A 227,366-nucleotide genomic window follows, 5' to 3' on the forward strand; every position below is an offset into this window, starting at 1 on the left:
ACACGGTGCTGGTCACGACGAACAGCACGCAGTCCGCCAACCCCCACCTCTTCAAGAAGCTGCCGTACGACCCCGGACGGGACTTCAGGCCGCTCACCGCCCTGGGCCGCGGCGGCATGGTGCTGGTGGTGCGCCCCGACTCGCCGTACAGGACGCTGGGCGACGTGCTCGCCAAAGCGAAGCGCGACCCGGGCACGCTGACCTTCGGCAGCGGCAACTCGTCGAGCCGGGTCGCGGTCGAGATGCTGAAGCAGCTGAGCGGCATCGACATGCTCTGGGTCGGCTACAAGAGCAACCCGAACGCGCTGACCGACCTGCTGGGCGGCCAGATCGACCTGATGGCCATCGACACCGTGACGGGGCTGGCCCAGATCCAGGCCGGCAAGCTGCGGCCGCTGGGTGTGTCGACGCCTCAGCGGATGCCGCTGCTGAACGGCGTGCCGACCATCGCCGAAGCCGGGGTCAAGGGCTACGACATCGGCTACTGGTTCGGTGCCTACGTGCCCGCCGCGACGCCGGTGCCGGTGGCGAATGCACTGCGCGAGCTCTTCGTCAAGGCCACGCGCAGCAGCCATGCGGGCGCGTTCTACGCCAACACGGCCACCGAGCCGTGGACCACGACCGCCGACGAGCTGGCGCGCTTCCAGTCGCTCGACACCGAGAAGTGGGGCCGCGTGATCAAGGCCGCCGGGATCGAGGCCGAATAGGGCGCCGGCGCAATGGCCATCCGATACCACGTCGACGGCGCCATCGCGCATGTCGGCATCGACCGCCCGGACAAGCTGAACGCGATGACCCTGGCGATGTACGAAGACCTGGGCCGAGCCTTCCTGCGGGCGCGTGACGACGACGCGGTCCGGGTGGTGCTGCTGAGGGGGGCCGGCGATCGGGCGTTCTGTGCCGGCGCGGACCTGACGGAGTCGATTCCCGCGCTGGCCGAGGGCCGCTTCGACATCTCGCGCTGGGACGATGCGCACCTGAAGCGGGGCGACTACTTCAAGCCGGTAGTGGCGGCCATCCACGGCGTGTGCTTCGGCGGGGGCTTCGAGCTGATGCTCGCGACGGACATCCGCGTCGCCTCGGCGGACGCCGTGTTCTCGCTCCCCGAGGCGGGCATGGGCTTCGTGCCCGCCGCCGGCACCCTCACCCGCCTGGTCCGGCAGCTGCCGTTCGCCATCGCCATGGAACTGATGCTCACGGCGGAACGCTTCACCGCGCAGCGGCTGGCCGGCATCGGCCTGCTCAACGCGGTGGTCCCGCGCGAGGCCCTGATGGAGACTGCGCTCGGCTACGCCAGGCGCATCGCCGGCATGGGGCCGACGGCGGTGCGCGTGATCAAGCAGGCCGCGCTGACGCTGCAGCACCTGCCGCTGACCGACGCGTTCGCTGCGGAAGCCCGGTTGGCACAGCAGGCCTTCGAAAGCTTGGAGGCCCGTGCGGGCCTGGATCAATTCATGCGCCGCCAGCGATCGGCTTGACAACCATCCAACTAGTAGGCAGGCTGCCGGCATGGAGACGAACCTCACGCCGCAGGCCGGCCGCATCCTCGACTGCGCGCAGGCCCTGATCGCCGCCGGCGGCTACAACGGCTTCAGTTACGCCGACATCTCGGCGCAGGTGGGCATCACCAAGGCCAGCATCCATCACCACTTCCCGAAGAAGTCGGACCTCGTGCTGACCCTGGTACGGCGTTATCGGGCGGCGGGCGCCGAAGGCATGGCCGCGTTGGCGGCGAACGGCATGGGGCCGCGGGCCTGCCTGGAGGCCTACATCGGCTGGTGGGCGGCATGCATCCGCGACGGGACGATGCCGATCTGCATCTGCGCGATGCTGGCGGCTGAAACGCCGGCCTTGCCGGCCGACGTCGCGGAAGAAGTGCGCCTGCATTTCACCGGCCTGTCGGCCTGGCTGGAAGGCGTGCTGGCGAAGGGCGCGTCCAGCCGTGCGTTCCGCCTGCACGGCGGTCCGGCGGCGGAAGCGCAGGCCCTCATGGCCACGGTGCACGGCGCCATGATTTCGGCGCGTGCCTACGGTGATCCGGCCATCTTCGACGCGGTGGCGGGCCCGCTCGTCGAGCGGCTGGCCGCGCCGCACCCCCAGAAGCCCGCGCCGGGCAGGAAGACGTAGCGGGCCGCAACGCCGCTGCCACGGGCATCCCACGGTTTGAACAAGGAACTCGACATGTTTGGCATTTCCCCCCTCGGCTGGCTCCACACGCTCGGCAGCCTGCCGGCCATTCCTGCGGCGGCGTACATGTTCGCCCGCCACGGCCGCATCGTGCCGCGCTCGAAGGCAGGCGCGGCCTACTTCGTTTCGATGCTGATCGGTGCCGTCACCGTCGTGTTCGTCGCGCACCAGCCGGTCGGTTACGCCATCGCCAGCGTCACGCTCCTGCTGCTGCTGGTCGGCTACGGCGCCGCGCTGCTCCCGGGGCGGGGCCGCGCGAAGGCGTATGTCGAGACGGTCACGCTGACACTGACCGCCTTCCTGCTGATGCTGCCGACCGTCACCGAAATCCTGCGCCGCGTTCCGGACGGGCACCCGCTGGTGACGGACCTGCAATCCCCGCTCCTGCTCGGCGCGCAGGGCCTCCTGCTCGTCGCCCTGCTGGCAGGGCTGGCGGCACAGGTCATCCACCTGCGCACGCAGGCACGCGCCCACCGCGCCATGCGGTGACGGGACCGACGGGCTCGCTCTCGCCGCCAGGCACCGCCGAAGGTGCTTGACGCACATCAAGCGCACGCCGCTCCCTGCGGCTCCTAGTTCTTCCGGACGATGGCCGTCCCGCCTGCCATCGTCACTCTGCCGCCGCCGGATGCGCCGCGCGGCGGATGGTGCGACGGGGCACGCCGGCGGACAGTGCGGCGCATGGATGCCGCCGCCGCCCCCGTCCCCCGCCAGGCCTGGCGTGTGCTGGCTGTCAGCACGCTGGCCTTCACCGTCTGCTTCATGGTGTGGATGATGTTCGGCGTCATCGGCATCCCGCTGAAGCAGCAGCTCGGCCTCAACGCGACCGAGTTCGGCCTGCTGACCGCGATGCCGGTGCTCACCGGCTCGCTGGTGCGCGTGCCGCTCGGCATCTGGACCGACCGCTACGGCGGCCGCATCGTGATGGCGCTGCTGATGGCCGCCACCGTGCCGGCGATCTGGGCGATGGCCTATGCGACGCAGTACTGGCACTTCCTCGTGATCGGCCTCTTCGTCGGCCTGGCCGGCGGCTCGTTCTCGGTCGGCACGCCCTACGTCGCCCGCTGGTTCCCGAAGGCGCGGCAAGGCACGGCCATGGGCGTGTACGGCGCCGGCAACTCGGGATCGGCCGTCAACAAGTTCATCGCGCCGGCGCTGCTGGTGGCCGGCGGCTGGGCGTTGGTGCCGCAGGTCTACGCGGCCGTGATGGCGGGCACCGTCGTGCTGTTCTGGCTCTTCAGCGCCGACGACCCGGCGCACCGCGTCCCCGGCACCGTGCGCTTCACCGACCAGTTGAAGGCGCTGAAGGACCCGCGCGTGCTGCGCTACTGCCAGTACTACTCCATCGTCTTCGGCGGCTACGTCGCGCTGGCACTGTGGATGGTGCAGTACTACGTCGGCGAGTACGGGCTCGACATCCGCGTCGCCGCGCTGCTGGCCGCCTGCTTCTCGCTGCCCGGGGGCGTGCTGCGTGCGATCGGCGGCGTGCTGTCCGACAGGTACGGCGCCCACAAGGTCACCTGGTGGGTGATGTGGGTCAGCTGGATCTGCCTCTTCCTGCTCAGCTACCCGCAGACCGACTTCCGCATCGCCACCGTCGACGGCGTGAAGACCTTCCACCTCGGCCTCGGCGTCGTCTCGTTCACCGCGCTGATGGCGGTGCTGGGCGTGGCCTTCGCGTTCGGCAAGGCCAGCGTCTTCAAGTACGTCAGCGACGACTACCCGCACAACATCGGCACGATCAGCGGCATCGTCGGCCTGGCCGGCGGGCTGGGCGGCTTCGTGCTGCCCATCCTCTTCGGCGCGCTGGTCGACCTCACGGGCGTGCGCTCCAGCGCCTTCATGCTGCTCTACGGCGTGGTGTGGGTCTCGCTGATCTGGATGTACTGGACCGAGGTGCGCCGCACCGAGGTGATGGGCCCGCGCGCCACCGCGGCCACCCCTGCTGCCTGAACCCCCGAAAGGCACCGCCCATGGACACCCCCCCGCTCGCCGCGCCGCGCCGCGGCCGCACGCTGACGATCTGGACACCGGAGGACAAGGCCTTCTGGGCCCAGGAAGGCGAGGCCATCGCCAAGCTCAACCTGTGGATCTCGGTGCCCGCGCTCTTCCTCGCCTTCGCCGTCTGGCAGGTGTGGAGCGTGGTCGCGGTCAGCCTGCCCGGCCTCGGCTTCGCGTACTCGACCAACCAGCTCTTCTGGCTGGCCGCCGCGCCGGCGCTCAGCGGCGCCACGCTGCGCATCTTCTATTCCTTCATGGTGCCGCTGGTCGGCGGCCGGCGCTGGACGGCGATCTCCACCGCGACGCTGCTGATCCCCGCGATCGGCATCGGCATCGCGGTGCAGGACCCGTCGACGCCCTACCCGACGATGCTGGTGCTGGCGCTGCTGTGCGGCCTGGGCGGCGGCAACTTCAGCTCCAGCATGGCCAACATCAGCTACTTCTTCCCGAAGGACCGCAAGGGCTCGGCGCTGGGTGTCAACGCCGGCCTGGGCAACCTCGGCGTCTCGGTGGTGCAGTTCCTGAGCCCGATCGTCGTCACGGTCGGGGTGCTGGGTGTCTTCGGCGGCGAACCGCAGACGATCGTCAAGGCCGGCCAGAGCACGCAGGTGTGGATGCAGAACGCCGCGTTCATCTGGGTGCCGTGGATCGCGCTGGTCTCGGTCGTCGCGTGGTTCGCGATGAACGACGTCGCCGACGCCAAGGCCTCGGTCGCGGCACAGGCCGCGATCTTCGTGCAGCCGCACAACTGGATCATGTGCCTGCTCTACCTCGGCACCTTCGGCTCCTTCATCGGCTTCGCGGCGGGCTTTCCGCTGCTGATCAAGAGCCAGTTCCCGGCCGTGAACCCGTTGGCCTACGCCTGGCTCGGCCCGCTGGTCGGCGCGGTGGTCCGGCCTTTCGGCGGCTGGCTGTCCGACAAGGTCGGCGGCGGCGTGGTCACGATGTGGAACTTCCTCGTGATGGCGCTGGCGGTGCTGGGCGTCCTGTACTTCCTGCCCAAGGGCGCCGGCGCGCTGGCCCTGCCCTTCGGCCCCGCGGCCGGCAGCTTCACGGGCTTCTTCCTGATGTTCCTGCTGCTGTTCGTCACCACCGGCATCGGCAACGGCTCGACCTTCCGGATGATCCCGGTGATCTTCAACCAGCTCGCGCTGCGCGGTGCCGCGAAGGACGACGCCGCCCAGGCCGCCGCGCTGAAGGAAGGCAACGTGCGCGGCGCCGCCGCGGTCGGCTTCGCCGGCGCCTTCGGTGCCTACGGCGGCTTCTTCATCCCGAAGAGCTACGGCAGCTCGATCGCCGCCACCGGCGGGCCCGAGGCGGCCCTGTGGATCTTCTGCGCCTTCTACCTCGCCTGCGTCGCCATCGCGTGGTGGTGCTACGCGCGCCGCGATGCGGCCATGCCCTGCTGAGAGAACCCCGACATGAGCCATTTCCTCGACCGACTGACGCATTTCCGGCTGCCGAAGGAATCCTTCGCCGACGGCCACGGCCGTACCACCGGCGAAGACCGCACCTGGGAGGACGCCTACCGCAGCCGCTGGTCGCACGACAAGATCGTGCGCTCGACCCACGGCGTCAACTGCACGGGCTCCTGCTCGTGGAAGATCTATGTCAAGGGCGGCATCGTCACCTGGGAGACGCAGCAGACCGACTACCCGCGCACCCGCTGGGACATGCCCAACCACGAGCCGCGCGGCTGTGCGCGCGGCGCGAGCTACAGCTGGTATCTCTACAGCGCCAACCGCGTGAAGTACCCGATGGTGCGCGGCCGGCTGCTCGAGCGCTGGCGCGCGGCGTTGAAGGCCGCGAAATCGCCCGTCGAGGCCTGGGCGTCGATCGTGCAGGACGACGCCGCGCGGCGCGACTACCAGGGCGTGCGCGGCATGGGCGGCTTCGTGCGGTCGAGCTGGGACGAGGTCAACCAGCTCGTCGCCGCGGCCAACGTCTACACGATCAAGCGGCACGGGCCCGACCGCATCGTCGGCTTCTCGCCGATCCCGGCGATGAGCATGGTCAGCTACGCCGCGGGCAGCCGCTACCTGAGCCTGCTCGGCGGCGTGTGCATGAGCTTCTACGACTGGTACTGCGACCTGCCGCCGGCCAGCCCGCAGGTCTGGGGCGAGCAGACCGACGTGCCCGAATCGGCCGACTGGTACAACGCGAACTACATCATCGCCTGGGGCTCCAACGTGCCGCAGACGCGCACCCCGGACGCGCACTTCTTCACCGAGGTCCGCTACAAGGGCGCGAAGACGGTGGCGGTGACGCCCGACTACAGCGAGGTCGCCAAGCTCGCCGACCTGTGGCTGCACCCCCAGCAGGGCACCGACGCCGCGCTCGCGATGGCGATGGGCCATGTCGTGCTGAAGGAGTTCTACTTCGAGCGGCGGTCCGCCTACTTCGACGACTACGCACGCCGCTACACCGACCTGCCGATGCTGGTGAAGCTGAAGGCGCACACGCTGCCGGACGGCAGCGTCGTCCAGGTGCCCGACCGCTACCTGCGCGCGAGCGACTTCAACGGCAGGCTCGGGCAGCAGAACAACCCCGAGTGGAAGACGGTCGCCTTCGACACCAGCGGCCGCGCGGTGCTGCCGCACGGCTCGATCGGCTTCCGCTGGGGCGCCGAAGGCCGCGACGACGCCGGCCGCTGGAACCTGGAGGCCAAGGAGGCCCGCCACGGCGCCGAGGTGACACTCAAGCTCTCGGTGCTGGAAGACGGCGAACAGGCGACCGAGGCCGTCGACGTGGGCTTCCCGTACTTCGGCGGCATCGCGACGCCGAACTTCACCGCCAATCCGCAGCAGCAGGGCGACGTGACCCGCGCCAAGGTGCCGGCGGTGCGCCTGCGCCTGGGCAAGGAGGGCGACTACCACGAGGCCTGGGTCGCCACCGTCTTCGACCTGCAGGCCGCGCATTACGGCATCGACCGCGGCCTGGGGAATTCTGGAACGACCGGCTCTGCCGGTCGGGGCGCCGCCAGCTACGACGACAACGCCCCCTACACACCCGCCTGGGCCGAGCGCATCACGGGCGTGCCGCGGCAGCAGATCGTCACCGTCGCGCGCGAGTTCGCCGACAACGCCGACAAGACCCGCGGCAAGTCGATGGTGATCATCGGCGCGGCGATGAACCACTGGTACCACTGCGACATGAACTACCGCGGCGTCATCAACCTCCTGATGATGTGCGGCTGCATCGGCCAGAGCGGCGGCGGCTGGGCGCACTACGTCGGGCAGGAGAAGCTGCGGCCGCAGACGGGCTGGACGGCGCTGGCCTTCGCGCTCGACTGGGCGCGCCCGCCGCGCCAGCAGAACTCGACCAGCTTCTTCTACGCCCACACCGACCAGTGGCGCTACGAGAAGCTGGGGCTCGGCGAGATCGTCAGCCCGCTGGCCGACCGCGCGCAGTACGGCGGCAGCATGATCGACTACAACGTGCGTGCCGAACGCATGGGCTGGCTGCCGAGCGCGCCGCAGCTCAAGACCAATCCGCTGCTGATCGCCGCGCAGGCCGGCAACGCCGGCCTCGCGCCGCGCGACTACGTCGCCAAGGGCCTGCAGGACGGCTCGCTGCAGATGAGCTGCGAGGACCCGGACGCGCCCGAGAACTGGCCGCGCAACCTCTTCGTCTGGCGCAGCAACCTGCTGGGCTCCAGCGGCAAGGGCCACGAGTACTTCTGCAAGCACCTGCTGGGCACCGAGCACGGCGTGCAGGGCAAGGACCTGGGCAGCGACGACTCGAAGCCGGAGGAAGTCGTCTGGCACGCCGAGGCCCCCCAGGGCAAGCTCGACCTGCTGGTCACGCTCGACTTCCGCATGAGCACGACCTGCCTGTACTCCGACGTCGTGCTGCCCACCGCCAGCTGGTACGAGAAGAACGATCTCAACACCAGCGACATGCATCCGTTCATCCACCCGCTGTCGGCCGCGGTCGATCCGGTCTGGGAATCGCGCTCCGACTGGGAGATCTACAAGGGCTTCGCGAAGGCCTTCAGCGAGGTCTGCGTCGGGCACCTCGGCGTCGAGCGCGACACCGTGCTGACGCCGCTGATGCACGACACGCCGGCCGAGCTGGCCCAGCCGGACGGCGTGGCCGAGTGGAAGAAGGGCGAGTGCGACCTGGTCCCTGGCAAGACCGCGCCGCAGGTCACGGTGGTCGAGCGCGACTACCCGAACCTGTACGGCCGCTTCACCGCGCTCGGCCCGCTGATGGACACGCTCGGCAACGGCGGCAAGGGCATCGGCTGGAAAACCGGCACCGAGGTCGAGCAGCTGGGCCAGTTGAACGGCGTGGTGCAGGAGCCCGGCCCGACGCAGGGTCGGCCGCGCATCGTCAGCGACATCGACGCCTGCGAGGTCATCCTGCAGCTGGCGCCGGAGACCAACGGCCACGTCGCGGTGAAGGCCTGGGAGGCGCTGGAGAAGGCCACCGGCCGCGAGCACAGGCACCTCGCGCTCTACCGCGAGGACGAGAAGATCCGCTACCGCGACATCCAGGCCCAGCCGCGCAAGATCATCAGCTCCCCGACCTGGAGCGGCATCGAGAGCGAGACGGTCAGCTACAACGCCGGCTATACCAACGTGCACGAGCTGATCCCCTGGCGCACGCTCACCGGCCGCCAGCAGTTCTACCAGGACCACCCCTGGATGATCGCGTTCGGCGAGGGCTTCTCCAGCTACCGGCCGCCGGTCGACATGAAGGCCACGGCCGGCATGCAGGGCATCCGGCCCAACGGGCACCCGGAGATCCAGCTCAACTTCATCACCCCGCACCAGAAGTGGGGCATCCACAGCACCTACACCGACAACCTGCTGATGCTGACGCTGAACCGCGGCGGCCCGGTGGCGTGGATCAGCGAGGACGACGCGCGGCGCGCCGGCATCGAGGACAACGACTGGATGGAGATGTTCAACCTGAACGGCGCGGTGGCCGTGCGCGCGGTGGTGAGCCAGCGCGTCAAGCCCGGCATGGTGATGATGTACCACGCGCAGGAAAAGATCATCAACACGCCCGGCAGCGAGATCACCGGCGTGCGCGGCGGCATCCACAACTCGGTGACGCGCATCGTGCTGAAGCCCACGCACATGATCGGCGGCTACGCGCAGTACAGCTACGGCTTCAACTACTACGGGACCATCGGCACCAACCGCGACGAGTTTGTCGTCGTGCGCAAGATGGCGAAGGTGGATTGGCTGGATACGCCCCGCGCAGACCACCTGGCGCAGGCCTTCCAGTCGCAGGGCGAGAACCCCTGAGGCACGCAAGGAACACCACGATGGCCCTGCCCCACGCCGCCGCCGGGGAGATCGTCCCGGCCGCACCGCTCGGCGCCGCGCTGGCCGAAGCGCGCTCGCACACGCTGGTGCAGGCCGACGGCCTGCAGATCTTCAGGCTGGTGCTGCGCGCTGGCCAGTCGCTGGCCATGCACCAGGTGCCCGGGCGCCTGGTGATCCAGTGCCTCGACGGCGCCTTCGAGTTCGAGACCATGGGCCGCCGCCTGCCGATGCAGCCCGGCGACCTGTGCCACATCGCACCGCACGCGCCGCATGCGGTGCACGCGCAGCAGCCGGCCTCCGCGCTGGTCTTCCTGTTCGGCCCCGCGACCCACCACCCCCACCCCACGGAGGACACCCCATGAAGGTCCGCGCACAGATCGGCATGGTCCTGAACCTGGACAAATGCATCGGCTGCCACACCTGCAGCGTGACCTGCAAGAACGTCTGGACGAGCCGCCCCGGCGTGGAATACGCCTGGTTCAACAACGTCGAGACCAAGCCCGGCATCGGCTATCCCAAGGAGTGGGAGAACCAGGACCGCTGGAACGGCGGCTGGACGCGCAAGGCCGATGGCGCCATCGTGCCGCGCCAGGGCGGCAAGTGGCAGCTGCTGATGAAGATCTTCGCCAACCCCAACCTGCCGGAGATCGACGACTACTACGAGCCCTTCACGTTCGACTACGAGCACCTGCACAGCGCCAAGGAGATGAAGGCGGCGCCCACCGCACGCCCGCGCAGCCTGATCACCGGGCAGCGCATGGAGAAGATCGAGTGGGGCCCGAACTGGGAGGAGATCCTCGGCGGCGAGTTCAGCAAGCGCAGCAGGGACGTCAACTTCGACGAGGTGCAGAAGGACATCTACGGCCAGTTCGAGAACACCTTCATGATGTACCTGCCGCGGCTGTGCGAGCACTGCCTGAACCCGGCCTGCGTCGCGAGCTGCCCCAGCGGCAGCATCTACAAGCGCGAGGAAGACGGCATCGTGCTGATCGACCAGGACAAGTGCCGCGGCTGGCGCATGTGCGTCTCGGGCTGCCCCTACAAGAAGATCTACTACAACTGGAAGAGCGGCAAGGCCGAGAAGTGCATCTTCTGCTACCCGCGCATCGAGGCGGGCCAGCCCACCGTGTGCTCGGAGACCTGCGTCGGCCGCATCCGCTACCTCGGCGTGCTGCTCTACGACGCCGACCGCATCGAGCAGGCCGCGAGCGTCGAGAAGGACAGCGAGCTCTACCAGGCTCAGCTCGACATCTTCCTCGACCCGAACGATGCGGCCGTGATCGAGCAGGCCCGGCGCGACGGCATCCCCGAGGCCTGGCTCGCGGCCGCGCGCACGAGCCCGGTCTACAAGATGGCGGTGGACTGGAAGGTCGCCCTGCCGCTGCACCCGGAGTACCGCACGCTGCCGATGGTCTGGTACGTGCCGCCGCTGTCGCCCATCACCGCGGCCGCGAACGCCGGACACGTCGGCGCCAACGGCGAGCTGCCCGACGTGAACCAGCTGCGCATCCCCGTCAAGTACCTGGCGAACCTGCTGACGGCCGGCGACACGCGGCCCGTGGTGCGCGCGCTCGAGCGCCTGCTCGCGATGCGGGCCTACCAGCGCGGCAAGCACGTCGACGGCGTCCCGAACGACGCCGCGATCCGCCAGGTCGGCATGACGGCCGCCGAGGTCGAGACGATGTACCAGGTGATGGCCATCGCGAACTACGAGGACCGCTTCGTGATCCCGACCACGCACCGCGAGTACGCCGAGAACGCGTTCAACGTGCGTGGCGGCTGCGGCTTCAGCTTCGGCAACGGCTGCAGCGAAGGCGTCACCGAGACCAGCCTCTTCGGCAGCGAGAAGAAGCGGACCATCCCGATCAAGGCGAGCCTGTGAGGAGCGGCGCGATGACGACCACGCAAGACATCACCTTCACGCTGCGCGCGCTGGCCCACCTGCTGCGCTACCCCGACGCCGCGATGCGCGCCCGCCTGCCGGACGTGCATGCCGCGCTGCGCGCCGAGGGTGCGGCCGGCGCCGCGCGCCGCGCCGAGCTCGACGCGCTGATGGACCGGCTGCTCGCGGAGGGCCTCGACGCCGAGGCCGCCTACGTCGATCTCTTCGACCGCGGCCGCGGCACCGCGCTGCACCTGTTCGAGCATGTGCACGGCGATTCGCGCGACCGCGGGCCGGCGATGGTCGACCTGGTGCGGACCTACGAGCAGGCCGGCCTGCTGCTCGACCCGGCCGAGCTGCCGGACCACCTGACGGTGCTGCTGGAGTACGCCTCGACGCAGCCGGCACGCGAGGCGCGCGCCTTCGTCGGCGAGTTCGCGCACATCCTGCGCTCGATCGCCGCGGCCCTGCAGCGCCGCGGCAGCGACTACGCCGCGGTGCTGGCGGCCCTGCTCGAGCTGGCCGGCGAACCGGCCGCCGAGGGTGACGCCGGGGCCTGCGCCGACGACGAGCCGCTCGACACGAGCTGGGAGGAGCCCGCCGCGTTCGGCGGCTGCAGCACCCAGGGCCAGGCCGTGCCGGCCGGCCCCGGCCAACCGCAACCCGTCCACCTCGTGCGCCGCACGCCGCCAGCGGCAGCCCGCTGACCTTCGAGGAGCCTGCCATGCCGCTCGCACAGCACATCCACAACTTCCTCTTCAACGTCTACCCCTACGTCTGCCTCGCGGTGTTCCTGATGGGCAGCCTGGCCCGCTTCGACCGCGACCAGTACACCTGGAAGAGCGACTCGTCGCAGATGCTGCGCGCGCGCCAGCTGCGCTGGGGCAGCAACCTGTTCCACATCGGGATCCTGTTCCTGCTGGTCGGCCACACGATCGGCCTGCTGACGCCGCACGCGCTGTACGGCTGGCTGATCAGCGCGCCGCAGAAGCAGCTGCTCGCGATCGTCAGCGGCGGCGTCGCCGGCCTCGTGTGCTTCATCGGGCTGACGATCCTGCTGCACCGGCGCATCACCGACCCGCGCATCCGCCTCACCAGCCACCGCACCGACCTGGCGATCCTCGTGATCCTGTGGGTGCAGCTGGTGCTGGGGCTGGTGACGCTGCCCTTCTCGTGGGGCCACCGCGCCGACGCGAGCGCGATGCTGATCCTCGCCGACTGGGCGCAGGGCATCGTGACCTTCCAGCCGGACGCGGCACCGCTGCAGTCGATCGACTGGCCGTTCAAGGTCCACATGGTGCTGGGCATGACGATCTTCCTGCTGTTCCCGTTCAGCCGGCTGGTGCACGTGTGGAGCGGGCTGGCCTCGATCGCCTACCTGTTCCGGCCCTACCAGCTGGTGCGCGCGCGCCGGCTGAACCTGCCGCCCGCGGCGCAGCAGCCGCGTGCCCACCAGGGAGAAGGTGCATGAGCCATCCCGCCCCCGGCCGCCCGCACGTCAACGGCGTGCCGCTCGTCGACGACGGCGAGCCCGTCGACACCGCCGCGCTGCGCCAGCGCGCCTGCACCGAGCTGCTGCGCCAGGCCGCGATCGAGGCCGGCCTGCTGGCGGCCGACGACCCGCCACCGCGGGCCGGCGCGACCAGCGAGGCGGCCGGCGCCGCGATCGAGCGCCTGCTCGACGAGGCGCTGCAGCTGCCCGAGCCTTCGGACGCCGCGTGCCGCCGCCACCATGCGGCCCATGCCGCGCGTTACGCGGTCGGCGAGCGGGTGCACGCGCGCCACGTGCTCTTTGCCGTGACACCGGGCGTCGACGTCAACGCCCTGCGCCGGCGGGCCGAGGCCTGCCTGCTCGACGTGCGCAACACCACGCCCGAGGAACGCACGGCCGGCGACCACTTCGCCGCAGCGGCGGCCGCCAGTTCCAACTGCCCGAGCGGCGCGCAGGGCGGCGCGCTCGGCTGGCTCGCCGCCGAGGACTGCGCGCCCGAATTCGCCCGCGAGCTGTTCGGCCAGCCCGAGGTCGGCGTGCTGCCGCGCCTGGTGCACAGCCGCTTCGGGCTGCACGTGGTGGAGGTGCTTGAACGCCGGCCGGGCACGGTGCCGGCCTTCGAGCAGGTGCGGGGCGCGGTGGCACAGTCTCTGCGCCAGCAGAGCTTCGCGACCGCACTGTCGCAGTACCTGCGGCTGCTGGCAGGCCGCGCGCGCCTGGCCGGCGTCGACCTCGACGGCAGCGCCACGCCGCTCGTGCAGTAAGTAGCCGCCCGGCCGACGGCACCATGCCCGACGACGACCTGCTGCAGCGCCTGCGCCGTTTCCACGACGACGCCTTCCCGCTGCACGAGGCGCACTTCCGCGCGCTGGTCGACGAAGGCCAGCACCCGGCGACGCTGTTCATCGGCTGCAGCGATTCACGCGTCGTGCCCTACCTGCTGACCGGCGCCGGGCCGGGCGAGCTGTTCCTGGTGCGCAACGTCGCCGCGTTCGTGCCGCCCTACGACGGCATGGTGGACAGCCCCCCGGACGCCGGGCCGGCCCAGCGCTGGGTGGGCTACCACGGCACGTCCGCCGCGATCGAGTTCGCGGTGCTGAACCTGCAGGTCCGGCGCATCATCGTCTGTGGCCACAGCCACTGCGGCGGCATCCGTGCGTTGTATGGCGGCGTGCCGCCCGCCGCGCGCAACCTCGCGGCCTGGCTCGAACTGGGCCGCGAGGCCGCGCTGCCGGTCGCCGAGCCCGGCCCCGAGGCGCTGCGCCGCACCGAGCAGCGCGCCGTCGTGCTGCAGCTCGAACGGTTGATGGACTACCCGATGGTGCGCGAGCGCGTCGAGGCCGGCCTCCTGACCTTGCATGGCTGGCACTACGTGATCGAGGACGGCATGGTCCATGTGTTCGACGTCGCGAGCGGCCGCTTCATCGCCGCCGGCGAGGCCGGGCACGCGGGCACGGGCCCCTACCTGCCGCCCCCGCCTTGATCCAGATCACATCCCGCCGCCCCGGCCCGCCCCACAATCGGCCGGCCTTCCCTCCGGGCGCCGAAGTGAAACCACGCACCTCCTCCGCAGCGCATCGCACGGCCCTCTCCGACGGCTCGGCCCCGCCGCACCGCGCGGCGCGATGAACGCCCCGGAGCGCCCGGCCCGCCGGACGCTGGCGGCGAAGTTCGGCGCCATCGGCTGCACGATGCTGCTGCTGGCGCTGGCCGCGATCGGCCTCACGCTGTGGGTGACCTGGCAGCTCGAGGGCGGCGCGGCGGCCGTCAACGAAGCCGGGCGCATGCGCATGCAGACCTGGCGCATCGCGCAGGCGCTGGCCGCCGACGGCCCGGCCGCGGCAGCGCCGGTGGTCGAACGCTTCGACGCCAGCCTCGCGTTGCTGCGCCGCGGCGACCCGGCGCGCCCGCTCGCGGTGCCGCGTGATGCCGCCTCGCTGCAGGCGCTGGCCGCCGTGGAGCAGCGCTGGCGCCAGCTGCGCGCCGATTGGCAGGCCCCGGCCGGCCGCCTCGGCCCCGAGGCCACCGCGCGCCAGGCTGAGGCCTTCGTCGCGTCGATCGACCGGTTCGTCGGCGCGATCGAACGCCAGCTCGCGCGCTGGACGACGCTGCTCAACAGCGCGCAATTCGCGATGATGGCGCTGGCCGTGGCGGCCGCGGTCGCCCTGCTGTATGCCGCGCAACTGCTCGTCTTCAGCCCGCTGGCACGGCTGCAGGAGGGGCTGGCCCGCGTCGAGTCGGGCGATCTGGCGGCGCGCGTGGCGGTGGCCGGCAACGACGAGTTCGGCGCCGTCGCCGAAGGCTTCAACCGCATGGCCGAGCGGCTGCAGAGCCTGTACGGCAGCCTCGAGCGCCGCGTGCAGGTGAAGACCGAGCACCTCGAGACCGAACGCGCCCGGCTCGCGGCGCTGTACGAGGCGGCCGCCTTCGCTGCGCAGGCCGACACGCTGCAGGCGCTGGCGCACGGCTTCGCCGGCCAGCTGTGCCGCGTCGCCCGCGCCGACGCGGCCGCGGTGCGCTGGTCCGATGAGCACAACCGGCGCTACGTGCTGCTGGCGTCCGACGGCCTGCCGGAGCCGCTGGTCGAGGCGGAGCACTGCCTGCCCACCGGCGGCTGCCTGTGCGGGCAGGCGCCCGGCGACGCACACACCCGCGTGTTCCCCCTGCAGGATCTGCGCACCGGCCCGTCGGCCGCGCACGGCGCCGGGCTCTGCGCGCGTGCCGGCTTCGCGCAGCTCGTCAGCGTGCCGGTGCGCCTGAACGAGCGCCTGCTGGGCGAGATCGACCTGTTCTACCGCCACCCCGTGACGCTGCACCCCGACGACCGCGCACTGCTCGACACGCTGGCCAGCCACCTGGCCGGTGCGATGGAAGGCCTGCGCGCCGATGCGCTGCAGCGCGAGGCCGCCGTGGCCGAGGAGCGCGGCCTGCTCGCCCGCGAGCTGCACGATTCCATCGCCCAGGGCCTGTCGTTCCTGAAGATCCAGGCCGGGCTGCTGCGCGACGAGATCGGCCGGGGCGTGCCGAGCCGCGTCGTGGACCACCGGCTCGCCGAGCTCGACACCGGCGTGCGCGAGAGCCTCTCGGACGTGCGCGAGTTGCTGTTGCACTTCCGCACCCGCACCAACGCCGAGGACATCGTGCCCGCGCTGCGCACCACGCTGACCAAGTTCGAGCACCAGACCGGCCTGCCGGCGCAGCTCACCGTCACCGGCGAGGGCATGGCGCTGCCGCCGGACGTGCAGGTGCAGGTGCTGCACGTCGTGCAGGAAGCGTTGTCGAACGTGCGCAAGCACGCCCGGGCGGGCCGCGTGTGGGTGGAGGTGCAGCAGTCGCCGCGCTGGATCGTCTCGGTCCGCGACGACGGCCGCGGCATCGGCGACGCGGCGCTGACGTCCGACGAGACCCACGTCGGGCTGCGCATCATGCGCGAGCGCGCCGCCCGCATCGACGCGGCACTCGAGATCGAGAACACGCCGGGCGCCGGCACCACTGTCACGCTGACGCTGCCCCCGCTGCAGGCTGCGGCCGGGCTCGAGAACGTTGCCGCCCATGCCTGAACAGGCCGCGCCCCCGACCCGCCTGCTCGTCGTCGACGACCACACGCTGTTCCGGCGCGGGCTGACCGCCCTGCTGGCCGCGCAGCCGCAGATGGAAGTCGTCGGCGAGGCGCCCGACGCGGGCGACGCGATCCGCCTCGCGGCCGCACTGCAGCCCGACCTGGTGCTGCTGGACCACCACCTGCCCGGCGTATCGGGCATCGACGCGCTGCAGGGCCTGCGCGAGGCCGCGCCGCGCGCGCGGGTGCTGATGCTGACCGTCAGCGAGGATGCCGACACGCTGGCCCGCGCGCTGCAGCGCGGAGCGCACGGCTACCTGCTGAAGACCGTGGACACCGAGATGCTGGTCGGCGCGATCGAACGCGCGCTGCGCGGCCAGTCGACCATCAGCCCCGAGATGACGGACAAGCTGGCCAGCGCGTTCCAGTCGCTGCAGGCGCCCGGGCCCGCGGCCGGTCCGCCGGCCCCGCCGCCGGCCGACCCGCTGGCGCAGCTGTCGCCGCGCGAGCGCGAAATCCTCGACGAGATCGCGGGCGGCGCGAGCAACAAGGAGGTCGCGCGCGCGCTGGGCATCGCCGAGACCACGGTCAAGATCCACGTGCAGCACATCCTGCGCAAACTCGACCTGAGCTCGCGCGTGCAGGCCGCCGTGCTGGTGGCGGGGCGGAAGCGGCCGGGGTGAGGCGGCCTTGTCAGCCTTCGCCGGGCACCGTGACCATCCAGCCCACGCCGAACTTGTCGGTCAGCATGCCGAAGCACGGCGACCAGAAGGTCTTGCCCAGCGGCATCACCGGCGTGCCGCCGGCCGACAGCGCCGCGTAGAGGCGGCCGGCGGCGGCCTCGTCGTCGACGGTGATCGACAGCGAGAAGCCCTGGAAGCCCTTGGCCTGCCCGCTCGGGTCGTCGCTGGCCATCAGGACCGTGTCCTTGCCGATGTGCATGCTGGCGTGCATCACCAGGTTCTCGCTGCCGGGCGGCGCGCACTCGGGCGGCGGCGGCTCGGGCGAATCCTTGATGCGCATCAGCATGTCGATGGGGCTGCCGATGGCCTGCGAATAGAAGTTCATCGCCTCTTCGCAACGGCCGTTGAAGAAGAGATAAGGCATCACGATCATTTGCGCGCTCCTCGCGTGGGGTGGACACGCGGCCCGATCGGACCGCGTTCGAAGGCACGACGAACGAGGGACAGCGGATTCGACGGCCCCGGCGGAGATTCTGCGCTTCAGCGCAGGACGAGCTTGACGGCGTCGCGGGGGATGTCGATGCAGGGGAAAAGCTGCTGGCCGCGTGCCGATGCAGGGGCCTGCACGCCAGGCTGCGCAACCCGCACGCCCGTCCGATGCAAAGGCGCACAGCGGCCGTTGGGCTGGGCTTCAAGACGCCCTGAGGCCGCGAGCGTGTACTGTGCGCCGAGGCGCGACACGACGTCCACCTCGATCACGCGAAGTTCGGGCGCTGTGGGCATGGAGCAGGGAGACGAATGCTCTGCGGGCATCAACCAGCGTTCAATGTGACGCGCTACTACCGGTTCGACGACCAAGCATGCCTGCTGCAGGTTGCCCAGAGCGGCAGCACGCATCAGCTCCGGGGCCAGCGACGTGGCCACGATCGCTGCCACGCCCCCCGCGATCACCAACGTCGGCCGGATGCCCGCCCACCGAAGTCCCCGTTCCCCATGCGCAGCGACGATCACGACGGCATGCAGCAGCGCCAGCCCTGCGCTCAGCCCGACGATCAGCAACAGGATCTCGTGATTCGACCAGTCTTGGCCGCGCGATCCGACGATGCTCACGAGCGATGCGATCACGACCACAAGCGCTGCCAGCGGCAGCACTGGCAGCAGAAAGAACAAAGCTTGGCTGTGGAAACGGTCCCAGCGGTCTGCTGACCCGTGCAGGGGTCGGCCCCGGTGCAAGACCGCATACACGACGCGCCCGACAAACACCATGCAGGCCATGGCGGCCAGGCCCGCGTACCTGCTCGCATATAGAACGACCACGCCAAAAAGCCCGCCGAACAGCAGCAGCACAAGAGACTGGCGCATTGCATACCTGCGGACCATGCGCGCAGCGGTGGCCGACGGCCATCGAGGAAACCACAGCTCGCGACACACCCACACATCGGCAAGCACGCCGGCGGCGAGCAGCCATATCACAGCGCCGCAAGCCAGCCCGAGCTTCAAGAACTGCGACAGCCACTCTTCGCCGCCGAACTCCGGCATCACGCCGCGGCCGATGGAGAACGCGCCCGCAGCCAACAGGCCCAGCGTGGCACCGAAGCCGCCCGACGCCACGGTCCATGCCGCGAATCGAGGCATGCCGTCGAGCCAACGCGCTGCGTCGGGGGTCGCGGGTACACGGGCCCCCACGCCTTGCGGCGGTCGCGGCGCGCGGGCCACCGAACCGCCCTTCCAGCGCTTCGACGCCCGCACGTCAGCCCAGCACCTTCCCCGGATTCATCAACCCCAGCGGATCCAGCGCCTGCTTGACCGCCTGCTGCATGCGCCGCTCCACCGGCGACTTGTAGCGCGCCGCCTCGTCGCGGCGCAGCACGCCCAGGCCGTGCTCGGCCGAGATGGAGCCGCCGGCGGCGGCGACGGCGTCGTGCACGAGTTGGTTCAAAGGGCCTTCGAGCGCGACGAACGCAGCCGCGTGCTCGGGGCCCGTGCGGCCTTCGGGCGGCGAGACGTTGTAGTGCAGGTTGCCGTCGCCGAGGTGGCCGAAGACGACCATGCGCAGGCCCGGGAAGGCCGCGGCGATCGCGGCGTCGGTCGCTTCGACGAAGGCCGGGATGCGCGAGATCGGCAGCGCGATGTCGTGCTTGATCGTCTTGCCTTCGGCCCCCTGCGATTCGGAGATGTTCTCGCGGAGCGCCCACAGCTGCTCGAACTGCGCGAGCGAGGTCGACAGCGCCGCGTCGGTCGCCAGCCCCGCCTCCAGCGCCGCTTCGAGCAGGCCTTCCAGCGCCTCGTTGGCATGCGCCTCGTCGTGGGCGTCGCTGATCTCCAGCAGCACGTACCACGGGCTCGCATCGGCCAGCGGCCGGCGGCTGCCCGGCACGTGCTTCATCACCAGCCCGATGCAGGTGTCGCTGATCAGCTCGAAGGCCGTGAGCGACGATGCGAGCCTCGCCTGCGCCAGCTGCAGCAGCTCGACCGCCTGCGCCGGCGACGGCACCGCGACGAAGGCCACCGCGCGCGCCGCCGGCTGCGGAAAGAGCTTGAGCACCGCGGCGGTGATGACGCCCAGCGTGCCTTCGCTGCCGATGAAGAGGTCGCGCAGGTCGTAGCCGGTGTTGTCCTTGCGCAGCCCGCGCAGGCCGCTCCACAGCTCGCCCTCGGCGGTGGCCACTTCCAGCCCCAGGCACAGCTCGCGCGCATTGCCGTAGCGCAGCACCTGCACGCCGCCGGCGTTGGTGGCCAGGTTGCCGCCGATCGTGCAGGTGCCCTGCGCGGCCAGGCTGAGCGGGAAGAGCCGCCCGGCCTCGCGCGCGGCCTCCTGCACCTGCAGCAGCGTGACCCCGGCTTCCACTTCCAACGTGTTGTTCTGCACGTCGACGTGGCGCACCCTGTTGAGCCGCGCGAGCGACAGCACCAGCGCGCGGCCGCTGGCATCGGGCGTCGCGCCGCCCGACAGGCCCGTGTTGCCGCCCTGCGGCACGACCGGCACGCGGTGCGCGTGGCACCAGCGCACCACGGCGGCCACGTCGGCGGCCGTGTCGGGCTGCGCCACGGCGATCGCGGCGCCGGTCCACTTGCCGCGCCAGTCGGTGAGGAAGGGCGCTATGTCGCCGGCGTCGGTCAGCAGCCGGCCGGCAAACGCCGCGCGCAGGGTGTCCAGGGATGCAGTCGTCGTCATGGTCAGGAGTCTCGGTGATTCACCCGGCGGCGCTGCGCGACCGCCTCGGCCAGGCCCTGCAGCACGCCGACGGTGGCGTCCCAGCCGATGCAGGCGTCGGTCACGCTCTGGCCGTAGCGCAGGCCCTCGCGGCCGTGGCGGAGGTCCTGCCGGCCCTCGACGAGGTAGCTCTCCAGCATCACGCCACAGGGTACGGGCGAGCCGGCCGCCACCTGCGCGGCCACGTCGGCGGCCACCAGCGGCTGGCGCGTGTAGTCCTTGCTGCTGTTGCCGTGGCTGCAGTCGATCACCACGCGCTCGGGCAGGCCCGCGTCGCGCAGCGCCTTCGCGGCCCGCGCCACGCTGGCGGCGTCGTAGTTGGGCCCGTCGCTGCCGCCGCGCAGGATGAGGTGGCCGTCGGGGTTGCCGGTGGTCGTCACGGCCACGGCCTGGCCCTCGAGCGACACGGATGGAAAGGTGTGCGGCTGCATCGCGACGTGGATGGCGTCGATGGCCGCGGCCAGCCCGCCGTGCGTGGTGTTCTTGAAGCCCACCGGCGCCGACAGCGCCGAGGCCATCTGCCGGTGCAGCGGGCTCTCCACGGTGCGCGCGCCGATGGCGCCCCAGGCCAGCAGCTCGGCGTAGTACTGCGGCGTCACCAGGTCGAGGATCTCCGACGCGGTGGGCATGCCCATGCGCGCGCAGGCCAGCAGCAGCTTGCGCGCTTCGTGCAGGCCCTGGCCGATGTCGCCGCTGCCGTCGAGCGCGGGGTCGTAGATCAGGCCCTTCCAGCCCATGCGGGTGCGCGGCTTCTCGAAGTACACACGCATCACCACCAGCAGCTCGCCCTTCAGCCGTTCGGCCAGCGGCTGCAGCCGTTCGGCGTAGTCGAGCGCGGAGGCGGGTTCGTGGATCGAGCACGGCCCAGTGATGACCAGCAGCCGGTCGTCGTCGCCGCGCAGGATGGCGCGCACCGCCTCGCGTGAGCGCGCGACGTGCCCGGCCGCAGCCTCGTCGGCCGGCAGGGCGTCGCGCAGCGCGCGGGGTTCGGGCAGCGGTTCGGCGCGGGCGATGTGCAGGTCGGAGATCGCGGTGGGCATGGAGAAGGCAAACCGAAGTGCGAGCCGCATCGTACCGCCGCCCGCCATCACTTCTGGCAGTTCAAGTTATGGCCCCCAACTGCCGTAGTAGGCCCCTGGTGCCCCTCGTTTCGTGTAACAGAGAGGGTGTCCGCACACACATGACGTTGGGGAACGTATGAACTGGACCAATCTGAGGATCGGCACCCGCCTGGGCGTCGGTTTTGCCACCATCCTGTGCCTCACGGCGCTGATGATGATCATCGGCGTGTGGCGCATGCAGGCCACCGCCGACTCGACGCGCACGATGATGGCCGTGCCGGTCACCAAGGAGCGGCTGACCAACGAGTGGTTCCGCCACGTCGCCAACGGCGTGGTGCGGCTGACCGCGGTGGCGCGCAGCGACGACGAGCAGCTGCAGGCGCTCTTCGCCGCGGCCAGCAAGGCGGCCAGCGCACGTTCCGACGAGTTGGTCAAGCAGATCGAGACGCTGCTGACCTCCGACGATGAAAAGCAGCTCTTCGCCAAGGTGATGGAACACCGCAAGCAGTTCCTGGTGTCGCGCGACACGATCCGCAAGGTCAAGAACGGCGGCGACGCGGCCGAGGCCGAGCGCATGTTCAAGGATGTCTTCCTGCCTGCGTCCGAGAAGTACATCGCCGCGATGGAGACCTTCCTGGACTACCAGCGCCAGGCCAGCGACGCCACCGCGCGCCAGCTCGACGACACGACCGACCGCGATGCCGCCAGCCTGGCCGCCCTGGGCGTGCTGTGCGTGCTGGCGGGGGGCGTGATGGCCTGGCTGCTGACGCGCTCGATCACGCGGCCGCTGAGCGAGGCCGCCCGCGCGGCCGAAGCCGTCACCGCCGGCGACCTGTCGCAGCGCATCACGGCCAGCGGCCGCGACGAAGTGGCCTCGCTGCTGCGCAGCCTGGGCGAGATGACCTCGGCCCTGCGCAACATGGTGCAGCAGGTGCGCCAGTCGGCCGATTCGATCCAGGTGGCGTCGAGCGAGGTCTCGACCGGCAACGCCGACCTGTCGAGCCGCACCGAGCAGACCGCGAGCAACCTGCAGCAGACCGCCGCGTCGATGGAGCAGCTCACCGGCACGGTGAAGCAGAGCGCCGATTCGGCGCGCCAGGCCAACCAGCTCGCCGCATCGGCCGCCGACGTGGCGGCGCGCGGCGGCAGCGTGGTGTCGCAGGTCGTCTCGACGATGGCCGACATCCAGGCCAGCTCGCAGAAGATCGCCGACATCATCGGCACGATCGACGGCATCGCGTTCCAGACCAACATCCTCGCGCTGAACGCGGCGGTCGAAGCGGCCCGCGCCGGTGAACAGGGCCGCGGCTTCGCGGTGGTGGCCGGCGAGGTGCGCACGCTGGCCCAGCGCAGCGCCGAAGCGGCCAAGCAGATCAAGGTGCTGATCGGCGCCTCGGTCGACAAGGTCGATACCGGCTCCCGCCTGGTGGCCGACGCCGGCAAGACGATGCAGGAGATCGTCAGCTCGGTCCAGCGCGTATCCGACATCATCGGCGAGGTGACCGCCGCCGCCTCGGAACAGAGCGAAGGCATCGGCCAGGTCAACACGGCCGTGACGCAGCTGGACCACGCCACGCAGCAGAACGCGGCGCTGGTCGAGCAATCCGCCGCCGCGGCGGAAAGCCTGCAGCAGCAGGCCCGCCATCTCATCGACGCGGTGGCGGCCTTCCGCACGGGCGACGCGACACTGCAGGCCACGCACCGCGCGGCCATCGCCGCGTAGGCCCCGGCCGGCGCTCCGGACGACCGGGGACGGCGAGACCCTCCGACGCGGCCGGCCGACCGCGCCCTCAGCGGCGCCGCTCGACGGGCGGTGCGTCGGCCCAGTGCCGCGCCTCGCCCCGGCCGATGCCCAGGTCTCGCAGCTCGTGGGCGTTCATCGCCTGCATCAGCCGGCGATCGGCCGCTCGCCGGCGCGCGGCGCGCCATGCGCCGGTACAACGCCTGCACCACGCGACGACCCGTGTGAACGGGCCGACGGCAGCGCCCGGTGTCGAGGTGGATTCGCTCGGCATCGCATCGGCTGGGGAAACACGCATCGCTCCGCTCCTGTTTGCAGCCCCCATGGTGCGCAGGACGGTACGATCTGGAAAGTTGAATGTTCTGACCAGATCGTTCAGGAATCCTGATGCGTGGCCTCAACCTCGACCAGCTGCAGACGCTGGTCTCCATCGCCGACCTCGGCACCTTCGCGGCCGCCGCCCAGGCCTTGCACCTGGCGCCGCCCACCGTGAGCCTGCACGTCAGCGAGCTGGAAGCGCGGCTGGGCGTGCCGCTGCTCGAACGCGGGCCGCGGCGCACCACGCCCACCACGGCGGGCGAGGCGCTGATCGAACATGCCCGCCGCCTACTGAAGGAAGCCGACGAGGCGGCCGATACCGTGCGCCGCATCGCCCAGGGGCGCGCGGGCAAGGTGCGCCTGGGCACCTCTACCGGCGTGATCGTGCACCTGCTGCCGCAGGTGCTGGCCCTGCTGGCCGAGCGCGCGCCGGAGATCGACGTCGAGCTGGCCATCCTCGGCTCGACCGACACCATGGCGCGCCTGCACGCCGGCTCGCTGGAGATCGGCGTCGTCGCGCTGCCGCAGCCGGCCGCCGACGACGTGCTGGTGACGCCGTGGCGCAGCGATCCGATGATGGCGTTCCTGCCCGCGGGCTGGGATGTGCCCAGGGCCGTGACGCCCGGCTGGCTGGCCGGCAGGCCGCTGATCTTCAACGATGCGACCACGCACATGTACCGCATGACGATGGAATGGTTCGCCGCCGCCGGCCACAGCCCGCGCGCGCGCATCGAGCTGAACTACACCATCGCGATGAAGAGCCTGGTTGCCTCGGGCTATGGCGCCGCCGTCCTGCCGATGGAGGAGGTGGGCGGGCCGCTGTCCTCGCTCGACGCGGGCATGCAGCTGCGGCCGCTGCGGCCTGCGCTGAAGCGCTACCTGGGCATCGCGCATCGGCCGATGGCGCGGCTGGACGCCGCCGCGCGCGAAGTGCTGGACGTGCTCGGCGGCTTCACCCAACATGCGGCGGCCACCCGCCGAAAGCCCGCCCGATGACCCCCGCCGCGCCCGCGTTCCGCACACCCGCCTTCCTGCTCGGCCACGTGCGCAGCACGCTGGCCTTTTACGAGGGCCGCTGCCTCGACCCATCCGGCGGCTTCTTCCACTTCTTCAAGGACGACGGTACGGTCTACAACCGCCGCACGCGCCATCTGGTGAGCAGCACGCGCTTCGTGTTCAACCACGCGATGGCCTACCGCCACTTCGGCGGCGAAGCCCGGCAGGCCGCGGCGCGCCACGGCCTGGCGTTCCTGCACGACGCGCACGCGCAGCCGCAGGGCGGCTTTGCCTGGCAGATCGACTGGGACGGCCGCCGCGCCACGGTGCAGGACGGCACGCAGCACTGCTACGGCCTGGCCTTCGTGCTGCTGGCGCACGCGCATGCGCTGATGGCCGGCATCGGCGAAGCCCGAGCCGGCCTGGAGGCCACCTTCTCCTTGATGGAGAGGCGCTTCTGGGAGCCGGCGCAGGGCCTCTATGCCGACGAGGCCACGCCCGACTGGCGGCTTGCCGCCTACCGCGGCCAGAACGCCAACATGCACGCCTGCGAAGCCCTGCTCGCGGCGCACGAGGCGACGGGCGAGGCGCACTTCCTGGCGCGGGCGTGCACGCTCGCCGAGGCCGTCACCCAGCGGCTCGCGTCACTGGCCGCGCCCCCCGGCGAGCCGGGCAACGGCCTGGTGTGGGAGCACTACCGCTGCGCCGGGCGCGACGGCCCCTGGCAGATCGACTGGGACTACCACCGAGACGACCGCAGCGACATCTTCCGGCCCTGGGGCTTCCAGACCGGGCACCTCACCGAATGGGCCAAGCTGCTGCTGCAGCTCGAGGCGCGGCTGCCTGCCGACAGCCGGCCTGCGTGGCTGGCCGCCACCGCGCGCCGCTTCTTCGACGCCGCCGTTCGCCACGGCTGGGACGATGTGCACGGCGGTCTCGCCTACGGCTTCGCGCCGGACGGCACGGTGTGCGACGGCCACAAGTACTTCTGGGTGCAGGCCGAGAGCCTGGCCGCGGCCGCGCTGCTGGCGCTGCGCACCGGCGACGACGGCTACTGGCAGTGGTACGACCGCCTGTGGGCCTATGCCTGGGCGCACATGATCGACCACCGCCACGGCGCGTGGTACCGCATCCTCGCGCCCGACAACACGAAGCTCACCGACGAGAAGAGCCCCGCCGGCAAGACCGACTACCACACGATGGGGGCATGCTACGACGTGCTGCGGGCGCTGGCCGGCCGTCAGCCCGGCGGGGCGCTGCAACCCGCCTGAGCCTGCGGCGAAGCGGCCGCCCGGGCGGCCATCGCCTCCAGCTTCGACTTCAGGGCCAGCAGTTCAGGCTTGCCGACCGGCGCGCCGCGGGTGGGCACGGCCACATCGAAGTCGAACCACAGCAGGTGGGTGATCGCCGCGGCCCAGCCGGCGAGGCTGCCGCCGGACGCACAATCCGGCTCGGGCGTGCCGGCCGTGTACAGCCCGCCGACCGCGACGGCACGCAGGTCACGGAACCACACGACGCTGTCGACGCCGGTGCGGCCCTTGCCGACGTGCTCGACCTCGGCCTCCAGGCCGCCCACACGCAGCAGGTAGTCGGTGCCGTAGGTGACCAGCGGCCCGGCCGCGCCTTGCGCCTTCGCGTCGGCGGCCAGCTTCGCGGCGGCCTGCTGCTGCACGATCACCGGCACGCCGCCCTCGACGAACTGAGGGACGTTGCCCGCCTCCTGCGGACCCGCCGCGGTCAACGCCACTGCACCGACCTTGGCGCCGGGGGCCTTCGCGATGCGCTGCACCTCGGCCATGAGCGGGCGGTAGGTGCCGGCGCGGTGCGCATCCACGAGGATGATGCCCGTGCCGTCGAGGCGCAGCAGCGCTGCGCCGTCCGCGCCTTGGATGCGGTAGAGGCCGGGCTTGATCGGCTCGGCCGTCAGCGCCTGCGCGCCAGCGGCCGCGGCCGCGACGGCGCCGAAGGCCGACGCGGCCAGCGCGGCCGCCAGCGCGCTGCGGGCGGCGCCACGCAGGCGCTGCCCGAAACGGCGGCCGGGGTCTTGGCGCAGTGCTGCCATACCGCCGGAACGCGTCAGCCTGCCGGCGCCTGTGCGGCACGCCGCACACGCACCGCCGCGGCGATGGGGCCCAGGCCGCCGAGGAACAGCAGCCAGGTCGCAGGCAGCGGCACGGGGCTGACCGCGAACGAGACCAGGCCCGAGGTGACGGCATTGCCCACGCCCGCGGTCGGGAAGCCGACGGTGGCCTCGCTGCTGAGCGTCAGGTCGAGCAGGCTCGTCGCGCCCGCGGCCTGCGTGTACTCGAAGGTCCACGGCCCGGTGACGTAGTCCTGGAACAGCGTGACACCGCCGCTGACCAGCGACACGAACAGCGAGGTGGCCGCGCTGCCCGCGCCGTCGGCGAAAGTCACCGGCGCGAAGTCGATGCTCAGGCTCAGCAGCCCGGTGGTCGCGAACGAGCCCGTGAAGCGCGCGGTGGCCACCGCGCTGGCGATGCCGCTGGCGCCCGACACGTCCGCGGACGTGCTCAGCAAGCCCGGGCCGCCGATGGCTCCGGCCAAGGCGATGTCGGTCGTCAAGCCGATCGAGTCGGCCTCTGCGAGCACCGGCAGCTCCGACGGCGGCCCCGACTGCATGTCGAATCCCGGCACGCCGTCGGTGGTGGCGACGGCCGTGGCCTCGAACAATGCATCGACGAACGAGACCGGTGCGGCCTGGGCGGACAACGCCAGGGCCGCCAGGCACGCCATGAACAAACGCTTCACCATTTTGATCCTCCTTCTGGTTTGGTCATCGGGGGGCGCCCGCGGAGGGCGCCCCAGTACTTCATCGCCTCAGGCGATCACTTCACGACCCGCACGTTCGCCGTGGACGACAGCTGCTTCTGCGCCCCGCCGTTCATGAAGTTGGCAGTGACCGTCACCGGCACCGCGTCGCCCATCGGCAGGTTGTTGTCGATCAGCGCCTTGTCGAAGGTGGCGATCAGCGTCTTGCCGTCGGACGTCATCTTGGCCGTGACTGCAGGGAACAGCGTCGTCGACAGCGGCGTCTTCAGTTGCACGCTGCCGTCGAGCGTGTAGCCCGCGGGGACCTTGAACATCGCCGTGACCAGGCCCTGCACGCTGGTGAAGACACCGTTGGCCGGACGCAGGTTCAGGATGTTCGGGACGAACTGCAGCGCGCCCGGCATGTCTTGGGGTTCGTGGTAGGCCACGATCTTGCCGGTCGGCCGCGGGTCCGTGCAGTCGTTGTAGAAGTACTCCCCCTCCTTGGTGAACTTGTACTGGAACGATTCTCCCGGGGCGAGCTTCGGATTGAAGAGCCCTTCGAAGAACTGCGTCGCGCAGTGCACCTTGGTGTTCGGCGCCACCGGGAACTGCGCGGAGCCCGGGTTCAGGAAGGTCACCGTGGTGCCCACCGGCACGCGCATGTGCGTCGGGCTCATGCCGTTGGTCGCGATGCTGTCGGCCGACGCGGCGGTGTCGGTCGTCTGGTTGGCACGCGCCAGGTACACCGTGTTGTTGACGGTGCTGCCTTCCACGGCAGAGCCGCTGACGGCGCGCCGGACCACGAACGGTGCCGGCGTGGGCGCCTCGCTGCTGCCGGTGGCCGTCTTGTAGCTGCCGCCGAGCTTGAAGGCCCACAGCTTGTCGCCCTGCCCCAGCACCGCGACGTACTGCGTGCTGCCGATCGTGTAGGTGACCGCGCCGCCCTCCACGTCGCCGTTGGTCTGGAAGCGCCACAGCGTCTTGCCGTCCACCGCGTCCAGCGCGTAGAACATGCCGTCGGGCTGGCCCACGAACAGCACGTCGCCCGCGGTGATCAGCGGGCTCTGGCCGTGCGCCGCATCGAGGCCGAGGTGGTTGCGCCAGACGACCTCGTTGGTCGACGCGTTGAGCGCGACCACGCCGCCGGTCTGGTACTCGCCCAGCGCACGCAGGCCGTTGCTGCCCGCCGAGCGGTAGTGCGCGACGTTGGCCACGCCGTAGGGGATGTAGACCAGGTTGGTCCGCGGGCTGTAGCCGTGGTTGGACCAGTCGGCGCCGCCGTTCTGCGTCGTCGTCGACAGCACCGGGTAGTCGAAGTGCGGGTCGTACATGCAACCCTTGCGGTGGTTTGCACCGTAGTCGCTCGGATAGGTCACGTACGGCTTGTCGACATCCAGGTAGTTCGTGTCGTTGTAGACCAGGTTGCCCGAGGCGTCGGGCTGGTAGCCGTTGTAGTTGGGCACCCCGCGCCACGGGTCGCCCGGGATGTTGTCGGTGCCCAGGCGCTCCCAGACCACGCACTCCGGCAGCCACATGCCTTGCGCCGGGAACTTCTGCGTCGCCGGGGTGTGCTGGCGCGAGTCCTGCGGACGGCCCTTCTCGACCACGCCGGTGATCGACTTGCCGTTGGTGCGGTCGAGCACGAAGGTCATCGCCGACTTGCTGCCGTAGTACAGCGCCTTGCGCTGCTGCCCGTTCACGTTCACGTCCGCGAGCACCGGCGGATGGACGTTGTCCATGTCCCAGATGTCGTGGCGGATCGACTGGAAGTGCCACTTGTAGGCACCGGTCTTCAGGTCGAGCGCGACGACCGAGTTGCCGAACAGGTTGTCGCCCGGGCGCTGCTGGCCGTCCTGCGAGGAGCCGCAGCTGCGCACGTTGCCGAAGGTGTAGTACGCCATGCCCAGCTCGGGGTCGATCGAGCCGTGGATCCAGGGCGTGACGCCGCCCGTCACGGCGCAGCTCAGGCCGTTGGCCTGCAGCGGGCCCCAGGTGGCGCCGGCGTCGGTGGTGACGCCGTTGACGTCGGTGACGACGCGGCCCGGCTCGGCACCGCCGTAGAACGACCAGACGATGCTGCCGTCGCTGCTCTTCACCGCGAACGCGGAGCCGCGGTTGCCGTCGTTGGTGCCGATGTAGACCATGCCGTCGTGGTACACGGTCGCGCCCTTGGCGATGCCGCCGAGGGTGGCGTCGCCGGGGCCGCGCGGCTGCGAGACCCAGACCTGCGCACCGGTGTTCTTGTCGAGCGCGACCACGCGGCCGCCAGCGGCGAGCGTGAAGACCTTGCCGTCGCCCACCGACACGCCGCGGCGCGTGCCGTTGGTGCCGAAGCCCGAATCGGCCGTGGTCGGCTGCCACTTCCACTTGACGGCGCCGGTGGCGCCATCAACCGCGGCCACGCCGCCCGCGGGCGTGTCGAGGTAGATCACGCCGTCGACCACGATGGGGGTCGTCTGCTGGCCGCTGCGGGCCGCGCCGGGCCCAGGCGTGGGCGTCGTGACGGCCGCCTCGGACATGCTGGTCATCCAGGCCGCGCCGAGGTTCGAGATGTTCGACCGGTTGATCTGGTTCAGCGCCGAGTAGCTCTGGTTCCCCAGGTTGCCGCCCACCTTCGGCTGGTCCTTGTCGGCCGGGGTGCAGCACGCGTTGAGGTCGGCTGCGGCACCGAACATGATCGTGGGGGTCGTCATCGCCGCGATGGCGATCAGGGACGACAGGATGGGATTGAATTTCATTGAGCCTCCTGGGTCTTGGTCAAACTGAAAGTGGTGCGTTGTTCCACGCGATCCGTTGCCCGTTGCATCACCCACTGCGTCTTTTTTTGTTGTTCTATTGAACAGAACACCATTTCGCAAATGAGTGATGGATTGAATGCGCGACGCCCCGCTTTGTGAGTAGGAATAAACCCGATGGGCCGTGGAAACTCCCGATGCATCCGGCATGCGGGCGTCGGCCGTGCGGGGCGCCGAGCGGCGCGCGCGGGCCCCCCGGCGGGGGCGGCGGCTCAGAGATCGGCCAAGGTCTGCGTGGCGGCCCGCTGGTCTGCGTCCAGCACTTCGATGAGGCGGCTCAGGTCTTCGTCGAGCCGCAGCAGCGTGGCCTCGTCCAGTTCGGCCAGCGCCCGCGGCAACACGCCCGAGAACGGCCCCTTGCTGCGGGACATCACCCGCTGGCCGGCCGGCAAGGCGCGCAGCTGCACCGCCCGCCGGTCGGTCGCGTGGGGCTCGGTCGCGACCAGACCGCGCGCGAGCAGCTGCCGCACGAGGTTGCTGGCGGTCGACTGGTGGATGTCCATCTCGCGGGCCAGCTCGCCGACGCCGATGCCCGGCCGCTGGCCGATCACGCTGAGCGCCCAGGCCTGCGCGCCGCCCAGGCCCACGCTCTTCTCCACCTGCTGGAAGTGCGTGCGGACCGCGTTGAACACGACCCGGAACCGCCGCAGCACACGCACCGCGGGCTCCTGACGATCGACGTCGGGGGGAGTCGCTGGATGTGCCGGGGACCGCTTGCGCATGCGGCGATGTTAGCGATGGTTCCTACGCAGTATCCACCATGTGCATTTGGACAAATGCATTTAGATTTGTCCAAATGGATTTGCGGGGGCATGCCGCCCCCGCCCGCTGCAGGACTGGAGATGCGATGAGACCCATCCGACCCACGCGGCCCAGGGACTTCTGGGCCGGCGTCATGTTCCTGGGCATCGGCGCGTTCTTTGCGATCGGTGCCCTGGAGTACCGCTTCGGCGCCTCGGCGAGGCCGGGGCCCGGCTACTTCCCGTTCGGCCTGGGCGTGCTGCTGGCGCTCTTCGGCCTGGTCGTCATCGCACAGTCGATCCGGGCCCGCGACCGCGGCGAGCGCGTCGGCGCCTTCGCGTGGCGGCCGCTGCTGGTCACGGTGGTGTCGATCCTCGTCTTCGGTGCCGCGCTGCCCCGCCTGGGCATGGCGCTCACGCTGCCGCTGCTCGTCACGACGATCAGCCTGGCGGGCGACGAATTCCGCTGGCGCGACGTGGCCCTGGGCGCCGTGGTCCTGACCGTCGGCTCGTGGGCGATCTTCATCCTCGGGCTCGGGCTGGTGATTCCGGTCTGGCCCCCGGCACTCGTGGGCTGAGAAAGGCGAACCCGATGGACATCCTGAGCAACATCGCGCTGGGCATGGGCGCGGCCCTGTCGCTGCAGAACCTTTTCTATGCGCTGATGGGCTGCCTGCTCGGCACCATGATCGGCGTGCTGCCGGGGCTGGGGCCGCTCGCGACGATCGCGATGCTGCTGCCCTCGATCTACAACCTCGACGCGATGCCCGCGCTCGTGATGCTGGCCGGCATCTACTACGGCTCGCAATACGGCGGATCGACCACCGCGATCCTGATCAACGTGCCGGGCGAGTCGGCCTCCGTGGTCACCGCGATCGAGGGCTATCAGATGGCGCGCCAGGGCCGGGCGGGGCCGGCGCTGGCGGCGGCAGGCATCGGCTCGTTCTTCGCCGGCACGATCGCGACGATGGTGATCGCCGGCTTCGCGCCGGTGCTGACCGAGCTGGCATTCAAGTTCGGGCCCGCGGAATACTTCTCGTTGATGGTGCTCGGGCTGATCGGCGCGGTCGTGCTCGCGTCGGGCTCGCTGATGAAGGCAGTCGCGATGATCCTCGTCGGCCTGCTGATCGGCCAGATCAACACCGACGTCATCTCCGGCACGCCGCGCTACAGCTTCGACATCCCCGAGCTCACCGACGGCATCAACTTCGTCGTCGTCGCCATGGGCCTCTTCGGCTTCGGCGAGATCATCGCCAACCTCGGCCGGCCGGCGCAGGAGCGTCAGGTGTTCACGAAGAACGTCAAGGGACTGATGCCCACGCGCAAGGACTTCCGCGACGCGTTCCCCGCGATGATGCGCGGCACGGCCATCGGCTCCGTCCTGGGCGTGCTGCCGGGCGGCGGCGCGACGCTGTCGTCCTTTGCCGCGTACACGCTGGAGAAGAAGCTGTCGAGCACCCCCGAGCGCTTCGGCCACGGCGTGATCCAGGGGGTCGCGGGCCCCGAGTCGGCCAACAACGCCGGCGCGCAGACCAGCTTCATCCCGATGCTGACCCTGGGCATTCCCTCGAACGCCGTGATGGCGCTGATGGTCGGCGCCATGACCATCAAGGGCATCCAGCCCGGCCCGCAGGTGATGACGAGCAACCCCGAACTCTTCTGGGGCCTGATCGCCTCGATGTGGATCGGCAACCTGATGCTCGTCGTGCTGAACCTGCCGCTCATCGGCATCTGGATCAAGCTGCTGACGGTGCCCTACCGCTTCCTCTTTCCGGCCATCGCGGTGTTCTGCTGCATCGGCACCTACACGTTGAACAACAACAACTTCGACGTCTACATGGTGGCGATCTTCGCGGCCGTGGGCTACCTGTTCTACAAGCTGGAATGCGAACCGGCGCCGCTGCTGCTGGGCTTCGTGCTCGGGCCGATGATGGAGGAGAACCTGCGGCGCGCCCTGCTGCTGTCGCGCGGCGACTGGTCCACCTTCCTCACGCGGCCGCTGTCGGCGGGCCTGCTGGTCGCCGCGGCGCTGCTGGTGCTGGTGGTGATGCTGCCGATGGTGCGCAGCCAGCGCGAGCTCGCGTTCCAGGAAGAAGGCTGATCCCCCGGCGCAGCCGGGGGCGAGCGGCCGGCGCCAAGGGAAAACCCGGCGGCGTGATCCCGATGATCACGAATCCTGATTGGCAGGGCGGATCGTGGTGGCTATCGTGCGCGGCACAACACCGACCAGGAGACACCATGCGCCTTGCCTCCCTCGCCGTCGCCGCGGCTGCGCTGTTCGCCACCGCCGCCTCGGCCGGCACCGTGACCGTGGTCACCTCGTTTCCCAAGGAGCTGACGCAGGCCTACAAGTCGGCCTTCGAGAAGGCCCACCCGGGCATCAAGCTGGAGATCCTGAACAAGAACACGGTGCAGGGCATCGCCTATGCGCGCGAGTTGCCGGCCGGCCAGCGGCCCGAGGTGTTCTGGGCCTCGGCGCCCGATGCCTTCGAGGTGCTCGCCGGGCTGAAGCTGCTCGACAACGTGGCCGACCTGGCGAACAAGTCGGCGCCGGCCAAGGTCGGCAACTACCCGATCAACAACCCGCAGGGCCTGTACCTGGGGCAGGCCCTGGCCGGCTACGGCCTGATGTGGAACACCCGCTACCTGGCCGCCAACAAGCTGCCCGCGCCGAAGCAGTGGGCCGACCTGACGAAGCCGGTGTACCACGGGCATGTGGCGATCAGCTCCCCGTCGCGCTCGGGCACCACGCACCTGACGGTGGAGACGCTGCTGCAGGGCGAAGGCTGGGACAAGGGCTGGTCGCAGCTGCTGCAGACCGCCGGCAACTGCGCGGCGGTGACCGAGCGCAGCTTCGGCGTGCCCGACGGTGTCAACAACGGGCAGTTCGGCATCGGCCTGGTGATCGACTTCTTCGGGCTGGCGGGCAAGTACTCCGGCTTCCCGGTGGAGTTTGCCTACCCCGACGTGACGGCGGTGGTGCCGGCCAACATCGGCCTGCTCTCGGGCAGCAAGAACCCCGAGGAGGCGAAGAAGTTCATCGCCTTCACCGTGTCGACCGAAGGACAGCAGCTGCTGCTCGACCCGAAGATCTCGCGGCTGCCGATCCTGCCACCCGAGGTCTTGAAGGTGCCCGCGGGCTATCCGAACCCGTTCGAGATCGCCAAGCGCGCGAAGGTGCACTTCGATTCCGATCTCTCGGAGTCCCGCTACAACGTGGTGTCGGCGCTGTTCGACCAGACGATCACCTTCCGGCTGAAGGAGTTGCAGGCCGCGACCAAGGCGATCCACGACGCCGAGGCGGCCATCGGCCGCAAGCCGAACGCACAGGCCGCGGCGCTGGTGAAGCAGGCGCGCGACCTGGCCTTCTCCCCGGTGGTGGGCCAGGGCATGGCGGGCGACAAGGCCTTCCTCGCCCTCTTCACCGCCAACAAGAAGGACGCCGCCGTCAGCAAGCAGGTGACCGGCCTGGAGGATCGCTGGAACACCCATGCCCGGGAGAACTACGGCCGGGCGAAGACGCTGGCGGAGCAGGCGCTGGCCATGGTGCGCTGAGCACCGCATGCCTTCCCTGACCCTCGCGGCGCCCACGCCCCGCCGCAGGCTCCGGCCGGGTGCGTGGATCGCCGGGCTGCTGGTGCTCGCGTTCCTGGCGCTCTTCCTGGTGCTGCCGGTGGCCAAGGTGTTCGTCACCGCCTTCGTCGAGGGCGACGGCAGCTTCACCCTCGGGCACTTCAGCGCGTTCTTCTCGCAGGGACTGATGCGCGAGGCCTTCGGCAACAGCCTCTACGTGGCGGTGCTGTCGGCCCTGTTCGCGGCGCTGATCGCGGTGCCGCTCGCATACGTCACGGTGCGCTTCCAGTTCCGCGGCGCGATGCTGATCCAGACGCTGGGCGTGCTGCCGCTGATCATGCCGCCTTTCGTCGGCGCGGTGGCGCTGCAGCTCATCTTCGGCCGCTCCGGCAGCATCAACCTGCTGCTGCAGGACGCATTCGGCTTCACGCTGCCGATCATGGAGGGCCTCAACGGCGTGATCTTCGTCGAGGCCATCCACTACTTCCCGTTCATCCTGATGAACCTCACCGTGGCGCTGCGCAACATCGACGGCGCGATGGAAGAAGCCGCGATGAACCTCGGCTGCCGCGGCTGGCGGCTCTTCTGGCGCGTCATCTTCCCGCTCGGGCTGCCGGGCTTCGTGGCGGGCGCCTCGCTGGTCTTCGTGAAGGTGTTCGACGACCTCGGCACGCCGCTCGTGATGGGGCAGACCAACCTGCTCGCCCCGCAGGCCTACCTGCGCATCACGCAGGTGGGGCTGGAGGACCCGCTCGGCTACGTGATCAGCGTGATCATGATCGCCTTCTCGATCGCCGCGATGGCGCTGTCGGCGCGCGCCCTGAAGGGCCGCGACTTCTCGACCCTGCAGAAGGGCGGCGCCGGCCTCCAGCGCCGCAGGCTCTCGGCCGGCGCCTCGGCGGCGGCGTACGCGTGGATCGGCCTGGTGCTGCTCCTCACCCTGTCGCCGCACCTCGGCGTACTGCTGCTGAGCTTCGCGCGGGTGTGGAGCTTCTCGCCGCTGCCCGACGCCTACACGCTCGACCACTACGCCACCGTGTTCCAGGATTCGAGCGGCATGATCGGCAACACGCTGCTGTACTGCAGCCTCGCCGCCGGGCTCGACGTGGTGCTCGGCGTGACCATTGCCTACCTGATCCTGCGCACGCGCCTGCCCGCGCGCGAGTGGCTGGACTGGATCGCCACCGCGTCGCTCGCCGTGCCGGGCATCGTGCTGGCCATCGGCTACCTGCGGCTCTTCAAGGGGGTGACCGTGCCGGGCACCGACGTGCTCGTCACCAGCACGTGGGTGATGATCATGCTCGCCTACGCGGTGCGCCGGCTGCCTTATGCGCTGCGCTCGTGCATCGCCGCGCTGCAGCAGGTGCACCAGTCGCTGGAGGAGGCCGCCGAGAGCCTGGGCGCGACCAAGCTGCGCACGATCCGCCGGGTGGTGGTGCCGCTGATGGCCGGCGGCATCCTGGCGGGCTTCGTCACCAGCTTCATCACCGCGGCCGTCGAGCTGTCGGCCACGATCCTCCTGGTGTCGGCCGATTCGCAGGCGCCGATGAGCTACGGGATCTACCTCTACATGCAGAGCGTGGCGGGCCGCGGCCCGGGCGCTGCGCTGGGCGTGCTCGCCATCGTGGTGGTCGCGCTCGGCACGTGGCTGTCGCACAGGGTGGCCGAGCGCACCGGCAGCCGCTTCGCACCGCAACCCCAGCCCCTCGACCCATCCCGCCCATGACGACCATGATGAAGAAAGTCAGCGTGCATTGCCGCAACGTGCGGCTGTCGTACGGCCGCACCGAGGTGCTGAAGGACGTCAACCTCGACATCGAGCCCGGCGAGTTCTTCGCGCTGCTGGGGCCGTCGGGCTCGGGCAAGAGCACGCTGCTGCGGCTGATCGCCGGCTTCAACCCGCACCAGCACGGCCAGCTGCTGGTCGACGGCAAGGACGTCACCGGCCTGCCGCCGTGGGAACGCAACATCGGCATGGTGTTCCAGAACTACGCGCTGTGGCCGCACATGACCGTGTGGGACAACGTCGCCTTCGGGCTGGTGGAGCGCCGGGTCGAGAAGGCGGCGCTGCGCCAGCGGGTGGGCGCGGCGCTCGAGACGGTGGGCCTCTCGGCCTACGGCCAGCGCCGGCCGAACCAGCTCTCCGGCGGGCAGCAGCAGCGGGTGGCGCTGGCGCGCACCATCGTCATCGAACCGCAGGTGCTGCTGCTCGACGAGCCCCTGTCCAACCTCGACAAGACGCTGCGAGTGCAGATGCGCCAGGAACTGCTGGCACTGCAGCGCAGGCTGGGGATCACGACGATCTTCGTCACGCACGACCAGGAGGAGGCGATGACGACGGCCGATCGCATGGCCGTGCTCGACAAGGGCGTGGTGCAGCAGGTGGGCACGCCCGCCGCGCTGTACGACCACCCGGTCAATACCTTCGTCGCCGGCTTCGTCGGCACGATGAACCTGCTGCCCGGGCGCGTGCGCGACCGCCGCGGCGACGCGCTGACGCTCGACGTCGACGGCGTTGGCGACCTGCACATTCCCGGCGCCGCCGGCGTGGCCGACGCTCCCGCGGCCGATGCGCTCACGGTCAGCTTCCGTCCGCACTCGCTGCGGGTCGACGCGGCCGACGCGGTGCGCGACGCACGCTATGTGTGGATGCCCGGGATCGTCGAGGCGAGCGAGTTCCTCGGCGAGTTCACGCGCTACCGCGTGCGCGTCGGGGCGCACAGCCTGGCCGCCGACCAGCCGCACCATGCCGGCCTGTCGAAGTTCCCGGTCGGCGGCGCCGTCAGCCTGGGGCTCGAGCCCTCCCAGGTGCGGCTCTTCGCGCAGACCGGCTGACGCCGCCGGTGGAGCGGTACCAGGTCCGCGCCTTCGTGGCCGTCGCGCGCCTGGGCCAGCCGGCGCCCTTGCTCGGGCATCATGGGCGACCACGTCTCCCTTCCGCACATGAACGACAACGACAGCAGCGACGGCGCCTCCGTCGCGCTCTACTGGGATTTCGAGAACCTGCACGCCAGCCTGGTGGAGGCCGCCTTCGGCGAAGGCACCTACGGCAAGCCCGACGGGCGCTTCAAGGTGCAGGAGCCGCTGGTCAGCGTGCAGGCGGTGCTGGAGCTCGCCGCCTCGTTCGGGCCGGTGGCGATCAACCGCGCCTACTGCAACTGGCAGTACTTCGGCCGCTACCGCGACGCGCTGCTGCAGGGCGCGGTGGAGCTGATCCAGCTCTTCCCGCCGGGGGCGTCCGCCAAGAACGGAGCCGACATCAAGCTCTGCCTCGATGCAGCGGAAGACATCAGCCGCTTCGCGCACATCGGCACGGTGCTGATCGTCGGCGGCGACAGCGACTACATGCCGGTCGCGCAGAAGATCAAGGCCGCGGGCCGCCGGCTGGTGGGGATCGGCACGCGGCGATCGACCAACCGGCACTGGGCCAAGAGCTGCCACGAGTTCCGCTACTACGACAGCCTGGTCGCGGAAGAAGCCGCCGCGCCCACCGACGCGGCGCCCGCCGCCGACCAGCCGCCGCCCACGGCCGAGCAGGTGGCCGCCGCCACGGTGGAGCGCGCGGTGAAGCTGCTGGCCGAAACCAAGGGCGATCCCTGGGTCAACAAGGCGCCGATCTTCAACATGGTCAAGCGTCTGGATCCGACCTTCGATCCCAAGGAGTTCGGCCACGCCACCTTCTCGGCGATGCTGAAGACGCTTGAAGGCAGCATGTTCGAGACACGCCGGGGGGAGTTCGATGTCCAGCTGCGGCTCAAGGCCCGGGCGGACCCGGGAACTCCCGGCATGTGACGCGGGTCTGAAGGGCGTCCCCCACTGCCCGCGGCCGCCGCCGCCGATGCCATGCAAGCCACCGAACAACGCGCCCTGCTGACGATCGCCCTGCTCGCCGCCTTCGCGGACGGCAACAAGGCCGACGCGGAGCGCGAGGAGATCAAGCGCATCGCCGATTCACTCGCCGGCGACAGCGGCGCGCCCGCGCTGGCCCACCTGTACCAGGACGTGCTGCTCAAGCGCGTCAACCTCGCGCAGGCCGCGGCGGCGCTCCCCGATGGCGGGCAGCGCCAGCTCGCCTACGAGATGGCCGTTTGCGTGTGCGACGCCGACGGCACGCAATCGGCCTCGGAGCAGGCCTTCCTGGCACAGCTGAAGGAAGCGCTGAAGCTGGGCAACGCGCAGACGGCCGAGGTCGAGCGCGAGGCCGATGCGCTGGCTGCCGTGCCTGTGGCGTCCGGGGCGGCCGCCACGGCAGCGGCGGCCGCCGCGACGCAGGCCAAGGTGCCCGAGGCGGAGCTGGACGGCTCCATCCTCAACCACGCCATCCTCAACGGCGCGCTGGAACTGCTGCCGCAGTCGTGGGCCTCGATGGCCATCATCCCGCTGCAGATGAAGCTGGTCTACCGCATCGGCAAGTCCTACGGCTACGAGCTCGACAAGGGCCACATCAAGGAGTTCATCGCGGCGGCGGGCGTGGGCATGACCTCGCAGTACCTGGAGCAGTTCGGCCGCAAGCTGCTGGGCGGGCTGCTCGGCAAGGTCGGCGGCGGGCTCGGCCGCACGCTGGGCGGGGCGGCCACCGGCATCGCCTTCTCGTTCGCCAGCACCTACGCACTCGGCCACCTGGCCAAGCGCTACTACGCGGGCGGCCGGCAGATGAGCACCGCGGTGCTGCACGACACCTTCCAGTCCCTGCTCGGCCCGGCCAAGGATCTGCAGACGCGCTACCTGCCGCAGATCGAGCAGAAGGCACGCACGCTGGACGCGGGGCAGATCCTGTCGATGGTGAAGGCGGCTTAGGCGCCGCCCTGCCTGCCTCGGGCTCGGCGAATGGGTATGCTCGGCGGATGAACCGCCGTACCTCCCTCGCCTGGCTGGCCGCGCACGCGGCCGCCCCCTTCGCCGCTGCGCTCGGCGCCGCCTCGCCCGCCGCCGCCCAGACCGGCGCCCGCCCGATCCGCCTGGTCGTGCCCTACGCTCCCGGCGGCCCGCTCGACCTGATCGCCCGCGCGCTGGCACAGGCCGTCAACGACTCGCTGGGCACCGTCATCGTCGAGAACCGCGCCGGCGCCGGCGGCAACCTGGGTGCCGACCTGGTGGCCAAGGCGGCGCCCGACGGCCAGACCATCGTGATGGGCGCCGTCGCAACGCACGCGATCAACCCGTGGCTCTTCCGGCGCATTCCCTACGACCCGATCCGCGACTTCACGCCGATCACCCTCGTCGCCCAGGTGCCCAACGTGCTGGTGATGAACGCCGAGACCGCGGCGCGCCTGAAGATCAACAACCTGCGCGACCTGGTCGACTACGCCAAGCGCAACCCCGGCAAGCTGAACTACGGCTCGGGCGGCAACGGCAGCGCGGGCCACCTGGCCGGCGAGATGTTCAAGTCGCAGGCGGGGCTGTTCCTCGTGCACATCCCCTACGGCGGCGGCAACCCCGCGCAGCTCGCGCTGCTGTCGGGGCAGGTCGACCTCAACTTCGACAACCTCGCCACCGCGTCGGCCAACATCAAGTCCGGCAAGCTGAAGGCGATCGCGGTCACCACCGCCCGGCGCGCCAGCGCGATGCCGGAGGTGCCGACGATCGCCGAGCAAGGCGGCGCGGTGGGCCTCGGGAAGTTCGACATCAACACCTGGTTCGGCCTGCTCGGCCCGGCCGGCATGCCGGAAGCGACCGTGCAGCGGCTGAACCGCGCCTTCGTCGACGCGCTCGGCTCCGCCGACGTGAAGGCCCGGCTGGCCACGCTGATGGCCGAAGCCTCGCCGACGACGCCGGCGCAGTTCGGCGGCTTCGTGAAGTCCGAACTCGCGAAGTACGAGCGCGTGGTCAAGCAGTCGGGCGCGACGGTCGACTGACCGGGCGCCCGGCGCTGCGCCTACTCGCCCAGGTAGGCGGCGCGCACCTTCGGGTCGTTGAGCAGCACCTTCGCGTCGCCGCCCATCGTGATCTCGCCGGAGTCCATCACGTAGCCGCGGTCGGCCAGCGCCAGCGCGCGGCTGGCGTTCTGCTCGACCAGCAGCATCGTCACGCCCTGCTTGTGGATGGTCTCGACGACCTCGAAGATCTTGTCGACCATGATCGGCGACAGGCCCATCGACGGCTCGTCCAGCAGCAGCACCTTGGGCCGGGCCATCAGCGCGCGGCCCATCGCCAGCATCTGCTGCTCGCCGCCCGACATGGTGCCGGCGAGCTGGTTGCGGCGTTCCTTCAGGCGCGGGAAGATGCCGAAGACCTTGTCGATGTCGGCGTCGATCTCGCGGTCGCTGCGCACGAAGGCGCCCATCTGCAGGTTCTCGGTGATGGTCATGCGGGTGAAGGTGCCGCGGCCCTCGGGCACCATCACCAGCCCCTGCTTCACCAGGTCCCAGGCGCCCTGGCCCCTGATCGGCTTGCCCAGGTAGAGGATGTCGCCGGCGCCCACGGGCTGGATGCCGGTGACGGCCTTCAGCGTGGTGGTCTTGCCGGCGCCGTTGGCGCCGATGAGGCTCACCAGCTCGCCCTCGTTCACCTCGAAATCGATGCCCTTGACGGCCTGGATGCCGCCATAGGCTACCTTCAGCCCCTTGACCTGGAGCAGCGTGTTCTTGCTCATCGTGTTGCTCCGCTTCAGTGGGTGGCGTGTCCGGCGCCGAGGTAGGCTTCGATCACCTTCTCGTTGCGCTGCACCTCGGCCGGCGTGCCCTCGGCGATCTGCTTGCCGTAGTCGAGCACGGTCAGCCGGTCGCACAGGCCCATCACGAGCTTCACGTCGTGTTCGATCAGCAGGATGGTGCGGCCATCCTCGCGGATGCGGTTGATCAGCTCGCGCAGCGTGACCTTCTCGGTCGCGTTCATGCCCGCCGCGGGCTCGTCGAGCGCGATCAGCTTGGGGTCGGTGGCGAGCGCGCGGGCGATCTCCAGGCGGCGCTGGTCGCCGTAGCTCAGCGTGCGCGCCTTGTAGTCGGCGTATTTGGCGACGCCGACGTACTCCAGCAGCTCGCGGGCACGCTCGGCGATGGCGCGTTCCTCCTCCTTGAAGCCGCGGGTGCGGAAGACCGCGCCGCCGAGGCCCGACTTGGTACGCACATGCCGGCCCACCATGACGTTTTCGAGGGCGGTCATCTCGGCGAACAGCCGGATGTTCTGGAACGTCCGCGCGATGCCGGCCTTGGCCACCTCGTGGACCGCGGTGGGCTGGTAGGGCGCGCCGCCCAGCTTGAAGGTGCCCGAGTCGGGCGTGTACAGCCCGGTCAGCACGTTGAAGAAGGTGGTCTTGCCGGCGCCGTTGGGGCCGATGAGGCCGTAGACCTGGCCGGGCTGGATGGTGATGCCCACGTCCGACAGCGCCTGAAGGCCGCCGAACCGCTTGGACACACCGCTGACTTCGAGAACGGGGGTGCTCATGTTGCTGCGTGTCCTGGGTTCACTTGACGGGGCTCGGGGCGGCCTTGCCGTGTTCCGGCGAGGGCCACAAGCCGCGGGGACGCACGAGCATGATGGTGATCATCGCGGACGCGATCAGCAGCTGGCGCAGGATGGCGGCGTCGAGCCGGCCGCCCGTCATCTCCTGCAGCGGGCCGGCCACGTAGCGCAGCACCTCCGGCAGCGCCGCGAGCATCACCGCGCCGAGGATCACCCCCGGCAGGTGCCCCAGGCCGCCCAGCACCACCATCGCCACGATCATCACGCTCTCCATGAGGCTGAACGACTCGGGCGACACGAAGCCCTGGAAGGCCGCGAACATCGCGCCGGAGACGCCGCCGAACGTGGCGCCCATCGCAAACGCCAGCAGCTTCATGTTGCGGGTGTTGATGCCCATCGCCTTGGCGGCGATCTCGTCCTCGCGGATGGCCATCCAGGCGCGCCCGATGCGGGAGGTCTCGAGGCGGTGGCAGATCACCACGCTGACGACGACCAGCGCGAGGAACAGGTAGTAGTAGAGCGTGACGGACGGGATGCGGAAGTCGCCGATGTCGACCGCCTTGCCGAAGTCGAAGCCGAAGATCCGCATCGAGTCGATGCGGTCCAGGCCGCGCGGCCCGTTGGTGATGTTGACCGGGTGCTCCAGGTTGTTCATGAACACCCGGATGATTTCGCCGAAGCCCAGCGTGACGATGGCGAGGTAGTCGCCGCGCAGCTTGAGCACCGGGGTGCCGAGCAGGATGCCGGCGATGGCCGCCAGCAGTGCGGCCAGCGGCACCACGAGCCAGATGGGCGTGTGCAGCCCGTTCGGGAACATCGCCTTGAAGCCCTCGAAGGTTTCCGAGAGGTGGGGCGACGCGAGCAGCGCAAACATGTACGCCCCGACCGCGTAGAACGCGACGAAGCCGAGGTCGAGCAGGCCGGCGTAGCCGACGACGATGTTCAGGCCCAGCGCCAGCAGCACGTACAGCAGCGCGATGGCCATGATGCGGACCCAGCCCGCACCGAACTGCTGCGCGATCAGCGGCAGGGCGATCAGCGCGAGGGCCGCCAGGAGGAAGACGACGAACTTGTTCTTCATGGCAGCGTCCTCACGCGCGGTCGGCCACGCGTTCGCCGAGCAGGCCCGAGGGCCGCAGCGTCAGCACGAGGATCAGCGCGATGAACGCGAAGATGTCCGCGTAGTGGCTGCCGAGCACGCCGCCGGTCAGCTCGCCGAGGTAGCCGGCGCCGATGGCCTCGATCAGGCCCAGCAGCACGCCCCCGACCATCGCCCCGGTGAGGTTGCCGATGCCGCCCATCACCGCCGCGGTGAAGGCCTTGAGGCCGGGCAGGAAGCCCATCGAGTGCTGCACCGTGCCGTAGTTGGCCGCCCACATCACGCCGGCGACGGCGGCGAGCGAGGCCCCGATGATGAAGGTGGCGGAGATGACCATGTCGGGCCGCACGCCCATCAGCGAGGCGACGCGGGGGTTCTCGGCGGTGGCGCGCATCGCGCGGCCGAGCTTGGTCTTGTTGACCAGCCACAGCAGGCCGCCGAGGATGACGACGGTGCTGACCAGGATGATGATCTGCGTGACGCTGATCACCGGGCCGCCCAGGTCGATCGGGTCGGTGGGCAGCAGCAGCGGATAGGGCTTGGGGTTGGGCTTCCAGAGGATCATCGCGAGGGTCTGCAGCAGCAGGCTCATGCCCATCGCGGTGATCAGCGGCGCCAGCCGCGGCGCGTTGCGCAGCGGCCGGTAGGCGACCTTCTCGATCGTGAAGTTCAGCGCCGCGCAGACGACGATGGCGCAGGGCAGCGAGATCAGCAGCAGGGCCCAGCCGGGCAATCCGGAATCGGACAGCGCGGTGACGACCGTCCAGCTGGTGAGCGCCCCCACCATCAGCACTTCCCCGTGCGCGAAATTGATCAGGTTGATGATGCCGTAGACCATCGTGTAGCCCAGTGCCACGAGCGCGTACATGCTGCCCAGCACCAGACCATTGATGATCTGTTGAAAAAAGGTGTCCATCGGGAAGTAGCCTCCGGTTGATCCCGCACTGCACCCCGCCTCATGGGCGGGCCGCAGCTCTTCTTCTGGGGGTAGCAAGAAACCGGCCGTGCATGCCGTACCACCCCGTTGTGCCGCACATCCGTCATGCCCGGCGGCGCGGATTGTAGGAGTGGCCATCGGGGCGGCAGGCCGGTACTAACCCGTTCGGCATGGACCGATGCCGGGGCCGCGCAGCCAGGCTCAGCGCGGCTTGCGGGCCTGTTCGTTGAGGTCGCGCAGCTCCTGCAGCCGCTCGCCGATGCGCAGTTCCAGGCCCCGGCGCACCGGCCGGTAAAAGCGCGGCTCGGCCATGCCCTCGGGCAGGTACGACTCGCCGGCGGCGAAGCCTTCCGGCTCGTCGTGCGCGTAGCGGTAGTCGCGGCCGTAGTCCAGGTCCTTCATCAGCCGCGTCGGGGCGTTGCGCAGGTGCAGCGGGACGGGGCGGGTGCCGTCCTGCTTGACGAAGGCGCGCACCGCATTCCACGCGCCATACACGGCGTTGGACTTGGGTGCCATCGCGAGGTAGACCACGGCCTGGGCGATCGTCAGTTCGCCTTCGGGCGAGCCCAGGCGCTCGTAGGTCTCGGCGGCATCGAGCGACAGCCGCAGCGCGCGGGGATCCGCCAGCCCGATGTCTTCGCTGGCCATGCGCACGACGCGCCGGATGATGTAGCGGGGATCGACGCCGCCGTCCAGCATGCGAGCCAGCCAGTACAGCGCCGCGTCCGGGTCGGAGCCGCGCACCGACTTGTGCAGCGCGGAGATCGTGTCGTAGAACTGCTCGCCGCCCTTGTCGTAACGGCGCAGCTGCTCGCCCAGCGAGCGTTCGAGGGCCGCCTCGTCCAGCGCGGGCACCGTGCCGGCCAGGCTGACGAGGTTGTCGTAGGCGTTCAGCAGCCGGCGGGCGTCGCCGTCCGCATACCCCACGAGCCGGTCGCGCGCGGCATCGGACAGCGGCGGCGCCGCCAGCAGCGCCTGCGCGCGCGCGATCAGCGCGGCCATGTCCTCGGCATCGAGCGCCTTCAACACATGCACCGTCGCCCGCGACAGCAGCGCGGAGTTGACCTCGAAGCTCGGGTTCTCGGTGGTCGCACCGATGAAGGTGAACAGGCCCGCTTCCACGTGCGGCAGGAAGGCGTCCTGCTGCGCCTTGTTGAAGCGGTGCACCTCGTCGACGAAGACCACGCTCGCCCGGCCAGCGCCGCGTGCCGCCTGCGCCCGGTCCACCGCCTCGCGGATGTCCTTCACGCCGCCGAGCACCGCGGACAGCACGATGAACTGCGCATCGAACGCACCGGCCATCAGCCGCGCCAGCGTGGTCTTGCCGACGCCGGGCGGACCCCAGAGGATCATCGAATGCAGGCGGCCCGTCTCGAAGGCGGTGCGCAGCGGCTTGCCGGGGCCGAGCAGGTGGCGCTGGCCGATCACGTCGTCGAGCGTGCGCGGACGCAGCCGCTCCGCGAGCGGCGCGCCGGCGAGCTCGGCGCCGGAAGGCTGCAGCGGCGCGGGCGGCGCAGCCCGCCCGGGCAGCGGCAGGTCATCGAACAGCGACTCGGTCATGCGCAGGATTGTGGCGGCCTTTCCCCGCCCTTTTTGCGGCTTCGTCCGCCGCCCCCGGGGAGACACTGCGCCGCGTCGAACATCCGAGGAGAAGACCCATGAGCGTCACCACCGCCGCCGAATCGTCCGCCGTCAGTGCCGCAGCCGATGCACCGCGCGAGGTGCTGTCGTTCAAGCTGGGCGCCGAGGAGTACGGCATCGACATCCTGAAGGTGCAGGAGATCCGCGGCTACGAGCCGCCCACGCGCATCGCCCATGCGCCGGCCTTCTTCAAGGGCGTGGTGAACCTGCGCGGGGTGATCGTGCCGATCATCGACCTGCGCGCCCGCTTCGGGCTGGACAACGTCGAGATCGACGCCTTCACCGTCGTCATCATCCTCAACATCGCCGGGCGCACCGTGGGCATCGTCGTCGATGCCGTGAGCGACGTGCTCGAGATGCCGCCGGAGCGCATCCAGCCCGCACCCGAGTTCAACGCGTTGATCGACGCCAGCTACATCCATGGCCTGGGCAGCGTGACGATGGGCGATACCGAGCGCATGCTGATCCTGATGGACATCGAGCGGCTGATGAGCAGCGCCGACATGGGCCTGTTCGACGAGCCGTTCGAGAACTGAGGCGCACCCCGCGCGCCGGCGGGGCGCGCGCTCAAGGCTGCTTCAGCACCTCCGCGCCCTTGGGAGGCACGAACCTGAAGGCCTGTTCGCCCAGCGCGACATTGGTCTGCATGTCGCGGAACTCGAGCACCGACCGCTGGCCGAAGCCGTCGACGATCTCCACCGCCGCCAGCACCTTGCCGCGGAAGCCCACGCGCAGCGACTGGAACGCACCGTCCTTCTGCTTCGGCGTGGCCAACGCCCAGTCGAGCCCCTGCGCGCTGGGCTGGGCCGACAGCTCGAAGTCCTGGTCGAGCGACTTGCCTGCCAGCAAGGCGGCCGGCGTCGCGCCGAGCGCGCCGCTCATGCCGCGCACGCTGACCTGGTTGAGATCGGCGTCGTACAGCCACACCTGCTGCCCGTCGCCCACCACCAGCTGCTCGAACGGCTTGGCGTAGGCGAAGCGGAAACGATCGGGCCGCGCGAACTCGAACTGGCCGGTGGAGACCTTCTTCTTGGCGCCGTCGGGCGAGGTGACGGTCTGGGTGAAGTCGGCACGGCCTGTCTTCACGTCGCGCACGAACTCGCGCAGCGTGTCCACGGCATCCGCATGCGCGGGCATGGCCACCGCGGCCATCGCCACGACGAGGCAGGCCGATGCGCCGAGCCAGGGTCTGAGGGCATTCATTCGTCTCTCCGGGGCACCAGCAGGTCGCGGTTGCCATTGGTCGCCATGCTGGATACGAGGCCCGATTTCTCCATTTGTTCCAGCAGCCGCGCGGCGCGGTTGTAGCCGATGCGCAGGTGGCGCTGCACCAGCGAGATCGATGCACGCTTGTGCTGCAGCACGATGGCCACGGCCTGGTCGTACATCGGGTCGGCCTCGCCGTTGGCCTCGCCGGGCGCGGGCGGCTCGCCGTCCTCGCCCTCCAGGGTGCCGCCTTCGAGCAGGCCCTCGATGTAGTTGGGCTCGCCCTGGCTCTTCAGGTATTCGACGACGCGGTGCACTTCGTCATCGCTGACGAAGGCGCCGTGCACGCGCACCGGCAAGCCCGTGCCCGAAGGCATGTAGAGCATGTCGCCCATGCCCAGCAGCGCCTCGGCGCCCATCTGGTCGAGGATGGTGCGGCTGTCGATCTTGCTGCTGACCTGGAACGACAGGCGCGTCGGGATGTTGGCCTTGATGAGGCCGGTGATCACGTCGACCGAGGGCCGCTGCGTGGCCAGGATCAGGTGGATGCCGGCCGCGCGCGCCTTCTGCGCCAGGCGGGCGATCAGCTCCTCGATCTTCTTGCCGACCACCATCATCAGGTCGGCCAGCTCGTCGATCACGACGACGATGAACGGCAGGCGTTCGAGCGGCTCGGGCTCTTCCGGCGTGAGGCTGAACGGGTTGCCGATCTTCTCGCCGGCCGCCGTCGCCTCGTCGATCTTCTTGTTGTAGCCGGCCAGGTTGCGCACGCCCAGCTTGCTCATCAGCTTGTAGCGGCGCTCCATTTCGGCCACGCACCAGTTGAGCGCGTTGCCGGCCTGCTTCATGTCGGTGACCACCGGGCACAGCAGGTGCGGAATGCCTTCGTAGACGCTCATCTCGAGCATCTTCGGATCGATCAGGATCAGGCGGACGTCGCGGGCCTCGGCCTTGTAGAGCAGGCTGAGGATCATCGCGTTGATGCCAACCGACTTGCCCGAGCCGGTGGTGCCGGCCACCAGGCAATGCGGCATCTTGGCCAGGTCGGCGACGATGGGTGCGCCAATGATGTCCTTGCCCAGGCCCATCGTGAGCTGCGAGGCCGCGTCGGCATACACCTGCGAGCCGAGGATCTCGGCCAGGCGGATGGTCTGGCGCTTGGCGTTGGGCAGTTCCAGCGCCATGTAGTTCTTGCCGGGGATCGTCTCGACGACGCGGATGCTGACCAGGCTCAGCGAGCGCGCCAGGTCCTTCGCAAGGTTGACGACCTGCGAACCCTTCACGCCGGTGGCGGGCTCGATCTCGTAGCGGGTGATCACCGGGCCGGGCGAGGCCGCGACCACCCGCACCTCGACGCCGAAGTCCTTCAGCTTCTTCTCGATGAGGCGGCTGGTCATCTCCAGCGTCTCGGGCGTCACCGTCTCCATGCGGCCGGGCGCGGCGTCGAGCAGGTCGACCTGCGGCAGCTTGGTGTCGCTCAGCTCGCGGAACAGCGGCTTCTGGCGCTCCTTGGCCACGCGGGTGGACTTGGGCACCTCGACCATCGTCGGCTCGATCACGATGGGCGCATGGTCCTCGACGACCTGCCGCTCGACCTCCACCGTCTCATCGCGCTCGCGCTGCGCCTGTTCGCCGATGCGCTGGTCTTCGGCGCGCTCTCGGCGCTCCTGGCGGCGCGAGCGCAGCCCGTCGATCAGTTCGCCCAGCCGGTCGGCGACGCGCAGCCACGAAAAATGCAGCGCCATCGACATGCCGGCCACCAGCACGGCGATCCACAGCACGCCGGAACCGGCAAAGCCCAGCCACTTCATCGACACCGGCCCCAGCAGGAAGCCGAGGACGCCGCCTGCGGGCCCGGGCAGCAGGTCTTCGAAGCGGTAGAGGCGCGTCCACTCCAGCGCGGTGCTCGCCGCCATCAGCAGCACGAGGCCCAGCCAGAAGCGGGCCACGCCGGGCGGCGGATCGACCTCACCGCGCAGCCCGCGCGACAGCGCGGACAACCAGGCGCGCGCCGCCACCAGCGGCAGCCACCACACCGAATGGCCGAAGAGGTACAGCGCGCAATCGGAGCCCCAGGCCCCCAGCAGCCCGGCCTTGTTCGCGAGCGGGCCGCCGCTGCCGGAGGTCGAGAAGCCCGGATCGGCCGGGCTGTGCGTGAGCAGGGCCAACAGGCCGAGCAGCCAGAGTACGCCGCCGACGGCGAGCATCAATTGCAGGCGCAGGCGCAGGCTGGCCTCGCGGCGGGCAGGTGCTGCGGCGGCCGCGGCAGCGTGGGTATTCGAGGCGGCGGCGGCCCGTGCGGCGCCGCGTGTGGTTGTCGCCGCACCGGGTTCGGTGCGCAGGGACCCTAGCGGAAACGTCATGGCCGGGATTGTGGCGCATCGCGCCCCCGGCGCCGGCTCACTCCGGCTGCGCCTGCATCTTGTCCTTGATGATGACGGAGCCGTTCTCCTGCGTCTCGATGACGCCGCGCTCCTCCAGGTCCTTCATCACCCGGCTGACCATCTCGCGGGAGGCGCCGACGACCTTGGCCATGTCCTGGCGAGACACCTTGTTGCGAATCAGTTGCACGCCGTTCACGTCTTCGGCCATTTCGAGCAGCGTGCGCGCAACACGTCCGTAGACGTCGAGCAGCGCGAGAGATTCGATCTGCCGGTCGGCGCTGCGCAGACGCTGGACCAGGCCGCGCATGATGGCGTAGGCGAGGCTGGAGTTCTCCGGCAGGCAGCGCGCGAACTCGGCCCGGCCGAGGATCAGCATGTCGGTCTGGATCTCGGCGCGCACGGTGGCCGAGTGCGGCTCGTTGTCGATCAGGCTCATCTCGCCGACGTAGTCGCCCGACTCCAGCACCGCGAGGATGACCTCACGTCCGCGCGTGTCGGCGGTCAGCACGCGTGCCCGGCCATTCAGCAGGATGAAGAGCGCATTGCTCTTGCGGCCCTGCTCGACCACCAGCTCGCCCCGGCGAAACCGACGCTTGACAACACTGTCGGCGATGGCTTGCGCCTGGTCGTTGGTCAGCAGCGAAAACAACGGCACACGGCGGATCAAGTCAAGGTTCGAAAGCATTGACATCTTTGGCTCCTGCATCAGATCTGCCTGTTTATCGGCCGCTGACGCTATTGGTTAAGGGGGCTGCCTACAATTTCACTATTGTGCCCATTGACAGCCTTGCCGCCAGGGGAGGCCGGCGCCATGACAAACTGGTCGCGGGCGCAAGGCGCGCCCCGCATTCCGTAAGAAAGCTTCCATGACCGCAGCCACCCCTTCCCACGCCCAGGTTCTGATCCTCGGCTCCGGCCCCGCCGGCTACACCGCAGCCATCTATGCAGCCCGCGCCAACCTGAAGCCGATGCTGGTCACCGGCCTGGCCCAGGGCGGGCAGCTGATGACTACGACCGATGTCGACAACTGGCCCGCCGATGTCGCCGGCGTGATGGGGCCCGACCTGATGCAGCGCTTCCAGCAGCACGCCGAGCGGTTCAACACGCAGATCGTGTTCGACCACATCAACGAAGTCGATCTGTCCAAGCGGCCGTTCACGCTGAAGGGCGATGCCGGCACCTACACCTGCGATGCGCTCGTCATCGCCACGGGCGCCAGCGCCAAATACCTGGGCCTGCCGAGCGAGCAGGCCTTCATGGGCCGCGGCGTCAGCGGCTGCGCCACCTGCGACGGATTTTTCTATCGCGGCGAAGAAGTATGCGTGGTCGGCGGCGGCAACACCGCCGTGGAGGAGGCGCTGTATTTGTCCAACATTGCCACCAAGGTGCACCTGATCCACCGCCGCGACAAGTTCCGTGCGGAGGCGATCCTGATCGACAAGCTGATGGACAAGGTGGCGGCCGGCAAGATGCAACTCCACCTCTTCCAGCAGCTCGACGAGGTGCTCGGCGACGCCTCCGGCGTGACGGGTGTGCGCCTGAAGAACGTGCAGGACGGCTCGTCGACCGACTTGACCGTCAAGGGCTGCTTCATCGCCATCGGCCACCACCCGAACACCGACATCTTCAAGGGTCAGCTCGAGATGAAGGACGGCTACATCGTGACCCGTTCCGGCCTCGAAGGCCTCGCGACCATGACCAGCGTGCCCGGCGTGTTTGCGGCGGGCGACGTGCAGGACCATGTCTACCGCCAAGCCATCACCAGCGCGGGTACGGGCTGCATGGCTGCTCTTGACGCACAACGGTTCTTGGAGCAAGCGGCTTAAGCTGCTATACTCGCGGTCTTTGCCGGAAACCGGCTGAACCGAACTCTAACGGAGAAGCGTCGTCATGGCACGCGTCTGTCAAGTCACGGGCAAGGGCCCGATGGTGGGAAACAACGTCTCCCACGCCAACAACAAGACCAAGCGTCGCTGGCTGCCTAACCTGCAGTACCGCCGCTTCTGGCTTGAAACCGAGAACCGCTGGGTGCGCCTGCGCATCAGCAATGCAGCCCTGCGGCTGATCGACAAGGTCGGCATCGACCAAGTCGTGGCCGACCTGCGCGCCAAGGGCGCGCTGTAATCCCCTACGCACGCTAGGAGCAACGCATGGCCACCAAAGGCGGACGCGAGAAGATCAAGCTGGAGTCGACTGCCGGCACCGGTCATTTCTACACGACGAACAAGAACAAGAAGACCACGCCTGAAAAGCTGGAATTCCTGAAGTTCGATCCGAAGGCGCGCAAGCACGTGCTGTACAAGGAAACGAAGCTGAAGTGATTCGCTTCGCACCGTGAAAGGGCCGCTCTCAGCGGCCCTTTTTCATGGCCGACTCTCCCGTCGGCAAACTGCGCGGGACGGGCGGCACGCGCGCGGCGTGTACGTACTGTACGTGCGCCTCTCCACCTGCGCAGGAAGCACCTCCGAGCCCTCGAGACCGGCCGGAGAGCGCGCAAGGACACTGCACACCGCAGGAGAGCGTGGCGGCACCCGCACCGGCAGGTCGCAACCCTTGCGCGTACGCCCATCGACGTCGTCCGGCACCGCACAAAAAAAAGGAGCCTGCCGGCTCCCCTTTTCTGTCGCGACGCGCACAGCGCGTCGCGCATCGTACCGGCCGAGTGTCAGGCCCGCACCGCCCGCAGCTTCATCGAAAAGTCGTGCAGCGCGGTGATCCCGCTGTCCTCGGCGCGCTTGCACCAAGCCTGCAACTCCACCACCAGCTGCTCTGCGGACACATTGGTTCGCGTCCAGATCTGGCGCAGCTCTTCGCGCATCGCGACGAGCTTCGTCAGTGCAGGGCTTTGCGCCATCGCACCGACCACATGGGCCTTGACGCCGTGCGGGATCTTGTCGTCGTCGCGATGCAGCCAGCGCTCCGCAAGGCGCATCTGGGTCCACCGCGCCGAGTTCTTGGCCCCCTGCGCCTTCAAGTGCTGCAACTCGAGCGCACAGGCGCGCCGAAGCTCCGCGGCATAGGACGCCATGACCTCGTAGCGATGGGCGATCACCGCCTCCAGCGTCTTGTCGTCGGCCACCGGCTTGACTTGGCCGAGCTTCAGCTGCGGCGCCGTCTTGCGCACCTTCGCCCACCCAATCATCTCCATCGCCCGGATGTAGCCCCAGCCGATGTCGAACTCGTACTTCTTGATCGAGAACTTGGCCGAGGTGGGATACGTGTGGTGGTTGTTGTGCAGCTCCTCGCCGCCAATGATCACACCCCAGGGAGACACATTGGTGGACGCGTCAGCCGCTTCGAAGTTTCGATAGCCCCAGTAGTGACCGATGCCGTTGATGATGCCGGCCGCGTTGATCGGGATCCACAGCATCTGCACCGCCCACACCGTCAGGCCGATCGCCCCGAACAGGAACAGGTTGATCAGCAGCATGAGGCCGACGCCCTGCCACGAGTAGCGCGTATACAGATTGCGCTCGATCCAGTCGTCCGGCGTGCCGCGACCGTACTTCTCCATCGTCTCGCCGTTCTTGGACTCGGCGCGGTACAGCTCCGCCCCCTCGAGCAGCACCTTCTTGATGCCGCGGGTCTGCGGGCTGTGCGGATCTTCCTCGGTCTCGCACTTGGCGTGGTGCTTACGATGGATCGCGACCCATTGCTTGGTGACCATGCCGGTGCCCAGCCACAGCCACAGGCGGAAGAAGTGCTGCGGGATGGGGTGCAGGTCGAGCGAGCGGTGTGCCTGGCTGCGATGTAGGAAGATAGTGACAGCAGCGATCGTGATGTGCGTCGTTACCAGCGTATAAAGCAACACTTGCCACCAGGTAGCCTGCAGTGCGCCGTGTGCCAGCCAGTCGACGACTGCGCTCCACACTGTCATCAAACCATTCATTGAGAGCCTTTCGGAGAACCCACGGATTGTAGGTGCTGCGCGCGCTGCACAGACCGTGAAACTACGCAGCTCGCACCGGTCATTCTCCGAGAAGGCTGCATCGCGATCACGTCAGTTCGCTGCGCGTTTGCTGCAAATCAACACGTGACCCTGCTGAGACCCCGATTTCTCAGCGTCGTTCCCATACGGCCGCAAAAAAACCGTCGGTCGCGTGGCGGTGCGGCCACAGGCGCAGGAAGGGGCCGGCGACCAAATCGCCGGCAGCGGCCACCTTGGCGCCTGCCAGGAGGGGTTCGACCGGCAGCAGCGACCATTCCGCATGCCCGTCGCTGAAACCCGCCGCTATTTCCTCGTTTTCTGCCGCCAACAGGCTGCAAGTCGCATAAACGAGCCGTCCACCCGGCTTGACCATGCGGGCGGCGCTCTCGAGGATGGCCGCCTGCTGGGTCTTGAGCGACTGCACTGTCTGCGGCGACTGGCGCCATTTCAGGTCCGGATTGCGGCGCAGCGTTCCCAGGCCGGAGCAGGGTGCGTCCACCAGCACGCGGTCGATCTTTCCCGCGAGCCGCTTGATGCGTTCGTCGCGCTCGTGTGCGATCTGCGCCGGATACACGTTCGACAAGCCGCTGCGGGCCAGGCGCGGCTTCAGCGCATCGAGGCGGTGACCGGAGACGTCGAAGGCGTACAAGCGGCCGGTGTTGCGCATCGCCGCGCCCAGCGCCAGCGTCTTGCCGCCAGCCCCCGCGCAGAAGTCGACCACCATCTCGCCCCGCTTGGCGTCGGTGATCAGTGCCAGCAGCTGGCTGCCCTCATCCTGCACCTCGACGTCGCCCCGCGTGAACACGTCGAGCTTGTTGATCGCCGGCTTGCCCGGCACCCGCAGGCCCCAGGGCGAGTAAGGCGTCGGCGACGATTCGATGCCCGCGGCCGCCAACGCGGCCTGCACCTCGGCGCGCTTGCCCTTGTACGTGTTGACGCGCAGGTCCAGGGGCGCCGGCTGGTTCAGGCTGTCCGCGAGCAACGCGAACTCCTGCGCGCCCAACGCCTGCTCCAGCGGCTGCGCCAGCCAGTCCGGCAGGTTGTGCCGCAGCTTGGGGGCGAGGCTGGCGCGATCGATGGCTTGCACCTCGCCCAGCCACGCCTGCTCCTGCGGGCTGAGCGCCCCCCGCAGGAACCCCTCGTTACCTTGCCACCCCAGCAGCGCGAGCCGCCGCTCGACCGGCCCGCTGCCGCTTTGCGCCAGATGCTGGAACAGCATGCGTTGGCGCACGACGGCATAGGCCGTCTCAGCCAGCGTGTGGCGCTCGCGCGGGCCGAGCGTGCGGTGCTTGCGGAAGAAGGCGGACACCACGCCGTCGGCGGGAGAATCGAACTTGAGTACGGCGCGCAGCAGTTCGGCGGCCAGGTCCACGAGGGCATTAGGATGCATGTCCCGATTATCCCCGCCCCCTTTTCCACCCCGGCTTCCGGCCGCTCCTCGACGTGCTGCGCCATCTCCGTGCCCACCCCCGGCTGCTGATCGGCATCGCCCTGGGTTCGGCCGCCGGGTGGCTGTTGCCCTCCACCTGGAACGGCTCCACCCGCACGCTCGCCGGCTGGAACGCGGGCACCTGGTTCTACCTGGCCAGCACGTGGCTGATGATGCTGCGGTCCACGCACGACCGCTTGCGCAACCTCGCCGTCGCGCACGCCGAGGGCGCGCCGGCCGTGATGTCGGCGGCGGTCTGCGCCGTGGTGTTCACGCTGGCGGCCATCGTGCTGGAACTGTCGCGCACCAGGCAGGGCGCCGACCCGGCCTGGCCGCACGTCGCGCTGACGCTGGTGACGCTGCTGGGCTCGTGGCTGCTGCTGGCCACGCTCTTCGCGCTCTCGTACGCCAGCCTGTACTACCGCCATCGGCACAGGCCGGGCCACGGGCTGCACTTTCCCGGTACCAGCGAGCGCGATCCGCCGACCTACGGCGACTTCCTGTATTTCTCCTTCACGCTGGCGGCCACCTCGCAGACCTCCGATGTCGCCGTGCTCGACAGGAACATCCGCCGCTGGGTGCTGGCGCAGGCCGTGCTGAGCTTCCTGTTCAACACCGTGCTGCTGGCCCTGGCGATCAACACGGCCGCGGGGCTCTTCTAAGCTGCCGAGCGGCCCTCGACCACCGCGCGAACCGCCTGCGGATACAGCCGGTGTTCCTCCTGCAGCACCCGCGCAGCCAGCGTGCCCTCGTCGTCGCCCGGCAGGATCGGCACCGCCACCTGCGCGACGATGGGCCCGTGGTCCAGTTCGGGCGTCACGAAGTGCACGGTGGCGCCGGCCTCCACGCAACCCGCCTCGATCGCGCGCCGGTGGGTGTGCAGCCCCGGGAACGCCGGCAGCAACGAAGGGTGGATGTTCAGCATCCGCCCCTCGTAGCGGCGCACGAACGCCTCGCCCAGGATGCGCATGAAACCCGCGAGCACGACGAGATCGGGGGCGAAGCCGTCGATCGCCTCGGCGAGCGCGGCATCGAACGCCTCGCGCGAATCGAATGACTTGTGGTCCACCGTGGCCGTGGCGATGCCACGCGCCTGCGCGAAAGCCAGCCCCGCGGCGTCCGGCCGGTTGCTGAGCACCGCCGCCACCGTCGCCGGCCACCCCTCGCGCGCGCAGGCGTCGACGATCGCCTGCATGTTGGAGCCGCGGCCGGAAATCAGGATGACGATGCGTTTCATGAGGCGCGGCAGTGTACCGACGAGGGGTACCCCCCCGCCCCTAGAATGCCCCTCCCCTGCCGCCTGGGCACCCCCAACACCATGACCGAACGCGTCCTCACCGGCATCACCACCACCGGCACGCCCCACCTGGGCAACTACGTCGGCGCCATCCGCCCCGCCATCGAGGCGAGCCGCCAGCCCGGCGTGGAGAGCTTCTTCTTCCTCGCCGACTACCACGCGCTGATCAAGTGCGACGAGCCGGCGCGCATCGAGCGTTCACGGCTGGAGATCGCAGCGACCTGGATCGCCGGCGGGCTCGACACCGACCGCGCCACGTTCTACCGCCAGAGCGACATCCCCGAGACGACCGAGCTCACCTGGCTGCTGACCTGCGTCTGTGCCAAGGGCCTGATGAACCGCGCCCACGCCTACAAGGCGGCGACCGACGCCAACACGGCGGCCGGCGAGGATCCGGACGCCGGCATCACGATGGGCCTCTTCAGCTACCCGGTGCTGATGGCCGCGGACATCCTGCTGTTCAACGCGCACCGCGTGCCGGTGGGCCGCGACCAGGTGCAGCACATCGAGATGGCGCGCGACATGGCACAGCGCTTCAACCACCTGTTCGGCCAGGGGCGTGAACTCTTCGTGCTGCCGCGCGCCGAGATCGACGAGGAACTGGCCACGCTGCCCGGGCTCGATGGCCGCAAGATGTCGAAGAGCTACGACAACACCGTCCCGCTGTTCGAGGGTGGCTCGAAGGGGCTGAAGGAAGCGGTCGCGCGCATCGTCACCGATTCACGCCTGCCCGGCGAGCCGAAGGAGCCCGAAGGCGCAGCGCTGGTGACGATCCACGACGCCTTCGCGTCCGCGGCGCAGCGCAGCGCCTTCCACGCCGACCTGCGCGCCGGCCTCGGCTGGGGCGAAGCCAAGCAGCGGCTGGTGGCGCTGATCGAAGACCACATCGCACCGCTGCGGGCGCGCTACGCCGACCTGATGGCCCACCCCGAACGCATCGAGGAGGTGCTGCAGCACGGCGCGGCCAAGGCACGCAAGGTGGCCACGCCCTTCCTCGCCGAACTGCGGCACGCGGTGGGGCTGCGCCCGATGGTGGCGGTGCCGCAGGCCGCGCCGGTGCACACCGCGGCCGACAAGCCGGCGCTGGCCCTCTTCAAGCAGTACCGGGAGGCCGACGGCCGCTTCTTCTTCAAGCTGGTGGCCGCCGACGGCACGGTGCTGCTGCAGAGCCTGGGCCTGCCGGAAGGCCGCGAGGCGGGTGCGTGGGTCAAGCGGCTGAAGACCGAAGCCGCCGCGCTGGCCGAAGCGCCGATCGACTGGACCGCCAGCGGCGCCCGCAGTGCCGCCGAGGCCGCGCTCGTGCAGATCGCCCAGGCGCAGGACTGACGCGCCGCCCCGAGACACGACCATGGCGGGCATCCACATCCTCGACATCGAAGCAGCCATCAACTGGTGGCGCGAGCGGTCGCCCTCGCCCGACGGCATCACCGCCTGCCCCGAAGTGCGCGCGCTGGCCGAGGTGTACGCGCTGATGGTGTACTACCGCGAGGACCAGTGCGACGAGGCGTCGATGCCGCCCGAGGCGCGCGAGGCCTGGCTGGGCTGGTACGCGCACACACCCGACGCACCGTGCATCGCCATCTGCTCCACCGCCCAGGGCGACCCGGTGTGCAAGGGCTGCGGCCGCACGGAAGGCGAAGTGCAGCACTGGCCGCAGATGTCGCCGGCCGAGAAGCGCATCGTCTGGCGGCGCATCACGCGCGAAGGCACGGCCTGGCGCTTCAACCGGTATGCCGAGCGCGCCCGCCGGTCCAGCGGCGCCGACCACCCGCCGCCCGACGCCCTTGGCGGCTGAAGGCCCGCGCGAGGGTCGGCCGCCGGCTGACGCGCCGCGCAGCCTGCGGGAGGATGCACGCCGCATCGCCCGGCTGGCATGGCCGCTGCTGGTCGGCCAACTGGCGGTGCTGGCCTTCGGCACCATCGACACGATGCTCGTCGCCCGCTACGCGGCGGCCGACCTGGCGGCGCTCGCGGTGGGCGGTGCGGCCTACATCACCGTGTTCATCGGGCTGATGGGCGTGGTGCTCGCGCTCGGCCCGATCGTCGGGCAGCTCTACGGCGCGCGCAGGCTGGAGGAGGCCGGCGCCCAGCTGCACCAGGCCGTGTGGCTGGCGCTCGGGCTGTCGGTGGTGGGCAGCACGCTGCTGGCCTTTCCGCAGCCCTTCCTGCTGTTGGCGCGCGCGACGCCCGACGTCGCCGACAAGGTGCGGGGCTACACCGGCGCCCTGGCGCTCTCTCTGCCCGCGGCGCTGCTGTTCACCGCCTACCGCGGCTTCAACACGGCGGTGTCGCGGCCCAAGGCCGTCACCGCCCTGCAGCTCGGCGGGCTCGCGTTGAAGCTGCCGCTGTCGTTCCTCTTCGTCTACGGTGCCGGCCCGGTCGCGCCGATGGGTGTGGCCGGCTGTGGCCTGGCGACCTGCATCGCGATGTGGGCGCAGTTCGCCGCCGCCGTCGTGCTGCTGCGGCGCGACCCCTTCTACGCGCCGTTCCGCCTGTGGGGGCATGGCCTGCGGCCGCCCAGCCGCCCGGCGCTGGCGGCACAGCTGCGGCTGGGCATCCCGATGGGACTGTCGATCGGCATCGAGGTCACCGGCTTCACCTTCATGGCGTTCTTCATCTCGCGGCTGTCGCCCACCGCGGTGGCCGGCCACCAGATCGCCGCCAACCTGGTGGCGATGATGTACATGCTGCCGCTGTCGCTGGCCAACGCGACGAGCACGCTGGTGGCCCAGTCGATCGGGGCCGGCGCGATGGACCAGGCGCGGCGGCTGGGCTGGCGCGGGCTGGGCCTGGGCGCGGGCCTGGCCGCCGCGGTGGGGCTGCTGGTGCTGGTGTCTCGCGAGTGGGTGGTGCGCGCCTATACCGCCGATCCGGTCATCGTCGCCGCGGCGCTGCCGCTGCTGGCGTGGGTGGCGGTCTTCCACATGGGCGACGCGATGCAGTGCCTCGCGTCGTTCGTGCTGCGCGCCTACCGCATCGCGACCGTGCCGCTGCTGATCTACGCCAGCGCGATCTGGGGCATCGGGCTGGGCGGCGGCTACGCCCTGGTGTTCGGCTGGGCGGACGGGGCACCCGCCGCGGTCCAGGGGGCGCCCGGATTCTGGGCAGCCTCCACGGCCGGGCTCGTCGCCGCCGCGCTCGGCCTGGTGGGCCTGCTCGCCTGGGTGCAGCGGCAGCGCGCTTAGGCGCCTGCCGGCAGGTCGATCACGAAGCAGCTGCCGCCGCCCTCGCGCGCCTCGCAGCGCACGCCGCCGCCATGGCGCTCTGCGATCTGGCGCACCAGGCTCAGGCCCAGCCCGACGCCGCCGGCCCGCTCGGCGTGGCCGGGCAGCCGGAAGAACGGCTCGAAGATCCGCTCGCGCATGTTCTCGGGCACGCCCGGGCCGCGGTCGCAGACCCGCAGTTCCACGCCGCGGGCCGTCCGCCGCATGATGAGCTCGACCTCGTCGCCACCGTAGCGGCGTGCGTTCTCGAGCAGGTTGCGTATCGCACGGCGCAGCAGGCGCTCGTCGCCGCGCACCGTCAGGGCCCCATCGGGGGCCTGCACCTCGGCCTGCAGGCGCGCCGCCTCCTCGGCCCCGAGCCCCACCAGCTCGACGGGCTCGTGCTCCATCCCGGCCTGCGCATCGAGCCGGCTGGCCATCAGCACCTCCTCGACGAGCGCGTCCAGCTCGGCGATGTTGGTGTGGATCTCACGCCGCAGCTGCTCGCGGCGCACCGGCTCGCAGGCGGCATCGTTGTCCAGCAGGGAGACCGCCATCTTCAACCGGGCCAGCGGCGAGCGCAGTTCGTGGCTGGCATTGGCCAGCAGCGACTGGTTCGACTTGACCAGCCCTTCGATGCGCTCCGCCGCACGGTTGAAGCTGGCGGCGACGGCCGCGACCTCGTCGCGCCCGCCTTCGTCGACCCGGTGGTGCAGCGCGCCGCTGCCAAAGCGCTCGACGCCCTGCTTGAGCGCCTCCAGGCGCCGCGTGAGGCGGCGCACCACGGGAAACGCACCGATCGCGATCGCCGCGAACAGCACCGCCAGCACCGCCACCATGCCGACGCCGCGGCCCCAGCCCGGTGGCGCGAACGGGAACCAGGACGGCGGCAGCAGGAAGTCGTCGTCCACCCCGCGAAACCGCAGCGCGTCGAGCTGCACCCGGCCAGGGTGCAGGCCTTCGGGGCGAGGGCCTTCGACGCGCAGGCCCTCGCTGCTGCGCGGCAGGCGCAGCAGCACGGGGCGCATCACCCACAGGGTGCGGCCGTCGGCGAAGCGGATCGGGAAGATGCGCGGCGGCGGCGCATCGGGATTGCCGGCCCGCCGCTCGAAGGTGACCGTGGCGACGATCCGCCGCCCGCGGGCATCGTCCAGCGCCAGCGGCATGCGCAGGCGCTGCGACCACTCCAGCACCGCTTCGGCCTGCTCCTCGGGCGCCGCTTCCGCGCCGGGCAGCGAGCGCTGGATCAGGTCGGCCCAGGCGGCCACACGCTCCGCCGCCAGTGCATCGACGCGGCCGCGCTCACGCTCCATGTGGCGCTGCACCAGCCAGCCGGAGCCGATGGCGAACAGCGCCAGCACGGCCACCACCGTGAGCCAGACCCGCAGGTAGAGCGATTTCAACCGGGCCTCCCGCCGCGCCAGCGGGCCGCCGGCGGGCGGCACGCCGGCATCATCAGGATTCGCCGTCCTGCTTGCGCGCGAAGAGGTAGCCCACGCCGCGCACGGTCAGCACGCGCTTGGGGTTCTTCGGATCGTCCTCGATCAGCGCGCGGATGCGCGAGATGTGCACGTCGATCGAACGATCGAAGGCTTCGAGCGGATGGCCCTTCAGCGCATCCATGATCTGGTCGCGCGAGAGCACGCGCCCGGGGCTCTGCGCCAGCACGACGAGCAGGTCGAACTGGTGGCTGGTCAGGTCGCAGGGCTGGCCGCCGAGGTAGGCCTGGCGCGCCCCGAGGTCGATCTCCAACCGGCCGAAGCGCAGCACCTCGTCGGCGGCCGGCTCGGGCGAGGCGCGGCGCAGCAGCGCCTTCACCCGCGCCAGCAGCTCACGCGGCTCGAACGGCTTGGGCAGGTAGTCGTCGGCGCCGATCTCCAGGCCGACGATGCGGTCCATCGGCTCGCCGCGCGCCGTGAGCATCAGCAGCGGCAGGCGCCGCGTCCGCGCCTCGCCGCGCAGCTCGCGGGTGAGGTCGAGGCCGTCGCCGTCGGGCAGCATCAGGTCGAGCACCAGCGCGTCGTAGTGGCCCAGGCGCAGGCGCTCGCGGCCGGCGGCGAGCGATCCAGCCACGTCGATCTCGAAGCCCGCCTGGCGCAGGTAGTCGCCAACCATGCTGGTCAGGCGTGCGTCGTCGTCGATCAGGAGCAGGCGTTGCGCAGTCATGGCCGGATGGTAGGCGTGTCCCGCGGGCCGCGCGGCGGCCGGGGGCGTTTCGGTGGCGGACAGCATGGCAGGCATGGTCGTTGCACTCAACCCCGATGCTCCCGCTCGCCCCGCGGGCCCCGTTCGCCGGGGCGGTGGCGGTGGCCGCCGTCGCGGCGCTCGGCCGCGCGCTCGGCCAGCTGCTGCCGCTGTTCGGGCGTCAGCACGTTGCCCACGTCGAGCATCGCCTGCAGCATGCGGCGCGACCGCTGGTCCTGCTGGGCCAGCATCTGCTGGCGCAGCGACTCGGCCGCCGCGGCGTCGATCGTCGGCGCGGTGAACAGGGCCACGCTCTGCTGGCGCAGCCCGCGGGCCGCCTCGCGCTGCGACTTCAGGTCGGCGCCCGCGGCGTCGGCGATCTTGCGGATCTGCTCACGCTGCTCAGGCGTGGCCTTGACCCCGTCAAGCATGCGGTCCAGGCCGCGGCCCGACATCATCCAGCCGCCCATGAGGCCGCCGCCCATGGAATGCGGGCCGGGCGGAGGGGGCGGCGCCTCGGCCCGCGAGGCGAACGGCGCGGCAAGGGCGGCGCCGGCCAGCAACAGGCCGGCTGCCACGCGGCGGGCCGACGGCGAGAGCGAGAGGGCGGTGGTCATCATGGAGCGACTCCCCTGGAAATCATCGAGGTCGCCAGCATTGCGCCATGCGGTAAAGCCGTCTCCGCTCCGGGGGTGAAGAAGTGTGAACCGCGCACCGTGCCCGTGAACGCGGCTACTCGGCACGCTCCACGCGCAGCAGGGTGCGCCGCAGCATGAACTCGGGATTGGCACTGCGAAGCTCCAGGCGCAGCAGCACGCCGCTCTTGCGGTCCACCACCATCACGCCGTCCAGGCGCGACGAATAGCTGCGGAACGGCACGTCGCCGTACAGCTCGATCACCGCCGCGTCGAACGGCCGGCCGAAACCCGTCTGCACGCCAACGGCGATCACCTGCCCGCGCAGCCGGCCCTGCAGCCCCGCGGTGTGATGCACCTCGCCCGACAGCACGTCGCCGAGGGCGAGCTCGGGGCGCAGCAGGCGAGTCCAGTAGACGAGGCTGTCGGGCGACTGCATCGGCACCACGTTGCCAGAGGCGTCCTGCTGCCACTGCACCGCCAGCGGCCGGCCCGCGATGTCGGCGCCGAAATCGAGCTGCCCCCGCCGTACCGACTGCAGCCGCAGCCCCAGCTCCCGCGCGGCGCTGCGCCCCTGGCGCTCCTCGTACACCAGCCGCTCGCCCACCTGCAACGGCAGCGCGGCGAGCTGCTCCGCGGTCAGCGTGTCGGGCAACGGCGGGCAGGCGCGGGCCGTGAGGACCTGCTGCAGCGTGTCGTAGCGGCCGCGCAGGCCGGCCAGCTCCGCGGCGTCCGGGCCGTTGGGCCGCATCGCCAACAGCGCGGGCCAGAACACCGTGGCTCCCACGCCGAGTGCGATCACGTTGTTGCCCACGCGCTCGTCCATCGTGTAGGCCACGTCGGCGGCCTTGCGCTGCACCCGGTCCGCCTCGGCATGCAGTGTGTCGCAGGACCAGGTGGCGAAATCGGCGGGATCGGAGGGCACCGGTGCCACGTCGGCGGAACGGGTGGCGCAGCCGGACAGGAGCGCGGCCAGGCAGGCGCCGGCGGCAGCGAGGCGGAACAGGGACATCGGCCGATTGTGCCCCGCGTCCCGCGGGCCTTGCCGCCGGGCGAGAATGCCGCGCAAATGCAAGCCGTACCGCCCGCTCCTCGCAGCACGACGCTCGCGTTGCTCGACGGCGAACGCCGCGTGCTCGCGCAGATCGCTGCCGGCGTTCCGCTGCAGGACGTCCTCGACGCGCTGCTGCGGTCGCTGGAAGCCTGCCTGCCGGGCTCGGCCCGGGCGTGCGCGCTGCTGCTGGAGCGCGACGAGCGGCTCCACGTGGGCGCCGCCCCGCTGCTGCCGCATGCCTTCCTCGCCACGCTCGAAGGCCTGCCGGCGGACGGCAGCCATGCGCTCGGCGCCGCACTGGCCAGCGCCGCGCCGGCCGTGGTGAGCGACATCGCCGACGACCCGCTCTGGGCTGGGCTGCGCCCGCAGGCGCTGGGCGCAGGGCTGCAGCGCTGGTGGGGCGCCCCGGTGCGGGCCGCGGGCGGGGCCCGGCTCGGCCTGCTGAACTGCTTCTTCACCGAGCGGCACGAGGGCACGCTGGCCGAGTTCGACACGCTGGCCCTCGCCGCGCAGACGATGGCGCTCGCGATCGAGCGTCAGGGCGCCGACCGGCGCCTGCGCGAGGCCGAGGCCCGCCACCGACAGATCCTCGACAGCGCGACCGACTACGCGATCATCGCGCTTGACCCCGAAGGCCGCGTTACGCGCTGGAACGAGGGCGCGCACCGCATGCTCGGGTGGCGCGAGGAGGAGATGCTCGGCCAGACCCTGCACCGGTGCTTCACGCCGCCAGACCTCGTCTGCGGCCGGATCGAACGCGAGATGGCCGCTGCCCGCGCAGGCCACCCGTCGCCCGACGAAGGCTGGCGCGTGCGCAGCGACGGCAGCCGCATCTGGGCCTCCGGCGAGATGACCCAGCTGCGCGGCGACGGGGGCGAGGCGCTGGGCTTCGTGAAGGTGCTGCGCGACCGCACGCGCCAGCGGCGGGCGGACCTCCGCCAGTCCTTCCTCTTCGAACTGAGCGAAAGCCTGCACGGCATCGACGGTGCACCGCAGATCACCGACGCCATCGCGGCGCGGCTGGGCGCGCTGCTGGAGGTCAGCCGGGTCGGCTTCGGACACGTCGACGGCCAGTCCCGCGTGCACATCGAGCACGACTGGACCGATGGCAGCGTCGACAGCGCGCCCGGCATCTACCAGCTCGACGACTACGGCAGCGGCCTCGCGCAGGTGCTGCACGAAGGCGTGCCGCTGGTCGTGGACGACGTGACCGCCGACCCGCGCACCGCCTCCGGCGCCTCCCGCTACGCCCGTCTGCAGATCGGCGCGCTGCTGCTGGTGCCACTGGCGCCGGTGACCACGCAGGCCGAGGGCGGGGGCCTCGTGTTCGTCTGCAGTGCGGAACCCCGGCGCTGGGTGGAAGACGACATCGTGCTGCTGCGCGAGGTGGGCGAGCGGCTGCGCCTGGCTTCGGAACGGGCCCGCGCCCGCGAGGCCCTGCGCCTGAGCGAGGAGCGGCTGCACATCGCGCAGCGCGCCGGCAGCATCGGCAGCTTCGAGCTGTTCCCCGACGAGCGCGAGGTGGCGGTCTCCTCGTCGTTCTGCGCGCTGTGGGGGCTGCCCGAGCAGCCGCGGGTGCACGTCAGCCAGCTGGTCGAGTTGGTGGACCCGGAGGACCACTACCTGCTGGCCGTCGACCCCCAGCCGTCGGGCCAGCGGCTGGGTTATGTGGAATACCGCATCCGCCGCGCCGACGACGGCAGTCAGCGCTGGCTGGCCCGCCGCGGCGAAGCCCTGGACGACACCGGCAGCGGCCGCCGCCGCTACCTCGGCGTGTGCTACGACATCACCGCCCGCAAGCAGGCCGAGGCACGGCAGGCCCTGCTGCTGGGCTTGGCCGACCGCCTGCGGCCCTCCGGCGAGCCGCTGTCGCTGCTGACCGACGCACTGCAGATGCTGCGCGACTTCTTGGGCGTGCACCGCGCAGGGCTCAGCCGCGTGCGGGGCGAGCTGGTCACGGTCGAGGCTGAGCAGACCGACGGCCGGCCGGCCGAGCACCGCAGCTGGCCGCTGGCCGAGTTCGGTGAAACGGCGCTGGGGCACTGGCAGGAGGGCCGGACCACCGTCTGCAGCGACATCGCGGAAGACGGCGCCCAACCGGTGCTGGAACGCTTCGGCGTGCACAGCCTCGTGGCCGTCCCGCTGCGCGGCGACGGCACGCTGCGTGCGCTGCTCTATGCCGCCCAGCACGAGCCGCGCATCTGGACGCCGGCGGAGGTGGCGCTGATCGAGGACGTCGCCGCCCGCATCTGGGACGCCGTGGAGCGCGCCCGCGCCGAACAGGCGCTGCGCGACGAGAGCCGCGCGCTGGAGACGCTCAACCGCACCGCCGCGCTGCTGGCGGGGAATTTCGATCTCGACACGCTGGTGCAGCAAGTCGTCGATGCCGGCACGGCACTGACCGGCGCACGCTTCGGCGCCTTCTTCTATGCCACGCGCAGCGACGACGGCGAGCGCTTGATGCTCTACGCGCTCTCGGGCGCGGACCGCGCCGATTTCGAGCGCTTCGGCATGCCGCGCGCCACCGCGGTCTTCGCACCCACCTTCCGCGGCGAGGGCATCCTGCGCTCGCCCGACATCACGCAGGATCCGCGCTACGGCCACAACCCGCCGCTCGCCGGCATGCCCGAAGGCCACCTGCCAGTGCGCAGCTACATGGCCGTGCCGGTCGTGGCCCGCTCGGGCGACGTGCTGGGCTGCCTGCTGTTCGGCCATCCCGAGCCCGGCATCTTCGCCGAGCGTGCGGAACGCCTGTGCGCCGGCCTGGCGGCGCAGGCGGCCATCGCGATCGACAACGCACGCCTCTTCCAGGCCACGCAGCGCGACAACGAGACGCTGGAAGCGCGCGTCGAGGAGCGCACCCGGGAACGCGATCAGGTCTGGGCGCTGACCGAAGACCTGCTGGCCATCGCCGATCCGCAGGGCCACCTGCAGCGGGTGTCGGCGTCGTGGACACGCCAGCTGGGCCATCCGCACGCTCGCCTGCTGCTGCAGCCGCTCGCCGCCCTGATCCATCCCGACGACGCGCAGGCCCTGCACGAGGCGCTGGCGCGCATGCGTGCCGACGGCCAGCCGGTGCGCATCGACAACCGCATCGGCACCGCGGCCGGCGACTGGCGAGTGATCGCGTGGACGCTGTCGCAGGAGCCCGGCACCGGACGCTTCGTCGCCGCGGGCCGCGACGTGACGGCCGAGCGCGAGCGGCAATCGCAGCTGCAGGAGGCCCAGGAAGCGCTGCGCCAGTCGCAGAAGATGGAGGTCGTGGGGCAGCTCACCGGCGGCATCGCGCACGACTTCAACAACCTGCTGCAGGGCATCACCGGCTCGCTCGACCTCATCAAGCGGCGCGTGCAGCAGGGCCGCACCGGCGAGCTCGACCGCTTCGTCGCCGGCGCGATGGCCTCGGCGCAGCGGGCGGCGGCGCTCACGCACCGGCTGCTGGCGTTCGCCCGCCGGCAGCCGCTCGACCCGCGTCCGGTGGAGGCCAACCCCCTCGTCGCATCGATGGAGGACCTGCTGCGGCGCACGCTGGGCGAAAGCGTCACGCTCGAGCTGGCGCTGTCGCAGGGGCTGTGGCTCACGCTGTGCGACCCCAACCAGCTCGAGAGCGCCATCCTCAACCTGTGCATCAACGCCCGCGACGCGATGCCGGGCGGCGGCCGGCTCACCGTGGAAACCGTCAACACCTCGCTCGACGCCAGCTACGCGGCCCGCATCCGCGACATCGAGCCCGGCCAGTACGTGTGCATCAGCGTCACCGACAGCGGCACCGGCATGCCGCCGGATGTCGCCGCCCGGGCGTTCGAGCCGTTCTTCACCACCAAGCCGATCGGCCAGGGCACCGGCCTCGGCCTGTCGATGATCTACGGCTTCGCGCGGCAATCCGAGGGGCACGTCAAGCTCTACAGCGAAGTGGGCCGCGGCACGACCGTCAAGCTGTACCTGCCGCGCTGGCACGGCGATGCGGTCCCTGCCGACGAGCCCGCGCCGTCGGCGGACGACCCGCGCAGCGTCTCGGGCCGCGTCGTGCTGGTGGTTGAGGACGAGGCGGTGGTGCGCGCGCTGGTGGTCGACGTGCTGCAGGAGCTGGGCTACAGCGTGCTGGAAGCCGCCGACGGCAACGCGGGGCTGGCGGTGCTGCTGGGCACGCAGCCGATCGACCTGCTGATCACCGACGTCGGCCTGCCCGGACTCAACGGGCGGCAGATGGCCGACGCGGCCCGCGAGCACCGGCCTGGCCTGAAGGTGCTGTTCATGACGGGCTATGCGGAAACGGCCGCGGTGGCCAACGGCTTCCTCGAACCCGGCATGCACATGATCACCAAGCCGTTCTCGATGGAGGCCATGGCGGCCCGGCTGCGCGAGACGTTCGGCCTGGCGACGCAGCCGCGCTAGCGCTGCGGCGTGAGCGCAGCGTCGATGCGGGCCAACTTGTCCGGGTTGCGCACGGTGTAGATGGCGCGGATGCGCTCGCCGTCCGTGACCACGGCCTGCGCCGACTCGAGCCGCCCGCCGATGCTGCGCAGCAGGCCCGGCTCGCCGTTGACCAGCACGACCCGGTAGGCCACGTCCGCGCCCAGACGCCGCCATATCGCCCAGTAGAGGTTGGCGACACGGTCGGGGCCGCGCAGCGCCGTCAGCACCGACAGCACCTTGCCGCCGCCGTCGCCCACGGCCTCGACGTCGTCCGCGAGCAGCGCCTTCAGCGCCTGGCGGTCGCCGTGCCGGGCGGCCTGCACGAAGCGCTCGAGCAGGGCCCGGTGCGTGTCGTGCGGCACCTCGAAGCGCGGGCCGGCCCGGCGCACGCGCTCGCGCGCGCGGTGCACCATCTGCCGGCAGGCCGCCTCGCTGCGGCCGAGCATCGCGGCGATCTCGTCGTAGTCGCGGTCGAACACCTGGCGCAGCAGGAAGGCCGCGCGCTCCTCCGGCGCCAGCCGCTCCAGCACCCACAGGAAGGCCATGGACAGGTCGCTCGCCAGCTCGGCCACCGCCTCGGGCGTGCGCTCGTCCACCGCCACCAGCGGCTCGGGCAGCCACCAGCCGACGTAGGCATCGCGCTCGGCGCGGGCCGCGCGCAGGCGATCGATCGACAGCCGGGTGACGACGGTGACGAGCCACGCCTCGGCCGAGGCGAGCGCGCCGGTGTCGGCATGGTGCCAGCGCAGCCAGGCGTCCTGCAGCACGTCCTCCGCATCGGCGCGGGTGCCGAGCATGCGGTAGGCGATGCCGAACAGGCGCGGCCGCAGCGCGGCGAAGGGATCGTCACGGGGGCTCGTAGCGTCCATGCCCGTCATGATGCCTGCGGCGCGCCGTGGCGGCGCACATCGCTCGGCGAGGCGCCGGTCCACTGGCGGAAGGCGCGCGCGAAGCTCTTCTCGCTGCTGAAGCCCACCGCCAGCGCGATCTGCTTGACCGGCCGCCGCGTGCGTGCCAGCAGCTCCATGGCCTGCACGCGCCGCGCCTCGTCCTTCAGCGCCTGCAGCGACGCCCCCTCACCCTGCAGCTGCCGGTGCAGCGTGCGCACCGAGACGTTGAGCGCCGCCGCCACCGCCTCGGCGTTGATCATCGCCGCCGGATCGCGTGCCAGCAGCTCCCGCACCCGCTGCACCAGCAGCCGGTCGCGCCGGTACAGCCGCACCGTGAGTGGCAGCGCCCGCTGCAGCATCAGCCGCGCGGCGCGCTCGTCGCGCTTGACCGGCAGCGCCAGGTACTGCGCGTCGAAGCTGTACGACGCGGCTTCGGCGTCGAACCGCACCGGGCAGTCGAACATCCAACGGTAGGCCTCGGCGTGCGGCGGCGCGGGGTACGGGAACGACGCGGCGTGCAGCGAGATGCGCGAATCGACCAGCCAGCTCGCATAACCGTGGATGTTGCGCAGCGTGGTCACCAGGCACAGCTCCCGCGTGCCCGGCCAGGGCGCGCGGTCTTCCCGCAGCGTCACGGTGGCCAGCGGCCGCGCGGCGTCGAGGGTGATCGCCAGGTCGTCGCAGACCAGCCGGTGGTGGCGGAACCAGCGCTTCAGCGCGACGCCGAGCTGGGGTGCCGTGAGCGACGCCCGGGCCAGCATGCCGTAGCTGCCCCAGGGCAGCCGGCGCTGCCACCAGCCGAGCGCCTCGTCATCGAGTTCGCGCATCGCGTACTCGCTGACGACCTCCATCTGCTCGGCGCTGATGCGGGTTTCGCTGCGCCGCAACATCGCTGGCGTGATTTGCGCCTTGCGCAAGGCCTCGGAAGGATCGCGCCCATAGCGTTCGTAAGCGCACAGCAGCGCCTGGACAAACGCGATGGGGGTGACGGCGCGGGATTTCACTAGGTCGGGCCTGGCGTGATTTGCAACCATTGTGGCCGATGCTCGGCCGCCCCTTCACCTATCCTCGTGGCCAACAGCTTTCCGGAGACACGCCCATGCCCACCCAGACCGGCCTCGACTTCGCCCTCGGCGAAACCATCGACATGCTGCGCGACACCGTGCAGGCGTTCAGCGCCGACGAGATCGCCCCGCGCGCGGCGCAGGTCGACCACGACAACCTCTTCCCCGCCGACCTGTGGAAGAAGCTCGGCGACCTCGGCCTGCACGGCATGACCGTCGGCGAGGAATACGGCGGCACCGGGCTCGGCTACCTGGCCCACATGATCGCGATGGAGGAGGTGTCGCGTGCCTCGGCGTCGGTGGGCCTCAGCTACGGCGCGCACTCCAACCTGTGCGTGAACCAGATCCACCGCAACGGCAGCGCGGCGCAGAAGCAGAAGTACCTGCCCAAGCTGGTCAGCGGCGAGCACGTGGGCGCACTGGCGATGAGCGAACCCAACGCCGGCTCCGACGTGGTGAGCATGAAGCTGCGCGCCGACAAAAAGGGCGACCGCTACGTGCTCAACGGCAGCAAGATGTGGATCACCAACGGCGGCGACGCCGACACGCTGGTGGTCTACGCCAAGACCGAGCCCGACGCCGGCCCCAAGGGCATGACGGCCTTCATCCTCGAGAAGGGCTTCAAGGGCCTGAGCTACGGCAACAAGCTCGACAAGCTGGGCATGCGCGGCTCCAACACCTGGCCGCTGTTCTTCGACAACTGCGAGGTGCCGGAAGAAAACGTGCTGGGCAGCGAAGGCGGCGGCGTCAAGGTGCTGATGAGCGGCCTCGACTACGAGCGCGCGGTGCTCTCCGGCGGGCCACTGGGCATCATGGCCGCGTGCATGGATGCGGTGGTGCCCTACGTGCACGAGCGCAAGCAGTTCGGCCAGAGCATCGGCGAGTTCCAGCTGATGCAGGGCAAGCTGGCCGACATGTACACCACCTGGCAGGCCTGCCGCGCCTACGCCTACGCGGTGGGCCGCGCCTGCGACAGCCAGGACCACGCCCGCACGCTGCGCAAGGACGCGGCCGGCCTCATCCTCTACACCGCCGAAAAGGCCACGTGGATGGCCGGCGAGGCGATCCAGGCGCTGGGCGGCGTGGGCTACACGAAGGAATTCCCAGTCGAGCGCCTGTGGCGCGACGCCAAGCTCTACGAGATCGGCGCGGGCACCAGCGAGATCCGCCGCATGCTGATCGGCCGCGAGCTCTTCAGCGAGACGATGTAAGCCATGCAAGCCCTGCAATCCCAGCTCGACACCCGCTCGGAAGACTTCCGCGCCAATGCGCAGCGCATGCGCGAAGTGGTCGAGGACCTGCGCGCCCAGGTGGCGCGCACCGCGCTCGGCGGCGACGAGAACGCACGCAGCAAGCACCTCGCGCGCGGCAAGCTGCTGCCGCGCGACCGCGTACAGCAGTTGCTCGACCCCGGCACGCCGTTCCTGGAGATCGGCCAGCTCGCCGCGCACGGCATGTACGACGGCGCGGCCCCCGCGGCCGGCGTGATCGCCGGCATCGGCCGCGTCGAGGGCCAGGAATGCATGATCGTCGCCAACGATGCCACCGTGAAGGGCGGCACCTACTACCCGATGACGGTCAAGAAGCACCTGCGTGCGCAGGAGATCGCCGAGCAGAACCACCTGCCCTGCATCTACCTTGTCGATTCGGGCGGCGCCAACCTGCCCAACCAGGACGAGGTGTTCCCCGATCGCGACCACTTCGGCCGCATCTTCTACAACCAGGCCAACATGTCCGCGAAGGGCATCCCGCAGGTGGCCATCGTGATGGGCTCGTGCACGGCCGGCGGCGCCTACGTGCCGGCGATGAGCGACGAGGCCATCATCGTGAAGAACCAGGGCACCATCTTCCTGGGCGGCCCGCCGCTGGTGAAGGCCGCCACCGGCGAGGTGGTGAGTGCCGAGGACCTGGGCGGCGGCGACGTGCACACGCGCGTCTCAGGCGTGGCCGACCACCTGGCCGAGAACGACAGCCACGCACTGTTCCTGGCGCGCCGCATCGCCGCGAGCTTCAACCGCCGCAAGCCGCAGACCGTCACGCTGCAGGCGCCGGAAGAGCCGCTGTACGACCCGGCCGAGCTGTACGGCGTGATCCCCGCCGACACCCGCAAGCCCTACGACGTGCGCGAAGTCATCGCGCGGCTGGTCGACGGCTCGCGCTTCGACGAATTCAAGGCCCGCTACGGCAGCACGCTGGTCACCGGCTTCGCGCACCTGTACGGCATGCCGGTGGGCATCGTCGCCAACAACGGCATCCTGTTCAGCGAATCGGCGCAGAAGGGCGCGCACTTCATCGAGCTGTGCGCGCAGCGCGGCGTGCCGCTGCTGTTCCTGCAGAACATCACCGGCTTCATGGTCGGCCGCAAGTACGAGAACGCCGGCATCGCGCGCGACGGCGCCAAGATGGTGACGGCCGTGGCCACCGCGCAGGTGCCCAAGCTCACCATGGTGATCGGCGGCAGCTTCGGCGCCGGCAACTACGGCATGTGCGGCCGGGCGTACTCGCCGCGCTTCCTGTGGATGTGGCCCAACGCACGCATCAGCGTGATGGGGGGCGAGCAGGCCGCGAGCGTGCTGGCCACCGTGAAGCGCGACGGCATCGAGGCCAAGGGCGGCGCCTGGTCGGCCGAGGAGGAAGAGCGCTTCAAGGCGCCGATCCGCCAACAGTACGAGGACCAGGGCCACCCCTACTACGCCACCGCGCGGCTGTGGGACGACGGCGTGATCGACCCGGCCCAGGCCCGGCGCACGCTGGGCCTGTCGCTCGCGGCGTCGCTCAACGCCCCCATCGCGCCGACGAAGTTCGGCGTGTTCCGGATGTGAGGCCCGGCATGCCCACTTGCATCGACATCGAACGCCGCGGCCCGGTGGCCTGGCTGTGGATGAGCCGCGCCGAAGTGCACAACGCCTTCGACGAGACGCTGATCGCCGAGCTGACCGAGGCCCTGCAGTCGCTGGACGCCGACGACGCGGTGCGCGTGATCGTGCTGGCCGGCCGCGGCAAGAGCTTCTCGGCCGGTGCCGACCTCAACTGGATGAAGCGCCAGGGCGCGGCCTCCACCGAGGACAACCTGGCCGACGCACGCAAGCTGGCCGAGCTGTTCCGCGTGCTGTCGGCATGCGCCACGCCCACCATCGCCCGCGTGCAGGGCGCGGCGATGGGCGGCGGCATGGGGCTCGCTTCGGCGTGCGACATCTGCGTGGCTTCGAGCTCGGCGAGCTTCGCCACCTCGGAGGTGAAGCTGGGCATCCTGCCCGCGGCGATCAGCCCGTACGTGGTGCGTGCGATCGGCGAGCGCCAGGCCTACCGCTACTTCCAGACGGCCGAGCGCATCGGCGCGGCGCGTGCCCGCGAGATCGGCCTGGTGCACGAGGTGGCCGAGCCCGAGCAGCTCGACGCCGCGGTGCAGGCCATCGTCGACGCGCTGCTGGCCGGCGGCCCGAAGGCGCAGGCCGCCTCCACCGCGCTGATCCGCGCGGTGGCCAACCGGCCGGTGACCGCCGAGCTGATCGAAGACACCGCGCGCCGCATCGCCGAGCTGCGCGCCACGCCGGAAGCGAAGGAGGGCCTCTCGGCCTTCCTCGAAAAACGCGCCCCCAGCTGGAAAGGCTGAGCCCCCATGTTCACCAAGATCCTGATTGCCAACCGCGGCGAGATCGCCTGCCGCGTCATCAAGACCGCGCGCCGCATGGGCATCGCGACCGTCGCGGTGTACTCCGAGGCCGACGCCAACGCGCGCCACGTGCGCCTGGCCGACGAGGCGGTGCTGATCGGCCCGGCCGCCGCGCGCGAGAGTTACCTCGTCGCCGACCGCATCCTGCAGGCCGCGAAGGACACCGGCGCGCAAGCCGTGCACCCCGGCTACGGCTTCCTGTCGGAGAACGAGGACTTCGCCGAAGCCTGCGCCGCCGCGGGCATCGCCTTCATCGGCCCGCCGGCCTCGGCCATCCGCGCGATGGGCTTGAAGTCGGCCGCCAAGGCGCTGATGGAGAAGGCCAACGTGCCGCTCACGCCCGGCTACCACGGCGACAACAACGACCCCGCCTTCCTGGCCGGCCAGGCCGAGCGCATCGGCTACCCGGTGCTCATCAAGGCCAGCGCGGGCGGCGGCGGCAAGGGCATGCGGCGCGTCGACAAGGCGGAAGAGTTCCCGGCCGCCCTCGCCTCGTGCCAGCGCGAGGCCACCAACGCCTTCGGCGATGCGCACGTGCTGGTCGAGAAGTACGTGCTGAAGCCGCGCCACATCGAGATCCAGGTGTTCGGCGACACGCACGGCAACTGCGTCTACCTGTTCGAGCGCGACTGCTCGGTGCAGCGCCGCCACCAGAAGGTGCTGGAGGAAGCGCCCGCGCCCGGCATGACGCCCGAACGCCGCGCCGCGATGGGCAACGCCGCCGTGGAAGCCGCCAAGGCGGTGGGCTACGTGGGCGCCGGCACGGTGGAGTTCATCGCCAACCAGGACGGCTCCTTCTACTTCATGGAGATGAACACGCGCCTGCAGGTGGAGCACCCGGTCACCGAGATGATCACGGGGCTCGACCTCGTCGAGTGGCAGCTGCGCGTGGCCGCCGGCCAGCCGCTGCCGCTGACGCAGGAGCAGCTCTCGATCGACGGCCACGCGATCGAGGCGCGCATCTACGCCGAAGACCCGGACAAGGGCTTCCTGCCATCCACCGGCCGGCTGGTCCACCTGGCGCCGCCGGCCGAGACCGAGCACGTGCGGGTGGACACCGGCGTGGAACAGGGTGACGAGATCACGCCGCACTACGACCCGATGATCGCCAAGCTGATCGTCTGGGACGCCGACCGCGACCTGGCGCTGGCGCGGCTGCGCAAGGCGCTGGCGCAGTACCGCGTGGTGGGCGTGGCGAACAACGTCGAGTTCCTCGCGCGGCTGGCCGCGTGCCCGGCCTTCACGCGGGCCGACCTCGACACCGGCCTGATCGAGCGCGAGCAGGGCTTCCTGTTCCCGCAGGCGGGCAGCCCGCCCGACGAAGCCTGGCTGCTGGCCGTGCTGGCCGAGCTGCTGCACGAGCAGGCGGCGCAGGCGCGGCGCGGCGCCATCGCGTCGCCCTGGGATGCGCTGGACGGCTGGCGGCTCAACGGCCAGGCGCCGCGCGAGATCCGCCTGCGCCGCGGCGACGAGCAGCGCAGCGTGGCCGTGCTGCCCGCCGCGGGCGGCTGGCAGCTCACGCTCGACGGCGGCCACGGCGTGTTCGCGCGCGGCGAGCCGGGCGCCAACGGCAAGCTGCACGCGCAGCTCGGCGAGCGGCGGCTGCACGCCGCGGTGGTGATCACCGGCGAGCGCCGGCACGTGTTCCTCGACGGCCACGCGCACGCGCTGGCACGCGTCGACACGCTGCACCGCGGCGGCCATGGCGACGACACCCACGGCGGCCTGCGCGCGCCGATGCCGGGCAAGGTCATCGCGCTGCTGGCGGCCGTGGGCGCCACGGTCGAGAAGGGCGCGCCGCTGCTGGTGATGGAGGCGATGAAAATGGAGCACACGCTCAACGCACCCGCGGCCGGCGTGGTCAAGGCCTTCCGCTGCGCGCCGGGCGAGCAGGTGGCGGATGGGGTGGAATTGGTCGACTTCGAGCCGAACTGACCCACCCCCTACGGCCTTCGGCCGCCCCCTCGAGGGGGCGACACCGGTGGACCGGCCGAGCCGGTTCCACGGTGTCCGCTGGATCAACACCTCAAGGAGCAGACATGACTGCGGTACGCATCATCGAAGTCGGCCCGCGCGACGGGCTGCAGAACGAGAAGCAGGTCGTCACCACGGCCACCAAGCTCGGGCTCATCGAGCGGCTGGCGGCAGCCGGCGTGCGGCACATCGAGGCGACGTCTTTCGTGTCGCCGAAGTGGGTGCCGCAGATGGCCGACCACGCCGAGATCATGGCCGGGCTGCCGAAGCTGCCCGGCGTGCACTACCCGGTGCTCGCGCCCAACATGAAGGGCTACGAAGGTGCGGTGGCCGCGGGCGCCAAGGAGGTGGCGGTGTTCGCCGCCGCGTCCGAGTCGTTCTCGCAGAAGAACATCAACTGCTCGATCGCCGAATCAATCGCGCGCTTCGAGCCGATCTTCGCGGCCGCCCGGGGCGACGGCGTGCAGGTGCGGGGCTACATCTCCTGCGTGATCGGCTGCCCGTACGAAGGCCCGGTCGCCCCCGCGGCCGTGGCCGACGTGGCGCAGCGGCTGCTCGAGCTCGGCAGCTACGAAATCTCGCTGGGCGACACCATCGGCACCGGCACGCCGGCCACCGTGCTGCGCATGCTGGAAGCCGTGGCCGCCAAGGTGCCCACCGGGCAGCTGGCCGGCCACTACCACGACACCTACGGCATGGGCGTGGCCAACGTGCACGCGTCGTACCAGTTCGGGCTGCGCGTGTTCGACAGCTCCATCGCCGGCCTGGGCGGCTGCCCCTATGCCAAGGGCGCGACCGGCAACGTCGCGACCGAAGACGTGCTCTACCTGCTGCAGGGCCTGGGCGCCGAAACGGGCATCGACCTCGACAAACTGGTGGACGCCGGGGCGTGGATCAGCGAGGCACTGGGCCGGCCCACGCAATCGCGCGTAGCGCGGGCGCTGCTCGCCAAGCGCGCCGCCTGACCGCCCCGCGGGGCCGCGCCGTGCCCATCAGGGCATCGGCAGGCAGGCGCGCACCTCCGCCACCAGCAACTCCGGCGCGATCGGCCGGGTGAGGTAGCGGTGGGCCCCGAGCGCCAGCGCGCGCCGTTCGGAGGCCGCATCCCGGTGCGTGGAGGTGATGAAGATGAACGGCACGTCGCGCAGCGCCGGCACCGCCTTGACCTGCGCGATGAACGCGAAGCCGTCGCCCTGCGGCATGCCGACGTCGGAAATGATCAGGTCCGGGCGGTTGTAGCGCGCCATCGCCAGCGCTTCGTCGGGCCGAGAGGCCGTCAGCACGCGGAACCCCAGCGGCACCAGGCAGCTGCGCTTGAAAAGCAGGTTGGACGCCACGTCGTCGACGACCAGCAGCAGCGGCGCGACGCTCCGCCCCGCCGCCGGCCGCAGGTAGCCTTCGATCCACGTCGGGAAGGCCTTGGGATCGATGGGCTTGGAGGCATACCCGTCGAAGCCCACTGCCAGCAGGCGCTCGCGGTCGCCGCGCATGGCGCTGGCCGTCACCGCCAGCAGCGGCACTTCCGCGGTACGGGCATCGGCGCGCAGCGCCTGGGCCACGTCGATGCCGCTCATGCCGGGCAGCTCGATGTCGCAGATCACCAGGTCGGGCACCTGCTCGCAGGCGATGGCCACACCCTGCTCGCCGTCCGCCGCCGAGAGCACCTCGTGCTTGAAGGCCTTCAGCAGGTAGGTCATCAGCGCGAGGTTGACCGCGTGGTCCTCGATCACCAGGATGCGCGCCATCATTCCTCTCCCATCACCAGCGAGAAGCGGCTGCCTTCACCGGGCCGGCTCTTCACCTCGATGCGGCCGCCCATCAGCGTGGCCAGCGTCGCGCAGACGTGCAGCCCCATGCCGGTGCCGTCCGGCCGGCGCCGCGGGTCGCCGACCTGGGTGAACGCCGCGAACAGCCGCGCCTGGTCTTCCTCGCTGATGCCCACGCCGTCGTCCTCCACGTCAACCCGCCACCGCCCGGTCTCCCCGCCGTGCAGGCCGATGCGCACGATGCCCTGGTCGGTGAACTTGATCGCGTTGTTGGCGAAGTTGATGACGATCTGCCGCAGCGCACGCCGGTCCGTCGTGCGCAGCATCGGCCAGGCCGGCCGCTGCAGCGCCAGCTCCAGCTTCTTGGCCCGCGCCAGCGGCGCCAGCTGCGCCTGCACATCGGCCACCAGCACGCCGAGGTCGATCAGCTCGGGCGAGAGCTGGTACATGCCGGCCTGGATCTTGGCCAGGTCGAGCAGGTCGTTGATCAGCGACAGGAGATGCTCCGCGCTCGACTTGACGATGCCGAGCTGGTTCTCCTGCTCCGGGTTCAGCTCGCCCGGCAGGCGCATCAGCAGGATGCCGGTGAAGCCGAGGATGGCGTTCAGCGGCGTGCGCAGCTCGTGGCTCATCGTGGCGAGGAAGCGGTCCTTCGCCTGGTTGGCCACGCGCAGCTCGGCGTTCATCTTCTGCAGCGCCAGCTCGGCCTGCTTGCGCTCGGTGATGTCGCGGATCGCGCTCATCACGAGGTCGCCCTCCTCGCTCTTCAGCGGGCTGAGGCTGATCTCGACCGGGAACTCCTGGCCGTCGCGGCGCAGGCCGTACAGCTCCAGCCCCGCACCCATGCTGCGCACCTGCGGTGCCCGGTGGAAGCGCATGCGGTGGCCGAAATGCGCGCTGCGGTACCGCTCGGGCAGCAGCATCTCGACCGACACGCCGATCATGTCGCCCCGGCTCCAGCCGAAGATGCGCTCGGCCTGGCTGTTGAACAGCACGATGCGCCCGCCCTGGTTGACGATGATGATCGCGTCCGGCACCGACTCCAGCAGGTCGCGGTAGCGCTCCTCGACCTGCTGCGCGTCGCGCGCGACCTTGAACGCGGTGACGTCCTTGCCGCTGAGCACGTAGCAATCCAGTTCGCCGGGCACCTGGCGCACGGCATGCAGCGTGATGTCGATGTAGAGCAGGCGGCCGTCGCGATGGTTGCGCAGCGCCGCGCGCAGCAGCACGTCGCGCCCCAGCGCGTCGCGTCGCGCGGCCAGTTCCTCGTCGATGCGATCGGCGGGGACGATCAGCTCCACCAGCAGGCGGCCGACGGCCTCGGCCTCCGCATAGCCGAAGGTTGCCTCGGCCATGCGGTTCCAAAGCAGGACCTGGCCTTCCGGCGACAGAACGATGAGCGCGTCGGGCGACTCGTTGCGCCACAAGCGCTCGAAGGTCTGACCCGCTGGCAGCTCTGGATGCATGTCTAAACCTCCCGGACAGTGCACTTGCCGACATGGGCGCCAGCACAGTGTGCCTTGGTGGCCGCGGCAGGGCCAGCGGGGGCTTTTTGAGGATGCAGGCACGCTTGCTGCAGAGCCCGGCGGTACAGATGGAGATTCTTCCGGCCAGGTCCCGACATGCAAGCTTCAACGGAACAGGTGCGACGCCTCGTGGAACTCAACGATTCGCTGAAATCGGCGCGCGACAAGGCCCGCTCGGCCAGGCGGTCAATCAAACGGAAGTTCGCCGAGGGGGCCACCGGAGGCGGCGAAAAACCGTCCGACCGCGAGCTGGCGGAGGCGGATGCGCTCGATGCGGCGGCGTTGCAGGCGGAGACGGCCTTGCGGGCCGCGCTGCACGAATGGACGGGCGGCGCCCGCCGGGCTTGCGCCTAGCCGATGACCGCGCGGGCGCCCAGCGCCAGGGCAACCGCCGCGCCGGCCAGCGCGAGGATCACCCAGTTGGGCACGCGGCCCTGCGGAGCGGGCGGGAGATGGCGGCGAGGATCGTTCATGGTGGTTCCACAACCCGCGGTTCGGCGGGCAACTCCTGTTCTTGCGCAAAGCGAGGTTCGTGCCATGCGTAGCGGACGAACGCAAGCGTAGCGCCGCACGTTGACGGGCAAAGCCCGCAACAACCAGGTGATTACCGGCTGTTCGGTGGGTTCGCCGCCCGACCCGATACCATCGCGCGATGCCCGTACCCCTCGACGAACGCCCCCACTGGCAGCGTGTGCTGTGGCTCGCCGCGGGCGGACTGAGCCTGGTCCTCGGGCTGGTCGGGCTGCTGCTGCCGCTGCTGCCGACGGTGCCGTTCGTCCTGCTGGCAGCCTTCTGCTTCTCCCGCGGGAGCGAGCGCTGCGAACGCTGGATCGTGGAGCACCGGCACTTCGGGCCGATGGTGCGCGACTGGCGCGCGAACCGCGCGGTGCCGCTGCGGGCCAAGTGGCTTGCCACGGTGATGATGTCGATCAGCAGCGTGGGGGCGTGGTTCCTGCTGCCGCCGCCCTGGGCCTGGATCCCGGCCGGCTGCTGCACGCTCGTGGCCGCGTGGCTGTGGTCGCTGCCGACCGCCTCAGTGCGCCCCGCCGCCGAGCGGTAGAGGCGGATCGCCCAGTTCCGGGAACAGCGGCAGCTCGGCCGCCCCGGCCGCCGGCGGCGTGGAGGCCGGTGGCCGCCTGGCCGGACGGGGCGGCTCGGCGGCCCTGGCCGCCTCGGCCTTCGGGCGCGACAGCGCACCCACCCGCACTCCCAGCAGCCGCAGGCGCCGGCTGAGGTCGACACGCTTCAGGCACTGGCCGGCCGCCTGGCGGATGAGCAGCGGATCCGCCGTCGGCTCGGGCAGCGTCAGGTCGCGCGTCACGGTCTTGAAATCCTCGAAGCGCAGCTTGATGCCGATCGTGCGCCCCACGAAGCGCTTGCGCTGCAGGTCCTCGGCGACGCGGGCGGCCAGGTCGGTGAAGATGGCGGTGAGCGCCGCTCGGTCGCGCACCGCGTGCAGGTCACGATCGAACGTGGTCTCGCGGCTCATCGACACCGGCTCGCTGTAGGTCACCACCGGCCGGTCGTCGATGCCATGCGACGCGCTGTGCAGCCAGGCGCCGTAGCTGCGGCCGAAGCGCTCGACGAGCCAGTCCTGCTCGCACGCGGCCAGCTCGCCGATGGTGTCGATGCCCAGCCCCTTGAGCTTGGCGCCGGCCTTGGGCCCGATGCCGTTGATGCGGCGCACCGGCAGCGGCCAGATGCGCGTGGGCAGCTCGTCGGCGGTCAGCACCGTCAGGCCGTCGGGCTTGTCGAGTTCGGAGGCGATCTTCGACAGCAGCTTGTTCGGCGTGACGCCCACCGAGCAGCTCAGCCCGGTCGCGCGCTTGACGTTGTTGCGGATCTCCTGGGCCACCGCGCGCACGCCGCCCCGCGGGTCGTGGCCCACGGCCTCCTGGGCGCCGGGCACGTCGGTGAGGTCGATGTAGATCTCGTCGATGCCCCGGTCCTCGATGACCGGCGCCACCTCGGCCACAGCGGCCTTGAACAGGCGCGAGTAGTGGCGGTAGGCCTCGAAGTCGGTCGGCAGCAGGATCGCGTCGGGCGCGCGCTGCGCGGCCTTCATCAGCCCCATGCCCGAATGCACGCCGTAGTCGCGCGCGGCGTAGGTGGCGGTGGTGACGACACCCCGCCCGGCGTAGTGGCGCAGCGTCGCGAAACGGCGGGTGCCGTCCTCGAGCAGCTCGGGCTGGTGGCGGCGTCCGCCGCCGATCACGACCGCCTGGCCGGCGAGTTCCGGGTAGCGCAGCAACTCGACGGAGGCGTAGAACGCATCCATGTCGAGGTGGGCGATCCAGCGTCGGCGCGGCGGCATGCCTGCATTGTGAGGTGGCGGCGCGTCACCTCGGCGGCGCCACGTCGCGACCCGTCAGGCGCCGGCCCAGCCAGTCCAGCCCCGGCCCGATCGGCACCCGACCCCAGACCTGCTCGGGCACCTGCGGCTCCCAGCGCCCGCCCTCGCCCCGGCGTGCCACCGCGAAGTCGAAGCTGTAGTACGGCTCCTGCCCCATCCGCAGGTCGGTGATCCAGGCGCGGCCGTCCGCCTCCCGCAGGCGGTAGAAGCCGTGGCTGAACCACGCGATGCGCTCGACGCTGAGCAAATCCTGCAGCTCCGCGCGCAGCGCCTCGCCGCGCGGATGGCGCTCGAAGCGGATCGGCCGGCCGCGGTCGGCCAGGGCGTAGAAGCCCTCGTGGTACGCATCGTCCGCCGGCGTGATCGCGACCACGCGCCACACGAGCGTGCTCAGCGGCGCCGGCGTCACCAGCAGCCGCTCGACACGCAGGCCGGCCTGCGCGAGCGAGGCCTCCGCCAGGTCCCTGACGTGCTGCTGCACTGCCACGCCCCACGCCAGGTAGGCGGTGCTCACGGCCAGGCCGGCGGCGTTCCAGCCCAAGCCCGGCCCGCCCGCGCGCACCGAACGGCTGCGTGCCAGCGTGAGCGCCGTGCCCAGCAGCAGCGGCAGGGTGTAGGCAGGATCGATGATGAACACGCTGCCGACGCCGAAGGGGTGGTTGGTGAACGGCAGCGCAAGCTGCGTGCCGTACACCGTCATCAGGTCCAGCAGCGGGTGGGTGACGAGCGTGAGCCACACCGCCAGCCACCACCGCCTGAACTGCCCCGCCTCGCGCAGCAGCCGCGACACGCCGAAGGCCAGCACCGGCGCAGCCAGCGTCAGCCAGAAGAGCGCGTGGCTTTCGGTGCGGTGCAGCGTCATGTTGCGCACCGGGTCGCCATGGTCGAGCAGCGCGTCCAGGTCGGGGAGCGTGCCGGCCACGGCGCCGACGAGCGCAGCCTTCCACACCGCCGTGCGGCGGCCCATGCAGGCCACCGAGACGGCGGCGCCGAGCGTGATCTGGGAGAGTGAATCCATGCGGCAGGAGAGTGGAGGGAGCCGGCCTGCGAAGGCGGGCACGGGGCGCGCGAGCATATCGGGCCGGCGCCGGCATTGCTCGACACGGCCCATGGGCTTTCGATCTCATGTTGCAATGCAGCATCCTTTCTCCCGCCAGCGCCCGGTCCCGCACGCATGTCTTCCGCCCCGCCCTTGCGGCAGCCCCTGCCCCCGACGCCCGCCGTCGACAGCCGCCGCGCCGCGATGGCACTCCTCGCCCTGGCCATCGGCGGCTTCGCGATCGGCACCACCGAGTTCGCGTCGATGAGCCTGCTGCCCTTCTTCGCGCCGGCGCTGGGCATCGACGAGCCGACCGCCGGCCACGTCATCAGCGCCTACGCGCTGGGCGTGGTGGTCGGCGCGCCGGTCATCGCGGTGCTGGCCGCCAGGGTGGCTCGGCGCACGCTGCTGATCGGGCTGATGCTGCTGTTCGGGCTGGCCAACGGGCTGAGCGCGCTGGCGCCCACCTATGGCTGGATGCTGGTCTTCCGCTTCCTCAGCGGCCTGCCGCACGGCGCCTACTTCGGCGTGGGCGCGCTGGTGGCCGCCTCGCTGGTGCCGCCCGAGCGGCGCGCCCGCGCGGTGAGCTGCATGATGCTCGGGCTCACCGTGGCCACCATCATCGGCGTGCCGCTGGCCAACGGCCTGGGCCAGTGGGCCGGCTGGCGCTGGGGCTTTGCGGTGGTGGCGGTGCTGGCGCTGCTGTGCGCCGTGATGGTCTCGGCTTACACGCCGCGCGACACCGTGCAGCCCGGCGCCAGCGCGCTGCGCGAGCTCGGTGCGCTGGGCAACCGGCAGGTGTGGCTCACGCTGGGCATCGGCGCCGTCGGTTTCGGCGGCATGTTCGCGGTCTACACCTACCTCGCGTCGACGCTGATCGAGGTGACGGGCGTGGCGCCCACCACGTTGCCGCTGGTGCTGGGCGTGTTCGGCCTGGGCATGACGGCCGGCACCATCGGCTGCGCCTGGGCCGCCGACCGCGCGCTGATGCCCGCCGCCGGCGGCATGCTGCTGTGGAGCGCGGTGTCGCTGGCGCTCTACCCGTTCGCGGCCCACAGCCTGTGGACGCTGCTGCCGGTGGTCTTCCTGATCGGCTGCGGCGGCGGCCTGGGCACCGCGCTGCAGACCCGCCTGATGGACGTGGCCGGCGAGGCGCAGACCCTGGCCGCCGCGCTGAACCATTCCGCGTTCAACTTCGCCAACGCGATGGGTCCATGGCTGGGCGGCCTGGCCATCGCCGGCGGTTACGGCTGGACGTCCACCGGCTGGGTCGGCTGCGCGCTGGCGCTGGGCGGGCTGGCGATCTGGGCGCTGTCGGTCGCCGACGAGCGCGGGCGGCGCCAGCCGGCCATGGCCTGACGGGCAGCGGCCGGCAAAGCACCCATCGCCGCGCGGCCCGGGCGGCTGCCCGACAATCGCACGATGTTCCAGCCCTCCCAGCACGACGTCCGCCGCTTCTTCTGCGAAGTGCTGCGCAAGCAGCGCGAACGCCTCCCGCTGGTGCCGATGGAGGCGGTGGCGGCGCCGTGGGTGGAGGCGCACCCCGAGTACCACGGCGACCTGTCGGATGTGGACGCGGCGCTGGCCGCCAGCTACACGGTGGAGGAAGGCCGCACCAACCCCTTCCTGCACCTGAGCATGCACCTGTCGATCAGCGAGCAGGTGGCCATCGACCAGCCCACCGGCATCAAGCAGGCCTTCGAGTTGTTGGCCGCCAGGCTCAACTCGGCGCACGAGGCGCAGCACCAGATGATGGAGTGCCTGGGCGAGATGGTGTGGGCCTCGCAGCGCAGCGGGCTGCCGCCCGACGGGCAGGCCTACCTGGAATGCGTGCGGCGGCGGGCGACGCGGTAGGCCGCGGTCCACGTATGAAAGCGGGCTTGAATGTGCGACCCGCACACTGAAGCGCTCTTTAAAACAGCGCCTCCACCGCCCGCGCCACGCCGCCGTAGCCTGTGCACCGGCACAGGTTGCCGCACATCAGCGCCGCCGCCTCCTGCGCATCGGGCCGCGGCGTGCGGCCGTGCAGCCAGGTGAGCGTCATCACCATGCCGGCGTTGCAGTAGCCGCACTGCACCGCGCCGTGGCAGGCCAGGGCCTCGCGCACGGGGGCGCTGCGCTCGTCGGCGGCCACCGATTCGATGGTGCGCACCTGCCGGCCGTCGAGCTGCCAGGCCATCACCAGGCAGGCGTTCACCGGCTCGCCGTCGAGCCACACCATGCACGCGCCGCAGCGGCCGACTTCGCAGCCCGGCTTGGCGCCGGTGAGGCCGAAGTCTTCACGCAGCAGTGTGAGCAGCCGCCGGTCAGGTGGACAGGCCACGCGCACGGGCTCGCCGTTGAGTTCGAAACGCAGGTCGAACGAGGCATCGGTCGCGTCCATCAGGCGCTCGCTTCCAGAAAGTCGAGGAGGTCGTCGGGCGCCACGGGCAGCCGCGCCACGGGCATGCCGGTGGCGGCCGCGATGGCGTTGGCCACGGCGGGGGTGGCGATGTTGACGCTGATCTCGCCCGCGCCGCGCGGGCCCACCGGATCGCCGGGCGGCAGGTCTTCGATCGTGATCAGCTCCATCGCCGGCGCGTCGGCCATCGTGGGCACGAGGTAGCCGTCGAGGTTGCGCGCCAGGTAGCGGCCCTCGTGCATCGGCAGCGCCTCGATGGTGGCCATGCCCTGCCCGATCAGCGCGCCGCCTTCCATCTGGCCCAGGAAGCCGAGCGGCGACACCACCGGCCCCAGCGCTGCGGCCAGCACCATGCGATCGACGCGCACCACGCCCGTCCAGGCGTCCACGCGCACCTGCACCAGTGCCGCACAGGCGCCGAACACATAGTGCGCGGCGTCGATGGCGCTGGGCGTTTCCTCGGGCGCGAGATCGATCTGCACCTGCGGGCGCATGTCGCCGAGGCGGCGCGCCAGGTCCGCATAGGAAAGCCGCAGCGACGGTGTCGCCCGCGCATCCCACAGCCCGCCGGGGCCCAGTCGCAAGGCGCCGGCGGGCAGGCCGAGGCAGCCTTCCGCCGCCGCGCACACCTGCCGGCCCCAGGCCGCGCCATGCAGCGCCAGCGCGCGCCACACCAGCGTGGTGGCGCGCGACGCCGCGACCGCACCCGCATCGGGCAGCGCCGAATCGCCGATCACCGCGCGCACGTCGGCCGCGGCGCAGCCCAGCCAGCGCACGACCATCGCGCCGATGCTGCCGACGAGGTTCTGACCCAGCTCGGTGAAGCTGGCGCGCAGCTCGATGGCGCCGTCGGGCGCCAGGCCCAGCGCCAGCTTCGCGCCGTTGGGGGCGCCTCGGCCGAAGCCGTCGCTGCGATGCACCAGGGCCAGCCCCACGCCATGCAGCCAGCGGCCTTCCCGCCAGCGCCGCGGGCCCTGCCACAACGGGTGCCGCGCCACGGCCGCCAGCGCCTGCGCCGCGCCGTCGAACGGCACCACCACCTGGCCCAGCGGCCCGGGGCCGTCGGGCGCTTCGAGGTTGCGACGCCGGAACTCGGCAGCATCGAGGCCTACCGCCTCGGCCAGCCGCTCGATCTGCCGCTCCAGCGCGAACTGCACCTGCACCGCGCCGAAGCCGCGGAACGCGCCCGCGATGCCGTTGTTGGTGTAGGCCAGCCGCCCTTCGATCGCGACCGCGTCGTAGCGGTACGGGCCGACGGCGTGCTCCTGCGCCGCGTCGAGCACCTCGGGCCCGTGCGTGGCGTAGGCGCCGGTGTCGGCCAGGAGGTGCACCTCGTGCCAGCGCAGCCGGCCTTCGGCATCGCAGCCGGTGCGCATGCGGATGCGCATCGGGTGGCGCTTGACGCCCAGGTCCACCGATTGCGGCCGGCGCAGGTGCAGCCGCACGGCGCGGCCGGCCTTCCAGGCCAGCAGCGCGGCAATGGGCTGGATGGTCAGCTCGTCCTTGCCGCCGTAGGAGCCCCCCACCGGCGTGCCGATCACGCGCACGCGCTCGGGCGGCAGCGCCAGCATCGCGGCGATGACCTGCCGGTCGCGCTCGGGGTTGTGGCAGCCGAAGTGCACCACCCAGCCGCCCGTGCCGTCGGGCTCGACGACGCCGCCTTCGGTCTCCAGGTAGGCATGCATCTGGCGCGGCGATTCGTACTCGGCCTCGACCATGTGCACGCAGGCGGCCTGCGCCGCGGCCGCGTCGCCGCGATGGTGGGCAGTGCGGTGCAGCAGGTTGCCGGCCGGGTGTTCGTCGTGCACCGCCGCCGCGCCTTCGGCGAGCGCCGCCTCGGCGTCGTCGACCCGCGGCAACGGCGCGTACTCGACCCGGATGGCCGCCAGCGCCTGCTGCGCCAGCTCGGGCGTTTCGGCCGCGACGGCGGCCACCGGGTCGCCGATGCAGCGCACCTTGCCCTTGCAGAGCACGGGCCGGTCGATCACGCGCAGGCCGTAGCGCGCCTCGCCGGGGATGTCGGCGTGGGTGACGACGGCGTGCACACCCGCCATCGCCGCCGCGGCGCGGGTGTCGATGGCCACGATGCGCGCATGCGGATGCGGGCTGCCGAGGATGGCGCCGTGCAATTGGCCGGCGCGGATGCGGTCGCTGGGGTAGCCGGGGTTGCCGGCGAGCTTGGCGGCGGCGTCGGGGCGCAGGGCGGCCGGCGCGGCGGGGGTGGTCGTGTTCACAGGTGGAGATGCCCCGTGAGCAGCCGCGCGGCCAGGCGCGCGATCGCCGTGTCTTCGGGCAGATCGTGCGCACAGGCTTCGCGCAGCGTGACCTCGCCGGGCCCCGACAGGCAACGTTCCGCAGCCTGCAGCCGCCGGCCGCGCAGGCCCGCACCGCTGGCGCCGATGCGCAGGTCCTGCAGCAGCCCGGCACCGCCCGGCGGGCCGGGATCGGCACACACCGCCAGCGCCAGCCGCGACGGCGAGAACGCGGCGCGGCGCCCCACCTTCTCGTAGAACGCGATGCGCGGCAGCCGGCCGCCGTCGACGTGCAGCGCAACGACCAGCGGCAATTCGGGCCGCGCCATCAGCCCGTCGAGCGGCACCTGCTGGCCATCGGCCAGCTCGGCCTGCGCGCCCATCGCCAGCAGCGCGGCCAGCGTGTCGCCGAAGCGCCAGCCGACGTTGCCGCCCAGCGTGGCGAGGTGCCGCACCGACAGCGCCGCCAGGCCGTCGCAGGCCTGCGCCAGCAGCGGTGCGAACTGGCGCACCCGCGCATCGGTGCGCACGGCCTCCAGCCGCACCGCGGCGCCGATGCGCAGCACGCCACGGCGGATGTCGATGCCCCGCGCCTGCGGCAGGTGGTTGACGTCGATCAGCGTCAGGCCTGGCGGCGCGCCTTCCGCCCACGCCAGCTGCAGCGCGGTGCCGCCGCCAACAAACGCCGCGCCCGGGCCCAGCGCCTCCTTGCTGCGCTGCGCGGCGGGCGCATCGGCGCAGCGCTCGGCGAGTTTCATGCGAGGCCGGCCGTTCGTTCAGCGCTGGGCCCAGAAGGCCTGCTGCATCGCCACGGTCTCGGCGGCGATCTCGGGCACCGGACCGATCAGCTCCACCGGCTTCTGGCAGTGGTCGAACACGTAGCGCGACGCCACGCTCATCGTCGGGTTCTCGGCATGGCTGCCGGTGGCTTCGAGCAGCTGCGCCTCCGTCATGCCGAACACCACGCGGCCGATGTTGGCCCAGTAGGCGGTGCCGGCGCACATGCAGCAGGGCTCCACCGCGGTGTAGAGCGTGCAGCCCCACAGGAACTCGGGCGTGAAGTTGGTGGCGGCCACGCGGGCCAGCGTCGATTCGGCGTGGTTGACCGTGTCGATATTGCACTGCTCCAGCAGCACGGTCTCTTGGTCGGGGCCGACCAGCACGGCGCCGAACGGATGGTGGCCGAGCGAGACGGCGCGCTGCGCCACCGCGTTGGAGCGGCGCAGGTGCCGCAGGATCTGTTCGTTCGTCGGCGTCAGGCCCTGGGGTGGCAGCGTGGTCGGGTGGCTCATCGGGAAGTCTCCTGTTCAGTCGGAAGCCGTCGGCAGGCTCCACGGGAAGAACCATCTTTGCACCCCCGCGATCGCCGCGAACAGCAGCAGGCTGCAGGCCACCAGGATCACCAGCGACGCAAACGCCAGCGGCACCTTGAACGACGAGGTAGCGAAGAGGATCAGGTAGCCCAGCCCCTTCTCCGCCGCGACGAACTCGGCCACCACCGCCCCCACCACGGCCAGCGTGATGGCCACCTTGAGCGACGAGAAGATGTACGGCACCGCATACGGCAGCCTGATCTGCGAGTAGGCGCGTGAGCGCGGCGCGCGCAGCGTGCGCGACAGCTCGATCAGCTCGGCCGGCACCGAGGCCAGGCCGGTGGCGGTGGAGATCACCACCGGGAAGAACGCGATCAGCGTCGTGATGACCACGCGTGGCAGCGTGCCCGCGCCGAGCGACACCACGATGATGGGCGCGATGGCCACGATGGGGGTGGACTGCACCACCACCAGCCACGGCATCAGCGTGCGCGCGAGCAACGGCGAGCTCGTGAGCCCGATGGCCAGCGGCACCGCGATGGCGATGGCCACGGCATAGCCGACAAGCGCCACCTCCAGCGTGGCGAACAGATGCTCGCCCCAGCGCACGGCGCCCAGCTCGGTCGCCGCGACGACGATGGCGCTCGGCGCAGGCAACACGTAGACCGGGATGGCCAGCAGCCGGCACGCCAGCTCCCACGCCACCAGCACGCCGATGGCCGCCAGCAGCGAGGCATGACGATCGAAGAAACCTGGCATCGTGTTCACTCCGGCTTTCTGGTGAAGACCTTCACGCGGATCTCGTTGGCGAGCTGCGTGAACACCGGATCGCCCAGCGTGGCCAGGTGGCGCGGCCGCGCGAGCGGCACGTCGATGATCTCGGCGATGCGGCCGGGGCGCGCGCTCATCACCACGATGCGGTCGGACAGCAGCAACGCCTCGGGGATCGAGTGCGTGACGAACACCACCGTCTTCGGCCGCTCGCCCCAGATGCGCAGCAGCTCGAAGCTCATCTCGTCGCGCGTGAGCGCATCGAGCGCCGAGAACGGTTCGTCCATCAGCAGGATGTCGGGGTCGTGCAGCAGCGCCCGCGCGATGGCCACGCGCTGCTGCATGCCGCCCGACAGCTCGTGCGGCCGCTTGCCGGCGAAGTCAGCCAGGCCCACGGTCTTCAGCAGCGCGTGGGCCCGCGCGGTGTCGCGCGCGTCGACGCGGCCGTGCTTGTGCTTCATCGGGAACGTGATGTTGTCGAGCACGTTCAGCCAGGGCAGCAGCGTCGGCTTCTGGAACGCGAAGCCGATCTCGTCGCGCGGCTCGGTCACCGGCATGCCGAAGATCGACACCGTGCCGGCCGTGGGACGCAGCAGCCCGGCCACCAGGCGCAGCAGCGTCGACTTGCCGCAGCCCGAGGGGCCGATGACCGAGACGAACTCGTGCCGGCGCAGGCTCAGGTTCACGTCCTGCAGCGCGGTGACGGCGCTGCCGTCGCTGGAGCGGAAGGTCTGGCCGACGCCCTCGAAGCGGACCACGCCATCGCCGGCAGCCGGCGATGGCCAGGCGGCCACCGCAGCGGCCGGGAGCGGGAGGACGGGCTGCGGAAGGCTCACGGCAAGGACATCACTTGTTGAGGAAGCTGCGGTCGACGAGCTTCTCCGGGTCGACCTTGGCGGGCGCGTAGTCCATCGACTTGGCGACCCACGTCCATGTGGCGGCGAGCAGCTTGGGGTCGTAGGCGCCGAGGCCGTCGCGCTTCGAGATCTCGTTCTGCAGCAGCGGCAGGGAGGCGCGGAACTCCGCCGCGATCACCGCGACGTCGGCCTCGGGCACCGAGGCCTTCAGGTCGGCCGCGGCCCTCTCGGGGTGGGCGATGGCGAACTGCAGCGACTTGTTCAGCGCGCGCAGGTAGCGGCGCAGCACGTCGGGCCGCTCCCGGATGATCTTGTCGCCCGCCATCGCCGACCAGCCGTAGCCGTCGAGCCCGTACTGCGACCATGGCAGCACCGACAGCTCCTTGCCCGCCTGCTTGAGCACGGTCTGGAAGCCGGGGCCCACCGTCACCCAGTTGATGGTCGCGTCGACGCGGCCCTGCGCCAGCATCGGCGCGAGCGTGCTGGGGTCGACCTTCAGCAGCTTGACCTTCGCCGGATCGATGCCGTTGCTCTCGAGGATCACCGGCCACAGCGCGTTGGACGAAGAGAAGGTCGAGGTGGCCACGGTCTTGCCCGCCACGTCCTTCAGGCTGGCCAGGCTGCCGCCCTTGACGGTGAACAGCGCGTCGGGCTGCTTGGAATACAGCGACATCACCGCCTTCACCGGCACGCCGCTCTCGGCGGCCGCCATCATCAGCGACGAGATGCCGCCGAAGCCCACGTCGGCCGCGCCGGAGCCGACCTTGGTGATCGCGTCGGCCGAGCCGCGGCCCGGCACGATCGTCACGTCCAGCCCCTCGGCGGCGAAGAAGCCCTGGCCCAGGCCGGCATAGACGAAGCTCTTGTCGCCGCCCGGCAGCCAGTCGAGCTGGACGACGAGCTTGTCGGCGGCATGGGCGGCGAACGCTGCACCGGCCAGCAGCAGCGCGGCGGCGAGTGAACGCGGGCGGGGACGCGGGAGGGACTTCATGGCATTTCCTGGGAAGGGGATGAGGACGGGGAACGGGAAGGCACAAGCATTTCCAGGGCCGGGCACAGCAGCGCAGTGAGCAGCGCGGGCTGCGCGAGCTGCGGCACGTGGCCGACGTCGAGCACGAGCCGCTGCGCACCGGGACTGAGCCGCTGCATGCGCCGTTGCAGTGCGGGCAGCACCGACCGGTCGTCGCTGCACTCCACGTACAAGCGCGGCACGCGGCCGAAGCGCTCGGCGCTGAGGTGGTTGCGCATGTCGCGCCCGGTCTCGGGCTGGGGGCGCAGCAGGCCGACGGCATCCCGCGCCGCGGCGGCGTCGCAGTCGTGCACGAAGCAGCGCAGCGCGCCGTCGGGGCGCACGCGGCTGTGGCTGCGCGAGGCGTTCCATTCCAGGTAGGGGGTGATGCCGGCGAAGTCCTCGCCGGGCGCCTCCGCCGCGGCGTCGCGCACCAGCTCGCCGTACGAGAGCCCGGAGGGCAGCATCATCCCGGCGAGGTAGACCACGGCCAGCACCCGGTCGGGCAACGCCTCGGCCACCTGCGACGCGGTGATGCCGCCGCCGCTGTGGCCGAGCACGACGACCGGTTCGCCGATGCCGTCGATCACGTCGACCACCTGCTGCGTGTAGCGCGCCAGGTCGGCCGGCGCGTCCGCGGTGGCACCCCAGCCGTTGCCGGGCAGGTCGACCGCATGCGGCACCCAGCCGCGCGCCGCGAGCAGCGGCGTCCATGCCGCGAAGGCCCACGCGCCCTGCCATGCGCCATGGATGAGCACGATATGGCGAGGCCGCGTCGGAGAGCCCGAGGAAGCACCCGGCCGCCGGGCCGCCCCAAGGCCGGCTGCTCCCCCCTGGGGGGGCGACGCCGCCAGGCGTCTTGGGGGCAGACATTCATCCATAGGTACGGCGGTAGCAGTCCTTCAGGTGCTCTTCGACCGTCACCGGCGGAAAGCGCGGCGCCTCGCCCGGCGCCAGGCACGTGGGCAGGCAGGCCACCTCGTGCAGCGGGTTGCCGGTGAAGAAGAACGGCACCGAATGCCGCTCGCGGCCGGACACGTTGATGACCCGGTGCAGCGTGGAGTGGTAGCGGCCGTTGGTCCAGCGCGCGAACAGGTCGCCGATGTTGACCACGTAGGTGCCGGGGATCGGCGGCGCGTCGATCCAGGCGCGATCGGCCGCGTCCCACACCTGCAGGCCGCCGGTCTCGTCCTGCAGCAGCAGGGTGACGCCGCCGAAATCGGTGTGCTCGCCGCAGCCCTTCTCGCCGGGCGCGGGGTTCGGCGGTTGCGGCGGGTAGTGCAGCAGGCGCAGCGTGGCGGCCGCTTCCTGCAGATAGCCTTCGAAATAGCCCTCGGGCAGGTCGAGTGATTCGGCCAGGCTGCGCACAATCACCGCGCCCAGTGCGTGGGCGGCTTCGAAGTACGCCTCCATCGTCTCGCGGAAGCCGGGCAGGCCGGCCGGCCACTGGTTGGGGCCGGTGTTGAAGCGCCCCGCCCGCACGCGCGGGTCGTCGGCCGCGACCTCCTCGCCGATGTAGAAGCTCTCTTTCAGGTCGGGCGGCGCGCCGGCCTCCAGGCGCTGGGCCCGCAGCGGCTCGTAGCCGCGGTTGCAGGGCGAGCGCACCTTGTCGAGGGTGAGCTTGGCCGGCATCGGCTGGTCGAAGAAGGCCTCCGACGCGGCGAACACCTGCGCGATCAGCACCGGGCTCACGCCGTGGTTGCGGATGTAGAAGAAGCCGCGCTGCTCGCACGCCGCGCGCAGCTGGCGGGCCACGCCGGCGCGGGCTTCGGCGCTGCCGCCGCGCAGGGCGCCGATGTCGATCAGCGGGATGCCTGGGCGTTCGGATGAAGGGCTGGAGGACATGGCTGCATCGTCATCGAGGCTGCGATGCGATGCAGTCTAGGAACGCCGCGGTGTCCGCGATAGCGCAGATTTTTGCGCAGGGTGATGCCGAAACGGCAGCAGGAGGCCGAGCTCCGGCGACACCCTGGCAGGCTCACTCGACCATCGACTTCTCGACGTCCGGGTTCAGCAGGTCGCGGTCGTGGGTCGACGGCAGTTCCATCAGGCGGCGGCGTCCGCGGCTCCACAGCCGCATGTCCTCGTCGGTGTGGAAGACCTGCCGCTGCGGCAGCTTCGGCCACGAGTCGATGCGCAGCCACATGCGCAGGAGATGGCGGCGCTTGGGCAGCTCCTTGTGGTCCTCGTAGTCGGTACGGCCGTGGACCATGATGCGGTTGTTCAGGAACTGGATGTCGCCGTCCTTGAAGCCCATGTCGAGGGTGTGCTCCGGCGACGCGGCGGCCTTGCGCACGACGTACAGCGCCTCCGACTCCTCGGGCGTGAAGGGGCGCTGCCCGCTCTTCTCGGCCAGCCGCGCGTAGCCGGTGGGGAGGTAGCAGGTCACTTCGCCGTCCTCGCCGTAGAAGAAGGGCACCTTGTGCTCGCTGTAGGTGCGCGTCGCGCGCCGCCCGTCCTCGTCGGTGCGCTTGAGGTACAGGCCCTCGGTGAGCACCTTCAGCAGGTCGGGGCGGTGCTCGAGCATCCAGTTGTGCACCGCCAGCGCGCTGGAGATGCGGCTCTCGCCGCCCGAGATCGCGGTGCGCAGGCACATCAGGCCGATGATGTCGCAGGAGTCGGTGTGCATCAGCTGGCCGCCGCCCTTGCGGTAGCCGCGCGACTTGGGCTCGAGGTCGCTCACGTCGACGACATGGCCCATCAGGTCGCCCAGGTAGCTCTGCGTCATCGGCCGGCCGACGTAGCTGCTCAGGCCGAAGTAGACGCGCGCCATGTCGTCGTCGGAATAGCGCTCGCGCGGCAGGCCGCGCAGCATCAGGAAGCCGCAGCCGTTGCGCAGGCGGTCGGGCAGCGAGCGCATCAGCGCCGCGACGCGGTCGAGCGGGAAGGTCTGCGGCGTGATCTCGGGAAAGTCGAGTTCGCCGAGCGAGAGCAGGTGCGCGAGCGCGGCGTCGATCTCCCGGACCTCCTCGGCGCTGAGCACGTGCAGGCCTTCTCGCGTCCAGTCGATCTCCGGGCCCTTCCAGGCGCCGGGGCCGACGATGGTTCGTCCGATCTGGTTCATGGGATGTTGGCTCATGGTGTGGTCTTCGTCTCCAGGGGATGGGCGGGCGCCGGCGGGCGCCGCGCCTCGACGATGGCGCCTGCAGTCAGCAGGCGGTCGTACTCCGCGGCGCCCAGCAACGGCAGCAGCAGCTCGCGGTTGTGCTCCCCGATGGCGGGCGCCGGCCGGCGAAAGCCGCCGGGCGTCGTGCTCATGCGGGGCGTCACGTTGTGCATCGGCACGAAGCCGAGTTCCTCGTCCTCGACGTCGACGAGGCTGCGCCGCTCGATCACGTAGGGATCGTCGAGCAGCTGCGAGGCGTCGCACATCGGGCCGATGGTCACCTGCGCCTGCTCGAAGAACGCCAGGTTCTCGGCCAGCGTGCGGCCGCGGATGAAGCCGCCGACGATGCCGTCGATCTCCTCCACATGCTGCAGCCGCCCGCGGGCGGTGCTGGTGCGCGGATCCTGCGTGATGTCGGGCCGCCCGATGGCGTGGAAGAGCCGCGCCGCCATCGTCTCGGTGGACGTGGACAGGCACACCCACTGGCCGTCCGCGGTGAGGTACGCATTGCGCGGCGCCGTGGTGCTCGAGCGGCTGCCGGTGCGCTGCTTGACCTCCCCGGTGAAGCGGAAGTTGGCCGACTGCGGTCCCAGGATCGACAGCATGGGCTCGAACAGAGACAGGTCGACGACCTGCCCGCGCCCGCCGTTGGCGCGCACCTCCCACAGCGCCATCATCGTGGCGCTGGCGCCGTAGAGCCCGGCCGTCATGTCGCCGAGGAACATCGGCGGCAGGACCGGCTCGCGGTCGGCGAAGCCGTTCATCGAGGCGAACCCGGAATAGCCTTCGACCAGCGTGCCGAAACCGGGCCGCTCCCGGTAGGGGCCGGTCTGGCCCCAACCCGACAACCGCGTGATGACGAGCTTCGGGTTGATCGCCAGCAGCACATCGGGCGCGAGGCCCATGGCTTCCAGCACGCCGGGGCGGAAGCTCTCGATCAACGCATCGGCCTGCGCCGCCATCGCCTTGACGACCTCCACCGCGCCGGGCTGCCGCAGATCGAGCGCCACGCTGTGCTTGTTGCGGGCATAGGTCTTCCACCAAGTGTCGTAGCCGTCGGCGCGGAAATTCCGCAGCGTGTCGCCCGCGGGCGGCTCGATCTTCACCACCTGGGCGCCGAAGTCGGCGAGCTGCAGGGTGAGCATGTTGCCCGCCACCAAGCGGGACATGTCGACCACGCGCAGCCCCGCCAGCGGGCCTGCCAGACCGGGGTCGAAACGTTGGGTATGCAGTCGGGCCATCGACGGTGCCTGCCTTGGATCGGAGGGAGGTTTCTTTTAAATAGACATCATGTCTATTTTTGGAGTCTAACCGTCTGAAGGCCGATGTCAACCGGGGGGCCATGGCTTACGATGCACGCCGCCGCGGGCACCGCCCCGGCTTCCACCATTGCCCGACCCTGTTCCCGCCATGCCTGCAGAACCCCTGTCCGAGAAGGAAAGCGCCGAGCCCGGCGTCGCCGCCGTCAACCGTGCATTGACGATCCTCCAGGCGTTCGAGGACAGCATCGACGGCATGACGCTGACGGACCTGATGAAGGCCACGGGCCTGTACCACAGCACGATCCTGCGGCTGTGCGAATCGCTGGAGCACTACCGCTACCTGAAGCGGCTGCCGGACGGGCGCTACATGCTGGGCGCCACGCCGTTCTACCTGGGCATGATCTACCAGGCGCAGTTCCGCCTGCAGGACTACGTGCTGCCGGTGCTGCGCGAACTGACCCGGTCGACGCACGAGACCTCCGCGCTGTACGTGCGGGAGGGCGACCAGCGGGTGTGCCTCCACCGCGTGGAGCTGCCGCGCCGGGTGCGCATGAACGTGCCGGAAGGCGATCGCGTCGAACTGCAGCGCGGCGCCGCGGGCAAGGTGCTGCTGGCCTTCTCGGATGAACCGGGCAAGGTCTACGACGAGATCCGCGCGGCGCGCCATGCCGTCTCGCTCGCCGAGCGCGACTCCGAAAGCGCCGCCATCGCCTGCCCGGTCTTCGCGGGGCAAGGGCGGCTCGCCGGGGCGATCTCGCTGGGGATCCCGCTCTACCGCTTCGACAAGGCGAAGTACGCGGAATGCCTGCCGCTGGTGGCCGCTGCCAGCCGCCAGCTCACGTCGGACCTGGGAGGCGATGCCGCGTTTTATGCCGAGCCGCTGGCCACGGTGTTCAAGAACCTGAAGCCGCCCCGCCACGCCTGAGCGCCGCGTCGCGCGCCAGCAGGCGCACCGCACGGTCCACCACCGGCTTGTCGACCATGCGGCCGTCGAGGCGGAACGCACCCTGCCCCGCCGCGGCATGGCGCGCGTGCTCGTCGACGACGCGCCGCGCCCACGCCAGTTCGGCCGGCGGCACGCCGTATTCCTCGTTGACGATCGCCACCTGCCGGGGATGCACGCAGGTCGCCGCCTCGAACCCGAACCCGCGCGAGCGCCGCACCATGGCGCGGAAGCCCTCCGGATCCTCCAGGTCGACGACGCTGCCGATGTACCCCAGCGGCAGCACGCCGGCGGCCCGGGCCGCCAGCACCATGCGCTGCTTCGGCCCGAGCATCGTGTCGTCCGACGCGGCCATGCCGGCATCGAGCGCGAAGTCCTCGCTGCCCAGCGCAAGCGCGATGACACGCGGCGAGGCGCTGGCGATCTCACGCATCTCCATGAAGGCGGCAACCGTCTCGATCAGCAGCACCAGGCCGACCTGCCCGTGCGGCAGCGCCTCGCGCGCCTCGCATTCGGACACCAATTCGTCGAGCAGGCGCACATGCGACGGCCCGTCCACCTTCGTGACCGTGAGCGCCTTGACCGGTGCGCAGACCGCGGCCTGCACGTCCGCAACCGCCAGCGAGAGCGGCCGGTTGATGCGCACCAGCACATCGGCGCCGCCCTGCGCGACGGCCGCCACGGCCTGGCGCAGCCCTTCGCGCGCGGCCGGCTTTTCGGCCGGCGGCACGCTGTCCTCCAGGTCGAGCTGGATGGCATCGGCCCCCCGGCTTGGAGCCGAGGCGATGAAGCGCGGCGCGTTCGCCGGGACGTAGAGGATCGATCGCCAGGCCGGCAGGCGCCGCTGGCCCGGAGCGAAGTCGGCCATGGCGGTCATTCCGCGGTGATGTTGCGTTCCTTCGCCAACTTGCGCCACTTGCTCACCTCGCTGGCGACGAAGGCCGCGAACTGGTCGGCCGTCATCGTGCCGGCCTCGGTGCTCTCGCGGGCGTACAGCTCGCGCAGTTCCTCGGTCTGGCCTGCGGCCCGGATCTCCGCGTTGAGCCGGTCGACCAGTGCCTTGGGGGTGCGCGCGGGCGCGAACACGCCCCACCAGGCCTCGACCGCATAGCCCGGCAAGGCTTCGGACACGGCCGGCAAGTCGGGCGCGAACTTCGAACGCTCCAGCGACGTGACGGCGATGGGCCGTATCGAGCCTGCCTTCAGCGGCCCGTTCACCGAAGCCGTCGTCGTCACCATCATCTCAACATTGCCGCCGATCATGTCCGACACCGCATTGGAGATGCCCTTGTAGGGCACGTGCTGCACCTGCGTGCCGCCCATGGCGTTGAGCAGCTCCCCACCCATCTGCCCGATCGAGCCGATGCCGGCCGATGCGTAGTTGAACTTGCCCTGCTGCGCGCGTGCCGCGGCCAGCAGTTCGGCCGTGGACTTGTAGGGCGTCTGGTTGCCGACGACGAGCAGCATCGGCCCCCGCGACACCAGCGCCACCGGCGCGAAGGACTTCAGCGGGTCGTACGGCAGCTTGGGCTGCACCGCCGCGTTGGTGCTGAAGCTGACGGAGGTCAGCAGCAGCGTGCCGCCGTCGGGCTCCGCCCTTGCCACCATGTCGCTGCCAATGGCACCGCCGGCGCCCGGCTTGTTGTCGACGACCACCGTGACGTTGAACTTGCCGGCGATGCGCTGCCCGAGCGCGCGGGCGAACAGGTCGTTGCTGCCGCCGGCGCTGAACGGGACCACGATGCGCACGGTCTTGGGTAGCGTCGGCTCGGCCGGCGTCGCCCCGTGAACCGCGCTGGCCGCCGCCAGCGCCACTGCGGCCATCGCCGCCGCCCTGATCTTCCCGTGCCACTGTTCCATCGCGTGTCTCCTTCGGGGTTGCCGCGTGTGCCTTACAAAATAGACATGATGTCTGTTCTAGATCAAAGTATAGGCACGCAAGCTGTGGCATGCCCATCAAGGGATGACCCTGATAGGCGTGCGAAGGCAAACGTGTTGACGCAGTCAGGCGACTGCTGGGACGGGGCCGCGTCGGCGGCGCAGCAGCGGACGGCGCCGCCGGCTGGCGGCTAGCGAGGCTCTTCGGCCTCGCGGCGCTCGATCTCTTCGGCCACGATGCGGATGAACGCATCGAGCACCGGCGGCAGCGTGCGGCCGGCGCGCACGTACACGCCCAGCTCGGTGACGAGCCGCACGGGTGCCTTCAGCGGCACATAGGCCATCTCGCCGGCAGCGATCTCGCGCTCCAGGCCGAGCCGGGTCTGGAACGCGACGCCGACGCCGCGGCCGGCCACGCGTTTGGCCAGTTCGACCGACGCGCTCTCGAGCAGCACCGTCTGCGCGCGCTTGTGGTTGGCCAGCAGCGGGCGCATCACGGCGTGGATGGACAGCTCGGGCGCCGCGAGGATCAGCGGGTAGCGCGCGCATTCGGCGAAGGTGACCTGCGGCAGCTTCGCGAGCGGGTGGTCGGCCCGCACCACGGCCCCGAGGCCGAAGCGGCCGACGGCGCATTGCCGCAGCGCCTCGGTGCGCTCGAGCGAAAAGCCGATGGCGATGTCGGCATCGCCATCGGTGACGGCCGCGGCCGTCTGCGCCGAACCCGCCGACCGCACCTGGATGCGGATGGTGGGATAGCGCGTCATCATGCTTTCGAGGCAGGCCGGCAGCAGGTCGGCGTTCAGCCCCTCCACCGAGATGACGCTCAGTGCGCCGCGGCGGATGCCGCGCAGCATGTCGAGTTCGCCGGCCATGCGCTGCTCGTCCTGCAGCACGGTGATGACGTGGCGCGAGAACACCTCGCCCGCCGAGGTGAGCTTGAGTCCGGTGGGCATGCGCTCGAAGAGCGGCGAGCCGACCTCCGCCTCCAGCTGCAGCAGCTGCCGGTTCACCGCCGACGAAGCCACGTGCAGCCGCCGCGCGGCCTCGCGGATCGAGCCGCAGCGGCGGATCATGTCGAAGTAGGTGAGCGAGCGGGCGTGGATGTGCATGGTTCATGCATCCTGCAACGAACGCGCCACGCGGCCAGCAGTCGGCCGCTCCGCAGCGGCCGCGCAACCCGCCCGGCGGGTGGTGCCGCGTACCCGCGGCGCCGGGTGCCCCACTTACCGCTCGATGCGCGCGTAGGCCGAGTGGTTGTGGATCGACTCGAAATTCTCGACCTCGGCCACGTAGCGGCCGATGCGCGGGTCGGCGTTGAGCCGCAGCGCGACGTCGCGCACCAGGTCCTCGACGAACTTGGGGTTCTCGTAGGCGCGCTCGGTGATCCACTTCTCGTCGGGCCGCTTGAGCAGGGGCCAGATCTCGCTGGAGGCGCTTTCCTCGGCGAAGCGCACCAGTTCGTGCCACTCGATTGGCTGCAGCAGCTCGGCCCGCACCGTGACCAGCGAGCGCTGGTTGTGCGCACCGTAGTCGGAGATCTCCTTCGAGCAAGGGCACAGGCTCTTCACCGGCACGCCGACCTCGGCCCAGATCGACGTCTGGCCGTTGCGCGTCTCGGCGATCCAGCGCGCCTGGTAATCGAGCAGGCTCTGCACGCCCGACACCGGCGCCCGCTTGCGCAGGAAGAACGAGAACCGCGCCTCGATGCGGCCCTCGTCGGCGTGCAGCCTGTCGAGCATCCCGGCCATCTGGGTGCGCAGCGTCGCGGCGTCCAGCGGGGTGTCGAGCGCATCCAGCCAAGCGACGAAGCGCGACATGTGGGTGCCCTTCTGCTCCGCGGGCAGGCGCACGTCGAGATCCCACTGCGCGGTGACGGCCTGGGCGGCACCGGCCACCCGGATCTGCAGCGGGTAGCGCACATCCTTGACGCCGACGCGCTGGATCACCAGGTGGCGACCGTCGTGCTCGCTCTGGGTGTCGGGGATGTGCAGGGCGTCGGAGAGTGAAGTCATGGTGCAGGCGATGGGCAGGTCGGCAGGATCGCAGCAAATCCGCAGCTGCGTCCGTATAGGCTCTTTCGGCAGCGTGGTCTGTCGCCGCCGCGACGCGGCGGCCCCAGCCCCCCTTCAGGCGCTCAGACCGCGGATGCCGCGACGACCAGCGAGGGCTTGGTCACGGCAAAGCGCTGCCGCACCGACTGCTCGATGCCCGCCGCGTCGAGGCCCAGCATCGACATCAGCTTCACCGGATCGCCGTGCTCGATGAACTCGTCCGGCAGGCCCAGCGCCAGCACCGGCGTGGCGATGCCCGCGGCCTGCAGCGTCTCCATCACGGCCGAACCGGCGCCGCCCATCGTGCAACCGTCCTCGACGGTGACGATCGCCTCGTGGCTGCGCGCGAGTTCGAGCACCAGCGCTTCGTCGAGCGGCTTGGCGAAGCGCATGTTGACGACCGTGGCGTCGAGCTTGTCGCCCGCGGCCAGCGCCGGGTAGAGCAGTGTGCCGAAGGCAAGGATCGCGATGCGCTGGCCGCGGCGCCGCACCTCGCCCTTGCCCCATTCGAACGCCGGCAGGCCCGGGTCGGTGGCGACGCCGGCGCCCGCGCCGCGCGGGTAGCGCACGGCCACCGGGTGGTCGCGGCGGTAGGCGGTCGACAGCGCCATGCGGCACTCGTTCTCGTCGGCCGGCGTGAGCACGGCCATGTTCGGGATGCAGCGCAGGAACGCGATGTCGTAGTTGCCCGCGTGCGTGGCACCGTCGGCACCCACCAGGCCGGCGCGGTCGAGCGCAAACACCACCGGCAGGTTCTGGATCGCGACGTCGTGGATCAGCTGGTCGTAGGCACGCTGCAGGAAGGTGGAGTAGATCGCCACCACCGGCTTCAACCCTTCGCAGGCCAGGCCGGCCGCGAAGGTCACGGCGTGCTGCTCGGCGATGCCCACGTCGTGGCAGCGCTGCGGGAAGCGGCGCTGGAACTCGACCATGCCCGAGCCCTCGAGCATCGCCGGGGTGATCGCGACGAGCCTCGGGTCGGTGGCCGCCATGTCGCACAGCCACTGGCCGAAGATGTGCATGAACGCCGGCTTGGCCGGCGCGCTGGGCTTGGCGATGCCCTTGGCGGGGTCGAACTTGCCGGGGCCGTGGTACAGGATCGGATCGGCCTCGGCCAGCTTGTAGCCGTATCCCTTCTTCGTCACGACGTGCAGGAACTGCGGGCCCTTCTTGCCGCGCAGGTTCTCCAGCGTGGGGATCAGCGCGTCGAGGTCGTGACCGTCGATCGGGCCCACGTAGGTGAAGCCGAACTCCTCGAAGATCGTGCCGGGCACGACCATGCCCTTGGCGTGCTCCTCGAAGCGGCGTGCCAGCTCCAGCAGCGGCGGCGCGTTCTTCAGCACGCTCTTGGCGCCTTCGCGCGCCGCGGCGTAGAACTTGCCGCTCATCAGCCGCGCGAGGTACTTGTTGAGCGCGCCCACCGGCGGGCTGATCGACATGTCGTTGTCATTCAGCACCACGAGCATGTCGGCCAGCAGCCCGCCGTGCGACACGCCGGCATTGTTGAGCGCCTCGAAGGCCATGCCGGCCGTCATCGCGCCGTCGCCGATGACGGCCACGGCCTTGCGGTCCTCGCCCTTCAGCTTGGCCGCCAGGGCCATGCCGAGCGCGGCGGAGATCGAGGTGGACGAATGCGCGGTGCCGAAGCTGTCGTACTCGCTCTCGTCGCGCCGAGGGAAGCCGCTGATGCCGCCGTACTGTCGCAGCGTGCCCATGCGCTCGCGGCGGCCGGTGAGGATCTTGTGCGGATAGGTCTGGTGGCCGACGTCCCACACCAGCCGGTCGTGCGGCGTGTTGAAGACGTAGTGCAGCGCGATCGTCAGCTCGACGGTGCCGAGGTTGCTCGACAGGTGGCCGCCGGTCTTGCTGACGTTCTGGAGCACGCAGTCGCGCAATTCACGGGCCAGCGTGTGCAGGCTGGCGCGGGGCAGCCGGCGCAGGTCGGCCGGGCTGTCGATGGAGGAGAGCAGCGTGTGGGTCATCGCGAAGAGGGGGCGGCCTGCGGCCGGTCAGCTGTGGCGCTCGACGACCTTGTCGGCCAGCAGCGACAGGCGCAGTGCATCGGCCAGGCCGGCACGGCCGAGCGCCGCGTGCGCCTGGTCACGGAGTTCGTCGGCGTGGCGCCGTGCGGCCTCCAGGCCGAGGATCGAAACGTAGGTCGGCTTGTTGTGGTGCAGGTCCTTGCCGGCGGTCTTGCCCAGCGTCTCGGATTCCTGCGTGACGTCGAGGATGTCGTCGACGACCTGGAACGCCAGCCCGATGGCCGCGCCGTAGTCCGACAGCGCGGACCAGGCGGCCGGCGTCGTCTGGCCGCAGGCGGCGCCCATCAACACGCTGGCCTGCAGCAGGGCGCCGGTCTTGCGGCGGTGCATGTCGCGCAACTCCACCTCGCCGAGCGGCTTGCCGATGCTGGCGAGGTCGATCGCCTGGCCGCCGGCCATGCCCGCATGCCCGGCCGCACGGGCCAGCAGCGAGCACAGGCGCGCCTGCAGCGCGGGTTCCACGCCGGCATCGGGCGTCAGCACCTCGAAGGCCAGCGCCTGCATGGCGTCGCCGGCCAGCATGGCCTGGGCCTCGCCGTACTGCACGTGCACCGTGGGCTTGCCGCGGCGCAGCACGTCGTTGTCCATGCAGGGCATGTCGTCGTGCACCAGCGAATAGGCGTGGATCAGCTCCACCGCACAGGCTGCGCGCATCGCCGCCTCGCGCGAGCCGCCCACCGCCTCGCAGGCCGCCAGCACGAGCAGCGGCCGCAGCCGCTTGCCGCCGTCGAGCACGCCGTAGCGCATCGCCACGCCCACGCCCGCCGGTGCATCGGCCGGCACCCAGGCATCGAGCGCCGACTCGACGGCGTCCTGCTCCGAGCGTGTCCACACCTCGAAATCATCGATCTTCATAACATCCCTCGCGCCGCGCATGACGACCGTCGTCTCAGGCAGCCCACGGCTTGAGCTGCCCGTCCTCCAGGACCTTGACCTGCTCCTCCACCGCCTGGAGCCGGGAACGGCAGAGGCTCAGCAGATCGGCGCCGCGCTTGTAGCTTTCGAGCAGCCTGTCGAGCGGCAACTGGCCGCTTTCCATGGTCTGCACCAGTTGTTCAAGCTCGGCCAGCGCATCTTCGTAGCGGAGCGCGGGCGCCTCGCAGGCGGCCGTTTCGGGCTTCGCGGGAGTTCGGCTGGCCATCTCGTGTTGTGAAAAGTCAGGGCCGCGATTGTAGACAGGCTGAAGGACCGGACCACCGGGCTCCTCCCGTTGTTGCTACCAGTTGCCCCCTTCGCCCCAGAGAACCACCCCCTGGGTACAATCCTGCGCTCGCTTTTCGGGGATGCCCCGGAAATCCTTCAAACCCGCCACGATTGGCGGGGGGTTGACATTGGTTTTTGGAGATCCTGGGGATCATGTCCGACCTGAGCATCAAGCTTGCCGCGCTCGAACGCAACCGCACCCAGCTGTCGGTTGACACCTACTTCAACGAGGACCTGCTCCGCAGAGAGCAGGAAATCATCTTCCAGCATGGTCCCCGCTACCTCGGGCACGCGCTCGCCGTGCCCGGGGTCGGGGACTACTACGCGCTGCCCCAGGAAGGCGAAGGCCGCGCGCTGGTGCACACCAAGAACGGCATCGAACTGGTGTCGAACGTCTGCCGCCACCGGCAGGCGGTCATGCTGCGTGGCCGCGGCCACGTGAACAGCCACATCGTCTGCCCGCTCCACCGCTGGACCTACGACCTGCATGGCCAGCTGGTGGGGGCACCCCACTTCCCGCAGGATCCCTGCCTGCATCTCAACAATTACCGCGTCCGCGAATGGAACGGCATGTTGTTCGAGGACAACGGCCGGGACGTCCAGGCCGACCTGGCCCAACTCGGCCCCCGCGCCGCGCTGGACTTCGACGGCTACGTGCTCGACCGCATCCACGTGCACGAGTGCGACTACAACTGGAAGACCTTCATCGAGGTCTACCTGGAGGACTACCACGTCGGCCCGTTCCACCCGGGGCTGGGCAGCTTCGTCACCTGCGACGACCTGCGCTGGGAGTTCGGCCGGCACCACTCGGTGCAGACGGTGGGGGTGCACAAGTCGCTGGAGCGGCCCGGCTCGGCGGTGTACCGACGCTGGCACGACGCGGTGCGCGAGTTCAGCGCCGGGCAGACGCCCGCCCAGGGCGCGATCTGGCTCACCTACTACCCGAACATCATGGTCGAGTGGTACCCGCATGTGCTCGTGGTATCGACGCTCTACCCCAAGGGTCCGCAGAAGACCACCAACGTCGTGGAGTTCTACTACCCGGAGGAGATCGTCGCTTTCGAGCGCGAGTTCGTCGAGGCGCAGCAGGCGGCCTACATGGAGACCTGCGTCGAGGACGACGAGATCGCACTGCGCATGGACGCCGGCCGCAAGGCGCTCTTCGAGCGGGGCGACGACGAGTTCGGCCCGTACCAGAGCCCGATGGAAGACGGTATGAAGCACTTCCACGAGTGGTACAGGGCGAGCATGAAGATGGCGAGGTGACATGGGGCACCCGGCGCCACGCGTACGTGGCGCCACCCGCCGAGCGGGTCCCGCGGCCGCTTCGGAGCGGCCGGGCGCTGGCCGCGGGGATGGGGCACCCGGCGCCACGCGTACGTGGCGCCACCCGCCGAGCGGGTCCCGCGGCCGCTTCGGAGCGGCCGCCCACAATAGGGGAATGTCTGCTCCCCTCCTGATGGTCTGCTCGGCCTTCCTGTTCGCGACGATGGGCGTGTGCGTCAAGCTCGCGTCGGCCTACTACGCTGCCGGTGAGATCGTCTTCTACCGCGGCCTCATCGGCGCGCTGTTCATCGCCGGCATCACGCGTGTGCGCGGCGGCACGCTGCGCACGCCGGTGCCGGCGATGCACTTCTGGCGCAGCGTCGTCGGCGTGCTCTCGCTGGGCCTGTGGTTCTACGCCCTCGGCCACCTGCCGCTGGCCACCGCGATGACGCTGAACTACATGTCGTCGGTCTGGATGGCGATGTTCCTGATCGGCGGCGCCGTGCTCATGGGCGGGCGCGACAGCATCGACGGCCGGCTCGTCTCGACCATCCTGCTCGGCTTCCTCGGCGTGGCCCTGGTGCTGCGGCCCACGATGGAAAGCAACCAGCTGTGGTACGGCGTGGCCGGGCTGCTGTCGGGCATGCTCGCCGCGATGGCCTACCTCCAGGTCACCGCGCTGGGCCGCATCGGCGAGCCGGAGTACCGCGTCGTCTTCTACTTCTCGCTCGGCGGCATGGGCGCGGGCGCGCTGTCCATGCTCGCCACCGGCGCGCAGGGCCACACCTGGGGCAGCGGGGCGCTGCTCGTGGCCACGGGCGTGCTCGCCACCACGGCGCAGATGATGATGACCCGGGCCTATGCCATCGGCCATGCACTGTCGAACGCCAGCCTGCAGTACCTGGGCATCGCCTTCGCGTTCGGCTACGGCGTGCTGCTGTTCGACGACGCCGTCACCTGGATGGCCTTGGCCGGCATGCTGCTCATCGTCGGCGCCGGGCTCGGCGCCACCCTCCTGCGGGCGCGCCAGGCGCCCGCCGTCACCACCAGCTCGGTCGAACCATGACGACGACACCCTCCCCGCTCATCTCCCCCGACGCGCTGCGCGCGCTGCAGGCGGCCGGCACGCCGCTGGTGCTGCTGGACTGCGGCTTCGACCTGGCGGACCCCGACGCCGGCGAACGCGCATTCGCCTCGGCGCACCTGCCCGGCGCGCAGTACGTCCACCTCGACCGCGACCTTTCCGGCCCCAAGGATGCCGGCCCCGCGAACGGCGGCCGGCATCCGCTGCCTGCGCGCGACGCGTTTGCCGTGCGGGCAGGCCGCTGGGGTATCGCGCCCGGCGTGCAGGTGGTGGCCTACGATGCCCAGGGCGGGCCGTACGCCGCGCGCGCCTGGTGGCTGCTGCGCTGGCTGGGGCATGCGGACGTCCGCGTGCTCGACGGCGGCCCGGCCGCCTGGCAGGCCGCCGGCGGCACCTTGACCGACGCCCCGGCGGCCGCGGCACCCCAGCCTGCCTACCCGGCCGCCGCCGCGCCGGCCATGCCCACCGTCGACGCACCGCAGCTGCTGCGCAGCCTGGGGCGCGTGCAGTTGGTCGATGCGCGCGCCGGCGAGCGCTTCCGCGGCGAGGTGGAGCCGCTGGACGCCGCGGCCGGCCACATCCCCGGCGCGCGCAACCGCTTCTTCAAGCACAACCTGCAGGCCGACGGCCGCTTCAAGTCGGCGCAGGCGCTCCGGGACGAATGGACGGCGCTGACGGCCGGGCACGATGCCTCGTCGGTGGTACAGCAGTGCGGCTCCGGCGTGACGGCCTGCCACAACCTGCTGGCGATGGCCCACGCGGGGCTGGGCGACAGCGCGCTGTACCCCGGCTCCTGGAGCGAGTGGTCCGCGGACCCGGCCAGGCCGATCGCGATCGGTTGATGATCCAGGTCAACCCGGCCGGCCCGGATTGGCGGAACAGTCGGGCTGGGGCACGATCCAAGTTCCTACCAGTCCATTGACCAAGGAGTACGGCATGTTCAAGCACATCCTGATCCCCACCGACGGTTCCGAGATCACGGGCAAGGCGGTCGAGACGGCGATCAACCTCGCGCGTGCCGTCGGTGCCAAGCTGTCGACCATCAGCGTCAAGGAGCCCTTCCCCTACAGCGCGATCTCCGAGATGCAGCCGGTGCCGCCGCAGGAGTTCTTCGACGCCCAGGAGCGCATCGCCGCCGGCCGCGTGAAGACGGTGATCGACGTGGCGAACGCCGCCGGGCTGCAGTGCACCGGCAGCACGGTCGAGGCATTGCACCCTTGGGAGGCGATCCTGGAGCACGCCGCCCACGAAGGGGTCGACCTGGTCGTCATGGCCTCGCACGGCCGGCGGGGCATGGCGGCGCTGCTGCTGGGCAGCGAAACCCAGCGCGTGCTGATCCACAGCAAGATCCCGGTGCTGGTCGTCAAGTAGGACGACTCCGGTGCATCGGTGCCGCGCAGCCGCGGCGCCGGTGCACGTTCTAGTGCGAGTGGTGCATCCCGTTCATCGCGAGCAGCACGATGGACACACCCGCGACCAGCCAGGCCACCTGCGCGGCCGTGTCGCGCAGCGGGAGCCGCCGCTGCATCTGCGGCAGCAGGTCGGCCACGGCCACGTAGATGAAGCTGCTGGCGGCCACCACCAGCAGGTACGGGAACAGCGCCTTCCACGGCCCCACGACGAAGTACCCGACCACGCCGCCCACCACGGCCGCGCCGCCCGACAGCGCGTTGTAGGCCAGCGCGCGGCGCCGCGACAGGCCGGCGTTGAGCAGCACGATGTAGTCGCCGACCTCCTGCGGGATCTCGTGCGCGATGATGGCCAGCGCCGTCACCACGCCCAGCTGCACGTCGGTCAGGAAGGCGGCCGCGATGATGATGCCGTCGCAGAAGTTGTGGATGCTGTCGCCCAGCAGCACGCTCCACCCACCGCGGCCGGCCTGCTCCGCGTCGAAGTGATGGTGGTGATGGTGGCCGTCGCCCTCGTGGTGGTGGGTGTGGCGGTAGAGCTCCACCTTCTCCAGCAGGAAGAAGAACAGCAGCCCGGCCAGCAGCGTCGCGAACAGCGCATGCGCCTCGGCATCGCTCTCGAAGGCCTCGGGCAGCATGTTCAGCAGCGCCGTGGCCAGCAGCACGCCGGCGGACAGGCTCACCAGGCTCTTCACGACCCGGCCCAGCAGGTGCACCGTCAGGCTGGCCGCGATGGCCACCGACAGCAAGCCGCCGGCCAGCGTGGCCAGGACGATGTACAGCAAAGTCATCGGGACGATGCGGCGGGCGCGTCAAAAAAGGGACCGCATTCTAGATAGAGCCTGAGGGGCGGACGCCACGGTCGCCGCGCCGACTGCCAGCACAATCCTGGCATGGATTCGCAAAGCACTCTGACGTCGGGGCCGTTGGCAGCCATCGACATGGGCTCCAACAGCTTTCGCCTCGAGATCGGCCAGATGCAGCATGGCCGCTACCGGCGCATCGATTACCTGAAGGAGACCGTGCGGCTGGGCGCCGGCCTGGATGACCAGGGCCTGCTGACCGAGGACGCCGCGCAGCGCGGCCTGGCCTGCCTGCAGCGCTTCGCGCGGCGGCTGGAAGGCTTCGAGCCGGCGCAGGTGCGCGCGGTGGCCACGCAGACGCTGCGCGAGGCGCAGAACCGCGACGCCTTCCTCGAGCGCGCGCAGGCCACGCTGGGACTGCCGATCGAGGTGATCTCGGGGCGCGAGGAGGCCCGGCTGATCTATGCCGGCGTCGCGCACCTGCAACCCAGCGACGCGCCCCGGCTGGTGATCGACATCGGCGGGCGCTCCACCGAGATGATCCTCGGCCGCGGACGCGTGCCGGCCACGGCGGAGTCGTTCCGGGTCGGCAGCGTCAGCCTGTCGATGCGCCACTTCCCGGACGGCCGCCTGACCGAGGCGGGCTTCCGCGCCGCGCAGATCGCCGCCGGCGCCGAGTTCGAGGAAGCGCTCGACGCCTTCGCGCCGCGCCGCTGGCAGGAGTCGCTCGGGTCGTCCGGCACGGCAGGCGCCGTGTCGCAGCTGCTCGCGGCCAGCCGCGTCACCGACGGCAGCATCACCCCCAAAGGCCTGCGCTGGTGCATCCAGCGCTGTATCGAAGCCGGCCACATCGACAAGCTCGACCTGCCCGGCCTGAAGGAAGACCGCCGGGCGGTCATCGCCGGCGGCCTGGCCATCCTCTACACCCTGGCCACGCATTTCCGCATCGAATCGCTGCAGCCTGCCCGCGGCGCACTGCGCCAGGGCGTGATCATCGACCTCTACGACCGGGTACACGCGCCGCGCGACGGGCAGGGCGGCGATGTGCGCGAAGGTTCGGTGCGCGAGCTGCAGCAGCGATTCATGGTCGATGTCGCGCAGGCCGAACGGGTGCGCGGCGTCGCGCTGGCGCTGTACCGGCAGCTGTCGCCCAAGGCCGATGCCGACGCGGTGCGCGAACTGGGCTGGGCCTGCGACCTGCACGAGCTGGGCATGATGGTCTCGCACCACGACCACCACCGCCACAGCGCCTACCTGCTCGGGCACGTCGACGCGCCGGGCTTCTCGCAGAACCAGCAGCGGCGCATCGCCGACCTGGCACTCGGCCAGCGCGGCGGCCTGCGCAAGATCGAGGCGGCGCTCGCCAACGAAGGCTTCGCCTGGCAGGTGCTCGCACTGCGGCTCGCCGCGATCGAATGCCACGCACGAGGCGCGTTCCCGGGGCATGCCATCGACCTGGCACGCCAGGCACGCAGCGTCTCCATCCGGTTCCCGGCCGACTGGGCACGGACCAACCCGCGCACGGTCTACCTGCTGCAGGAGGAAGCGCAGGCCTGGCAGCGGCAGGACGCGCTGGAAGTGCGCGTCGAAGGCTGAGCGGCGCCCCTTCCCCCGCGCGGACGCCGCCTGCCGTCAGAGGTGCTCGGGCCCGCGCACGCAGGCCAGCACCACCTCGGTGCTGTCGTTGCGCTCGCGCAGCCGCAGCCACCATACGCCGGCCTTGCGCACGCTCCACGGCTGCACGGTGCCGCCGGTGAGCAGGTAGGACGCCGCCAGGCCCAGCGTCGGCTGGTGCCCCACCACCAGCACCGGATGGCGCGACTCCGGCCAGCGCGCCTCCGCCAGCAGCGAATCGACCGTGCCGTCGGGCGAGAGCCCCGGGGCCGTCTTGAACTTGCGTTCCAGCGCCTGCGCCGTCTGCTGCGCGCGCTTGGCGGGGCTGACGAGGATGCGGGTGCTCTCGGGCAGCACCTGGTTCAGCCAGCTCGCCATGCGCGCGGCCTGGCGCTCGCCCTTGGGCGTGAGGCCGCGGGCCAGGTCGTCGCCGAGCTCGCGCAATTCGAGGGCATCGGCGTGGCGCCAGAGGATCAGGTCCATGGTCGTCCTTCAGCGGGCCGCGGCCCGCGCATCAGCCGCCGAAGCGGCGCATCAGCGCCTGCTGCGCGCTCACGGGCGCGCCGCCGGCCATCACGGGGTCGTAGTGGCCGTCGGTACGCAGCAGCCAGGCTTCGCACGTGTCGTGCAGGTAGGGCACGAGGCATTCGTCGATCACGCGCTGGCGCAGGGCCGCGTCGCGCACCGGCCACGCGACCTCGATGCGCCGGAACATGTTGCGGCTCATCCAGTCGGCGCTGCTGAGGTAGAGGGCCTCGTGCGCATCGTCCTCGCCCCAGCGGAAATAGATCACCCGCGTGTGCTCGAGGAAGCGCCCGACGATCGACCTCACGCGGATCCTGTCGGTGAAGCCCGGCACGCCGGGGCGCAGCATGCAGGCGCCGCGCACCACGAGGTCGATGGACGCGCCCGCCTGCGCCGCGGCGACCAGCCCGTCGATCAGCCCGGGGTCGGTGAGCGCATTGCACTTGACCACCACCCGCGCCGGCCGGCCCGCGCGGGCGGCATCGGCCACCTGCGACAGGTGGCGCAGCATGCGGCCGTGCAGCACGAAAGGCGCGGTGAGCAGGTGCCGCGGCGGCTTCATCGCGGTCAGGCTCGCGAGCTGGTGGAACACCGCGTCGGCATCGGCGGCCAGCGGCTCGTCGGCGGTCAGGTAGCCGATGTCGGTGTACAGACGCGCGGTGCGCGGGTTGTAGTTGCCGGTCGACAGGTGCGCGTAGCGGCGCAGGCGCGCGCCTTCGCGCCGCGTGACGAGCAGCAGCTTGCCGTGCGTCTTGAGCCCCACGATGCCGTACACCACCTGCGCACCGACGGCCTCGAGCCGCTCCGCCCAGTTGATGTTGGCCTCCTCGTCGAAGCGCGCCTTCAGCTCGACGACGACCATCACCTCCTTGCCGCGGCGGGCCGCCTCGATCAGCAGGTCCATCAGCACGCTCTGCGTGCCGGTGCGGTAGATCGTCTGCTTGATGGCCAGCACGTCGGGGTCGTGCACCGCCTCGCGCAGGAACTGCACCACCGGCTCGAAGCTCTCGAACGGGTGGTGCAGCAGCACGTCGCCCCGACGCAGCCGCTCGAAGATCGACTGGCCGCGCGGCAGGCGCAGCAGCGGCCACGCCGGCTCGTAGACCGGGAAGCGCAGGCGGTCGGCCACCGTCTGGTCGATCAGCTGGTTCAGCCGCACCAGGTTCACCGGCCCGTTGACGCGGTACAGCGCCGCGGCCGGCAGCGCGAACTGCTGCAGCAGGAAGGCAGACAGCTCCTCCGGGCAGCTCCTCACCACCTCCAGGCGCACAGCCTGGCCGAAGTGGCGCGTGGTGAGCCCGGAGCGCAGCGCCTGGCGCAGGTTGGTGACGTCGTCCTCGTCGACCTCCAGGTCGGAGTCGCGGGTCACGCGGAACTGCGAAAACGTCTCGACCTCGCGGCCGGGGAACAGGTCCGCCAGATGGGCACGGATCACGCTCGACAGCAGCACGAAGCCCTGCTGCCCCGGCGTGCAGACGGCATCGGGCAGGCGGATCACCCGGGGCAGCACCCGCGGGACCTTGACGATGGCGATGCTGCTCTCGCGGCCGAAGGCATCGCGGCCGCCCAGCCGCACGATGAAGTTCAGGCTCTTGTTGGCCACCAGGGGGAACGGGTGCGCCGGATCCAGCCCCACCGGCACCAGCAGCGGCATCACCTGGCGTTCGAAGAAGCGGGCGACCCACTGGCGCTGCGCATCGTTGCGCTCGGCATGGTTGAGCACGACGATGCCCTCGGCCGCCAGGGCCGGCATCACCTGCTCGTTGAAGAGCACGTACTGCTCGTCGATCAGCGCATGGGCGTCCGCCGACAGCGCCTGCAGGTCGACGTCGGACGCGGAGCCGATCGCCGCCGCCGCCTCGAGGTAGTCGGCGTAACGCACCTCGAAGAACTCGTCGAGGTTCGACGAGACGATGGTGATGTAGCGCAGCCGCTCCAGCAGCGGCACGTCGGGGCGGCGGGCCTGCGCCAGCACCCGGCGGTTGAACGCCAGGATGGCCTGCTCGCGGTTGAGCGGCAGCAGCGTCAGGCCCGGACCGGTCGCAGGCGGCAAGTCAGCAGAGGCATCCGGCATGCAGCCAGTTTATGAAGCTTGTACGACAGATTCATGACATGGCCGGCCGGTGCGCAGCCAGGCGGCCCAGTCGAGGATCTCCAGCCGGCCGTCGGCATGCTCGACCAGCGCGGTCAGGCTCTCCACCCAGTCGCCGTCGTTGGCGTACAGGATGCCGTCGATGTCGCGCATCTCCGCATGGTGGATGTGCCCGCACACCACGCCCTGCATGCCGCGCCGGCGTGCCTCGCGCGCCACGGCGTTCTCGAAGTCGCCGACGTAGCTCACCGCACGCTTCACCTTGAGCTTCAGGTACTTCGACAGGCTCCAGTACGGCAGCCCCAGGCGCGCGCGCAGCGAATTGACGTGGCGGTTCAGCTTCAGCGTGAATTCGTAGAGCGAATCCCCCACGTAGGCCAGCCACTTGGCGCACTGGATCACGCCGTCGAACAGGTCGCCGTGGATCACCCACAGCCGCCGGCCGTCGGCGGTGCGGTGCACCCATTCCTCGGCCACGTCGATGCCACCGAAGTTGTGCTCCACATAGCGGCGCGCGAATTCGTCGTGGTTGCCGGGCACGTAGATGACGCGTGTGCCCTTGCGCGCCTTGCGCAGCAGCTTCTGGATCACGTCGTTGTGGCTCTGCGGCCAATACCACGTGCGGCGCAGCTGCCAGCCGTCGATGATGTCGCCGACCAGGAACAGCGTGTCGCACTCCACCGTGCGCAGGAAGTCCAGCAGCGCCTGGGCCTGGCAGCCGGGCGTGCCCAGGTGCAGATCGGAGATCCACACCGTGCGGAAGCGCAGTCCGCCGGGCGCGGCCTCGGCATGGTCAGGTTCGGCATGCGCGGTCAGCGCGCCGGCGGCAAGGGCATCGAACGCGATTCGCATGGCGCCGGATCATTCCGGTGCCGGATGACGGCGGCGCGGCGGGGGCGTGACGGTGGAGTGACAGGGGGGGCAGGCCCGCCCGCCGGTCGTTCAGTGCGCCTGGTCCCAGTTGGCGCCCACGCCCACCTCGGCCAGCAGCGGCACCTTCAGTTCGGCCACCCCCGCCATCAGGCGCGGCACCTCGGCGCGCGCCCAGTCCACCTCCGCCTGCGGCACCTCGAACACCAGTTCGTCGTGCACCTGCATCACGATGCGCGTGGCCTTGGCGGCGCGGTCGATCTCGGCCTGCACCGCGATCATCGCCAGCTTGATCAGATCGGCCGCCGTGCCCTGCATCGGCGCATTGATCGCCTGGCGCTCGGCCGCGGCGCGGCGCGGGCCGCTGCCACCGGTGATCTCGGGCAGCACGATGCGCCGGCCGAACAGCGTTTCCACGTAGCCCTGCTCCGCCGCCTTGGCGCGTGTCTCGTCCATGTAGCGCTTGACGCCCGCGAAGCGGTCGAAGTAGCGGTCGATGTAGTTCTTGGCGGCCTTCTGGTCGATGCCCAGGTTGCTGGCCAGCCCGAAGGCGCCCATGCCGTAGATCAGCCCGAAGTTGATGACCTTGGCGTAGCGCCGCTGCTCGCTGCTCACCTGGTCGAGCGGCACGCCGAACACCTCGGAGGCCGTCGCCCGGTGCACGTCCCGCCCCTCCGCGAAGGCGCCCAGCAGGCCCGGGTCCTCGCTGATGTGGGCCATGATGCGCAGCTCGATCTGCGAATAGTCGGCGCTGGCGATCACGTGGCCCGGCGGCGCGATGAAGGCCTCGCGCACGCGCCGGCCTTCCGGCGTGCGGATCGGGATGTTCTGCAGGTTCGGCTCGTTGCTCGACAGCCGCCCGGTGACGGCCACCGCCTGCGCGTAGTTGGTGTGCACGCGGCCGGTGACGGGGTTGACCATCAGCGGCAGCTTGTCGGTGTACGTGCCCTTCAGCTTCGACAGGCTGCGGTGCTCCAGCAGCTTGGCGGGCAGCGGGTAGTCGGCCGCGAGCTTCTCCAGCACCTCTTCGTCGGTCGACGGCGCGCCGGTGGCCGTCTTCTTCTGCACCGGAATGCCGAGCTTGTTGAAGAGGATCTCGCCGATCTGCTTGGGGCTGCCCATGTTGAAGGGCTGGCCGGCGATGGCGTAGGCCTCCTGCTCCAGCGCGATCATGCGTTCGGCCAGCTCCTGGCTCTGCCTGGCCAGCACCGCGGCGTCCACCAGCACGCCGTGGCGCTCGATGCGCTGCAGCACCTCGCTGGTGGGCATCTCGATCTGCTCGTACACGTAGCGCAGGCTGGGCTTCACGGCAGGGGTGGCTTCGAGTTGCGGCCATAGCACGCGGTGCACGTCGAGCACCATCTCGCTGTCCTCGCCCGAGTACTTCGTGGCCGTGTCCACGTCGACCTGGGCGAACGGGATCTGCTTGGCGCCCTTGCCACAGATGTCCTCGTAGCTCAGCCCCTTGCGGCCGAGGTGGCGGTCGGCCAGGCTTTCCAGGCTGTGCTGGCGGTGCGCCTCCAGCACGTAGCTCTGCAGCAGGGTGTCGTGCCGCCAGCCGCGCACGTGGATGCCGTGGTTGGCCAGCACATGGGTGTCGTACTTGACGTTCTGGCCCATCTTGCCGGCGGCCTCGTCCTCCAGCCAGGGCTTGAGCCGTGCCAGCACCTCGTCCTGCGGCAGTTGGTCGGGCGCGTCGGCGTAGTTGTGCGCCAGGGGCACGTAGGCCGCCTCGCGCGGCTGCAGCGCGAAGCTGATGCCGACGATGCGCGCGCGCATCGGGTCGAGCGAATCGGTCTCGGTGTCGAGGGCGGCCAGCGGCGCGTGGCGCAGGCGGCCCAGCCAGTCGTCCAGCCGCTCCCAGGTGGTGATGGTCTCGTAGCGGCCCTCGACGGCCGGGGCAGCCTCGCACGCCGTGGCGGCGGGCTGCGACGCATCGCCCGCACCGTCGGCGAAGGGCTCGTCGGGCGTCGGCGCGGGCAGCACGGCGGCCAGGCGCTGCTCGAGCTCGCGGCGGAAGGTCTTGAAGCCGTAGCGGCCGTAGAAGTCCAGCAGCGCGTGCGGGTCGGGCTCGGCGAAGCGCAGCGCATCGATGGCGCTCTCGGCCGGCCAGCCGGCCACGTGCCCGGCGAGGTCGCAGTCGGTGCTGATCGTCACCAACCGGCGGCCCAGCGGCAGCCAGTCGAGCGCCTTGCGCAGGTTCTCGCCGGCCACGCCCTTGATGCCGCCCGCGGCGGCCATCACGCCGTCGAGCGAGCCGTGCTCGGCCAGCCACTTCGCGGCCGTCTTGGGCCCGACCTTCTCGACGCCGGGCACGTTGTCCACGGTGTCGCCGATCAGCGAGAGGTAGTCGACGATGCGCTCGGGCGGCACGCCGAACTTGGCCTGCACGCCGGCCGAGTCGAGCGACTCGTTGCTCATCGTGTTGATGAGCGTCACCCGCTCGTCGACGAGCTGGGCCATGTCCTTGTCGCCGGTCGAGATCACCACCTTGCCGCCGCGCGCCGCCACCGTCCGCGCGAGCGTGCCGATCACGTCGTCGGCCTCGATGCCGGGGATCGACAGCACCGGCCAGCCCAGCAGCTTGACCACCTCGTGGATCGGCGGGATCTGCTGCGCGAGCGGCTCGGGCATCGCGGCGCGGTTGGCCTTGTACTCGGCGTACAGGTCGTCGCGGAAGGTCTTGCCCGGCGCGTCGAACACGCAGGCGGCGTGCGCCGACGGGAACTGCGCGCGCAGCTTCGTCAGCATCGCCACCATGCCGTGCAGCGCGCCGGTGGGGAAGTTGTCGGGTCCGCGCAGGTCGGGCAGCGCGTGGTAGGCGCGGTAGAGGTAGCTGGAGCCGTCGACCAGCAGCAGCGCGGTTTCGGCGGGCTGGAGGGTCTCGGCCATGGCGCCGGGGGCGGAAGTCGTCTCGGTCATGCGGCGATTGTGCGACGGCCTTCGGCCGCAGCCGCCGTCGCTAGAATCGGGCCCCATGACCACCACCCGTTTCCTCCTGCCGCTGGCGGCCCTGTCGGCCTGCGCGGCGCTGCACGGCCCCGCTGCCGCCGAGCCCATCGAGCCCAAGGTGCAGCAGACCGTGATCGAGGACGACGGCGTGCGCATCGAGGAGCTGCGCGTGCGCGGCCAGACGCAGCGCCTGGTGGTGCGCCCCAAGGGGGGCGGCAAGGCGGGCGAATACGAGATCATCCCGGCCGACGGCGCGCGCAACATGTCGCAGGCCGCCGGGGCCAGCCGCGGTGCGGCGGGCCAGCGGGTGTGGAACGTCCTGACGTTCTGACGTGGCCGTCTTCACCGAGGTCTCGCTCGACGAGGCCCGCGCCTTCATCGCCCCCCTCGACGTCGGCACGCTGACGGGCCTGCGCGGCATCGGCGCGGGCATCGAGAACACCAACTACTTCGTCACCACCGACCGCGGCGAGTACGTGCTGACGATCTTCGAGCGCCTGACGTTCGAGCAGTTGCCGTTCTACCTGCACCTGATGCAGCACCTCGCACGCCGCGGCATCCCGGTGCCCGACCCGCACGCCGACGCGGCCGGCGAGATCCTGCACACGCTCAAGGGCAAGCCCGCGGCGCTGGTCGACAAGCTCGAGGGCGGCCACCAGCTCGCCCCCGACCACCATCACTGCGAACAGGTCGGCGGCATGCTGGCGCGCATGCACCTCGCCGGGCAGGACTACCCGCGCCACCAGCCGAACCTGCGCGGCCTGGCGTGGTGGGCCGAGACCGTGCCGCTGGTGCTGCCCTACCTGACGGCAGCGCAGCACACGCTGATCTCCGAGGAACTCGCGTTCCAGCAGGAGCTGGCCGATTCGCCCGCCTTCCAGGGCCTGCCCGCCGGCCCGATCCATGCCGACCTGTTCCGCGACAACGTGATGTTCGCGGGCCTGCCCGGCCACGAGCGGCTCACCGGTTTCTTCGACTTCTACTTCGCGGGTGTCGACAGTTTCCTGTTCGACATCGCCGTGTGCCTGAACGACTGGTGCATCGACCTCGACACCGGCGCGCTGATCGAGGACCGCGCGGCGGCCTTCGTCGCCGCCTACGAGCGCTCGCGCCCGCTCGAGGGCAACGAGGTGCGGCTGCTGCCCGCGCTGATGCGCGCGGCCGCGCTGCGCTTCTGGACCTCACGGCTCTGGGACTTCCACCTGCCGCGCGATGCCGCGCTGCTCCAGCCGCACGACCCCGCGCATTTCGAGCGTGTGCTGCAGGCCCGCATCGACAACCCCTGGCACCCGCCGCGCTGACCGCAGCGCGCCCTGCATTTCATGAGCTTCCATCTCCACGAGGTCGCGCCGCGCCAGGGCTTTGCCTGGACACGCAACGGCTTCCGCGCGTTCTTCCGGCGGCCCATGGCGCTGTCGAGCCTGTTCATCGCCTTCATGCTCGCGGCGCTGCTCGCGATGGCCGTGCCGGCCGGCGGCCTGCTGCTGGTGCTGGCGCTGCCGCTGCTGTCGCTGGGCTACATGATCGCGACCCGCTCCGCGCTGGCCGGCGGGCCGGTGCATCCCGGCCAGCTGATCGAGCCGCTGCGCGGCGCCACCGCCTCGCCCGAGAACGCAGGGCGCCGCAAGGCGCTGTTGATCCTGTGCGCGCTCTACGCACTGGCCACGCTGTGCATCATCTGGCTCAGCGACAGCATCGACGGCGGCCGCTTCGAGCGGCTGCAGGTGCTGATGGCGAGCGGCCAGGCCTCCGAAAGCGCGCAGGCCGAGATCGAGCAGTTGCTGGCCGACCCGTCGCTGCGCAACGGGCTGCTGGTGCGCTTCGGGCTCGCGGCGGTGCTGGCCATCCCCTTCTGGCATGCGCCGGCGCTGGTGTGGTGGGGCGGCCAGGGCGTGCCGCAGGCGCTGTTCTCCAGCACGCTGGCGGTATGGCGCACCAAGGGCGCCTTCCTGATGTACACGGCCGCCTGGGCGCTGGTGATCGGCGCCTTCGGCTTCGTGGCCGCCACGGTCTTCACGCTGCTGGATGCGCGGCAACTCGTCGGCGTGGCCGCGATGCCGGCCGCGCTGATGTTCACCGTGGCCTTCTACGTCTCGCTGTACTTCAGCTTCGTGGACACCTTCGGGGAATTCTGAGTCCCCCGCGCCGGGCGGCTGCGCCCGGCCGCCGGTGGCATTTCTGTCATCGTGACAGGCGTGCCACCGCGCGTTCATGCCTTCGTCATCGACGCCCATCAGCATCGCGGCTGCAAGCCAGCCTCGCGCCAGCCTGATGCGGTGCGCGGCTTCCTTTCCCTCCCACAAGGAACCTGCCTCGATGAGCGCTATTGACCGCGAAGACGTCCCCACCAACACCAGTGCCAACACGCACTTCAACGAGATCGTCGAGCGCGCCCGTTCGCGCCGCGGCTTCCTGAAGACCGGCCTGGGCCTGGGTGCCGTGGGCTTCTTCGGCGCAGGCCTGGCCGCCTGCGGCAGCGATGACAACGACGACGACGACGGCGGCAGCCCCGCGCCGGTGATGCTCGGCTTCGCCCAGGTGGCGGCGAACACGCTGGACACGATCACCGTGCCCGCCGGCTACAAGCATGCGGTCTTCTGCCGCTGGGGCGACCCGCTGTTCCCCGAATCGCCGGCCTGGAAGCCGGACGCCACGAACACCGCCGCCGACCAGGCGCTGCAGTTCGGCGACAACCACGACGGCATGCACTTCTTTCCGCTGGGCAACAGCAGCACGGAAGGCCTGCTCGTGATGAACCACGAGTACATCAACCCCGAGTTCTTCTTCACGCCCGGCGTGCAGTCCGGCGCGACCCCCTGGTCGCTCGAACAGGTGCGCAAGGGCCAGCACGCGCACGGCGTCTCGGTCGCTCACGTGAAGCTGACGAACGGCAACTGGCAGGTGGTGATCCCCTCGCCGTACAACCGCCGCATCCACGTGAACACGGCGATGGCCATTACCGGCCCGGCCAGGGGCCACGCGCTGATGCAGACCAGCGCCGACCCGACCGGCACGGTCTCGCTGGGCACCGTCAACAACTGCGGCAACGGCTTCACGATCTGGGGCACCTACCTCACCTGCGAGGAAAACTTCAACGGCTACTTCGGCACCACCAGCGGCGCCGACACGCGCAACGCCAACATGCGCCGCTACGGCGTGACGGCGGGCGTGTCCAGCTACCGCTGGGAGGAGTTCGACAACCGCTTCGACTACGCCAAGGAGCCGAACGAATCGAACCGCATGGGCTGGATCGTCGAGATCGACCCGTTCGACGCCTCCTCCACGCCGAAGAAGCGCACGGCGCTGGGCCGCATCAAGCACGAGAACGCAGCGCAGACCCTGGCCGCGGACAACCGGGTCGTGGTCTACATGGGCGACGACCAGGCGGACGACTACGTCTACAAGTTCGTCTCGACGGGCAAGTACGACGCCAACACCCCGATGCTCAACCGCAACCTGCTGGAGTCGGGCACGCTGTACGTGGCCAAGTTCGGCGCGGGCGCGACCGCCGGCGACATGATGGGCACGGGCGAGTGGATCGCGCTGGTGCCGTCCACCGCCACCACCGACGGCAGCACGCTCGGCGCCAAGTTCACCGACATCGGCGGCATCCTGGTCAACACCCGCCTGGCCGCCGACGCGGTGGGCGCGACCAAGATGGACCGGCCGGAATGGGTCACGGTGCACCCCGGCACCGGCGAGGCCTACCTCACGCTGACCAACAACAGCGGCCGCAGCGCGACCGACGAGGCCAACCCGCGCGCCGCGAACATCTACGGCCAGATCATCCGCTGGCGCGAGGCCGGCAAGGACGCCGCGGCGCTGACCTTCGAGTGGGACCTGTTCGTGCTGGCCGGCAACCCGGCGCACGCCAACGTCGGCACGGTGCCGCTGCAGGCGGGCTCGTCCAACATCAACAAGGACAACCTCTTCAACAGCCCCGACGGCCTGGCCTTCGACGCCGACGGCCGCCTGTGGATCCAGACCGACGGCAACTTCTCCAACACCGGCAACTACGCCGGCATGGGCAACAACCAGATGCTGGTGGCCGATCCGACGACCAAGGAGATCCGCCGATTCCTGGTTGGCCCGTCGGGCTGCGAGATCACCGGCATCACCTGGACGCCCGACCAGAAGTACGTGTTCGTCAACGTGCAGCACCCGGGCGAGTACGGCAGCCACCCGCGCAAGCCGGCCGTCGATCCGGCGGTCGATCCGCTCGCGTTCTCCAAGTGGCCCGACGCCGCCGGCGGCCGCCCGCGCCCGGCCACCGTGGTGATCTGGAAGGAAGACGGCGGCAAGGTGGGCACCTGAGCGGCCTGCGCTGAAAGACGAAGCCCCCGGCGCCGCGAGGCGCCGGGGGCTTTTTGTCAGAGCTCCGGCGCCGTCGGCGGCGCCACGCGCGGCTTGGCCAGCGTCTCCCAGGCGTAGCCGATGCGGATCAGCGTGCCCTCGGCGAACGGACGGCCCAGCATCTCGAAGGCCACCGGCTCGGCCACCGTGGCGGCGGCGGTCGCCTTCGCGAAGCCGGCCGGGAAGGCCATCGCCGGGAAGCCGCTGAACGGGCTGAGCCGGTTGTTGCTGCCCGAATTGACGCTGGTCCCGTTGAAGCCCTGCAGCACCGGGTAGACGAGCACGTCGTAGGCCGTGCCCTTGCGCGTGCCGGAGGCGAAGTCGACGTTGTCCAGCGCGGCCGTGACCCGCGGGATCACGAACTCGTCGCGCGGCTTCAGGTTGCGCTGCCAGGTCCGGTAGGCCGCGCTCGACGTGTCCGACAGCGCATTGCCGTTGGCCAGGTAGCTGTTGAACGAGCGCAGCACGCTGGCTTCGGACGGGAAGTTCGCCAGCGCCAGCGCGACGTCGGCGGTGGAACGCCAGTGGTTGTCGGCCGTCGAGGCCCACGACGACAGGTAAGCGGTGAGGTCGGCCGAGAACTCGTAGGACGACAGGCTCACGAAGTTGCCGGGGTTGCCCGCGATCGGTGCGGAGGCCGCACCAATGACGATGTTCTTGTCGGTGATCTCCACGTCCTCGACGACCGCCCCGGCCTCCTTCATCTTCGTCAGCGCCGCTTCCAGCGTGTCAAGGAAGGCCTGGTTCGCCGCGGTGGGGGTGGGGAACATCGAACGCACCACCCCGATGCGCGCGCCCTTCAGGCCGTCGGCCTTGAGCTCGCTGGTGAAGCTGCGGGGCAACTGCGTCATCTGGGCGTACGAGGCGGCGTTGGCCACCAGCGGCGCGTCGTAGGCCTTGGCCGAGCGCTGGCCGCTGAACGGGCTGGCGTCGTAGCCGACCATGCCGTCGAGCAGCAGGGCGCAGTCGGGCACGTTGCGGCACATCGGGCCGGCGGTGTCCTGCGAATGCGCCAGCGGCACGATGCCGTCCTGGCTGACGAGGCGCAGCGTCGGCCGGATGCCGATCAGCCCCTCCACCGCCGACGGCACGCGCACGGAACCGCCGGTGTCGGTGCCGATGCCCACCATCGCGAGGTTGGCCGCCACCGCGGTGCCGGTGCCGGACGACGAGCCGCCCGGGCTGTTCGCGGTGATGTAGGCATTCGCGACGCGCCCGCCCAGCGCCGAGGCGCCACCGAAGCCGAACGCGAACTCGTCGAGGTTGGCCTTGGCGATGATGATCGCGCCCTGCGCGCGGATGTTCCTGACGATGAAGGCATCGTCGGGCGGCTGGTTGGCGGCCAGCGCGAGGGAGCCCGCGGTGGTCGGCATGTCGCCGGTGTCCACGTTGTCCTTGACGATCACCGGCACGCAATGCAGCGCGCCGTTGGTGCGGCCTTGCTCGAAGAAGCGCTTGTCCAGCGCGTCGGCCTCGGCCAGCGCGTTCGGGTTGGCGAGGATCACGCTGCGCAGCTCGGGGCTGGACGGAAAGGCGTCGCTCTTGGCCTTGTCATAGGCGGCGATCCGGCTCAGGTAGCCCTGCACCACGTCGCGGCAGGACACCTGGCCCTGGCGCATCGCGGCGTGGAACTGGGCGACGCTGGTCTCGACCAGCGGGAACGGCCGGCGGTTGGGATCGAGGGTGACACGGTCGTCGTCGTCGCCGCCGCAGGCGGCGAGCACGGCGAGCATCAACGCGCTGGCGCTCCAGGCCAGCCCACGGCGGCCGGCAGAGGTGTTGTTCTTCGAGGGGGCGATCATCCTGGTACGGCTCCTGCGCCAGTGCCGGCGCCTCACCGCGAGGAAGACCGTCACACTGGCAAGCCCAGGGCGATTGCAAGGCACGTGCCAGCGCCTGCCGCCAGGATGGGGCGTGCGCTCAACCCATGTTCACCAGCGCCGCGGTGGCCCGGCGGACGATGGGCAGCGCGAGCAGCAGCGTCGGAAAGGCGACCAGCCACGACAGGCCCCACGAGCCGAGCCAGACCCGCACGAGGTCCGGCCCCCAGCCCACGCCGCGGAACGTGCTGATGAACGAGACGATGAAGGTCATCATCACCGACAGCAGCAGCGGCATCACGATGCCGGCGTACCGGGCCGGCAGCTTGGGGATGCCGAAGACGATGGTGCCGGGAGGGCGGGGGGAGCGGTCCATGGGCCGGGTCATTCCACAGGGGTCAGCTTGGCGACCGACAGCGCCAGCCACTTCATGCCGTGGCGGCCGAAATTGACCTGGGCGCGTGCGTCGTCGCCCTGGCCCTCCAGCGTGAGCACCACCCCTTCGCCGAACTTGGTGTGGAACACCGCCTGGCCGGTGCGCAAGCCGTGGCTCGGAGCCTTGGGCACCAGCGCCGGCGCGGCGGGCCGGGGCTCGATGCGGCCCGCGCCGACCATCGAGCCCATGCCCGCGCCGCGCTGCCAGGCCTGCTGGTACTCCCGTGCATAGCCGGAGCCGAAGCCCTGCTGGCGGGGCGTGAGCCACTTCAGCGCATGCTCGGGCAGCTCGTCGAAGAAGCGGCTCTTGACGTTGTAGCGCGTCTGGCCGTGCAGCATGCGCGTCTGGCTGAAGCTGAGGTAGAGGCGCTGGCGCGCCCGTGTGATCGCGACGTACATCAGCCGGCGCTCCTCTTCCAGCCCGTCGCTGTCGGAGAGCGCGTTCTCGTGCGGGAACAGGCCCTCCTCAAGGCCGGTGATGAACACCGCGTCGAACTCCAGGCCCTTGGCCGAATGCACGGTCATCAGCTGCACCGCGTCCTGGCCGGCCTGGGCCTGGTTGTCGCCGGCCTCCAGGGAGGCGTGGGTGAGGAACGCGGCCAAGGGCGACATGATCTCGCCGGTTTCGGCGTCGGGTACCCGGTCGGCCGCCGGGGCCGGCGCGTCGTTGGCGAGCGTGCCGGGGCCGTGCTCGTCGACCGGCAGCGCCACCGCGTCCTTGCCGAAGCCCTCCTGGGTGACGAAGGCCTCGGCCGCGTTGACCAGTTCCTCCAGGTTCTCGATGCGGTCCTGGCCTTCCTTCTCGGTACGGTAGAAGTCCAGCAGGCCCGAGGCCTGCAGCATCTGCTCGATGATCTCGCGCAGCGTCAGGCCGTGGGTGCGCTCGCGCATCGCATCCACCAGCGCGACGAACGCCGCCAGGTTGGCGCCGCCCTTGCCCGCGACCGCGCCCACGCTCTGGTGGAGGCTGCGGCCGCTGCTGCGCGCCGCGTCCTGCAGCTGCTCGATGGTGCGCGCCCCGATGCCGCGCGCGGGGAAGTTCACCACCCGCAGGAAGCTCGTGTCGTCGTTCGGGTTCTCGATCAGGCGCAGGTAGGCGAGCGCGTGCTTGACCTCGGCCCGCTCGAAGAAGCGCAGCCCGCCGTAGACGCGGTAGGGGATGCCGGCGTTGAAGAGCGCGCTCTCGATCACCCGGGACTGCGCATTGCTGCGATAGAGCAGCGCGATCTCCTTGCGGTCAATGCCGCCGCGGTGCAGCTGCTGGATTTCCTCGAGCACCCACTGCGCCTCGCCGAAGTCGCTGGTGCTCTCGACCACGCGCACCGGCTCGCCCGGGCCGGCCTCGGTGCGCAGGTTCTTGCCCAGCCGCCGGCTGTTGTGGCCGATCAGCTCGTTCGCGGCATCCAGGATGTTGCCGAACGAGCGGTAGTTCTGCTCGAGCTTGATGACGTGCTCGACGTGGTACTCGCGCTCGAAGTCGGCCATGTTGCCGACCTGCGCGCCGCGGAAGGCATAGATGCTCTGGTCGTCGTCGCCGACCGCGAAGACGCTCTGGCCCCGCCCCGGCGGGGCGAACATCTTCATCCAGGCGTACTGCAGGCGGTTGGTGTCCTGGAATTCGTCGACCATCACGTGCGTGAACCGGCGCTGGTAGTGTTCGCGCAGCGGGTCGTTGTCGCGCATCAGCTCGTAGGTGCGCAGCATCAGCTCGGCGAAGTCGACCACGCCTTCGCGGGCGCACTGCTCCTCGTAGGCCTCGTAGATCTCGACCAGCTTCGCGGTCTGCGCATCGCGCAGCTCCACGTCGCGCGGGCGCAGGCCCTCCTCCTTGCTGCCGGCGATGAACCACGTCACCTGCTTCGGGACGAAACGCTCCTCGTCGAGGTTCTTCGCCTTGATGATGCGCTTGACCGCCGAGAGCTGGTCGCCGCTGTCGAGGATCTGGAACGACTGCGGCAGGCCGGCGAGCTTCCAGTGGGCCCGCAGGAAGCGGTTGCACAGGCCGTGGAAGGTGCCGATCCACATGCCGCGCACGCTGACCGGCAGCATCGCCGACAGGCGCGTCAGCATCTCCTTGGCCGCCTTGTTGGTGAAGGTCACGGCCATCACGCCGCCGGGCGACATGTGGCCCTGCTGCAGCAGCCAGGCGATGCGCGTGGTCAGCACCCGCGTCTTGCCGGAACCCGCGCCGGCCAGGATCAGGGCCGGCACGGCCGGCAGCGTGACCGCGGCATGTTGTTCGGGATTCAGGTTGCGCAGCAGCGGGTCATCATGCATGGCCCGATTCTAGGAGTCGGGCATGGCATGCTGGCCCCATGGCCTGGCCTCCGCTGTTCGCCCCACGCCGCCCGCCGCGGCCCGCCCTCAACCTCGCGCTCCAGGGCGGCGGCGCGCACGGGGCGTTCACCTGGGGCGTGCTCGATGCGCTGCTGGAGGCGGACCGCTTCGAGATCGCGGCCCTCTCGGGCACCAGCGCCGGCGCGATGAACGCCGTGCTGCTCGCGCACGGGCTGATGGCCGGCGGCCCCGCGGGCGCGCGGGCCGCGCTGGAGGCGTTCTGGTCGGGCATCGGCTCCCATCTGCCCTTCGAGTGGCTGACCGTCGGGCAGGACGATGCGCTGGCGCTCAACCCGCTGGCGCGCCTGCTGATGCGCTGGGCGCAGACGCTCTCCCCGCACGAGCTGAACCCGCTCGGCCACGACCCGCTGCGCGACCGGCTGCGGCACATCGACTTCGAGGCGCTGCGCCACCCCGGCCGGCCGCGGCTGGCGATCGCCGCGACGCACGCCAACAGCGGCCGGCTGCAGGTGTTCGACAACGAATCGTTGACGCTGGACGCGCTGCTCGCCTCGGCGTGCCTGCCGGCGCTGCACCACACGGTGACGATAGCCGGGGAGCCCTACTGGGACGGCGGCTACAGCGCGAACCCGGCCGTGTTCCCGCTGCTGCGCGACAGCCGCTGCGCGGAAGACACGCTGCTGGTGCTGCTCGCGCCGCGCTGCCATGCCCACACGCCGCGCAAGGCGGCCGAGATCCGCGAGCGCGCCGTCGACATCGCCTTCCAGGCGCCCTTCCTGCGCGAACTGGGCCTGCTGCACGAGCTGCAGTCGGCGATGCGCAGCGGCTGGTGGCCGCGGTCCGGGCTCGAGCGGCGGCTGGCGCAGGCACGCTGGCACCTCGTCGACGGCGCGCCGGTGCTGGCGGCCCTGCACCGCGAGACGCGGCTGATCGCCCACCTGCCCTTCCTGCACCGGCTGCGCGACGCAGGCCGGGCGGCGGCCGGCGCGTGGCTGGCCGGGCCGGCGGCGGCGGTGGGGCGACGCAGCGGCGTGGCCCTGCCCGACGTGCTGGGCGCCCCGGCGGATCAGCCGTCGTCGCCGGGCGTCGGCGGCCCGGCCGGCCTTTCGTAGCGGCCGAGCTGGAAGAAGATCCACGCCGCCATCATCGACAGCAGGCCGACGCAGACGTAGGTGCCGTGGAAGCCGTGCAGCAGCGCCTCGCCCCGCCCGGCGCCGGGATTGAAGGCCAGCAGCAGGCTGGCGGCCGCGGCCACGCCCAGGCTCATCGACAGCTGCTGCACCACCGACAGCAGGCTGTTGCCGCTGCTGGCCGTGGCGTCGCCCAGGTCGCTCAGCGTGAGCGTGTTCATCGCGGTGAACTGCAGCGAGTTGACGACGCCGAACACCGCCAGGTGCCCCAGGATCACGGCGTGCGGCGTGCCCGGCCCGATGAGGCCGAAGCCCGCGATCATCGCGCCCAGCAGCAGCGTGTTGACCACCAGCACGTTGCGGTAGCCGAAGCCGCTGATCAGCCGTTCGGCGAAGCGCTTGGCCACCATCGCGCCGATGACGGTGGGCACCATGCTCATGCCGGCCTTGGCGGGCGCGTAGCCGAGCCCCACCTGCAGGAAGAGCGGCGTCAGGAACGGCATCGCGCCGCTGCCCAGCCGCGAGAAGAGGTTGCCGGCGATGCCCACCGAGAAGGTCGGGATGCGGAAGAGCTGGGGGCCGAACAGCGGCTGCGGCGTGCGCACCGCGTGCAGCCAGTAGGCGCACATCGCCGCCAGCCCCGCGGCCAGCATCAGCATCGAGGTGGCGGTGCTCATCGCGCGCTCCCCCAGGCCCTGCAGCGCGAGCGACACCATCACCAGGCCCAGCGAGAACAGCACGAAGCCGCGGCCGTCGAACGTCAGCGCCCCGGGCGCGCGCAGGTCGGGCATGTAGCGGGTGGCAGCCAGCACGCCGGCCACGCCCACGGGGATGTTGATGAGGAAGATCCAATGCCAGCTCGCCACCTCCACCAGCCAGCCGCCCAGCGGCGGGCCGACGAGCGGGCCGATCAGCCCCGGCACCGAGACGAAGGCCAGCGTCTTCAGCAGCTCGGCCCGCGGGAAGCTGCGCAGGATGGCGAGCCGCCCCACGGGCAGCATCAGCGCGCCGCCCGCGCCCTGCACCACCCGCGACGCCACCAGCAGCGGCAGCGACGGCGACAGCGCGCACAGCAGCGAGCCGAGCGAGAACAGCACGATCGCCGTCATGAACACGCGCCGCGTGCCGAAGCGGTCGGCCAGCCAGCCCGACACCGGGATCAGCAGCGCGCTGGTCAGCATGTACGACACCACCACCGACTGCATGCGCAGTGGGCTCTCGCCCAGGCTGCGCGCCATGCTGGGCAGCGCGGTGTTGAGGATGGTGGCGTCCAGCGTCTGCATGAAGAACGCGATGGCGGCCAGCCAGGGCAGGAGGCGGCGGGTGGTGGGGTCGAGCACGGGGCGATAGTCCTGGGCCCGGCAGGGCCATCCAGCGGGCGCCGAGTCTAGGGCGGCGCGTAGAATCAATCACCGGGCCCAAATTTTGGTGCCCGGTTTTTTGTGGGCACTCCACGTGCTCCGCCGGGCTCCAAGTCAAGCGCTCGCTTTGACCTCTCTTCCTGGAGCCTCGTATGCAACAACCCCCACGCTCTCTTCGTTCGCTGCCCCCCGCGGGGGTGCGTCAGTGCCTTCGGGCGGCCGGGCGGCACTGACATGGAAATCTTCGACTACGACAACGTCCTGCTGCTGCCGCGCAAGTGCCGCGTCGACAGCCGCAGCGAATGCGACACCTCGGTGGAGTTCGGCGGCCGCCGCTTCCACCTGCCGGTGGTGCCGGCCAACATGAAAACGGTGGTGGACGAGCCGATCAGCCAGTGGCTGGCGGCCAACGGCTACTTCTACGTGATGCACCGCTTCGACGTCGACAACGTCGCCTACGCGAAGCGCATGCGCGACAAGGGCCTGTTCGTCTCGATCAGCTCGGGCGTCAAGCCGGCCGACTTCGAGGTGATCGACCGCCTGGCCGCCGAGGGCGTGGGCGCCGACTACGTCACCATCGACATCGCGCACGGCCACGCCGAGAGCGTGCGCCGCACGATCGAGCACATCAAGCGGAAGCTGCCGAAGACCTTCGTGATCGCCGGCAACGTGGGCACGCCCGAGGCGGTGATCGACCTGGAGAACTGGGGCGCCGACGCGACCAAGGTGGGCATCGGCCCCGGCAAGGTGTGCATCACGCGGCTGAAGACGGGCTTCGGCACCGGCGGCTGGCAGCTCTCGGCGCTGAAGTGGTGTGCGCGGGTCGCCACCAAGCCGATCATTGCCGACGGCGGCATCCGCGACCACGGCGACATCGCCAAGAGCGTGCGCTTCGGCGCCTGCATGGTGATGATCGGCTCGCTGTTCGCGGGGCACGAGGAATCGCCCGGCCAGACGGTCGAGGTCGACGGCCGGCTCTACAAGGAGTACTACGGTTCGGCGTCGGACTTCAACAAGGGCGAGTACAAGCACGTCGAAGGCAAGCGCATCCTCGAGCCGGTGAAGGGCAGGCTGGCCGACACGCTGCGCGAGATGCGGGAAGACCTGCAGAGCTCGATCAGCTACGCCGGCGGCACCGGGCTGGCCGACGTGCGGCGGGTCAACTACGTGATCCTCGGCGGCGACAACGCGGGCGAGCACCTGCTGATGTAGCCCGCCCCTGCCGCGTATCGCGATTTTTGGGGATGTGAGCGCCGCGCCAACCAGCGCATCCTGCCGGACTCGCCCGCACTGGCGCGGGTGTCCGGCAGGAGAACGCCATGAGCAACCCCGTCATCGACAAGCTGATCGACCTCGCGCACCACGAGGTGGGCGTCCGCGAGGGCGTCGTCAACAACACCGGCGCGCGCATCGAGGAGTACCAGGGCGCCACCTGGCTGCAGCCCGGCGCCTGGCCCTGGTGCGCCGCCTTCACCTGCTGGCTGATGCGCGAGGTGCTGGAGGACGAGGCCGCCCGCCAGAGCCTGGCCGGCTTCATGAAGCGCGACTCGATCAGCTTCGCGCAGGCCGAGAAGCTCCGCTGCCGCGATGCGAGCGCCTTCGGCTGGGAGAAGTGGGCCCGCGCCGCCGGCGTGCAGGTGCTCGACGAGCGGCAGCTCGCCCGGCGCGGCGATTTCATCGTGTTCGACTTCTCGCACATCGGCGTCGTGGTGGACGACCAGCGCAGCCCCGGTGACCTGGTGCAGACCATCGAGGGCAACACGAACGGCAAGGGCGAACGCGACAGCACCAGCGGCGACGGCGTCTGGCGCAAGGCCCGCGCCCCGTCGCTGACGCGTTCGTACATCCGCATCTTCCATTGACGGCGAGGTGCGCCGCCTACAATCGGCGATCCCCTTGCAACGTCATGCACCGGCCCCTCGCGGAGCCGGCGCGCCGCTCCCTTGCCATGACCGAACTCGCCAAATCCTTCGAACCCGCAGCGATCGAGGCCCACTGGGGGCCGTTGTGGGAGGCGAGCGGTGTCTACGAGCCCACGCTGGACCCGGCCAAGCCCTCGTTCAGCATCCAGCTGCCCCCACCCAACGTGACGGGCACGCTGCACATGGGCCACGCGTTCAACCAGACCATCATGGACTCGTTGACGCGCTACCACCGCATGCGCGGCTTCAACACGCTGTGGGTGCCGGGCACCGACCACGCGGGCATCGCCACGCAGATCGTCGTGGAGCGCCAGCTGCAGGACCAGGGCCTGAGCCGCTACGACCTGGGCCGCAAGAACTTCGTCGCCCGCGTGTGGGAATGGAAGCAGCAGTCGGGCTCCACCATCACGCAGCAGATGCGCCGCATGGGCGACAGCGTGAGTTGGCAGCACGAGTACTTCACGATGGACGACAAGCTGTCGAAGGTCGTCACCGACACCTTCGTGCGGCTGTACGAAGAGGGGCTCATCTACCGCGGCAAGCGGCTGGTGAGCTGGGATCCGGTCCTGAAGTCCGCGGTGTCCGACCTCGAGGTGGAGAGCGAGGAGGAAGACGGCTCGCTCTGGCACATCCGCTACCCGGTGGAAGGCAGCGGCGAATCGCTGGTGGTGGCCACCACGCGGCCCGAGACCATGCTGGGCGACACCGCGGTGATGGTGCACCCGGAGGACGAGCGCTACGCGCACCTCGTCGGCCGGCAGGTCCGCCTGCCGGTCACCGGCCGGCTGGTGCCGGTGATCGCCGACGACTATGTCGACAAGGCCTTCGGCACCGGCGTGGTGAAGGTGACGCCGGCGCACGACACGAACGACTACCAGGTCGGCCTGCGGCACCAGCTGCCGATGATCACGATCTTCACGCTCGACGCGAAGGTGGTGGCCGAGCTGCCCGAGATCCCCGAGACCTACCGCGGGCTCGACCGCTTCGCCGCGCGCAAGCAGATCGTCGCGCAGCTCGAGGCCGAGGGCCTGCTGGTCGAGGTCAAGAAGCACAAGCTGATGGTGCCGCGCTGCACCCGCACCGGCCAGATCATCGAGCCGATGCTGACCGACCAGTGGTTCGTGGCGATGACGAAGCCCGGCGCCAACGGCAAGTCGATCGCCGGTGAAGCGATCGAGGTCGTCGAGTCGGGCGAAGTGAAGTTCGTGCCCGAGAACTGGGTCAACACGTACAACCAGTGGATGAAAAACATCCAGGACTGGTGCATCTCGCGCCAGCTCTGGTGGGGCCACCAGATCCCGGCCTGGTACGGCGAGAACGGCGAGCTGTTCGTCGCCCGCAGCGAGGACGATGCCCGCGCCCAGGCCACGGCCGCGGGCTACGCCGGCGCCCTCAAGCGTGACGAAGACGTGCTCGACACCTGGTACTCGTCGGCGCTGGTGCCCTTCAGCACGCTGGGCTGGCCCGAGCAGACGCTGGAGCAGGACCTGTTCCTGCCCAGCAGCGTGCTGGTGACGGGCTACGACATCATTTTCTTCTGGGTCGCCCGGATGATCATGATGACGAAGCACTTCACCGGCAAGGTGCCGTTCAGGCACGTCTACATCCACGGCCTGGTGCTCGACGCGCAAGGCAAGAAGATGAGCAAGAGCGAGGGCAACGTGCTCGATCCGGTCGACCTGATCGACGGCATCGAGCTGGACCCGCTGCTCGACAAGCGCGTGGTGGGCCTGCGCAAGCCCGAGACGGCCCCGAAGGTGCGCAAGGCCACCGAGAAGGAGTTCCCGGCGGGCATTCCGGCCTACGGCGCCGACGCACTGCGCTTCACCTTCGCGGCCATGGCCACGCTGGGCCGCAGCGTCAACTTCGACAGCAAGCGCTGCGAGGGCTACCGCAACTTCTGCAACAAGCTCTGGAACGCCACGCGCTTCGTGCTGATGAACTGCGAAGGCCAGGACTGCGGCCTGAAGGAACACACCAAGGCCGAATGCGCGCCCGGCGGCGCCTTCGAGGGCTACATGGCCTTCAGCCAGGCCGACCGCTGGATCGCCGGCGAGCTGCAGCGCGTGGAAGCGGCCGTGGCGCAGGGCTTCGCGGAGTACCGGCTCGACAACGTCGCCAACGCGATCTACAGCTTCGTGTGGGACGAGTACTGCGACTGGTACCTGGAGATCGCCAAGGTGCAGATCCAGACCGGCACCGAGGCGCAGCAGCGCGCCACGCGGCGCACCCTGATCCGCACGCTGGAAGCGGTGCTGCGGCTGCTGCACCCGATCACGCCGTTCATCACCGCCGAGCTGTGGAACACGGTGGCGCCCGTGGCCGGCCGTGCAGGCCCGAGCATCGTCACGGCGCCCTACCCCGAGGCGCAGCCCGAGAAGATCGACCCGGCCGCCGACGCCTGGGCGGGCCGGCTGAAGGCCCTGGTCGGCGCCTGCCGCAACCTGCGCGCGGAGATGAGCCTCTCCCCCGCGGAACGCGTGCCGCTGCTGACGCTGGGCGACGCGGAATTCGTGGGGCAGGTCGCACCGGTGCTCAAGGCGCTGGCGAAGCTGTCGGACGTGCAGGTGCTCGCCGACGAGGCTGCGTTCGACCACGCGACGGCCACCGCGCCGGTCTCGATGCTGGGCGGCATCCGCCTGGCGCTCCACGTCGAAGTGGACGTGGCGGCCGAGAAGGCGCGGCTGGCCAAGGAGATCACGCGGCTGGAGGGCGAGATCGCCAAGGCGCACGCCAAGCTGGGCAACGAGAGCTTCGTGGCCCGGGCACCGGCCGCGGTGGTCGACCAGGAGAAGGCGCGGCTGTCCGAGTTCACGCAGACCGTGGCGCGCCTGCAGGCGCAGGCCGCGCGGCTGGATACCGCGGCCGCCTGATCCGCAGGCGGGCCAGCCCCGCCAAACGGACTGTCACAGACGGGCGGCAGACTCGGCCGATGGCACGTTTGCTGCGTGCCACAATCCCCGAGATTGTCCCAACTTCCCCCTCCGTCTATGTCGGTCACGAAAGCCATCTTCCCCGTCGCCGGGCTGGGCACGCGGTTCCTTCCCGCGACCAAGGCTCAACCCAAGGAAATGCTGCCGGTGGTGGACAAGCCGCTGATCCAGTACGCCGTCGAAGAGGCGTACGCGGCGGGTGTGCGGGAGATGATCTTCGTGACGGGCCGCCACAAGCGGCCGATCGAGGACCACTTCGACATGACCTTCGAGCTCGAAGTCGCGCTCGAGCAGGCGGGCAAGAAGGAACTGCTCGACGTCGTGCACAGCGTGAAGCCCAAGGACATGGAGTGCATCTACGTGCGCCAGCCCCAGGCGCTGGGGCTGGGCCATGCCGTGCTGTGCGCGCAGCGCCTGGTGGGCAATGCGCCCTTCGCGGTGCTGCTGGCCGACGACCTGATGGTGGGCAAGCCGCCGGTGCTGGCCCAGATGGCCGAGCAGTTCAAGGAATGGCGCGCGTCCATCCTGGCCGTGCAGGAAGTGCCGCCCGAGCACACCCGCCGCTACGGGATCGTCGACGGCTCGCGCGTGAACGACCGGATGATGGACGTCACGCGCATCGTCGAGAAGCCGTCGCCGGAAGAGGCGCCGTCCAACCTGGGCGTCGCGGGCCGGTACATCCTGACCCCGGGCGTGTTCCATGAGATCGCCAACCAGCCGCGCGGCGTCGGCGGCGAGATCCAGTTGACGGACGGCATCGCCGGCCTGCTGCGCCGCGAGAAGGTGTTCGCCTACCGCTACGAAGGCCAGCGCTACGACTGCGGCAGCAAGGAAGGCTTCCTCGAAGCCAACGTCGCGCTCGCGCTCGCGCACCCGACGCTGGGCCCGGGCTTCCGCGACTACCTGCGCGGCATCGAGCTCTGAGAACCCGCGCCGCCTCGGCGGCCGCGGTCAGCGGCGCTTGAGGCAGTGCACGAACTCGCCGCCGTCGCTCGACTGCTCGACGAGTTCGTTGCCGGTCTGCCGCGCGAAGGCCTGGAAGTCGCGCGTCGAACCGGGGTCGGTCGCCACCACCTTCAGGATCTGGCCCGACGCCATGTCGGCCAGCGCCTTCTTGGCCTTGAGGATGGGCAGCGGGCACTTGAGGCCGCGGGTGTCGATCTCCTTGTCGATCTGCATCGCCTGCCCCTTCACGCCGGAAACACGCCGGTCGACAGATAGCGGTCGCCGCGATCGCACACCACGAAGACGATGGTCGCGTTCTCGACGGTGCGCGCGATCTGCAGCGCCACCCAGCACGCGCCCGCGGCCGAGATGCCGCCGAACAGCCCTTCCTCGCGCGCCAGGCGGCGTGCCATGTGCTCCGCGTCGGCCTGCGACACGTAGACCAGCTCGTCGACCGTCGTCGGGTCGTAGATCTTGGGCAGGTAGGCCTCCGGCCACTTGCGGATGCCGGGAATGCGCGAGCCCTCGCTCGGCTGCGCACCGACGATGCGCACGGCGGGGTTCTGTTCCTTCAGGTAGCGCGACACGCCGGTGATGGTGCCGGTGGTGCCCATCGCACTGACGAAGTGCGTGATGCGCCCGCCCGTCTCCTGCCACAGCTCGGGCCCGGTGGTCTCGTAGTGCACCGCGGGGTTGTCGGGGTTGGCGAACTGGTCGAGCACGCGGCCCTTGCCGTCCTTCTGCATCTGCTCGGCCAGGTCGCGCGCGTACTCCATGCCGCCCGAGCGCGGCGTCAGCACGAGCTCGGCGCCGAAGGCCTTCATGGTCTGCGCGCGCTCGACCGACAGGTCCTCCGGCATGATCAGCAGCATCCGGTAGCCGCGGATCGCCGCGGCCATCGCCAGCGCGATGCCGGTGTTGCCCGAGGTCGCCTCGATCAGCGTGTCGCCCGGCTTGATGTCGCCGCGCTCCTCGGCGCGCCGGATCATGTTGATGGCCGGGCGGTCCTTGACGGAACCTGCCGGGTTGTTGCCCTCGAGCTTGCCGAGGATCACGTTGCCGCGCTGGGCGATCTCGTCACCGGGCAGGCGCTGCAGGCGCACCAGCGGCGTGGCGCCGATGACGTCTTCAAGGGTCTTGTAGGCTGGCATGTTTCGATTGTGGCAGCACCACCCGCAGGCCGCCCGGCTGCGGGGGCATCGGCTTGCCCCATGACATAATCCGCCCCCACGCAAGACGCCGCCAAGGCGTCCACCGCCCGCGTGACGAAATCGGTAGACGTAGCGGATTCAAAATCCGCCGCCGCAAGGCGTGCCAGTTCGAGTCTGGCCGCGGGCACCAAGCGAGCACGCCGCCGGGGCGATGGCCCGGCACACCCCTGACGAGCGCTCGCGCCGCACCCCGAGAGACCCTCCGCATGCCGTCACTGCCGCCGGTCACCAAAGCCCTGATCCTCCTTTGCGTAGGCATGTTCTGCCTCGGCCTGATCATCCCCCTGGGGTCGCTCGCGCTCTGGCCGATCAGCACGGGCAGGTTCCAGCCCTGGCAGGTCGTCAGCTACGCCTTCCTCCACGGCGGTGCCTTCCACCTGCTGTTCAACATGCTGGGCATCTGGATGTTCGGGTCCGAGCTCGAGCGGCTGTGGGGCCCGCGCCGCTACATTCAGTTCCTCGTGGCGAGCGCGCTGGCGGCCGCCGCAGTGCAGCTCGGCTGGACGGCGCTGATCGACTCCATCAATCCCACGGTCGGCGCCTCCGGCGCGCTGTACGGGCTGCTGCTGGCCTTCGGCATGCTGTTCCCGAACCGCACGATCCAGTTGCTGATCCCGCCGGTGCCGATGAAGGCCAAGGTCTACGTCGCGGTGTTCGGCGGCCTGGAGCTGCTGATGGGCCTGGGCGGGCCCAGCGGCGTCGCGCACTTTGCGCACCTGGGCGGCATGCTCGGCGGATTCCTGATGATCCGCTACTGGCGCGGCCAGGCCCCCTTCCCCCGCCGCCGGCGCTGACCCAAAAACCCCGCGCCGCTCATGGCGCGGCGCTTGCCGCATGCTTTTTGCCTTCACCCGCGGGTGGGATGGCAACGCATGGAGGTGCGCCATGGGCCGGGAACGCAGGGCATTGTTGGCGGCCTGCCTGACGGCAGGCGTGATGCTGGTCGCCGTGCTGGGGGCCGTGGTCAACGTGGCGGTCGCGGCGACGCCGCCCGCGCTCACCGAGCAGGCCCAGGCCGATGCGCTGCGCCGCGCGCACGCCGCGGTCGTCGGCGTGCAGTCGCTGGCGGTGGCGGAAGCGCACTCCAACAGTGCGCTCGGCCGCGTGCGGCAGGGCTCGGGCGTGGTGATCGGACACGACGGCCTGGTGCTGACCATCGGCTACCTGATCCTCGAGGCCGACCAGGTCCAGCTCGTGGTCGACGACGAGCGCCATGTGCCGGCGCGTGTGGTGGCCTATGACGTCGCGACCGGCTTCGGCCTGCTGCAGGCGCTGACGCCCCTGCGCGTCGAGCCTGCGCCGATGGGTTCGGCGCAGGCCCTGGCGGCCGACGAGCCGCTACTGATGGCCAGCGGCGGCGAGACGGCCGTCATGGCGCTCACGCAGCTCGTCTCCCGGCGCAGCTTCGCGGGCTACTGGGAGTACCTGATCGACGGCGCCCTCTTCACCGCGCCCGCCCAGCCCTGGCACAGCGGCGCCGGGCTCTTCAATGCGCGCGGCGAGCTGGTCGGCATCGGCTCGCTGGTCGTGGCGCACGCCCTCGGCGACAGCGAGGCGCCGCTGCCAGGCAACATGTTCGTGCCGATCGACCTGCTGCCGCCCATCCTGGCCGAGTTGCAGCGCAACGGCCTGTCGGCCGCCAGCAGGCGGGCCTGGCTGGGCGTGAACTGCGTGGAGAACGCGGGCCAGGTGCGTGTGGTGCGCGTCAGCGCCGAAAGCCCGGCGGCGCTGGCCGGCCTGCAGCCCGGCGACCGGATCGAGCGCATCGACGGCACCGTGGTCGGCTCCCTCGCCGCGCTGTGGCAGGCGCTCTGGCGCGGCGGCCAGCCGGAGCGCGAGGTGACGCTCGACATCGTGCGGGGCGACGCGCCGCAGACCGTGAAGCTCCAGACGGTCGACCGCATGAAGACCCTGCGCCGGGCGCAGGGCATCTGAAGCGCGGCGGCGGCGCGGGCGTCAGGCCGCCGGGGTGCGCACGCCCTCGAAGCGCAGACACTGCTGGCGCACCACTTCGGGCAGGTACTGCTCGCGCTGCTGCGTCGCGCGCAGCCAGCCGGCATCGCTGGGCTGGTCGCGCGTGAGCTGGTCGCGCAGCAGCAGCAGGCCCTTCTCGGCCCGCAGCTCGATCGCGTGCATCTCCACGTCCTGCAGCGTCTTCGCGATCAGCGTGCGCAGCGGCGTGTGCTCGGCGGTCTGCGGGTCCACCACCTCGCCGTCGAGCCCGAAGCGGCAGGCCTGGAAGCGGTTGTAGCTGTAGGCGAGGTAGTCGTCCTCCTGCGGCTGGAACGGCTTCTCGGTGAGCAGCCAGCGGGCCACGCACTGCAGGTAGACGGCGATGGCGGCGGCCTTCTCGACGGTCAGCGGCGTGTCCATCACGCGCACCTCGATCGTGCCGAACTCGGGCTTGGGCCGGATGTCCCAGTAGAAGTCCTTCATCGACTCGACGACGCCGGTGCGCTCCATCTTGCCGAAGAACACCTTGAATTCGTCCCAGGTCAGCAGGAAAGGCGCGCGGCCCGACAGCGGGAATGCCGAGACCGTGTTGAGCCGCGACGACTCGTAGCCCGTGTCGCTGCCCTGGATGTAGGGCGAGGAGGCCGACAGCGCGATCACGTGCGGCATGAAGCGGCTGAGCGCGTGCAGCAGCCACAGGCCCTCGTCCGGCGACGGGCAGCCGATGTGCACGTGCTGGCCGAACACGGTGAACTGTTTGGAGAGGTAGCCGTACAGCTGCGAGACCTGGTGGTAGCGCGGCGTGTCGACGATGCGGCGCTGGCTCCAGTCCTGGAAGGCATGCGTGCCGCCGCCGCACAGGCGCACGTTGAGCTGGCCCGCGGCGTCGACGAGCGCGTCGCGCACCTCGGTGAGCTGCGTGATCACGTCGTGGTGCCGCTCGCAGATGCCGGTCGAGGTCTCGATCATGCTGCTCGTGATCTCGGGCTTCACGTCGGCCGCCAGCTTGCGGCGCTCCATCACCCGCAGCAGGTCGGTAGCGCCGGGCGTCAGGTCGTAGTCGTGGCGGTTGACGATCTGCAGCTCCAGCTCCACGCCGAGCGTGAACGCCCGGGACGAGGCGAACGTCTCAAGGCTCATGTCCGCCCCTCGCCCGTCGAATACGCCGGTCGATCCCCCGAGGGGATGCGGGCCGGCTTGGAGGCGGCCCGGCGCGCGGCCCGCCGATGGGTTGACACTGGACGTCTCATGCCTTCTCCCTCTTGTCGATTTCACCGACCGCACGCAGGCTGAACATGACGACCAGCGGCGACGGCAGCTCGATGAAGGCCAGCATCGCCAGCACCACCGGCAGCAGCGCCGGGCCCACCGCGGGATGCGCGTGCGCGAACTCCAGCGCCAGCACCCACGCCGTCGCGGACAACGGCAGCAGCGACGCACCCAGCGCGCCCGCCTGCTTCCACGCCAGGCCGCTCGGGCGGGCCAGCGCGAACACCGCGGCGGCCTTGGCCACCCAGCGCACCACCACCAGCGCGGCGGCCACCGCGCCCGCCGTCACCAGCACCTCGGGCGACCAGGCCGAGCCCACGGCGACGAACAGCACCAACACGAGCACCCCGCCCACGGTGCCGAAGTGCCTCGGCCACACCCAGGGCCGGTCGGTGCGGTTGCGCAGCCACATGCCCGCCAGCAGCGGCACCAGCAACGTCGAGAGCTGCAGCGTCTTGGCCAGCACCAGCGCCACCAGCACGCAGCCCAGCAGCAGCACCACCGAGTTCTCGTTGCGCAGGTCCAGGCGGCGGGCGATCAGCGACAGCAGCGAGCCCAGCGCCGCCCCCAGCAGGAAGGAGCCGAAGAAGGAGAAGGTGACGGTCGGCAGCGCATTGAACCAGGTGCCGGGGTCGCTGAGCAGCAGGCCCGCGCTCAGCAGCTTGAGCGCGAGCACGGCATACAGCGTGTTGAGCGCCGACAGCGTCATCAGGCGCTCGGTCACCTGCCCGGCTGCATGGCATTCGCCCACCACCCGCTGAACGACCGCGGGCGACACGCACATCGAGATGATCGCCAGCGGCCCCGCCACCGTCGGCGGCACGCCGAGCGCACGCGCGGCGATCAGCACCGCCACGCCGGCCAGGCCGGCCTCGAGCAGGCTGGTCGCCAGCAGCCAGGGATTGCGGCCCAGCCAGCGCAGGTTCAGCCGGGCACCGGCCTCGAACAGCAGCAGCGCCAGCGCCACGTCGACCGCGAGCCGCAGGGCGCCTTCGTCGCCGGTGACGCCCAGGCCGGCCACCGCCAGCACCGCGCCCACCGCCGCGTAGCCCGTCAGCCGCGGCCAGCGCAGCCGCCGCCACGCCAGTTCGCCCAGCAGCGCGGCGGCCACCATCAGCAGGCTCGCCCCCAGCAGGGTGTCGGGGCGAAGGGCCCACGGCGCGGTGATCAGGATCGACCACAGCGAATCGGTCATGCACTCTCCTCTTGTCGTGTTGCAGGCAGCGCGGCCCTTGCCGGCCTGCCGACCTGTCCAGCGGCGGGCCGTCCGAGCGGCCGCACGCCCTCGCGCCGCGGGACGCCGCCAGCACCGCCCGTCCTGCGGTGGCCGTCAGCACTTGTAAGAACTTGGTGCCTTTGTCAGCACCCGCGTTCCGTGCGGGGTATCAGGGATTCCGTCAATCGCCCAGCACGCCGCTGCGCATGCGCAGCATGCGGTCACAACGGCCCGCCAGTGTTTCATCGTGTGACACGAGCACAAACGCCGTGCCGCGCTCCCGCGCCATCGTGATCATCTCGGCGAAGACCGCCTGCGCCGTCTCGCGGTCGAGGTTGCCCGTCGGCTCGTCGGCCAGCACGCACGCCGGGCCGGTGACGAGCGCCCGCGCGATGGCCACGCGCTGCCGCTCGCCGCCCGAGAGTTCGGAAGGCCGGTGGTTCACGCGCGACGCGAGGCCCACGCGCGCCAGCATCGCACTGGCCTGCGCATGCGCCTCGGCCGCCGGCTGCCGGCGGATGCGCAGCGGCATTGCCACGTTGTCCAGTGCGCTGAACTCGGGCAGCAGGTGGTGGAACTGGTAGACGAAGCCGAGGTGCCGGTTGCGCCACTGGCCCTGTTCGGCAGCGCCCATCGCCGAAAAATCGCGGCCCGCCAGTTCGACCCGGCCGGCCGTCGGCGCATCGAGGCCGCCCAGCAGGTGCAGCAGCGTGCTCTTGCCCGAGCCCGAGGCGCCGACGATCGCCAGCGTCTCGCCGGCCTTCACCTCCAGCTCGATGCCCTTGAGCACGTCGACGTCGATCTCGCCTTCGTGGAAGCGCTTGCGCAGGTTGGCACAACGCAAGATGACGGCAGGTGCCGCCGGAGGAAACGCCGGGCCGCCCCAAGTTCCCTCGCTCCCCTCGGGGGACGGTGCCGGCCTCGCCGGCACCCTGGGGTCGACATTACTCATAGCGCAGCGCCTCCGCCGGATTGATGCGGCTCGCGCGCCAGCTCGGGTAGATCGTCGCGACGAAGGCCAGCACCAGCGAGATGACGGCCACCGGCACGATGTCCGCCGACTGCGGATCGCTCGGCATGCGGCTGATCACGTACACGCTCGCAGGCAGGAAGCTGGTGTTCAGCAGGCGCTCGATCGCCGGCACGAGGGTGTCGATGTTGAGCGCCACCAGCAGCCCGAGCCCCACGCCGGCCACGGTGCCGACGATGCCCGAGGCCGCGCCCTGCACCATGAAGATGCCCATGACGGAGCGCGGGCTCGCGCCGAGCGTGCGCAGGATGGCGATGTCGGCGCGCTTGTCGGTCACCGTCATCACGAGCGTGGAGACGAGGTTGAACGCCGCCACCGCGACGATCAGCGTGAGGATGATGAACATCATGCGCTTCTCGAGCTGCACCGCGTCGTACCAGTTGCGGTTGGTGCGCGTCCAGTCGCGCACCACCACCTGCGGGCCGAGCGAGGCACCGAGCTGCGCGGCCACGCTGCGCGCCTCGTTGAGGTCCTTCAGCTTGAGCTGCAGGCCGGTGGGCCCCCCGGTGCGGAACAGCACCGAGGCGTCGTCGAGGTGGATCATCACCAGCGAACTGTCGTACTCGTAGTGCCCCGACTCGAAGAGGCCCGCGACGGTGAACTGCTTGAGCCGCGGCACCACGCCGGCCGGCGTCACCTGGCCGTTGGGCGCCACCAGCGTCACCTGGTCGCCGGCACGCACGCCGAGCTGGCGGGCCAGTTCGGCGCCGAGCACGATCTTCCAGGCGCCGGGCTGCAGCAGGCCGAAGGTGCTGCCCTGCAGGCTCGCGGCCAGCGGGGTCACCTCGGCCTCGTCGGCCGGCGAGATGCCCCGCACCAGCACGCCGCGCATGTCGTCGCCGCGCGCCACCAGCGCCTGCTGCGCGACGAAGGGCGCGGCGCCGACGACCTGCGGCGCGAGCTGCCGCACCTGCGCGGCCGTGGCCTGCCAATCGGGCATCGGCGCGCCCTGCGCGTCGAACAGGTCGACGTGCGGGATCACGCTCAGCATGCGGTCGCGGACTTCCTTCTGGAAGCCGTTCATCACCGACAGCACGATGATCAGCGCCGCCACGCCGAGCGCGATGCCGAGCATCGACACGCCGGAGATGAACGAGATGAAGCCGTTGCGCCGCCCGGCACGCCCGGCGCGGGTGTAGCGCCAGCCGATCTGCCATTCGTAGGGCCAGGAGCTTGTGGGACTTGTCATGCGGGGCGCATGGTAGCCCAGGGGTGCGGGGCGCCCGGCCCGGCGCGCCTGCGCTAATTCGGCGACCAGACGGCCAGCTCGTAGCCGTCGGGGTCCTCGAAGTGGAAGCGCCTGCCGCCGGGGAACGAGAACACCGGCCGCACAATCCGCGCCCCCGCGGCCTCCAGCCGCTGCTGGGTGGCGGCCAGGTCGTCGGCGTACAGGATCACGAGCGGCCCCCCGGGCCGCACCGCCTCGCCGGTGGTGAAGCCGCCGGTCAGGCGGCCGTCGGTGAACTCGCAGTAGGCCGGCCCGTAGTCGGTGAAGGTCCAGCCGAAGGCCTCGCCGTAGAACCTGCGCGAACGGGCGATGTCCGCCACGTTGAACTCGATGTTGTCGATGCGGCGGTCGGTGCCGGTGGTGCCCATGGCGGTCCTTTCCTGGTCGGGCCGGAGAGTGTCGCGCACGATAATCCGGCCATGCATCTGCTGATCCCCCATGCGGCGCCGCTGTCCGACGCCGGGCGCCATGCGCTGGCCACGCTGCAGCTGCCCCGCCTCGAAGCCCTGCTGGCCCGCTGGACCGAAGCGGCGCGCGACGACGGCGACGAAACCCTGCTGTCCCCGCCGCACGAACGCGTGCTGGCGCGCGCCCTGGGCTGGCAGGCCGAGGACGGCCTGCTGCCCTGGGCCGCGCGCGAGATGGGCACGCCGCAGGCCGGCGGCCCCGCGGCCTGGGCCTGGGCGACGCCCACGCACTGGGCCGTGGGCACGGACCAGGTCACGCTGCTGCCGTCCGAGGCGCTGGCGCTGGCGGACTCCGAGGCCCGCACGGTGTTCGAGGCCGTGCAGCCACTGTTCGAAGGCGAAGGCGCGCGCCTGGTCTGGCAGGGCCCCGACCGGTGGGCCGTCGCCCACCCCTCGCTCGCGTCGCTGCCCACCGCGTCGCTCGACCGCGTGATCCACCGCAGCGTCGACGCCTGGCTGCCGCGCACCGCCGGCCAGGGTGCGGCGCGCCTGTGGCGCCGGTTGCAGAACGAGGTGCAGATGCTGCTGCACACCCATGCCCTCAACGAGGCCCGCGAGGCGCGGGGCGCACTGCCGGTCAACTCCTTCTGGCTCAGCGGCAGCGGTGCCTGGCAGCCCGCGCACGAGCAGCAGGCGCCGCAGGTCGACGCCCGCCTGCGCGCGCCGGCCCTCTCGGAGGACTGGCATGCCTGGGTGCAGGCCTGGCAGGCGCTCGATGCCGGCCCCATCGCCGCGCTGCTCGACACGCCGGGGACGCGCCTCACGCTCTGCGGCGAACGCAGCGCCCTCACGCTCGCCCACGCCCGGCCCAGCCTCTGGCAACGGCTGCGGCCCGGCCGCCGCCCCGCGGCCGCATCGCTGGAAACGCTATGACCTCCTCCGCCCTGCTGCTCGAAGCGCGCGACGTGCCCCCGCGCGTGGCCTACGCGCTGGAACAGGCCGGCGTGCACCCGCTGCTGGCCCGGCTCTTCGCCGCCCGCGGGGTGCGCTCGCCCGACGACCTCGACGACGGCCTCGGCCGCCTGCTGCCACCGGCCACGCTGCGCGGCGCGGCCGACGCCGCCCGGCTGCTGGCCGACATCCTCGCGCGCCGGGGCCGCGTCTGCATCGTGGCCGACTACGACTGCGACGGCGCCACCGCCTGCGCCGTGGCCATGCGCGGGCTCGCGATGCTGGGCGCCGCACCGGGCACGCTGCACTACGTGGTGCCCGACCGCGCGCTGCACGGCTACGGCCTCACGCCGGCCATCGTCGACCTGGCGATGGCGCACCGGCCCGACCTGCTGGTGACGGTGGACAACGGCATCGCCAGCTTCGAAGGCGTTGCCCACGCGCGGGCCCGCGGCCTCGCGGTGCTGGTGACCGACCACCACCTGCCCGCCCTGGCCGGCAGCGAGGTGGTGCTGCCGGACGCCGACGTGATCGTCAACCCGAACCAGCCGGCCTGCGGCTTCGAGAGCAAGTCGCTCGCAGGCGTCGGCGTGATGTTCTACGTGCTGCTCGCGCTGCGGGCCGAACTGCGCGAGCGCGGCGTCTTCGCCGCGGCCGCGCAGCCCAAGCTCGACGCGCTGCTCGACCTCGTCGCCCTCGGCACCGTGGCCGACGTGGTCAAGCTCGACGCCAACAACCGGCGCCTCGTCGCTCAAGGCCTCAAGCGCATCCGCGCCGGCCGCATGCAGCCGGGCGTGGCGGCGCTCTTCAGCGCCGCGGGCCGGCATGCCGCACGGGCCTGCGCCTTCGACTTCGGCTTTGCGCTCGGGCCGCGGGTCAACGCGGCCGGCCGCCTCGCCGACATGACGCTCGGCATCGAGTGCCTGCTGACCGACGACGCCGGCCGGGCCGCGGAACTGGCGGCGCAGCTCGACGCCATCAACCGCGAGCGCCGCACGCTCGAATCCGGGATGCGCGAGCAGGCCGAAGCGCTGCTCGACCGCCTGATGCCCAGCGGCGATCCGCCGCCCGCGCTGGCGCTGTTCGACACCGCGTTCCACGAAGGCGTGGTGGGCATCGTCGCCGGCCGGCTGAAGGACCGGCTGCACCGGCCCACCTTCGTCTTCGCCCGCGGGCAGGACGGCCTGCTGAAGGGCTCCGGCCGCTCGATCCCCGGCTTTCACCTGCGCGACGCGCTCGACCTGGTGAGCAAGCGCCATCCGGGCGCGCTGAAGAAGTTCGGCGGCCATGCGATGGCCGCCGGCTGCACGCTCGACGAAGCCCACCTCCCGGCCTTCGCCGACGCCCTGCAGCAGGTGGCGCGCGAATGGCTCGATGCCGACACGCTGCAGCGCCGCGTGCGCACCGACGGCGCGCTGCCGATCGAGTACTTCAACGCCGAGACGGTCCAGGTGCTCGACGGCCAGGTGTGGGGCCAGGCCTTCGAGGCGCCCACCTTCTGCGACGAGTTCGACGTGGTCGCGCAGCGGCTGGTCGGCGAGAAGCACCTGAAGCTGCGGCTGAAGCTCGGCGGCCAGCTGCGCGACGCCATCTGGTTCGGCCGCGTCGAGCCGCTGCCGCCGCGCGCACGCCTGGCCTACCGGCTCAGCCTGGACGAATACCAGGGCCAGCAGCGGGTGCAGATGATGGTCGAAGCCTCGGTCTGAGAGCGCCCGCCCGGCCTGCCGGAACCGACGCCGCCGCGGCGGGTCCACCGGCCTCCCGCAGTTTCCTTTTGAGGCCGAGATGCCCATGCCCCCGATCGACCGCAGAACGTTCCACCGACTCGCGGCCCGTGCCGCGGCCCTTCCGGTGCTGGCCACGCTCGCGCCGCAGGCTGCGCAGGCCGCCGAGCCCCGCCCGTCCACCGTGGCGCGCGGGCTGCAAAACCCGTGGAGCCTGGCCTTCCTGCCCGATGGCCGGATGCTGGTGACGGAAAAACGCGGGCAGCTGCGCATCGTCGAACCCGACGGCACCGTGCGCGCCCCGCTGGCCGGCGTGCCCCGGGTGGATGCGGGCGGCCAGGGCGGCCTGCTCGACGTGGTGCCGGACCCGCGCTTCGCCGACAACCAGCGCGTGTACTGGAGCTTCAGCGAGCCCGGCGACGACCGGGGCAGCAACGGCACCGCCGTGGCCCGCGGGCGGCTCGACGGCAACACGCTGTCTGACGTGCGCGTGATCTTCCGCCAGCAGCCCAAGGCCGGCGGCGGCAGCCACTTCGGCTCGCGCCTGGTGTTCGACCGCGACGGCAAGCTCTTCGTGACGCTGGGCGACCGCTTCTCGCGCAAGGACGACGCGCAGGTGCTGGCCAACCACATCGGCAAGATCGTGCGCATCGACACCGACGGCCGCGCGCCGGCCGACAACCCCTTCGCCGGCCAGAACGGTGCGCTGCCCGAGATCTGGAGCTACGGCCACCGCAACGTGCAGGGCGCCGCGCTGCATCCTGCCACCGGCGAGCTGTGGATCACCGAGCACGGGCCGCAGGGCGGCGACGAGCTGAACATCGTCGGCAGGGGCCGCAACCATGGCTGGCCCGTCATCACCACCGGGCGCAACTACGGCACCGGCACGCGCATCGGCGAGGGCGAGGTGCGCGACGACGTGGTGGCACCGCTGAAGCACTGGGTGCCGGTGTCGATCGCCCCCTCGGGCCTGGCCTTCCTCACCAGCACGCGCTACCCCGGCTGGCAGGGCAGCCTGTTCCTGGGCGCGCTGCGCGGGCAGGCGCTGCTGCGGCTCGAACTGGACGGCAACCAGGTCGTGCGCGAGGAGCGGCTGCTGACGCGCCTGGGCGAGCGCATCCGCGATGTGCGCCAAGGCCCCGACGGCCTGCTCTACGTGCTGACCGACAACGCCGACGGACGAATCCTGCGGCTGGAGCCCTGAGCGCGCCGGCGAGCCGCCGCGCCGGCCATGGCACATACGTTGCAGACGCCGTCGGCCAGAGCGGGCACGATCCCGCCCCTGTGCCACCCGACACGGAGACGAGCGATGCATGGCGACCCCACTTCCCGCGCGGCGGGCAGGCGAAATCGACACACACTGTCCTGTAAGCGGTGCTGCCGCGGGCCGGGCAGGCGGCGCGGCGCGGCCCGCGCGTGAGGCTCAAGACACGGCTGGCGCTGGTCGTCGTGCTGTTCATGTCCGCCTTCGTCGTGTGCCACAGCCTGCTGCAGCTGCTGGGGGTGGCCGAGCGTGCCGACGCCGAGAACGACGGCGCGCTGCCCTGGGTGCTGACGCTGCTGCCCGACCGCAGCCCGCCGGTCGCACGGGACGAAGCCGAGGCGCTGGAGCGCCTGGTGCACCTGGTGCGCGGCATCGACGGCATCCGCCATGTGCGCATCGAGCTGCACGCCGCGGACGGCCGGCTGCTGGCGCAGGCCCCCTCGCGCGCCCGTGCCGTGCCCGGTTGGCTGTACCGCTGGCTGGCCAAGCCGCAGCCGCCGGTGCGCAAGGAGGTGCAGGGCCCGGGCGGGCGCGCCGTTGCGTACTTCCTCGTCACCCCCTCGACCGGCGACGAGCTGGCGGAGATCTGGGAGGACTTCATCCGCAACACCCTGCTGGTGATGGGCCTGTCGCTGGCGGCGATGGCGCTGATCGTCGGCTCCACCTTCCGGGCGCTGAAGCCGCTCGACCGCATCCGCGACGCGCTGCAGGCCCTGGGCGACGGCCGCCGGGGCGCCCGGCTGCCCGCCTTCCATAACCCGGAGGTCGACGGCATCGCGCAGTCGTTCAACCGCATGGCCGCCGCGCTGGAGGCGGCGCAGGCCCAGCGCCAGACCCTGCTGCGCCGGCTGGTCGACAGCGACGAGAACACCCGCCGCACCGTCGCCCACGACCTGCACGACGAGCTGAGCCCCTACCTCGTCGCGCTGCAGCCGCTGGCACGCACCCTGGACATGCAGTGCGCGACCCGGCCCGACCTGGCCGACATCGGCGGCACCGCCCGGACGCTCATCGCCCACCAGTCGCGCATCCTCGCCACGCTGCGCAACATCCTGACCGGCCTGCACCCGCCCGACCTCGAGACGCTGGGCCTGCGCGAGGCGCTCGCCCGCATGGCCGCGCAGGCACCCGCGGCCGGCGAGGGGCCGCCCGCGCTGGTCCGGCTGCATGCCGACGGCGACTGGCAGGGCTTCGGACCCACGCTCGACGTCAGCATCTACCGCATGGTGCAGGAGTGCCTGACCAACGCACGCCGCCACGGCCGGCCGGGCCGCATCGACATCACCTTCGACACCGACGCACGCCTGGACGACGGCCGGCCGGCGCTGCGCATCACGGTCGCGAACGACGGCGTGCGGCCGGGCACCGGCACCGCGCCGGCGGGCCTGGGCTCGCTGGGCATGCGCGACCGCTGCATCGCCCTGGGCGGCAGCTTCCAGGGCGGGCCCGCCGGAGCGTCCGGCGGCAGCTGGCGTGTGGAGATCTGCCTGCCGCTCGACGCCGACCACCCCCCCTCCAAGCCATGACCCTCGAAACCATCCGCACGATGCTCGTCGACGACCACGCCGTGGTGCGCTCGGGCTACCGCACCTACCTGCAGCAGGTGCCGGGCTTCGAGGTGGTCGCCGAGGCCGAGACGGCCGACGACGCCTATCTCCAGTACAAGCGGTTGCGGCCGGACATCGTGATCATGGACATCATGCTGCCCGGCGCCAGCGGCATCGATGCGAGCCGGCGCATCCTGGCGCACGACCCCGGCGCCCGCATCCTCGTGTTCTCGATGTACTCGAGCCCCGCGTTCCTGCAGCAGGCCCTCGACGTCGGCGTGATGGGCGTGGTCGGCAAGGAATGCAGCCCCGACACGCTGCGCGATGCGGCCGTCGCCGTGGCCCACGGTGAGAGGTATATGGACGGCAGTATGGCGCAGTCGCTCGTATTCTCGAAGTACGACCCACGGCAAAAGGTGATGGATACCCTCTCTCCCCGAGAATTCGAGATATTGCATCTGATGGTATCCGGGGCCACGGGAGAAGAGATTGCGGACGCCTTGAGCCTCAGTGCCAAAACGATTGCCAACCGGGCGAGCGCCATCCGCCAGAAGCTGGGCGTGGCCTCGGATATCCAGTTGCTGAAGCTGGCGGCCTCGGCCGGCGTCGTGCCTTGGCTCGGGCCGGACGTGCCCGGCGCTTCCCTCTGAACAGGAGCCTTGCGGCAGCCGTCCGACGCCTCGCTCCCGCACGGCGGCTCTCCGCCGGCCACCCCTCCACAGCCGTGGCAAGGGGTTTTCCTGCTTCCCTCCTAAAACATTAACCCCCTTCACGCCGGCAATTTACTTGCACATGGCGGGATGTTTTCCGTGCGCGGCCCTTGAACGCGGGCCGCACCAGGGTTTACAGCTACAAAACCAGGGAAATTTTCCCTTCGATCGTCGTGATGGCATCCCTGATCAGCCGGGAACGGATCACTATCTGATCCCATACCGGACTCCTAGAATTCTTTTGCCGTTCTGAATTTGACGGGTATTTATTGAATACCCCGGAACCGTTACGGCGGTCAGAATCAAATAGGAGACCGAATTGAGCAACTCGCCAATCCAGATGCAGCCGCGGCGCCGGGCGCCGCGCCTGGGCGCCCTCGCAACGGCAGCCCGCCTCGCCACCGCCGGCGTGCTGCTCGCCAGCGCGTCGTCCGCGGCACTCGCCAACGCAGAGCTCGTCCGCTTGGGGCAGGACCACAAGCAGTGGGCCCAGCAAGGCAAGGACTACGACCACAGCCACTACAGCGGGCTGAACCAGATCAACCGCAGCAACGTCAAGAACCTCAAGGCCGCGTGGACCTTCTCCACCGGCGTGCTGCACGGCCACGAGGGCGGGCCGCTGGTGGTCAACGGGATCATGTACGTGCACACGCCGTTCCCGAACATCACCTACGCGATCGACCTGAACGACCCGAACAAGATCCTCTGGGAGCACAAGCCCAAGCAGGACGCCTCGGTGCGCGCGGTGGCCTGCTGCGACGTGGTGAACCGCGGCCTCGCCTACGGCGACGGCAAGATCTTCAAGACCCAGCTCGACGGCACCGTGGTGGCGCTCGACGCGAAGACGGGCAAGGAGATCTGGAAGATGGAGAACTCCGACCCGTCGGTGGGCTCCACGCTGACCCAGGCGCCGCTGGTGGTGGAAGACCTGGTGATCGTCGGCTCGTCGGGCGCCGAGCTGGGCGTGCGCGGCTACGTCACCGCCTACAAGATGAAGGACGGCGAGCAGGCCTGGCGCGCCTACGCCACCGGCCCCGACAGCGACCTGCTGCTGGCCGACGACTTCAACGCCCCGAACCCGCACTACGGCCAGAAGGGCCTGGGCACCAGCACCTGGGAAGGCGACGCCTGGAAGATCGGCGGCGGCACCAACTGGGGCTGGTACGCCTACGACCCGTCGCTCAAGCAGCTCTACTACGGCTCGGGCAACCCCGCGCCTTGGAACGAGACCATGCGCCCCGGCGACAACAAGTGGACGATGGCCATCTGGAGCCGCGACGTCACCACCGGCAAGGCCAAGTTCGCCTTCCAGAAGACACCGCACGACGAGTGGGACTACGCCGGCGTGAACTGGATCGGCCTGTCTGAACAGGTGGTCGACGGCAAGAAGCAGAAGCTGCTGACGCACCCCGACCGCAACGGGATCATCTACACGCTCAACCGCGAGAACGGCAACCTCGTGCGCGCCGACAAGATGGACCCGTCGGTCAACGTGTTCAAGGGCTACGACATGAAGAAGGGCGTGCCCATCCGCGACCCGGAATACAGCACGCGCATGGACCACCTGGCCAAGGGCATCTGCCCGTCGGCGATGGGGTACCACAACCAGGGCCACGACTCGATCGACAAGAAGCGCGAGCTGGTGATGCTCGGCACCAACATGATCTGCATGGACTGGGAGCCCTTCATGCTGCCGTACCGCGCGGGCCAGTTCTTCGTGGGCGCCACGCTGAACATGTACGCCACGCCCGGCAACAACGGCAACATGGGCCAGGTGAAGGCCTACGACGTGAAGACGTCGAAGTTCAAGTGGACCAAGGACGAGAAGTTCGCGGTGTGGGGCGGCACCACCACCACCGCCGGTGACCTGGTGTTCCACGGCACGCTGGACGGCTTCATCAAGGCCCGCGACGCCGACACCGGCGAGGTGCTGTGGCAGTTCAAGCTGCCCTCGGGCGTGATCGGCCACCCCGTCACCTACGAGCACAAGGGCAAGCAGTACGTCGCCATCTACTACGGCGTGGGCGGCTGGCCCGGCGTGGGCCTGGTGTTCGACCTGACCGACCCGACGGCGGGCCTCGGGGCGGTGGGCGCCTTCAAGGAGCTCCAGCAGTACACCAAGATGGGCGGCGGCATGATGGTCTTCAGCCTCTGATCGGCCCACCCCCTGCGGCCTGACGGCCGCCCCCTCGAAGGGGGCCACACCAACGGACCGGCGGAGCCGGATCCGTGGTGTGTGCTGGAACGCTGTCTAGACAAGCCATGCATTGCATTGGGCGGCCCGCGAGGCGCCCGGAGGTTCCTTCATGAACAAGCTCAAGCTTGCGGGCGCGCTCGCTGCCGTGCTGCTGGCGGGGGCGCAGGCCCAGGCCGCGCAGCCGCTGCGGGTGTGCGCCGCCGACAACGACCTGCCCTACACGCACAGCAGCGGCCAGGGTTTCGAGGACCGGCTCGCCGGCCTGCTGGCCGAATCGATGGGCACCACCGTCGAGCGCGTGGGCTTCGGCGATCCGCGCTACCTGGTGCGCGACGGCATCGACAAGGGCGCCTGCGACGTGGTGCTGGGCGTCGACACCAGCGACCCGCGGCTGCAGACCACCAGCGCGTACTACCGCTCCAGCTACGTCTTCATCACGCGTGCGAAGGACAGGCTCGACGTGCGCGACTGGTCCAGCCCCGTGCTGAAGACGGCCAGGCTCGGCGTCATCCCCGCCACGCCGGCCGAGGCGATGCTGCGGCAGATCGGGCGCCACGCCGATTCGTTCCGCTACCTGATGTCCCTGGGCGGCAACAAGTCGATGCGCAACCGGTTCGTGCGCTACGACGTCGAGAAGCTGGTCAACGACGTCGCCAGCGGCGAGATCGACGTGGCCGTGGCCTGGGCGCCCGCCGTGGCCCGCTACGTCAAGGCGAGCAAGGAGCCGCTGGCCACCGTGCCGGTGCCCGACGCGCGCCGCGCCGACGGCGAGCCGGTGGTGTTCAGCTACGACACGTCGATCGGCGTGAAGAAGGGCAACACCGCGCTGCACGCCCGCATCGAGACCGCGCTGCAGGCGCTGCGGCCCCGCTTCGAGCAGGTGCTCGCGCAGGAAGGCATCACCGCCCTCACGCCGCAGGCCTCGCGCGTCGCCGCCAGCCACGCATCGCATGGAGTTCCGCAGCCATGATCCGACGCATCGTCCGCGCCCTGCCCGTCGTCATCGGCCTGGCGCTGTACAGCGCCCACGGGGCCGCGCAGGCCCCGCGCTTCTACAACCTGATCGAAGGCACGCCGCTCGATTTCAACGGGCTGAAGGAAACCGAGACCGAGCAGGTCAAGGCCTTCAAGGGCAACGGCAAGAACCCCTATGCCGGCAACGATGCCGCCATCAAGAAGGGTGAGAACCTCTACGCCACCGCGTGCTCGGGCTGCCACGGCCACCACGCCGAAGGCAAGCTCGGCCCGGGCCTGAACGACGACTACTGGACCTACAAGCAGGCCGCCACCGATGCCGGGCTCTTCTCGGCCATCTACGGCGGGCTGTCCGGCTCCATGGGCCCGCAGCGCAACCGCATGACGCAGGACGAGATCCTGCTCGTGATGGCCTGGCTGCGTTCCATCAACAAGGGCGGCTCGCCCACCGCTTCCGCCGCGCAGCCCGCCAAGGCGCGCTGACGCACGACGCTTCACCCACGACGAGGAGACACCCATGAAGAACATTGCTCGATCCCTGGCACTGGCGGCCGCGGCGCTGGCCTTCGGCGGCGCGCAGGCCTACGACGGCACCAAGTGCAGGGCGGCCGGCGATTGCTGGGAGCCCAAGCCCGGCTTCCCCGCCAAGGTGGCCGGCAGCAAGTACGACCCCAAGCACGACCCGGCCGAGATCGGCAAGAACGAGCAGGCCGTCAAGGCGATGGAAGCGCGCAACGCCAAGCGGCTCGCGAATGCACGCAAGACGGGCACGTTCAAGTACGAGGTCGAGTAGCCGCCACCGCTCATCGATGTCCGGCCCGCTGCATGCGTCGCGCCGGTTGCGTGGCGCCCGCCTTCCTCCGGGCGGGCGGCGCCACCCTTCTTCTTCAGCTTTCCCCGCCAGGTGCCGATGACCGCCGAACGATCGCTCGCCGATGCACGTGAACAAGCGCTCGCGCTGGAGGCCGCGCTCAACCGGGTGATGGTCGGCCTGCACGCGCCGGTGCGGCTGGCCGTGGTGGCGCTGTATGCACGCGGCCACGTGCTGCTCGAGGGCGATGTGGGCGTGGGCAAGACCACGCTGCTGAAGGCGCTGGCGCGCGGCATCGGCGGCGGCTACCAGCGCATCGAGGGCACGATCGACCTGATGCCGAGCGACCTCGTCTACTACACGCAGCTCGGCGACGACGGCCGGCCGCGCGTGCTGCCCGGGCCCCTGCTCGCGCAGGGCGAGTCGCTCTCGGTGTTCTTCTTCAACGAGGTCAACCGCGCCCGCCCGCAGGTGCATGCGCTGCTGCTGCGGCTGATGGCCGAACGCACGATCGGCGCCTTCAACCGCGACTACCGGTTCCCCCACCTCACCGTGTTCGCCGACCGCAACCGCGTCGAGCGCGAGGAGACCTTCGAGCTGCCCGCCGCCTCGCGCGACCGCTTCCTGATGGAGATCGCGATCGAGCCGCCGACCGACCGTGCGCAGCTCGAGGCGCTGATGTTCGACGCCCGCTACCACGACACCGACGCGCTGGTGCAGCCGGTGCCGGCCGGCCTCGTCGACCCGGCGCAGCTCGATGGGGTGGCCGCGGCCCTGCAGCGCGACATCGCGGCCAGCCCGGCGCTGCGCCGCTACGGCACCGACCTGTGGCTGGCCACGCGCGACCCGGCCGCCTACGGCGCGGCGCTGCCGGAGATCGACAGCAGCGAACTGGTGCTGGCCGGGGCCAGCCCCCGCGGCATGGCGATGCTGGTGCGCGCGGCGCGTGTGCACGCCTGGCTCGAAGGCCGCAGCGCCATCGTGCCGGAGGACCTGCGCGCGGTGTTCGTCGCCACCGTGGCCCACCGCATCGCGCTGCAGCCGGTGTACGAGGCGCAGCGTGCAGCCATCGCCCGGCCGCTGGCCGAAGAACTGCTCCGGCGCGTCGCCGCGCCGTGACCACCGGACGCCGCATGCCCCTGCCCGGTACCCCTGAAGAACTGGCCTACCGCATCCGCTGGGCGGCCGCGGGCGTGCACCCCGGCAGCCACCGCTCCCGCGTGGGCGGCGCCGGCGACGACTTCCGCGGTGTGGTGCCGCTGGCCGAAGGCCGCGACGCGCGGCGGCTCGACCTGCGCGCCAGCGCCACCGACCCGTTCGGCCGCCCGTGGGTGCGCGAGTTCCGCCAGCGCAGCCGGGTGCCGGTGGTGCTGGCGGCCGACCTGTCCCGGTCGATGGGCTTCGACGGGCGCACGCAGCGCCTGCAGCTCGTGGCCCGCTTCGCGCGGGCGCTGTCGCAGGGCGCCTTCCGCCGGGGTGATCCGTTCGGGTTCGTCGGCTGCGACGAGACGGTGCGGCGCGAATGGGTGCTGCCGCCGGCCGTGTCGCGGCACGCCGGCGAGCAGGTCGCGCGGCAGCTCGGCAGCCTGGGCACGCGCGAGGGCCGCACGGGGCGCGGCGCCGCCGGCCTGCTCGAACTGGCGCGCTGGCTGCCTCGCCAGCGCGCGCTGCTCTTCCTGCTGTCCGACCTGTACCTCGACGCCGCGCTGTTCGAGCGCAGCCTGGCGCGGCTGGCGCTGCACGACGTCGTCGTGGTGCTGCTGGCCGACAGCGCGGAACGCCAGCCGCCCCGCCGCTGGGGCCTGGCGCGCCTGGCCGACCTGGAGACCGGGCAGGAACGCCTGGTGTTCATGCGCCCGGGCCTGGCCGCGCGCATGGCGGCGGCGCAGGCGGACCGCATCGATGCGGCGCAGCGCAGCGCACGCCGCCACGGCGCGGCACTGCTGGTGGCCGAAGACACGCTCGACCTCTCGGCGCTGGCGCGCCACTTCCTCGCGCGGGGGGGCACGTGAGGCGCTGGGTGCCGCTGGCCGCGGCGCTGGCCCTGCCGCCCGGCGCCTTCGGGCAGGCCGAGGAGGCGCTGCCGCGCATCGTGCGGGTGGAGCCGCCGCGCGATGCCGCGCACCACATCGGCGACGTCGTCGAGTACCGCGCGCTGCTGCGCTGGCCGGCCGGCTGGGAGATCGACCGGGACGGGCTGCCGGTGGCGGCCCGCGACGGCCACGCGCTCGAACTCCGGGGCCACCGCGTCGAACCCGCCGCGGCGCCGGGCTGCACGGACTGCCGCTGGCTGGCGCTGCGCTGGCAGGTGTTCAAGGCCGTGCGCATCACCGAGGACGTGCCGCTGCCGGCAACCGCGGTGCGGCTGCGCCACGGCACGCGGATCGAGACGCTGACGCTGCCGGCGGCGCGCATCGCCCTGTCGCCGCTGGTGCCCTGGGAGCGCCGCGCCGACTGGCTCGACAGCGCACGGCCCGGCTGGCAGGCCAGCCCCTACGACACGGCCGCTCACTGGCGGCAGGCGGCGCTGCTGCTGGGCGCGGCGGCCGTGGCGCTGGGCGGCTGGGCTTGGACCAGCGGCCGCTGGCTGCCCCGGCCCGCCCGCCGCCCCTTTGCGCAGGCCTGGCGGGCGGTGCGTGCACGGCACCGCGGCCGCAGCACCGCGCCGGTCGATGCCGACGACCTGCGCGACTGGCACCGCGCCTTCGACGCCACCGCCGGCCGCGTGGTGATGGCGGCCGACCTGCCCGGCTTCTTCGCCGAGCACCCTGCGCTGGCGCCGCTGGCCGAGGAAAGCCGCGCGATGTTCGCCGCCTCCCAGCGCCGCTTCTTCCTCGAGGCGGGCGAGGCCGCCGGCGCAGGCGCCTCGCTCGTGCAGGCCGGGGACCTCGTCGGCCTGCTCGGCCGCCTGGCCGCTGCGGAGTTTGGCCGCCCCGCCGCCAGGGCGCCCGCGGAGGCCGCGGCGTGATCGCCTTCGACCAGCCGGCGTGGCTGCTGGGCCTGGCGCTCGCCGTGCTGCCGTGGCTGTGGCACGGCCAGCCGCGCGTGGCCTGGGCGAGCGTGGCATCGCTGCCGCACGACCCGCTGTCGCGCGCGATCGGCCTGGGGCTGCGCGCGGCGGGCAGCCTCGCGGTGGCGGCCGCATCGGCCAGCCTGGCCGGGGCCTACCTGCAGGGCCAGCCGGTCGAACGCACCGGCACGGGCGCCCACATCGTCGTGCTGCTCGACCGCAGCGCCAGCATGGCGGAGGGCTTCGCCGGCGGCAGCGCGGAGCGCGAGGGCGGCGAATCCAAGGGCCATGCCGCGGCCCGGCTGCTGGACGAGTTCGTGCGGCTGCGCGGGCGCGACCTGTTCGGGCTGATCTTCTTCTCCACCGCGCCGATGCACGTGCTGAGCCTGACCGAGGACCACGGCGCGGTGCGTGCCGCGATCGGCGCCTCCCGCTCGATGGGCGTGGGGCTCACCAACATCTCTGCCGGGCTGGCGATGGCGCTGGCGCAGTTCGAGGACCGCCCGCGCACCGGCTCGCGCGTGGTGCTGCTGGTGTCCGACGGCGCGGCGGGCATCGACCCGCGCTCGCAGACGCGCATCCGCCAGCGCTTCCAGCAGGATGGCGTGCAGCTCTACTGGATCTACCTGCGCTCGCCCGGCGGCAACAGCCCGACGCGCCTGCCGAGCGCGGAGGCGGGGGCCGACGTGGCGCCGGAGTACCACCTCAACGCCTTCTTCCAGGACCTGGGCGCGCCCTACCGGCTCTACGAGGCGGACGATCCGCAGTCGCTGGCCGCCGCGATCGCCGACGTGTCGGCGCTGCAGAACCTGCCGCTGCGCTACCTCGAGCCGCAGCCGCGGCGGGCGCTGGCGCCGTGGTTCGACGCCGCCGCGCTGTGCGGTGCCCTGGTGTGGGTGCTGGCGCGCTGCGGCGAGGTGCCCCGGTGGTGACGCCGCCGCGCGCACGCTGGCAGCCGGGGCGCTGGCTCCCGCGGCTGTGCCTGCTGCTGGCGCTGGGCGCCGCGGGCTGGGCCGTGGAACGGGCCGTCGCGGGCTGGCAGGCCGCCGCGGCCAACCGGCTGATCGCCGACGGCGCCACGGCGGCCGGCGCGCCGCCCAGCGTGCTGCTCGCGCATGCGGCGGCGCTGGAACGCGCGGGCCGCTTCGACGAGGCGCTCAGCGCCTACGCGGAGGCGGAGGCCCTGGGCAGCCCGGACATCCGCCACGCGGTGCACGTCAACGTCGCGAACCTGTACCTGCGCCGCGGCATCGAGGCCGCGCGCGGCGAGGGCCATGCGCAGCGCGCGATGGTGCTGCTACAGCTGGCCAAGGCGGGCTACCGCAGCGCGCTGCGCGAGCAGCCCGGCGACTGGAACGCACGCTACAACTACGAACTGGCGTTGCGCGTGCTGCCGGATTTCGAGGTGCGCCACTGGCGCCGCTCCGGCAACGAGGTGGAGGTCGAGGACGCGCTGAAGAAGGACAAGTCCGCCTGGACCGAGATGGTCGGCACGCCGCGGGGGATGCATTGATGGCCCCCCCCCGTAGCGCCTTCGGCGCTCCCCCCCAGGGGGGCGCCACCGGTGGACCGGCAAAGCCGGATCCACGGTGGCCGCTGGATGAGCGCCCTGGGAATGCCCAGGCAGCAGGTGGCGCGCTGCTGACCGCGCTGCGGCGGCCGCGGGGGGCGCTCGCGGCGCTGGCGGCGCTGTGCTTCGGGCTGGCGCTGCTGCGGCCGGGCTTCACGCTGCAGAACCGCGTCGGCAGCACGCTGCTGGTCGTCGACATCACGCAGAGCATGAACGTGGCCGATGCGGCCTGGCAGGGCGAGCCGGTGACGCGGCTGGCGTACACGCGGGAGCTGCTGCGCCGCACCGTGCGCGAGCTGCCCTGCGGCCACGCCGCCGGCGTGGGCGTGTTCACCGAGCGCAGGACGATGGTGCTGCTGGCGCCGGTGGAGGTCTGTGCGCACTACGCGGCGCTGGACGACGTGCTCGGCCGGCTCGACTGGCGCATGGCCTGGGCCGCCGACAGCCACCTGTACTACGGCACCTACTCGGCGCTCGACGAGATCGCACGCCACTGGCCGGGGATCGGGCTGGCGCTGTTCACCGACGGCCACCAGGCACCGGGCGTGGTGCCCGGCCGCGAGCCCCGCTACGAACGCAGCGACAAGACCCCGCCGGGCGTGCTGTTCGCGGTGGGCGGCGACCTGCCGCAGCCGGTGCCGCGCCTCGATGCCGACGGCCGGATCACCGGCTACTGGACCGCCGAGGAGGCCGCGGCGTTTGCGCCCACCGGCGGCCACCGGACGCTCTCCGTGCTGGAGATGGAGACCATGAAGGCCGGCGGCGACGTGCGCAACGCCCCCGCGCAGCGCCAGCCGGGCGCCGAGCCGGCGCACCTTTCGCGCCGGCACGACGACGTGCTGCAGGCCGTTGCCGAGCGCACCGGGCTGCAGGCGGTGCGCGCCACCGACACCGCCGCCGTCGTGCGCACGCTGCGCGCGCTGCCCGGCAGCGGCCAGGCCCCGCAGCGCCACGAACTGCACGACGTGTTCGTCGCCACCGGCGCGCTCTTGCTGCTGGCCAGCCTGCTGCCGCTGCGGCGCCTCGACGCCCGGCCGCCCCGCCGACCGGGCGCCACCGCATTCCGCCACCACGACACCAACCCCGGGAGTGCCCTCCGATGACCCTTCGCCCGACCGCCTTCTCCCGCCGCCGCGCCGCGCTGGCCTGCGCCCTGCTGCTGTCGCCGCTGTGCGCCGCCTGGGCCCACGGGCCGACACCGCAGCGGATCGACGAACAGATCGAGGTGGCCGCGCCGCCGGCCAAGGTGTGGGCGCTGGTCGGCGACTTCGCCCACTTCGCCCGCTGGAACCCGGCGCTGGCCGCCAGCGAGGCCGACAAGGGCAACACGCCCGGTTCCCGGCGCACGCTGCGCTTCGCCCAGGGCGGCCAGGCGGCCGAGGAACTGGACGACTACTCGGCCGCGGAAATGAGCCTGTCGTACCGCTCCGGGCGCGAGGTCGATCCGGCGGTGCTGCCGGCCAGTTCGTACTCGGCCCGCCTGCGCGTGCTGCCGGCCGGCAGCGGCAGCCGCATCGAGTTCCGTGCCCGCGCCTACCGTGCCGACACCAGGAACGACCCCGCCAAGGGCCAGGACGACGCCGCTGCGGTGAAGGCGCTGCAGGAGTACATCAAGCCGGCGCTGGCCCGGGCGAAGGAAGCGCTGGAAAAGGGATGAATGCCGGTTGCTGCACTGCCCGCAGGGTCGGCGGCCGCCTGAGACAATCGGCGCATGAGTGTCCTCAACGCCGACCTGCATTGCCATTCGAACGTGTCCGACGGCACGCTGACGCCCGAGGCCCTGGCCGCGCGCGCGCAGGCCAACGGCGTCGAGCTGTGGGCGCTGACGGACCATGACGAGATCGGCGGCCAGCACCGCGCGCGCGACGCGGCGCTGGCGCTGGGCCTGCCCTACCTGAGCGGCACCGAGATCTCGGTGACCTTCGCCGGCATCACCGTGCACATCGTCGGCCTCGGCTTCGACATCGACGACCTCGCGATGCGCGAAGGCCTGCGGCGCACGCGCGGCGGCCGCGAGGAGCGGGCCCGCGAGATGGCCGACAGCCTGGCGCTGGTGGGCATCCGCGGGGCGTTCGAGGGGGCGCTGAAGTACGTCGGCAACCCGGAGCTGATCTCACGCACCCATTTCGCGCGCCACCTGGTGGCCACGGGCGTGTGCGCCGACACCTCGGAGGTGTTCCGCCGCTTCCTCACCGAAGGCAAGCCGGGCTACGTGCCGCACCGCTGGGCCAAGCTGGGCGACGCGGTGCGCTGGATCGTCGACGCCGGCGGCATGGCGGTCATCGCGCACCCCGGCCGCTACAACTTCACCTCGACCGAGGAATACGCGCTGTTCACGGAGTTCATCGCGCACGGTGGGCGCGGCGTCGAGGTCGTCACCGGCAGCCACACCACGGCCGACTTCGTGAAGTACGCGGAGATGGCGCTCGAGTTCGACCTGTACGCCTCCCGCGGCAGCGACTTCCATTCGCCATCGGAAAGCCACACCGACCTCGGCGCGCTGCCCTTCCTGTCCGGCCAGCTCAAGCCCGTCTGGGAAGGCCTGGCGCATCGGGTGCACCGCCCGGAGGCTTCCGCCGGCGTGTGACGCGGGGCGGCCGGCCCTGGCGCACCTCGGCCCACACGGGGGCATGGTCGCTGGCGTTGGCCCGGCCGCGCTCCTCTCGGTCGACGCCGGCATCGTCGATCGTGAACCCGCGCCCCACCAGGATGTGGTCGATGCGCAGGCCGGCGTTGCGCTCCCAGCGCTTGCGGCGGTAGTCCCAGAAGGTGAAGGGGCGCTCGGACGGATGCACCGACCTCAGCGCATCGGTCCAACCCTGCGCGAGGATCTTCGCGAACGCCTCGCGGGGCCCGGGCTGCAGCAGGGCATCGTCGCGCCAGGTGTCGGGCTTGTAGATGTCCTCGTCCGTCGGGACGACGTTCCAGTCGCCCAGCAGGATGACCGGCTGGCCGGACGCCCAGAGCGCCTGTGCGCGCAGGCGCAGCCGCTCGAACCAGCGCAGCTTGTAGTCGAACTTCGGGCCGGGCTGCGGATTGCCGTTGGGCAGGTAGAGGGACGCGAACAGCACGCCGTGGATGGCCGCTTCGACATAGCGCGCCTCCTTGTCCTCGGCATCGCCCGGCAGGGCTGTCGCCACGGGCAGCGGCTCCCGCCCGCGGGCCAGGAGGGCGACGCCGTTCCAGGTCGGCTGCCCGACCACGAGCGCGCCGTAGCCGGCCGCCTCCAATGCGTCGCGCGGAAACGCCGCCGACGGCGCCTTGAGCTCCTGGAGGGCGACGACGTCGGGTTGCGTGCGCCCGAGCCAATCGACGAGCAGGTCGAGCCGCCTGACGACGTTGTTGATGTTCCAGGTGGCGACACGCACGGGATCAGCGGTGCGGCGGCATCCTGCCAATCTCGTTCTTGTCGTCGGGCATGGTGTTCTCCGAGGGTGTGCCGGGGATGAGGCAAACCGGATGCCCGTGGCGCATGGCCCGCAACGCGGCGCGCCGCGCGCCCGCAGGAGCCCTGGTCAGCCCCCCAGCCGCTTCAAGTGCCGCTCCACCTGCGCCCTCACCTGCACCGGCGCCGTCCCCCCCAGCACGTTGCGCGCGTCGAGCGAGCCGCGCAGCGTCAGCACCTGCTGGACGTCGTCGCCCACCTTGGGGTTCAGCGCCTTCAGTTCGTCGAGCGGCAGCTCGGCCAGGTCGATGCCGCGCTGCAGGCAGGTCTTCACCGCATGGGCGACGACCTCGTGTGCGTCGCGGAAGGGCACGCCGCGCTTGGCCAGGTAGTCGGCCAGGTCGGTGGCGGTGGCGTAGCCGCGCAGCGCGGCGCGTTCCATCGCCTCGGGCTTGACGACGATGCCTTCGACCATCTCGGCCATGATGCGCAGCGTGTCGCGCACGGTGTCCACCGTGTCGAACAGCGGCTCCTTGTCTTCCTGGTTGTCCTTGTTGTAGGTGAGCGGCTGGCCCTTCATCAGGGTCAAGAGGCCCATCAGGTGGCCGTAGACGCGGCCGGTCTTGCCGCGCGCCAGCTCGGCCACGTCGGGGTTGCGCTTCTGAGGCATGATCGACGAGCCGGTGCAGTAGCGGTCGGCCAGGTCGATGAACGCGAAGTTCTGGCTCATCCACAGCACGATCTCTTCCGCCAGGCGCGACACGTGCATCATCGTGATGCTGGCGAACGCGCCGAACTCGATCGCGAAGTCGCGGTCGCTCACCGCGTCCAGGCTGTTCTGGCACACGCCGTCGAAGCCCAGCGTCTTCGCGACGCGCTCGCGGTCCAGCGGGTAGCTGGTGCCGGCCAGCGCGGCGGCGCCCAGCGGCAGGCGGTTGACGCGCTTCCTCACATCGGCCAGGCGCTCGGCGTCACGGGCGAACATCTCCACGTAGGCCAGCATGTGGTGCGCGAAGCTCACCGGCTGCGCGACCTGCATGTGCGTGAAGCCCGGCAGGATGGTCTCGGTGTTCTTCGCGGCCACGTTGACCAGCGCGCGCTGCATGCCGGCCAGCAGCGGCAGCAGTTGGTCGATCTCGCCGCGCAGCCACAGGCGCACGTCGGTGGCGACCTGGTCGTTGCGCGAGCGGCCGGTGTGCAGGCGCTTGCCGGCGTCGCCGACAAGTTGCGTCAGCCGCGCCTCGATGTTGAGGTGCACGTCTTCCAGGTCGAGCTTCCACTCGAAGCTGCCGGCCTCGATCTCCGCGCGGATCTGTGCCATGCCGCGCTGGATGTCGGCCAGGTCGCTCGCGCCGATGACGCCCTGCGCCGACAGCATCTCCGCGTGCGCCAGGCTGCCCGCGATGTCGGCCTCCCAGAGGCGCTTGTCGAAATCGACGCTGGCGGTGTAGCGCTTGACGAGCTCGCTCATCGGCTCCGAGAAGAGCGCCGACCAGGCTTGGGACTTTTTATCGAGTTGGTTGGTGGACATGACGGCGGGCTTTGACGGGAGCAGCACGGACAATCGCGCGGAATCCGAGAGTTTATCGAGCACCCCGCCTGCCTCCGCCCTCCGACATGACCCCTTCCGCAGAGCCCCTGCCGCCCAGCAAGGCCCCCACCGCGGCGGCCGACGACGGCTACCGGCTGTGCCAGCCGGCGCTGGCGCTGCGGGCGCTGGTGCTGGTGCAGGCGGCGAGCCTCGTGGTGCTGCTGTTCATGGCCGGTTCGTGGACACAGGCGCTGGCCGCGCTGGGGCCGATGATCTTCGCGGGCGTGGGGGGCACGCTGCTGTGGCTGGCGCTGGCCTGCGGACTGCGCCGGGCGCTGGCGCGGCAGCCGTCGCCGCGCCGCATTGCCGCGCTGGCCGCGCTGGGCGCGGTGGCGGCGCCGGCCGCCTGCGCGCCGCTGCTGGCGTGGGACATGGCGGTCGCGTCCCCACCCCGGCTGCTCGCACTGCCGCTGGTGGGAGCCGGCCTGGCGCTGCCGGTCGCGCTGTGGATCGAGGCCCGCGCACGGTCGCTGCGCCCGGCCGACGCCGATGCGCGGCTGGCCGAGCTGCAGTCGCGCATCCGGCCGCACTTCCTGTTCAACGCGCTGAACACCGCGCTGGCGCTGGTGCAGGTGGATCCGCCGCGTGCCGAGCGGGTGCTGGAAGATCTGGCCGAGCTGTTCCGCACCGCGATGGCGGAGCACGGCGCCGCCGTCAGCCTCGACGAGGAGGCCGCACTGGCGCGGCGCTACCTCGACATCGAGCAGGTGCGCTTCGGCGAGCGCCTGCGCGTGCTGTGGGAGCTGGACCCGGCTGCCGGCCGCGCGCGCGTGCCGCCGCTGCTGCTGCAGCCCCTGGTCGAGAACGCCGTGCGCCACGGCATCGAGCCCTCGCCGGACGGCGGCATCGTGCGCGTGCGCACGCAGGCGCGGCGCGGCGAGGTCGCCATCGAGATCGACAACACGCTCACCGATGCGGCGCCCTCCGTCCCCGGCCAGGGCATCGCGCTGGCCAACGTGCAGGACCGCCTGCGCCTGATGCACGACATCGGCGCGCACTTCGACGCCCGCCGCCTCGAGGGCTGGTGGCGCGTGCGCATCGTGATCCCCGACGACCGGACCCCGCCATGACGACCCTGACCGTGCTCATCGTCGACGACGAACCCCTGGCCCGCCTGCGCCTGAAGGCCCTGGTGCAGGCCTGCGGCGAGCCGCGCTGCGAGGTGATGGCCGAGGCCGGCAACGCCGCGCAGGCGCTGGCCTGGCTGATCGAGCACCCTTGCGACCTGGTGCTGCTCGATGTGCAGATGCCGGGCCAGTCCGGCATGCGCTTCGCCGCCGAGCTGAAGCGGCTGCCCCGGCTGCCAGCGGTGGTGTTCGTCACCGCCCACGCGGACCACGCGCTGGAGGCCTTCGAACTGGATGCGGCCGACTACCTCACCAAGCCCGTGCGGCGCGAACGCCTGCAGGCCGCGCTGCAGCGGGTGGCCCTGCGCCTGGGCCGCTACGAGACCCTGCCGGCCGAGGTGCCCGCGTTGGTCGTCAGCGAACGCGGGCGCGTGCTGCGGGTGCCGCTGGCCGATGTGCTCTACCTCAAGGCGGAGCTGAAGTACGTGACGCTGCGCACCGCGGAGCGCAGCTACCTGCTCGACGACTCGCTGACCGAACTGGAGCCCCGTCTCGGCGACCGGTTCCTGCGCATCCACCGCAACGCATTGGTGGCGCGCTCGGCCGTGCGTGCGCTCGTGCGCGGCAGCCAGCCGGGCGAGGCGGACGAAGCCGGCGAAGGCTGGGCGGTGCAGGTGGCGCCGGTCGACGAGTGGCTGTCGGTCTCGCGCCGGCAGCTGGCCGCGGTGCGCGAGGCGATCGAGGCGGGGAAATGGTGAGCACCCGGCGCCACGGGTACGTGCCGCCACCCGCCGAGCGGGTCAGGCCTTGGTGGCGGCCGGGGCGAGCGACGCCAGCGCGTACTGCAGCGCGAGCGAGTAGCCCAGGGTGCCGAGGCCGACGATGACGCCCACGGCGACGTCGGACAGGTAGGAGTGGTGCCGGAACGCCTCGCGCTTGTGCACGTTGCTGATGTGCACCTCGACGAAGGGGATCGCCACGCCCGCCAGCGCATCGCGGATCGCCACGCTCGTGTGCGTGAAGGCCCCCGGGTTGATGACGATGAAGCCCGTGCCGTCGGTGCGCGCCGCGTGGATCGCGTCGACGATCGCGCCTTCGTGGTTGCTCTGGAACGCATGCAGCTGCGCACCCGCCGCCTCGGCTTGCGCGCGGGCCATCGCTTCGACGTCGGCCAGCGTCGTCGCGCCGTAGATGTGCGGCTCGCGGGTGCCGAGCAGGTTGAGGTTGGGGCCGTTGAGCAGCAGGATCTTCATGGGGACTTTCTTCTTCAGCCGGCCAGCGCGCCCCGCGCCGGCCGCAGCTGCATCCGGTTGGGCAGCGGGGTGGAACGGCGCAGGATGTCCTCGCCCAGCCACACCGCCGCGCGCCGGGCGCGCTCGGCCACCACGGGCAGCGGCAGCTGCTGGTAGTCGTCGTTGAACACCTCGAAACTGTAGTCGCCCCGGTAGCCCATGCGGTCGAGCATGCGCACCAGCGCGACGAGCCGCTCGTTGTGCACGCCCTCGCCGGGGAACACGCGGAAGGTGCGTGCCGTCGCCATGCGCTCCTCGGGCGTGCGCACCTCGTTCCACATGAAGTCGGAGAGCTGCACCAGGAAGATCTTGCGCGGATCGACCTGCGCCAGGCCGTCAAGCGGCGTCTGCGTCGCGAGGATGTGGTACGAGTCGACGCCGATGCCCAGGTTGGGCAGGTCGGCCCGCTGCACCACGTCCCACGCCTGGGTGAATTCGTTGATGTGCCGCCCCCAGGACAGCCCCTCGAAGGCGACGTTGATGCGGTGCGGCAGCGCGAGCAGCGCCAGCTTGCGCAGGTCGCGCGCGATGACGTCGGGATCGGCGCTCGCATGCTGGGAGGTCGACGAACACGCCAGCAGCACGCGGCAGCCGAGCGCCGCGCACATCGACAGCATGCTCTTGGCGATGTCGACCTTGTAGTCGTGCAGGTGGCCCGACAGGCCCTCGAAGTCGCGCAGCACCTGGAAGCCGGTGACACGCAGCCCGCTGGCGCGCACCGCCCGCACCGCGGCGTCCACGCCGTCCGGGTGGCCGACCAGGTCGCGCGCCATCAGCATGATCTGCGAGAAGCCCGCCGCCTTCACCGCCGCCAGCTTGGCTTCCAGGCCGCCGGCCAGCGTGATGGTGTCCATGCCGAAATCATCGATGTGCATTGCTGGCTCCCTGTGCGTCACTCGGCGTGCACCAGCTCGAACATCGTGGTGTCGAGCCAGGTCTGCGTCAGCGCCCCGCGCTGGCCGGTGTGGACGCCCGGCGTCTCGACGAAGCCGACGCCGCGCTCGCGCAGCGCCGCCACGGCGGCCAGCACGTCCTGCGTGCCGAAGGCCACCCGCTGCAGGCATTCGTCGCCATCCGGCGCGCCGGCCTCGGGCTCGATGAGCTGCAGGTAGAACCCGCCGCAGGGGCTCGCCAGCACGCGGCCGCTGGGCAGGATGCCGAAGCGCTCGTCGTCGGCCAGCAGCCGGAAGCCGAAGAGCGCGCTGTAGAACGCGCACCAATCGTCGAGCCGGTCGCGTCCGATGTACTGCACGATGCCGAACCAGCGCAGGCCGGCGGGCGATGCCGGCCGGCGGTCCACGCCAGGGATCGGCACGAAGTCGACGTCGTAGATCGAGAACTCCTTGTGGCGGTCGACGAAGTAGATGCGGCTGGTGCCCGCCCCGTGGATGGCCGGGATGTGCAGCTCCATCGGCGCCACCTGCACGGGCACCTCCCAGGCGCCGCGTTCGAGCACGCGGCGGTAGGCCGCCGCCGCATCGCGCACGCGCAGGGCGATCGCGCTGATCGCCGGGGCCTCGGCCGGCGCCACGGCGCCGCCGTGGGCATTGACGACGACGTTCATGTCGCCCTGCCGGTACAGCGTGACCTCGCGCGAACGGTGCCGCGCCACGGGGTGGAAACCCATCAGCTCGAGCACGTGGCCCAGGGCCTGGGGGCGCGCGGTGGCGTACTCGATGAACTCGATGCCCTCGAGCCCGAGCGGGTTGGTGGCGTCGGCAGCGACTTCGCGTTCGTTCATGGCGATGGCCTCGTCTTCAGGGTTCGGTGCGTTGCGCCAGCAGGCGGCGGAAATGCAGGTCCACGCGCTGTGCGTCGGGCTCCAGGCTCGTGAACAGGCGGAAGGCGCCCAGCGCCTGCCCGACGGCCATGCCGCCGCCGTCGACGGTGGCGCAGCCGCGGGCACGCGCGGCCTTCAGCAGCGCGGTGTCGAGCGGGAAGTAAACGACGTCGGCAACCCACAGCGCAGGGTGCAGCAGGTGCTCGGGCAAGGGCATGCCGGGTAGCTTGTCCATGCCGGTGGGCGTGGCATGGATGAGGCCGCTGGCCCCCGCCAGCGCCGTGGCGACATCCTCGACAGCCGAGGCGCGGCCGGCCCCGTGGGCCGCCTGCAGCGCCTGGACGAGCGCCGACGCACGTTCGGGCTCGCGGTCGTTGACGACCAGGTGCTGCACCCCCATGCGCAGCGCGGCATGCGCGATGGCGGCGCCCGCCCCGCCGGCACCCAGCAGCACCACGCGCGACAGGTCCGCCTGCGGCAGCCGGCGCCGGAAGGCCTCCACCCAGCCCGAGCCGTCGGTGTTGTGGCCGATGAGCCGGCCGTCGCGCCGCACCACCGTGTTGACGGCGCCCATCGTGCGCGCTTCGTCGGACAGCTCGTCGAGCAGCGGGATCACCGCCTGCTTGCACGGGTAGGTGATGTTCAGGCCGTCGAAGCCGATGATGCGCACCGCCTCGATCAGCGTGGGCAGCGCCTCGGCGCCCACGCCGGCACGGTCGAGGTCGATCAGCTGGTAGTGCAGGCGCAGGCCATGCGCCGCAGCCTCCTCCTCGTGCATCGCCGGGGTCAGCGACCGCTGGATGCCGGCGCCGATCAGGCCGACCAGCACCTTGCGCGGCTGTGCTGCTGCAGGGGTATTCATCGCCGGCCTACTTGCGCACCTTGGCGATCTCGGCGTACAGCGCCTTGACCGTGGCCTCGCCGACGTTGGCGGTGTGCTTGTCGATCACGGGCTTGACCTTGTCGCGGATGCGCTGCAGCTCGGCCGGCGCAATGTCGTTGGCCTGCATGCCGGCCTTCTTCAGCTCGGCCAGCGCCGCGTCGGCCTGCGAGCGCGACACCTCGCGCTGGAAGGTCGTGGCCTCGGCCGCCGCCTCGGTGAAGATCTTCTTCTCGTCGGCCGACAGGCCGTCCCACAGCTTCTTGCTGACGATCAGCGCCTGCGGGTTGTAGATGTGGCGGGTGGCCGAGACGTACTTCTGCACCTCGTTGAACTTGGAGCTGAGGATCACCGTGTTCGGGTTCTCCTGACCGTCGACGGCCTTCTGCTCCAGTGCGGGGTACAGCTCGGGGAACGGCATCGGCGTGGCGTTGGCGCCCAGGGTGTTGAAGAGGTCGATGTAGATCGGGCTCTGGATCACGCGCAGCTTCAGGCCGGAGAAGTCTTCGAGCTTGGTGATGGGCCGCTTGCTGTTGGTCACGTTGCGGAAGCCCAGGTCCCAGAAGCCGAGGCCGACGAGGTTCTTCTCGTTCAGCTTGGCCAGCAGGCCCTTGCCGAATTCACCGTCGGTGACGGCGTCGGCTTCCTGCGCGTTGCTGAACAGGAACGGGAAGTCGAACACCGCGAACTCCTTGACCTGCGCGGTCAGGATGCCGGCGTTGAGCACCGTCATCTCCACCGTGCCGCCCTGCAGGGCCGACACGGTCTGCAGGTCGCCGCCCAGCGTGCCGCCGGGGAAGAGCTTGACGGTGATCTTCTTGCCCGACTTGGCGGCCACCAGGTCGGCGAACTTCTGCGCGCCCTGGGCCTGCGGGTGGCCCGTCTGGTTCTGGAATGCGAACTTGACGGTCCGTTCCTTGATGTCCTGCGCCATGGCGGCCGACAGCGGCAGCAGCGCGGCAAGACCGATGCACAGGGTACGACGGGCGAACTTGTTCATGGTTGTCTCCAAAGGGTTTGTGGGAGGAGCGGGACGGGAAAACGCCGCCGGGATCAACCGGTCAGCCAGCGCGCGGGCACGGTCACCAGCGCAGGGAAAAGGACCATCAGCAGCAGCATCAGGAACTCGGCCGCCATGAAGGGCCAGACGCCGCGCATCACGTCGTCCATCTTGATGCGCGCGACACCGGCCACCACGTTGAGCACCGTGCCCACCGGCGGCGTGACGAGGCCGATCGAGTTGTTGATGATGAAGAGCACGCCGAAGTACACCGGATCGATGCCCGCGGCCTTCACCACCGGCATCAGCACCGGCGTGAGGATCAGGATGGTGGGCGTCATGTCCATCGCGGTGCCCACCGCGATCACCAGCACCATGATCAGGAACATCAGCAGCATCGGGCGGTCGATGAAGGGCTGCAGCAGCTCCACCATCTTGCCGGGCAGGTCGGCCACCGTGATGAGCCAGGCCGAGACCAGCGCCGCCGCGACGAGGAACATCACGACGCCAGTCGTGCGGGCCGCGGTGACGAACACCGCATACAGCTGCGACGGCTTCAGCTCGCGGTAGATCACCACCGCGACGAAGAGCGAGTACACCGCTGCCACCACCGCCGCCTCGGTCGGCGTGAACACACCGAAGCGCAGCCCGACCAGGATGATGAACGGCAGCATCAGCGCCCAGCCCGCCTTGCGCAGTGCCAGCCACACCTCGCCCTTGGTGCTGCGCGGCGGCGGGGTGAGCTGCTCCTTGCGCACCACCCACCACCAGGTCAGCCACAGCGACGCGGCGATCAGGATGCCGGGGAAGATGCCGGCCAAGAACAGCTTGCTGATCGAGACGTTGGCGGCGACGCCGAAGATCACGAAGCCGATCGACGGCGGGATGATGGGGCCGATCACGCCGGCCGCGGCGATGAGCCCGCCGGAACGCGCCTTGTCGTGGCCGGCGGCGACCATCATCGGTATCAGCAGCGCCGAGAGGGCCGCCGCGTCGGCCACGGCCGAGCCCGACAGCGCCGACAGCACGCAGGCCGCGACGATGGCCACGTAGCCCAGGCCGCCCCGCACATGGCCCACCACGGCCAGCGCCAGGTCGACGATGCGCTTGGACAGGCCGCCGGTGTTCATCACCTCCCCGGCCAGCATGAAAAAGGGCACGGCCAGCAGCGGGAAGCTGTCGGCGCCGTTGATCACGTTCTGCGCCAGGATCTGGGCGTCGAACAGGTCGAGGTGCCACATCAGCGCGACGCCGCACAGCAGCAGCGAAAACGCGATGGGAATGCCCAGCGCCATGGCGCCGAGCAGCGAGCCGAGGAAGATGAAGATGGTCATCGCGAGGGCTCCTCAGCGCGCCTTGCCGGCGGCACGGTCTTCCTCGGCCAGGCGGGCCTGCAGCGCCTCGAACTCGGCCTGCTCCTCCGACTCCTTCACCATCACCAGCTCGTCGTCGCGCAGCCTGCCGGTGACCGCACGCCACAGGTCGCGCAGCAGGAAAACCGCCGCCGACGCGGCGAACACCGCGCCCGAGGCGTAGAAGAGGCCCATCGACAGCCCGGTGGTCGGCGCCTGCACATCGGCGTTGATGCGCGTCTGCGTCAGGCTGCCGCTGAAGAGCAGCCAGCACACCCACAACATCAGCAGCTGCCCGAGCACCAGGCACGCGCGGCGGCCGCGCGGCGGCAGGCGCGCCACCAGCATGTCGACACCCAGGTGCCCGTGCTCCTTGACGGCGATCACGGCCGCCAGGAAGGTCATCCACACGAAGAGCCAGCGCGAGAGTTCCTCGGAGACCGTGATGCCCGAGTTGAAGGCGTAGCGCAGCACCACGTTGCCGAACACCAGCACGACCATCACGGCCATGGCCAGGGCGATGGCCGCCTCCAGCAGCTTGCAGTAGCGGTTGATCCAGGTCTCCATCCACGTCTCCGTCGCGGTGCAGCACCGGCCGCGCCATGGACGTAATGTACGAACTAGTTAGTTTTCAAAAACCCGGAGTTTCCCCAGGTCCGGTCGGCCGCCCCGGGGGTCGAGCGTGGGGCGTCAGGCGCGCACGAAGCGCACAACCATCTCGACGATGCTGTCGCGCCGCGCAGCAGCGGCGACGGGGTCGTCGAAATCCTGTTTGAAGATGAGGCCGAACGTGTGCCGGTTGGCGACGTTGAAGAAGCACGGCGCGGCGATCGCCATGTGCAGCGCGACGGGATCGACGCCGGGACGGAAGATGCCCTCCTCCACGCCGCGCTCGTAGATCTCACGCACGGCCTCGATGGCCGGCACGTTCAGGCGCTGGATCGTCTTGCTCTGCGCCAGGAATTCGCCGCGGTGGATGTTCTCGTTCATCACCAGGCGGATGAAGTCGGGGTTGGCCGCCTGGTAGTCGAAGGTGAAGGCCACGAGCCTGCGCAGCGCGTCTTCCGGGCCGAGGTCGGCCAGGTGCAGCGTCGCCTCGATGCTGCGGATGCGGCTGTAGGCGGCTTCCAGCACGGCCAGGTACAAGCCTTCCTTGCTGCCGAAGTAGTAATAGATCATGCGCTTGCTGGTGCGCATGGCGTCGGCGATGACGTCGATGCGCGCGCCCGCCAGCCCCTTCTCGGAAAACTCGTGCGTCGCGACCTCGATGATGTCGGCCATCGTCCGGTCGGGATCGTTCGTGCGAGGGGCCGCCGCCGTCGCGGCCGCCTTCTTCCGGGGCGCGGCCCTGGGCCGGCGCACGGCATGTACCGTTTCGTTCATTCCGCAAGCGTAGCAGGCGCCACGCGCGGGCGCGGCTGTCAGGCCGGCAGGTGGGCGGGCGGCAGGCCGTCGCGCTCACGTGCCAGCATGCGTTCGTACAGCGCTTCCAGGTCACGCGCAAAACGCGCGCCGTCGAACAGGGCGAAGCCGTCGCGGCCTTCGTCCAGGTGGCGGCGCAAGGCCTGCAGGCGCCCGCGGTCCCGGGCTAGCGCGATGGCGGCCGCCTCGTACGCGTCGATGTCCGTGCAGGCCAGTTCGCCCAGGCCCACGTCGTGCAGCAGGCTGCCGGCCACGCGCGAGGCGAAGCTCTCGCCCATCATCGTGACGATCGGCACGCCCATCCACAGCGCGTCGCTGGCGGTGGTATGCGCGCTGCAGGGCCAGTTGTCGAGCATGAAGTCGACCACCGGCAACCGGGCGAGGTGCTCGTCCACGCCCACGCGCGGCGCAAAGCGGATGCGCCCCGGCTCGAGGCCGCGTGCCGCAGCCTCCCGCTCGATGTTTCTCATCGCCTGCAGGTTGTCCGCCAGCATCCACAGCAGGCTGCCGGGCACGGCCTTCAGGATCCGCACCCAGGCGTCGAAGGTCTCGGGCGAGAGCTTGAAGCTCTGGTTGAAGTTGCCGAAGATGACGGCGTCTTCGGGCAGCCCCCACTGCATGCGGCGGTGCGGCTCGGGCCGCAGCCGCCGGCTGTCGTTGGGCTGGTAGCAGTTCGGCATCTGCGCGATGTGCTCGCTGAAGTGCGCCGCGTGTGCCAGCGGCGTGACGTGCCGGTCGCCGATGATGTAGTCGATGTAGCTCGCGCCGCAGGTGCCCGGGAAGCCGAGGAAGGCCACCTGGATCGGGGCGGGCCGGTAGGCGAAGACGCCGAGGCGGTTCTCGAAGGTCTGGCCCTTCAGGTCGACCAGGATGTCGATGCCGTCGGCGTGGATGCCCCGGGCCATCTCGCCCAACGACATGGTCGTCATGTCGACGAAGCGGTCGCAGGCGGCGCGCACACGCTGTTGCGCGGCGCTGCCGTCGTCCTTGCCATGCGAATACAGCACCACCTCGAAGCGCGAGCGGTCGCGGCGTTCCAGCGCCTCAACCATCAGCAGCGACGTCGCATGGCTGTGAAAATCGGCCGACACGTACCCCACGCGCACGCGCCGCTCACCCGCGGCCGGCACGGTGTTGCGCGGCAGGACCTCGGCGCCGAACGCACAGCGCTGCGCCACCTGGCGCGCCGCCTTCAGGAACAGCGGCTGCGGCACGTCCAGCGCCGTCAACGCCCAGACGGCGCCCTCGCCGCGGGCGCTGGCCGGATCGGGATCCATGTCCTGCAGCGCCTGGATCAGTTGCGCGCGGTCTTCGTCGAAACGGCCCCAGGCGCAAGCGTACTGCCGCAAGTGCTGGACCATCACGCGCGCGGCAAAGCGGCCCGGTTCGAGCGTCACCGCGGTGAGGAAGCTTTCGGCGGCCTCCTCGAACAGCTTCATCTCCTTGAGCGAGAGCCCGAGCTTCATGTGCACCGCGGGGTCCCGCACGCACAGCACCATGGCCTCCAGGTAGACGGGCACCGCATCGGCATGGCGGCCCGCCTCGGCCAGCGCCGTGGCATGGTTGCTGACGAACTGGTAATGCTCGCGCGCCTCGCCCTCCCGGTGCTGCTCGAAGAGTTCCAGCGCGGCGGTGAACTGGTTCTGCCGCATCAGCACGGTGGTGAGCACGTGCACCGCCTTCAGGTTGTGCGGGTCCAGCGCCACCGCGCGGCGCGCGGCCTCCGCCGCCCCCTCGACTTGGTTCAGGTGGTTGCGCGCCGAAGCCAGCGCGACCCACTGCTCCACGCCGAAGTGCGGATGGCCGGTCATGCGGGAGAGCAGCGCTTCGGCCTCCTGCCAGCCACCGGTGCGGCTGGGCGCGGCCGCCGGCAGCGCGCCGCTTGCGGACACGGGAAACCGCAGGGCGGCAGGGGGCAGCAGGGGGCGAGCGAGCATGGCGGAACCGTCCTTGGGAATCAGTCCGGGCAATCTATCCGCGCAGCCTCCGACCCATTACCACAAACAGCCAGCGGCTTACCGCTCATTTACATCTGCATGGGGGGCTCAACCCTCAAGTCCCGACAAACCGGGTCCGATAAGGCCTCCATCAGCGCTGATCACAAGGTGCTGAAGTCCCGGGGCCCTCCCGGGAGCAGGCCCACCCAAGGAAGCACGGGCCTGGACCGGGAGGGATGGCCGGGCACCGCCTGGCCGTCGGCCGGTAGGACGCAGACCCGCCGCACACATCGGATATGCGGGTCATGCCGAACACCAGCAGGCAGCCGGCACGGCTGATGGAGGCTCACCTCCGCCAGACGAGGCAAATCCGGCACAAGCCGGGATCTCATCATCATTTGGAGTGTGTTCCATGGCCATGACCATCAATACCAATGTCGCTTCGCTGACCGCTCAGCGCAACCTCAGCGCTTCGCAGAACACCCTGTCGACCTCGATGCAGCGCCTGTCCTCCGGCCTGCGCGTCAACAGCGCGAAGGACGACGCAGCCGGCCTCGCCATCGCCGAACGCATGGGCGCCCAGACCCGCGGCCTGAACGTCGCGGCCCGCAACGCCAACGACGGCATCTCGCTGGCGCAGACCGCCGAAGGCGCGCTGGGCAAGGTCGGCGACATGCTGCAGCGGATGCGCGAACTGGCCGTGCAGTCGGCCAACGCCACGAACAGCGACACCGACCGCGAAGCGCTGCAGGCCGAAGTGGTGCAGCTGCGCGATGAAATCGACCGCGTTGCCAAGAACACCGCATTCAACGGCAAGAAGCTGCTCGACGGCTCGTTCGCCGCCGGCAACTTCCAGGTCGGCTCCAACTCGGGCGAAGTGATCACCATCGCCGCGCTGACCGACTCGTCCGCCGAAGGCCTGTCGAAGGTCACGTACGGCTCCGGCAGCCTGACGGGCATCTCGGCCGGCGCCATCACGACGCTGACGGAAGTCACCGGCAACACGATGGCCGTGCAGGTCAGCGGCGTGTCCTACTCCCTGGGCGACCTGGGCGTGGCCCGCACGGCGGAGGAACGCCTCGGCCAGACCGTCGAGGCCATCAACCGCCTGACCGCCGACACCGGCGTCACCGCCTTCCTGAAGAAGCAGGACGCCGGCACCTACGAGATCCAGTTCCGCTCGGCGAACACCGTCAACGGCCAGGGCACCACCGCCGTCGGCGTCTCGTTGGCGGGCTTCGACTACGCCAGCACCGGCGTCACGGCCGGCGCGCTGGTCACGGCCGGCACGGGCACCTCGGCCGCCGGCATCGACGAGCTGAAGATCGACACCGCCGAGGACGCCTGGCTCGCGATGAAGCAGATCGACGACGCGCTGGTGCAGATCAACAGCACCCGTGCCTCGCTGGGCGCCGTGCAGAGCCGCTTCGAAAACGCCGTGTCGAACATCCAGACGCAGGCCGAGAACACCTCGGCCGCCCGCGGCCGGATCGTCGATGCCGACTTCGCCTCGGAAACCGCCAGCCTGTCGAAGGCGCAGATCCTGCAACAGGCCGGCACCGCGATGGTCGCCCAGGCCAACCAGCTGCCGCAGCAGGTGCTGCAGCTCCTGGGCTAAGCCCCCCCCGCAAGCGGCGCCCGCCCGGCGCCGACTGGCGACAACGCCCCCACCAGCGCCCCGCCGGCCTCGCCGCGCGGGGCGCTGGCGCTTTGAAACTGAACCCCGTTTGTCTTGCTCTTCGGGCCTTTGTCACGCCTTCAGCGGCCGAACAATGGATCCGTCCCATGGTGATCGCGGCAGCAGGCCGGTTTCCAACCCTGGGCCTACCCTAGGAGAGCGTGATGCCGCAGACCATCAATACCAACATCGCGTCGCTGAATGCGCAGCGCAACCTGAATGCGTCGCAGAGCAGCCTGCAGACCTCGATGCAGCGTCTGTCGTCGGGCCTGCGGGTCAACAGCGCCAAGGACGATGCCGCCGGCCTGGCCATTGCCGAGCGGATGAACACCCAGGTGCGCGGCCTCAACGTCGCGGCCCGCAACGCCAACGACGGCATCTCCCTCGCGCAGACCGCCGAAGGCGCGCTCGGCAAGATCGGCGACATGCTGCAGCGCATGCGCGAACTCGCCGTCCAATCGTCCAACGCCACCAACAGCGAGCAGGACCGCAACGCGCTGCAGGCCGAGGTGTCGCAGCTGCGCGATGAAATCGACCGCGTCGCCAAGCAGACCGGCTTCAACGGCACCAAGCTGCTGGACGGCAGCTTCTCGGCCGCGACATTCCAGGTGGGCTCCAACTCCGGCGAGGTCATCACCGTCGCCGCGCTGACCAACGCCTCTGCCGACGGGCTGTCGAAAGTGGTCTACGGCGAAACCAGCCAGATCGGCATTTCGGCAGGCGGCATCAGCTCCCTCGGCCTGATGACCGGCGGCTCGCTCGCCGTCTCGGTCAGCGGCGTCTCGTTTTCGCTCGGGGACCTGGCACTCGCCCGCACCGGCGAGGAGCGGCTGGGCCAGGTGGTCGAGGCGATCAACCGCCTGACCGCCGACACCGGCGTCACCGCCTTCCTGAAACAAAGCTCCGACGGCATCTTCGACGTGCAGTTCCGCTCCGACAAGCTCGACGCCAGCGGCAGCGCGGTGGCCATCAACCTCGTCGGCTTCGGCGCGGCGACCACCGGCATCTCGGCCGCCTCGATCGCCGCCGGCAACGCCACCTCGCTGGCGGGCATCGACACCTTGACCATCGACACGCCGGAAGACGCCTGGCTCGCGATGAAGCAGATCGACGATGCGCTGGTGCAGATCAACGGGGCGCGCGCCACGCTGGGCGCGGTGCAGAGCCGGTTCGAGAGCGCGGTGTCGAACATCCAGACGCAATCGGAGAACACCGCCGCGGCGCGCGGCCGGATCATGGACGCCGACTTCGCCGCCGAGACCGCCAACCTCTCGCGCGCGCAGATCCTGCAACAGGCCGGCACTGCGATGGTGGCGCAGGCCAACCAGTTGCCGCAGCAGGTGCTGCAGCTGCTGCAGTCCTGACGCCGGCGCACGTCCGCGGCCTCAAGTCCGGGGCCCGGCGACCGATTAGCAGTTGGCCGGCCGACCCGCCGGCCGCTCGCCGTTGTACGAACGTCAACAGAAGCAAAGGAAGGACGCCATGGCCATCACCTCGATCGGGATCGGCAGCGGTCTCAAAGTGGAGGAGCTCATCACGGGGCTGATGGATCTCCAGAGAAAGCCGCTGGAACTGATCGAAGACCGCGCCGAGGGCATCAACGCGAGGATCTCCGCGTTCGGCTCCATCACCTCGGCGATGGAGGACTTCCGCTCCGCGTCCGTCAAGCTCGCCGGCCTGGGCACCTGGAACACGATGAACGGCAGCACCACCAACGACAAGGCGGTGGGCGTCACCACGAGCACCGGCGCCAGCGCCGGCAACTATGCGGTGACGGTGCAGCACCTGGCGACGTCGCAATCGATATCGACCAAGGCCTACGCCTCGGCCACCTCGTACGTCGGCTCCGGCAAGCTGAACATCGACATCGGCAGCTGGGACGACGGCAACACCGCGTTCACCGCGAAGTCCGGCAACAAGACGCTGAGCGTGGAGGTTTCGGCAACCGATACGCTGACCACGCTGCGCGACAAGATCAATGCGCTGGGCAGCGGCGTCAACGCATCCATCCTCAACGACGCCAGCGGCGCCAGGCTGGTGATCAACTCGCGCGAGACCGGCGCCACCAACGGCTTCCGCATCACCGCGGAAGACAGCGACGGCGGCAACGCCGACAACGCCGGCCTGTCGGCCTTCGCGTTCGACCCGCCTTCGGCCACCACCACGACGCTGCAGCAGTCGGGCACCGACGCCCAGGCGAAGATCAACGGCCTGGCCGTCACATCGGCCAGCAACACGCTGACCAACGTCGTCGAGGGCGTCACGCTGACGCTGGCCGCCGAGACCACGGCACCCGTGTCCATCAGCGTCAAGCCCGACACCGAAGGCATGCGCAAGACGCTGGACGAGTTCGTCACCGCCTACAACGACCTCAGCAAGCTGCTGTCGTCGCAGACCAAGTACGACAGCGAGACCAAGACCGCGGGCGCGTTGCAGGGCGACAGCACGGCGCTGTCGCTGCAGCGCCAGCTGCGCGGCATCCTGGGCGCCGCCTCCCCGGCCTCCTCCGCCTTCCCGACCCTGTCGGCGGTGGGCATCGAGATCCAGCGCGACGGCACCCTGACCGTCGACGACACCAAGTTCAACAAAGCCGTCGAAGGCAACCTCGCCGAGGTGCGCAAGCTCTTCACCGCCACGGACCTGAAGGACAACAGCCGCAGCGGCATCGGCACCCAGTTGCGCAAGTTCTCCGACTCGGTGCTCAGCGTGCAGGGCATGCTGTCGACCCGCACGGAGAGCCTGAACGACGGCCTCGACCGCAACCTCGACGAGCAGGACCGCTTCAACGCCAAGCTCGAGAACGCCGAGAAACTGCTGCGTGCGCAGTACACCGCGCTCGACACGCGGATGGCGTCGCTCAACTCGCTGAGCGCCTACATCACGCAGCAGATCACGTCCTGGAACCAGAGCAAGTAAGCCGGCGGCAACCCCCCGAAGTGGCGGACATTTCCACCCTGCACCACGGTTCAAGTCACCCAGCGCGAGGGCCGATAACAGGACATCGCAGCAGCCACCGTCCACGCCACCATGTACGCCCCGCACGCCGCCTCGCCCTTCGGCCACGCGCACCCCTTTGCGAACATGTATCGCAGCGTGGGCGTGCGGACGAGCGTCGACGCCGCCGATCCGCACCGCCTCGTGGCCATGCTGTTCGACGGGTTCATGGATGCCGTGGCACAGGCCCGCGGAGCGCTCCAGTCCGGTGACGTCGAACGCAAGGGCCGCGCCATCTCGCGTGCCGCGCGCATCGTCGACGAAGGCCTGAAGGCTTCGCTCAACCTCGAGGCCGGCGGCACGCTCGCCAACGACCTCAGCGATCTCTACAGCTACGTCACGCTGCGGCTGACGCAAGCCAACCTCCGCAACGACGAACAGGCGCTGGAGGAATGCCGCCGCCTGATCGAGCCGCTGCGCGAGGCCTGGGCATCGATCGCGCCCCAGGCCGAAGCAGCCCAGACGCAAGCACGATGATCACCACTTTCCGAGACCGCGCAGGACAGACCATGAATGACAACCTGCTCAACTACTACGAAGCCATCGAGCGCGCCAGCGCCGACATGCTCGAGGCTGCCCGGGCAGGCAACTGGGACCAGGTCCTGAAGCTCGAAGGCGCCTGCGTGCTGCTGATCTCGCAGCTCAAGCACGCCGCGCGCACCGAGAAGCTCGCCCCCGAATCGATGCAGTTGAAGACGCGCATCATGCAGCGCATCCTGGTCAACGATGCGGAGATCCGCATCCTCGCCGAGCCCTGGATCGAAGACCTGGACAACCTGATGTCCGGCCAGTCCCAGACCCTGCACTGACCGGCCGCCGCACGCCGCCATGTCACCCTCCACGCAGCCGGCTCCGCTGGACGCCCTCTCGGGCAACGACCGGGACGCCTTCCGCGTCGATGCGCCCGAGCAGGTGGCGGCGCTGCTGCGCGAGCTGCTGGACGAAGGAGCGACGGTGCACCTCAGTGCGCCGGACGGCAGCGCCTACACGACCACCGTCTGGACGGTGGACGCGCCGCTGCGCAAGATCAGCTTCTCCGCCGAAGGCGACGACCCGCAGCTGCAAGCCCTGGTCGATGCGGGCGAGGCCACGGTCGTCGGCTACCTCGACAACGTCAAGCTGCAGTTCGACCTGCAGCAGCTGCTGCTCGTGCACGGCCACCGGGCGTGTGCACTGCAGGCCGCGATGCCGGCCGAGCTGTACCGCTTCCAGCGCCGCAACAGCTACCGGGTCCGCCCCGTCGCCCGCAACACACCTGGTGCATACCTGCGGCACCCGTCGCTACCCGAGATGCAGTTCGCGCTGCGGGTGCTCGACGTGAGCCTGTCCGGCTGCGCGATCTTCCTGCCCGACGACGTGCCGCCGCTGCCGCCCGGCGTGCAGCTGCACGGGGTGCGCATCGAGCTCGACGCGCACACACGGTTCGACACCACATTGCAGGTGCACCACGTGACCTCGCTGAATCCGCAGAGCGGCGGCATGCGGCTGGGCTGCTCGCTCACCGGGCTCGACGGGCAGGCACAACGTGCCCTGCAGCGCTACATCGACCAGACTCAGAAGCGCCGCCGCCTGCTGGCGCTGGACTGACGACGGATGGCAGCCCCTGCCGCCGTGCCGCGCACCATCGGCCGTGCGAAGCGCCGCAGCCGCGGGCTCACCTTCATCGAGGCGGTGGTGGTGATGGGCATCGTCGCGGCCTTCGCCGCCGTCGCCATGCCCGCGTACAACGACCTGTCCGCCCGGCAGAAGCTCGCGGGCGCCTCGCAGCAGGTGGCCGACGACCTGCAGGAGGCGCGCAGCGAGGCCGTCCAGCGCAACCGCAGGGTGTACGTCAGCTTCCGCAGCGGCGCGCAGTGGTGTTATGCCATCAGCCTGCAGCCGGCATGCGATTGCGCGCAGCCTGCCGCCGCGTGCGCCCTGCGCCGCGGCGACGGCCAGGCCTTCGACGGCGTGGGCCTGCCTGCTGCGCGGGACACCGCCTTCGACCCCCGCCTGGGCCTGGCGAGCACGCCCGCCGGGGTCACGCTGGCGCTCGGGGAACGTACCGCCGAGGTGCAGCTGGCCGCCTCCGGCCGTGCCCGCGCCTGCGCCCGCGGGGCCGATCTGCCCGGCCTGCCGCGCTGCAGCTGAGGCGCCCTGCCGCACCACGGCCCGGGCCGCGTGCTACAAACCCGGCTTCCCAAGCCGTACTCGCCCTCCCGGGCCGCCCCACCATGTCGCCGCTGCAGATCTTTTATGTCGAGGACAACGACGACTTGCGCGAAACCATCGGACTGCTGCTCGAAGCAGACGATCGTGTCGTCACGTCGTTCGCCACCGCCGAAGAGGCCCTCGAAGCCTTCGAGCGCGCACCCTGCGACGTCGTGGTCACCGACGTGAGCCTGCCCACGATGTCGGGGGTGGATCTTGCCCGCGCCGTGCTGGCCCACCAGCCCGGCACCTGGGTGGTGCTGTCCTCCGGCTATGCGATCACGCGCGGCATCGAGACGCTGGGGCCGACCGTGCGGTCGCTGCCCAAGCCGTTCGAGATCGAGGAGATGGACACGCTGCTGGCCGAGATCGCCGGCGCCATCGCCCAGCGCCGCGCCTGACGCCCCGGGTCACCGGTTGACGGTGACCCACTGCCACTCGAGCCAGTTGTCGGCGCGGTGCACGACCTCCACGTTGCTGCGCGCGGCCCAAGGGATGAACTGGCGGTGCAGCGGGATGTGGTGCACCTGCTCGTTGTGCCGCAGGAACACCTGCTTGATCAGCGCCTTGCGCCTGGCCGGGTCGGCTTCCTGGCTGGACGCCGCCGCCAGCGCATCAAGCTCGTCGTCCTTGAAGTTGCCCCGGTTGTATTCGCCGACCCCCTTCTGCCCGCGGTTGCGGTAGATCGGCGTGAACGTGGTCTCGGCATCGGTGATCGAGCCGCCCCAGCCGAAGAGGTACATCGACGTATCGAGCTTCTCCACCTTGTTGAAGAAGAGCGACTTCGTCTGCGCGTTGACCCGCACCTTCACGCCGATGCGGGCCCACTGCGCGGCCAGCGTCACCGCGATGCGCTCGTCGTTGACGTAGCGGTCGTTCGGCGTGTCCAGCGTGACCTCGAAGCCGTTCGGGTAGCCCGCCTCGGCGAGCAGCTTCTTCGCCAGCTCGACGTCGTACGGCAGGCGCTTCTCGATGTCCGGGTCGCCGAAGCTCGCCAACGGCGAGGGCACCAGCGCGCCGGTCGGCGCGGCCTGGCCGTTCATCAGCTTGGTCTTGATGGTCTCGATGTCGACGGCGTGGTACAGCGCCTTGCGCACCCGCAAGTCCTTCAGGGGATTCTTGCCCTTGACGTTGCTGTACAGCAGCTCGTCGCGGCCCTGGTCCATGCCGATGTAGATGACGCGGTTCTCGGGGCCGTCGATCACCTTGACGCCGCTGGTGCGGCGCAGGCGCTCCACGTCGGGCGGCGACGGGTCGAGCACGAAGTCCAGCTCGCCCGAGATCAGCGCCGCGGTGCGCGTGGCGCCGCTGCCGATCGGCGTGTAGACCACCTCCTGCACGTTGCCGTCGATCTTGCCCCAGTAGCCGGGGTTGCGCTTGTAGACAGTCTTCACGCCGGGCGCGCGGCTCACGACCATGTACGGGCCCGTGCCGTTGGCATGGCGCGCGGCGAAGGATTCCTCCTTGTTCGCGAAGTCCTGCGTCTTCGTCGCCTTGTTCTCCTCCGCCCAGCCCTTGCTCATGATGTAGATCGTGTTGAGCTTCTGCAGGAAGATGGGCTCGACCTGCGGGAGCGTGAACTCCACCGTCAGGTCGTCGATCTTCCTCGCGGTGCCCAGGGCATTGGCATACACCGCGATCTGCGAGGTGGGCTGCTTGGCGCGCTCGAGCGAGAACACCACGTCGTCGGCCGTGAACGGCCGGCCGTCGTGGAACTTGACGTTCGGCCGCAGCTTGAAGGTCCATTTCAGCGGGCCGTCCTGCTTCCATTCGGTGGCGAGCAGCGGCACGATCTCCAGCTTGCGATCGCGGCCGACCAGGAACTCGTACACCTGCCCGTTGATCGCGTTCGTCAGCGATTCGTTCTGCGCGTACGGGTCGAGCGTCAACGGGTCGCCCGCGCTGGCCCAGCGCAGCGTCTGCGCGTGCGCCGGGCCCAGCAGCGCCAGGGCCAGCCCCGCGGCGGCCAGCAGCGCCGGTGCGCGCCGGAAGGAAGTGAATCGCGTCATGGCAGCTCCTGTCGAGTGGTTTGCGGCAGTCTATGTCCGGCCTTATGCGCTGGCCGAGCTTGCTTAGAGCTTCGGCTGCGGCGAGCTGCGCAGCCGCCCGTAGAGGCGGCTCAGCGCATACAGCCCATGCGCATGCCCGGGCTGCACCTGGTCCCAGCCGAAGCGCCAGGACCACGAGCCTTCGCCCACGCCGGGCACGTTCATGCGCGCATCGCCGGGCAGGCCGAGCACGTCCTGCATCGGGTGCACCACCGTGTCCGCCACCGAGGCGGCCGCCGCACGCATCAGCGCCTGCACGACACCGTCGTCGTCGGTGCCGAGGTAGGCGCGCACGTGCGTGCGCTCGCCGTCGCCGGCAGCCGACCACCAGCCGCGCGTGGTGTTGTTGTCGTGCGTGCCGGTGTAGACCACGCTGTCCGGCGTGTGGTTGTGCGGCAGGTAGGCGTTGTCGGTCTCGCCACCGAAGGCGAACTGCAGGATGCGCATGCCAGGGAAGCGGAAGCGCCGCCGCAGCTCCACCACGTCGGGCGTGATGATGCCCAGGTCTTCCGCGATGATCGGCAGCGGCCCGAGCGCCGCGGCCACCGCGTCGAACAGCGCCGCGCCGGGCCCGGGCAGCCAGCGGCCGTGGATGGCGGTGGGCTCGTCGGCCGGGATCTCCCAGTAGCCCGCGAAGCCGCGGAAATGGTCGATGCGCACGATGTCCGTCAGCTCGAAGATGCGGCGGATGCGCTCGACCCACCATGCATAGCCTTCGGCCGCGTGCGCGCTCCAGCGGTAGAGCGGATTGCCCCAGCGCTGTCCCGTCTCGCTGAAGAAGTCGGGCGGCACGCCCGCCACGACCGTCGGCCCGCCGTCGGGCCCCAGCTCGAACAGCTCCTGGCGCGCCCAGACCTCGGCACTCTGGTGGGCGATGAAGATCGGCGCGTCGCCGATGATCTGCACGCCGCGCGCGTTGGCGTGGGCGCGCAGCGCCTTCCATTGGCGGAAGAAGCTCCACTGGCAGAAGACGTGGAACGCGATGCGCTCGGCGTGCAGCACGCGGGCCTGCGCCAGCGCCTGCGCATCGCGCTGCGCCAGCGGGGCCGGCCATCCGCACCAGTCGATGAACCCGTGGTGCTCCCATAGCGCCATGAACAGCGCGTAGTCGGGCAGCCAGCTCGCATGCTCAGCGCAGAACGCCTCGTGCGCGGCGCCGTGCACACCCGGCGCGGCAGCGAAGCGGCGGGCCGCCCGGGCCAGCCGGGCCATGCGGTAGGGCACGACGAGGCCGAAATCGACCCGCATCGCATCGAAGCCCGGCTCCGGCACCAGGTCCGCCTCGTCCAGCCAGCCATGGCGCTGCAGTTCACCGAGGTCGATCAGCAGCGGGTTGCCGGCGAAGGCCGAACTGCTCATGTAGGGCGAGTTGCCGGGACCGATGCCGCCGAGCGGCAGGATCTGCCACAGCGACTGCCCGGCCCCCTCCAGCCAGTCGACGAAGTGGTACGCGGCGGGCCCGAGGTCGCCGCTGCCGTGCGGGCCGGGCAGCGAGGTCGGGTGCAGCAGGATGCCGGACAGGCGGGGGAAGCGCATCGTGGTCAGGGCTCCGCGGAAAGGGGGCAGCCGTCCAGCAGCATGAGGCTGCGGGCCGGCACGGTGTGGGACGAGGTCAGCGCGGGCGCCCCGTCCGCCGGCGGCGTGGGCACCGACGTGTCGAGCAGGCATCGCCACCGGCCCGCCGGCAGCGCGAAGACGCGGTCGGCGGCGCCGGCGTTGCACAGCAGGATCAGCGGCCCTTCGGCCGCCCCGGGCGCGCCGATGTAGGCGGCCACCGCGCGGTCCGCCTCGTCGTGCCACTGCGCGGCATCGAGCGGCTCGCCATCCGCGCCGAACCACACCAGATCGGGCACGCCCTCGTCGTCGGTGAAGCCGCTGTACCAGCGCGGCGACAGCGGATGGTGCTCGCGCCGCAGGCGGATCACCCGTGCCGTGAACGCCAGCAGCGCGGCATCCGCCTCGGACCAGTCGATCCAGGTGATCGGGTTGTCCTGGCAGTAGGGGTTGTTGTTGCCTGCCTGCGTGTGGCCGAGTTCGTCGCCCGCCGCGATCATCGGCGTGCCCTGCGACAACAGCACCGTCGCCAGCAGCGCCCGCGCCAACCGCGCGCGGTTCTCGCACACGGCGGGGTCGGAGGTCGGGCCCTCGGCGCCGCCGTTCCAGCCCAGGTTGTGGTGGTGGCCGTCGCGGTTGTCCTCGCCGTTGGCGTGGTTGCGGCGCTGCTCGTAGGTAAGCAGGTCGCGCAGCGTGAAGCCGTCGTGCGAGACGACGTAGTTGACGCTTTCGCCCGGCGCGCGGCCGCGGTGGTGGAACAGGTCGGCCGATCCCGCCAGCCGGCGCGCGAAGTCGCCGCGGTGCACCGGGTGGCCGAGCCAGAAGGACCGCATCGTGTCGCGGAACCTGTCGTTCCACTCAAGCCAGCCGGCCGGGAACTGCCCCAACTGGTAGCCGCCGGGGCCGATGTCCCAGGGCTCGGCGATGAGTTTCACGCCCTGCAGCAGCGGATCCTGCCGCAGTGCCATGAAGAACGCGCCGTCACGATCGAAGCCGTGGTGGCCGCGGCCGAGCACCGGGGCCAGGTCGAATCGGAAGCCGTCGACGTGCATCTCGCCGACCCAGTAGCGCAGGCTGTCGAGCAGCAGCTGCAGCATGCGCGGCTGGCGGATGTCGAGCGTGTTGCCGCAGCCGGTGTCGTTCTCGTAGAGCGCTCGGCTCTCCTGGCGCAGGCGGTACCACGCGGCGTTGTCGAGCCCGCGGAAGCTGATGTGGGGGCCGTGTTCGTCGGTCTCGGCGCTGTGGTTGAACACCACGTCGAGGATCACCTCGAGCCCCGCCTCGTGCAGCCGACGCACCATGCGGCGGAACTCGTCGCGCGGGCAGGCGCCGGCGCTCGCATACGAAGGCTCGGGGCACAGGAAGCCGATGGTGTTGTAGCCCCAGTAGTTCGACAGGCCCATCAGCGCCAGCCGCTCCTCGTCGAGGTGCTCGTGCACCGGCAGCAGGCTCACCGCGGTGACGCCCAGTCGCTGCAGGTGGGCGATGGCCGCGTCGCTGGCCAGCCCGGCATAGGTGCCGCGCTGCGCCTCGGGCACGCCGGGGTGCAGCTTCGTGAAGCCCTTGACGTGCAGCTCGTAGAGCACGGTGCGGTCCAGCGGCGTGCATGGCGGGCGGTCGCCGCCCCAGTCGAAGCCGTCGTCCGTGGCCACCACGCGCGCCTTCAGCGCGTGGGAGGCGTTGTCCTGCGCATCGGTGCCGAAATGCTCCGGCCGCCAGGCGAAGCGGCCGACGATCTCGCGCGCCCACGGGTCGAGCAGCAGCTTGCGTGCATTGAAGCGGTGGCCCTCCGCCGGCGCCCAGGGCCCGTGCGCCCGCAGCCCATACACGAGGCCTGGCCGCGCCCCGGGCAGGTAGCCATGCCACACGTCGCCGCTGCGGCCGGGCAGGCGCAGCCGCGCGGTCTCCTGCCGGCCTTCGGCATCGAAGACGCAGAGCTCGATCGCCTCGGCGTGCATGGCGGGTACCGCGAAGTTGACGCCCTGCCCGTCCCAGTGGGACCCCATCGGCCACGGGCGGCCGGCTTCGACGGTGAAGGGCATCAGCTCGCCAACTCCAAGAAGACGGTGGCCAGCGGGGGCAGCGTCAGCAGCAACGACTGCGCGTGGCCATGCCAGGCTACGGCCTGCGACGCCGCCGCGCCGAACGGCGTGCCGACGTTGCTGCCGCCGTAGGCGGCCGCGTCGGTGTTCAGCACCTCGCGGTAGTGGCCTGGCTCCGGCACGCCGATTCGCCAGCCTTCGCGCACCACGGGCGTGAGGTTGCACACCACCACGATGAAGCGCCCATCGGCGCCGCGCCGCGCGAAGGCCAGCACCGAGTGGTGCGCGTCGTCGTGGCTGAGCCATTCGAAGCCGTCGGGGGTGAAGTCGCGCTGGTGCAGCGCCGGCGTGCGGCGATACAGCGCGTTCAGGTCGCGCACCAGCGACTGCACGCCGCGGTGCATCGGGTCGTCGAGCAGGTGCCAGTCGAGGCTGGCGTCGTGGTTCCATTCGCGCTCCTGCGCGAACTCGCAGCCCATGAACAGCAGCTTCTTGCCCGGGTGGCCGAACATGAAGCCGTAGTACGCGCGCAGGTTGGCAAAGCGCTGCCAGCGGTCGCCCGGCATGCGCGCGAGGATCGAGCCCTTGCCGTGCACCACCTCGTCGTGGGAGAGCGGCAGCACGAAGTTCTCGTTGAACGCGTAGACGAGGCTGAAGGTGATCTCGCCATGGTGGTGCTGGCGGTAGAGCGGGTCGCGGCCGAAGTAGTGCAACGTGTCGTGCATCCAGCCCATGTTCCACTTGTAGTGGAAGCCCAGCCCGTTGGCGTACACCGGACGGGAGACGGCCGGGAACGCGGTCGACTCCTCGGCGATCGTGACGGCCTGGCCGCGCTCCACGCCCACCACTTCGTTCAGCCGCTTCAGGAAGCCGATCGCCTCCAGGTTCTCGCGGCCGCCGAATTCGTTGGGCACCCACTCGCCGTCCTTGCGGCTGTAGTCGCGGTAGAGCATCGAGGCCACGGCATCGACGCGCAGGCCGTCGACGTCGTGCCGCTCCAGCCAGTACAGCGCGTTGCCGACCAGGAAGTTGCGCACCTCGGCGCGGCCGAAGTTGTAGATCAGGGTGTTCCAGTCCTGGTGGAAACCTTCACGCGGATCGGCGTGCTCGTAGAGGTGCGTGCCGTCGAAGCGAGCCAGCCCATGCTCGTCGGACGGAAAGTGCGCAGGCACCCAGTCGATCACCACGCCCAGGCCCGCGTCATGGGCCCGCTGCACGAAGCGGTCAAAGCCGCCCGGCCCCTCGCCCGGCGCGTCAAAGCGCGAGGTGGGTGCATACAGGCCGATCGGCTGGTAGCCCCAGGAGCCGTCGAACGGGTGCTCGCTGACCGGCAGCAGCTCCAGGTGGGTGAAGCCCATGTCCTGCGCATAGGGCACCAGCTCGTCGGCCAGTTCGTCCCAGGTCAGCCAGCGGTTGCCCTCGTGCGGCCTGCGTTTCCACGAACCGAGGTGCACCTCGTACAGGCTCACCGGCGCGTCGAGCGCGTTGGCCGCCTGGCGCTGGGCCGAAGGCGGCCGCAGCGCCGGCATCGGCGCAACGACGCTGGCGGTCGACGGCCGCAGCTCGCTCGCGCGGGCGTAGGGGTCGGCCTTCTGCGGCAGGCGGTGGCCCTGCGCGTCGAGCAGTTCGAACTTGTAGCGGGCGCCGGCCCGCACGCCGGGCAGGAACAGCTCCCACACGCCGCATTCGCTGCGCAGGCGCATCGGATGCGCCGCACCGTTCCAGTGGTTGAAGTCGCCGACGACGCTGACCCGTTGTGCATTGGGCGCCCACACGGCAAACGCCGTGCCTTCGACGCCCATCAGCTCGCGCGGCTGCGCGCCCAGCACCTCGAAGGGCCGCAGGTGCGTGCCCTCGGCGAGCAGCCACACATCGGTTTCACCGAGCAGCGGCGGGAAGCGGTACGGGTCGTCGACGACCGACTCGCCGCCGTCCTGCCATCTCACCTGCCAGCGGTAGTCGGCCGGCGCCGAGGCGAACGGCGCCTCGAAGAAGCCGTCCGGGTGGCGGGGTGCCAGCACGCCGACGGGCTGGCCGGTGGCGGCGTCGAGCACGGCCACGGCCTGAGCGCCGGGCAGCCAGGCCCGCAGCCACACGCGGGATGCCGCGCCGCTGCCGTCGTCATGCCGCCCGAGGACGGCGAAAGGGTCTGCGTGGCGGCCGCTGCGAAGCCGCTCGATCTCGTGGTCCGGCAGCATCAGCGGTGGTCTTCAGGGACGGGGTTCGACATGCCAGATCTCCTTCGCGTATTGGCCGATCGTGCGGTCCGCGGAGAACGGCCCCATGCCGGCCACGTTGGCGATCGCACTGCGGGCCCAGGCGTCGCGGTCGCGGAAGCGCGCGTCGACCCTCGCCTGGGCCTGGATGTACGCATCGTAGTCCGCCAGCAGGAAATAGTGGTCGCCCCCCCACAGCAGCGCGTCGATCAGGCCGCGGTAGCGGTCGCGCTCGTCGGGCGAGAACACGCCGGAGCCGATCGCATCGAGCACCGCCTTCAGCCGGGGATCGGCCTCGTACAGGCGCATCGGCTGGTAGCCGGCGCGGCGCTGCGCCTCCACCTCGGGCGTGCGCAGCCCGAAGATGAAGATGTTGTCGTCGCCCACGGCCTGGCCGATCTCGATGTTGGCGCCGTCCAGCGTGCCGATCGTCAGCGCGCCGTTGAGCGCCAGCTTCATGTTGCCGGTGCCGGAGGCCTCCGTGCCGGCGGTGGAGATCTGCTCCGAGAGGTCGGCGCCCGGCATGATCACCTCGGCCACGGAGACGCCGTAGTTCGGCACGAACACGACCTTCAGCCGGTCGCCGACGCGGCGGTCGTTGTTGATGACCGCGCCCACGTCGTGGATCAGCCGGATGATCTGCTTGGCCATGAAGTACGAGGACGCCGCCTTGCCGGCGAAGATCACCGTGCGGGGCTGCCACTCGGCGTTGGGCTGGTCGAGGATCGCGTGGTAGCGGGTCACGACGTGCAGCACGTTGAGCAACTGCCGCTTGTACTCGTGGATGCGCTTGACCTGCACGTCGAACAGGCTGGTGGGATCGACCTTCAGGCCGGTGCTGCGGGCGATCATCGCCGCCAGGCGCGACTTGTTGGCCTGCTTCGCCTCGGCGAAGGCGATGCGGAAGCTGCTGCTGTCGCCCTCGGTCTTCAGCCGCCCCAACTCGTCGAGGTCGAGCCGCCAGGCGGTGCCCAGCGTCTGGTCGAGCAGCGTCGCGAGCTTGGGGTTGGCCTGCGCGAGCCAGCGGCGCGGCGTCACGCCGTTGGTCATGTTGGTGAAGCGCTCGGGCCACAGGTGGGCGAAGTCCGAGAAGATGGTCTCCACCAGCAGGTCGGAGTGCAGCTTCGAGACGCCGTTGATCTTGTGGCTGCCCACGATCGACAGGTTGGCCATGCGCACGCGCTTCTCGCCGCCCTCCGACACCAGCGAGAGGCGGCGAAGGAAGTCCATGTCGTTGGGCCGCTTGGTGGCCGCGAACTCGAGGAAGTCGTGGTTGATGCGGAAGATGATGTCCAGGTGACGCGGCAGCACGTGGTGCATCAGGTCGACGGACCAGGTCTCGAGCGCCTCGGGCATCAGCGTGTGGTTGGTGTAGGAGAAGGTCTGCTGCGTGACCTTCCAGGCATCGCCCCACACGAAGCCGTGTTCGTCGACCAGCAGCCGCATCAGCTCGGCCACGCCGATCGCCGGGTGCGTGTCGTTCAGGTGGATCGCGACCTTCTCGTGGAGGTTGGCGAGCGACGGGTGCTCCGCGAGGTGGCGCGCCAGGATGTCCTGGATCGACGCGGAGGTGAAGAAGTATTCCTGCCGCAGCCGCAGCTCGCGGCCCGCGGGCGTGCTGTCGTTCGGGTAGAGCACCCAGGAGATGTTCTCGAACTCGTTCTTCACCTCCGCCGCACGGGCGTAGTCGCCCGAGTTGAAGGCGTGCAGGTCGATGTGCGCCGGCGCCACCGCCTTCCACAGCCTCAGCGTGCTGACCTTGTCGGTGCCATGCCCGGGGATCACCATGTCGTAGGCCTTGGCATTGACCTCGGCCGCCGGGCGCCACTGCGCCTTGCCGCCCGGCAGCGCCGGCTGCTCGACCCAGCCGCCGAAGCGCACCGGGTAGCCGATGCCCGCCCGCGGGAATTCCCAGGGCGTGCCGTTCTCCAGCCACGAATCCGGGTGCTCGACCTGCCGCCCGCCCTGGATCGATTGCGCGAACATGCCGTACTCGTAGCGGATGCCGTAGCCGAAGGACGGCAGGCCGAGCGTGGCCATCGAGTCGAGGAAACACGCGGCCAGCCGTCCGAGGCCGCCGTTGCCGAGGGCGGCGTCGGGCTCGCCAGCGGCCAGGTCCTCCAGGGTCTTGGCATGCTTCTCGGCGGCGGCGGCCGCGTCGCCCTGCAGCCCCAGCGACGCCAGCGCGTTGCCGAAGGTGCGGCCGATCAGGAATTCCATCGACAGGTAGTAGACGCGCCGCGCCTTCGATTCACGGTCGATGGCCTGGGTGCGCACCCAGCGCTGCGACAGCTGCTCGCGCACGGCCTGCGAGACGGCTTGCAGCACTTCGGGGGCGGCGGCATGGGCGGGTTCGACACCGACGGTGTCGAGCAGGTGCCGTTCGGTGGCAGCGACCAGGTCGGTCGCGGAAGTAGGGTTCGTCATGGTCCTGAGCTCCTTCGGGAAACGCCGGCCGGGGCATTTCAGTGGCCGCGATTTTGGTCACACCAGCAATATTCCGGCCGGGTTTCATGCTGCAATGCCTTGCCGGCGCAGCGTGGATGCAACGCGCAGCCTCGCCGCCCGGCGCAGGTGCAAGGGCCGCCATACCGGGCTATCCTGCCACCGTGCCCCGGCGCGACGCCGTCGCCCGCGGGCCCCCCTGCCGACCCCGGAAGTACATCGCAGTTACCAACGATCCCACGCCAACACACAACGGGAGACACCCATGGCCTCGCACGATGTGGCACGCAACTTCGACCTCCCAAAACGCGCCGTCGCCCTGGTCCTGGCCGGCGGCCGCGGCAGCCGGCTCAAGAACCTGACGGACCGCCGCGCCAAACCGGGCGTGTATTTCGGCGGCAAGTTCCGGATCATCGACTTCGCGCTGTCGAACTGCATCAACTCCGGCATCCGCCGCATCGGCGTGATCACCCAGTACAAGAGCCACAGCCTGCTGCGCCACCTGCAGCGCGGCTGGGCCTTCCTGAAGCCGGAGATCAACGAGTTCGTCGACCTGCTGCCCGCGCAGCAGCGGGTGGACGAGGAATCCTGGTACCGCGGCACGGCCGACGCGGTCTACCAGAACCAGGACATCATCGCGAGCTACCGCGCCGACTACATCGTGGTGCTGGCCGGCGACCACGTCTACAAGATGAACTACGCGCTGATGCTGGCCGACCACGTCGAGCAGGGCCACGACTGCACCGTCGCCTGCATCGAGGTGCCGCGCATGGAGGCCACCGCCTTCGGCGTGATGCACGTCGACGAGAAGCGGCGCATCCTCGATTTCGTCGAGAAGCCGGCCGATCCGCCGCCGATGCCGGGCAAGCCCGACCGGGCGCTGGCCAGCATGGGCATCTACATCTTCAATGCGCGCTACCTCTACCAGGAGCTGGAGCGCGACATGAACGACCCGAACTCGCAGCACGACTTCGGCAAGGACATCATCCCCAAGGCCGTCGCGTCCGGCAAGGCGATCGCGCACCCCTTCGACCTGAGCTGCGTCGGCGCGCTGCGCGGCGAGGAGGCCTACTGGCGCGACGTCGGCACGATCGATGCCTACTGGGACGCCAACATCGACCTCACCGCGACCGTGCCCAAGCTCGACCTCTACGACACCACGTGGCCGATCTGGACCTACCAGCCGCAGCTGCCGCCGGCGAAGTTCGTCCACGACATGGGCGACCGGCGCGGCACGGCGATCGAATCGCTGGTGTCCGGCGGCTGCATCGTCTCCGGCGAGGTGCGGCGCACGGTGCTGTATTCCGGCGTGCGCGTGCATTCCCACGCCAAGGTGCAGCTCTCGGTGCTGCTGCCCGACGTGCAGGTGGGCCGCGGCGCCCGGCTGACCAAGGTCATCATCGACCGCGGCTGCAAGATCCCCGACGGCATGGTGATCGGCGAGAACCCCGAGGAGGACGCGCAGCGCTTCGTGCGCAGCGAGGAGGGCGTGGTGCTGGTCACGCGCGAGATGCTGGCGGCGCTGCAATGACGGTGGCGGAACGGCCCGGTGCCTCGCTGAAGGTCCTGCACGTCGCGGCCGAGGTGTTCCCGCTGGTCAAGACCGGCGGGCTGGCCGACGTGGTGGCGGCGCTGCCGCCCGCGCTGCTGCGCGCCGGCGCCGACGTGCGGCTGCTCGTGCCGGGCCTGCCGCCGATGCTCGACGCGGTGCTGCACGGCAAGCGCGTGCTCGAACTCGGTGCGCTGTTCGGTGCCGGGCGCGTGACTTTGGTGCTCGGCCAGATGCCGGGCACGCGCGTGCCGGTCTACCTGATCGATGCGCCCTACCTCTACCGGCGCGGCGGCAGCCCCTACCAGGACAGCCGCGGCCACGAGTGGCAGGACAACCTGCAGCGCTTCGCCCTGCTGGGCTGGATCGGCGCCCACCTGGCCGCTGGCGAACTCGACGCCGGCTGGACGCCCGACGTCATGCACGCCCACGACTGGCACGCCGCGATGGCCTGCGCCTACGTCGCAGCGCACCCGCCCACCACCGCGGCAGCCGTCTACACGGTGCACAACCTGGCCTACCAGGGGCTGTTCCCGCCGGCCGACTTCCCGGCACTGGGGCTCTCGTCGCGCTTCATGTCGCCGTCGGGCCTGGAGTTCCACGGCCAGCTCTCGTTCATGAAGGCGGGGCTGAAGTTCGCCGATCGCGTCACCACCGTCAGCCCGACGTACGCCCGCGAGATCGCCACGGCGGAGCACGGCTTCGGCCTCGACGGCGTGATCCGCGGCCGCGGCCGCGACGTGCACGGCATCATCAACGGCATCGACGAAGCCGTGTGGAACCCGGCGACGGACCCCGGCATCCCGACCCGTTTCGACGTCCCCACCCTGCAGGCCGGCAAGGCCGCCTGCAAGCGCGCGCTGCAGCAGGAACTGGGGCTCGACGTCAAGGCCGCGGGCCCGCTGTGCGGCGTGGTCAGCCGGCTCACCTCGCAGAAGGGGCTCGACCTGGTGCTGGCGGCGCTGCCCGGGCTGCTGCAGCGCGGCGGCCAGCTGGTGCTGCAGGGCACCGGCGACCCGGCGCTGGAGGCCGCCTTCCGCATGGCCCAGCAGGCCCATGCCGGGCAGGTCGCCGTGCGCATCGGCTACGACGAGGCGCTGGCGCACCGCGTGATGGCCGGCGCCGACCTCGTGCTCGTGCCCTCGCGGTTCGAGCCCTGCGGCCTGACGCAGATGTACGCGCAGCGCTACGGCGCCTTGCCGGTGGTGCGCCGTGTCGGCGGCCTGGCCGACACGGTGGCCGATGCCACGCCCGAGGCGCTCGACACCGACCGCGCGACCGGCTTCGCCTTCGACGCCGCCACCGGCGGCGCGCTGGAAGAGGCCGTGCACCGTGCCTGCGACGTGTTCGTCGAACCGGTGATCTGGCAGCAGATGCGCCAGCGCGCAATGGCCCAGGACTTCTCCTGGGAGGGCCCGGCCCGGCAGTACCTGGCGCTCTACCAAGAGGCCGTGGCGGCGCGGGCCAGTGCGCCGCGCGGCATGCCGGAAGGCTGAGCCGCCCGCACCCTCAAAGCAAAAAGGCCGCTGTCTCCAGCGGCCTTCTTGGCGTCCGGCGCGTGCGCCGGTATCAGCGCGATGCCTGGCGGAAGCGCGATTCGGGACGCGTCTGCAGGTCGCCGGGCAGCGAGGCGATGTACTGCGCCATCGCCTTCAACTCGACGTTGCTGAACTGCTTGACCTGGCCGGCCATGATGGCGTTGCCGCGGCCGATGATCGGGCTGCCCGTGACCTTGTAGGCCTTCAGCGCGACGTAGAGGTAGTCGGCGTACTGGCCGGCGATCTTCGGATAGGTGCCGTCGATCGGCTTGGAGAAGTTGGCGCCGTGGCAGGAGACGCACGCCCCCTTGGTCAGCAGCGCCGCGACTTCGGGGCGGGGCTGAACCGCGGGTGCTTCGGGCACCGGGGCGGCCTCGACGACGTTGGCTTCGTAGAAGGCGGAGATGTCGGCGATGTCCTGGTCGGTCAGCGTGCCGGCCAGGCCGCGCATGGTGGGATGCTTGCGGTCGCCGGACTTGTAGCCGTTGAGCGCGGCGGCGATGTACTTGGCGTTCTGGCCCGAGATCTTCGGCACCATGTGCAGTTCGGGGAACGAGGCCTTGTACTCCGGGATGCCGTGGCAGCCGATGCACATCGCCACCTTCTTCTCGCCGGCCGCTGCATCGGGCTTGATGTCCTGGGCGTGGGCGGCCGGAACGGCGCCGGCAAAGGCCAGCACAAGCATCGAGGTGAGGACGTTGTTCATCGGTTTGGCGAAGGCTATGGCTACGGGCTTGAGTTCAACCGGCGATTATAGGGTGACCCTTATACTGGGCTGAACCCTTATCGGCTCGACCTCCAGGGCCGCCGCACCCATGAAATTCCAAGGCTCCGAACAGTACGTCGCCACCCCGGACCTGATGCTGGCCGTCAACGCCGCCATCACGCTGCAGCGGCCGCTGCTGGTCAAGGGCGAGCCCGGCACCGGCAAGACGATGCTGGCCGAGGAAGTGGCGGCCGCGCTGAACATGCCGCTGCTGCAGTGGCACGTGAAGAGCACCACCAAGGCGCAGCAGGGCCTGTACGAGTACGACGCGGTGAGCCGGCTGCGCGACAGCCAGCTCTCGGACGCCGACAGCGCCGCGAAGGTGCGCGACATCCGCAACTACATCGTGCAGGGCACGCTGTGGCAGGCCTTCACCGCCGACCAGCCCGTGGTGCTGCTGATCGACGAGATCGACAAGGCCGACATCGAGTTCCCGAACGACCTGCTGCGCGAGATCGACCGCATGGAGTTCTACGTCTACGAGACGCGCGAGCTCATCAAGGCGAAGCACCGGCCGCTGGTGTTCATCACCTCGAACAACGAGAAGGAGCTGCCCGACGCCTTCCTGCGCCGATGCTTCTTCCACTACATCAAGTTCCCCGATGCCGAGACAATGCAGCGCATCGTCGACGTGCACTTCCCGCAGCTCAAGAAGGAGCTGCTGGCCGCCGCGCTGAAGAACTTCTACGACGTGCGCGGCCTGCCGGGCCTGAAGAAGAAGCCCAGCACCAGCGAGTTGATCGACTGGCTGAAGCTGCTGGTGGCCGAGGACATTCCGCCGGAAGCGCTGCAAAGCAAGGACGACAAGGTCGCGGTTCCGCCGCTGCTGGGCGCCCTGCTGAAGAACGAGCAGGACGTGACGCTGTTCGAGAAGCTCGTGTTCATGCAGCGCCATAACCGGTAGATGGGGCACCCGGTGCCATGCGTACATGGCACCACCCGCCGGGCGGGTTGCGCGGCCGCTTCGGAGCGGCCGGGCGCTGGCCGCGCTTGATGGGGCACCCGGTGCCATGCGTACATGGCACCACCCGCCGGGCGGGTTGCGCGGCCGCTTCGGAGCGGCCGGGCGCTGGCCGCGCGTGATGGGGCACCCGGTGCCATGCGTACATGGCACCGCCCGCCAGGCGCCCGGCTACCGGCCCAGTCGCACCGAGAGATTGAAGCGCGGTTCGATGCGCTCGCCGTCGAAGGAGCGGTGGGCCGACAGGTCGAGCGTCGCGCGCCGGGGCGCCAGCCACCAGCGCAGGCCGATGACCTGCGCTGCGCCGGCCTCCTCCGCGGCAACCTGTACATACAAGAGATGCTCGCCCGCCACGCGCCACAGCGTGGACCACTTGGCGCGGGAGCGCAACGCGGCGGCGCTGCGGTCGCGGCCGAACTGAAGCTCCATCGCCCAGTCGTCATTGAGCCGCAGCAGGCTGCCGGCCGCGACCAGCGCACGGGCGGTCTGCCAGCCGAGGCGGGCGTCGCCGGTGGCCATCCAGCCCAGGCGCGCGCTGGTCATCAGCCGGTCCATGCGGGCGCTCATCCATTGGTCGACCGAGAGGTCGAAGCGCCGTGCCTGTGCCGCTGCGGGCCGCGAGGGCCGCGGCGCCGCCATGTTGAGCGCAAACCGCTCGCCGGGGCAGTCGCGGTCGGCGTGGTCGAACTGGCGCTCGCGCTGCTCGCCATTGGCGTCGGCAAAGGGATCGAGCGCACAGTTGCGCGGCGCGGCAAAGGCACCCGGCCCGAGCAGCGGCCGGCGTACCACCGGCTTGGCCAGCTGGATGCGCAAGCCCGACGCCGCCGCAGCGGGCGCCGGCACGGCCCATGGCGCGGCGTGCGCGGTGGCGGCAACACCGCCGGCGCCCCACAGCGCGCAGGCCAGCAGGCATGGCAGGACGGCAGCGTGCAGGAGGGGGCGCAGCGGTAGGTTCATGACGGGCGGCTGGTGGCGTCGGGAAGATTCCGGAGGATCCCTGCGGAAGAAGCGGGCCCAGCGATGGTGCGATCATCAGGCCGTGTGCCCCTCTGAACAGCAAGAAAAACACCAGTTCCCTGGCCTTGCTCGAACCTTCATGATCTGGCCTCTCCCCACCACCCTCACCGGCCGCTCGGCCACCCTGGTTCCCCTGGCACCCGACCATGCCACGCCGCTGGCCGACGCGGTGCGCGAAGGCGAGCTGTGGAAGCTCTGGTACACCTCGGTGCCTTCGCCGGAGCGCATGGCCGGCGAGATCGCGCGCCGCCTGGGCCTGCAGGAAGCCGGCTCGATGCTGCCGTTCACCGTGCTCGACGCCGCCGGCGTGCCCTCGGGCATGACGACCTACATGAACATCGATGCGGCCAACCGCCGCGTCGAGATCGGCAGCACCTGGCTCGGCGCCCGCGTGCAGCGCGGCCCGGTGAACACCGAGTGCAAGCGCATGCTGCTGGGCCACGCCTTCGAGGCGCTGGACTGCATCGCCGTCGAGTTCCGCACCCACCGCCTCAACACGCAGAGCCGCCGCGCGATCGAACGACTGGGCGCGCAACTCGACGGCATCCTGCGCTGCCACTCGCGCATGCCGGACGGCACCCTGCGCGACACCGCCGTCTACAGCATCACCGCGGCCGAATGGCCGACGGTGCGCACACACCTGGATTGGCAGCTCGCCAAGCCGCGCTGAGGAGCCGCACGCCATGGCCACCGGCAAGCCCTTCGACGTCGATGCCCTCTGGAAGATCGAGCGCATCGGGCCGCCCAGCCTGTCCCCCGATGGCTCGCAGGCGGTGGTGCCCGTCACACGTTATGCGATGCAGGCCAACACATCGCGCACCGCGCTGTGGCTGCTGTCGACGCTGGGCGGCCGCCCCCGCGCACTGACGCATGGCGGCGAGAAGGACGGCCAGCCGCAATGGAGCCCGCGCGGCGACCGCATCGCCTTCATCGGCCGGCGCGACCAGGAGGGCGAGCGCGACGGCACGCCCCAGCTCTACGTCATCCCCGCCGACGGCGGCGAGGCGCGGCGCGTCGCGACCGTGGCGACGGGCGTCGAGGCCTTCCGCTGGCTGCCCGACGGCCGGCGCATCGCCTTCATCTCGTGGGTGTGGCCTGCGCTGCGCGGGCCGAAGGCCCAGGCCCGAGCGCACAAGCAGCACCACGAGCGCAAGGAAACCGGCTACGCGACCAGCGAGACGCTCTACCGCTACTGGGACGACCAACTGCCGATGGGCCGGGTGCCGCACCTGCACCTGGTCGACGTCGACACCGGCCGGCTGCGCGACCTGTTCGAAGGCACGCCCTACGAACTGCGCCGCGCCGCGCCGGACGCCACCACCTTCGACATCGCCCCCGATGGCGAGCGCATCGTCTTCGCCTACGACCCGGCGCCGGACAAGCGCGTCGACGGCCGCTGCGCACTGGCCGAGCTGGTGCTGGCCACCGGCCGCATCGACCTGATCGCGCGCGACGCGGACTGGGGCTTCGCCGCCCCGCGTTACAGCCCCGATGGCGAGCGCATCGCGTTCGTCGCCAGCCACCAGGAGCGCAAGCACACCATGCCGGCGCAGCTGGCGGTCTGGGAGCGCAGCAGGCCCGGGGCACGAACCGGCCGCTGGGCGGTCGAGAGCGCCGAATGGGACCACGAGGTGCAGGCCCCGCTGCACTGGGAAGACGACGGCCAGGCCGTGCTGTTCGCCGCCGAGCAGCGCGGCCGCCGGCACCTCTGGCGCTTCGACCTGCCGGACCGCCGCGCCGAGGTGGTCTGCGAAGGCGGCTGGGTGCACGGCTTCGACAAGGCGGCAGGCACCACCGTCACGCTCGCCGACGCGGCCACGCACCCCGCCCGTGTGCACGCCTGCCTGCCGGGCCAGGCACCGCGGCGCATCGAGCGCTTCAACGACAGCCTGCTCAACGCGCACGCCATCGGCCGCAGCGAGGAAACCTGGTGCACCGGCGCGCAGGGCGACAAGGTGCAGGTGTGGCTGATGTACCCGCCGGGCTTCGACCCCGCCAGGAAGTACCCGCTGCTGCACGTCATCCACGGCGGGCCGCACACCGCGGCCGGCGACGTGTGGCACTACCGCTGGAGTGCCGCGGTCTTCGCGGCCCAGGGCTACGTGGTCGCGTCGGTCAACTACCACGGCTCGTCGGGTTTCGGCTATGCCTTCCTCGACAGCATCACGCACCGCTGGGGCGCGCTCGAGATGCAGGACATCGAGGCCGCGACCGAGCAGCTGCTGCGCGAGCCCTGGGCCGATCCGCGCCGCGTCTTCGCCGCCGGCGGCAGCTATGGCGGCTTCCTCGTCGCCTGGATGAACGGCCATGCCCCGCCGGGCCGCTACGCCGCCTACGTCTGCCACGCCGGCTGCTTTGACTGGACGGCGATGTTCGCCAACGACGCCTGGAGCTGGCACGTCCAGGAACTGGGCGGCGCCTACTGGGAACAGGCGGCGCAGGTCGCTGCGCAGAGCGCGCACACCTTCGCCGCCAGCATGGCGACGCCCACGCTGGTGATCCACGGCGCGCGCGACTACCGGGTGCCCGATGCCCAGGGCCTGGCCTACTACAACACGCTCAAGGCCCGCGGCGTCGAGGCGCGGCTGCTGTGGTTCCCCGACGAGAACCACTGGGTGGTGAAGCCCCGCAACAGCCAGCTCTGGTACGGCGAGTTCTTCGACTGGCTGCGCCGCTTCGACCCGGGCCAGCGCCCCGCCCGCAAGCGCCGGGCGTAGGCGCGCCCATTGCCTACACTGGGCGCCACGCCCCCTGCCGGACACCGCCATGCTGATCAATTTCTTCTTCACGCTGCGTGCGGCCAAGCTGCCGGTGTCGGTGAAGGAATACCTGACGCTGCTCGAAGCGCTGAAGGCCGACGTGATCGGCCCCTCGGTCGACGACTTCTATTACCTCGCCCGGACCACGCTGGTGAAGGACGAGGCCCACTTCGACAAGTTCGACCGGGCCTTCGGCGCCTACTTCAAGGGCGTGGAACTTCTGACCGACTTCTCGAAAGACGTGCCGCTCGAATGGCTGCGCAAGACGCTGGAGCTGGAGCTTTCGCCCGAGCAGAAGGCCGCCATCGAGAAGATGGGCTGGGACGAGCTGATGGAGACGCTGAAGAAGCGCTTCGAGGAGCAGAAGGAACGCCACCAGGGCGGCAACAAGTGGATTGGCACTGGCGGCACCAGCCCCTACGGCGCGTACGGCTACAACCCGCAAGGCATCCGCATCGGGCAGGACAAGGGCCGCAACCGCAGCGCGGTGAAGGTGTGGGACCAGCGCACCTTCAAGGACTACGACGACACGCTGGAGCTGGGCACGCGCAACATCAAGGTGGCGCTGCGCCGGCTGCGGCGCTTCGCGCGCGAGGGTGCCGCGGAGGAACTGGACCTCGACGACACCATCCACTCCACCGCCGCCAACGCCGGGCTGCTCGACATCAAGATGATCCCCGAGCGCCACAACAAAGTGAAGGTGCTGCTGCTGATGGATGTGGGCGGCACGATGGACGAGCACATCCACCGCGTGGAGGAACTCTTCAGCGCCGCCAAGACCGAGTTCAAGCACCTCGAGTTCTATTACTTCCACAACTGCGTCTACGACTTCATGTGGAAGAACAACCGCCGCCGCTACAGCGAGAAGTTCCCGACCTGGGACGTGATCCGCAAGTACAACAAGGACTACAAGCTGATCTTCGTCGGCGACGCGACGATGAGCCCTTACGAAATCTTGCAGCCCGGCGGCAGCGTCGAATACAACAATGAGGAGCCGGGCGCCGAATGGCTGCAGCGGCTCACCCATGCATTCCCCAAATTCGCATGGATCAACCCCGAACCGCAAGGCGTGTGGCAATACCGGCAGAGCATCGCCGTGATCCAGCAACTGATGAACCAACGCATGTTTCCGCTGACGCTGGCGGGCCTCGAAGGAGCGATGCGGTTGCTCAGCAAATGAGGTTCCACGCCGCCGGTGCCTGGCTGCTGGCTGCCTGCACGCTGCTGCCGGGTTGCGCGCTGCTCAAGCCCCCGCCCGAGGAAGCGCCGGCCACCGCCGAGGCCCCGGTCGCGCCGCCGGCGGTGCAGCTCGAGGTGGAGGCCCCCGGCACGCTCGACACGCTGCTCGAGACCTACCTCGACCTCGGCCGCCTGCGCGCACTGGCCCCGGACGAGCCGATCACCGCGGCCGAGCTGCGCCGGCTGGAGGCCGCGACGCCGGCGCAGGCGCGTGAGCTGCTCGAGACCGAGGGCTACTTCGACGCCGAGGTCGAGGTCAGGCGCGTCTCCGACGACCCGCCGCGCGTGCGGGTGAGCGTCAAGCCGGGCAAGCGCACCATCGTGCACGACGTGGTGTGGAGCGTGAAGGGCCCGCTTCAGGCGGCGATCGAGGCCGGCGATGCCAACGCGATGGCCGCGCGCAGCGCGCTGCAGGGCAACTGGCAGCTGCCGCCCGGCGCGCCGTTCCGCAACAGCGCCTGGAGCAGCGCGAAGAGCGCCTCGCTCGCGCAGCTGCGCGCATCGGGCTATGCCGCCGCGGGCTGGGAATCCACCCGCGCGGAGATCGATGCGGTCGACCAGGAGGCGGTGCTGTGGGTCACCGCCCAGTCGGGCCCGCTCTTCCGCACGGGCGAGCTGCGCATCCGCGGCCTGCAGCGGCATGACGAGCAGACCGTGCGCAACCTCGCCGACTTCCGGCCGGGCACGCCCGCCACCGAGAAGCTGCTGCTCGACTTCCAGGAGCGGCTGCAGCGCGCCGGCCTGTACGACCGCGCCGTGGTGACGATCAACACCGACCCGGCCGTCGCCGACGCCACGCCCGTGACGGTGCGGCTGGGCGAGCTGCCACTGCAGACGGCCATCGTCGGCCTGGGCTACAGCGCCAACACCGGCCCGCGGGCCACGCTCGAACACATCCACCGGCGCATCTTCGGCGAGCGCGCCACGCTGCGCAACAAGTTCGAGCTGGCGCAACTGCGCCAGGCCTGGGACGGCGAACTCACCTCGCATCCGCTGCCGGGGCTGAAGCGCAACCTGCTGGGGGGCGCCCTCGAACGGGTCGAATCCAGCAGCGACGTGGTGCAGTCGGTGCGCACCCGCCTGGGCCGTGCCTACGACGGCGAGCGCATCGACCGGCTGCTGTTCGTCGAGCTCGAGCGCTCCACCACCCGCAACGACCTGGGCCGGCAGACCTCGCGCGCCATCTCGCTCAACGCCCACGGCACCTGGCGCAACGTCGACAACATCCTGCTGCCGACCGACGGCGTGGGCCTGACGCTGCAGGGCGCGGCGGGCCAGGCCCACAGCGAGGACTTCGACGGCTCCACCCGCAACGGGCCCTACGTGCGCGCCTACGGCAAGCTGCAGTGGTGGAAGCCCGTGGGCGAGCGCTGGTACGCGCACACGCGGCTCGAACTGGGCCAGGTCTTCGTGCGCAACGACCTCACGGTCCCCGACAGCCAGCGCTTCCGCGCGGGGGGCGACGGCTCGGTGCGCGGCTACGGCTACCGCGACCTCGGGCCCGAGTCCGACGGCGTCGTCAACAGCGGGAACATGCTGTTCACCGCCAGCGCCGAGATCGCTCGGCCCATCCCCGCGGTGCCGGGCCTGTGGTGGGCCACCTTCGTCGACCTGGGCAACGCGGCCGACCGCTGGAGCGACCTCAAGCCCGCCGTCGGCATCGGCGGCGGCGTGCGCTACCGCAGCCCGCTGGGGCCGGTGAGCGTGGACCTCGCCTATGGCGAAAGAACCCAGTCGGTGCGGCTGCACCTGAACGTCGGCGTGCAGTTCTAGGCGCCCGAACCTCCCGATGGCGACCGACTCCCCCGCTCCCCCACCCGCCCCCGCGCAGGCACGCCCGAAGCGGCTGCGCACCCTGCGCGGCACCGCCCTGCGCTGGACGCTGGCCAGCGCGATCGGCCTGTTGGCCCTCGTCGCTGTGCTGGTCGCGCTGGCCTCCTATGCGCTGCGCACCGAGGCCGGCAATGCGTGGCTGCTGGCGCGCGTGCCCGGCCTCACGGTCAGCGCGCCGCGCGGCGTCTTCAGCGGCGGCCCGTATGCGGCCACGCGCGTCGAATACGCCGCCGCGGACGGCCTGCGGGTCGTGGTGGACGGCCTGGGCTGGCAGGACCTGCGCTGGCGCTTCCGCCCGCGCGAAGGCTCGCTGCTGGGCATCACCCTCGTCGCGCCCCGGGCGGAGCGCATCGAGGTGCGGACCGCGCCCGCCACGGCGCCATCGTCGCCATCGGGCGCGCCCCGCAGCCTGAGGCTGCCCGTCGAGGTCGAAGTGCAGGACCTGTCGGTCGCGACGCTGGTCATCGACGACCAGCCCGCGCTCACCGGCCTGGCCGCCAGCCTGCACCTGGGCGAAGACAACGGCCGCGTGCACCGGCTGAGCGGCGCGCGCGTCACCCGCGACGGCCTGCAGCTGAGCGCCGATGCCCGCATCGACACCCAGGCGCCATTGGCGCTGCAGGCGCAGGCGGCGCTGCGTGCGCTGCCCGACGCCGCGCTGCCCTGGGAGGCCGACGTGCAGGCGCAGGGGCCGCTCGAACGCCTCGAGCTGCAGGCTGCCTTGCGCAGCGTGGCCGCCGCCGCGCCCGCGCCCGCGCCCGCACCCGCATCCGCACCCGCACCCGCACCCGCGGGCAGCATCGACGTGCAGGCGACGGTGACCGCCTTCGCGGCCTGGCCGCTCGCCGCGCTGTCGGCCGACGTGAAGGCGTTCGACCTGGCACCGCTGGGCGCCGGGCTGCCGGCCACGCGGCTCGATGGCCGGGTGACCGTCGACAGCGTCGGCGCCGACCAGCCGGCGCAGATCGACATCGCGCTCAGCAATTCGCTGCCCGGCCGGTGGGACGACGCCCGCCTGCCGATGCAGGCGTTGAACCTCACGCTGCGCGGCACGCCGTCGGACCGCCGCCAGCTCGACTTCACGCGGCTCGACGTGCGCCTGCCGGGTGCCGGCCGCATCGAGGGCAGCGGCCGGTGGCAGGCCGATACGCTCGCGCTCGACCTGCGCCTGGCGGGCGTGCAGCCGATGCAGCTCGACGGCCGCGCCGCGGCCATGACGGTCGGCGGCCCCCTGTCGCTGACGCTGCAGGGGCTGCCCTCGCCCGACGGCAGCCGGCCCGCCGCCGAAGCCCCGCTGCGCGCGACGCTGCGCGGCGACCTCGACGGCCGGCTGGCCCAGCGCACCGCGCCGCGCACGCGCATCACGCTGCAGGCCGAGGCCGAGCGCCAGCCGGACGGCCAGCTGCTGGCCGAGGTGCAACAGCTGCGCGCAACGGCAGGCGGCGCCCGCGCGCAGCTCACGGCACGGTGGCAGGCCGCCGCCGACGGCGCCTGGACGCTGCGCTCGGCCGGCGAGTTCGCCGCCTTCGATCCCACGCCCTGGCTGCCCGGCCCCGAGGGTTCCGCCTGGCGCCGCGGGCCGCACCGCTTCGACGGCAGCTGGAAGGCCGACCTGTCGGCACCGGCCACGGTGGCCGGGCCCGCGGGCGCCGCCTCGACGCCCGCCGCCCCGTGGGCCGCCTGGCGCGGCACCGCCGTGGCCGACCTGCGCGACAGCCAGCTGGCCGGCGTCCCGCTGACCGGCCACGTCGAGTGGAAGGGCGACGGGGGCCACCGCCTGGCCGGCTGGCTGGACGCCGCCGGCAACCGCATCGAGGTGGACGGCCTGACCGGCGGCCGGCCCGCGGCCGACCGCTGGCAGGCCACGCTCGCCGCGCCGGCCCTCGCGGCGCTGGCGCCGCTCGGCGCACTGCACCCGGCGCTGCAGGCCTGGGTGCCTCGCAGCGGCACGGCGGCAGGCCAGGCCAGCGTGCAGGGCCGCTGGCCGGCGCTGCGCACCGAAGGCACTCTGCAGGTGCAGGCCCTGCAGACCGGCAACCTGCGGATGCAGCGGGTGGCTGCGAACTGGCAGGGCTCGGCCGATGCCGATGCGCCGCTCGCGCTCGACCTGGCCGCAGACGGGCTGGCGCACGGCGAACAACGCATCGACAGCCTGCGCGCGCGTGTCGATGGCAGCCTGCGCCGCCACGGCTTCACGCTCGATGCGAGCAGCCCGGTGCGCCCGCCCGCCTGGACCGACCTGGCCGAAGCCCGGCGCGCCGCCGCGGCGGCCCCCGCGGCCGGCGGCACCGTGCTGAAGCTGCGCGGCGAGGGCCAATGGGAACCGGGCACCCGCTGGTGGCGGGGCCGCATCGCGGAGCTGCTGGCCAATGACCGGGCGCAGCCCCAGCCGGCCTGGCTGTCCGCGCGCGACCTGCAGGCCGGCCTGCGCTTCGACGCGGACGGCGGCGTGGCGGAGGCGGCTGCGCAGCCCGGCCGCATCGACCTGCTCGGCGCCGCGCTGCGCTGGCAGACCGCACGCTGGCAGGCGGCCGGCCCGAACGCCGAGCCGATGCGCGTGGACGTCGACGCCGAGCTGGAGCCGCTGCGCATCGCGCCCTGGCTGGCCCGCTTCCGGCCCGAGATGCGCTGGGGCGGCGATCTCGCGCTGCAGGGCCGCCTGCAGCTGCACACCGCCGGCGCGATGAGCGCCGACGTCGTGATCGAGCGCAGCGGCGGCGACCTGACCCTCACCGACGAGGCCGGCACCGAGGCGCTGGGCCTGAGCGATCTGCGCTTGTCCGTCGCCGCGCAGGACGGCACCTGGTACTTCACGCAGGCGGTGGCCGGCACGAACCTGGGCGTGCTGACCGGTGCGCAGACGCTGCGCACCCCGCCGCAGGCGCTCTGGCCCGCGCCGCAGACGCCGCTGCAGGGCGTGCTGGAGTGGCGCGTCGAGAACCTCGCGGTGTGGGCGCCGTGGGTGCCGCCGGCCTGGCGCCTGGCCGGCCAGCTGCGCACCAGCGCGTACTTCAACGGGACCTTCGGAGAACCCGGCATCAACGGCGAGCTGGTGGGTTCCGGCCTGGCCGTGCGCAACCTGCTGCAGGGCATCGACGCGCGCAACGGGGAGTTGTCGATCCAGCTCCGCGGCACCGAGGCCACCATCCAGCGCTTCAGCATCCAGGGCGGCGACGGCCGGGCCACCCTCACCGGCGGCGCGACGCTGGGCGCCAAGCCCAGCGCCCGCCTGCGGCTCGAGGCGCAGCGCTTCATGGCCCTGGGCCGGCTCGACCGCCGCATCGTGACCAGCGGCCAGGCCGACCTCGCCTTCGAGGGCGACCGGCTGAAGCTGGACGGGCGATTCATGGTCGACGAAGGCCTCATCGACTTCTCGCGCGGGGATGCGCCTTCGCTCGACGCCGACGTGGTCGTCGTGCGCCGGCGCGGCGATCCGCCCATCACGCCCGACCAGGCCGCGGCCGCGGCCCGTGCAGCCGAGGCCGCCGACGCCCCGGCGCTGAATGCCGACGTGCGCATCGAGGTATCGCTCGGCGAGCAGCTCAAGCTGCGCGGCCGCGGCATCGATACCAAGCTGCGCGGCCGCGTCGCCGTGACGACGCCGGGCGGCAAGCTGGCCGTCAACGGCGCGGTGCGCACCGAATCGGGCACCTATGCGGCGTATGGCCAGAAGCTCGAGATCGAGCGCGGCATCGTGCGCTTCGACGGCCCGGTCGAGAACCCTCGGCTGGAGATCGTCGCGATCCGTCCGAACCTCGACGTGCAGGTGGGGGTGCAGATCGGCGGCACGGCGGTGAACCCGCGGGTGCGGCTGTTCAGCGACCCGGACATGGCCGACATGGACAAGCTGTCATGGCTGCTGCTGGGCCGCGCGCCGGACGGGCTGGCGCGCAACGACACCGCGCTGCTGCAGCGCGCCGCGATGGCGCTGCTGGCCGGCGACGGCCCCTCGCGCACCGGCGACCTCATGAAGAGCATCGGCCTGGACGACATCTCGGTGCGGCAGGACGAGAACGGCACCACGCGCGACACCGTCGTCTCCCTCGGCAAGCAGATCTCGCAGCGCGTGTACCTCGGCTACGAGCACGGGGTGAACACCGCCGCCGGCAACTGGCAGCTCATCTACCGTGCGGCCCAGCGCTTCACGCTGCGGGCCCAGGCCGGCGCCGATCCGGCGGTGGACATCATCTGGACCTGGCGCTGGAATTGACGGGGCGTGCCAGCCACTAGAATCCGCAGCCCTGGCCGCCGTAGTTCAATGGATAGAACGGGGACCTCCTAAGTCTCAGATGCAGGTTCGATTCCTGCCGGGGGCGCCAGGCCCTTCAGCCCGACCGGGCCTTGTCGATGGCGCTCGCCGACAGGTCGGCGACCTGCTGCAGCTTCTGCGGGTCGGCGGCATGCGCCAGTTCATCCAGCGTCATGGCCAGCAGGTTGAGCTGCGTGCTGATGAGGTACAGGGCTTCAGCCGCCGCGGCGGACAAGGCCGCGGCATCGCGGTCGGCTCGGTTCGGATCGTCTGGGTCCATCATCAAGGCTGCAGCTGCGCACGGTCTGGGACCGGTGATCCTACGGGCTGCCGCGGCATCCTGCCAGGCGGCTGCGCGCACCTCGCAGCATCCGGTGTCAGGCGTGCGTCGGCCACCGCTGCCTGTGAAGATTCACCCGCGGCCGCAATACCGCACGAGACCGCCCCGCCTTGCGCTACAACCCCGCAGGCAGCGCGCCCGCGCCGGGTGCGCGACGTTACAGGGGACCGACCCGTGGGGAATCGATGAAGAGCCGGCCGCTCCTCTCCGCCATCGCCGTGCTGGCGCTGGCCGCCTGCGGCGGTGGCGGCGGCAGCACAGGCGAGGAAGCGGCGTCCGACGCGACCTACGACCTCGACGCCGCGATGACGGCCATGTACCTGCATGGCGTCACCGCCCAGACCAGCCGGCAGGTCAACGGCAGCACGTTGACGCTGGTGCAGGTGTTCGCGCCGGGGTCCGACGTCACGGTCGATGGCATGCCCCGCAAGACGGTCCACCGCACGGTCACGATGCAGGTGGATGGCACCCCGGTGTCCAGCACCACGCAGACGATGGAGTTCACGGCCGCGCCGCTGCGCGTGCGGGCCATGCGCAGGCCCGACGCCGCCCCCGTCACGCCCACATGGACGTCCGACCTGCCGACCGCCACCCAGCCCGGCAGCTCGGGCGACCTGATGCGCTTTCCCGGTACCGAGGTGCGATGGTCGCTCACGGCCGACGGCGCTGGCGCCGCCTTCGCGTGCCTGGAGTACTCCGAGCCGGTCGCCAGCGACTGCTACCGCATCACGCCGGGCGGGGCCGTGGTGGGCTGGAAGTTCCTGCTCCAGGTCGAAGGGCAGACCTATACGCTGCGGTGATCCGCCAAGGAGCCTCCCTCGTGACCCCTCATGCACCCCTCGGCCACGCGCTCCGCGACCTGGCCTTCCTGCTCTCGGCGGTGGCGATCGGCATCGCGATCGCGTCGGCGGCGAGCCTGGTGGCCGGCGAGCCGTCCCGCACAACCGTCGCCTCGCAGACCACGACCGTCGGCAGCTGCCGGGCCGGGCCGGGCGCCGTGGCCCATTGACCGGACGCGTGCACGAGACGGATGCCATGAGCCCCGCCACCGACATCGCCGCGCTGAAGCTGCTGCTGCAGTGCGTGATCGATGCCAGCCCCCACCGCCGGCAGATCCTCACCGAAATCGATCGCGTGATCGCCAGCATGCAGGTCAGCGCCGAAACCCGCTCGCAGCCCGGGACCGCGGAGCCGCTGCGCATCGCGGTCGAGGCGTTTCGCTACGGGCTGGACCGGCCCAAGCCGCCGTAGAGTCCGCCGCCTCGCATCAGATCGAAGCATCCGCATCACACTTCGCAGCATCTCGCCGGCCAGGTCGGCGCGGTGTGAAGTCGCGCACGCAAACGATGCCGCCCGCGGTGGGTCGTGGCCCTGCAGTCTGCGCAGGCTTGGCCGAAGCCCCGGGGGAGCCCGCGCCCGTCGCGCGGTAAGCCCCGCTGTGCCAGACCCCCTTCTTCTGCTCGCCCGTTGCTGCCGCCGCTTCGGCTCCGTCAAGCTCCGCCTCTCGCTGGTCGGCGTCCTGCTCAGCGCTGCAAGCGTGGCGCTCACCGTCGGGCTGGTGCTCAGGGAAGTGGGCGCACGGACGGAGGAAGTCGCGCTCGACCTGTCGCTCGCGCAGACGCGCAAGCTGGCCCGGCTGATGGGCTCGCGCGTGGTCGGCCTGCAACTGACGATGCGGGCCGGCGCGGACGACCTGCCGGTCGAACGCATCGGCGACCCCGCGGGCCTGCGCGACTGGCTGGCCGGCCAGTCGGCGCTGGCCAGCACGATGGACTCGCTCTTCGTCGCCGACGTCCGCGGCAGCGTCCTGGCCTGGCGCGACAACCACGGCATCCGCACGCCGCAGACCCAGATCGGCGACCGCGACTATTTCAAGCTGACGCTCCGCCAGGGACGGCCGGTGGTCTCGGAGCCGATGTCCGGCCGGCTCTCCGAAGAGCCCGTCATCCTGATGACCATGCCGGTCCGCGACGGCAGCGGGGAGATCGTCGCGGTGCTCGGCGGCTCGCTGCGGCTGTGGACCAACGGGCTGATGCCCGAGGTAACGGCGGGCGATCCGGAAGACGCCGGCATGATGGTGATCACCGACGCCCGGGGGCGCATCCTGTCGCATGCCGATCGCCGCTGGCTGATGCGCGATGCGCAGGAGACGCCCGAACTGGCGGAGGCCGCAGGCCGCTGGGTCGCACTGGGACGGCCGGTGGAGCCGAGCGGCTTCAGCCTCCATGCCGGCGACCGCATCGTCTCGATGGCCGGCGTGCCGGACGCGGAGTGGATGGTGTTCCACAGCAGCGCCGCGGACCGCGTGCTGGGCGGGCTGCGGGCCGGGCAGCAGCGCGCGCTGGTGATCGGCACCGGCGTCGCCCTCGTCGGCGGCCTGGTGCTGCTGCTCGCCACGCAGTGGCTGCTGGCGCCGTTGCACCGGCTGGAGCAGCGCGCACGCCGCATGAGCGACGGCGATCTGCCCGACGACGAGGGCTGGCCGCGTGCGATGGGCGAGATCGGCCAGCTCTCGCGCGTGCTGCGCAGCACGCTGCACGAACGCTCCATGGCCGCGGCGGCCAACCGGGAGCTGCTGGCCAAGCTGTCGGCGCTGATGGCCAATGCGCCGCTGGGCATCGCCTTCCTGCGGGCACGACGTTTAGAGCTGGTCAGCGGCGCGTTCGACCGGCTGCTGGGCTATGGCACCGGCCAGCTGCAGGGCCGCCCAGCCGCGGTGCTCTACCCCGCGGCCGCCGAGGCCGAGGCCGTCGGGCAGCGCATCGCGGCGTCCTTCGCCGCCGGGCTGGTCTTCGACGAGGAGGTGCTGATGGTCCGCCACGACGGCAGCCAGTTCTGGGGCCGGCTGCTCGGGGCGCCGGTGCGCTGGGGCGATGCCGAGTCCGGCACGGTATGGACGCTCGAGGACGTGAGCCACGCGCGCAGCCAGCGCGAAGCGCTGTCCTGGGAATCGACGCACGACACGCTGACCGAGCTGGTGAACCGGCGCGAGTTCGAGCGCCGGCTGACCGAGCGCGTGGAGTGGCCGCACGCCGAACCCTCCTGCGCGCTCTTCATCGACCTGGACGCATTCAAGACCGTCAACGACACCGCCGGCCACGCCGCGGGCGACCGGGTGCTGGTTGACGTGGCGCAGCGGCTGCAGGCGCAGGTGCGCGGCACCGACACCCTGGCGCGGCTTGGCGGCGACGAGTTCGCGGTGCTGCTGGCGGGCTGCGGCCGCCACGACGCGATGCGGATCGCCGAGAACATGCGGGCCGCGGTCGAACAGTACCGGCTGCGCTGGGGCGACGGATGGCTCAGCGTGGGGGCGAGCATCGGCGTCGTGCAGCTCGGCAGCGAACTGCCCGACCTGCCGAGCGTGATGGCCGCCGCCGACGCCGCCTGCTACGAGGCCAAGCGCAGCGGACGCAACCGCGTGCGCCTGCATGACCACGGCCACCGGGCTACGAGCTTCGACGACGCGCCGCTCTGAGCCCGCCGGCTGCAAAAAAAAGCAGCCCGAATCGCCGCTTTCTGATTCAAATGAAATGTCATTTGATAGAAATACTGGCGTGCCATGCAGTACGTCGATCCACCCCAAGCCTCCGGCGGCCGCTTCGGCCGCTTTGCGCGAGGCCGCCAGCGCTTCGTGTGCTGCGCAGCCGCCGTGCTGGCCGTGCTGGCGGCCGCCGGGGCCGGGCTCGGCGGCCTGATGCTGGCAGGTGGCAGGCACCACGCGGCGGACCTGGGCCTGCTCGCCTGGGCCGCGGTGCACGTCGCGGCCACCGCGCTGGCGCTGGCCTGGTGGACGCGGCAGTCCCGGCGCTGGATCGAGGCGGGGCTGGCTGCGGAAGCCTCGGCCGAGGCGCTGTCGCTCAGCGACGCGCTGACGCAGGTCGCCAATCCCCGCGGCCTCGAACTGCACCTGAACCGCATGCTGCTCACCGCCCGCCGCGCAGGGCGGCCCCTGGCGCTCCTGGCGCTCGACATCGACGGCCTGGCGGCCGTGAACGAAGAACATGGCCACGCGGCGGGCGACGAACTGCTGCAGCTGTGCGCACGCCGCCTGTATGCGCATGTGCGCGACATCGACATCGTCGCCCGGGTGGGCGGCGACGAATTTGTCATCGTGCTGGAGGCGCCGGAATCGCTGCCGGCGGCCGTGGCCGTCGGCCAGCGCATGCTCGCCACCCTCGCGCAGCCGGTGCGGCTGCTCCAGGCCCACCAGGGCGGTGCACCGCGCGTGGAGGTCAGCGCCTCGCTCGGGCTGGCGGTGTACCCCGAACATGCACAGGCCGCCGAACCGCTGCTGGCCCAGGCCGAACAGGCGCTGCGCCAGGCCAAGCGCCAGGGCGGCAACCGCCTCTGTGTGGCCTGCGTCGCGCCGCGGCCCGCGGATTCGCCGCTCAGTGCCGCCGCAACGCGTGCGACAGCATGACGACCGGCACCAGCCCCACGAGCACGATCGCCAGCGAGGGCAGCGCCGCCTCGGCCAGGCGCTCGTCCCGCGCGAAGTTGTAGGCCACCACGGCCAGCGTGTCGCTGTTGAAGGGCCGCAGCACCAGCGTGGCGGGCAGCTCCTTCATCACATCGACGAACACCAGCAGGCCCGCGGCCAGCACCGAGCGGCGCAGCAGGGGCAGGTGCAGTTCGGCAAACAGGCGCCCTCGCCCGGCGCCCAGCATGCGGGCGCTGTCGTCGATCGATGCCGGCACACGCGCATAGCCCGCTTCCACCGACTGCAGCGCCACCGCGGAGAAGCGCACCATGTACGCGTAGATCAGGCCCAGCACCGTGCCGGTGAACAGCGCCCCCACGCCGGCCGACGGCCAGCGCGCCTGCACCCAGCCCACCGGCAGCAGGATGCCGACGGCCACGACGGCCCCCGGCATCGCGTAGCCCAGCGACACGATGCGCGCGCCCAAGGCCAGGCTGTCGCCACGCCCCCGTGCGGCCCGTGCCGAGCGCAGCCGCAGCACGAAGCCGAACACCAGCGCCAGCACGGCCGCGCCCACCGCCGCGATCAACGCCAGCCGGAAGCTCGTGAAGCTCCATTGCGCGAAGCGTGCGAGCGGGAGGCCGAATTCGGAGGCGGTGGCCTCCCGCCACAACAGCACGACCAGCACCACCACCGGCAGCACGAAGCCGAGGAACACCGGTGTGGCACACAGCATGACGGCCGCCGCGGCGGCCCGCCCGCGCAAGGCCACGGGCCGCGCATCGGCGCCGTGCACCGCGCCCGTGCGAGAGGCGGCGAAGCGCAGGCGCTGCTGCGCCCGGCGCTCGAACCACAGCAAGAGCGCCACCAGCAGCAGCAGGATGGAGGCGAGCTGCGCCGCGGCCACCCGGTCGAACATCACCAGCCAGGCCTTGTAGATGCCGGTGGAGAAGGTGCTGAGGCCGAAGTAGGAGCCGACGCCGAAGTCCGCCAGCACCTCCATCACCGCGAGCGCCACCCCCGCCGCGATCGCCGGACGCGACAGCGGCACGGCGATCTCCAGCACCCGGCGGCGCAGGCCCGCGCCGAGCAGCCGCGCCGCCTCCATCAGCTGCACGCCGCGCTCGCCCAGCGCGGTGCGCACCAGCAGGTAGACGTAGGGATACAGGCACAGCACGAAGAGCACCGCCGCCCCCCACAGGCTGCGCACGTCGGGCCAGAGCGCGCCCTGGGCGCCCGTCAGCTCGCGCAGCAGCGTCTGCAGCGGCCCGCTGTACTGCAGGAAGTCGGTGTACGCATAGGCCAGCACGTAGGCCGGCATCGCCAGCGGCAACAGCAGCGCCCACTCGAAGATGCGCCGCCCCGGAAACTCGAACAGGCACACCGCCGCCGCCGTCGCCGCGCCCAGCAGGGCCACCCCGGCGCCCACGCTGGCCGCCAGCAGCACCGACTGGCCCGCGTAGCCGGGCAACACGGTCTGCGACTGGTGTTTCAGGATGTCGAGCGCCGCCGGGTCGAAGGTGAACCACGACCCCAGCACCCCCAGCACCGGCAGCGCGAGCACGGCGCACACCAGCGCCAGCAGCTTGCGGATCACCGTCGACTCCCTGCGTTACCCCCGTTCCGCGTTTGATTGCGAACGCTTGTCATTCTCATGGGTACGTATCATAGGTGGATGTTTCTGCAACTCGACCAGATCAGCGTGCGCTACCCGGGCGCTGCCGCGTTGAAGCCGGCGGTGCAATCCGTGTCGCTGGGGCTGCAGCCGGGCCAGATCGGCGTGCTGATCGGCCCCTCCGGCTGCGGCAAGACCTCGGCGCTGCGTTCCGTGGCGGGCCTGGAGCCTCTGGCGGCCGGCCGCATCGTGATGGACGGACAGGTGCTGTCGAGCGGCGACGGCGTGCTGGTGGCGCCCGAGCAGCGCCGCATCGGCATGGTCTTCCAGGACTACGCCCTGTTCCCGCACCTCTCGATCGCCCGCAACGTCGCCTTCGGCATCCGGCACCTGCCGCGCGACGAGCGGGCCGCGCGCGTGCAGGAGATGCTGGAACTCGTCGGCCTCGCGCACGTGGCGGAACGCGCGCCGCACCAGCTCTCCGGCGGGCAACAGCAGCGCATCGCGCTGGCGCGTGCATTGGCCCCCAACCCGCGGCTGCTGCTGCTCGACGAGCCCTTCTCCAGCCTCGACGTGGACCTGCGCTCCCGGCTGGCGCAGGACCTGCGCTCCATCCTGCAGCGCACGCACACGACGGCGCTGTTCGTCACGCACGACCAGATGGAGGCATTTGCACTCGGCGACGTGATCGGCGTGATGCAGGCCGGCCAGCTCGAGCAGTGGGACGACGCCTACACCCTCTACCACCGCCCCGCCACCCGCTTCGTCGCCGACTTCATCGGCCACGGCGTGTTCGTCCCCGGGACGATCATCGCCGCACCGGGCGGGCCGGTCGTGCGCACGCCGGTCGGCGACCTGGCCGAAACCGCCGGCTGCCCGCTGCCCGGCGCGTATGCACGCGGCGAATGCGACGTGCTGCTGCGCGCCGACGACATCGTGCACGACGACGCCGCACGCACCCGCGCCTGCATCGAGCGCAAGGCGTTCCGGGGCTCGGAGTTCCTCTACACCCTGCGCCTGCCCACCGGCGAGCAGTTGCTCGCGCATGTGCCCAGCCACCACGACCACGCGGTGGGCGAATGGATCGGCATCCGCGCCGAGGTGGACCACGTCGTCACATTCGAACGCACAACCACAGCGAACTCCGGGGCCGTAGCGGTATCGAATGACCGGAATGAGAGGGCAACTTTGCCCTAGTTCACGCAATCCCCCCGAAGGGCCAGCCGTATACTGGATTCGGGGTCAATCCATCTCGATGCGGGGTGCTGTTCATGGGGTCCAAACTCAAAGTTGCCGGTCTGGTGGCCGTCGGAGCCGTCGCTGGTGCGTTGACCACGATGCAATTGCAGGCGTTCGCCCGCAACACGCCGCTGCCGCTGGAAGAGCTTCAACAACTGGCCGCGGTGTTCGGCATGGTCAAGAGCGACTATGTCGAGCCGGTCGATGAGAAGAAGCTGATCGGCAATGCCATTTCCGGCATGGTGTCGGGGCTCGACCCGCACAGCCAGTATTTCGACAAGAAGACCTTCAAGGAATTCCGCGAAGGCACCACCGGCAAGTTCGTCGGCGTCGGCATCGAGATCGGCATGGAAGACGGCCTGGTCAAGGTCGTCTCGCCGATCGAAGGATCGCCGGCGTTCCGCGCCGGGCTGAAGGCCGGCGACCTGGTCACCCGCATCGACGACACCGCCGTCAAGGGCCTGACGATGGACCAGGCCGTCAAGCGCATGCGCGGCGAGCCCAACACCAAGGTCACGCTGACGGTCTTCCGCAAGCTCGAGAGCCGTACCTTCCCGGTGACGATCACCCGCGAGGAGATCCGGGTGCAGAGCGTGCGCGCCAAGCTCGTCGAGCCCGGCTATGCCTGGCTGCGCGTCAGCCAGTTCCAGGACCGCACGGTGGAAGACTTCGCGCGCAAGCTCGAAGAGCTCTACAAGCAGGACGCGAACCTCAAGGGCCTCGTGCTCGACCTGCGCAACGACCCGGGCGGCCTGCTCGAAGGTGCGGTGGCGATCTCGTCGGCCTTCCTGCCCAACGACGCGGTGGTGGTCAGCACCAACGGCCAGCTGCCCGAATCGAAGGCCACCTTCAAGGCGTCGCCCGAGTTCTACCTGCGCCGCGGCGGCACCGATCCGCTGCGCCGCCTGCCCGACGCCGTCAAGCGCGTGCCGATGGTGGTGCTGGTCAACGAGGGCTCCGCATCGGCCAGCGAGATCGTCGCCGGCGCGCTGCAGGACCACAAGCGCGCGACCGTGATGGGCGCCCAGACCTTCGGCAAGGGCTCGGTGCAGACGGTGCGCCCGCTGACGGCCGACACCGCACTGAAGATCACCACCGCCCGCTACTACACGCCCAACGGCAAGTCGATCCAGGCTCGCGGCATCGTGCCCGACGTGTGGCTCGACGAGACGGCCGAAGGCAACGTCTTCGCCGCGCTGCGCATGCGCGAGGCCGATCTCGACAAGCACCTGCAGGGCGCCGACGAGAAAAAGGACGACGCGCGCGAGAAGGCCCGCGAGGAAGCCCGCAAGAAGCTCGAGGAGCAGCTCGCCAAGAGCAAGGAAGCGCCGAAGCCGCTGCCCGAGTTCGGCAGCACCGAAGACTTTCCGCTCGAGCAGGCGCTGAACCAGCTCAAGGGCAAGACGGTCATCGTCAGCAAGAGCGTGGTCGAGCGCAAGGCCGAGGCCGAGACGACCAACAACTGAGGGCCCTCGGCGCGCCTCCTGCAACAGCCCGCCCCTTGGCGGGCTGTTTTGCTCCCGGCCCGCCCTGCTTGCTTCGAACCAGGCTGACCGCATGAACGACGACCAGCTGCTGCGCTACTCGCGGCACATCCTGCTCGACGACCTCGGCGTCGAGGGCCAGCAGCGGCTGCTGGACGCCCACGCGCTGGTGATCGGCGCCGGCGGCCTGGGCTCGCCCGTGCTGCTGTACCTGGCCACGGCAGGCGTGGGCCGCATCACCGTGGTGGATGACGACACGGTGGACCTCACCAACCTGCAGCGGCAGATCGTGCACGACATGGCCCGCATCGGGCGCGCCAAGGCCGAATCGGCGGCCGAGACGGTGGCGCGCATCAACCCGGAGGTGCAACTGCGCCCGGTGGTGCAGCGGGCCGGCGCGCGGGAGCTGGGCGCCCTCGTGGCCAAGGCCGACGTCGTGCTCGACTGCTGCGACAACTTCGCCACCCGCCAGGCCGTCAACGCCGCCTGCGTGCAGCACCGCCGGCCGCTGGTGTCGGGCGCGGCGATCGGCTTCGACGGGCAGGTGTCGGTCTACGACCCGCGCGGCCCCGACTCGCCCTGCTACGCCTGCGTGTTCCCGCCCGACGCGCCGCCCGAGGAGGTGCGCTGCGCGACGATGGGCGTGTTCGCGCCGCTGGTGGGCATCATCGGCAGCGTGCAGGCCGCCGAGGCCTTGAAACTGCTGGCCGGCGTCGGTACGCCGCTTGCCGGGCGACTGCAGATGCTCGATGCGCGCCGCATGGAATGGAGCGAGATCCGCATCGCCCGCCAGCCCGGCTGCGCCGTGTGCAGCACGCCGCACTGAGCGCAGCCGACGCCTGGCCGACATGGGGCGGCGTTAAGCTCCACCTTCAACACTGACCCTCACACTGCATGGACATCAAGCGCCAGGACCTGACGGCCCGCAACTTCCCGAGCGCCGAAGAAGACGCCCAGATCGCCGAACCGCCGCACCGCTACACCGGCCCCGAGAGCGCGTACCGCCTGGCCTTCACCGACACCGACTTCCTGCTGCGCGAAGAGCTGCGCCCGGTGCGCATGCAGCTCGAGCTGCTCAAGCCCGAGCTGATCCAGCAGGAACAGGGCATCGAATCGACCATCGTCATCTTCGGCAGCGCCCGCATCCTGCCCTCTGATGAAGCGCAGCGACGGCTCGAGGCCGTGCAGGCCGCCGGCGCCGACGCCGCCGCGCTCAAGCGTGCCGAAATGGCCGTCACGATGAGCCGCTACTACGACGAGGCGCGCCGCTTCTCGGAGATGGTGACGCGGCGGGCCCGCACCATGGCCACGCCCGTGTACGTCTCCACCGGCGGCGGCCCCGGCATCATGGAAGCGGGCAACCGCGGTGCCTTCGAGATCGGCGGCCGCAGCCTGGGGCTCAACATCGTGCTGCCGCACGAACAGGCGCCCAACCCGTACATCACGCCGGAGCTGTGCTTCCAGTTCCACTACTTCGGCCTGCGCAAGATGCACTTCCTGATGCGCAGCGTGGCCATCGTCGCCTTCCCCGGCGGCTTCGGCACCCTCGACGAGATGTTCGAGGCGCTGACGCTGATCCAGACCAAGAAGAGCCGGCGCCGGCCGGTGCTGCTGTTCGGACGCGATTTCTGGACCCGCCTGATCAACTTCGACCTGCTGATCGAGACCGGCATGATCTCGCCGGAAGACATCGACCTCTTCCGCTTCGTCGAGACTGCCGAGGAGGCCTGGGAGCACCTGGCCGCCGAGTACGGCTTCGACCTGCCGCATGACGGCAAGGGCGAACACGTCGACGACTTCTGACGCCACCGCATCACCGAGGGCCCCGCCATGACCCAGCTCGTCAGCCTCATCGGTGCGCCCACGGACATCGGCGCGGGCGCCAAGGGCTCGCGCATGGGGCCCGAGGCGCTGCGCGTGGCCGACTTCGCCGCCACCCTCGAAAGCCACGGCCTGCAGGTGGAGGACCGCGGCAACCTCGCCGGCCCCGCCAACCCCTGGCAGCCGCCCGACGGCGGCTACCGGCACCTGCAGCAAGTGGTCGAGTGGAACCGGCTCGTGCACGAGGCCGTGCTGGCCGAGCTGAGGCTGGGCCGGTTGCCCATCCTGATGGGCGGCGACCATTGCCTGGGCCTCGGCTCCATCAGCGCGGTGGCACGGCATTGCCGGGAGGCGGGCAAGAAGCTGCGCGTGCTGTGGCTCGATGCGCACGCCGACTTCAACACCAACGAGCTCACGCCCAGCGGCAACATCCACGGCATGCCGGTGGCCTGCCTGTGCGGCTACGGACCGAAGGAGCTGATCGAGATCGGCGGCCAGGTGCCGGCCGTCAACCCGAAGTGGATCCGCCAGATCGGCATCCGCAGCGTCGACCCGGGCGAGAAGCGCTTCGTGCACCAGGTGGGGCTCGAGGTCTTCGACATGCGCTACATCGACGAGATGGGCATGCGCCACACGATGGAGCTGGCGCTGGCGACGATGGACGACAACACCCACCTGCACGTGAGCTTCGACGTCGACTTCCTCGACGCCGACATCGCCCCCGGCGTGGGCACCACCGTGCCCGGCGGCCCGACCTATCGCGAAGCGCAGCTCTGCATGGAGATGATCGCCGACACCGGCCGCCTCGCGTCGCTCGACGTGATGGAGATCAACCCCGCGCTCGACGTGCGCAACCGCACCGCCATCCTCGCGGTGGACATGATCGAGAGCCTGTTCGGCAAGAGCACGTTGATGCGGCGGTGAGCCGCTGCGCGTGCTGAAGCGCGCGCGGTCAAAAGTAACCATCAACAGGCACGACACCGGCCGTTACATTGCCCCGGGCAGGAGGCAGTGAGCTGGTGGCGCAGACCGACCGCATCGCACGGTTGACGACATACCTGAAGGCAGGCCGCTGCCTGACGCGCCGCGCGTTGCTCGACGAGCTCGACACATCGCCCGCCACGCTGAAGCGCGACATCGCGTACCTGCGCGACCGCATGAACATGCCGGTGGTGTTCGACCGCGAACGCGGCGGCTATTGCCTGGACCCCACCGCGCAACTGGTCGGCACGCAGTACGAACTGCCCGGGCTGTGGTTCAAGGCCGAGGAGATCCACGCGCTGCTGACCATGCAGCACCTGCTGGCGCACCTGGACACCGGCGGCCTGCTGGGCCCGCACATCGCGCCGCTGGCCGACCGGCTCGACCGCATCCTGGGTGCCGGCGCCGGCACCCGCACAGAAGTCGCGAAGCGCATCCGCGTGCAGACCGTGGGTGCCCGCAAGGTGCACCTGCCCCACTTCCAGGCCGTGGGCGTCGCGCTGCTGCGGCGCCAGCGCCTGGTGATCGGCTACCACGGCCGTGGGCGGGACGAAGTGCGCGAGCGCGAGGTGTCGCCGCAGCGGCTGATCCACTACCGCGACAACTGGTACCTCGATGCCTGGTGCCACTGGCGCCAGGCGCTGCGCAGCTTCAGCGTGGATGCGCTGCGGGGCGCGCGGGTGCTCGACAAGGCGGCGATCGACGTGGATGAGGCCGAACTCGATGCCGTGCTGGGCGCCGGCTACGGCATCTTTGCGGGGCGCGAGGTGCAGTGGGCCGAGCTGCGCTTCAGCGCCGAGCGGGCCCGATGGGTTGCCGCCGAGACCTGGCATCCGCACCAGGAAGGCCGTTTCGAAGCCGATGGCCGCTACGTGCTGCGCCTGCCGTATGCCGACCCGCGGGAGCTGGTGATGGACATCCTGCGGCACGTGCCGGAGGTGGAGGTGCTGGCGCCGCGGGCGCTGAGGGACGAGGTGATCGAGAAGTTGCGCGGGGGGCTGGGCGGGATCACGCCATGAGCCCGGCCGTCGACAAGATCGGATCCTCTGAAGTGCACGTGCAACCGTCGATGAAACCAACAGCGCTCGCCCATATCCGCCTAGACGCAGCGACTGGCCAGCCGGTCGAGCACTGGCTCACCGATCACCTGCACGCCGTATCCGAACTGGCCGCGGGCTTTGCTGCTGCCTTCGGACCGGACTGGGCCCGCATCGCCGGCCTGTGGCATGACCTGGGCAAATTCCGCATTGGCTTTCGCCGGTACATCCGAGGCGTCAACGGCCTGGACGCACACCTTGAGAGCAAGTGGCCCGCAGGCAGCGAAAAGACCCATTCGGCTGCGGGTGCGCTGCACGCGCTGAACCTGTTCGAGCAGCGCTACGGCGCACCGGGCCGGGTGCTGGCACGCAGCCTCGCATATGTGATCGCAGGCCACCATGCCGGGCTGGGCAACTCAGCAGGTCTGGACGATCGCTTGCTCGGCAGCCGTGCCGTGGACAGCCAGGTTGAGTACAAGGAGGCGTTGGCCGAATGCAGCGTCGAAGCCCCCAAACTCCTGGCCTTGCCCGACGACTTCGACCCCCGTGCTCCTTCGGCAGCGATCCCCGGCGCACGCAGCGGCCATCCGCTGGCCATGTCGATGTGGATACGCATGCAGTTCTCAGCGCTGTGCGACGCCGACTTCCTCGACACCGAACGCTTCATGGATGACAGCCGCGGCGAGCGCCGTGACGGCTTCGAGCCGCTCGACAACTACCGCCGACGGCTCGATGCACATCTCGCGGCCATGGCGGCGACGGTGGCGACCGCAGGCCGAGCGGACGACACCGTCATGAAGGCTCGCACCGATGTGCTGCGCCAATGTCGTGACAAAGCAAGCCTGCCATCCGGCGTCTTCACATTGACTGTACCGACCGGCGGCGGCAAGACCTTGTCATCGCTCGCGTTCGCCTTGGCGCACGCCACCCGCCATGGCAAGGCACGCGTCATCTATGCCATCCCCTACACCAGCATCATCGAACAGACCGCCGACGTCTTTGCAGGCATCTTCGGCCGCGACGCCGTTGTCGAGCACCACAGCCAGGCCGACGTCGATCCGGCCAAAGAGACCCCGCGCAGCCGGCTGGCTTGCGAAAACTGGGATGCACCGCTGATCGTCACCACCAATGTGCAATTGTTCGAATCGCTGTTTGCAGCACGCACCTCGCGCTGCCGCAAGCTGCACCGGCTCGTCAATAGCGTCATCGTGCTCGACGAAGCACAACTGCTGCCGCCGGCCTTCCTTCAGCCCATCCTCGATGCGCTGCACCTGCTGGTCAGCCATTACGGCGTGACCCTGCTGCTGTGCACCGCTACACAGCCCGCACTGACCGACCTGCAGCGCTTCGATCCGCGTGAATCGCTGCGCGGCCTGCCGAAGCCCACGCGCGTCATCGATGACGAAGCCAACCTGTTCCGAGCCTTGGCGCGGGTGGACATCGAGTGGCCTGCCGATCTGAACACGCCGTTGCCCACCGCCGTTTTGGTGGAGCGACTCGCGGCTGAGGAGTGCGTGCTGGTGGTGGTCAACACCCGCGCGGACGCTGCCGAGATCAGCGCTGCGTTGGACGTCGCTACGGGCGATACGGCACTGCACCTGTCAGCCGCCATGTGTGGCCAGCACCGCGCAGATGTCATCCGCCAGATCCGCGAACGCCTGGCTGCCCGCCGTGCCGGAACCGACAGCCGGCCGTTGCGTGTCGTCAGCACACAGCTGATAGAGGCTGGCGTCGACGTTGATCTCCCTGTTGTCTTCCGTGCGCTGGCGGGTCTCGATTCCATCGCTCAAGCTGCTGGGCGGTGCAACCGCGAGGGACGCCTTGAATCCGGCAAGGGTCGCGTCGTTGTTTTTGTCCGCGAAGTACCCAAGCCATTGGCTTCCGTGCGGTTCGGCGTGCAAGCCACTTGCAGCACGGTCGGGCGAAGCACGGAAGGTGCCTTGCTGCCCGCCGCGTTCGAACGCTACTTCCCGACCTACTACGCCGCCTTCCGCAGCCGCGATGAGCGCGGTGTCGTCGACCTGCTGCGCAACAACCAAGACCTGTCGTTCTCATTCAAGGACGCGGCCGAACGCTTCAAGCTCGTTGATGACGAGAACCAGGCGACCGTCATCGTCCCCTACGACAGCAGCACACCCGGTGCGCGCCTCTCCGGGCCATTGATCCAGCAGTTGCGAGCAGGCAGCAGCGATCGGTGGTTGATGCGTGCGCTGCAGCGCTACACGGTAACCGTTCCGCGCCGGGTACTGGATCCGTGGCAGCGGGTTGGGGACGTAGACGAAGTTCTCCCAGGCTGCTTCGTCCTAGTCGACACCCTGCGCTACGACGCTCGCCTGGGCCTGCTGCCGGGGGACGCGCCTTTGAATGTTGCGAGCTTGGTGCAATGACTCAACAAGGGAAGCAAACACGACCATGAAGCGCTTTTGCATTGAAGTGACAGGCGAGTTCGCCTGCTTTACCCGCCCGGAGATGAAAGTCGAGCGCGTCTCCTACGACGTGATCACGCCTTCAGCGGCCAGGGCCGTATTCGAGTCGATCTTCTGGAAACCCGCCGTTCGCTGGCACGTCCGGCGCATCGAAGTGCTGCGGCCCATCAAGTGGATCAACCTGAGGCGCAACGAAGTCAAGAGCAAGGTGTCGGTATCGACCGTGCTGGCCGCGATGAATGGCAGAGACGATGCGAGCATCTATGCAGACGAGCCCGAAGAACGGGTGCAGCGTGCCGGCCTCTTCCTGCGCGACGTGGCCTACCGGCTGCATGCCGATCTCGATGTGCGGACCGATCGCGGCGACCCGGAACCGCCTCAGAAATTTCATGCGATGTTCGAGAGACGCGCACGTGCAGGCCAATGCGTTAACCAGCCCTACCTGGGCTGTCGTGAATTCGCCGCCGACGTGCGGCTGGTGGAGGCCGACGCGCCGCAGCCGCCACCGATCGACGAGACACGCGATCTCGGCTGGATGTTGCACGACATGGACTTCACCAACCCCGCCGATCCGCAGCCCGTGTTCTTCCGTGCCCAGATGAATCGCGGCGTTGTCAACGTCGAGGACGGAGCCGCACGATGATCCTGCAAGCCCTCGCTGACTACTACGACCGCCGCTGCGCGGACCCCGACCCAGCGTTGCGTCTGCCGTCCTTCGGACTCGAAGACAAGGAGATCCCGTTCGTCATCGAACTGACGGAAGACGGCCAGGTGCTGCGCGTGAGAGACACCCGCAGCCTCGACGGAAAGAAGCTTCGTGCGAAATCATTCCTCGTGCCGCAAGGCGAGAAGAAGACTTCCGGCGTCAAGGCCAATCTGCTGTGGGACACCGCTGCCTATGTCATTGGGTTGGCACGCGAGCGCAAAGGCAAAACGGAGTTGACCCCTGCGCAGGCCTTCCTGCAGCGGATCGAAGCACTGCCCGAAGCAGCACGAGCAGACGTTGGCATACGTGCCGTACTGGCGGCGCTCCACCGAGCTGACTGGTCGATCATCGAGGCGCACCCAGCCTGGCCGGACATCAGCGAAAGCAACCCGGTGATGACGTTCGAACTGGCCGGCGACGACCGGCTGATATGCCAACGCAGCGCTGTGGTGGCTTCAGCCATGCCCGCACCCGCAGCCGACGATGCAACGGGCATATGCCTTGTCGATGGCACGCATCAACCGTTGCAACGCCTGCATCCGTCAATCAAAGGCGTATGGGGCGCACAGTCGTCCGGCGCGAACGTCATCTCGTTCAACGCACGGTCCTTCGAGTCTTATGGCAAGACAGATCGGCAAGGCGAAAACGCACCCGTTGGCCAACGCGCCGCCTTTGCCTACACCACCGCGCTGAACTGCCTGTTGGGCCGCGACTCGCGCAACCGTGTGCAAGTCGGCGATGCCTCGACCGTCTTCTGGGCCGATCGGGCCACCGCCTTTCCCAACTTGCTGTCGGATCTTTTCGGAGAAGACAAAGACGAGCCAGACCGGGGCGTGCGTGCCGTTCAAGCCTTGCTCGAAGCCTGCCGCAATGGTCAGCTCCCCGTAGCCGAACGTGACGTGCGCTTCTTCGTGCTGGGGCTGTCACCCAACGCGGCGCGCATCAGCGTGCGCTTCTGGTGGCATGCACCGCTGCAGGAACTGGCGCCGCGCGTACTGCAGCACTTCGCTGACCTGCGCATCGTGCGTCGGTTCGACAGCGACCCCCCGGTGCCATCCCTGTTCCGATTGCTGTCAGGCCTGGCATTGCAAGGCAAGCTGGACAACGTGCCGCCTCGGCTGGCGGGCGAGTGGATGCGCACCATCCTGGAAGGCACGCCGTACCCGGCCGGCCTGCTCAATACCGCGGTGATCCGCTGCAAGGCGGAACAGGACGTCACCTACCTGCGAGCCGCAGTCCTCAAGGCATGGTTGAACCGTGACCATCGGCGCAGCCACCCTGCACTTCCCTCAGATCACGCTCATTTCAAGGAGACCGTGGACATGGCGCAAGAAGACATCCCCTACCGCCTCGGACGGCTGTTCGCCGTGCTGGAGCGCATTCAACAAGCGGCGCAGCCAGGCATCAACGCCACCATCCGCGATCGCTACTACGGCGCCGCATGCACCACGCCAGTCGCAGTGTTCTCGACATTGATCCGCCTGAAGAACGCGCATTTGAAGAAGCTCGTCGACAAGCAGACGGCCTACTTCGAGCGCTTGATCGGAGAGATCGTCGAGCCGATGACCGAATTTCCGCGCCAGTTGAACTTGGCGGATCAGGGCCGCTTTGCGCTGGGCTACTACCACCAGCGCCAAAGCTTCTTCGCCCGCAAGGATGAAGCTGCCCACACAGACACCCCCAACACGACCACTGAGGAAGCCTGAGCATGAGCCTGCACCACCGCTACGACTTCGCCCTTCTGTTCGATGTGAAAGACGGCAACCCCAACGGCGACCCTGACGCTGGCAACCTGCCACGCCTCGACGCCGAAACGGGGCACGGCCTGGTGACTGACGTGTCGCTCAAGCGCAAGGTCCGCAACTTCGTCGGCATGGTGAAAGCGTGCCAGCCCCCGTTCGATATCTATGTGAAGGAGAAGGGTGTTCTCGAACGTCTGCACCGCGAGGCCTATAAGGCGATCGGCGCCGAGGCGGAACTGACCGAAGACGCCAAGGATGCGAAGAAGAAGCGCAAAGGCAGCGAAGACAGCGTGCGCCGCGCGCGCGACTGGATGTGCCAGAACTACTTCGATGTCCGCACCTTCGGCGCCGTGATGTCCACAGGCGTCAACTGCGGGCAAGTTCGTGGCCCGGTGCAACTGACGTTTGCGCGATCTGTCGATCCGATCGTGGCCACGGAACACTCGATCACGCGCATGGCCGTTGCGACCGAAGCCGAGTCAGAGAAGCAGGAAGGCGACAACCGCACGATGGGGCGGAAGCACACGGTGCCCTATGGCCTGTATGTGGCGCATGGATTCGTGTCCTCGTTCCTGGCAAAGCAAACCGGGTTCGGCGAAGACGACCTGGAACTTCTGTGGCAATCGCTGGAGAACATGTTCGAACACGATCGGTCTGCCGCCCGCGGCGAGATGTCGACGCGTGGTCTGTATGTCTTCAAGCACAGCAGTGAACTGGGCAACGCCCACGCGCATTCGCTGTTCGAGCGCATCAAGGTCGAGCGCAGGGCAGACGTACCGCGCAGCTTCGCCGACTACACCGTCACGGTCGATGAAGCGGGCATGCCGAGCCAGGTGAGCCTGGTCCGCAGAGCGGGTTAGTGTGAGGCCAAGGGCTCGCCGATGACTGCTACGCCGGAAGCGCAATCGTCCGCGGAAGCAGACAAGCCCGAGCCGCTGCCCATCTCGGCCTTGCAGCATTGGGCCTACTGCCCGCGCCAGTGCGGCCTGATCCACCTGGAACAGGCCTTCGACGACAACCTTCAGACGCTGCGGGGCAACGCCGTCCATGCGCAGGTCGACCAGCCCGGCATCGAACTGCGGCGCGGTCTGCGCATTGAGCGATCGCTTCCACTGTGGAGCGACGTGCAAGGGCTCATCGGAAAAGCCGATGTCGTCGAGTTCGAGCCCGACGGCACGCCCTACCCGGTCGAATACAAGCACGGCTCGAGGCACAAGGCAGCCAGTATCGCGGCTTGTGACGATATTCAACTGGCAGCGCAGGCCTTGTGTCTGGCCGAAATGACCGGGCGCGCGGTAGCGGAAGGCGCCATCTACTACGCCAACTCGCGACGACGAAGGGTCGTGTCGATCACGCCCTCGCTGCTGCGCACTGTGGTGGAAGTCAGCCAAGACGTGAAGCGCATGCTGGTCAGCGGAACGTTGCCCCCACCCACCTCCGACACGCGTCGCTGCAAGGGCTGTTCGTTGCGGGACAGATGCCAGCCCGAAGCCTTTGCTCGGCTGCAGCAACCTGGTGTGCTGAGCGCCCCCTTTGAACCGGATGCCTGAAGCCGGACAGCACCATGGAACTGCTGAACACCCTCTACGTCACCCTACCCGACAGCCGCCTGCGGCTCGACAACGCCACCCTGCGTGTCGAGGTGGAGCAAGAAACCCGTCTGCGCGTACCGCTGCATCACCTTCAAGCTGTGGTGTGTTTTGGCTATATCGGCTTCAGCGGCCCATTGATGCATCGGCTGGCTGAAGAGGGCGTGGCACTGGTACTGCTGGACGCCAATGGGCGGTTCAAGGCCCGGCTGGAGGGCGGCATCAGTGGCAACGTACTGCTGCGCCAAGCTCAGCATCAAGCAGTGCTGGACGCCACCCGCACGCTCGAGCTGGCTCGGGCGGTGGTTGCCGGCAAGCTCAAGAACCAGCGGCACGTATTGCTACGAGGCGCACGCGAAGCCAAAGCAGCAAACGATGAGGTGAAGCTCACACGCGCCGCACTCAACGTCGCGGGCAGCATCCGTGCCTTGCCTGGTGCAACCAGCCTGGAGGCTGTACGAGGGATCGAAGGCGAAGCAGCACGCAATTACTTCAGCGTACTGACATTGCTGGTGCGGCCTGATTTGCGCGACGCATTTGCCATGGAGGGCCGATCACGGCGACCGCCGCGCGACCGCATGAATGCGCTGCTCTCATTCTTCTACTCGATGTGGATGAACGACTGCCGCTCAGCTTGCGAAGCGGCGGGGCTCGATCCTCAGATCGGATTTCTACATGCCGTGCGGCCCGGTCGTGCGGCGTTAGCACTTGACCTGATGGAGGAATTTCGCCCTCTGGCCGACAGGCTGGCTTTGACCTTGGTGAACCGTGGTCAAGTGACCGAACGCGACTTCATCGAGCGTGAAGGCGGTGCCGTGCTACTTGAGGGTGACGCGCGCAAGGCTGTCGTCATCGCCTACCAAGAGCGGAAGCAGGAAGCCCTGACACATCCCCTGTTGGCCGAATCCATTCCGCTCGGCGTCGTGCCGCTGGTACAGGCACGCTTGCTGACCAAGCACATCCGTGGAGAGGCAAAGCAGTATGTGCCTTTCGCTATGAGGTAACGAAGGCGCCGGATGCTGTTGATCGTTTGCTACGACGTCAATACCGAAACTCGAGCCGGACGACGGCGGCTGCGCCGAGTTGCCAAAGCTTGCGAAGCCGTGGGCCAGCGGGTGCAGAAGTCGGTGTTCGAATGCCAGATCGATGTGGCGCAGATGGAAGCACTCGAACGCAAGTTGCTCCACGAGATCGACCTGGGCACCGATTGTCTACGGCTTTACCGAATGGCCGATACACGAGGCTGCGAAGTGCGGGAGCACGGCAAATTCAAAGCCATCGACTTCGACGCGCCGCTGATCCTATGATCAGCGCGCGAACCAGCAGTGCACGCGAAGCGCGTGGACGGTTCGCGCAACGCGCAAATGGTTGTCCCCCCTAGGTTTTTTTTGTTCCGACCGTGTAGACGGCGCCTCAGTGCAGCCCTGATCAGCGGGGTTCGCGAAGTTGCTGTCGAAACACGCGGTGCTGCAACGACCTAGCAGCGCGGTGTCGTGCACCGATATTTCGGTGCGCGTGGATTGAAACCGCCTGCGTACAGCGTGCGAATGTACGGGCGCGCGGGTCGTGCACCGATATTTCGGTGCGCGTGGATTGAAACGGATCGGTCGGATCGAACGTCATGCCGCGGTGGTGTCGTGCACCGATATTTCGGTGCGCGTGGATTGAAACACACGTCAGCACTTGGCGTGCTGGCGATGCTCGCGTCGTGCACCGATATTTCGGTGCGCGTGGATTGAAACCAAGGCTGATCAGATTGCTCGCGACCTCGCTGAGGTCGTGCACCGATATTTCGGTGCGCGTGGATTGAAACTGCCAATCCACCGGCTTGGTGGCCATCGAGTCAGGTCGTGCACCGATATTTCGGTGCGCGTGGATTGAAACATCTTCACTACGCAGCATCCGGGCTTGCTGCACCGTCGTGCACCGATATTTCGGTGCGCGTGGATTGAAACAAGCACGGCGACGTAGGTCCAACCAGGGATGACGGTCGTGCACCGATATTTCGGTGCGCGTGGATTGAAACTGGTGCAGCAAGCCCGGATGCTGCGTAGTGAAGAGTCGTGCACCGATATTTCGGTGCGCGTGGATTGAAACCGCAGCCGCCACCCTCGTACAGGCCGGCTTTGGCGTCGTGCACCGATATTTCGGTGCGCGTGGATTGAAACACGGTCACCTACACGTCGGCGACGGCGATCGACATGTCGTGCACCGATATTTCGGTGCGCGTGGATTGAAACCCAATCCATGATGAGCGGCCGGCCCTCGGCCGTGAAGGTCGTGCACCGATATTTCGGTGCGCGTGGATTGAAACCTGTACTGCGAGGACGACGAAGAGCCGATCCCGCTGTCGTGCACCGATATTTCGGTGCGCGTGGATTGAAACCTGGCGGCAGACAGCATCCTTACGCAAACGTTTGGTCGTGCACCGATATTTCGGTGCGCGTGGATTGAAACAACACCACGCGCCACGACGGCGCGCGGCGCACCGGGGTCGTGCACCGATATTTCGGTGCGCGTGGATTGAAACGCCGTGATGCGGTACATGACCAGCCCGGGCGAGGGTCGTGCACCGATATTTCGGTGCGCGTGGATTGAAACCATGGTCCGGTATCGCGCGTGCCGCTGCCAACGGTCGTGCACCGATATTTCGGTGCGCGTGGATTGAAACCTACGTGTCCCGCCGTGGTTGACCCTCTGGATCCGTCGTGCACCGATATTTCGGTGCGCGTGGATTGAAACTTCGGCTCAGCTGTGTCGATCGCCTCGGCGATCACGTCGTGCACCGATATTTCGGTGCGCGTGGATTGAAACAATGGTGCACCTGAGTCCGTGCGTTCAAAGGCTGTCGTGCACCGATATTTCGGTGCGCGTGGATTGAAACCTCCTGGCGGAACGCCGTCTCCGCTTGGAACAGCTGTCGTGCACCGATATTTCGGTGCGCGTGGATTGAAACCTGCTCGCTCTCGCCAAGGCGGGACTTCATCGACCGTCGTGCACCGATATTTCGGTGCGCGTGGATTGAAACAGCGTAACCGTCATCGAATAGCACCGGGGATTGGGTCGTGCACCGATATTTCGGTGCGCGTGGATTGAAACACGTATGAGGGCGGGCAGTCCTGCGAGGATGGCGGTCGTGCACCGATATTTCGGTGCGCGTGGATTGAAACTGTGTGCTGTTGTATGTCACGTTATGAGTCGTGTGTCGTGCACCGATATTTCGGTGCGCGTGGATTGAAACTCCGCGAGATCACGCGCAATCTCGGGCGCATTGGCCGTCGTGCACCGATATTTCGGTGCGCGTGGATTGAAACACATAGTTCTCGGCCGGATCACCGCCGAATGAGCGTCGTGCACCGATATTTCGGTGCGCGTGGATTGAAACCGCTTTGCGGGCGGCGTCAACAAACGCCTGAGCGGGTCGTGCACCGATATTTCGGTGCGCGTGGATTGAAACACCCTCCACGGTCACGCGGAGATCCTCTGGATTGGGTCGTGCACCGATATTTCGGTGCGCGTGGATTGAAACCTGACGAACATGGCTGCGACCCGTCCCGACATGGAGTCGTGCACCGATATTTCGGTGCGCGTGGATTGAAACCCGGGCTGGCAGGTGGACTGCGAAGACCGCATCTGTCGTGCACCGATATTTCGGTGCGCGTGGATTGAAACGAGATCCATCAGCCCCCCAGCAGCGCCTTGGCGGCGTCGTGCACCGATATTTCGGTGCGCGTGGATTGAAACATCGATGACGACATGAAGCGCGCCGCCTTGCGCTAGTCGTGCACCGATATTTCGGTGCGCGTGGATTGAAACA

The 227,366-nt window shown here is 70.4% G+C and carries 199 protein-coding genes, 2 tRNA genes and 1 CRISPR repeat array (2 of these 202 cut by a window edge); of the genes, 116 read left to right on the forward strand and 85 right to left on the reverse strand.

Annotated features, from left to right (window positions below; all coding sequences use genetic code 11):
• From V4F39_RS05200 to V4F39_RS05270, 15 genes are all read left to right on the forward strand, one after another.
• A protein-coding gene (locus V4F39_RS05200) for a Bug family tripartite tricarboxylate transporter substrate binding protein (protein ID WP_332288245.1) crosses the window boundary here: on the forward strand, positions 1–707 show its 3' portion. The gene continues 262 nt to the left of window position 1, outside the view; the window shows 707 of its 969 coding nt (coding positions 263–969); its start codon lies off the left edge, out of view; its stop codon occupies positions 705–707.
• Between the two features lie 12 nt (positions 708–719).
• Complete coding sequence (locus tag V4F39_RS05205) at positions 720–1,478, forward strand: enoyl-CoA hydratase/isomerase family protein (protein ID WP_332288246.1); 759 nt, start codon at positions 720–722, stop codon at positions 1,476–1,478.
• Between the two features lie 31 nt (positions 1,479–1,509).
• Positions 1,510–2,127, forward strand: coding sequence for a TetR/AcrR family transcriptional regulator (locus tag V4F39_RS05210; RefSeq protein WP_332288247.1), 618 nt, complete (start codon positions 1,510–1,512; stop codon positions 2,125–2,127).
• Positions 2,128–2,163: 36 nt separating this feature from the next.
• Positions 2,164–2,676 carry a hypothetical protein gene (locus tag V4F39_RS05215; RefSeq protein WP_332288248.1) on the forward strand — a complete coding sequence of 171 codons (513 nt, stop codon included), beginning with the start codon at positions 2,164–2,166 and terminating at the stop codon, positions 2,674–2,676.
• A 192-nt stretch (positions 2,677–2,868) separates the two neighbouring features.
• A complete protein-coding gene (locus tag V4F39_RS05220) occupies positions 2,869–4,140 on the forward strand; it encodes an MFS transporter (protein ID WP_332288249.1) in 1,272 nt (423 codons plus the stop codon).
• A 20-nt stretch (positions 4,141–4,160) separates the two neighbouring features.
• Positions 4,161–5,597: an MFS transporter gene (locus tag V4F39_RS05225; RefSeq protein WP_332288250.1), complete on the forward strand. Its 1,437-nt coding sequence runs from the start codon at positions 4,161–4,163 to the stop codon at positions 5,595–5,597.
• A gap of 12 nt (positions 5,598–5,609) precedes the next feature.
• Positions 5,610–9,446: a nitrate reductase subunit alpha gene (locus V4F39_RS05230; RefSeq protein ID WP_332288251.1), complete on the forward strand. Its 3,837-nt coding sequence runs from the start codon at positions 5,610–5,612 to the stop codon at positions 9,444–9,446.
• 20 nt (positions 9,447–9,466) lie between these two features.
• Positions 9,467–9,829, forward strand: a complete 363-nt coding sequence (locus tag V4F39_RS05235) for a cupin domain-containing protein (RefSeq protein ID WP_332288252.1) — start codon at positions 9,467–9,469, stop codon at positions 9,827–9,829.
• On the forward strand, positions 9,826–11,349 hold the full coding sequence (gene narH / locus V4F39_RS05240) for a nitrate reductase subunit beta (protein WP_332288253.1): 1,524 nt from the start codon (positions 9,826–9,828) through the stop codon (positions 11,347–11,349). Before V4F39_RS05235 ends, narH begins: the two co-directional genes overlap by 4 nt.
• An 11-nt stretch (positions 11,350–11,360) precedes the next feature.
• The gene (narJ, locus tag V4F39_RS05245) at positions 11,361–12,056 is read left to right on the forward strand and encodes a nitrate reductase molybdenum cofactor assembly chaperone (protein ID WP_332288254.1); all 696 of its coding nucleotides are present in this window, start codon (positions 11,361–11,363) and stop codon (positions 12,054–12,056) included.
• Between the two features lie 17 nt (positions 12,057–12,073).
• The gene (gene narI, locus V4F39_RS05250; RefSeq protein WP_332288255.1) at positions 12,074–12,820 is read left to right on the forward strand and encodes a respiratory nitrate reductase subunit gamma; all 747 of its coding nucleotides are present in this window, start codon (positions 12,074–12,076) and stop codon (positions 12,818–12,820) included.
• Positions 12,817–13,605, forward strand: a complete 789-nt coding sequence (locus V4F39_RS05255) for a peptidylprolyl isomerase (protein WP_332288256.1) — start codon at positions 12,817–12,819, stop codon at positions 13,603–13,605. The genes narI and V4F39_RS05255 overlap by 4 nt, the downstream gene beginning before the upstream one ends.
• Positions 13,606–13,628: 23 nt before the next feature.
• Positions 13,629–14,324 (forward strand): carbonic anhydrase, encoded by a 696-nt coding sequence (locus tag V4F39_RS05260; protein ID WP_332288257.1) that lies wholly within the window; start codon positions 13,629–13,631, stop codon positions 14,322–14,324.
• Between the two features lie 142 nt (positions 14,325–14,466).
• A complete protein-coding gene (locus V4F39_RS05265) occupies positions 14,467–16,401 on the forward strand; it encodes a type IV pili methyl-accepting chemotaxis transducer N-terminal domain-containing protein (protein WP_332288258.1) in 1,935 nt (644 codons plus the stop codon).
• Positions 16,394–17,083, forward strand: a complete 690-nt coding sequence (locus V4F39_RS05270; protein WP_332288259.1) for a response regulator — start codon at positions 16,394–16,396, stop codon at positions 17,081–17,083. The genes V4F39_RS05265 and V4F39_RS05270 overlap by 8 nt, the downstream gene beginning before the upstream one ends.
• 10 nt (positions 17,084–17,093) lie before the next feature.
• Here V4F39_RS05270 and V4F39_RS05275 read toward each other — a convergent pair whose 3' ends face one another.
• The 4 genes from V4F39_RS05275 to V4F39_RS05290 form a co-directional block, all read right to left on the reverse strand.
• Positions 17,094–17,516: a VOC family protein gene (locus V4F39_RS05275; RefSeq protein ID WP_332288260.1), complete on the reverse strand. Its 423-nt coding sequence runs from the start codon at positions 17,514–17,516 to the stop codon at positions 17,094–17,096.
• 107 nt (positions 17,517–17,623) lie between these two features.
• Positions 17,624–18,718, reverse strand: coding sequence for a hypothetical protein (locus V4F39_RS05280; RefSeq protein ID WP_332288261.1), 1,095 nt, complete (start codon positions 18,716–18,718; stop codon positions 17,624–17,626).
• Positions 18,719–18,833: 115 nt separating this feature from the next.
• Positions 18,834–20,258, reverse strand: a complete 1,425-nt coding sequence (locus tag V4F39_RS05285) for an FAD-binding oxidoreductase (protein ID WP_332288262.1) — start codon at positions 20,256–20,258, stop codon at positions 18,834–18,836.
• A gap of 2 nt (positions 20,259–20,260) precedes the next feature.
• On the reverse strand, positions 20,261–21,337 hold the full coding sequence (locus V4F39_RS05290) for a 3-deoxy-7-phosphoheptulonate synthase (protein ID WP_332288263.1): 1,077 nt from the start codon (positions 21,335–21,337) through the stop codon (positions 20,261–20,263).
• Positions 21,338–21,494: 157 nt separating this feature from the next.
• Between V4F39_RS05290 and V4F39_RS05295 the strand changes: the two genes are divergently transcribed.
• Positions 21,495–23,081 carry a methyl-accepting chemotaxis protein gene (locus V4F39_RS05295; RefSeq protein WP_332288264.1) on the forward strand — a complete coding sequence of 529 codons (1,587 nt, stop codon included), beginning with the start codon at positions 21,495–21,497 and terminating at the stop codon, positions 23,079–23,081.
• A 67-nt stretch (positions 23,082–23,148) separates the two neighbouring features.
• Here V4F39_RS05295 and V4F39_RS05300 read toward each other — a convergent pair whose 3' ends face one another.
• Positions 23,149–23,397: a YjiS-like domain-containing protein gene (locus tag V4F39_RS05300; protein WP_332288265.1), complete on the reverse strand. Its 249-nt coding sequence runs from the start codon at positions 23,395–23,397 to the stop codon at positions 23,149–23,151.
• An 89-nt stretch (positions 23,398–23,486) separates the two neighbouring features.
• On the opposite strand from V4F39_RS05300, the gene V4F39_RS05305 reads away from it, so the two are divergent.
• Together V4F39_RS05305 and V4F39_RS05310 are read left to right on the forward strand one after the other, a co-directional pair.
• Complete coding sequence (locus V4F39_RS05305; protein ID WP_332288266.1) at positions 23,487–24,413, forward strand: LysR family transcriptional regulator; 927 nt, start codon at positions 23,487–23,489, stop codon at positions 24,411–24,413.
• On the forward strand, positions 24,410–25,684 hold the full coding sequence (locus V4F39_RS05310; RefSeq protein WP_332288267.1) for an AGE family epimerase/isomerase: 1,275 nt from the start codon (positions 24,410–24,412) through the stop codon (positions 25,682–25,684). The genes V4F39_RS05305 and V4F39_RS05310 overlap by 4 nt, the downstream gene beginning before the upstream one ends.
• Here the strand turns inward: V4F39_RS05310 and V4F39_RS05315 are convergent.
• From V4F39_RS05315 to V4F39_RS05330, 4 genes are all read right to left on the reverse strand, one after another.
• Positions 25,654–26,475 (reverse strand): MBL fold metallo-hydrolase, encoded by an 822-nt coding sequence (locus V4F39_RS05315; RefSeq protein WP_332288268.1) that lies wholly within the window; start codon positions 26,473–26,475, stop codon positions 25,654–25,656. The two genes, V4F39_RS05310 and V4F39_RS05315, sit on opposite strands and share 31 nt — an antisense overlap.
• A 14-nt stretch (positions 26,476–26,489) precedes the next feature.
• Entirely contained in the window at positions 26,490–27,185 is a 696-nt protein-coding gene (locus tag V4F39_RS05320) for a hypothetical protein (protein WP_332288269.1), read from the reverse strand.
• 74 nt (positions 27,186–27,259) lie between these two features.
• Complete coding sequence (locus V4F39_RS05325) at positions 27,260–29,923, reverse strand: outer membrane protein assembly factor BamB family protein (protein ID WP_332288270.1); 2,664 nt, start codon at positions 29,921–29,923, stop codon at positions 27,260–27,262.
• Positions 29,924–30,192: 269 nt separating this feature from the next.
• Positions 30,193–30,702: a MarR family winged helix-turn-helix transcriptional regulator gene (locus tag V4F39_RS05330; RefSeq protein ID WP_332288271.1), complete on the reverse strand. Its 510-nt coding sequence runs from the start codon at positions 30,700–30,702 to the stop codon at positions 30,193–30,195.
• A 125-nt stretch (positions 30,703–30,827) separates the two neighbouring features.
• On the opposite strand from V4F39_RS05330, the gene V4F39_RS05335 reads away from it, so the two are divergent.
• The 8 genes from V4F39_RS05335 to V4F39_RS05370 all read left to right on the forward strand — a co-directional run bounded on the left by V4F39_RS05335 (position 30,828) and on the right by V4F39_RS05370 (position 40,148).
• Positions 30,828–31,298, forward strand: coding sequence for a tripartite tricarboxylate transporter TctB family protein (locus V4F39_RS05335; protein ID WP_332288272.1), 471 nt, complete (start codon positions 30,828–30,830; stop codon positions 31,296–31,298).
• Between the two features lie 14 nt (positions 31,299–31,312).
• A complete protein-coding gene (locus V4F39_RS05340) occupies positions 31,313–32,821 on the forward strand; it encodes a tripartite tricarboxylate transporter permease (protein ID WP_332288273.1) in 1,509 nt (502 codons plus the stop codon).
• A gap of 137 nt (positions 32,822–32,958) precedes the next feature.
• The gene (locus V4F39_RS05345; protein ID WP_332288274.1) at positions 32,959–34,275 is read left to right on the forward strand and encodes an ABC transporter substrate-binding protein; all 1,317 of its coding nucleotides are present in this window, start codon (positions 32,959–32,961) and stop codon (positions 34,273–34,275) included.
• A 7-nt stretch (positions 34,276–34,282) separates the two neighbouring features.
• Positions 34,283–36,019: an ABC transporter permease gene (locus V4F39_RS05350; protein WP_332288275.1), complete on the forward strand. Its 1,737-nt coding sequence runs from the start codon at positions 34,283–34,285 to the stop codon at positions 36,017–36,019.
• A gap of 8 nt (positions 36,020–36,027) precedes the next feature.
• Complete coding sequence (locus V4F39_RS05355) at positions 36,028–37,128, forward strand: ABC transporter ATP-binding protein (RefSeq protein WP_332288452.1); 1,101 nt, start codon at positions 36,028–36,030, stop codon at positions 37,126–37,128.
• A gap of 108 nt (positions 37,129–37,236) precedes the next feature.
• Positions 37,237–38,085, forward strand: a complete 849-nt coding sequence (locus V4F39_RS05360) for an NYN domain-containing protein (RefSeq protein ID WP_332288276.1) — start codon at positions 37,237–37,239, stop codon at positions 38,083–38,085.
• 51 nt (positions 38,086–38,136) lie between these two features.
• The gene (locus V4F39_RS05365) at positions 38,137–39,090 is read left to right on the forward strand and encodes a YcjF family protein (RefSeq protein WP_332288277.1); all 954 of its coding nucleotides are present in this window, start codon (positions 38,137–38,139) and stop codon (positions 39,088–39,090) included.
• 47 nt (positions 39,091–39,137) lie between these two features.
• Positions 39,138–40,148 (forward strand): Bug family tripartite tricarboxylate transporter substrate binding protein, encoded by a 1,011-nt coding sequence (locus tag V4F39_RS05370; RefSeq protein ID WP_332288278.1) that lies wholly within the window; start codon positions 39,138–39,140, stop codon positions 40,146–40,148.
• 20 nt (positions 40,149–40,168) lie between these two features.
• Here the strand turns inward: V4F39_RS05370 and V4F39_RS05375 are convergent, their stop codons facing one another.
• From V4F39_RS05375 to V4F39_RS05395, 5 genes are all read right to left on the reverse strand, one after another.
• Entirely contained in the window at positions 40,169–40,885 is a 717-nt protein-coding gene (locus V4F39_RS05375; RefSeq protein ID WP_332288279.1) for an ABC transporter ATP-binding protein, read from the reverse strand.
• Positions 40,886–40,899: 14 nt separating this feature from the next.
• Positions 40,900–41,676: an ABC transporter ATP-binding protein gene (locus V4F39_RS05380; RefSeq protein WP_332288280.1), complete on the reverse strand. Its 777-nt coding sequence runs from the start codon at positions 41,674–41,676 to the stop codon at positions 40,900–40,902.
• Positions 41,677–41,695: 19 nt separating this feature from the next.
• The gene (locus tag V4F39_RS05385; protein WP_332288281.1) at positions 41,696–42,775 is read right to left on the reverse strand and encodes a branched-chain amino acid ABC transporter permease; all 1,080 of its coding nucleotides are present in this window, start codon (positions 42,773–42,775) and stop codon (positions 41,696–41,698) included.
• Between the two features lie 10 nt (positions 42,776–42,785).
• The gene (locus tag V4F39_RS05390) at positions 42,786–43,709 is read right to left on the reverse strand and encodes a branched-chain amino acid ABC transporter permease (protein WP_332288282.1); all 924 of its coding nucleotides are present in this window, start codon (positions 43,707–43,709) and stop codon (positions 42,786–42,788) included.
• 222 nt (positions 43,710–43,931) lie between these two features.
• On the reverse strand, positions 43,932–45,290 hold the full coding sequence (locus V4F39_RS05395) for a replication-associated recombination protein A (RefSeq protein WP_332288283.1): 1,359 nt from the start codon (positions 45,288–45,290) through the stop codon (positions 43,932–43,934).
• 98 nt (positions 45,291–45,388) lie between these two features.
• Here V4F39_RS05395 and V4F39_RS05400 point away from each other — a divergent pair, with 98 nt between their 5' ends.
• Positions 45,389–45,907: a chemotaxis protein CheW gene (locus tag V4F39_RS05400; protein ID WP_332288284.1), complete on the forward strand. Its 519-nt coding sequence runs from the start codon at positions 45,389–45,391 to the stop codon at positions 45,905–45,907.
• Between the two features lie 31 nt (positions 45,908–45,938).
• On the opposite strand, the gene lolA is transcribed toward V4F39_RS05400, so the two are convergent.
• From lolA to V4F39_RS05415, 3 genes are read right to left on the reverse strand one after another with little or no spacing between them, the layout of a single operon-like run.
• Positions 45,939–46,574 carry an outer membrane lipoprotein periplasmic chaperone LolA gene (lolA, locus tag V4F39_RS05405; RefSeq protein ID WP_332288285.1) on the reverse strand — a complete coding sequence of 212 codons (636 nt, stop codon included), beginning with the start codon at positions 46,572–46,574 and terminating at the stop codon, positions 45,939–45,941.
• A complete protein-coding gene (locus tag V4F39_RS05410; protein WP_378235078.1) occupies positions 46,571–48,940 on the reverse strand; it encodes a DNA translocase FtsK in 2,370 nt (789 codons plus the stop codon). The genes lolA and V4F39_RS05410 overlap by 4 nt, the downstream gene beginning before the upstream one ends.
• A gap of 37 nt (positions 48,941–48,977) precedes the next feature.
• Entirely contained in the window at positions 48,978–49,652 is a 675-nt protein-coding gene (locus V4F39_RS05415; protein ID WP_332288454.1) for a Crp/Fnr family transcriptional regulator, read from the reverse strand.
• 175 nt (positions 49,653–49,827) lie between these two features.
• Here V4F39_RS05415 and trxB point away from each other — a divergent pair, with 175 nt between their 5' ends.
• The 3 genes from trxB (at position 49,828) to rpmG (ending at position 51,282) form a co-directional block, all read left to right on the forward strand.
• A complete protein-coding gene (trxB, locus tag V4F39_RS05420) occupies positions 49,828–50,787 on the forward strand; it encodes a thioredoxin-disulfide reductase (RefSeq protein WP_332288286.1) in 960 nt (319 codons plus the stop codon).
• 64 nt (positions 50,788–50,851) lie between these two features.
• Positions 50,852–51,085, forward strand: a complete 234-nt coding sequence (rpmB, locus tag V4F39_RS05425) for a 50S ribosomal protein L28 (RefSeq protein WP_332288287.1) — start codon at positions 50,852–50,854, stop codon at positions 51,083–51,085.
• A 26-nt stretch (positions 51,086–51,111) separates the two neighbouring features.
• A complete protein-coding gene (rpmG, locus tag V4F39_RS05430; protein WP_046113738.1) occupies positions 51,112–51,282 on the forward strand; it encodes a 50S ribosomal protein L33 in 171 nt (56 codons plus the stop codon).
• Between the two features lie 344 nt (positions 51,283–51,626).
• Here rpmG and V4F39_RS05435 read toward each other — a convergent pair whose 3' ends face one another.
• Together V4F39_RS05435 and V4F39_RS05440 are read right to left on the reverse strand one after the other, a co-directional pair.
• Entirely contained in the window at positions 51,627–52,838 is a 1,212-nt protein-coding gene (locus V4F39_RS05435; RefSeq protein ID WP_378235079.1) for a DesA family fatty acid desaturase, read from the reverse strand.
• A gap of 181 nt (positions 52,839–53,019) precedes the next feature.
• Positions 53,020–54,279 carry an RsmB/NOP family class I SAM-dependent RNA methyltransferase gene (locus tag V4F39_RS05440; RefSeq protein WP_332288289.1) on the reverse strand — a complete coding sequence of 420 codons (1,260 nt, stop codon included), beginning with the start codon at positions 54,277–54,279 and terminating at the stop codon, positions 53,020–53,022.
• A 53-nt stretch (positions 54,280–54,332) separates the two neighbouring features.
• On the opposite strand from V4F39_RS05440, the gene V4F39_RS05445 reads away from it, so the two are divergent.
• On the forward strand, positions 54,333–54,980 hold the full coding sequence (locus V4F39_RS05445; protein ID WP_332288290.1) for a DUF1345 domain-containing protein: 648 nt from the start codon (positions 54,333–54,335) through the stop codon (positions 54,978–54,980).
• Here the strand turns inward: V4F39_RS05445 and purN are convergent.
• A complete protein-coding gene (gene purN / locus V4F39_RS05450) occupies positions 54,977–55,555 on the reverse strand; it encodes a phosphoribosylglycinamide formyltransferase (protein WP_332288291.1) in 579 nt (192 codons plus the stop codon). The genes V4F39_RS05445 and purN overlap by 4 nt on opposite strands.
• 81 nt (positions 55,556–55,636) lie before the next feature.
• Between purN and V4F39_RS05455 the strand changes: the two genes are divergently transcribed.
• Genes V4F39_RS05455 through V4F39_RS05465 form a run of 3 tightly spaced genes read left to right on the forward strand, consistent with a single transcriptional unit; the run spans position 55,637 to position 58,800 of the window.
• Positions 55,637–56,941 carry a tryptophan--tRNA ligase gene (locus tag V4F39_RS05455; RefSeq protein WP_332288292.1) on the forward strand — a complete coding sequence of 435 codons (1,305 nt, stop codon included), beginning with the start codon at positions 55,637–55,639 and terminating at the stop codon, positions 56,939–56,941.
• 22 nt (positions 56,942–56,963) lie between these two features.
• Complete coding sequence (locus V4F39_RS05460) at positions 56,964–57,410, forward strand: DUF3717 domain-containing protein (RefSeq protein ID WP_332288293.1); 447 nt, start codon at positions 56,964–56,966, stop codon at positions 57,408–57,410.
• A complete protein-coding gene (locus V4F39_RS05465; RefSeq protein ID WP_332288294.1) occupies positions 57,400–58,800 on the forward strand; it encodes an MATE family efflux transporter in 1,401 nt (466 codons plus the stop codon). Before V4F39_RS05460 ends, V4F39_RS05465 begins: the two co-directional genes overlap by 11 nt.
• Here V4F39_RS05465 and V4F39_RS05470 read toward each other — a convergent pair.
• The 4 genes from V4F39_RS05470 to V4F39_RS05485 form a co-directional block, all read right to left on the reverse strand.
• Entirely contained in the window at positions 58,797–60,263 is a 1,467-nt protein-coding gene (locus V4F39_RS05470) for a sensor histidine kinase (RefSeq protein WP_332288295.1), read from the reverse strand. The two genes, V4F39_RS05465 and V4F39_RS05470, sit on opposite strands and share 4 nt — an antisense overlap.
• Positions 60,264–60,273: 10 nt before the next feature.
• A complete protein-coding gene (locus tag V4F39_RS05475) occupies positions 60,274–60,984 on the reverse strand; it encodes a response regulator transcription factor (RefSeq protein ID WP_332288296.1) in 711 nt (236 codons plus the stop codon).
• 86 nt (positions 60,985–61,070) lie between these two features.
• Positions 61,071–61,622, reverse strand: a complete 552-nt coding sequence (locus tag V4F39_RS05480) for a Spy/CpxP family protein refolding chaperone (RefSeq protein WP_332288297.1) — start codon at positions 61,620–61,622, stop codon at positions 61,071–61,073.
• Positions 61,623–61,734: 112 nt separating this feature from the next.
• Complete coding sequence (locus V4F39_RS05485; protein ID WP_332288298.1) at positions 61,735–62,649, reverse strand: hypothetical protein; 915 nt, start codon at positions 62,647–62,649, stop codon at positions 61,735–61,737.
• A gap of 57 nt (positions 62,650–62,706) precedes the next feature.
• Between V4F39_RS05485 and V4F39_RS05490 the strand changes: the two genes are divergently transcribed.
• Complete coding sequence (locus V4F39_RS05490) at positions 62,707–67,086, forward strand: GAF domain-containing protein (protein ID WP_332288299.1); 4,380 nt, start codon at positions 62,707–62,709, stop codon at positions 67,084–67,086.
• On the opposite strand, the gene V4F39_RS05495 is transcribed toward V4F39_RS05490, so the two are convergent.
• Both V4F39_RS05495 and V4F39_RS05500 read right to left on the reverse strand, forming a co-directional pair.
• Positions 67,083–67,985, reverse strand: coding sequence for an RNA polymerase sigma-70 factor (locus V4F39_RS05495; protein ID WP_378235080.1), 903 nt, complete (start codon positions 67,983–67,985; stop codon positions 67,083–67,085). The two genes, V4F39_RS05490 and V4F39_RS05495, sit on opposite strands and share 4 nt — an antisense overlap.
• Entirely contained in the window at positions 67,982–69,031 is a 1,050-nt protein-coding gene (locus V4F39_RS05500; protein WP_378235081.1) for an AraC family transcriptional regulator, read from the reverse strand. The genes V4F39_RS05495 and V4F39_RS05500 overlap by 4 nt, the downstream gene beginning before the upstream one ends.
• Before the next feature lie 65 nt (positions 69,032–69,096).
• On the opposite strand from V4F39_RS05500, the gene V4F39_RS05505 reads away from it, so the two are divergent.
• The 5 genes from V4F39_RS05505 to V4F39_RS05525 all read left to right on the forward strand — a co-directional run bounded on the left by V4F39_RS05505 (position 69,097) and on the right by V4F39_RS05525 (position 75,673).
• Entirely contained in the window at positions 69,097–70,272 is a 1,176-nt protein-coding gene (locus V4F39_RS05505; protein ID WP_332288302.1) for an isovaleryl-CoA dehydrogenase, read from the forward strand.
• Positions 70,273–70,275: 3 nt separating this feature from the next.
• Positions 70,276–71,883 (forward strand): carboxyl transferase domain-containing protein, encoded by a 1,608-nt coding sequence (locus tag V4F39_RS05510; RefSeq protein ID WP_332288303.1) that lies wholly within the window; start codon positions 70,276–70,278, stop codon positions 71,881–71,883.
• An 8-nt stretch (positions 71,884–71,891) separates the two neighbouring features.
• A complete protein-coding gene (locus tag V4F39_RS05515) occupies positions 71,892–72,674 on the forward strand; it encodes an enoyl-CoA hydratase/isomerase family protein (RefSeq protein WP_332288304.1) in 783 nt (260 codons plus the stop codon).
• A 6-nt stretch (positions 72,675–72,680) separates the two neighbouring features.
• Positions 72,681–74,669, forward strand: coding sequence for an acetyl/propionyl/methylcrotonyl-CoA carboxylase subunit alpha (locus V4F39_RS05520; protein WP_332288305.1), 1,989 nt, complete (start codon positions 72,681–72,683; stop codon positions 74,667–74,669).
• A gap of 104 nt (positions 74,670–74,773) precedes the next feature.
• Positions 74,774–75,673 carry a hydroxymethylglutaryl-CoA lyase gene (locus V4F39_RS05525; protein ID WP_332288306.1) on the forward strand — a complete coding sequence of 300 codons (900 nt, stop codon included), beginning with the start codon at positions 74,774–74,776 and terminating at the stop codon, positions 75,671–75,673.
• 27 nt (positions 75,674–75,700) lie between these two features.
• On the opposite strand, the gene V4F39_RS05530 is transcribed toward V4F39_RS05525, so the two are convergent.
• On the reverse strand, positions 75,701–76,453 hold the full coding sequence (locus V4F39_RS05530) for a response regulator (RefSeq protein ID WP_332288307.1): 753 nt from the start codon (positions 76,451–76,453) through the stop codon (positions 75,701–75,703).
• Positions 76,453–77,940, reverse strand: coding sequence for a PAS domain-containing sensor histidine kinase (locus V4F39_RS05535; RefSeq protein ID WP_332288308.1), 1,488 nt, complete (start codon positions 77,938–77,940; stop codon positions 76,453–76,455). The genes V4F39_RS05530 and V4F39_RS05535 overlap by 1 nt, the downstream gene beginning before the upstream one ends.
• A 189-nt stretch (positions 77,941–78,129) precedes the next feature.
• Between V4F39_RS05535 and V4F39_RS05540 the strand changes: the two genes are divergently transcribed.
• Positions 78,130–78,354, forward strand: a complete 225-nt coding sequence (locus V4F39_RS05540; protein WP_332288309.1) for a hypothetical protein — start codon at positions 78,130–78,132, stop codon at positions 78,352–78,354.
• Here the strand turns inward: V4F39_RS05540 and V4F39_RS05545 are convergent.
• Positions 78,351–78,473 (reverse strand): hypothetical protein, encoded by a 123-nt coding sequence (locus tag V4F39_RS05545; RefSeq protein ID WP_332288310.1) that lies wholly within the window; start codon positions 78,471–78,473, stop codon positions 78,351–78,353. The two genes, V4F39_RS05540 and V4F39_RS05545, sit on opposite strands and share 4 nt — an antisense overlap.
• 179 nt (positions 78,474–78,652) lie before the next feature.
• On the opposite strand from V4F39_RS05545, the gene V4F39_RS05550 reads away from it, so the two are divergent.
• The gene (locus tag V4F39_RS05550) at positions 78,653–79,060 is read left to right on the forward strand and encodes a YbaN family protein (protein ID WP_332288311.1); all 408 of its coding nucleotides are present in this window, start codon (positions 78,653–78,655) and stop codon (positions 79,058–79,060) included.
• On the opposite strand, the gene dinB is transcribed toward V4F39_RS05550, so the two are convergent.
• Positions 79,034–80,314 (reverse strand): DNA polymerase IV, encoded by a 1,281-nt coding sequence (gene dinB, locus V4F39_RS05555; protein WP_332288312.1) that lies wholly within the window; start codon positions 80,312–80,314, stop codon positions 79,034–79,036. The two genes, V4F39_RS05550 and dinB, sit on opposite strands and share 27 nt — an antisense overlap.
• Positions 80,315–80,339: 25 nt before the next feature.
• Complete coding sequence (locus tag V4F39_RS05560) at positions 80,340–81,371, reverse strand: metal-dependent hydrolase (protein ID WP_332288313.1); 1,032 nt, start codon at positions 81,369–81,371, stop codon at positions 80,340–80,342.
• Positions 81,372–81,596: 225 nt separating this feature from the next.
• Here V4F39_RS05560 and V4F39_RS05565 point away from each other — a divergent pair, with 225 nt between their 5' ends.
• Positions 81,597–82,751, forward strand: coding sequence for an MFS transporter (locus V4F39_RS05565; RefSeq protein WP_332288314.1), 1,155 nt, complete (start codon positions 81,597–81,599; stop codon positions 82,749–82,751).
• A 63-nt stretch (positions 82,752–82,814) separates the two neighbouring features.
• On the forward strand, positions 82,815–83,246 hold the full coding sequence (locus V4F39_RS05570; protein ID WP_332288315.1) for a DUF1841 family protein: 432 nt from the start codon (positions 82,815–82,817) through the stop codon (positions 83,244–83,246).
• A gap of 58 nt (positions 83,247–83,304) precedes the next feature.
• Here the strand turns inward: V4F39_RS05570 and V4F39_RS05575 are convergent, their stop codons facing one another.
• The 11 genes from V4F39_RS05575 to V4F39_RS05625 form a co-directional block, all read right to left on the reverse strand.
• Positions 83,305–83,775, reverse strand: a complete 471-nt coding sequence (locus V4F39_RS05575) for a (2Fe-2S)-binding protein (RefSeq protein ID WP_332288316.1) — start codon at positions 83,773–83,775, stop codon at positions 83,305–83,307.
• A complete protein-coding gene (locus tag V4F39_RS05580; RefSeq protein WP_332288317.1) occupies positions 83,775–86,027 on the reverse strand; it encodes a xanthine dehydrogenase family protein molybdopterin-binding subunit in 2,253 nt (750 codons plus the stop codon). Before V4F39_RS05580 ends, V4F39_RS05575 begins: the two co-directional genes overlap by 1 nt.
• Complete coding sequence (locus V4F39_RS05585; protein WP_332288318.1) at positions 86,024–86,803, reverse strand: FAD binding domain-containing protein; 780 nt, start codon at positions 86,801–86,803, stop codon at positions 86,024–86,026. Before V4F39_RS05585 ends, V4F39_RS05580 begins: the two co-directional genes overlap by 4 nt.
• Positions 86,804–86,821: 18 nt before the next feature.
• Positions 86,822–87,337 carry a nucleoside deaminase gene (locus V4F39_RS05590; RefSeq protein ID WP_332288319.1) on the reverse strand — a complete coding sequence of 172 codons (516 nt, stop codon included), beginning with the start codon at positions 87,335–87,337 and terminating at the stop codon, positions 86,822–86,824.
• A gap of 15 nt (positions 87,338–87,352) precedes the next feature.
• Positions 87,353–88,117, reverse strand: a complete 765-nt coding sequence (locus V4F39_RS05595; protein WP_332288320.1) for an ABC transporter permease — start codon at positions 88,115–88,117, stop codon at positions 87,353–87,355.
• A 5-nt stretch (positions 88,118–88,122) separates the two neighbouring features.
• Positions 88,123–88,923, reverse strand: a complete 801-nt coding sequence (locus V4F39_RS05600; protein WP_332288321.1) for an ABC transporter ATP-binding protein — start codon at positions 88,921–88,923, stop codon at positions 88,123–88,125.
• Between the two features lie 52 nt (positions 88,924–88,975).
• Positions 88,976–89,977 carry an ABC transporter substrate-binding protein gene (locus V4F39_RS05605; RefSeq protein ID WP_332288322.1) on the reverse strand — a complete coding sequence of 334 codons (1,002 nt, stop codon included), beginning with the start codon at positions 89,975–89,977 and terminating at the stop codon, positions 88,976–88,978.
• The gene (locus tag V4F39_RS05610; protein ID WP_332288323.1) at positions 89,974–90,753 is read right to left on the reverse strand and encodes an alpha/beta fold hydrolase; all 780 of its coding nucleotides are present in this window, start codon (positions 90,751–90,753) and stop codon (positions 89,974–89,976) included. The genes V4F39_RS05605 and V4F39_RS05610 overlap by 4 nt, the downstream gene beginning before the upstream one ends.
• Positions 90,754–90,868: 115 nt before the next feature.
• Positions 90,869–91,840 (reverse strand): isopenicillin N synthase family dioxygenase, encoded by a 972-nt coding sequence (locus tag V4F39_RS05615; RefSeq protein WP_332288324.1) that lies wholly within the window; start codon positions 91,838–91,840, stop codon positions 90,869–90,871.
• Positions 91,841–91,973: 133 nt separating this feature from the next.
• The gene (locus V4F39_RS05620; RefSeq protein ID WP_332288325.1) at positions 91,974–93,074 is read right to left on the reverse strand and encodes a TauD/TfdA family dioxygenase; all 1,101 of its coding nucleotides are present in this window, start codon (positions 93,072–93,074) and stop codon (positions 91,974–91,976) included.
• Positions 93,071–94,342, reverse strand: coding sequence for a CaiB/BaiF CoA transferase family protein (locus V4F39_RS05625; RefSeq protein WP_332288326.1), 1,272 nt, complete (start codon positions 94,340–94,342; stop codon positions 93,071–93,073). Before V4F39_RS05625 ends, V4F39_RS05620 begins: the two co-directional genes overlap by 4 nt.
• Before the next feature lie 169 nt (positions 94,343–94,511).
• Here V4F39_RS05625 and V4F39_RS05630 point away from each other — a divergent pair, with 169 nt between their 5' ends.
• Positions 94,512–95,288, forward strand: coding sequence for an IclR family transcriptional regulator (locus V4F39_RS05630; RefSeq protein WP_332288327.1), 777 nt, complete (start codon positions 94,512–94,514; stop codon positions 95,286–95,288).
• On the opposite strand, the gene V4F39_RS05635 is transcribed toward V4F39_RS05630, so the two are convergent.
• The 7 genes from V4F39_RS05635 to xseB form a co-directional block, all read right to left on the reverse strand.
• Positions 95,257–96,174, reverse strand: coding sequence for an HpcH/HpaI aldolase/citrate lyase family protein (locus V4F39_RS05635; RefSeq protein WP_332288328.1), 918 nt, complete (start codon positions 96,172–96,174; stop codon positions 95,257–95,259). The two genes, V4F39_RS05630 and V4F39_RS05635, sit on opposite strands and share 32 nt — an antisense overlap.
• Before the next feature lie 5 nt (positions 96,175–96,179).
• Positions 96,180–97,166 carry a tripartite tricarboxylate transporter substrate binding protein gene (locus tag V4F39_RS05640; RefSeq protein ID WP_332288329.1) on the reverse strand — a complete coding sequence of 329 codons (987 nt, stop codon included), beginning with the start codon at positions 97,164–97,166 and terminating at the stop codon, positions 96,180–96,182.
• A gap of 209 nt (positions 97,167–97,375) precedes the next feature.
• Entirely contained in the window at positions 97,376–98,293 is a 918-nt protein-coding gene (locus V4F39_RS05645) for a LysR family transcriptional regulator (RefSeq protein ID WP_332288330.1), read from the reverse strand.
• Positions 98,294–98,407: 114 nt separating this feature from the next.
• Complete coding sequence (gene folE2, locus V4F39_RS05650) at positions 98,408–99,196, reverse strand: GTP cyclohydrolase FolE2 (protein WP_332288331.1); 789 nt, start codon at positions 99,194–99,196, stop codon at positions 98,408–98,410.
• A gap of 122 nt (positions 99,197–99,318) precedes the next feature.
• Positions 99,319–101,217: a 1-deoxy-D-xylulose-5-phosphate synthase gene (gene dxs / locus V4F39_RS05655; protein ID WP_332288332.1), complete on the reverse strand. Its 1,899-nt coding sequence runs from the start codon at positions 101,215–101,217 to the stop codon at positions 99,319–99,321.
• A gap of 27 nt (positions 101,218–101,244) precedes the next feature.
• The gene (locus V4F39_RS05660) at positions 101,245–102,132 is read right to left on the reverse strand and encodes a polyprenyl synthetase family protein (RefSeq protein WP_332288333.1); all 888 of its coding nucleotides are present in this window, start codon (positions 102,130–102,132) and stop codon (positions 101,245–101,247) included.
• 34 nt (positions 102,133–102,166) lie between these two features.
• On the reverse strand, positions 102,167–102,418 hold the full coding sequence (xseB, locus tag V4F39_RS05665; RefSeq protein WP_332288334.1) for an exodeoxyribonuclease VII small subunit: 252 nt from the start codon (positions 102,416–102,418) through the stop codon (positions 102,167–102,169).
• Positions 102,419–102,633: 215 nt separating this feature from the next.
• On the opposite strand from xseB, the gene V4F39_RS05670 reads away from it, so the two are divergent.
• The 4 genes from V4F39_RS05670 (at position 102,634) to V4F39_RS05685 (ending at position 106,201) form a co-directional block, all read left to right on the forward strand.
• Positions 102,634–103,746 carry an aromatic ring-hydroxylating oxygenase subunit alpha gene (locus V4F39_RS05670; RefSeq protein ID WP_332288335.1) on the forward strand — a complete coding sequence of 371 codons (1,113 nt, stop codon included), beginning with the start codon at positions 102,634–102,636 and terminating at the stop codon, positions 103,744–103,746.
• Between the two features lie 175 nt (positions 103,747–103,921).
• Positions 103,922–104,812: a DMT family transporter gene (locus V4F39_RS05675; protein ID WP_332288336.1), complete on the forward strand. Its 891-nt coding sequence runs from the start codon at positions 103,922–103,924 to the stop codon at positions 104,810–104,812.
• A complete protein-coding gene (locus V4F39_RS05680) occupies positions 104,809–105,672 on the forward strand; it encodes a sulfurtransferase (RefSeq protein WP_332288337.1) in 864 nt (287 codons plus the stop codon). Before V4F39_RS05675 ends, V4F39_RS05680 begins: the two co-directional genes overlap by 4 nt.
• Before the next feature lie 94 nt (positions 105,673–105,766).
• Entirely contained in the window at positions 105,767–106,201 is a 435-nt protein-coding gene (locus V4F39_RS05685) for a universal stress protein (protein ID WP_332288338.1), read from the forward strand.
• A 49-nt stretch (positions 106,202–106,250) separates the two neighbouring features.
• Here the strand turns inward: V4F39_RS05685 and V4F39_RS05690 are convergent, their stop codons facing one another.
• A complete protein-coding gene (locus V4F39_RS05690; protein ID WP_332288339.1) occupies positions 106,251–107,030 on the reverse strand; it encodes a ZIP family metal transporter in 780 nt (259 codons plus the stop codon).
• 102 nt (positions 107,031–107,132) lie between these two features.
• Here V4F39_RS05690 and ppx point away from each other — a divergent pair, with 102 nt between their 5' ends.
• A complete protein-coding gene (gene ppx / locus V4F39_RS05695; protein WP_332288340.1) occupies positions 107,133–108,638 on the forward strand; it encodes an exopolyphosphatase in 1,506 nt (501 codons plus the stop codon).
• Between the two features lie 36 nt (positions 108,639–108,674).
• Here the strand turns inward: ppx and sixA are convergent, their stop codons facing one another.
• The 4 genes from sixA to polA all read right to left on the reverse strand — a co-directional run bounded on the left by sixA (position 108,675) and on the right by polA (position 115,065).
• The gene (sixA, locus tag V4F39_RS05700; protein ID WP_332288341.1) at positions 108,675–109,139 is read right to left on the reverse strand and encodes a phosphohistidine phosphatase SixA; all 465 of its coding nucleotides are present in this window, start codon (positions 109,137–109,139) and stop codon (positions 108,675–108,677) included.
• Between the two features lie 31 nt (positions 109,140–109,170).
• Complete coding sequence (gene ppk1, locus V4F39_RS05705; RefSeq protein ID WP_378235083.1) at positions 109,171–111,255, reverse strand: polyphosphate kinase 1; 2,085 nt, start codon at positions 111,253–111,255, stop codon at positions 109,171–109,173.
• A gap of 9 nt (positions 111,256–111,264) precedes the next feature.
• The gene (locus tag V4F39_RS05710) at positions 111,265–112,125 is read right to left on the reverse strand and encodes a UDP-2,3-diacylglucosamine diphosphatase (protein WP_332288343.1); all 861 of its coding nucleotides are present in this window, start codon (positions 112,123–112,125) and stop codon (positions 111,265–111,267) included.
• Positions 112,126–112,215: 90 nt separating this feature from the next.
• The gene (gene polA, locus V4F39_RS05715) at positions 112,216–115,065 is read right to left on the reverse strand and encodes a DNA polymerase I (RefSeq protein ID WP_378235084.1); all 2,850 of its coding nucleotides are present in this window, start codon (positions 115,063–115,065) and stop codon (positions 112,216–112,218) included.
• Positions 115,066–115,120: 55 nt separating this feature from the next.
• On the opposite strand from polA, the gene V4F39_RS05720 reads away from it, so the two are divergent.
• The 4 genes from V4F39_RS05720 to V4F39_RS05735 all read left to right on the forward strand — a co-directional run bounded on the left by V4F39_RS05720 (position 115,121) and on the right by V4F39_RS05735 (position 119,409).
• Entirely contained in the window at positions 115,121–115,426 is a 306-nt protein-coding gene (locus tag V4F39_RS05720; protein ID WP_332288344.1) for a hypothetical protein, read from the forward strand.
• 1 nt (position 115,427) lies between these two features.
• Complete coding sequence (locus tag V4F39_RS05725) at positions 115,428–116,396, forward strand: homoserine kinase (RefSeq protein WP_332288345.1); 969 nt, start codon at positions 115,428–115,430, stop codon at positions 116,394–116,396.
• Positions 116,397–116,417: 21 nt separating this feature from the next.
• Positions 116,418–117,230 carry a BPSS1780 family membrane protein gene (locus V4F39_RS05730; RefSeq protein WP_332288346.1) on the forward strand — a complete coding sequence of 271 codons (813 nt, stop codon included), beginning with the start codon at positions 116,418–116,420 and terminating at the stop codon, positions 117,228–117,230.
• Between the two features lie 181 nt (positions 117,231–117,411).
• Entirely contained in the window at positions 117,412–119,409 is a 1,998-nt protein-coding gene (locus V4F39_RS05735) for a PhoX family protein (RefSeq protein WP_332288347.1), read from the forward strand.
• Positions 119,410–119,465: 56 nt separating this feature from the next.
• Here V4F39_RS05735 and V4F39_RS05740 read toward each other — a convergent pair whose 3' ends face one another.
• The 3 genes from V4F39_RS05740 to V4F39_RS05750 all read right to left on the reverse strand — a co-directional run bounded on the left by V4F39_RS05740 (position 119,466) and on the right by V4F39_RS05750 (position 123,980).
• Positions 119,466–121,250 carry an amidase family protein gene (locus V4F39_RS05740; RefSeq protein ID WP_332288348.1) on the reverse strand — a complete coding sequence of 595 codons (1,785 nt, stop codon included), beginning with the start codon at positions 121,248–121,250 and terminating at the stop codon, positions 119,466–119,468.
• Positions 121,251–121,368: 118 nt separating this feature from the next.
• The gene (locus tag V4F39_RS05745) at positions 121,369–121,644 is read right to left on the reverse strand and encodes a DUF2798 domain-containing protein (RefSeq protein WP_332288349.1); all 276 of its coding nucleotides are present in this window, start codon (positions 121,642–121,644) and stop codon (positions 121,369–121,371) included.
• Positions 121,645–121,652: 8 nt separating this feature from the next.
• A complete protein-coding gene (locus tag V4F39_RS05750; protein WP_332288350.1) occupies positions 121,653–123,980 on the reverse strand; it encodes a UvrD-helicase domain-containing protein in 2,328 nt (775 codons plus the stop codon).
• Positions 123,981–124,018: 38 nt separating this feature from the next.
• Between V4F39_RS05750 and V4F39_RS05755 the strand changes: the two genes are divergently transcribed.
• Complete coding sequence (locus tag V4F39_RS05755) at positions 124,019–125,113, forward strand: patatin-like phospholipase family protein (protein WP_332288351.1); 1,095 nt, start codon at positions 124,019–124,021, stop codon at positions 125,111–125,113.
• Here V4F39_RS05755 and mdtD read toward each other — a convergent pair.
• Positions 125,068–126,471 carry a multidrug transporter subunit MdtD gene (mdtD, locus tag V4F39_RS05760; RefSeq protein WP_332288352.1) on the reverse strand — a complete coding sequence of 468 codons (1,404 nt, stop codon included), beginning with the start codon at positions 126,469–126,471 and terminating at the stop codon, positions 125,068–125,070. The genes V4F39_RS05755 and mdtD overlap by 46 nt on opposite strands.
• 255 nt (positions 126,472–126,726) lie before the next feature.
• Between mdtD and V4F39_RS05765 the strand changes: the two genes are divergently transcribed.
• The 4 genes from V4F39_RS05765 (at position 126,727) to galU (ending at position 132,271) form a co-directional block, all read left to right on the forward strand.
• Positions 126,727–127,704 (forward strand): GMP reductase, encoded by a 978-nt coding sequence (locus tag V4F39_RS05765; RefSeq protein ID WP_332288353.1) that lies wholly within the window; start codon positions 126,727–126,729, stop codon positions 127,702–127,704.
• A gap of 107 nt (positions 127,705–127,811) precedes the next feature.
• The gene (locus V4F39_RS05770) at positions 127,812–128,354 is read left to right on the forward strand and encodes a hypothetical protein (protein ID WP_332288354.1); all 543 of its coding nucleotides are present in this window, start codon (positions 127,812–127,814) and stop codon (positions 128,352–128,354) included.
• Positions 128,355–128,398: 44 nt separating this feature from the next.
• Positions 128,399–131,287, forward strand: a complete 2,889-nt coding sequence (locus V4F39_RS05775; protein WP_378235085.1) for a valine--tRNA ligase — start codon at positions 128,399–128,401, stop codon at positions 131,285–131,287.
• A gap of 117 nt (positions 131,288–131,404) precedes the next feature.
• The gene (gene galU, locus V4F39_RS05780; RefSeq protein ID WP_332288356.1) at positions 131,405–132,271 is read left to right on the forward strand and encodes a UTP--glucose-1-phosphate uridylyltransferase GalU; all 867 of its coding nucleotides are present in this window, start codon (positions 131,405–131,407) and stop codon (positions 132,269–132,271) included.
• 27 nt (positions 132,272–132,298) lie between these two features.
• Here the strand turns inward: galU and V4F39_RS05785 are convergent, their stop codons facing one another.
• Together V4F39_RS05785 and cysM are read right to left on the reverse strand one after the other, a co-directional pair.
• Positions 132,299–132,526 carry a sulfurtransferase TusA family protein gene (locus V4F39_RS05785; RefSeq protein ID WP_332288357.1) on the reverse strand — a complete coding sequence of 76 codons (228 nt, stop codon included), beginning with the start codon at positions 132,524–132,526 and terminating at the stop codon, positions 132,299–132,301.
• 11 nt (positions 132,527–132,537) lie between these two features.
• Positions 132,538–133,443, reverse strand: a complete 906-nt coding sequence (gene cysM, locus V4F39_RS05790; RefSeq protein WP_332288358.1) for a cysteine synthase CysM — start codon at positions 133,441–133,443, stop codon at positions 132,538–132,540.
• A gap of 105 nt (positions 133,444–133,548) precedes the next feature.
• Here cysM and V4F39_RS05795 point away from each other — a divergent pair.
• From V4F39_RS05795 to V4F39_RS05805, 3 genes are all read left to right on the forward strand, one after another.
• Positions 133,549–133,633: transfer RNA gene (locus V4F39_RS05795), tRNA-Leu, on the forward strand.
• A gap of 76 nt (positions 133,634–133,709) precedes the next feature.
• The gene (locus tag V4F39_RS05800; RefSeq protein ID WP_332288359.1) at positions 133,710–134,297 is read left to right on the forward strand and encodes a rhomboid family intramembrane serine protease; all 588 of its coding nucleotides are present in this window, start codon (positions 133,710–133,712) and stop codon (positions 134,295–134,297) included.
• A 91-nt stretch (positions 134,298–134,388) separates the two neighbouring features.
• A complete protein-coding gene (locus V4F39_RS05805; protein ID WP_332288360.1) occupies positions 134,389–135,438 on the forward strand; it encodes a S1C family serine protease in 1,050 nt (349 codons plus the stop codon).
• Between the two features lie 21 nt (positions 135,439–135,459).
• Here V4F39_RS05805 and V4F39_RS05810 read toward each other — a convergent pair whose 3' ends face one another.
• From V4F39_RS05810 to V4F39_RS05830, 5 genes are all read right to left on the reverse strand, one after another.
• Positions 135,460–136,596, reverse strand: a complete 1,137-nt coding sequence (locus tag V4F39_RS05810; RefSeq protein ID WP_332288361.1) for a YbdK family carboxylate-amine ligase — start codon at positions 136,594–136,596, stop codon at positions 135,460–135,462.
• Between the two features lie 106 nt (positions 136,597–136,702).
• The gene (locus V4F39_RS05815) at positions 136,703–137,920 is read right to left on the reverse strand and encodes a cation:proton antiporter domain-containing protein (RefSeq protein ID WP_332288362.1); all 1,218 of its coding nucleotides are present in this window, start codon (positions 137,918–137,920) and stop codon (positions 136,703–136,705) included.
• A 202-nt stretch (positions 137,921–138,122) separates the two neighbouring features.
• Complete coding sequence (lolD, locus tag V4F39_RS05820) at positions 138,123–138,785, reverse strand: lipoprotein-releasing ABC transporter ATP-binding protein LolD (protein ID WP_332288363.1); 663 nt, start codon at positions 138,783–138,785, stop codon at positions 138,123–138,125.
• A gap of 100 nt (positions 138,786–138,885) precedes the next feature.
• Positions 138,886–140,160, reverse strand: a complete 1,275-nt coding sequence (locus V4F39_RS05825) for a lipoprotein-releasing ABC transporter permease subunit (protein WP_332288364.1) — start codon at positions 140,158–140,160, stop codon at positions 138,886–138,888.
• 53 nt (positions 140,161–140,213) lie between these two features.
• Positions 140,214–140,567 (reverse strand): VOC family protein, encoded by a 354-nt coding sequence (locus tag V4F39_RS05830; protein ID WP_332288365.1) that lies wholly within the window; start codon positions 140,565–140,567, stop codon positions 140,214–140,216.
• A gap of 51 nt (positions 140,568–140,618) precedes the next feature.
• Between V4F39_RS05830 and V4F39_RS05835 the strand changes: the two genes are divergently transcribed.
• The 17 genes from V4F39_RS05835 to V4F39_RS05915 all read left to right on the forward strand — a co-directional run bounded on the left by V4F39_RS05835 (position 140,619) and on the right by V4F39_RS05915 (position 157,952).
• A complete protein-coding gene (locus tag V4F39_RS05835) occupies positions 140,619–141,539 on the forward strand; it encodes a hypothetical protein (protein ID WP_332288366.1) in 921 nt (306 codons plus the stop codon).
• Positions 141,536–143,263 (forward strand): single-stranded-DNA-specific exonuclease RecJ, encoded by a 1,728-nt coding sequence (gene recJ, locus V4F39_RS05840; RefSeq protein WP_332288367.1) that lies wholly within the window; start codon positions 141,536–141,538, stop codon positions 143,261–143,263. Before V4F39_RS05835 ends, recJ begins: the two co-directional genes overlap by 4 nt.
• An 85-nt stretch (positions 143,264–143,348) precedes the next feature.
• Positions 143,349–144,485 (forward strand): PQQ-dependent sugar dehydrogenase, encoded by a 1,137-nt coding sequence (locus V4F39_RS05845; protein ID WP_332288368.1) that lies wholly within the window; start codon positions 143,349–143,351, stop codon positions 144,483–144,485.
• 170 nt (positions 144,486–144,655) lie between these two features.
• Positions 144,656–146,071, forward strand: coding sequence for a HAMP domain-containing protein (locus V4F39_RS05850; protein WP_332288369.1), 1,416 nt, complete (start codon positions 144,656–144,658; stop codon positions 146,069–146,071).
• Positions 146,068–146,742: a response regulator transcription factor gene (locus V4F39_RS05855; protein ID WP_332288370.1), complete on the forward strand. Its 675-nt coding sequence runs from the start codon at positions 146,068–146,070 to the stop codon at positions 146,740–146,742. The genes V4F39_RS05850 and V4F39_RS05855 overlap by 4 nt, the downstream gene beginning before the upstream one ends.
• Before the next feature lie 400 nt (positions 146,743–147,142).
• On the forward strand, positions 147,143–148,957 hold the full coding sequence (locus tag V4F39_RS05860; RefSeq protein ID WP_378235089.1) for a methanol/ethanol family PQQ-dependent dehydrogenase: 1,815 nt from the start codon (positions 147,143–147,145) through the stop codon (positions 148,955–148,957).
• A gap of 151 nt (positions 148,958–149,108) precedes the next feature.
• Entirely contained in the window at positions 149,109–149,969 is an 861-nt protein-coding gene (moxJ, locus tag V4F39_RS05865; protein WP_332288372.1) for a methanol oxidation system protein MoxJ, read from the forward strand.
• Complete coding sequence (moxG, locus tag V4F39_RS05870) at positions 149,966–150,457, forward strand: cytochrome c(L), periplasmic (RefSeq protein ID WP_332288373.1); 492 nt, start codon at positions 149,966–149,968, stop codon at positions 150,455–150,457. The genes moxJ and moxG overlap by 4 nt, the downstream gene beginning before the upstream one ends.
• A gap of 34 nt (positions 150,458–150,491) precedes the next feature.
• Positions 150,492–150,767, forward strand: a complete 276-nt coding sequence (locus V4F39_RS05875; RefSeq protein ID WP_332288374.1) for a methanol dehydrogenase — start codon at positions 150,492–150,494, stop codon at positions 150,765–150,767.
• A 117-nt stretch (positions 150,768–150,884) separates the two neighbouring features.
• Positions 150,885–151,904: an AAA family ATPase gene (locus V4F39_RS05880; RefSeq protein WP_332288375.1), complete on the forward strand. Its 1,020-nt coding sequence runs from the start codon at positions 150,885–150,887 to the stop codon at positions 151,902–151,904.
• Between the two features lie 14 nt (positions 151,905–151,918).
• A complete protein-coding gene (locus V4F39_RS05885; RefSeq protein WP_332288376.1) occupies positions 151,919–152,797 on the forward strand; it encodes a DUF58 domain-containing protein in 879 nt (292 codons plus the stop codon).
• Positions 152,794–153,753: a hypothetical protein gene (locus tag V4F39_RS05890; protein ID WP_332288377.1), complete on the forward strand. Its 960-nt coding sequence runs from the start codon at positions 152,794–152,796 to the stop codon at positions 153,751–153,753. Before V4F39_RS05885 ends, V4F39_RS05890 begins: the two co-directional genes overlap by 4 nt.
• Positions 153,750–154,727: a vWA domain-containing protein gene (locus V4F39_RS05895; RefSeq protein ID WP_332288378.1), complete on the forward strand. Its 978-nt coding sequence runs from the start codon at positions 153,750–153,752 to the stop codon at positions 154,725–154,727. The genes V4F39_RS05890 and V4F39_RS05895 overlap by 4 nt, the downstream gene beginning before the upstream one ends.
• The gene (locus tag V4F39_RS05900) at positions 154,724–155,308 is read left to right on the forward strand and encodes a hypothetical protein (protein ID WP_332288379.1); all 585 of its coding nucleotides are present in this window, start codon (positions 154,724–154,726) and stop codon (positions 155,306–155,308) included. The genes V4F39_RS05895 and V4F39_RS05900 overlap by 4 nt, the downstream gene beginning before the upstream one ends.
• On the forward strand, positions 155,308–156,468 hold the full coding sequence (locus V4F39_RS05905; protein ID WP_332288380.1) for a hypothetical protein: 1,161 nt from the start codon (positions 155,308–155,310) through the stop codon (positions 156,466–156,468). Before V4F39_RS05900 ends, V4F39_RS05905 begins: the two co-directional genes overlap by 1 nt.
• Positions 156,465–157,022 carry an SRPBCC family protein gene (locus V4F39_RS05910; protein WP_332288381.1) on the forward strand — a complete coding sequence of 186 codons (558 nt, stop codon included), beginning with the start codon at positions 156,465–156,467 and terminating at the stop codon, positions 157,020–157,022. Before V4F39_RS05905 ends, V4F39_RS05910 begins: the two co-directional genes overlap by 4 nt.
• Before the next feature lie 54 nt (positions 157,023–157,076).
• Complete coding sequence (locus tag V4F39_RS05915) at positions 157,077–157,952, forward strand: 3',5'-nucleoside bisphosphate phosphatase (protein WP_332288382.1); 876 nt, start codon at positions 157,077–157,079, stop codon at positions 157,950–157,952.
• On the opposite strand, the gene V4F39_RS05920 is transcribed toward V4F39_RS05915, so the two are convergent.
• Both V4F39_RS05920 and argH read right to left on the reverse strand, forming a co-directional pair.
• Positions 157,888–158,733 (reverse strand): exodeoxyribonuclease III, encoded by an 846-nt coding sequence (locus V4F39_RS05920; RefSeq protein WP_332288383.1) that lies wholly within the window; start codon positions 158,731–158,733, stop codon positions 157,888–157,890. The two genes, V4F39_RS05915 and V4F39_RS05920, sit on opposite strands and share 65 nt — an antisense overlap.
• A gap of 147 nt (positions 158,734–158,880) precedes the next feature.
• The gene (gene argH / locus V4F39_RS05925; protein ID WP_332288384.1) at positions 158,881–160,281 is read right to left on the reverse strand and encodes an argininosuccinate lyase; all 1,401 of its coding nucleotides are present in this window, start codon (positions 160,279–160,281) and stop codon (positions 158,881–158,883) included.
• An 86-nt stretch (positions 160,282–160,367) separates the two neighbouring features.
• Here argH and V4F39_RS05930 point away from each other — a divergent pair, with 86 nt between their 5' ends.
• Both V4F39_RS05930 and V4F39_RS05935 read left to right on the forward strand, forming a co-directional pair.
• The gene (locus V4F39_RS05930; protein ID WP_332288385.1) at positions 160,368–161,411 is read left to right on the forward strand and encodes a sensor histidine kinase; all 1,044 of its coding nucleotides are present in this window, start codon (positions 160,368–160,370) and stop codon (positions 161,409–161,411) included.
• Positions 161,408–162,166: a LytR/AlgR family response regulator transcription factor gene (locus V4F39_RS05935; RefSeq protein WP_332288386.1), complete on the forward strand. Its 759-nt coding sequence runs from the start codon at positions 161,408–161,410 to the stop codon at positions 162,164–162,166. Before V4F39_RS05930 ends, V4F39_RS05935 begins: the two co-directional genes overlap by 4 nt.
• A 42-nt stretch (positions 162,167–162,208) precedes the next feature.
• Here the strand turns inward: V4F39_RS05935 and aroQ are convergent, their stop codons facing one another.
• The 9 genes from aroQ to V4F39_RS05980 all read right to left on the reverse strand — a co-directional run bounded on the left by aroQ (position 162,209) and on the right by V4F39_RS05980 (position 171,071).
• On the reverse strand, positions 162,209–162,661 hold the full coding sequence (gene aroQ / locus V4F39_RS05940; protein WP_332288387.1) for a type II 3-dehydroquinate dehydratase: 453 nt from the start codon (positions 162,659–162,661) through the stop codon (positions 162,209–162,211).
• A 14-nt stretch (positions 162,662–162,675) separates the two neighbouring features.
• Entirely contained in the window at positions 162,676–163,575 is a 900-nt protein-coding gene (locus V4F39_RS05945) for a sugar phosphate isomerase/epimerase family protein (RefSeq protein ID WP_332288388.1), read from the reverse strand.
• A gap of 17 nt (positions 163,576–163,592) precedes the next feature.
• Positions 163,593–164,441 carry a VOC family protein gene (locus V4F39_RS05950; protein WP_332288389.1) on the reverse strand — a complete coding sequence of 283 codons (849 nt, stop codon included), beginning with the start codon at positions 164,439–164,441 and terminating at the stop codon, positions 163,593–163,595.
• Between the two features lie 16 nt (positions 164,442–164,457).
• Complete coding sequence (locus tag V4F39_RS05955) at positions 164,458–165,342, reverse strand: shikimate dehydrogenase (RefSeq protein WP_332288390.1); 885 nt, start codon at positions 165,340–165,342, stop codon at positions 164,458–164,460.
• Between the two features lie 7 nt (positions 165,343–165,349).
• Positions 165,350–166,360, reverse strand: a complete 1,011-nt coding sequence (locus tag V4F39_RS05960) for a TRAP transporter substrate-binding protein (RefSeq protein WP_332288391.1) — start codon at positions 166,358–166,360, stop codon at positions 165,350–165,352.
• 53 nt (positions 166,361–166,413) lie between these two features.
• Positions 166,414–167,694, reverse strand: a complete 1,281-nt coding sequence (locus V4F39_RS05965; RefSeq protein ID WP_332288392.1) for a TRAP transporter large permease subunit — start codon at positions 167,692–167,694, stop codon at positions 166,414–166,416.
• Between the two features lie 12 nt (positions 167,695–167,706).
• Positions 167,707–168,279: a TRAP transporter small permease gene (locus V4F39_RS05970; RefSeq protein ID WP_332288393.1), complete on the reverse strand. Its 573-nt coding sequence runs from the start codon at positions 168,277–168,279 to the stop codon at positions 167,707–167,709.
• Between the two features lie 123 nt (positions 168,280–168,402).
• Positions 168,403–169,095: a TetR/AcrR family transcriptional regulator gene (locus V4F39_RS05975; RefSeq protein ID WP_378235087.1), complete on the reverse strand. Its 693-nt coding sequence runs from the start codon at positions 169,093–169,095 to the stop codon at positions 168,403–168,405.
• Between the two features lie 38 nt (positions 169,096–169,133).
• Complete coding sequence (locus V4F39_RS05980) at positions 169,134–171,071, reverse strand: O-linked N-acetylglucosamine transferase, SPINDLY family protein (RefSeq protein WP_332288395.1); 1,938 nt, start codon at positions 171,069–171,071, stop codon at positions 169,134–169,136.
• Between the two features lie 412 nt (positions 171,072–171,483).
• Between V4F39_RS05980 and V4F39_RS05985 the strand changes: the two genes are divergently transcribed.
• The 8 genes from V4F39_RS05985 (at position 171,484) to V4F39_RS06020 (ending at position 178,334) form a co-directional block, all read left to right on the forward strand.
• Positions 171,484–172,689, forward strand: a complete 1,206-nt coding sequence (locus tag V4F39_RS05985) for a flagellin N-terminal helical domain-containing protein (RefSeq protein ID WP_332288396.1) — start codon at positions 171,484–171,486, stop codon at positions 172,687–172,689.
• 224 nt (positions 172,690–172,913) lie between these two features.
• The gene (locus V4F39_RS05990) at positions 172,914–174,113 is read left to right on the forward strand and encodes a flagellin N-terminal helical domain-containing protein (protein WP_332288397.1); all 1,200 of its coding nucleotides are present in this window, start codon (positions 172,914–172,916) and stop codon (positions 174,111–174,113) included.
• Between the two features lie 118 nt (positions 174,114–174,231).
• Positions 174,232–175,665, forward strand: a complete 1,434-nt coding sequence (gene fliD / locus V4F39_RS05995) for a flagellar filament capping protein FliD (protein ID WP_332288398.1) — start codon at positions 174,232–174,234, stop codon at positions 175,663–175,665.
• A 111-nt stretch (positions 175,666–175,776) separates the two neighbouring features.
• Positions 175,777–176,220 (forward strand): flagellar export chaperone FliS, encoded by a 444-nt coding sequence (fliS, locus tag V4F39_RS06000; RefSeq protein WP_332288399.1) that lies wholly within the window; start codon positions 175,777–175,779, stop codon positions 176,218–176,220.
• A gap of 32 nt (positions 176,221–176,252) precedes the next feature.
• A complete protein-coding gene (locus V4F39_RS06005; protein WP_332288400.1) occupies positions 176,253–176,552 on the forward strand; it encodes a flagellar protein FliT in 300 nt (99 codons plus the stop codon).
• A gap of 19 nt (positions 176,553–176,571) precedes the next feature.
• Positions 176,572–177,330: a flagellar brake protein gene (locus tag V4F39_RS06010; RefSeq protein ID WP_332288401.1), complete on the forward strand. Its 759-nt coding sequence runs from the start codon at positions 176,572–176,574 to the stop codon at positions 177,328–177,330.
• Positions 177,331–177,336: 6 nt separating this feature from the next.
• Positions 177,337–177,873, forward strand: coding sequence for a GspH/FimT family pseudopilin (locus V4F39_RS06015; RefSeq protein ID WP_332288402.1), 537 nt, complete (start codon positions 177,337–177,339; stop codon positions 177,871–177,873).
• A gap of 83 nt (positions 177,874–177,956) precedes the next feature.
• Positions 177,957–178,334: a response regulator gene (locus tag V4F39_RS06020; protein ID WP_332288403.1), complete on the forward strand. Its 378-nt coding sequence runs from the start codon at positions 177,957–177,959 to the stop codon at positions 178,332–178,334.
• Positions 178,335–178,343: 9 nt separating this feature from the next.
• Here V4F39_RS06020 and V4F39_RS06025 read toward each other — a convergent pair whose 3' ends face one another.
• The 5 genes from V4F39_RS06025 to V4F39_RS06045 all read right to left on the reverse strand — a co-directional run bounded on the left by V4F39_RS06025 (position 178,344) and on the right by V4F39_RS06045 (position 188,220).
• Positions 178,344–179,942: an ABC transporter substrate-binding protein gene (locus V4F39_RS06025; protein ID WP_332288404.1), complete on the reverse strand. Its 1,599-nt coding sequence runs from the start codon at positions 179,940–179,942 to the stop codon at positions 178,344–178,346.
• A gap of 63 nt (positions 179,943–180,005) precedes the next feature.
• Complete coding sequence (malQ, locus tag V4F39_RS06030) at positions 180,006–181,517, reverse strand: 4-alpha-glucanotransferase (RefSeq protein ID WP_332288405.1); 1,512 nt, start codon at positions 181,515–181,517, stop codon at positions 180,006–180,008.
• A gap of 5 nt (positions 181,518–181,522) precedes the next feature.
• Positions 181,523–183,577 carry a glycogen debranching protein GlgX gene (gene glgX, locus V4F39_RS06035; protein WP_332288406.1) on the reverse strand — a complete coding sequence of 685 codons (2,055 nt, stop codon included), beginning with the start codon at positions 183,575–183,577 and terminating at the stop codon, positions 181,523–181,525.
• Positions 183,577–185,775, reverse strand: coding sequence for a 1,4-alpha-glucan branching protein GlgB (gene glgB / locus V4F39_RS06040; RefSeq protein ID WP_332288407.1), 2,199 nt, complete (start codon positions 185,773–185,775; stop codon positions 183,577–183,579). Before glgB ends, glgX begins: the two co-directional genes overlap by 1 nt.
• Before the next feature lie 12 nt (positions 185,776–185,787).
• Positions 185,788–188,220 (reverse strand): glycogen/starch/alpha-glucan phosphorylase, encoded by a 2,433-nt coding sequence (locus V4F39_RS06045; protein WP_332288408.1) that lies wholly within the window; start codon positions 188,218–188,220, stop codon positions 185,788–185,790.
• Between the two features lie 283 nt (positions 188,221–188,503).
• On the opposite strand from V4F39_RS06045, the gene glgC reads away from it, so the two are divergent.
• Together glgC and glgA are read left to right on the forward strand one after the other, a co-directional pair.
• Positions 188,504–189,769, forward strand: coding sequence for a glucose-1-phosphate adenylyltransferase (glgC, locus tag V4F39_RS06050; protein ID WP_332288409.1), 1,266 nt, complete (start codon positions 188,504–188,506; stop codon positions 189,767–189,769).
• A gap of 2 nt (positions 189,770–189,771) precedes the next feature.
• Positions 189,772–191,283: a glycogen synthase GlgA gene (gene glgA / locus V4F39_RS06055; RefSeq protein ID WP_332288410.1), complete on the forward strand. Its 1,512-nt coding sequence runs from the start codon at positions 189,772–189,774 to the stop codon at positions 191,281–191,283.
• Positions 191,284–191,356: 73 nt separating this feature from the next.
• On the opposite strand, the gene V4F39_RS06060 is transcribed toward glgA, so the two are convergent.
• Entirely contained in the window at positions 191,357–192,031 is a 675-nt protein-coding gene (locus tag V4F39_RS06060; RefSeq protein ID WP_332288411.1) for a c-type cytochrome, read from the reverse strand.
• A gap of 109 nt (positions 192,032–192,140) precedes the next feature.
• Between V4F39_RS06060 and V4F39_RS06065 the strand changes: the two genes are divergently transcribed.
• Entirely contained in the window at positions 192,141–192,995 is an 855-nt protein-coding gene (locus V4F39_RS06065) for an AAA family ATPase (protein WP_332288412.1), read from the forward strand.
• 228 nt (positions 192,996–193,223) lie between these two features.
• Here the strand turns inward: V4F39_RS06065 and V4F39_RS06070 are convergent, their stop codons facing one another.
• Positions 193,224–194,009: a hypothetical protein gene (locus V4F39_RS06070; RefSeq protein ID WP_332288413.1), complete on the reverse strand. Its 786-nt coding sequence runs from the start codon at positions 194,007–194,009 to the stop codon at positions 193,224–193,226.
• Between the two features lie 139 nt (positions 194,010–194,148).
• Between V4F39_RS06070 and V4F39_RS06075 the strand changes: the two genes are divergently transcribed.
• From V4F39_RS06075 to V4F39_RS06100, 6 genes are all read left to right on the forward strand, one after another.
• Positions 194,149–194,739 (forward strand): GNAT family N-acetyltransferase, encoded by a 591-nt coding sequence (locus V4F39_RS06075; RefSeq protein WP_332288414.1) that lies wholly within the window; start codon positions 194,149–194,151, stop codon positions 194,737–194,739.
• A 13-nt stretch (positions 194,740–194,752) separates the two neighbouring features.
• Positions 194,753–196,786 (forward strand): S9 family peptidase, encoded by a 2,034-nt coding sequence (locus V4F39_RS06080; protein ID WP_332288415.1) that lies wholly within the window; start codon positions 194,753–194,755, stop codon positions 196,784–196,786.
• A gap of 49 nt (positions 196,787–196,835) precedes the next feature.
• Positions 196,836–198,008: a vWA domain-containing protein gene (locus V4F39_RS06085; RefSeq protein ID WP_332288416.1), complete on the forward strand. Its 1,173-nt coding sequence runs from the start codon at positions 196,836–196,838 to the stop codon at positions 198,006–198,008.
• Complete coding sequence (locus tag V4F39_RS06090; RefSeq protein WP_332288417.1) at positions 198,005–199,840, forward strand: autotransporter assembly complex protein TamA; 1,836 nt, start codon at positions 198,005–198,007, stop codon at positions 199,838–199,840. Before V4F39_RS06085 ends, V4F39_RS06090 begins: the two co-directional genes overlap by 4 nt.
• Positions 199,841–199,856: 16 nt before the next feature.
• Positions 199,857–204,110, forward strand: coding sequence for a translocation/assembly module TamB domain-containing protein (locus tag V4F39_RS06095; RefSeq protein WP_332288418.1), 4,254 nt, complete (start codon positions 199,857–199,859; stop codon positions 204,108–204,110).
• 34 nt (positions 204,111–204,144) lie between these two features.
• Positions 204,145–204,219 (forward strand) — tRNA-Arg (locus tag V4F39_RS06100).
• A 6-nt stretch (positions 204,220–204,225) separates the two neighbouring features.
• Here the strand turns inward: V4F39_RS06100 and V4F39_RS06105 are convergent.
• A complete protein-coding gene (locus V4F39_RS06105) occupies positions 204,226–204,429 on the reverse strand; it encodes a hypothetical protein (protein WP_332288419.1) in 204 nt (67 codons plus the stop codon).
• A 245-nt stretch (positions 204,430–204,674) separates the two neighbouring features.
• On the opposite strand from V4F39_RS06105, the gene V4F39_RS06110 reads away from it, so the two are divergent.
• The 5 genes from V4F39_RS06110 to V4F39_RS06130 all read left to right on the forward strand — a co-directional run bounded on the left by V4F39_RS06110 (position 204,675) and on the right by V4F39_RS06130 (position 208,909).
• Complete coding sequence (locus V4F39_RS06110; protein ID WP_332288420.1) at positions 204,675–205,289, forward strand: hypothetical protein; 615 nt, start codon at positions 204,675–204,677, stop codon at positions 205,287–205,289.
• Positions 205,290–205,309: 20 nt separating this feature from the next.
• Positions 205,310–205,498 carry a hypothetical protein gene (locus V4F39_RS06115; protein WP_332288421.1) on the forward strand — a complete coding sequence of 63 codons (189 nt, stop codon included), beginning with the start codon at positions 205,310–205,312 and terminating at the stop codon, positions 205,496–205,498.
• A 26-nt stretch (positions 205,499–205,524) separates the two neighbouring features.
• The gene (locus V4F39_RS06120; protein ID WP_332288422.1) at positions 205,525–205,740 is read left to right on the forward strand and encodes a hypothetical protein; all 216 of its coding nucleotides are present in this window, start codon (positions 205,525–205,527) and stop codon (positions 205,738–205,740) included.
• 187 nt (positions 205,741–205,927) lie between these two features.
• Positions 205,928–207,964 carry a sensor domain-containing diguanylate cyclase gene (locus tag V4F39_RS06125; RefSeq protein ID WP_332288423.1) on the forward strand — a complete coding sequence of 679 codons (2,037 nt, stop codon included), beginning with the start codon at positions 205,928–205,930 and terminating at the stop codon, positions 207,962–207,964.
• An 84-nt stretch (positions 207,965–208,048) separates the two neighbouring features.
• A complete protein-coding gene (locus tag V4F39_RS06130; RefSeq protein WP_332288424.1) occupies positions 208,049–208,909 on the forward strand; it encodes a GGDEF domain-containing protein in 861 nt (286 codons plus the stop codon).
• Here V4F39_RS06130 and V4F39_RS06135 read toward each other — a convergent pair.
• Positions 208,878–210,503 carry an ABC transporter permease gene (locus V4F39_RS06135; protein ID WP_332288456.1) on the reverse strand — a complete coding sequence of 542 codons (1,626 nt, stop codon included), beginning with the start codon at positions 210,501–210,503 and terminating at the stop codon, positions 208,878–208,880. The genes V4F39_RS06130 and V4F39_RS06135 overlap by 32 nt on opposite strands.
• A gap of 81 nt (positions 210,504–210,584) precedes the next feature.
• Between V4F39_RS06135 and V4F39_RS06140 the strand changes: the two genes are divergently transcribed.
• The 13 genes from V4F39_RS06140 (at position 210,585) to cas2 (ending at position 224,856) form a co-directional block, all read left to right on the forward strand.
• Positions 210,585–211,721, forward strand: coding sequence for an ABC transporter ATP-binding protein (locus tag V4F39_RS06140; protein WP_332288425.1), 1,137 nt, complete (start codon positions 210,585–210,587; stop codon positions 211,719–211,721).
• Between the two features lie 74 nt (positions 211,722–211,795).
• Positions 211,796–213,229: a S41 family peptidase gene (locus V4F39_RS06145; protein ID WP_332288426.1), complete on the forward strand. Its 1,434-nt coding sequence runs from the start codon at positions 211,796–211,798 to the stop codon at positions 213,227–213,229.
• 91 nt (positions 213,230–213,320) lie between these two features.
• The gene (locus V4F39_RS06150; RefSeq protein WP_332288427.1) at positions 213,321–214,073 is read left to right on the forward strand and encodes a HesA/MoeB/ThiF family protein; all 753 of its coding nucleotides are present in this window, start codon (positions 213,321–213,323) and stop codon (positions 214,071–214,073) included.
• A 68-nt stretch (positions 214,074–214,141) separates the two neighbouring features.
• Positions 214,142–215,050, forward strand: a complete 909-nt coding sequence (locus tag V4F39_RS06155) for an LOG family protein (RefSeq protein ID WP_332288428.1) — start codon at positions 214,142–214,144, stop codon at positions 215,048–215,050.
• 27 nt (positions 215,051–215,077) lie between these two features.
• Positions 215,078–215,992, forward strand: coding sequence for an arginase (gene rocF, locus V4F39_RS06160; protein WP_332288429.1), 915 nt, complete (start codon positions 215,078–215,080; stop codon positions 215,990–215,992).
• A 95-nt stretch (positions 215,993–216,087) separates the two neighbouring features.
• On the forward strand, positions 216,088–217,068 hold the full coding sequence (locus tag V4F39_RS06165; protein WP_332288430.1) for a helix-turn-helix transcriptional regulator: 981 nt from the start codon (positions 216,088–216,090) through the stop codon (positions 217,066–217,068).
• A complete protein-coding gene (gene cas3 / locus V4F39_RS06170) occupies positions 217,065–219,473 on the forward strand; it encodes a CRISPR-associated helicase Cas3' (protein ID WP_332288431.1) in 2,409 nt (802 codons plus the stop codon). Before V4F39_RS06165 ends, cas3 begins: the two co-directional genes overlap by 4 nt.
• Before the next feature lie 25 nt (positions 219,474–219,498).
• Positions 219,499–220,155: a type I-C CRISPR-associated protein Cas5c gene (cas5c, locus tag V4F39_RS06175; protein WP_332288432.1), complete on the forward strand. Its 657-nt coding sequence runs from the start codon at positions 219,499–219,501 to the stop codon at positions 220,153–220,155.
• Positions 220,152–221,924, forward strand: a complete 1,773-nt coding sequence (gene cas8c / locus V4F39_RS06180; protein WP_332288433.1) for a type I-C CRISPR-associated protein Cas8c/Csd1 — start codon at positions 220,152–220,154, stop codon at positions 221,922–221,924. The genes cas5c and cas8c overlap by 4 nt, the downstream gene beginning before the upstream one ends.
• 2 nt (positions 221,925–221,926) lie before the next feature.
• A complete protein-coding gene (gene cas7c, locus V4F39_RS06185) occupies positions 221,927–222,820 on the forward strand; it encodes a type I-C CRISPR-associated protein Cas7/Csd2 (protein ID WP_332288434.1) in 894 nt (297 codons plus the stop codon).
• Between the two features lie 21 nt (positions 222,821–222,841).
• On the forward strand, positions 222,842–223,510 hold the full coding sequence (cas4, locus tag V4F39_RS06190; RefSeq protein WP_332288435.1) for a CRISPR-associated protein Cas4: 669 nt from the start codon (positions 222,842–222,844) through the stop codon (positions 223,508–223,510).
• Between the two features lie 14 nt (positions 223,511–223,524).
• On the forward strand, positions 223,525–224,553 hold the full coding sequence (cas1c, locus tag V4F39_RS06195) for a type I-C CRISPR-associated endonuclease Cas1c (RefSeq protein WP_332288436.1): 1,029 nt from the start codon (positions 223,525–223,527) through the stop codon (positions 224,551–224,553).
• A gap of 12 nt (positions 224,554–224,565) precedes the next feature.
• Positions 224,566–224,856 (forward strand): CRISPR-associated endonuclease Cas2, encoded by a 291-nt coding sequence (gene cas2, locus V4F39_RS06200; protein ID WP_332288437.1) that lies wholly within the window; start codon positions 224,566–224,568, stop codon positions 224,854–224,856.
• Positions 224,857–225,039: 183 nt separating this feature from the next.
• Positions 225,040–227,366: direct repeats of the CRISPR family, unit length 37 nt; unit sequence GTCGTGCACCGATATTTCGGTGCGCGTGGATTGAAAC (it continues 2,426 nt past the right edge of the window).

The organism is Aquincola agrisoli (assembly GCF_036621135.1).
GTDB classification, from domain to species: domain Bacteria; phylum Pseudomonadota; class Gammaproteobacteria; order Burkholderiales; family Burkholderiaceae_C; genus Aquincola; species Aquincola agrisoli.

Bases quoted from the DNA above. Each gene is read 5' to 3' on its own strand.
- cas4 (WP_332288435.1), top strand. From the start codon at position 222,842: ATGACTGCTACGCCGGAAGCGCAATCGTCCGCGGAAGCAGACAAGCCC.
- V4F39_RS05975 (WP_378235087.1), bottom strand. From the start codon at position 169,095: ATGAACGAAACGGTACATGCCGTGCGCCGGCCCAGGGCCGCGCCCCGG.
- recJ (WP_332288367.1), top strand. From the start codon at position 141,536: ATGACCTCCTCCGCCCTGCTGCTCGAAGCGCGCGACGTGCCCCCGCGC.
- V4F39_RS05375 (WP_332288279.1), bottom strand. From the start codon at position 40,885: ATGAGCAAGAACACGCTGCTCCAGGTCAAGGGGCTGAAGGTAGCCTAT.
- V4F39_RS05490 (WP_332288299.1), top strand. From the start codon at position 62,707: ATGCAAGCCGTACCGCCCGCTCCTCGCAGCACGACGCTCGCGTTGCTC.
- V4F39_RS05905 (WP_332288380.1), top strand. From the start codon at position 155,308: ATGGCCCCCCCCCGTAGCGCCTTCGGCGCTCCCCCCCAGGGGGGCGCC.
- glgC (WP_332288409.1), top strand. From the start codon at position 188,504: ATGGCCTCGCACGATGTGGCACGCAACTTCGACCTCCCAAAACGCGCC.
- V4F39_RS05480 (WP_332288297.1), bottom strand. From the start codon at position 61,622: ATGATGACCACCGCCCTCTCGCTCTCGCCGTCGGCCCGCCGCGTGGCA.
- V4F39_RS05255 (WP_332288256.1), top strand. From the start codon at position 12,817: ATGAGCCATCCCGCCCCCGGCCGCCCGCACGTCAACGGCGTGCCGCTC.
- V4F39_RS05585 (WP_332288318.1), bottom strand. From the start codon at position 86,803: ATGAAACTCGCCGAGCGCTGCGCCGATGCGCCCGCCGCGCAGCGCAGC.
- V4F39_RS06120 (WP_332288422.1), top strand. From the start codon at position 205,525: ATGAGCCCCGCCACCGACATCGCCGCGCTGAAGCTGCTGCTGCAGTGC.
- V4F39_RS05380 (WP_332288280.1), bottom strand. From the start codon at position 41,676: ATGAGCACCCCCGTTCTCGAAGTCAGCGGTGTGTCCAAGCGGTTCGGC.
- V4F39_RS05910 (WP_332288381.1), top strand. From the start codon at position 156,465: ATGACCCTTCGCCCGACCGCCTTCTCCCGCCGCCGCGCCGCGCTGGCC.
- narI (WP_332288255.1), top strand. From the start codon at position 12,074: ATGCCGCTCGCACAGCACATCCACAACTTCCTCTTCAACGTCTACCCC.
- V4F39_RS05720 (WP_332288344.1), top strand. From the start codon at position 115,121: ATGACCACCACCCGTTTCCTCCTGCCGCTGGCGGCCCTGTCGGCCTGC.
- V4F39_RS05805 (WP_332288360.1), top strand. From the start codon at position 134,389: ATGGGCCGGGAACGCAGGGCATTGTTGGCGGCCTGCCTGACGGCAGGC.
- V4F39_RS05220 (WP_332288249.1), top strand. From the start codon at position 2,869: ATGGATGCCGCCGCCGCCCCCGTCCCCCGCCAGGCCTGGCGTGTGCTG.
- V4F39_RS05435 (WP_378235079.1), bottom strand. From the start codon at position 52,838: ATGACAGTGTGGAGCGCAGTCGTCGACTGGCTGGCACACGGCGCACTG.
- V4F39_RS05530 (WP_332288307.1), bottom strand. From the start codon at position 76,453: ATGGCGCGCATCCTGGTGATCGAGGACCACGCGGTCAACCTCGCGCTG.
- V4F39_RS05410 (WP_378235078.1), bottom strand. From the start codon at position 48,940: ATGACGTTTCCGCTAGGGTCCCTGCGCACCGAACCCGGTGCGGCGACA.
- sixA (WP_332288341.1), bottom strand. From the start codon at position 109,139: ATGGACCTGATCCTCTGGCGCCACGCCGATGCCCTCGAATTGCGCGAG.
- V4F39_RS05260 (WP_332288257.1), top strand. From the start codon at position 13,629: ATGCCCGACGACGACCTGCTGCAGCGCCTGCGCCGTTTCCACGACGAC.
- V4F39_RS05680 (WP_332288337.1), top strand. From the start codon at position 104,809: ATGACGACGACACCCTCCCCGCTCATCTCCCCCGACGCGCTGCGCGCG.
- V4F39_RS06085 (WP_332288416.1), top strand. From the start codon at position 196,836: ATGCTGATCAATTTCTTCTTCACGCTGCGTGCGGCCAAGCTGCCGGTG.
- V4F39_RS05225 (WP_332288250.1), top strand. From the start codon at position 4,161: ATGGACACCCCCCCGCTCGCCGCGCCGCGCCGCGGCCGCACGCTGACG.
- V4F39_RS05310 (WP_332288267.1), top strand. From the start codon at position 24,410: ATGACCCCCGCCGCGCCCGCGTTCCGCACACCCGCCTTCCTGCTCGGC.
- V4F39_RS05560 (WP_332288313.1), bottom strand. From the start codon at position 81,371: ATGGATTCACTCTCCCAGATCACGCTCGGCGCCGCCGTCTCGGTGGCC.
- folE2 (WP_332288331.1), bottom strand. From the start codon at position 99,196: ATGACTTCACTCTCCGACGCCCTGCACATCCCCGACACCCAGAGCGAG.
- rpmB (WP_332288287.1), top strand. From the start codon at position 50,852: ATGGCACGCGTCTGTCAAGTCACGGGCAAGGGCCCGATGGTGGGAAAC.
- V4F39_RS05565 (WP_332288314.1), top strand. From the start codon at position 81,597: ATGGCACTCCTCGCCCTGGCCATCGGCGGCTTCGCGATCGGCACCACC.
- V4F39_RS05955 (WP_332288390.1), bottom strand. From the start codon at position 165,342: ATGAATACCCCTGCAGCAGCACAGCCGCGCAAGGTGCTGGTCGGCCTG.
- V4F39_RS06015 (WP_332288402.1), top strand. From the start codon at position 177,337: ATGGCAGCCCCTGCCGCCGTGCCGCGCACCATCGGCCGTGCGAAGCGC.
- V4F39_RS05740 (WP_332288348.1), bottom strand. From the start codon at position 121,250: ATGATCGCCCCCTCGAAGAACAACACCTCTGCCGGCCGCCGTGGGCTG.
- V4F39_RS05950 (WP_332288389.1), bottom strand. From the start codon at position 164,441: ATGAACGAACGCGAAGTCGCTGCCGACGCCACCAACCCGCTCGGGCTC.
- V4F39_RS06010 (WP_332288401.1), top strand. From the start codon at position 176,572: ATGTCACCCTCCACGCAGCCGGCTCCGCTGGACGCCCTCTCGGGCAAC.
- V4F39_RS05340 (WP_332288273.1), top strand. From the start codon at position 31,313: ATGGACATCCTGAGCAACATCGCGCTGGGCATGGGCGCGGCCCTGTCG.
- V4F39_RS05475 (WP_332288296.1), bottom strand. From the start codon at position 60,984: ATGACTGCGCAACGCCTGCTCCTGATCGACGACGACGCACGCCTGACC.
- V4F39_RS05330 (WP_332288271.1), bottom strand. From the start codon at position 30,702: ATGCGCAAGCGGTCCCCGGCACATCCAGCGACTCCCCCCGACGTCGAT.
- V4F39_RS06140 (WP_332288425.1), top strand. From the start codon at position 210,585: ATGTTTCTGCAACTCGACCAGATCAGCGTGCGCTACCCGGGCGCTGCC.
- V4F39_RS05755 (WP_332288351.1), top strand. From the start codon at position 124,019: ATGGCCTGGCCTCCGCTGTTCGCCCCACGCCGCCCGCCGCGGCCCGCC.
- V4F39_RS05385 (WP_332288281.1), bottom strand. From the start codon at position 42,775: ATGAAGAACAAGTTCGTCGTCTTCCTCCTGGCGGCCCTCGCGCTGATC.
- narH (WP_332288253.1), top strand. From the start codon at position 9,826: ATGAAGGTCCGCGCACAGATCGGCATGGTCCTGAACCTGGACAAATGC.
- rpmG (WP_046113738.1), top strand. From the start codon at position 51,112: ATGGCCACCAAAGGCGGACGCGAGAAGATCAAGCTGGAGTCGACTGCC.
- ppx (WP_332288340.1), top strand. From the start codon at position 107,133: ATGGATTCGCAAAGCACTCTGACGTCGGGGCCGTTGGCAGCCATCGAC.
- V4F39_RS05395 (WP_332288283.1), bottom strand. From the start codon at position 45,290: ATGACCGAGTCGCTGTTCGATGACCTGCCGCTGCCCGGGCGGGCTGCG.
- malQ (WP_332288405.1), bottom strand. From the start codon at position 181,517: ATGCGCTTCCCCCGCCTGTCCGGCATCCTGCTGCACCCGACCTCGCTG.
- V4F39_RS05635 (WP_332288328.1), bottom strand. From the start codon at position 96,174: ATGGCCGACTTCGCTCCGGGCCAGCGGCGCCTGCCGGCCTGGCGATCG.
- V4F39_RS05945 (WP_332288388.1), bottom strand. From the start codon at position 163,575: ATGCACATCGATGATTTCGGCATGGACACCATCACGCTGGCCGGCGGC.
- cas2 (WP_332288437.1), top strand. From the start codon at position 224,566: ATGCTGTTGATCGTTTGCTACGACGTCAATACCGAAACTCGAGCCGGA.
- V4F39_RS06065 (WP_332288412.1), top strand. From the start codon at position 192,141: ATGAAATTCCAAGGCTCCGAACAGTACGTCGCCACCCCGGACCTGATG.
- V4F39_RS05510 (WP_332288303.1), top strand. From the start codon at position 70,276: ATGCAAGCCCTGCAATCCCAGCTCGACACCCGCTCGGAAGACTTCCGC.
- V4F39_RS05370 (WP_332288278.1), top strand. From the start codon at position 39,138: ATGAACCGCCGTACCTCCCTCGCCTGGCTGGCCGCGCACGCGGCCGCC.
- V4F39_RS05745 (WP_332288349.1), bottom strand. From the start codon at position 121,644: ATGGACCGCTCCCCCCGCCCTCCCGGCACCATCGTCTTCGGCATCCCC.
- V4F39_RS05985 (WP_332288396.1), top strand. From the start codon at position 171,484: ATGGCCATGACCATCAATACCAATGTCGCTTCGCTGACCGCTCAGCGC.
- V4F39_RS05770 (WP_332288354.1), top strand. From the start codon at position 127,812: ATGAGCAACCCCGTCATCGACAAGCTGATCGACCTCGCGCACCACGAG.
- galU (WP_332288356.1), top strand. From the start codon at position 131,405: ATGTCGGTCACGAAAGCCATCTTCCCCGTCGCCGGGCTGGGCACGCGG.
- V4F39_RS05295 (WP_332288264.1), top strand. From the start codon at position 21,495: ATGAACTGGACCAATCTGAGGATCGGCACCCGCCTGGGCGTCGGTTTT.
- V4F39_RS05660 (WP_332288333.1), bottom strand. From the start codon at position 102,132: ATGAAGATCGATGATTTCGAGGTGTGGACACGCTCGGAGCAGGACGCC.
- V4F39_RS05335 (WP_332288272.1), top strand. From the start codon at position 30,828: ATGAGACCCATCCGACCCACGCGGCCCAGGGACTTCTGGGCCGGCGTC.
- V4F39_RS06075 (WP_332288414.1), top strand. From the start codon at position 194,149: ATGATCTGGCCTCTCCCCACCACCCTCACCGGCCGCTCGGCCACCCTG.
- V4F39_RS05570 (WP_332288315.1), top strand. From the start codon at position 82,815: ATGTTCCAGCCCTCCCAGCACGACGTCCGCCGCTTCTTCTGCGAAGTG.
- V4F39_RS05415 (WP_332288454.1), bottom strand. From the start codon at position 49,652: ATGTCAATGCTTTCGAACCTTGACTTGATCCGCCGTGTGCCGTTGTTT.
- dxs (WP_332288332.1), bottom strand. From the start codon at position 101,217: ATGACCCACACGCTGCTCTCCTCCATCGACAGCCCGGCCGACCTGCGC.
- V4F39_RS05810 (WP_332288361.1), bottom strand. From the start codon at position 136,596: ATGAGCCTTGAGACGTTCGCCTCGTCCCGGGCGTTCACGCTCGGCGTG.
- V4F39_RS05785 (WP_332288357.1), bottom strand. From the start codon at position 132,526: ATGCAGATCGACAAGGAGATCGACACCCGCGGCCTCAAGTGCCCGCTG.
- V4F39_RS05390 (WP_332288282.1), bottom strand. From the start codon at position 43,709: ATGGACACCTTTTTTCAACAGATCATCAATGGTCTGGTGCTGGGCAGC.
- V4F39_RS05710 (WP_332288343.1), bottom strand. From the start codon at position 112,125: ATGCGAATCGCGTTCGATGCCCTTGCCGCCGGCGCGCTGACCGCGCAT.
- V4F39_RS05235 (WP_332288252.1), top strand. From the start codon at position 9,467: ATGGCCCTGCCCCACGCCGCCGCCGGGGAGATCGTCCCGGCCGCACCG.
- V4F39_RS05455 (WP_332288292.1), top strand. From the start codon at position 55,637: ATGACCGAACGCGTCCTCACCGGCATCACCACCACCGGCACGCCCCAC.
- V4F39_RS05860 (WP_378235089.1), top strand. From the start codon at position 147,143: ATGCAGCCGCGGCGCCGGGCGCCGCGCCTGGGCGCCCTCGCAACGGCA.
- cas3 (WP_332288431.1), top strand. From the start codon at position 217,065: ATGAGCCCGGCCGTCGACAAGATCGGATCCTCTGAAGTGCACGTGCAA.
- lolA (WP_332288285.1), bottom strand. From the start codon at position 46,574: ATGAATGCCCTCAGACCCTGGCTCGGCGCATCGGCCTGCCTCGTCGTG.
- rocF (WP_332288429.1), top strand. From the start codon at position 215,078: ATGACCCAGCTCGTCAGCCTCATCGGTGCGCCCACGGACATCGGCGCG.
- V4F39_RS05815 (WP_332288362.1), bottom strand. From the start codon at position 137,920: ATGACCGATTCGCTGTGGTCGATCCTGATCACCGCGCCGTGGGCCCTT.
- V4F39_RS05675 (WP_332288336.1), top strand. From the start codon at position 103,922: ATGTCTGCTCCCCTCCTGATGGTCTGCTCGGCCTTCCTGTTCGCGACG.
- cas7c (WP_332288434.1), top strand. From the start codon at position 221,927: ATGAGCCTGCACCACCGCTACGACTTCGCCCTTCTGTTCGATGTGAAA.
- V4F39_RS06090 (WP_332288417.1), top strand. From the start codon at position 198,005: ATGAGGTTCCACGCCGCCGGTGCCTGGCTGCTGGCTGCCTGCACGCTG.
- V4F39_RS05750 (WP_332288350.1), bottom strand. From the start codon at position 123,980: ATGCATGATGACCCGCTGCTGCGCAACCTGAATCCCGAACAACATGCC.
- V4F39_RS06130 (WP_332288424.1), top strand. From the start codon at position 208,049: ATGCAGTACGTCGATCCACCCCAAGCCTCCGGCGGCCGCTTCGGCCGC.
- V4F39_RS05630 (WP_332288327.1), top strand. From the start codon at position 94,512: ATGCCTGCAGAACCCCTGTCCGAGAAGGAAAGCGCCGAGCCCGGCGTC.
- argH (WP_332288384.1), bottom strand. From the start codon at position 160,281: ATGTCCACCAACCAACTCGATAAAAAGTCCCAAGCCTGGTCGGCGCTC.
- moxG (WP_332288373.1), top strand. From the start codon at position 149,966: ATGATCCGACGCATCGTCCGCGCCCTGCCCGTCGTCATCGGCCTGGCG.
- V4F39_RS05460 (WP_332288293.1), top strand. From the start codon at position 56,964: ATGGCGGGCATCCACATCCTCGACATCGAAGCAGCCATCAACTGGTGG.
- V4F39_RS05525 (WP_332288306.1), top strand. From the start codon at position 74,774: ATGACTGCGGTACGCATCATCGAAGTCGGCCCGCGCGACGGGCTGCAG.
- V4F39_RS06070 (WP_332288413.1), bottom strand. From the start codon at position 194,009: ATGAACCTACCGCTGCGCCCCCTCCTGCACGCTGCCGTCCTGCCATGC.
- V4F39_RS05970 (WP_332288393.1), bottom strand. From the start codon at position 168,279: ATGGAGACCTGGATCAACCGCTACTGCAAGCTGCTGGAGGCGGCCATC.
- V4F39_RS05825 (WP_332288364.1), bottom strand. From the start codon at position 140,160: ATGACAAGTCCCACAAGCTCCTGGCCCTACGAATGGCAGATCGGCTGG.
- ppk1 (WP_378235083.1), bottom strand. From the start codon at position 111,255: ATGCCGGATGCCTCTGCTGACTTGCCGCCTGCGACCGGTCCGGGCCTG.
- V4F39_RS05285 (WP_332288262.1), bottom strand. From the start codon at position 20,258: ATGACGACGACTGCATCCCTGGACACCCTGCGCGCGGCGTTTGCCGGC.
- polA (WP_378235084.1), bottom strand. From the start codon at position 115,065: ATGACCGAGACGACTTCCGCCCCCGGCGCCATGGCCGAGACCCTCCAG.
- cas5c (WP_332288432.1), top strand. From the start codon at position 219,499: ATGAAGCGCTTTTGCATTGAAGTGACAGGCGAGTTCGCCTGCTTTACC.
- V4F39_RS05290 (WP_332288263.1), bottom strand. From the start codon at position 21,337: ATGCCCACCGCGATCTCCGACCTGCACATCGCCCGCGCCGAACCGCTG.
- V4F39_RS05485 (WP_332288298.1), bottom strand. From the start codon at position 62,649: ATGTCCCTGTTCCGCCTCGCTGCCGCCGGCGCCTGCCTGGCCGCGCTC.
- V4F39_RS05620 (WP_332288325.1), bottom strand. From the start codon at position 93,074: ATGAGCCAACATCCCATGAACCAGATCGGACGAACCATCGTCGGCCCC.
- V4F39_RS05365 (WP_332288277.1), top strand. From the start codon at position 38,137: ATGCAAGCCACCGAACAACGCGCCCTGCTGACGATCGCCCTGCTCGCC.
- V4F39_RS05230 (WP_332288251.1), top strand. From the start codon at position 5,610: ATGAGCCATTTCCTCGACCGACTGACGCATTTCCGGCTGCCGAAGGAA.
- V4F39_RS05590 (WP_332288319.1), bottom strand. From the start codon at position 87,337: ATGAGCCACCCGACCACGCTGCCACCCCAGGGCCTGACGCCGACGAAC.
- V4F39_RS05915 (WP_332288382.1), top strand. From the start codon at position 157,077: ATGAGTGTCCTCAACGCCGACCTGCATTGCCATTCGAACGTGTCCGAC.
- V4F39_RS05640 (WP_332288329.1), bottom strand. From the start codon at position 97,166: ATGGAACAGTGGCACGGGAAGATCAGGGCGGCGGCGATGGCCGCAGTG.
- cysM (WP_332288358.1), bottom strand. From the start codon at position 133,443: ATGCCAGCCTACAAGACCCTTGAAGACGTCATCGGCGCCACGCCGCTG.
- V4F39_RS05765 (WP_332288353.1), top strand. From the start codon at position 126,727: ATGGAAATCTTCGACTACGACAACGTCCTGCTGCTGCCGCGCAAGTGC.
- V4F39_RS06145 (WP_332288426.1), top strand. From the start codon at position 211,796: ATGGGGTCCAAACTCAAAGTTGCCGGTCTGGTGGCCGTCGGAGCCGTC.
- V4F39_RS05835 (WP_332288366.1), top strand. From the start codon at position 140,619: ATGCATCTGCTGATCCCCCATGCGGCGCCGCTGTCCGACGCCGGGCGC.
- V4F39_RS06155 (WP_332288428.1), top strand. From the start codon at position 214,142: ATGGACATCAAGCGCCAGGACCTGACGGCCCGCAACTTCCCGAGCGCC.
- fliD (WP_332288398.1), top strand. From the start codon at position 174,232: ATGGCCATCACCTCGATCGGGATCGGCAGCGGTCTCAAAGTGGAGGAG.
- aroQ (WP_332288387.1), bottom strand. From the start codon at position 162,661: ATGAAGATCCTGCTGCTCAACGGCCCCAACCTCAACCTGCTCGGCACC.
- V4F39_RS05325 (WP_332288270.1), bottom strand. From the start codon at position 29,923: ATGAAATTCAATCCCATCCTGTCGTCCCTGATCGCCATCGCGGCGATG.
- V4F39_RS05500 (WP_378235081.1), bottom strand. From the start codon at position 69,031: ATGGTTGCAAATCACGCCAGGCCCGACCTAGTGAAATCCCGCGCCGTC.
- V4F39_RS05960 (WP_332288391.1), bottom strand. From the start codon at position 166,360: ATGAACAAGTTCGCCCGTCGTACCCTGTGCATCGGTCTTGCCGCGCTG.
- V4F39_RS05515 (WP_332288304.1), top strand. From the start codon at position 71,892: ATGCCCACTTGCATCGACATCGAACGCCGCGGCCCGGTGGCCTGGCTG.
- V4F39_RS06060 (WP_332288411.1), bottom strand. From the start codon at position 192,031: ATGAACAACGTCCTCACCTCGATGCTTGTGCTGGCCTTTGCCGGCGCC.
- purN (WP_332288291.1), bottom strand. From the start codon at position 55,555: ATGAAACGCATCGTCATCCTGATTTCCGGCCGCGGCTCCAACATGCAG.
- V4F39_RS05980 (WP_332288395.1), bottom strand. From the start codon at position 171,071: ATGCTCGCTCGCCCCCTGCTGCCCCCTGCCGCCCTGCGGTTTCCCGTG.
- V4F39_RS05670 (WP_332288335.1), top strand. From the start codon at position 102,634: ATGTCCGACCTGAGCATCAAGCTTGCCGCGCTCGAACGCAACCGCACC.
- V4F39_RS05615 (WP_332288324.1), bottom strand. From the start codon at position 91,840: ATGTCCTCCAGCCCTTCATCCGAACGCCCAGGCATCCCGCTGATCGAC.
- narJ (WP_332288254.1), top strand. From the start codon at position 11,361: ATGACGACCACGCAAGACATCACCTTCACGCTGCGCGCGCTGGCCCAC.
- V4F39_RS05400 (WP_332288284.1), top strand. From the start codon at position 45,389: ATGAGCGTCACCACCGCCGCCGAATCGTCCGCCGTCAGTGCCGCAGCC.
- glgB (WP_332288407.1), bottom strand. From the start codon at position 185,775: ATGCTGCCGGACCACGAGATCGAGCGGCTTCGCAGCGGCCGCCACGCA.
- V4F39_RS05520 (WP_332288305.1), top strand. From the start codon at position 72,681: ATGTTCACCAAGATCCTGATTGCCAACCGCGGCGAGATCGCCTGCCGC.
- V4F39_RS05990 (WP_332288397.1), top strand. From the start codon at position 172,914: ATGCCGCAGACCATCAATACCAACATCGCGTCGCTGAATGCGCAGCGC.
- V4F39_RS06025 (WP_332288404.1), bottom strand. From the start codon at position 179,942: ATGACGCGATTCACTTCCTTCCGGCGCGCACCGGCGCTGCTGGCCGCC.
- V4F39_RS05880 (WP_332288375.1), top strand. From the start codon at position 150,885: ATGACCGCCGAACGATCGCTCGCCGATGCACGTGAACAAGCGCTCGCG.
- V4F39_RS05625 (WP_332288326.1), bottom strand. From the start codon at position 94,342: ATGGCCCGACTGCATACCCAACGTTTCGACCCCGGTCTGGCAGGCCCG.
- moxJ (WP_332288372.1), top strand. From the start codon at position 149,109: ATGAACAAGCTCAAGCTTGCGGGCGCGCTCGCTGCCGTGCTGCTGGCG.
- V4F39_RS05645 (WP_332288330.1), bottom strand. From the start codon at position 98,293: ATGCACATCCACGCCCGCTCGCTCACCTACTTCGACATGATCCGCCGC.
- V4F39_RS05545 (WP_332288310.1), bottom strand. From the start codon at position 78,473: ATGAACGATCCTCGCCGCCATCTCCCGCCCGCTCCGCAGGGCCGCGTG.
- fliS (WP_332288399.1), top strand. From the start codon at position 175,777: ATGTACGCCCCGCACGCCGCCTCGCCCTTCGGCCACGCGCACCCCTTT.
- V4F39_RS06020 (WP_332288403.1), top strand. From the start codon at position 177,957: ATGTCGCCGCTGCAGATCTTTTATGTCGAGGACAACGACGACTTGCGC.
- V4F39_RS06080 (WP_332288415.1), top strand. From the start codon at position 194,753: ATGGCCACCGGCAAGCCCTTCGACGTCGATGCCCTCTGGAAGATCGAG.
- V4F39_RS05360 (WP_332288276.1), top strand. From the start codon at position 37,237: ATGAACGACAACGACAGCAGCGACGGCGCCTCCGTCGCGCTCTACTGG.
- V4F39_RS05355 (WP_332288452.1), top strand. From the start codon at position 36,028: ATGAAGAAAGTCAGCGTGCATTGCCGCAACGTGCGGCTGTCGTACGGC.
- V4F39_RS05735 (WP_332288347.1), top strand. From the start codon at position 117,412: ATGAGCGCTATTGACCGCGAAGACGTCCCCACCAACACCAGTGCCAAC.
- V4F39_RS05965 (WP_332288392.1), bottom strand. From the start codon at position 167,694: ATGACCATCTTCATCTTCCTCGGCTCGCTGCTCGGCGCCATGGCGCTG.
- V4F39_RS06005 (WP_332288400.1), top strand. From the start codon at position 176,253: ATGAATGACAACCTGCTCAACTACTACGAAGCCATCGAGCGCGCCAGC.
- V4F39_RS05830 (WP_332288365.1), bottom strand. From the start codon at position 140,567: ATGGGCACCACCGGCACCGACCGCCGCATCGACAACATCGAGTTCAAC.
- V4F39_RS05265 (WP_332288258.1), top strand. From the start codon at position 14,467: ATGAACGCCCCGGAGCGCCCGGCCCGCCGGACGCTGGCGGCGAAGTTC.
- V4F39_RS05800 (WP_332288359.1), top strand. From the start codon at position 133,710: ATGCCGTCACTGCCGCCGGTCACCAAAGCCCTGATCCTCCTTTGCGTA.
- V4F39_RS06045 (WP_332288408.1), bottom strand. From the start codon at position 188,220: ATGACGAACCCTACTTCCGCGACCGACCTGGTCGCTGCCACCGAACGG.
- trxB (WP_332288286.1), top strand. From the start codon at position 49,828: ATGACCGCAGCCACCCCTTCCCACGCCCAGGTTCTGATCCTCGGCTCC.
- V4F39_RS05505 (WP_332288302.1), top strand. From the start codon at position 69,097: ATGCCCACCCAGACCGGCCTCGACTTCGCCCTCGGCGAAACCATCGAC.
- V4F39_RS05775 (WP_378235085.1), top strand. From the start codon at position 128,399: ATGCACCGGCCCCTCGCGGAGCCGGCGCGCCGCTCCCTTGCCATGACC.
- V4F39_RS05885 (WP_332288376.1), top strand. From the start codon at position 151,919: ATGCCCCTGCCCGGTACCCCTGAAGAACTGGCCTACCGCATCCGCTGG.
- V4F39_RS05845 (WP_332288368.1), top strand. From the start codon at position 143,349: ATGCCCCCGATCGACCGCAGAACGTTCCACCGACTCGCGGCCCGTGCC.
- V4F39_RS05210 (WP_332288247.1), top strand. From the start codon at position 1,510: ATGGAGACGAACCTCACGCCGCAGGCCGGCCGCATCCTCGACTGCGCG.
- V4F39_RS05315 (WP_332288268.1), bottom strand. From the start codon at position 26,475: ATGGCAGCACTGCGCCAAGACCCCGGCCGCCGTTTCGGGCAGCGCCTG.
- V4F39_RS06095 (WP_332288418.1), top strand. From the start codon at position 199,857: ATGGCGACCGACTCCCCCGCTCCCCCACCCGCCCCCGCGCAGGCACGC.
- V4F39_RS06110 (WP_332288420.1), top strand. From the start codon at position 204,675: ATGAAGAGCCGGCCGCTCCTCTCCGCCATCGCCGTGCTGGCGCTGGCC.
- V4F39_RS05205 (WP_332288246.1), top strand. From the start codon at position 720: ATGGCCATCCGATACCACGTCGACGGCGCCATCGCGCATGTCGGCATC.
- V4F39_RS05855 (WP_332288370.1), top strand. From the start codon at position 146,068: ATGACCCTCGAAACCATCCGCACGATGCTCGTCGACGACCACGCCGTG.
- V4F39_RS06105 (WP_332288419.1), bottom strand. From the start codon at position 204,429: ATGGACCCAGACGATCCGAACCGAGCCGACCGCGATGCCGCGGCCTTG.
- V4F39_RS05275 (WP_332288260.1), bottom strand. From the start codon at position 17,516: ATGATCGTGATGCCTTATCTCTTCTTCAACGGCCGTTGCGAAGAGGCG.
- V4F39_RS05270 (WP_332288259.1), top strand. From the start codon at position 16,394: ATGCCTGAACAGGCCGCGCCCCCGACCCGCCTGCTCGTCGTCGACGAC.
- V4F39_RS05730 (WP_332288346.1), top strand. From the start codon at position 116,418: ATGAGCTTCCATCTCCACGAGGTCGCGCCGCGCCAGGGCTTTGCCTGG.
- V4F39_RS05300 (WP_332288265.1), bottom strand. From the start codon at position 23,397: ATGCGTGTTTCCCCAGCCGATGCGATGCCGAGCGAATCCACCTCGACA.
- V4F39_RS05440 (WP_332288289.1), bottom strand. From the start codon at position 54,279: ATGCATCCTAATGCCCTCGTGGACCTGGCCGCCGAACTGCTGCGCGCC.
- V4F39_RS05305 (WP_332288266.1), top strand. From the start codon at position 23,487: ATGCGTGGCCTCAACCTCGACCAGCTGCAGACGCTGGTCTCCATCGCC.
- glgX (WP_332288406.1), bottom strand. From the start codon at position 183,577: ATGCCCTTCACCGTCGAAGCCGGCCGCCCGTGGCCGATGGGGTCCCAC.
- V4F39_RS05595 (WP_332288320.1), bottom strand. From the start codon at position 88,117: ATGCCAGGTTTCTTCGATCGTCATGCCTCGCTGCTGGCGGCCATCGGC.
- V4F39_RS05345 (WP_332288274.1), top strand. From the start codon at position 32,959: ATGCGCCTTGCCTCCCTCGCCGTCGCCGCGGCTGCGCTGTTCGCCACC.
- V4F39_RS05350 (WP_332288275.1), top strand. From the start codon at position 34,283: ATGCCTTCCCTGACCCTCGCGGCGCCCACGCCCCGCCGCAGGCTCCGG.
- V4F39_RS05575 (WP_332288316.1), bottom strand. From the start codon at position 83,775: ATGGACGCGACCGATGCCTCGTTCGACCTGCGTTTCGAACTCAACGGC.
- V4F39_RS06150 (WP_332288427.1), top strand. From the start codon at position 213,321: ATGAACGACGACCAGCTGCTGCGCTACTCGCGGCACATCCTGCTCGAC.
- V4F39_RS05685 (WP_332288338.1), top strand. From the start codon at position 105,767: ATGTTCAAGCACATCCTGATCCCCACCGACGGTTCCGAGATCACGGGC.
- cas8c (WP_332288433.1), top strand. From the start codon at position 220,152: ATGATCCTGCAAGCCCTCGCTGACTACTACGACCGCCGCTGCGCGGAC.
- V4F39_RS05605 (WP_332288322.1), bottom strand. From the start codon at position 89,977: ATGAAGTCCCTCCCGCGTCCCCGCCCGCGTTCACTCGCCGCCGCGCTG.
- V4F39_RS05930 (WP_332288385.1), top strand. From the start codon at position 160,368: ATGACCCCTTCCGCAGAGCCCCTGCCGCCCAGCAAGGCCCCCACCGCG.
- V4F39_RS05495 (WP_378235080.1), bottom strand. From the start codon at position 67,985: ATGACGGGCATGGACGCTACGAGCCCCCGTGACGATCCCTTCGCCGCG.
- xseB (WP_332288334.1), bottom strand. From the start codon at position 102,418: ATGGCCAGCCGAACTCCCGCGAAGCCCGAAACGGCCGCCTGCGAGGCG.
- dinB (WP_332288312.1), bottom strand. From the start codon at position 80,314: ATGCCGCCGCGCCGACGCTGGATCGCCCACCTCGACATGGATGCGTTC.
- V4F39_RS05550 (WP_332288311.1), top strand. From the start codon at position 78,653: ATGCCCGTACCCCTCGACGAACGCCCCCACTGGCAGCGTGTGCTGTGG.
- V4F39_RS05320 (WP_332288269.1), bottom strand. From the start codon at position 27,185: ATGGTGAAGCGTTTGTTCATGGCGTGCCTGGCGGCCCTGGCGTTGTCC.
- V4F39_RS05690 (WP_332288339.1), bottom strand. From the start codon at position 107,030: ATGACTTTGCTGTACATCGTCCTGGCCACGCTGGCCGGCGGCTTGCTG.
- V4F39_RS05280 (WP_332288261.1), bottom strand. From the start codon at position 18,718: ATGCCTCGATTCGCGGCATGGACCGTGGCGTCGGGCGGCTTCGGTGCC.
- cas1c (WP_332288436.1), top strand. From the start codon at position 223,525: ATGGAACTGCTGAACACCCTCTACGTCACCCTACCCGACAGCCGCCTG.
- V4F39_RS05535 (WP_332288308.1), bottom strand. From the start codon at position 77,940: ATGCATCCAGAGCTGCCAGCGGGTCAGACCTTCGAGCGCTTGTGGCGC.
- V4F39_RS05875 (WP_332288374.1), top strand. From the start codon at position 150,492: ATGAAGAACATTGCTCGATCCCTGGCACTGGCGGCCGCGGCGCTGGCC.
- V4F39_RS05935 (WP_332288386.1), top strand. From the start codon at position 161,408: ATGACGACCCTGACCGTGCTCATCGTCGACGACGAACCCCTGGCCCGC.